Source organism: Acinetobacter sp. KH_038 (assembly GCF_057839405.1).
On record NZ_CM174489.1, the window covers coordinates 2,479,500 to 2,710,185 of the forward strand.

Below are 230,686 nucleotides of genomic sequence, written 5' to 3' on the forward strand. Positions count from 1 at the left end.
TGTTATACAGTTTCACGTATAATTCAATAAATTTCTAAATAAAAAAGGATACAGCTGATGAGCGCACGTCACTCACGACTGATTATTTTAGGTTCTGGCCCTGCAGGCTACAGCGCAGCAGTCTATGCAGCGCGTGCAAACTTAAAACCCACTCTTATTGCCGGTTTGCAACTCGGTGGTCAGCTGACCACAACCACAGACGTGGATAACTGGCCGGGTGATCCTGAAGGCCTAACCGGTCCAGCATTGATGGAGCGTATGCAGGCGCATGCCGAGCGTTTTGGTACTGAAATCGTGTATGACCATATCAATGAAGTAGATCTTAGCCAGCGTCCTTTCGTCCTAAAAGGCGATATGGAAGAGTTTAGCTGTGATGCGTTAATCATCTGTACCGGTGCAACGGCTCAGTATTTGGGTCTTGAATCTGAAGCGGCCTTTATGGGTCAGGGTGTCAGTGCTTGTGCCACTTGTGACGGTTTTTTCTATAAAAACCAGAAAGTCATGGTTGTCGGTGGTGGTAATACCGCTGTTGAAGAAGCATTGTACTTATCCAATATTGCTTCGCATGTGACTCTGGTACATCGCCGTGACACATTACGTTCTGAAAAAATCTTGCAAGATCATTTATTTGCCAAAGAAAAAGAAGGCAAGATCAGCATTATCTGGAACTATCAGGTCGATGAAGTTTTAGGGGATGCCCAATCTGGTGTGACCTCAGTACGTATTAAGTCCACTCAGGATGACTCCACTCAAAATGTCGATGTAACAGGTATGTTTGTTGCCATTGGCCATAAGCCAAACAGTTCGATGTTTGAAGGTCAGTTGCAGCTGCGCGACGGTTATATTCAGGTACAAAGCGGTACTGCGGGGAATGCAACGCAAACTTCGGTACCGGGCGTATTTGCTGCGGGCGATATTGCAGACAGTATTTACCGTCAGGCCATTACTTCTGCGGGTTCAGGCTGTATGGCTGCGCTAGATGCAGAAAAATATCTTGATGCGATGGGCAAACTGGACTAAGCAGCAAGAATAAAAATGCCGTCCATTATGGGCGGCTTTTTTATTGCTAGAATGAGATTATGATTTATCTATAGTTTTATTTCAGGTCTGCCATGCATTTACTTCCTCCCTCACAATTTATTTTCCCTGACCCGATCGAGGTTGATCCTGAAGGCGAAGGCTTGATTTGTATTGGTGCAGACCTCTCCCCTTCTACACTTTTTGAAGCCTATACCCATGGCTTATTTCCCTGGTTTGCGGAAGGTGAACCTATTTGCTGGTGGAGTCCCGAACCACGCTGCATTATCCGGCCCCATGATTATCATCCCAGTAAATCCCTGATCCGCAACATGAAAAAATGGGATTATCAAATCACGGTCAATCATGCTTTTGAAAGAGTAATTCGCTCCTGCTCCCTGCCACGTGCTTATGCCGATGAAACCTGGATCAGTGAAGATATTATACAAGGCTATGTCGATCTGTTTGATGCAGGTTATGGTTATAGCGTCGAAGTCTGGGATCAAGATCAACTGGTAGGCGGTCTTTACGGGGTAACAATTGGACAAGGCTGCTTTGGTGAATCCATGTTTAGTACGCAAACCGATGTTTCTAAAATGGCTTTCTATACCCTAATGCTGATTGGGCAGGAAAATCAGTTGCCCTGGATTGACTGCCAGCTGGTCAATGATCATCTCTTAAGTCTGGGTGCCTGTACATTTTCTCGCCAGGCCTACCTTAATTCGTTACAAGATGTTGTAAAACAGCCTGCTATCGATTGGAAAAAGTATCAAGAGGGTGTATTTTCAAGTAAAACAATAGCGCAAAACGCGCGATTAAGTGAATGAAAATAACAGAGGGTACTTGTTATGAACTCTTATCAGCCAAAGTCCCTACTGAACGATTTACAGTATTATATTACGCCGCCACACGATTGCAGCTATTTACCGAATAAGTCGGCGCGCATGGTTTTTCTGGATCCTGCCCATCGTATTGATGTACTGACCCTCTCGGAACTGTCACGTACCGGTTTCCGTCGCAGTGGCGATTTCGTGTATCGTCCGGAATGTCACCTGTGTCGTCAATGCCTGTCTTCACGTGTGCCCGTGACTGAATTTTGCATGAACAGTTCACAAAAAAAAGCCTGGAAACGTAATCAGGATCTGCTGCTAAAAATTACCAGTCCAGAGCAGGCCGGTGACATGCATTATGCGCTGTATGAACGCTATATCAATGAACGCCACGCAGATGGTGACATGTTTCCCCCAAGCCGTGATCAGTTTGAAAAGTTCTTATTACAAAGTTGCACTGACAGTTTCTTTTTAGAATTATGGCTGGATGATCGTTTGATCAGTGTTTCCACCTGCGACCTGCTCGATGATGGCATCTCTGCGGTCTATACTTTTTTTGATCCTGATGAAAACCGGCGTTCGCTGGGCGCATTTGCAATTTTAAAACAGATTGAACATGCACAGAAACTCGGATTGCAATTTATCTATTTGGGTTACTGGGTGCCACATTCCAGCAAGATGAATTATAAATCGCAATATCTGCCACTGGAACTTCTGATTGATGGTCAATGGCGACGTTTAAACCGTGCCCTGAGTGCGCTAGAGATTCAGCATCTGGGAAACTCATTAATGACGACCCTACCTACCGGATGGAATCACCAGATTATTAAATAAGGTCGTCAGTTTCTATTACTTAAACAGGCTGGCAAAGTCATCCGTACATGCCTTTACCATAATAATGGCATGTTCCCGGCTTCCGTTCGCAGCCGGATAATAATTTTTGCGTAAATCAATCTGATGAAAGCCTGCCTTTTCATAGAGTTTGATTGCCGCAACATTCGTTTCACGTACTTCCAGGAAAATCTGCACCGGATTATTTTTCAGCATGGCGATGGAAGCATCTAATAAGCGCCCTCCTAAGCCCCGACCTTGCTGGGCCGGCTCAACTGCCATAAGGAGTAAATTGGCTTCATCCAGAACCGGTTGTAAAATACAAAATCCCACTACCTGCCCTTGCTGCTCGATGACAGTACTTTGATAAGTAGTCACGGCATCTTCAAACTGTTTTAAAGTCCAAGGATGGAATTGAACCGATTTTTCAATCTTTGCAACGGCTGCTAGATCCGCTGCTTGCATTAAACGAATCATCTTCGTTCATCTTATATAGAACTAACCTGCGCATTATAGAAACTTCATCCAAAAAATCGAGTAAAAAAAAGAGCAATTTCAATCGCTCTTTAATTTCCAGGACTATTCAAGCCCGAGTTTAGTCTTCCAGACGGTTAACAGGCCATGTGTATCATGGTCATTGGGATGAAAACCGGGTTTAAAATACATCAACATTTCACGACCCATTCCCGTAATCACCCCTTTTGATGGGCTATAAGCGTAGGTATATATCGCTTTCAGCGAGTCCAGACTCAATTGATTGTCCTGCTTGAGTAAACGCGCCAGGAAATAGCTTTGCACCATAGCTAAAGTTGCCATTGAAATAACCAAAGATGAGGTACGTAGCGCATATGCTTTCAAGCCTTTACCAAAAACACCTTCGAAAACATCATAAGCCACCGCTTTATGCTCGTTTTCTTCAATCGCATGCCACAGCCACATATTTTTCATGGTTTCATCAGTCATCAGTTCCTGGATATGTTCATTACTTAACAACTGCGTGGCAATGGTCGCGGTAAAATGTTCCAGTGCCGTGGTGGCAGTCAAATCTACCATTTCTTGAGTAATGCCGACTGGCTTCAGCAGTTTAGCCATGACTTTCCGTGTAGTCTGAATGACGTTATCGGTATAACGATCTAGTGTCTCGACATCGTGCCCATAGCGCTGTGCCGAGGCATTAAAGCCGACATGTTCATGCGTATGCATGGCTTCCTGGCCAATAAAGGCAGAGATTTCTTTCTGCAAGTCGGCATTGTCTTTGATCGCTGGATGCTGACGCACGGCACGTACACTATCGATAAAGAACTTTTCACCTGCCGGAAACAGTGCAGATAATGCGGTCATAAAATGAGTCAAGCCAGCTGATCCATTCATCCAGTATTCCGGGACATGATTGAAATCAAAATTCATACGTCGGACAGGAAAACTGGCACCTGCACGGTCTGAAATTTTCACTTTTGCGTTCATTGTAGGCTCCTTTCAAGCACAACTGCCTGAATCCATTATTGGTTTTATTGAGCCTAGTTTTATTGATTTCTATTGTATAAATAAGTGCAGTTAAGGTCATGACACTATCAGTTAAGGACATTCAGCAAAGATTGTCTAACAAAAAACCAGACAAAAAAAAGCGCCTCAAAGAGGCGCTTTTTTTACACAATTAGTGATTATGCAGTTACTTTAGCAACTACACCAGCACCAACTGTACGACCGCCTTCACGGATCGCAAAACGTAGACCTGGGTCCATTGCGATTGGGTGGATTAGCTCTACTGACATCTCAACGTTGTCACCAGGCATTACCATTTCCACGCCTTCTTTAAGCGCGATCGCACCAGTTACGTCCGTAGTACGGAAGTAGAACTGTGGACGGTAGCCGTTAAGGAATGGAGTGTGACGACCACCTTCTTCTTTAGAAAGTACATATACTTCCGCATCGAATTTAGTGTGTGGCTTGATCGCACCTGGTTTAGTCAATACTTGACCACGTTGTACGTCTTCACGCTTAGTACCACGTAGAAGAACACCACAGTTCTCGCCTGCACGACCTTCGTCAAGCAGTTTACGGAACATTTCAACGCCAGTTACAGTTGTTTTAACTGTATCTTTGATACCAACGATTTCAACTTCTTCGCCTACTTTAACGATACCAGTCTCTACACGGCCAGTTACTACTGTACCACGACCAGAGATTGAGAATACGTCTTCAATTGGCATAAGGAATGGAAGATCGATTGCACGCTCTGGCTCTGGAATGTAAGAGTCAAGCGCATCAACAAGTGCAACAACTGCTTGCTCGCCGTACTGACCTTCGTCACCGTTAAGTGCAAGAAGAGCAGAACCACGGATCACTGGAGTGTCATCACCTGGGAAGTCATAAGTAGAAAGAAGTTCACGAACTTCCATTTCAACCAACTCAAGAAGCTCTTCGTCGTCTACAAGGTCGCATTTGTTCAAGAATACAACGATGTAAGGTACACCTACCTGACGAGAAAGCAGGATGTGTTCACGAGTCTGTGGCATAGGACCATCAGTCGCAGCACATACAAGGATCGCGCCGTCCATCTGAGCAGCACCAGTAATCATGTTTTTAACATAATCGGCGTGGCCCGGGCAGTCTACGTGAGCGTAGTGACGAGTTGGAGAATCGTATTCTACGTGTGAAGTATTAATTGTAATACCACGTGCTTTTTCTTCTGGTGCAGAGTCGATTGCAGCGTAATCACGTGCTTCGCCACCGAATTTCTTCGCACATACAGTTGCAATTGCAGCTGTTAAAGTTGTTTTACCATGGTCGACGTGACCAATTGTGCCCACGTTAACGTGTGGCTTATTACGTTCAAACTTAGCCTTAGCCATGAGATCTTCCTTTTTAAACTACTCATGCAGGATCACTGCATGAGCACTTGGGTTTAACTATGAATTAGTTTGGGCTTATAGTAATCGAAAGATTACTCGTCGTCACCTTTTTTACCGCCAGACTGGAACTTAGAAATGATGCCTTCAGCCACGTTACGTGGAGTTTCAGCATATTTAGCAAATTCCATAGAGTAAGTCGCACGACCTTGAGACATAGAACGCATATGAGTTGCGTAACCAAACATCTCAGCCAATGGAACTTCAGCACGAATTGCTTTAGTACCACCAGGAAGATCGTCCATACCCTGAACCATACCACGACGACGGTTTAAGTCACCCATGATATCGCCCATGTAGTCTTCTGGAGTTTCTACTTCAACTTTCATGATTGGTTCAAGAAGGATAGGATCCGCTTTCATGAAACCATCACGGAAGGCATAAGAACCCGCCATTTTGAACGATAATTCGTCAGAATCGACATCATGGTAAGAACCGTCGAACAATGTCGCTTTGATGCCTACTACTGGATAACCAGCAAGTACACCATTCTTCATACGTTCTTGGATACCCTTGTCAACCGCGCCAAAGAATTCTTTAGGTACTACACCACCTACAACTTCTTCAACGAATTCGTAATCTTTTTCTGATTCTGGATCCATCGGCTCTAAACGTACGTATACGTGACCGAATTTACCTTTACCACCAGTTTGACGTACGAATTTACCTTCTTGCTCAACCGATTTTTTGATCGTTTCGCGGTAAGAAACCATTGGTTTACCAATGTTTGCTTCAACGCCAAATTCACGCTTCATACGGTCAACAATGATGTCAAGGTGAAGCTCACCCATACCAGCAATAATAGTCTGACCAGATTCTTCGTCTGTACGTACGCGGAATGATGGATCTTCTTTCGCCAAGCGACCTAAAGCAACTGACATTTTTTCTTGGTCAGCTTTAGTTTTAGGTTCAACTGCAAGTGCAATTACTGGCTCTGGGAATTCCATACGTTCTAGTGTAATGATGTGATTTTCATCACATAATGTATCACCAGTAGTCGTGTCTTTAAGACCTACACACGCTGCGATGTCGCCTGCACGAATTTCTTCGATGTCATGACGGTCGTTCGCGTGCATCTGTACGATACGGCCAACACGCTCACGCTTCATTTTTACTGGGTTATAACACGGGCTACCCGCTTTAAGAACACCAGAGTAAACACGTACGAAAGTCAGGTTACCAACGAATTTGTCGTTCATGATTTTGAACGCTAACGCAGCAAACGGTGCTTCGTCAGATGCTTCACGAGAACCTTCAGACTCAGCTTTGTCATCAAGGATACCCTTGATCGCTTCAACGTCAGTCGGCGCTGGCAAGAATTCAATTACTGCGTCCAACATACGTTGAACACCTTTGTTCTTGAATGCAGAACCACAAAGCATTGGTTGGATTTCGTTGGCTAATGTACGCTTACGGATACCAGCAACGATTTCTTCTTTAGTCAGCTCTTCGCCTTCTAGGTACTTGTCCATGAGTTCTTCTGATGCTTCCGCAGCAGCTTCAACCATGTTAGTACGCCATTCTTGAGCCAGTTCAACCAACTCAGCAGGGATTTCGCCATATTCGAACTTCATACCTTGAGATGCTTCATCCCAGATAATCGCTTTCATTTCGATTAGGTCAACAACACCCTGGAAGTTTTCTTCTGCGCCGATTGGAACAACGATTGGCACTGGATTACCGCCAAGACGTGTTTTAACCTGTTCAACTGCACGGAAGAAGTTCGCGCCAGTACGGTCCATTTTGTTAACGAACGCAATACGTGGAACTTTATATTTATTTGCTTGACGCCATACAGTTTCTGACTGAGGTTGAACACCACCTACAGCACAGTAAACCATGCACGCACCGTCAAGAACACGCATAGAACGCTCAACTTCGATTGTGAAGTCAACGTGTCCCGGGGTGTCAATTACGTTAATACGGTGTTGTTCGAACTGGTTGCCCATACCTTTCCAGAAGCATGTTACAGCTGCTGAGGTAATGGTAATACCGCGTTCTTGCTCTTGTTCCATCCAGTCCGTAGTTGCCGAACCTTCGTGAGTTTCACCAAGTTTATGGCTCTCACCTGTGTAGAACAAAATACGTTCAGAAGTGGTTGTCTTACCTGCGTCAATGTGCGCAGAAATACCAATGTTACGGTAACGAGAAATTGGGGTTTGACGTGCCATGATTTCTAGCATTCCTAAATTTTGTTGTTTAAAACAGGACGCTTTAAGCTGCATAGCAACTTAAAGCGCTTTGGTGACAAAACCATGACGGTTTTATCACCCTCCTGAATAGGGCCTGTTTTATCTGCTTAGAAACGGTAGTGAGAGAATGCTTTGTTGGCTTCAGCCATACGGTGCACATCTTCACGTTTCTTAACCGCAGCGCCTTTGCCTTCAGATGCATCAAGCAACTCGCCAGCAAGACGTAAAGCCATAGTTTTTTCAGAACGCTTAGCAGCAGCATCTACTAACCAACGCATTGCTAGGGCAGTACGACGGGATGGGCGCACTTCCATAGGAACTTGGTATGTAGCACCACCAACACGGCGTGCTTTTACTTCGACCATAGGACGAACTTTTTCAAGAGTAGTCTCGAAAAATTCAACCGGATCTACTTTAGATTTTTCTTGAACGCGGTCTAAAGCACCGTAAACGATACTTTCAGCAATAGATTTTTTACCATCTTGCATTACGTGGTTCATGAATTTAGCGATTGTTTGGCTGCTGAACTTAGGATCCGGAAGGATTTCACGAGCAGCGACTACGCGACGTCTTGGCATTTTAAACTACCTATAAAGATGACACTTCAGGTTTATCCAGCATTAGCACAAAGTGTCATGTGCATTCGCTGGCCTTACTACACGTCGCTTGAATTTCACAAAATTAAATGCAGAAATCAGACAAGCGAGACGATAAAGGATTGCGGTTCTACGTTCTTAAAATTTAATTCTGAATGAATTATTTCTTAGGACGTTTAGTACCGTATTTAGAACGAGACTGGTTACGATCTTTAACACCAGCACAGTCTAAAGAACCACGAACGGTATGGTAACGTACACCTGGTAAGTCTTTAACACGACCACCACGGATCAGAACAACACTGTGCTCTTGCAGGTTATGGCCTTCACCACCGATGTAGCTAGAAACTTCAAAACCTGAAGTTAAGCGAACACGGCAAACTTTACGCATTGCTGAGTTAGGTTTTTTAGGTGTAGTTGTGTAAACACGTGTACAAACACCACGGCGCTGTGGACAAGCCTTCAACGCAGGAACTTTAGATTTTTCAACTAAAGTCGTACGACCCTTACGGATCAACTGATTTGTTGTTGCCATTTGGCAATTCTCCCGTTAATAAAAAGCCCCAAAAACATACTGCTTTTTGAGGGCATGCAATTGTAATTCAAGATGCTAAATTGGTCAACCTGCTCAAGCCGAGCAGAGACCAATTGTCGCAACATCCTATGCTTTTATTTTTCTTCAGAATTCGACTGTTTTTTCGAATTTTTAGCGGATTTTTTTGTAACATCTTGGGTATCCGGGGAAGCCTCTGCATTTTCAGACCCAGACTCTGGATTTGACTGCTGCTGTGTAGCCTGCTCTGAAGTTGCTGCAGCAGCATCTACTTCAACCGCGTTATCTGGATGCAGTTCTGCTTCAATTTGCGGATCAAATGAAGTTTCAGTTAAAGCCGGCTGCTGTGACTGCTTCTCTGCAACAGGTTCAACCAGTTCTTCACTCAGTGCATTCAGGCCTTCGCTTACCTTTTCATCTTTCTTCACTTCAACTTCTTCAGAACTCAGATCAGTTTGGTCCTTTTTAACCAGCTTGACCTGGGTAATCGTGTCATTCCCTTCAATTGCAATTTCTTTGTCTAAAATTGGCTCGTCTTTTGGTGTTTCGATGGTCTGGGCTGAACTGTCCAATAATTTAGGTGCAGCCTGTTGCAGTAAATTTATAGCTTTTTCATAGGCAGCATACGGAGACAATTGCGAATCTTGATGCTGGATTAGATATTGTCGGGCATGTGAGAAGGCTTCCTGAGCTTTTTGATTAACATCATCGACAAAACGATGACTGTATACTGCACCAATACCGGCACTTGCCAATGGCGTCAGCTTGGTCAAATGTTCAAGAACAGAGACTTTTGGCAGACGCTGCATCCATTCCCATTTTGCCTCTCCCTCATGACTGCTTAACCATTGCTTCAGGGCAGACACGTCATTGTCCGAGCCCAACATGGCCTGCAACTGGGTAATATCATGGGTTTTAATGGTATTGCTTAAGGCCTTTAAACCCAACAACAAAGTCTGTTTCTCTGCTATCAGGCCCAGATCAATCTGTCTAAAGATATGCTGTACGATTTCCTGATCATCTTCTTTACTCAGGTCAAAACCATAAGAACGGCCGACCTGATAAATGGTACGTAGCGCCATTAACAAAGAAGCCGGAATATCAATCGCTGTACCGAGCACCCCTGAAGCACCACTGACTGCACCCTGTACTGTTGCGATCCATTTGTTTTGCTCGCCAAAAGCCTGAGAAATACGCTTAGAACGATCGACATCCTGAGTCAGCTCCTCAAGGTCTTTCGCTCCTGCCTCATCCAGAATGGCGTCGACCGAGCTGGTCTGGTTACTGAACTGGTTCAGGCGGTCATAAAAATAGTCGGATACTTTCTCTGTCAGTTCCGGAGAAACAAAATGCGCCACGTTATTGACGGTATTAAAACGGCGTCCCAGAAGCTGGCGAGATACATTTGGCAGGTGCTCACGAAGCATTTGCTGCGGATTATCATATTTTTTGGCTGAAAAAGTGCTTTTGGTCTTCGCCGAACCTTCGATCGCCTGATCAGAACCTGACGGCTTGAGAACTTTCGTCACCGAGTCTGGTGCAACATGATTCAATAAATCCAATCCGGTTGAACTGAACTTTTTCGCCACTCCAAAGGCATTCGAAATCAGACCATTAGATTGTTTATTATTAGCATTTACCATTTTTTACCTCAGCATTCAGGTGCTTGTATTTGGTATAAATACTAGGTGTAGTCAGCATTTATCTCAACTTTATTCTGTTTCATTTAGTAAAACCCCTACATGCCGACTCACAAACTCAACCGACTGTCACACGGCATAACATTTGCCATAAGATTTCAAAAGTCTTTCTGCTATCATGTTCCCCATCATGAAATAAGGCCAGAGGCCGGATTTGGCAATTTTATATGGCCCAATTTCTGCCGCTGAGCGTAGAGCTAAACTATAAGGATCTGTAGATGAAACGTGTTGTCATCACTGGCATGGGTATTAACTCGTGCATTGGTAATACATTAGAGGATGTGAATCATTCTTTACAAAACGGGATTTCAGGAACACGTTTTAATCCGACTTATGCTGAACTCAATTTCAAAAGTCATGTGAGTGCTGCGGCCGAACAGGATTTCGATGCTATTGACCGTAAACTCAAACGCTTTATGGGCGTATGCGCAATGTATGCCTACAACTCGGCGCTTGCTGCAGTTGAACATGCCGGTTTAAAACAAGAAGATCTGGCAGGTAATCCACGTTATGGTATTGCTGGTGGTTCAGGTGGTGGTTCGACTGCTTCAGTCATCGAAATGAAAGAACTTTTAGACACTAAAGGTGCACGTAAAGTCGGTCCTTTCTTTGTACCTCGTAACATGACCAACACGATTACCGCCAACGTTGGTGTTGCCTTCAAATTACAAGGCGTAGCACATACCATTACCAGCGCATGTGCAACTTCTGCTGATGCCATTGGTTATGCTTACAACCTGATTCAGCTTGGCAAACAGGACCTGATGCTGGCCGGCGGCGGTGAAGAAGATCACTGGTCACAAAGCCTGCTGTTTGATGCCATGGGCGCACTGTGCTCTAAATACAATGACACGCCTGAAACTGCATCTCGCCCTTACTCTGCTGACCGTGACGGTTTTGTGATTGCCGGTGGTGGCGGTTTCGTAGTGCTTGAATCCCTTGAACATGCACAAGCACGTGGCGCAAACATCTTGGCTGAAGTGGTTGGCTATGCAGCCAACTCTGATGGCGCAGATATGGTTGCTCCATCGGGTGAAGGTGCAACACGCTGTATCCTGATGGCACTTGAAGAAGCCAAACAGCATGGTGTTGAATCGATTGATTATGTGAATACTCACGGTACATCTACACCTGCTGGTGACGTGACCGAGTTGAAAGCCATGGAACGTGCGTTTGGTGAAGGTAAAGTCCCTGCACTGAGCTCTACCAAGTCTATGACTGGTCACAGCCTTGGTGCTGCTGGTGTTCAGGAAGCCATTTACTCGATCCTGATGATGCAAAATGACTTTATTGCTCCAAACATCAACGTGACCGAGCTGGATGAAGGCGCAAAACCATTTGATATCGTGCTTGAAAAACGTGATGCAAAATTGAATACTGTGATGAGTAACAGTTTCGGTTTCGGCGGCGTAAATGCTTGTCTCATCTTCAAAAAATGGGAAGGCTAAGCTGCCCATTTTAGGGTGACTTGATGGATGCTCCTTCTGATGCTTTCCTTTGGGTAAAAGCATTACATATTATTGCTGTGGTGTGCTGGTTCGCTGCATTGTTCTACCTGCCACGGCTGTATGTTTACCATGCAATGAGTGAAGATGCGGTGAGCCATACGCGTTTTCAGGTGATGGAACGCAAGCTGTATCGCGGCATCATGTGGCCGGCCATGCTGGCCACGCTTATCACGGCGCACTTTCTGGTCGATTGGGGTGATGCAACGCGTCACTATCATGAAGCTTTATGGTTTTACCTGAAAGTGGGTCTGGTGGGATTACTGGTGATTTATCATCTGGTATGTGGTTATTACCGCAAGAAACTGATAGAAAATGCGCATTACAAGTCACACAAGTTCTGGCGTTATTTCAATGAAATGCCAACCTTGATCTTATTTGCTGTGGTGATTCTGGTTGTGGTTAAACCGACCTTCTAATCCATACAGCAATAATAAAAAATCCCCGATTCGTCGGGGATTTTTTTTGAGCTATTTTACCGGCTTTCTAGTGCAGCTTTCTTGGCTGCAGCGACACGCGGTCGATACAGGACATAATAAGTCACTGCCAGAATAATTAACCATAATGGGCTGATTTTTAATGCATTAAACGTATCTTGTTCCAGACTTAAAATAACCAGCGCAAAAGCCAGGAAGGTCAGTACGAGATAACTCATCCATACACCACCCGGCATTTTGAAGGTAGAGTTGGCATGCTGTTCAGGACGTAGTTTACGGTAGCGTAAATAACACACCATAATCAAACCCCAAATACTAATAAACAGAATCACACACAGCGACGTCGCCAAAGTGAAAGCTTCCAGGGTATTTGGCACAAAGTACTGCAAAGCCGCACCGGCCATAATAAAGGCACATGAAAACATTAAACCCTTGGCTGGCACAGAACGTTTTGATAGATGTGCCAAGGCAGCCGGTGCCTGCTGACCACGTGCCAAACCAAAGAGCATACGACTGGTAGAGAATACACCACTATTCATGGAAGACATCACGGATGACAAGACCACCAGATTCATGATGATCGCCGCTGCGCCAATACCGGCATGCATAAACAAGCTGACAAAAGGACTTTGATCTGCAGGAATTTTATCCCACGGTGTTACCGACATCACTACAAACAATGACAATACATAGAACAGGATAATCCGTGTTGGAATTGCATTGACTGCTTTGGGTAAATTTTTCTCCGGATCTTTAGTTTCAGCAGCCATCGTCCCGAGCAACTCTACCCCGACAAAGGCGAATAAGGCGATCTGGAAACCTGCAAGGAAGCCATCAACCCCTTTGGGGAACATACCTCCTGACCAGACATGGCTAAAGCTTGCCGTGCTGCCATCAGGTGCCTGAAACTGGTTCAATACCATGAAACCACCAATCAAGATCAGGCCCAGAATGGCTAAAATCTTAATCAGGGCAAACCAGAATTCAATTTCACCAAACAGTTTGACCGTCAGCAAGTTCAAACCCAGAACCAGCAATACACAGCCGACACTGATCATAGCCTGTCCGATTGGGGTAAAAGCCATGCCTTCGGGTAACCAGAAACTCAGATAATTAATGATCGCTGCTAGATCGGCAATTCCGACCAGAACCCAACCGAGCCAATAGGACCAGCCAATATAATATGCTGCGCCTGGGCCAATCAGGTCACGTGCCATATCAATAAATGATTTGTAGTGCAAATTAGCCAATAATATTTCACCCAATGCACGCATCAGGAAGAAAAACATAAAGCCAGTAATCATGTAAATAAATAAGATCGAAGGCCCGGCCAAAGAGATGGTTTTACCCGATCCCATAAATAAACCGGTGCCAATTGCACCACCAATGGCAATCAGCTGCAGGTGGCGATTGGACAGTTTGCGTTGTAGCTCATGTTGCGACGGCGCTGCGTCATCTTTAGAGGATGTGGTATTCATCTTTAGTTCCTTTTTTGCATCAGCCCCTTGCCCATCTGATCGGATTCCTTCCTGAAATCCTGATTGCAGATGTAGTGCCATTTAAAAAGCTAAATGACCGGAGCTGATGTCCTTACAAAATTAAGTTGGGAGATATAAAAATTAGGGCAACTTAAGGCTGTGCTGCAATCACTGCAATTTCAATTAGCCAGTCTGGATTGACCAGATCGGCCTGAATGGTGGCACGCGCCGGAGTTCCCTGTCCTTGTAACCAGTCAATCCAGAGCTGGTTCACGCTTTGAAAATCTTCCAGATTCTTGACGAACAGTTGTGCTGACAGCAGACGGCTTTTGTCTGTACCTGCCAGCTTGAGCAGCTGCTCAATTTTCATCAGCACTTCACGGGTTTGACCGTCGATGTCCTGACTGCTGCTATCCGGCACCTGCCCTGACAAATACACGGTCTGGTTGTGAATAGTGACAGCGCTCATGACCTGATTGCTGTTGATACGCTGAATATCGGTATGTTCCATTCTTCTCTGTCCTCTTTATTGCTTCTGTTTTTGCTAAATATTGAGTTTTAATTTTCGACCCGCACCGCTACACGTGCAGTAATGGCACACATTAATTCATAGCCAACAGTGCCTGAACCAGCAGCGACCTCATCAATTGACAAAACCTCACCCTTGGAGGATTTACCCCAGAGCACCACTTCACTCCCCACAGTCGCTTGAGGAATAGTCGTCAGATCGACAGTGAGCATATCCATACTGACCCGGCCAAGAACCTGGGTTCGTACCGAATCCACCAGAACCGGGGTACCTGTGGCTGAAATCCGCTGATAGCCATCTGCATAGCCACAAGCCACCACACCAATACGCATGGCGCACTCCGCAACAAAATTGGAGCCATACCCGACACTTTCACCGGCCTGAATATCCTGAATGGCAATAATTTCACTACGCAGGCTCATGCCGGGCTGTAGATTCCAGTCATGAATGCTATGGGCGGGATAGTCAGGCGAGCTGCCATACAGCATGATGCCACTACGTACAATATCGGATTGAAGCTGCTGAGAATGGCGCAGGATGGCTGCGCTATTACTGACAGAGGTTTTCCCGGCTAAGGGCTTAGTGATTTGCGTGAAAACTGAATATTGATAGTCAATGCCGTTCTGGCCAAAGCGCTGTCCATCGGCATCGGAAAAGTGCGTCATATGGATAATTGAACGCACATTGTCCAGTGCCTGAACCTGCTTAAAAATATCTGTATATTGGTGCGCCTGAAAACCCAGACGGTTCATACCGCTGTTGAGTTTTAAATACACCTCAAATTTTACATCCGGACGGGTCTGCTGAAACTGCTTTAACCATTCTATTTGATGGGGGCTATGCAGGCTGAAACTTAGATTTAAGTCTGCACAGAGTTGCAAATCTTCAGCAGCAAAAACCCCTTCGAGCAGTAAAATTTTGCCCTGCCAGCCGAGCGCACGCAGACGCTGCGCTTCAGCCAGATCCAGCAAGGCAAAACCGTCTGCAGACTGAAATGCCGGATAGACCTGCTCAATACCGTGACCATAGGCATTGGCCTTTACTACAGTATAGACCTCGGCATTTGGCGCTGCGGCTTTGGCAATATCAAGATTATGCTGCAGTGCTTGCAGATGCACTACAGCTTGAATTGGACGTGGCATAGATTCTTCCTTGAAACAGCACTTCAGGCCGCGTGTGAATAACGTCCGAGTGAAAGTCCTTCGGTACTGATGTCGGTTTTATGATTCAGCACCATGTCACTGATCAACTTGCCCGAACCACAGGCCATGGTCCAACCCAGGGTGCCATGTCCGGTATTCAGAAACAGGTTTTTAAAACGCGTTGCGCCAATAATCGGGGTACTGTCTGGGGTCATTGGGCGTAACCCGGTCCAGAAACTCGCTTCTGCCAGATTCCCACCCGGGAACAATTCCTGAGTGACCATTTCCAACGTGGCACGGCGATTGTCTTTTAAATTATGGTTAAAGCCACTTAGCTCAGCCATACCGCCGACACGAATGCGCTGGTCGAATCTGGTGATGGCAATTTTATAGGTTTCATCCAGTACTGTAGATTGCGGAGCAAAGTTGGCATCAACAATCGGAATAGTCAGTGAATAGCCTTTGACTGGATAAACCGGCAAATCCAGATCCAAGGGCTTTAAGAAATCACGCGAATAGCTACCAAATGCCAATACATATTTATCGGCAGTCAGCAGCTCACCATTCACCACCACGCCTTTAATCTCATCGCCCTCAATTACCAGACGTTCAACATTTTGATTAAACTTGAACTGTACGCCCAACTCTCTGGCCACATTGGCCAAGGCATTGGTAAATAAATAACAGTCACCTGTTTCATCATTGGGTAAATGTAAACCGCCGACCAGTTTATCCTGGGCATGTGCCAAGGCTGGCTCTACTTTGGCCAGATCAGCACCCAACAACAATTCATGTGCTACGCCACACTCCTGCAAGACCGCAATATCACGTTGCACCATTTCTAACTGGGCTTCGTTACGGAATACCTGTAATGTACCTTTAGAACGATGCTCATAGCTGATACCGGTTTCTTTACGCAATTCGCGCAAACAGTCACGGCTATATTCAGCCACACGGGTCATACGCTCTTTATTAATGGCATAGCTGGCAGGATTACAGTTTTTCAGCATTTGTGCCATCCAGTTCAACTGCCACATACTGCCATCCAGATTGATGGCCAATGGTGCGTGATGCTGGAACATCCATTTCACTGCTTTAAACGGAATGCCTGGTGCTGCCCATGGCGTTGAATAACCCGGAGAAATCTGTCCGGCATTGCCAAAACTGGTTTCTTCAGCCGGCCCGGTCTGACGGTCAAGTACGGTAACCTCTGCACCTTGTTGTGCCAGATAATAGGCACTCGCCACACCGATTACACCACTACCTAAGACTAAAACGTGCATCGCACTACCCTCAAAATTTTTCTAGTTGATTTAACTAGTATATTTTTGCTTTAACAGTTAAATTCACCATATTCAGGCTCTATATTCAGTGAAATAATCATTTTTTCGGGCAGAATTAAAAAAAAGAGGAAAATATTGATGCGTAAATTAGACCGCATTGATCGCATGATTTTAGACATCCTGCAACGTGATGGCCGGATTGCCATCAGCGAACTGGCAGCGCGTGTGAATTTATCAACCACCCCCTGTTCAGAACGGGTAAAACGCCTGGAACGTGAAGGCATTATCATGGGGTACTACGCACGTTTAAATCCGGAAATGCTGGAGCGTAATTTACTGGTCTTTCTGGAGATCAAGCTTTCTGCCAAATCGGGCGATGTATTTGATCAGGTGGCGCGCAATCTGACCGAAATCCCGGAAGTACTGGAATGTCATTTAATCTCTGGTGACTTTGATTATCTGGTCAAGGCACGTCTCAAAGAGATGAGTGCCTACCGCCGCCTGTTAGGAGATTTACTGAAAAAACTGCCCGCCTCTGCTTCCTCGCACAGTTATGTAGTGATGGAAGAAGTGAAAGAAAGTTTATATCTGGATCTGGGTATTTGATGACCCGCTTTAAAAGCATCTACAACAAAAAAGCCCCGGTTGGGGCTTTATAATAAAACTTATACGCTTGTGCTACTCGCTCTTAGGCAGGAATACGCAATACCTGCCCCGGGAAAATATCATCCGCATTTTTCAGTAACGGACGATTGGCTTCGAAAATCTTATTGTACTGATTGGCATCGCCATAAAATTCTTTCGAGATTTTTGACAGGCTGTCACCTGATTTAACCGTATAGAATTTGCTTTCCGGTTCAGGGCTATTCACAGTCAGCTGGTCATCTACTTTGGCCACATGATCAATATTTCCGACCGCCAGAATAATTTTTTCACGATCGGCCTGACTTTGTACCTGACCTCTGACAGTGGCCAGATCCGAAGTCGAGTTATAGCTGATCGATAAACCGCTAATTGGTAAACCCAGACTTTTTACATGGCCAAGCAGTTTATTTGCTACTTCTTGGGCAGAAGGCTCTGCGGGCTGTGCTGCTGCGGCCGGGGTAGTATTGGCCGGTGCGGCCTGCGGCTCTGCGGCAGCTGTATTTTTTTTACCGATACCTTTTACAAAATCAAAAAGACCCATCTTCAATTCCCTTGTTATTGTTAACTCATATCACTCTTATTTTTATAATGAAAATAGCCGGGAGATAGTTAGTCATTGGTGACAGAAAGGTAATCAATTGTAAAACCCTTTCATATAAAAATTGCAGGCACAAAAAAACCACCTTAACGGTGGTCTTTTATGCTCAGCAAAGCTGAAATCGGCGATTAACCAAGTTTCTTAGAAACATAGTCAATTGCAGATTGAACAGTTGTGATTTCGTTAGAATCTTCATCAGGAATAGTGATGTCGAAGTCATTTTCGAAAGACATAACAAGTTCAACTAGATCTAGAGAATCTGCACCCAAGTCATCCATGAAAGATGCTTCGTTTTTGATCTCTTCGATTTTGATACCAAGTTGTTCTGCAACTGCTTGCTTAACACGTTGTTCGATATCGCTCACAGGAATTCTCCTCATTGCTTGTGGCGTTTTTAATGCCGTTAGTTTAATTGAATCTAAAAAATTTGGAAAGTTTATACTTGAGCTTAGCTCATGTATAAGCCCCCATTTACATGCATAACTGTACCAGTAATGTAACTAGCTTTGTCTGAAGCCAAGAAACTTACAGCATTTGCGATATCTTGCGGATCACCTAGACGGTTTAACGCCACTTGCTCAGTCATTTTTTTACGAATTTCTTCGCTTAGCTGTTCAGTCATTTCAGTCGCAATAAAGCCCGGAGCTACCGAGTTCACAGTAATCTGACGACTGCCCATCTCTTTGGCAAGGCTACGGCTAAATGCCTCGATCCCTGCTTTTGCAGCAGAATAGTTGGCCTGACCCGGGTTGGCAAAGTGTGCCACCACAGAACTGATATTAATGATGCGGCCGAAACGCGCCTTGGTCATGCCTTTTAGCACACGCTTAGACAAGCGATATACCGCTTTCAGGTGAATATTTAAAATATCATCCCAGTCATCTTCAGACATGCGCAGTAGCAGGTTGTCTTTGGTAATACCGGCATTATTGACCAATGCCAGCACTGGACCATAGTTCTGTTCGATATCCGTTACCAGCGCATCAATTGCAGCACCATCACGTACATCCAACACTTTGCCCGCACCATTTTCAGCAAACTGTGCCGCTAATTTTTCAGCGCCTGATTCAGAAGTCGCCGTACCAACGACAAAATAACCATCCTGAATCAACTGTTGCGCGATCGCAGCACCAATACCACGACTTGCACCTGTTACCAAGGCAACTTTACGTTCCTGTGTCATGCAATTTTCCCTTCTGCCGTCAAGACGGTGTTCAACGCATCTTCCAGACGAGACTTGCTGTCCAGTGGAAGTGCTTTTTCAATATTCGGTAGACGTTTCGCCAAGTTGCTCAATACATTACCCGGACCACATTCAACGATGTACTCAATACCTTCATCTTGCAGGAATTGCAGCGTTTTGGTCCATTGTACCGATTGATATAACTGCGCGGTGAGAGCCTGACGCAATGCAGGGACATCCGCCGCAGCTTCAGCGCCTACATTTTGTAATACAGGAATGCGTGGCAGCTCAATGGCGGTTTGTTCCAATGCAGGTGCAAACTGTTCTGCCGCAGGTTTCATCAGTGAACAGTGCGATGGAACCGATACCGGCAGTGCAATCGCTTTGGCGCTATTTTCTTTGGCCAGTGCCATGACTGCTTCAACGCGATCTTTATTGCCTGCAACCACAACCTGACCTTGCGCATTGTAGTTGGCTGCTTCAACCGAACCTTCGCCAGCAGCAGTTGCCTGTGCACACAGCTCAATCACTTTGGCATCATCCAGACCCAAAATGGCAGCCATTGCACCAACACCCTGAGGTACAGCCGTCTGCATCAGCTTACCGCGCAGGTTCACCAGCTTGACCGCATCAGCCAGGCTTAAAGCACCCGACGCCACCAATGCACTGTATTCACCCAGTGAATGGCCTGCCAGATATTTCGGTGCCACACCGCCAGATTCCAGCCACACGCGCCATAAGGCAATACTTGCAGTCAGCAAGACCGGCTGGGTAAATTCAGTTTGATCCAGACCTTCGCCCGTTTGCGCAATCTGCCACAGATCGAAGCCTACCGCTTCAGAGGCTTCTGCGAATGTTTCGCGAATACCAGGAAACTGTTCTGCAAGTTCAGCCAGCATACCGGCTTTTTGTGAGCCTTGGCCCGGAAATACAAATGCGGTTTTGCTCGCTTGTGCTGCTTGTTCGAGTTGTGTAGCAGACATAATAAAATCCTTTCATTCAAGAGGTATCATCTTCAGTTGTCGCAAGAAGACTGGCCAATAAAGCCACCTAAATCATTGTGGAGCGCAATTTAGCATGTAATTTTGCTGGCGGTAATTGCCAAATACAACAAAAAACCGATCCCCCTAAAAATCCAAGACAAAAAAAAGGGAGCTAAGTGCTCCCATTTTTTCTACTAAGCTTGACGCTTAATACATCATCAATTATTCAGCAGATGCTTTAGCGAATAATTGACGACCACGGTAGATACCATCTTTAGATACGTGGTGACGACGGTGAGTCTCGCCAGTAGCTTGGTCTACAGTTAATGCATTCTCGGTTAAAGCGTCATGTGAACGGCGCATGTCACGGCGAGAGCGACTTTTACGGTTTTGCTGAACGGCCATGATGGCTCCTTACAAAGATCGAAAAAATGGATCAGAACAAATTCGATTGTCTTATACACAAGAGTATAACACAAAAATTAGTTAAGTTTACCCTTCAGAGCAGCCAAAACTTCAAACGGGTTATCCCGTTTTTCTTCAGCCACTTCTTCTACGGCAGGTTGATGCTTATGTTCACAAAACTCATGTTTCGGCGACAAAGGCATCAACAATAACAGTTCATCTTCTATCAGCGCGAGCAAATCAGCGGTCGCCGGTGCATCATAATCACCTTTGGTCGTTGCTTCACTTTCACCTAGGACGATGAAATCAGCATCCTCATCCAAGCGCTCTATCAGTGACTCATCATCCACAAGAGCCAAATGGAACGATGAAACCAGCTCAATTTCCACAGGTTCCAGACAACGCTGGCATTCCATAGGAACTTTTGTTTCAACGTGACCATCTAGCCATGCAATACGATGATAGGCATCCATTGATAGCTTACAGTCTATGTTAATCAATTGATCATCAATTGATCCAACAGCTTCACGAGCGATACGAACAAAGCGGGATAAAGGCAGTTGACCTGACCATTTAAAGCCCTGTTCAGCCCATTTAAACGGCTCAATCTGTGCCGGAAAGGTATTTGCTGACATAATTAAGGCGGCAATTCTACAAATTCATCAGTACTCTGTCAAAGATTAAGATACAATTTTGTACTTATTTCGACAGACCATTTGGGTAACTCAAGTCATGCATCTGTTGCAGCCGCAAACAGAAGTGAATATTTCATCACTCGTTAGCACAATTCCAAGCTTTGATTCTGACAGTTCAACACAACAAGTGCAACTCTCGCCATGGGCAAATCTATCGTCAGAAGCGCAGCAGGTTGACTGGCTCATCTTACACTTTAATCACTGGTTTTCCCATCTAAATGTCATCCTGGTCCGCGGTGATTTTGAACCCGAATATTTTCCTGCCGATGCAGACAGCCCTGCCCGGATCCAGTTTGCCCATGGATTCTTTAATAGTGCCTTGCATGAAATCAGTCATTGGAGCATAGCCGGAGAGAAACGCCGCTTGCTGCCTGATCTGGGCTACTGGTATGCGCCTGACGGCCGTACAGCCGAGCAACAGGCCCTGTTTGAACAGGTCGAAATCAAGCCGCAAGCAATCGAATGGCTGTTTGCCCAGGCCTTTGGACGCAAATTCCGGGTGTCGTTAGACAACCTGACCGGTGACGGTGGTGATGGCACCCGCTTTAAAGATCATGTGCATGCCCAGGTGCAGGCTTATTTTAACGGCACAGCCAAACTGCCACGTGACGCACAGCGCCTGATTCAATCTATCTGTGCCTGTACGCGAGCTGGCAAAAGTTTACAATCTGATGAATTTCTACGTGAAATGCTTGATTAAATTACACAAATCTATCTTTTTTGTGATTGCCAGACCTCGCTACAGCGCCACATAATAGGCCATCAGTCCAAGCCTGGAGTAGACTCTATGCTGCATTTACGCGTACACCCCGATAATCCGCAACCCCGCTTAATCAGTCAGGCCGTGGAACGTATCCGTGCCGGTGATGTGGTGGTTTATCCCACCGATGCTGCCTATGCCATTGGCTGTCAGATTGGAAACAAGAGTGCCATGGAGCGGATTGCGCAAATTCGTGGACTCGGCCCGAAACATCAATATGCAATCCTGTGCTGTGATTTGTCCGATATTGCCACCTATGCCAAAGTGGACAATGCCATGTATCGCTTACTCAAGAATAATACGCCTGCGGTCACAACCTTTATTTTACCTGCCACCAGTCAGGTACCAAAACGCTTGATGCATCCGAAAAAGAAAACCATTGGCCTACGTATTCCGAATAATCCGGTGTGTCAGATGTTACTGCAAGAACTCGGTGAGCCCTTATTAACCTCTACCCTGATTTTGCCGGATCAGAGCGATCCACTCGATGATCCTTATGATATTGAAATGCAACTGGGCAAACGTATTGATGTTTTTGTCGATAGCGGCTTGGGTACATTAAGCACGACTTCTATTATTGATTTATCCGGTGATCATCCAGAGATTATTCGTCGTGGCGTGGGTGATGTCAGTGCATTTGAATAGATAATGCCATCCAGCTTTTAGCCCTTTGCGGGAGTCAGCGTCTATGGATTTATTTTATATCCTCCTGAACCAGCATGAATTTCCTGTACAGCAGCTGATCTATGCGGAACTGCCTTGGACCCTGCAATCCAGGGCTATCATGATCGAAGCAACGCCATCGCCTTGCACTCTGATCACTGTGGATCAGACTGAATACAGATTTTTCCTGCCACTGATGCTGGTTAGACGACTGCTTGGTTTCTATTCACATCAAAACTTATGCCTTTCGGAAATATGCCAGCGTCTGATCGAATTTGCTTCTGGTCAACATCAGCATTCGCCCTTCTAAGGCTCTTGAGCTCTAGATGGAGGATGGATTGCCGCTACATTCAGGGTCAAGCGTATTAAAATCGGTTCTGCCATTTGTATTCAAGCGCGTTTCATCCGCTTTTAAGCGAACTCAACTGTCCTAAAATAAGCCAGGATTCTTCATCTCGGCACTCAATTCAAGCCGTCTGATGCCCCCTGTCTTTCTGATCTATTCTGCCGCTTTTTTCGGTATCTGCTTTTAAATTACCAATAAATTCCATAATTTTTTTAAGTTTTTGTCTGTTTGACTCCTTATTTAATTTATTTAAAGTTACTTTTCCAGTACAATAACAGCGCTAAATCCTGTGCTTTTTATTCGATTGAATACCGAAGATCAAGCCTTTGCATGCCTTTGAAAATTCGCGTGGCCTATAATTGTAATGACTCAAATTATCCATAACACAATGGAATCTGCTCCGCACATTCGGGTTCTGGATGAATGGCAGGATACTATTCCAGAGGATTTGTATATTCCTCCAGCCGCATTTGAAATTTTATTAGAACATTTTGAAGGCCCACTCGACTTTTTAATTTATCTGATTCAAAAAAACGGTTTTGACCTGTTACAGGTGGATATTGCGCCGATTGCAGCGCAATACCTGTCCTATATGGATGCAATGAAATCCCTGAACATCGAGCTGACAGCCGACTATATGGTGATGGCGGCTCTACTGGCTGACCTGAAATCCCGTTTGCTGTTACCGAAACCCAAAAGTATTTCAGCGCTTGAGCAAGATCCCAAACAGGAACTGATTGACCGTTTAGAAAATTATTTAAGAATTAAACAGGCCGCAGAACGTCTGGGGCAGATGCCGGTTCTGGAACGTGATACTTTCCTGACCAATGTCAGTCTGGGCGAAGTCCAGCAGAACAATGAAGGCTATTCGATCGATTTACTGCGTGATGCCTTGCTGTGTGTCTTTAACCGGCCTGAACCGGTGATTCATCAGGTACAACAGGAACCGGTACTGCTAGAAGAACGCATTGCCTATATTGAAAGTTGTCTGGAATCCGGTGAAGTATTGTCTTTTGATGATTTGCTGAAACCGAGCCAGGGCCGTATGGGCATGGTGGTGACGTTTATGGCAGTACTGGAACTGACCCGGCAACAGAAAATTCAGATTATTGCTACCGGCATCGAAGCCCCGCTCGCAATTCAAGGAGCCAGTCAATGACACCGGATCAAACTACGCTAGTCTCGGCAGAAGATAATCTGCATGAAGTGTTGATGCAGCTTGAGGCGATTATTTTCGCCAGCGACTCTGCGGTTTCATTGGCGCGTCTGAAAGAAGCCTTTCAGGATCGTTATAGCAAGCAGGAATTACGACAGTACTTGCAGCAGCTTTCGATGCTGATGCATGGCCGTTCGATTGAACTGATTGAAACAGCACAAGGTTACCGTTTTCAAGTGCGTGCAAAATATCGTAATATTATTGCACAGACCTGGCCGGAGCGACCAACTCGCCTGTCGCCAGCACTACTTGAAACCCTTGCAGTGATCGCTTATCACCAGCCGGTGACCCGAGCCGATATAGAACAAATTCGTGGTGTGACGAATAACAGTCAGATTTTGCGTACGCTATTTGACTGGAACTGGATTAAAGAGTCCGGATTTCGTGAACTCCCTGGAAGACCTGCGTTGTTAATGACAACGCCACAATTTTTAAATGCGTTTGGCTTGAATTCTTTAGGCCAATTGCCTCCCCTGCAGGATGCCAAGGAAGCTTTTATGGCCCTCGATGCAAATGCACCGAAGTCATAAATAGGTGAACTGTTGATAATTATTTCTAAGGTTATGCTGTCATGAGTGAAAAATTGCAAAAGGTGCTTGCACGCGTTGGTTTGGGTTCTCGCCGTTATATGGAAGAAGTCATTGCCGCAGGTCGTGTCAGTGTCAATGGGCAAATTGCCCAAGTGGGTGAACGAATCGAACCAGGTGATGAGCTTCGCATCGATGGTCGTAAAGTTGCGTTCCAGATTGAAGACGAAATTCGTCGTCGTGTGATTATCTATTACAAACCTGAAGGCGAGATCTGCTCACGTAGCGATCCTGAAAACCGTCCGACTGTGTTTGAACAGTTACCTGCCATTCCGGGCGACCGCTGGGTCATGGTAGGCCGTCTGGATATTAACTCGACCGGTCTGTTATTGTTCACAAACGATGGTGAGCTGGCCAACCGCTTGATGCACCCATCCAATGAAATTGAACGTGAATATGCAGTTCGTGTCATGGGTGAAGTTACGCCACAGATCCGTAACAACATGCTTAAAGGTGTGGTGTTAGATGATGGCCCGGCAAAATTTGAATCTTTCTCTGAACTTGGTGGTGACGGGATTAACCGCTGGTTCCAGGTGGTGGTAAAAGAAGGTCGTAACCGTGAAGTTCGTCGTATCTTTGAATCTCAAGGCCTGAAAGTCAGCCGTCTGCTGCGTACCCGTTATGGTACTGTGATTCTGCCACGTGAACTGCGTACCGGTCGCTGGATTGAACTGGATAAAAACGATATCGACAACCTGACCAAAGCGGTGGAATTAAAACCACGTCAAGGTACAGGCCTGTTTGGTATGGCGAAACGTCGTAACGAGCGTATGCAGGACAAACCGATGGCGGCACGTCGTGGCGGTTTCTTGCGTCAGCAACGTCGTGACAGTGATGAGCAACCACAAAACAATACTGGCCGTGAGCGTCGTGATGACAATGCCTATGGTCGTCGTGACAGAGCTGAAAACCAGAATGGCACTCAGTTTGTGCGTCGTGACAACCGTGACGGCAATACTCAGTTCCCGCGTCGTGACAGTCGTCCGGATCAAGGTTTTGGTCGCCGTGAAGAGCGTGATGAAAATGCGCCGCGCCGTCCATACGGAATCAATAAAGGCTTTAAAAAGTTTTAATTGAAACCAATAAAAAAGTCAGGCACATTGCCTGACTTTTTTTATGCATGATGTATTAAGAACTTTGTGGAATCCCTTGCGGAATGGCACTGAGTAAGCGCTTGGTATATTCATGCTGTGGCGATTGATACAGCTCATCTGAATTGGCAATTTCCACCAATTCGCCATGATTCAGCACCATGATCTGATCTGAAATATACTTCACTACCGACAAGTCATGTGAAATAAAGATATAGCTCAGACCGAATTCATCCTGCAAATCTTGCAGTAAATTCAGCACCTGTGCCTGTACTGATACATCCAGCGCCGAGACCGATTCATCACATATCAAAATCTCGGGTTTTAAGGTCAGGCAACGTGCAATTGCAATCCGCTGGCGCTGACCACCGGAAAACTCATGCGGGTAGCGATAAAAAGCCTGAGCAGGCAAGCTGACCCGTTCCAGCAGATCCAGAGCCATTTGTTTGCGTTCGGCATCATCCTGGCCGATCTTGTGGATCTGCATCGGTTCCATCAGGATTTGCCCGACAGTAAAACGCGGATTCAGAGACGCATAGGGATTCTGGAAAATGATCTGGATTTTACGTTGATACTGGTTAAATTCCTTGTCAGACATTTCCAGAATATCCCGGCCCTGAAACAGCGCTTTACCGCCTGTGGCCTGCTGCAAGCGCATCAGTAACAGGCCAATGGTGGTTTTACCCGAGCCCGATTCGCCAACCAGCCCCAGGGTTTTACCTTTGGCCAGCTGAAAAGAAACACCTTTGACTGCCTGAAATTCATCTTTGCCAAACAGTCCCTTACGGCTGTAAAAAGATTTTTTCAGATCACGCACATCCAGAATAATTTCTTCTCCACCTTTAAGCCCGCGTGAGCGCTGCGGAAGCTGGCGATTCAGGTGAATATCCTCCAGCCAGCTTGAACCATCCTGCTTCATAAAATCACTGATCATTGGCAAACGTAGCGGACGTTGCGACAACTGTGGACGGCAATGCAATAAAGCCCGGGTATACATATCCTGAGGTCGATCCAGTACATCCTGAACCAGACCCTGTTCACGAATTTCACCATGTCGCATCACGATCACCCGATCGGCAATTTCCCCCACCAGCGCCAGGTCATGGGTAATGAACAGCATCGACATCTGACGACGCTGACGCAGCGATTCCAGCAAATCCAGAATCTGTTTTTGAATGGTCACATCCAGTGCAGTGGTCGGTTCGTCGGCAATCAGCAGTTTGGGTTCACAGGCAATTGCCATGGCAATCATGACCCGTTGCTGCTGCCCGCCAGAAAGCTGTCCCGGATAGGCATCGATTTTGGTTTCAGGTGCAGGAATACCGACTTCCTTAAGTAATTCCAGGCTACGTTGCCGCGCCTGCTTTTTATTCATGCCTAAATGGAGTTGCAGAATTTCTGCAATCTGCATGCCGACGGTAAACACCGGATTGAGCGAAGACATCGGCTCCTGAAAAATCATGGCAATGTCTTTACCACACATCTGGCGCATGTCACGGGTTTTCAGCTGGAGCAGATTTTTTCCTTCAAAGATAATCTGGCTGTCTTCAGAAATACGCGCGCTTTCTGCCGGCAGCAGGCCCATGGTCGCCAGTGAAGTGACTGATTTGCCACTTCCCGATTCTCCGACCAGTGCCACCGTGGTATTGGCAGGGATCTCGAAAGAAACCCCTTTCACGGTTTCGATATATTGTTTATTTTCACCCTTAAAACTGACACGCAGATTTTCCACGCGAAGTAACGCAGGTGCTGTGCTTGGATTGATTTCAGACATGGTTGCGCTCCTATTTCAGTTTTGGATCTAATGCATCACGGAGTGCATCGGTAAACATCGAAAAAGCCGTCACCAGTATCGCCATTGCAATCGAGGCTGCGGCCAGTTGCCACCATTTACCTAAAATCAGCTCGCTTTGTGCTTCATTCAGCATGCTTCCCCATGACACGACACCAATCGGCACGCCAAAACCGAGAAAGCTCAAAATCACTTCGGACTTGATAAAGGCCACCACCAGAATGGACATTTGCACCAGCGCAATATGACTGACATTGGGAAAAATATGGACAAACATCCGCCGTAAATTACTCACCCCGATTGCTTTGGCTGCCAGCACATATTCACGTGCCGTATGTTTCATGTACTCGGCACGAACCAGACGAAAAACCCCGGTCCAGCCGGTCAGGCCTAAAATCAGGATAATCGATAAAACCCCTTTCTGCTGTAATACCGCAGCAATTGCCAGGACCAGCAATAAATAAGGAATTGAAGTAAAGATATTATAAAACCAGTTCAGGAGATCATCGACCCAGCCACCAAAATAGCCGGCCAATGCACCCAGTAGCGTACCGATAATGACGGCAACAAAGGCCGCCACCAGTCCGACCACAATCGAGGTTTCTGCACCTTTAATGGTTTTTTGTAAAACATCCTGCCCCCATTTGTCTGCGCCAAAGATCAGGCTCTGCTTTAATTCGCTGTCCTGATCTAACAGTTGCCCGCCGAGTTGCTGATCAATAACCCGCATATCTTCAGCCAGCGGATCTGTCACACCGTAGTAATCAATAGCGCCAGCACCCTGTTCAGCAGCAATTTCAGCATTCAGTTCAGCAATCACATCTTTTAAAGGATCTGCTGGGTTGACGGGTAACACCACAGATTCTGCCTGTTTTTCTTCATCAGAAGTCGCCGGTACGGGCGCGGTACTGATAAAACTCGGCGGTGCATAACTGACCGCAACTTCTTTATTCCAGTCCTTGGCAATAAAACCGCTAATGGAAAGTAAAAGCAGCAGCAGATAAAACAGCACCACCAACAAGGAAAACATGGCTATCCGGTCGCGCTTCAAACGGCGCATGGCCAGTTGCCACAATCCGGTCGAAGTAGACTCAGGCATCGCTTGAGCATCTTGCTCTTTTTTAAATATCGCACTCAGCATAATTCACCTACTTCAACTGTACGCGTGGATCGACCCATTTATAGATCAGATCGGCTATCAGGTTGAATATCATGGTCGCAGCGGCAACATAGACCGTAATCGCTTTAATTACCGGAAAATCGGAACGCTCTACGGCAATAATCACTTCACGGCCAATCCCCGGAATACCAAAAAAACGTTCAATCAGGAAGGCGCCAATCAGTAAAGCCGGAAGTCCCGCCATCACATCGGTAATAATTGGAATCGAGGCATTCCGTAGTACATGCACGCCCAGAATCCGGCTTTCACCCAGACCTTTGGCCCGCGCGGTACGCACATAATCCTGATTGACTTCGTCCAGCACAAAACTGCGGTACAGGCGTAGCGTCGGGGCAATACTCACCACCAGCATAATCAGCACAGGCAGCAAGGCGTATTTGAAAAGATTGTCGGCGAAATTATCACTCCAGCCCTGTACCGGGAACCAGCTCAACTCATAAGCGAGGAAATACTGGAATACAATGATATACACCAGAATACTGATCGACATGCCAATGGTACACAGCATCATGATCATGCGATCGGTCAGACTGCCGCGGACTGAGGCCACACCCAAGGCCAAAATGATGGAAATAATGGTTTGCAGAATGGTCAATGGAATCAGAATGGTCAGTGAAGGCCCCAGACGGGTGCTGATGATTTGTGACACCGACTCGCCGGTACTCCAGCTCACGCCATAATCAAAGGTTAAAATCTGCTTGATAAAGATCCACAGTTGCACGTAGTACGGTTGATCGACCCCAAGCTGTTGCCGGATGTTTTCAATCTGTTCTGCATTGGCCATCTTACCGGCGAGAATATAGGCAGGATCGCCTCCCACCCAGTTAAATAACAGGAAAATCAGCAAAATCACCCCAAGCATGGTCGGGATCATTTGCCAGAGCCGTCGAATAATATATGCCAGCATCGCTTGCCTTCCTTAATTTTTTCCAGAGATTTCATTAAAGAACGCTTTGCTGTCCGGTTCACGACCCAGGAAGTCTTTCACCATCTGCTCGCCATGTTTCTGTCCACCTTGGGCAAGAATCGTATTGCGATAATGCGCACCGACTTTTTTATTCATCAGCTGGTCGCCAAAGGCTGACAGCATATCCAGCGCAATCACCTCAGACCACATATAGCTGTAATAGCCGGCCTGATAGCCACCCATGAGATGCCCGAACTGTCCCGGGAACTGCTGACCCGGCACATAACCCAAGGCAGTCTTGCTTTCCATTTCTTGCCAGAGTTTTAAAGGCTCAATGTTTTTTGCATCTTTGCTATGTAAGGCCATATCATATTGGGCATATAAAGTCTGACGTGCATAATGCAGACCACGACCATAATTTTTCACGTCTTTAAGACGTTCCGTCATGGCAGCATCGACACGTGGACAGGCTGGTTCACAGTAATCGGCAACTTTTGACAAGGTTTCCAGACGACGCGCCCATTCTTCATACATCTGTGACGGTGCTTCTACCAGGTCACGTTCTACCGATGTACCCGACTGTTCTGAATAGCGGGTCTTGGATAAAATTCCGTGCAGCGCATGGCCCATTTCATGCACGAAGGTTTCCAGTTCATTGCTGTTTAGACCTTTACGGTTAAAGTTGGTCACCAGTACCGAGACCGGACGGCGCTGATTCAGGGTACTGCCGCCATAGGCGCCCCAGACGGCTGCATGCCCATATTTACCTTCACGCGGGTATTTGTCGACATATAATCCGCCCAAGAATTCACCGGTAGCACTATCATGTACCGCATAGTATTCCACTTCATCGTGCCAGGCCTTGACTTTCACCGGCTTGAATTCGATGCCATAGAGTTCTGAAGAAACAGCAAATAACCATTTCTGTGCCGCTTCGGTCGGGAAGTAATCGCGCAGTTTTTCCTGGTCAACCTTATATTTGGCCTGACGCAGTTTTTCGCTCCAATAACCCTGATTCCAGCGGGCAATTTCGGCTTTCTCGAGTGGCACTTTTAAGGTCTCGGCTTTAAACTGGCGTAACTCCTGAACATCCTTCTGCTCTAAAGGTGCAACCTTGCTATAGACCTCATCTAGAAAAGAATTCACCGCTTCCGGGGTTTTTGCCATGCGAAATTCAAGCGCTGAATGCGCATAGCTTTCTTTATCAAAAAGTTGAGCCATCTCATAACGCAGATCAATGGCTTTTTTCATAAATTGCAGGTTTTGTTCCGTGCCACGGCGGGTATAAGCAGTCTGGTAACGTTTACGCGCTTCATCACTTTCTGCCAGCTCCATAAATGGCTGGTATTCCGGATAATCAAAGCCGAGCAGATAATTGCCTTTCGCATTTTTCTTTAAATTTGCAATATAGCTCTCTGGCAGACCTTTCATTTCTGCTGGAGTAAATTCGACTTTGTTCGGATTATCACGAACATTTTTGGCAAAATCCTGAGACAGTTTGGTCGATTCCTCAATGATTTCTTTCAGGCGTTTTTGCTTTTCTGCACTGAGTTGTACCCCGGTCTTTTCAAACTGATCCAGAATGTCTTGCAAGAATTTCTGATCGACCGGATCGCTGGCTTTCAGTTTTTTGAACTGGGCATACAGTTTCGGATTCTGGTACAGCGTGGTCTGGTATTTGCTGATTTTAAGTTCGCAGTCATCCGCGGCCTGACGCAATGCAGGATCCGGATCGACATTACTATATAGTCCGACTGCCGCACTAAAATCCCGGGCTTTGGCATGTAACTCATCCCATTCCGCCAGATAAGCTCCCGCCTTGGCTTTATTTTTAATTTTCCGATTTTCAAATATCAGAATATCTTTTTGCATGCTGGCCAGATTGGCATCACATAAAGCTGGAATTTCTATCGCTTTAAACAATGGCAGCAGTTGAGTTTGAGTTTCTGCTGCCAGCCCCTGATATCCCCCCATCATCACTAAACATAAACTACTTAATTTTAAGGACTTTGATTTCATATTTATCTCCAGATTTTTCTTACTTTTTGCTATCAATATCGATATACATCCACTCTGAAGACAGAATCGGATGGTTTTTATAACCAATGACCCGGGGTTGCGACAAGACATTACGATAAGTGCTGTACAGCATCAGCGCTGGCATGTTGACTTCCATAATTCGGGACATTTTGCGATAAATCGCATCACGTTCCGGGCTGGCAGGCATACTTTGGGTTTGTTCATACAGGCGGTCAAATTCAGGATGTTTAAAGCAGGCATTGTTGGTGACATTGACATTCTTGCCATAAAACAGTTGCATGAAGTTGTCTGCATCCGGATAGTCTGCAATCCAGGCCGAGCCTTTAAACATGGTCTTACATTGTTTTTCCAGCTTGATCGCTTCTGCAAATGGCATGGCTTTGCTGACCATCTTGATCTGAATATTGTCCAGGGCTTTTTTCCAGAATTCTGCCTGCTGCTGGCCACGACTGGTATTACCGACAATCAGTTCAATCTCGAGAGGCTTACCGTCCGGCTGTCTGCGCCAGCCATCGGCTCCGACTTTATATTGATAACGGTCAAGCAGCATATTGGCCGCCTTGACCGAATAGGGAATACTGCTTTTATAATCTGCCGAATAACCGACCACCCCTGGTGGTATCGGCATCTGCAATTTATTGGCATCGCCCTTGAGCAAGACACTGATCATGTTGTCCGTCGAATAAGCCATGGCCATGGCACGCCGCAGCGCAATTTTTTCCTTGCTGAAACCACCCACCACAGGATTCTGCATATTCCAGTAATGGTAACCAATCAGCGGATCGGTAATTCGGGATAACTGGATCCCTTTTTGTTTTAAGGATGGTTTGAGCACCCCATTTTCAAGCGCCTGAACCACCATGTCGCCGTCAATTTCGGTCATGTCCAGTTCATTTTTATTAAAGGCCAACCAGCGTGACTGGGCCTCCTCAATGACCCGAATATCAATCGTGCCAATTTGCGGCATTTTTTTGCCCTGTAATGCATCTACAATAGGCTGGTCTTCGCTGCTACTGGCTTTAAAGTTCCAGACAAAGCCCCGGTAGTTCGGGCTGGCTTTTAAAATAATACGTGAACCCGGAGTCCAGCGCGATAACAGATAAGGTCCGGTACCGACAGGTCGCTCCATCACAAAACCGGCTTTATTACGGTACTTTTCAATAACTTCACGGGCAACTGCAGCTGCCGGGCCATGTGCCAGTAACATCGGAAAGTTTTGATCCGGTTTGGTCAGTTTTAAAATCAGGGTATAACGGTCTGGGGTTTGAATGCCTTCAAAGGGATTGTCATAGACTTTGCCGTTCTTTTTCCCTAAAGCCACCCATGCGTCCAGGCCTTCAATCCGGCCATCTAGCAACCAGCTATTCGGTGAATGTAAATTTGGATCAAGCAGGCGCTTCAATGAATAGGCATAATCATAAGCCGTAAGTTCACGTTTCTGACCTTTAAACACCGGATCATCGGCGAAGTAAATGCCTTTTCTGATTTTGATGGTATAGGTAAGACCGTCTGCACTGACCTCGGGCATGGCAACCGCAGTATTGGGAATCAGCTTGGCAGGTGTTGCCAGATAGTCATAGCTAAACAGGTTTTCAAAAATCGCGCTATTAACCCGGGCTGAATAGGCATCGTGTGTGGCGGCAGGATCAAATCCGGTTTCTGCCACCGGAAAAACATCCCGAATCACCTTTTTAGGATCTGCAGGATTAACGGCCCATGTGGGTACAACCCCTGCCATCATCAAACTGGCAACTAAAACCCCACTTGCCAGTTTTTTTAAAGTATTTGAATTTACGTTCATACTGGTTCTTAATCTTCTCAAGTTATTTTTTAACAGGTTCAATATCCAGATATTGCCAAACAGAATTCATGATTGGGTGTGCTTTAAAGCCTTTGACCTGAGGATGGATCAGCCAGTTACGCACCCGGGTATTGTGTAAAATCCAGGGATTGTCGGCTTCGATTTGCCGGTTCATTTTTTCATAATAGGGCGTACGCTGACTTGGTGGCAATTTCATGGCAGCCTGATACAGTGCATCATACGCTTTAGAGGTATAGCAACTCAGGTTGCCCTGCTGTGCATTTGGGCCGTAGAGCAATTGCGCAAAATTCTCTCCTTCCGGATAATCTGCAATCCAGGCCCCGCCCCACAGCATATGCTTGCATTGCGTGGCTTCTTTCAGGTTATCGGCGAAATTACTGATTTTAAACTCAATCCGCAAACCAATGGCATCCAGATTTTTTTTCCATAATTCGGCTGCAATAATGGAAGAACTGGAACTGGTCGAGTTCATTTTGAGTATCAAAGGTTTACCGTCAGGCAAGGTACGGTAGCCATCTGCACCTTTTTTATAGCCAAAACGGTCAAGCAGCTTGTTGGCCAGGAGCGGATTATAGGCAATACTATTTTTATAATCTGGATTATGCCCATTCACGCCTTCGGGAATAGTCATTTCGGCTTTATCTGCATGTCCTTTATACAGCTGTTTAATGGCTTCACTCTGGTTATACGACAAGGCAATGGCCCGACGCAGGGCGATTTTTTCTAATGTATTCCCACCCACCACAGGGTCGCGCATATTCATGATGGTATAGGTAATTTCTGCATCTTTATTGGGATAATGCAAAATGCCTTTTTGCCTGTATTCGTCTTTGAGCTGTTTATTGACCAGAGCCTGTTCAGCACCACTTGCGGTAAGCCGGTCATAATCCAGTTGGCCCGATTTAAGGGCCAGCCAGCGTGACTGTTCTTCTTCAATAATACTGACCTTGACCATGCCAATTTGCGGCATTTTCTTGCCGTGCATGTCTTTTACCAGAGCTTGATCCCAGGCAGTATTTTCACCCTTAAAATTCCAGGTAAATCCCCGGTAATCTGGATTGGCTTTCAATTCAATCCGGCTACGTGGCACATATTTATGCAGTTGGTACGGCCCTGTCCCAACCGGATGCTGCCCCGCACGTGCGCCATAATACTCAATCACTTCTCTGGTGGTACCGCTAAAAGTGACATAGGCCATGATATAAGGGAAATTAAAGTCGGAACGCGTAAGCGTGATTTGTAAGGTATGTTTGTCCAGTGCCTTAAGTCCTGCAATCGGCGCATCGTAATTAAATTGACCAGAACTTTTGGCCTGCTGGATGACAGCATCTGCGCCGAGAATTTTACCCTCGATAAACGAAAATGTCGGCGAATGATTTTTAGGATCCATGACCCTCTTCATGGAATAAATATAGTCCTCAGCAACCAGCTCACGCTTTTTACCCTTAAATGCCGGATCATCACTAAAATAGATGCCGGGTTTAATCTTGAAGGTATAGACCTTGCCATCCTGCTCGATCTTGGGCAAGGCTTCCGCAGTATTCGGAGTTAAAGTGGCTGGTCGTGCCAGATAGTCGTAACGTAATAAGGGTTCAAAAATTGCTTCAGCAATACTGCCACTATAAAAATTATAGGTCTTGACCATGTCGAAACCATCATCAGGCGCTTCAAATGCAATATTCAAAACTTTATCTGGTTGTGCAGGCGATTTTGCTGAAACCCCTTCTGCCGAGACCATTGCCAGTGCTAGAACTGTCATCCTTAAAATTACTGATTTCAAATTCATACCTATTTTTGTTGGTTTAAGTCATTAAAATGAGTAAGTTTTTTTATACGCATTAATCACTTTTCATTTGCCTGATGTTTTTGTTATTGTTCAACATTCAGCCTCTATGATGAATTTAGTCTTTTAAAGCTAATTTCATGCCACCCTAAGTTTTAAGTAACAATTAAGTTCTTTGTATAGCAAAAAGCATATTTTTATTAATCATTTAAATTAATATTTATTTAAAATATTACTTAGATACAATTTGTAGGATTTATTGCATTAATCCTACAATGAGTTTCAAGTTGTTGCACAAAAATAAGTCACTCATGAGTCATTTTATAGCACATCTTATTTCAGCTATTAACAATCAGATCAAATAAATCCATATTTTTTAGTCATTAATCTATAACGATGAGTCAATAATATTTTTCTAATAAAGTATTCATACTCTGTGTTTCAGAATTTTAAAATATCGACCAGTTCACACATTTTTCACATAATGCTTAACAACAATCCATATTACTGATTTGCAATATCATTTTTTCTTATCATTTCCAATACAGCTCATCCGTTTTCGCTGACGCACAAGTTCTTCCTTTCTAAACTGTTATAAATTAAATACTTCTTAATATTTTGAATTTTTTACAAGACTTCCAGCCAACTTGGCACTTGCTTTGCTTAAAAAAAATACAGCATTATCTTCACACAACAAGAAAGGTGAACTTTACGATGAAAATAAACAAATTAGTCGGATCTATGGGGGCTCCAACAGTTGGCAAAACAATACTCAAGTTAAGTACGCTTACCTTGAGTATGATGTGTTTGTCTTTGGCGCATGCAGCCGATGCACCAGAAAACTCCGCTACACAACCGACCAAGGTTCAAAAAGTGACAGTGACGGGTTCATCTATCAAAGGGGTAGCTGCACAAAGTGCCTCTCCTATCACTGTACTTAAAGTTGAAGATCTGGTGAATCAGGGGGTCACCACGGTTGAAGAAGCCATTAATAAAGTAAGTGCGAACCAGGCAGGTTTTGCAGTTTCCCAAAATATCGGTAAAAGCAATACTTCGGGTTCTGCTGCCAACCTTCGTGGTATAGGTACCGATAAAACCCTGGTTTTATTAAATGGCCGTCGTTTAGCCAACAGCCCCTTCAGTACTTCTGAGGTTAACCTGAATATCATTCCACTGGCGATGGTTGAACGTATCGAGATTCTGCGTGATGGTGCTTCTGCTGTATATGGTGCAGATGCAATTGCGGGGGTAATTAACTTTATTATTAAAAAAGAATATCAAGGTTTTGGTATTTCCGGTGGCCTGCAAGCACCTGAAGAAAAAAATGGCGACAAGTATGATGTCTCTATTTTCGGTGGTTATGGCGATCTGGATGAACAAGGTTTTAACGTTTACGGGGTAATCGATTATCGTACTTCTGACATGATCATGGCCAAAGATCGTAAAGTCAGCCGTCGTGGTGGCCTAATTCCTGAACTCAACATGGCGATTGGTTCCGGTTCGGGCTTTCCTGCCAACTTGCAATCCTCAACTCTAGGCATAGTTAACCCTTATATTAACCAGAACTGTAATAATGCTCCAAATATGTTCATCTCAGGGAGTCGCTGCCTGTTAAATACTCAAGCACTCATTGGCATTACTCCAGATGAAGAAACCTTTTCTGCTTTAGCCAAAGGTACATTTAAACTCACCGATTCATTAAATGCCGTTGCTGAATATATTTATACCGAAAGTGAAGTGACCACTTCAATTGCCCCAGACGTATGGGCTGGAACCCTTTCTATTCCAGATACCAGCAAATACTACCCGGGCCAAGGTATTACGCCAGGCATTGATGGTCTGACAGATACAAGAGTCCCACTTTTTTTACGTTCACAGTCAGGTAACCGTGTTTCTCAGTCAGTGAATGAATCTAACCGCTTCTTTGCAGGAATCGAAGGTGAAGTTTTAGGCTGGGATGTAAATGGTGGCGTAACCTATGCCAAAAGTGAAGCAACTGACAATTTTGTCAGTGGTTATCTGAACCAGAGTCAGGTTCAGGCTGCACTTAACGATGGCACTCTGAATCCATTTGGTCCTCAGGCAGCTGCAGATGCTGGAAAATGGTCGACCTTTGATGTAGCAGGCGCGACCAATATGGCTAGCCTGGATTCCACCACAGTGGACTTCACTATCAGTCGTCCAATCTACGAACTGCCCGCTGGTGAAGTTGGCTTTGCTTTAGGCGGAAGCTTTACCACCCAGGACTGGGAAGCCAAGGTCAATGCGGATCTGGTTCGACAGGTTCCAGGCAGTGGTATTGATCCAAATAAACCTGCAAGCTCTGGTGACCGTGATATTACTGCAGTCTTTACCGAATTTCACATTCCAATCTTGCCGAGCTTAGAAGCTCAACTTGCAGCACGTTATGATGACTATAGTGACTTTGGTGACACTTTCAACCCAAAAGTCTCTCTACGCTGGGAACCACTGAAAGAACTGATGTTCCGCAGCTCTTATAGCACAGGATTCCGTGCACCAAGTATGTGGGAAATAAACTCTTTACAAAGTGAAACCAATACCAGCACCAACTTTAATAACCCGCGTTTTTGTAATGCGGACGGCACAGCGAACAATATCGAGTTTGCCGATCAGTGTGGTATGCAGTTCAAGCGTAAACAGGGTGGTAACCCGGACTTACAGCCGGAAGAATCAACCTCTTTTACAGCCGGTTTCGTCTATGAGCCGATCAAGAATCTGGTCTTTACTGCCGATTACTACAATATTGACATTGAAGGTCTAGTTAGCTCAGTTACACCTAATGATATTTTCAATGATCTTGATCGCTATGGCAACCTGATCGTTTATGCACCAGATGGCCGTATTCAGTATTTAAATACCACCTTACAAAATATGGGTGGCTTAAAAACTGAAGGGATTGACCTTAGCCTGAATTATTTAACCCCAATGACAGCGACCGGCCGCTTCGGTTTCGGCATTGATGGGACCTATGTCATCAAAATGGATGAGCAAGAAGAACCGGGTGGTTCATGGAAAGGTTTGGTGGGCATCTATGATGATCCTGCTGTAGTGCGCTGGAGACATATTGCCAATATTAACTGGTCTTATGAAAACTGGAAAATGAGACTAGAACAACAATATATCCGTGGTTATGAAGACTTTTCACAAGAACGTGATGTAAGTGCTTATACGCTTTATAACTTTGCAGGAACCTATAACGGATTCAAGAATCTGGAACTAACTGCTGGTATCCGTAACATGTTTGATGCGGAACCACCTGCTTCTGATGCAACCAACAATGCCCAATATGGCTATGACCCTCGTCATGGTGACCCAATGGGCCGTACCTACTTCCTGCGTGGTACCTATAAATTCTTTTAATTAATTAATTCGCAAACACTGCTGCCAAGCGGTGTTTGCAGTTTTCCCCGTTTAATTTTAGTCGAACAAAAAAATAATGCTGCCTGTAACCAAAAACAATTTTCTCATCAGTGCACTATTTCCTGTTTGTCTTAAATTCTAGGAGTCATGATGGGCACAAAGTTTGAAGACTTAGAAAAAAACTCCGCCAAAAAACTGACGGGTATTGGGGTGGTGGTTTTCTTGCATATCCTGGTTGGCCTGGTACTCATGGCGGGTATGGCAAAAGATATTATTAAACCGGCTGAACAGCCGGTTGAGCTGATGATTATCCAGGATATTAAGCCACCTGAACCTGAACCACCAAAAGAAACCCCGCCAGAACCACCCAAAATAGTGGAAAAAGTGGCGCAAGTGCCTGAGGTGAAACCGGTTGAAAAAGTGGTTCCTGTACAAAAAACCCTTCCAACACCGAGTCAGCCAACGACTGTTGCAGTATCTACTCCGGTTGCAGCCAGCCCTTCGCCAAGTCCGGTAGCAGCACCGGCCCCAGTGGTTGCAGCCGCTCCAGCGCCTGCTCCACCACCTGCTGGCGTTACTCGTGGGGTAGCGCAAGGTGAAGCAGGCTGTAAACGTCCTGACTACCCACGTGATGCCCTCATGAATGATGAGCAAGGTGAAGTGCTGATCTCTGTCTATGTAAATACTGCTGGAAAGGTTCAGGATGCCAAAGTGAAAAAGTCGAGCGGTAGCCGTTCACTGGACCGGGCAGCCTCCAAAGCATTTAGTTTATGTACCTTTAAGCCAGCAATGAAAGATGGCGAGCCGCAAGAATCTTGGTATGACATTCCCTATGAATTTGTCCTTGACTAACAGATACAACAGATAAAGAAAAAAATCAGGAGATCCATGATGAAAAAATCACTACAACCTTTTAAAAACATGACTGCTGCCGGTGTGATTGCCATCAGTACCTTAATGCCTTTACAAGCCGTTTTTGCAGAACAGTCTGCTACACCAAATACGAGTGCAGTCACTGAAACTGCCACTGTAACACCAGCAACAACGGCCACACCTACTCCGCCCCCACTTCCGGCTGAAGCGGTAGCCGAAGAGCCTGCGTATAATCCTTATGGTTTAGAAGCCATGTGGAAAGAAGGTGATATCGTTTCAAAGATTACCCTGTTTATTCTATTGATCATGTCGATCGGTACCTGGTACATCATGATCAGCAAGTGCCTGCAACAAGGCAAAATACGCAAACAGGCCAAACAAGCTGAAAATACCTTCTGGGAATCTTCTTCTCTGGACAATGCTGCCGAGAATCTGGATGAAGCCAGCGTCTACCGTTTTATTGCGGAAAAAGGCATCAAGTCAACCAAAAATCATGGTGGCAATTTACTTGAACGTATTGATTTCAATACCTGGGTCACCATTTCGATTTCCCGTGCAATCGACAAGATCCATAACCATTTAAGCGGCGGTCTGGCTTTCCTGGCAACGGTAGGTTCTACCGCTCCTTTTGTCGGCCTGTTTGGTACAGTTTGGGGGATCTACCATGCACTGACTGCAATTGGTGTTTCTGGCCAGGCTTCGATTGATAAAGTGGCAGGCCCAGTGGGTGAAGCACTGATCATGACTGCAATCGGTCTGGCAGTCGCAGTACCAGCCGTACTTGGCTACAACTGGTTGACTCGCCGTAATAAAGCGGTCATGGAAGAAGTGCGTACTTTTGGTTCTGATTTGCACGCGGTATTGCTCAGCGGTGAAATCACCACCAATACTCCTGTAAATCGTGACGTAAAGTAAGAGTGAGGCATCAGCCATGGGAATGATGGTCAATTCAAATGACAGCGATGATGATGAGGTAATTGGAACCATTAATACCACACCTCTGGTTGATATTATGCTGGTTCTGCTCATTATCTTCCTGATTACAGTACCGGTTGCAATCCATACCGTCCCTGTCGATCTACCTGAAGAAAGAAATGTACCTTATGAAACCAAGCCAGACAATGTGCAGCTGGCCGTCAATAAAACTGGAGATATTTTCTGGAATGAAATTTATATCGCAGATAAATCGGTTTTACTGAGTCGCTTACAGGCCGAAGCGCAAAAAACACCGCAGCCTGAAGTACATATTCGTGGCGATCAGTTAACTCCTTATGAAGCGATTGATCAGGTGATTAGTACCACCCAACAAGCCGGTATTGGCAAAATTGCTTTTGTCACGACACCGCCCGCTACACCTTAAAAGCGAAGAAGGATTAAGTTTATGGGTATGAATGTGGGTTCGAATCAAGATGATGATGTGATGCTGGATGTCAACATGACACCACTGATTGATGTGATGCTGGTCCTGCTGATCATGTTTATTATCACGATTCCATTACCAAATAACTCGATTAATATCGATCTGCCGAATGGAACACCCCCTGTCACTGATGAGAAACCGCCCGAGCCAGTGGAATTGCGTCTGGATGCACAAGGTAATATTTTCTGGAATGAACAGCCCGTAGCAAGCCCTCAGGCTTTGGAAGTGCTGTTTCAGACAGTAGCCAGAAAGGCAGATCAGGATCAGATTAAAATCAAGGCCGATCGTGCTACCGAATATAAATATATCGCGATGGTCATGGCTTCAGCACAACGTCTAGATGTCAAAAAAATTGGCATTATGAGCAATAACACGCCGTAATTTTCACCCCAGAAAAAAACCCAGCATATGCTGGGTTTTTTTGATTGATCTGATCTTACATCTGCGATTGAATATAATTTTGCAGGCCAATCAGTTCGATCAGACGCAATTGTTTTTCTAGCCAGTAGGTGTGATCTTCTTCCGTATCTGACATTTGCTGGCGCAGCATATCACGGGTGATGTAGTCCCCTTTTTCTTCGCACAGCTTGATGCCCTGTGCCAGTTTTTCCCGCACATGATATTCAAGTTTCAGGTCGGCTTTCAGACAGCTCACCACATCTTCACCAATCTCAACGTCATCGCGTTGCATGTTTGGTGTACCTTCCAGGAACAAGACACGACGGATAATCGCATCCGCATGCTGGGCTTCTTCCTGCATTTCATGGTCGATACGTTCAAAGATTTTGGTTAAACCCCAATCTTCATACATCCGAGAGTGAATCAAGTATTGGTCACGAGCAGCCAGTTCGCCACCGATCAACATATTTAAATAATCTACGACTTCTGGATTACCGCGCATTTGAATTACTCCCTGCCTTTATCTGGCTATTATGGAGAAACTCAAAGGATTTTGCAAAGCCTAACATTGGTTAAATATATGATTTTTATATAATTAAAATGAGAAGTACTTGCATTTACAGTTCGATCCTGACTAAATCCCATTTATAAAACAATACTTTGCACTGTCACGACTATTCACTTTAAGCAGAATCTGCCGGATAAATCCATCAGTTAAGATTTGTAAGTATTCATTAAAATCCGCAAGATTGCTTATTTTTGTATAAACATCACCGATTTGGCATACTTAACGCATAAATTTCGCTTATCATGCAGACAAATTTAAAACAACAACGGTTTAAATATGACACATCCACATACAACAGCACCTGTTCTGGTCACCGGTGCATCGGGTTATATTGCAAGCTGGGTTATCCAGAAATTACTCACGCAAGGCTATACTGTACATGCCACGGTACGTGACCTGAACAAAAGCAAAAGCTTCGCCCATTTAGAAAAAATTGCCGAGAACAGTCCAGGCACCCTCAAATTATTTCAGGCCAATTTACTGAGCCCGGGTTCTTTTGATGCTGCCATGCAAGGCTGTGAAATTGTGTTTCATATGGCATCGCCCTTTGTGGTCACCAATTATAAGGATGCGGTCAAAGATATTATTGAACCTGCGATTTTAGGCACTGAAAATGTCCTGAAAAGCGTCAACCACACCGAATCCGTGAAACGTGTGATTGTTACCTCGAGTATTGCCTCTACCTATGGCGATGCCATTGATATTCTGCAAACTGAAAATAACAGTTTTGATGAATCACACTGGAATAGCACCAGTTCGGAAACTCATCAGCCTTATCCTTATTCCAAAGTCATGGCAGAACGTAAGGCCTGGGAAATGGCAGAAGCACAGGATCGTTGGCAGCTGGTCTGTATCAATCCAGCGCTGGTTTTTGGTAAATCCCTCACACCCAATACCCAGTCTGGCAGTGTCGAAGTACTGCAACAGTTTGCCAATGGCATGACCTTACTCGGCGTTCCACCGATGTGGAATGGCGTGGTGGATGTGCAGGATGTGGCCGAAGCGCATCTTCGTGCGGCGTTTAAGCCGGAGGCGCAAGGACGTTATATCATTTGCAGTGAAAGCCTGAGCCTGCTGGAAATGGGTCAGATTTTACGAGCTCATTTTGGCAATAAGTTTCCCTTCCCGCGCAATCAGTTACCAAAAGCGGCCTTTAAACTGTTTGGACCATTGGCAGGCTTTAGTCCCAAGTTTGTGGAACTGAACATGGGTTATCCGATCTACTTCAATGCGCAAAAGAGTCAGGATGAACTGGGTATTCAATATCGTCCAGTGAAAGAAAGTCTGGTCGAGCATTTCCAGCAATTACTCGATGATGGCTTAGTCAAAAAATATATTCCTTAATCGTACTAGCTCAAACCTGATCTGACAGTTACCGATTTTTTTTGTATCTGTCAGATTAAATTTGAGCTACTACACCGACTTATGCGCCCACAAGCTCACTATTCCTGCCTAAAAACAAGCTAAGCAGAAGTCCAACGCGCATTTTTCCACGCTTGCTGTTGCTTTGCATCTAGAAAAGTCCAAGCCACAAAACGACTCTCTTTTTGCCCCTGTGTCATTTTAATGGTTTTTAAATCCACTGCACCGCACTTACGCAAGGTATTTAACAGCATAGGCAATGTGGTTTTCTTAGAAACCAGTGTACTAAACCAAAGACATTGCTCAGCAAACTGTGTGCTCTCTTGTACTATCTGGCAAACAAAGCGTTCTTCTCCACCGTCACACCACAGCTCGTTCTTTTGTCCGCCAAAGTTTAACACCACTTTAGACCGATCAACCGGTTTGCCAAGTTTGCGTAATTTTTGCGTTGCTGTGGCATTTGCTTGATCTTGCGAAGCATGAAATGGTGGGTTACACAGGGTCAAATCAAAACGATCTGAAGGTTTAATCACGCCTTTGAAAATATTGCTCGGTGTCTTTTGCAATCGAATCCGAATCCCCTTTCTGAGATTTGGATTTGCCTCCACAATAAATTGAGCACTTTTAACCGATGCAGGATGAATGTCTGAGCCAACAAATTTCCAACCATAACTACGATGACCAATAATCGGATAAATACAGTTCGCGCCCACCCCGATATCTAATACGTGAACGGCATGTCCTGTTGGAATCTGACCTTTATTGCTATCACTCAACAAGTCCGCCAAATAGTGAATATAGTCGGCTCTACCCGGAATAGGTGGGCAAAGATAATCTTGAGGAATATCCCAATATTGAATACTATAAAAATGCTTGAGCAATGCTTTATTGAGCATTTTCACAGCTTGAGGATCAGAAAAGTTGACTGAAAGATCGTTATATTGATTCGGGCTGACAAAAGGCGCAAGTTCCGGACAACTCTTGATTAACTGAGGAAAATCGTAACGACTGCGATGCAGATTTCGTGCATGTAATTGCGATTTTTGTTGCAGAAAAGATTTCTTTGCTTGAGCCATGTGTATGTCAATCATCAACGGGAGAACAGAATCAATAAGGCAGGATCTATACCTGCAAATGAATCGATATTGTACGTGAATTCAACTCACATTGCCGAACCCGTCCTTGTATTTGTCTATCCTCCCCCCTCTCATTCACCTATAGTTTTGAACTAGCAATAAAAAAGACACCTCAAGACTCATCATCCTTGGTGTCTTTTTTATTTGAGTCATTGTTTAGAACTGATTAGTCTTCGATTTGCCCATGCTCTTTCATCAGGGCAATGAACTGTTCCTCATTGATGACCGTTACACCCAGCTTTTCTGCCTTGTCCAGTTTAGAACCGGCTTTTTCACCGGCTACCACGCATTTGGTTTTACTGGATACACTGCCGCTGACTCGCGCACCCAGTGCCTGAAGTAATTGAGTCGCTTCATCGCGCCCCATACTGCTTAAGGTTCCGGTCACGACCCAACTTTCGCCATTGAGTGGCTGACGGGTCGGTGCAACTGGTGCATCCCAATGAATGCCCGCGGCCAGTAAACGGTCTAGAACTTCCAGATTATGCGGTGCCTGAAAGAAATCCAGAATCCATTCAGCAGTAATAGCGCCCACATCCGGAGTTTTCTTTAATGCCTCCAGATCTGCCTGACGCAGTGCCTCCAGTGTCTGGAAGGTATTGGCCAGCATACGTGCTGTGGTTTCACCGACGCCACGAATACCGAGCGCATAAATAAATGCGGCCAATGTGGTTTTCTTACTGTTCTCAATAGAGTCTATTAAATTCTGAACCGATTTGGCTCCCATCTTTTCAATACCGAGCAAGGTCTCACGATGTTCATGCAGGTGGTAAATATCCGAGACATCCTTGAGCAGGTTCAGATGCAGCAAAGATTCTGCCCAGCGATCGCCCAGACCTTCAATGTCCATGGCCTTGCGCGAAACAAAATGACGAATCGCCTCAATCCGCTGTGCGGCACAATACAGTCCACCCGAACAACGTGCCAAAGCTTCCCCTTCAGGCATCACCACCGGTGAATCACAGACTGGACATTTTTCTGGTAAATGCACTTCAATGGCATCCACCGGACGGAATTCCGGCCAGACTTTTTCGACTTTAGGAATCACATCACCACTGCGGTAAACACTGACCGTATCGCCAATGCGTACATCCAGACGGTGAATTTCACCAATATTATGCAGGGTCACATTGGATACCGTGACACCACCGACTGCCACCGGATTCAAACGTGCCACCGGTGTCAGAGTGCCGGTACGACCCACCTGCCAGTTAATATTTTCGACCGTGGTCAAAGCAGCAACTGCAGGAAATTTATAGGCCGTGGCCCAACGCGGCTCCCGGCTCAGAAAACCGAGTTGCTGCTGCTGTTTCAGGTCATTGACTTTAATCACCATGCCATCGATTTCCACACTGAGACTGGCACGTTCCTCAATGATCTGTTCATAGACTTTTTGCACGTCCTGAATACTGTCACAGATAAAGTGGCGCTCACCTACAGCAAAACCAAACTGACTCAGCCATTCCAGACTGTCCGACATGCTGCGTTGACCATGATGCGGTACACACTGCGCAATTCCATAAGCATAAAAAGCCAGTGGCCGTGATGCGGCAATATTCGGATCGAGCTGGCGCAAACTTCCTGCCGCGGCATTACGCGGATTGGCAAAGGTCTTCTCACCTTTTGCTGCATTGGCGGCATTCAGTTTTTCAAAGCCCGATTTCGGCATCAATACTTCGCCGCGTACTTCCAGCAAATCGGGAATAACCCCATTTACTGCTGATAACAGCTTCGGCAGGTTGCGAATGGTTCTGACATTCTGGGTAATATCTTCACCGGTTTCCCCGTCGCCGCGAGTCACACCACGGGTCAATACCCCATGCTCATACCACAGGGAAATCGCCAGACCGTCAAATTTCAGTTCCACATCATATTCGATTTTTTGATTCGGCAAACGCTCTTCAATACGGCGGGCAAAAGCAAAAAGATCGTCCTGATTAAAGACATTGCCCAAGGACAGCATCGGAACGGCGTGAGTAATGCTCACAAATTTTGAAAGTGCCTGCCCGCCGACTTTATCGGTCGGGCTATCCGGCTGGATCAGATCGGGATATTGTTGTTCTAAAGCTTTGAGCTGATGAAAGAGCTGATCATATTCACTGTCTTCAATGCTCGGTTGATCCATCACATAATAAGCATGATTATGCTTGGCAAGCAGTTGAATCAGTTGACGCATTTGCGCAATGACAGTGGCATCTTGGGTCATAATTTCACCATAAAAAAGGGCGGAAAATCCGCCCTGTAGAATATTCAGCTTTTGGCTATTATAAAAATTGCAGTCTACAGATTCAACTTGCAGATCGAACAAAACCGCTTAAACTTCTGTAGGTTGACCCGCGCGATAATCAATCGCCTGATGGCGCCAGAATTCACGTAATTGTGGTGTAAATTCCTGCTGGTTCTGATCGTAGACCAGACCATCCACTTCACGGGCAATCAGACGTGAAATACTATCCATGGTATCAAAGGCATTTTGTACATCGCTATGCGGCAAAGCCAGGAAGAAGGCCAGACCTTTGACTTCCTGAGTCGAGAGAGTTTCCAGATCAAAACCTTCCATGCCGGTATCTGTCATTTGCAGTACCGAAAACAGCAGTTTTGAATCATCTTCACTATAGCGGTGGAAACAGGCCAGTTCGCCATAACGCAGGCCATATTTCAACAAGACTTTCAGGGTTTTATCACCTGAAAGTACCCGGCCTTGCGGATAGATATGCAATGAAATAATCGTTTCAGCATTGGATAAGGCACTTTCTTCATCCACTATTTTCTGTTCATGCAGATGGGCATCCAGAATACTGCTTTCATCATTAAATTCAGAAATTTCCGCTTTTTCGATACTGCTGTTCAGACTGAATTCGACAGCGGTATCTTTATCTTCCGTCTGGTTATTTTCCGCTTCTACTTCGGCCGGCTTTTGCTCCACTGATGTTTCGGCTGCTTCTGTGCTTGCAGAGCTTGCCACGACTTCAGCTTCGGTCACTGGACTCGGCTCGACCGCTGCAGCTGTTTCAAGCTCTGCCGGCTTGGCCAAAGTCGGTTCAGGCTTGCGAAATGCTGAGGGTTTTTCAGGAGCCGGCTCTTCCACACGCAGGCTTGGCTCTACACGCTGTGCCGGTTCTGCTTCCTGTTTCGCCAGTTGCGAACGCACATGCCTTGGAATGACAGGGGTCTGGCTGTCAGGATCGATATGCAGGTTGGCATCCAGTGACGGTACAGCCTCTACAGGTTTTTTGAACAGCATTCTGATGCCGAACAGCATGATGACAATTGCTATCACAATCCCGATAATGGTGGTGATTTCCATATTATACCTCCGCAGCTAAGCCGTATTCTTTTGCCTGTTCCAAATTTACTGTCACTAATTTTGAGGTTCCCGGTTCAGGCATGGTTACACCTAGAAGATCAGTCGCCATCATCATTGCAAGTTTGTTATGGGTAATATAAATAAATTGTACGTGTTCAGAAAGTTCTTTCACTAAATTACAAAAACGTCCTACGTTGGCATCATCCAGCGGTGCATCGACTTCATCCAGCACACAAAAAGGAGCCGGATTTAGGCGAAAAATCGCGAATACCAATGCCAATGCCGTTAAAGCCTTTTCCCCACCAGAGAGTAAAGCCAACGAGCTGTTACGTTTACCCGGTGGTCGGGCCATCAGTTTTACACCCGATTGCCAGCCATCTTCAAGGCTTAAACTCGCTTCACCACCTTCAAACACTTTAGGAAACAGCTGTTGCAGTTCTGCATTGACCTGGTTAAAGGTGTGCATAAACAGTTTGCGGGTTTCCTGGTCAATACTCTTCATCGCAGCCTGCAACTGTTCCACAGTATTTTCCAGATCCTGCATCTGGTGGCTCAGCTCATCATAGCGTTTCGAGACTTCTTCATATTCTTCAGAAGCCGCCAGATTCACGGCACCAAGTTTATCAAAATGCGCCTGAGCTTTTTCCAGTTTGGCCTGATGGTTTTTGACATCAATATTCAAGCCACTGATGACTTCATGATTCAGTTCTTTTAACTGTTCCGAATAATGCTGCAAGTCGGATCTAGCCGCTTGCCAGGCCAGACGTTTGGCTTCCAGTTCTGTACGCAGTTTTTCATCCTGCTGCTGGAAACTGTGACGCTGTTCAGTTAAATGCTGCTGTTTGCTCTGCACCTGATTCAGTTCTACCTGCCAGTCCGCCCAGGTCTTCTGCAGTTTTTCGGTGATCTGTGCCTGCTCATTGAACTGGCTTTGTAAGGCAGGCAATTCCAGCTGTACCGGATCGACAAACTTCTTGGCCTGCTCGATTTGTGCTGTAATTTGCTGAGACTGCTGTTTTAGGAATAGCTGATCTTTTTGTAGCAATTCGATCTGTTGCTGGCTCTGTACACTTTGACGGCGTAACAACTCCAGCTCCTGTTGAGCCTGTTGACTCAGCTGCTGTGAATCATCCAGTTGAGCGCTCAATTCTTCCAGCTGGAATTGCAGGATTTTATAATTTGGTAGCGCCTGCTCCAGCTTGATATTCAGGGCATGCAGGTCGATTTCCAGATCGTCCTTCTGCATGGCATCTTCTTCAAGCTGCTCATCCAGTTGTTGCAACTGATGCTGTAACTGCTGTTTTTGTAGCGCGAAAGCCTGAGCACTGCTTTGTACTTTGGCAATATTGACATCAATTTCCTGTAACTGCTTTTGTCTGTGCTTTTGCTGCTCACGGGTACTTTGAATCTGCTTCTGTAATTCCGTCACTCGCGTATTCAGCTCAGGAAGTTGCTGCTCAAGCTGTGCTAACTGGGCATTAAGCGCCGATAACTGAAGCTCAATTTCCTCCAGACGGATCCGATGACTGAGTGCCCCCTGTCCTGCCTGACTGGCTTCATCATAGTCCAGGGCAATCACCCAATCCGCCCCCACATGGTAGCCATCTAAACTCAGTAATGTCTGGCCTTGTGATAACTCGGATTGAAGTTTTAGCGCTTCGCTTAGATTCTCGGCCACCGCGACTTGCTGCCAAAGCGAATAGTGCGGAGATTCAATCCAGTCGGCCAGAGACAGCGTATTGGCAAGCTGAATTTTATCCTGCACAACATATTGCTTTAACTGACGCGCACGATCTTCAAGAAAGTTCTCGCCTTGTGCAAGAATCTGTGCCGTCAGCCATTTTGCCAAAAACTTTTCGATCAAGCTGGCATGTACTTTGCCTGCCTGATTAAGCTTAAGCACCTGCATCAGCTGTACTGCATCGGCTTTGGCATGAGGGTTGGCTTTGGTCAGCAACTGACTCAGATTTTTTTGTTCTGAATGAAGCACCTGAATTTCAGATTTGAGCTGCATCAGCTGTTGTTGACGACTCGCCTGTTCTGCCTGCATCTGCTCAAGTTGAGTTTTCAGTTCTTTGAGTTGAGTTTCAAAGCCAGCAATTTGCTGTTCAGCCTGTGCTTTATCTGTCTGATACTGCTCCAGCTCATCCTGCTGCGCTTGATGCTGAATCTGGACACTCTGCTGCTGTACGGTGTGTTTTTGCTGCTCAATCCGCTCGATATTCTTGGCCAGTTGTTCACTTTGCGCCAGCATCTGCATTTTACGCTGCTGTTGCTGTTCGACCTGGGTTTTAATCTGGGCGAATTGTGCTGCGACTGTCGTATGTTGTGATTTCAGATCGGCCAGATTTTGACTCTGCGCCTGATTCTGGCCATCTTGCTGCTGCAATTGTGCCTGCTGATTTTCAGCTTGTTGCTGCAAAGTCTCAAGTTGCAGCTCAATTAACTGTAAACGTTCTTTGGTCTGGGCTTTTTGCTGTTCCAGTTCGATCAGACTGCTGGAATTCTGCTCGAGCAGAGACTGCTTTTGCTGCAAGGTCATGTCCAGTTCGGCCAGTTTCTTCTCGGCCTGTTGCCATTCACTTTGCAAAGGTGTGGATTGCTGAATCAGACGCTGAAACAGTTCACTGGTAGTTCCCAAATCATGTTCAACCGTGGTCAGTTCGGAACGCACCAGCTTGAAATTATCTCCAAGCGTATTCATCTCCACGGTATATTCTTGTTGCAAGCGCTGGCTTTGTTCACATTGAAAAGACAGGATTTCAATCTTGATGCTGCGGATCTGTGTTTCCAGCTCCTTATATTGAATCGCGCTTTCAGCCTGACGTTTCAGGGTTTTTAGCTGAGATTTCAGCTCAGAGGCAATATCTTCCAGACGCGACAGGTTTTGCGTGGTGTGATCCAGATGCAGCATGGTTTCACGGCGCCGTGCCTGATAACGTGAAACGCCGGCAGCTTCTTCAATATAGACCCGCATTTCGTCCGGCTTGGCATCCACCAGACGGTTGATCGTCCCCTGTTCAATGATGGCGTAAGAGCGCGGCCCAAGCCCAGTCCCCAGGAAAATATCGGTAATATCACGACGCCGGCATTTGCTGCCATTCAGGAAATATTCGGACTTGCCATCGCGGTTGACCTGACGGCGTACTGCCAGTTCATTATAGGCATTATAAGCACCGCCCAGCTTGCCATAGGTATTGTCAAAGCGCAGTTCCACACTGGCCATGCCCACCGGTTTACGCTTGGCAGTTCCGGTGAAAATCACGTCCTGCATGCTGCCACCACGTAGCTGGCGCGCACTGGACTCGCCCATGACCCAGCGTATGGCATCAATGACGTTGGATTTACCACACCCGTTCGGTCCCACCACCGCAGTACGATTATCTTTAAAATGTAAAGTGGTACTGTCGGCAAAAGATTTAAAGCCTGAAAGTTTTAAACTGCTTAAACGCATAGTGTCCTGATTTAACGTCGTGAGCGTCTGGCCCACGCGAGTTCAATTTGTTTCATCCGTGTCAGAGATTCCAACACAAGGTTGCGCAAGTGTCGACAAAAATCTTCCATAAATAAAGCGGCCTGATGGGTTTTTCGTATCAAAATTGCTTCAGTGACCAGTTTAAACAGGTCGAAAGATTCCTGTAACTCACGTCTGGAAATATTCAGGGTCAAAAAATAGCTGCGCCGCAAGCAAGGTAATAGTTCCTGATAGTAGCGCATCAGATAGGGATTTCCGACCATCTCATGCTGCTGGGCCATGCCCTGAAAGATCAGATCATAAAACTTTTCTGTATGTCCTTGGCGAGTTTCTGCGTCTAATTGTTCTAATAATAGCTGAATGCGCTCGGCTTCATGACTTCGCCAGGTTTCCGCCATCCGGTGCACCATCTGTCCGAGTAATAATGAAGTGATGTCAAATAAGGCACGAACCTGCAAGGCCGACATTTCCGACACAATGGCACCACGACGCGGATAGATTTCAATCAGTTGGGTACGTTCCAGCAATAGCAGTGCTTCACGGACCGAGCCGCGACTGACGTCCAGCTCGGCAGCAATCCTGAGTTCCTGTATGCGTTCGCCTTCGACCAGCTCACCGCGAATAATCTGTTCACTGATATGCTTGGCAATCTGTTCAGACAAACTGTGCGCTTCTTCTAATGCCATACCATTCCTGTCTTTATTTTTATGGATACTGGTTTAGCCCTTCACTCGGACTATTGCACTATTAGACAGATTTTTAGCAAGGAATACTTTGACATTGTCAGACAATCTTGTGTCTGTACAGCCAACTCAAGCCGAGAAAAAAGGAGAATAGTCACCTATTCTCCTTATGCGATCCATCAGCTCAGCCGAAAAACATTAAATCAGGCCATAAAACCCTGATAGATAAAGTACAGACCGACGGTGGTCAGCAGTGCGGCAAAACACTTTTTCAGCATTGCCGGTGAAAGCAGATGTGCTACTTTTGCACCGAGTTTGGCAGTAAAAAAGCTCATCATACTGATGCCAATAAAGGCATAAATATGAATATAACCAATCGTATTTGGCACCTCGACCTGTGCCTTCTGACCAAACCAGATAAAACCAAGTGCGCCTGCCACAGCAATCGGCAAGCCACAAGCCGCAGAGGTCGCGACTGCTTTTTGCATCACAATGCCGCAGCGATTCAGGAAAGGTACCGTCAGACTACCGCCGCCAATGCCAAAGATCGCGGATGCCACACCAATACCGCCACCCGCCGCAAGTTGGAGTGGGGTTGATGGCAGCTTTTTGTTTGGATCAACCTGGACATTGGCACCTTTAAACATTCTAAATGCGACCCAGACTGCAAAAAAACCAATCAGCAACTGCAAACCCTGACCCGACAAATAATCAGCAATCCCTGCGCCCAGAAAGGAACCGATAATCAGGCCGGGTGCCAGATTACGAAATACCGGCCACAGCACGGCGCCTCTTTTATGGTGCGCAGTCACCGAGCTGATCGAGGTGACAATAATCGTGGCCAGCGAGGTGCCTACTGCCATATGCATCAGCACACCCGGATCGTACTGGAGTTGAGTAAAAACAATGTACAGGATCGGTACAATGATCAAACCACCGCCCACCCCGAACAGGCCTGCGGTGAATCCGGCAATTGCACCAATCAATAAATATATGATTAACTCCATAACGACATTTACCACGTTTAGATTCAAATGGATGTAGAAACTCGTGAACTGCAACAACGATTAAGCGATGCAGGCCAGCTTCCGGAAGTATTGCTTATCAAGCCGATTACCACATCGACCAATGACGATGTACGGGAATTGGCAACAAAAGGGGTGCAGCAAGTTCTGGTCTGTAGCCATGTACAGACCCAAGGCCGTGGACAGCGCCAACGCCAGTGGATTTCACCTGAGGGGAATATCTATTTAAGCACATTGCTGCATACACAAAAACCCATCGATGGCCGTTTAGCACTGGAAATTGCGTTAAATATCTTGCAAATGCCCAGTCTGCAAGGGCTGGACCTGCAAGTGAAGTGGCCGAATGACCTGTATAGCCTTCAAGGCAAATGGGGCGGCATTCTGGTCGAGCCGATTTCAGCGACACAGGTGGTGGTCGGTGTCGGAATTAACCTCAGTCCCCTATCTAGCGAGATTCCTGAACAGCAAGTCACGTCTTTAACTGAGCTGGGCCTGAAACAGACGTCACGGATTCAACTGATTGCAGAATTATATCTGGCCATTCAGCAAGCTGGACAGTGGTTTAGTTATGGCAGCCAAAACCTGTCTGGCCGTTTCAACCGGCATGCTGCATTTCTGAAGCAAAGGATTGAATTTACCGACCTGCAAGGGCAATATTCAGGAAATTTTCTGGGTATTCAAGATGATGGTGCTGTCAAAATCGCAAACGAAGCAGATATCCAAGTCTTTTATCAAGGTCAGTTACGGCTCAAAAATAACTCCTGAACAGGCATAATCGATGAAAAAACTATGGCTAGATATTGGCAATACCCGACTAAAATACTGGATTACCGAGCATGAGCAGATCATTGAGCATGCGGCAGAATTACATTTACAGTCCCCGGCCGATTTGCTACTTGGCCTGATTCAGCACTTCAAGGGTTTGGGGCTAAATCAGGTCGGCCTGTCTTCGGTTCAGGACAAGCTCAATAACGAGCGCATTCTCAATATTTTGGACGGTCTGCATATTCCGGTGATTTTTGCTCAGGTGCAGGCCCAATATGCCGGCCTGATCTGTGGCTATGATCAGCCGTCACAACTGGGGATTGACCGCTGGTTGCAGGTGCTTGCGGTAGCAACACAGCCGGATGAGAATTATTGTGTGATTAGCTGTGGTACGGCACTGACCATCGATCTGGTTCAGGGACAACAACATCTGGGCGGCTTTATCCTGCCAAACCTGTATTTACAGCGTGACTCACTGATTCAGAATACCAAAGGGATTAAAATCCCGGATGCCGCATTTTCCGAGCTTAATCCTGGACGCAATACCATCGATGCAGTACATCATGGCATTCTGCTCGGCCTGCTCAGCACCATTGAAAAAGTGCTGCATGATTTTCCTGCACAGCTGGTGTTAACCGGTGGAGATGCTCCGCTGTTTGCCCAGCATCTTGCCGCCTATCAGCCGAGAATTGAACCTGATCTGCTGCTTAAAGGCCTACAGCATTTTGCAGCTCATTTGCCAGACACAGTTTCATGATATCCAGTAATTGGGTGAATTCGGCAAAGCCGTCGGACTTGTTAAAATGTCCGGCTTGCTTGATCTCAAAAATTTGCGCATTCAGGCTGTGAGCCAAGCGCAAGGAAACTGGTGCCGGCACGAAAGGATCATTACTGGAAATCAGCATCACCGCGCGTTTATAGCTATACGGCAAGTTTGTCAGATCCAGTCGAGCCGCCTGCAGCATTTTATTCAGCTCCGACCAGGCCACCAGCGGCGTATCAAAAGCTGAAACCAGAATGACACCGCCGATCTTGCCTTGCTGCTGGATATAATGTTGCTGTAGAAAATTTAAGACACTGAGCCCACTCAGACCATGGGCAACCAGGAAAGTATGCTCATCCAGATGCGGAATATGCAGTTTCAGGTTCTGCTGCCATTCCTCTAAATCGGGCTGAAAAGGATTGGCCAGCATAATCCGTTTGGACTCCACACCGATATTTTTGAGTTGCCGACTCAGCCACGGATACCAGTGGTCGTTTGAAGTCGCCTGATAATCAGGCACGATATAGACTTTCTTTATTATATTTTTCATAGTGATTTACTTATTATAATTGAGCACAATGTGCTGCGACAAAACACTACTCTTAAACAGTCTTGAAGTGGAATTCAAGTGGCTTTTTGAATCCACTCCAGACTCAATTTAAAAATCTAACAAATCCAATTACCTGCTTAAGCTTCAGATTTAATCAGATAAGGCTCAATCACTTTCCAGAGTTCTGGCAGATCGGTACAGCCTTCTGAGTCAATAAAATGTCCCTGATGCTTGGCACTCACCACAATCGCATCCAGACTGTCCGCCTGCTCCAGGCTAAATTCTGGCTCGACCCGATCATCACCTTCAGAATAAATCACCACCCGTTCTGCAATCTGCTGTTTGAGCAGATCAAAATCGACCTCGGCAGCATCGATAAACGGATTGACTTCATCCAGACGCCCTAGCCGGCCATTAAATCCGGCAATCAGTACCAGTTGCTGGATTTTCTGCTGCTTTAATTCTCGGGACAAGTAATGCAATGTCGCCAGACAACCCAGGCTATGTCCAATAAAGATACTGTCTTCATCAATGCCATCAATCTGCTCACGCATTTGCTGATCCCAGACCTCCAGCTTGGGAGTGGTCGACGGGTCCAGTCGCAGTACTTTTAAGCTAACCTTTTCCTGTTGTGCTTTTTCCTGAATCCATGGAAACCAGTTTTCTTCGGGGCTTGCAGTATAACCATGTACGACAATCACTTGAGTCATTTCAACTTTCTCTTTGTTTTGTACTGATGCTCCTGAGTCTGCCTGATTGGATTTTTATTTTGGGTAAGTAAATGTTGTTTTGTTTAAACCGTTTTTTATGATTGATAGGCCATAAAAAAGGCGCATTGCGCGCCTTTTTTAAATAGGAATCTTATTTCTTGTCGTTGCCGCCAAACAGTGGCCCCATGCCACCACCGCCGCCAAACTGCTTCTGCAAACCACCGAGAGACTTCATCATCTTGGCCATACCTGACGGATTGGCAAATTTCTTCATCATCTTGGCCATTTGTGCATGTTGCTTGATCAGCTTGTTGACTTCAGCCACTTCCATACCGCAACCTGCCGCGATACGTTTTTTACGGCTTGGGTTCATCAAGTCTGGATTACGGCGCTCTTTGATGGTCATCGACTGGATAATCGCTTCCATTTTCTTGACCTGCTTTTCTGGATTGGCTTGAGCCAATGCATCTTGCAAACCGGCATTGCTCATGCCAGGAAGTTTGTCCAGGAAGCCCATCATGCCGCCCATCTTGTTCATCTGCTCAAATTGCATCAGCATGTCTTCAAAGTTGAAGCTGCCGCCTTTTTGCAATTTTTTCGCCATTTTTTCGGCTTTTTCTTTGTCGACCTTGCGCTCAAGTTCTTCAACCAAAGAAAGTACGTCACCCATACCCAAAATACGCTGTGCGATACGTTCAGGATGGAATGGCTCCAGGGCATCAAGCTTTTCGCCCATACCGAGGAATTTGATTGGCTTACCGGTAATGGCACGCACAGACAATGCCGCACCACCGCGCGCATCACCGTCCGTTTTGGTCAGGATCACACCGGTTAAAGGCAAGGCATCATTAAAGGCTTTGGCAGTATTGGCAGCATCCTGACCGGTCATGGCATCGACCACGAACAGGGTTTCAGTTGGCTTGATGGCTGCGTGAAGCTCTTTAATTTCGTCCATCATGTCATCGTCAATATGCAGACGACCTGCAGTATCGACAATCAACACATCTGCGAATTGAATCTTCGCCTGTTCAATGGCACGATTGGCAATCGTAATTGGTTTTTCGTCAGCATTCGATTCTAAGAAAATCGCGCCAACTTCACCGGCAACAGTCTGAAGCTGCTTAATCGCCGCTGGACGATAAACGTCGGCAGACACCATGGCGACTTTTTTCTTTTGACGTTCTTGTAAGAAGCGTGCCAGTTTCGCTGCAGTTGTAGTTTTACCTGCACCTTGCAGACCTGCAAGAAGCACAACCACCGGTGGTTTTGCGGCAAGGTCGAGGCTTTCATTGGCCTCACCCATCATTTTGGTCAATTCGTCATGAACGATTTTGACAAAAGCCTGTCCAGGAGATAACTGAGTCATCACTTCCTGGCCCAATGCTTCTTCCTTAACTTTCGCGATGAATTCACGAGTTACAGGTAACGCAACATCGGCCTCAAGAAGCGCCATACGCACTTCACGTAACGTATCTTTAATATTGTCTTCGGTTAGCTGCCCTGAGCCAGTAACATTTCTTAAACTCTGCGTGAGTCGTTCTGTTAAGGTATCAAACATTGCAAAATCCGCTTAAAATAGCCATGAGCAAAAAATTGTTTCTTAAAATAGAAAATTTATGCATAGAATGCTATAGGATACTGTAGTTCGCAGCGAATTTATATAAATGAATATTCATCACCCTTAAAAAGGTTTGACATGGTTAGCCTCCCCTTGGTTTATACGATCTTAGCATTAGTTGCTTATACCGCTTCATTCTGGTATCTGTTCATTCATTTAATGTCTAAACGTAGCCCTAATCAATGGTTTGTCGGGCTGACTGCACTGCTCGGGCTGCTGTTGCATGCCCTGGTTGTCTATGGTGATATGCGTACGCCCGTTGGTATCAATTATGATGTCTTTGCCCTTTTTTCCTTTACTTCGGGCTTGATGCTGTTACTCAGTATTATTTACAGTACTTATCGTCCAATTATTGCCCTGAACCTGATTGGAATTCCAGTAGCGGCCACAGGTCTCATTCTCGGCTTTGTCTTTACCCAGCCGGCTAAAATCATTAGCCAGAATTCTCTGGGCCTGGACATTCATATTATTCTGTCTTTGTCTGCCTATGCGGTATTGCTGATGGCCACCATTCAGGCCGTGATTCTGCGGTTGCAGGATCGTGAACTCAAGAAAAAGCAAAAACGTCGGGTCTGGGTCAGTCTGTTACCGTCTTATCAGGACATGGAATCACTGCTGTTCGATATGCTGATGACCGGTTTCATTTTGCTGACACTGGCACTGGGTTTTGGCTTCTTTACCATTGACGACTTTTTTGCTCAGCATCTGGCACATAAAACCGCGTTTAGCATTATTTCCTGGCTGGTTTATGGTTCGCTGCTGATCGGGCACTGGAAATTTGGCTGGCGGGGTCAAAAAGCAGTTCGTTTCACCTTATTAGGTTTTGGTCTGCTGGCACTTGGTTTTATTGGTTCCAAATTTGTACTGGAAATGATTTTAGGGCGATAATTCTAAGCCCTATAATATTCGGTAAATAGACTTTAGCTTTAATCATTTTAGAAGGTTATACGCCCCGCACGCACCGACAATGGCCAGCGAATGACTCTAGGCAATTCTGGATCTTCCCATTCTGGCAATAAGGCATCTGCCAGTATATTCAGTGGATTATGTCCAAGTGCTTTAGTGGCAGCTTTCACGGCTGACCAAGTACTCATATAACCAATTAACTGATAAAAGTTCCATTCAACCTGCAATACCGGTGGCTGAATCGCAATTTCCTGAAATGGAAATGATAGATTTTTATATCCTTCATCTACATAGCGACGTTCAGGCGGCCAGTACGGTGCAAGCGTTACCTGATAAAAATGCTTAAAATAATGATCCAGATGTGGCTCATCCACACTGAACACGCCATAGCTAATTAAAGCCAGTATGGCATTGGGTTTAGCAATCCGGCGAGCTTCTGCGTAGAATTTTTCCAGATCGAGCCAATGCGCTGCTTGAGCCACCGAAATCAGATCAATACTCTGCTCAGCACACGGGATCTCTTCAGCGAATGCCTGACCATACTGAATTTTTGGATGCGGTTTGGCCTGGGCGACCTGTTCACTACTCGCATCAATAGCCATCACCTGATCGAAGTAATTCGCCAAAACCTCTGAAAACTGTCCAGAACCACAGCCGACATCTACAGCCAATTTGGTATCTGGTGACAGCTCTGCCAATAGCTTTCCCAATGCATCCGGATAATGCGGACGAAACAAGGCATAATCCTGGGACTGCTGGGAGAAATGATCTTTAAATTTCCTATTTTCCATATATGCTTTCCAGACCAGTTTTATTTCAGTCTAAATTGATAGTCAGGGAATGCAGTTGGAATTTGGTTTCAGTCACTTCCGGTTTTTAAAATGCAGAATTCATCCCATGAATAGAATCATGTTCTTGACTTAGTCATTCAGACTATTCTGCTTGATCTGGTAATCTGCCTTGAAAGCTGTGTAAGTGAGCCGGTCTGTGGAGTTTTCCAACAAAGGCTCAACCTCATACATCGAAGACAGGCAACGCTCGGTCAGCCGAATATATTCTTCTGTGCCTTTGCTTTTCCAGGCGATTTCTTTGGCGTCCAAAGGACGGATCACTCGTGCCGGGCTGCCCAGTACCAATGAATTTTCCGGAATCTGTGCTTTGGCTTTGACCGTACTATTGGCACCGATAATAGTATTTTCACCAATTTCTGCTTCATCCAGAATTACGCTATTCATGCCGACCAGTACATTTTTACGAATGATACAGCCATGTAAAATCGCACCATGTCCGATATGTCCATATTCCTCGACCAGCGTGACGCTGCCAGGGAAACCATGAATGGTGCAGGAATCCTGGACATTGGCATTTCGTTGGATATGAATCCCGCCAAAATCAGCTCTCAAGGTAGCAAAAGGCCCGATATATACGCCTGCTTCAATCACCACATCTCCAATCAGCACAGCTTGCGGATGTACATAAGCGCGAGGACTGACCACAGGAACCACACCATCAATGGCATAACACGGCATTATTTTATTCCTTTAAACATGCAAGTCTGGCTTAGCTGGTTTCTTCTAGCCTTAAACCACCAAAACGTTTATAAAATTGTGGATGTACCGGTGGCATCGATCCTTCCGAAGTCCGGGCGATTTCCATAAAGAATTCATCACCTGCCGCAACCACGCTCTGGTACAGATTACTGCTCAGATTACGCGCATTCAGAGACAGCCAGTTGGATGGCAATAACTCGAAAGGCAGGTTTGGATCTTTTAATAAAATCCGGCGAAATTGATGAATCAGCAAAATACGCAGCTGAAATGCCTGTAGCGGATCCAGTTCATCTTCCTGTTCCACCAGATGAAAAAATTCCCGAAAATCGGTGATAAATTTTTCATAGCGCTGATGCAGTTCCTGTACCGGCCAGTTGGTGGCAACCATGCGTTTCACGGTTGGATAAGATTCTTGCCACAGTTGCAAGGTCTCGGCCTTAAACACCACCACCTGATCGGTCATTTTCAGATTCAGCAGCAGGTTTTGCAGTTTCTGATGATCGCAGCCCGGATAGGCCATGACATTGGTGGCGATATTGGCAAAGCCCAGCCATTCCAGTTCTTTTTTCAGAATCAGTTTATTGTCCAGTTCCACAGAGCTCAGTAGTACCAGATCCCATTTCTGATCCCATTCCTGATGGCTAAAACTGTAAATTCTCTGATCTGCCATAATAAAACGCTGGCGGCTACTTTCGGTGACACGGTAATAACTGGTACGGCCAATTTTCTCAGAGACCAGCCAGCCATTTTGCACCAGACGAAATACAGCAGTTCTTACTGAACGTTCATTGAAGCCGAAGACATCCATGAGCTGGATCAGGCTGGCCAGACTGATAATGCCACCGCGGTGAAAAATACAATCACCGAAGATGGTCATGATTAATGAGGTTCCGCTGAGTGCTTCATTTTGAATAAAGTCATCAATGATTTGTTTTAATTTCGGATTCATTACGTTTAACTTTACCTTGTAGAAACTGGATGATAGAACATTTAGCCATCATCCAGTAGGACTTCATGCAGACTTGCGGATATCAAAAACGCGCTGTGCCTTACCTTCAGAGCGGGGCAAGCTGCCTTCTGGCAGTACTTCGACACTGACACTGATACCAACCATGGTTTTAATCTTGCCCTTGAGCTGAGTGGCCAGCTGATGCGCCATGATATCGCTACTATCTTTACGCATTTCGGTACGGATATGCAATGTATCTAGATGGCCTTGTTTGCAAATCTGGATCTGATAGTTCGGAATCAGTTGCTGGATCTGTAAAATCTGCTCTTCAATTTGCGACGGGAATACATTCACTCCACGGATAATCATCATGTCATCACTGCGGCCGACAATCTTGTCCATACGGCGCATGGTACGTGCTGTGCCTGGCAATAAACGGGTCAGATCGCGGGTACGGTAACGGATCACCGGCATGCCTTCTTTGGTAATAGTGGTAAACACCAGTTCACCCAGTTCGCCATCGGGCAGCACTTCGCCGGTTTCCGGATGGATAATTTCCGGATAGAAATGATCTTCCCAGATGGTTGGGCCATCTTTGGATTCCAGACATTCCATGGCTACGCCCGGCCCCATCACTTCAGACAAGCCATAAATATCCAGGGCATCGATGCCGAGACGTTCTTCAATTTCCTTGCGCATTTCATTGGTCCATGGCTCTGCACCAAAGACACCGGTTTTAATTGAACAGTTTTTGGCAGTACCGAATTTATGCTCAAGCGCTTCAATAATATTCAGACAGTAAGATGGCGTGACCATCAATGCCGTCGGCTTAAAATCATGAATCAATTGTGCCTGACGTTCAGTCTGGCCGCCGGACATCGGAATCACGGTTGCACCCAAACGCTCGACACCATAATGCGCACCCAGACCGCCAGTAAACAGACCATAACCATAAGACACCTGAATGGTATCTTTACTGCTCAAACCGGCTGCACGTAATGAACGTGCCACTACATCCGACCAGACATTGATATCATTTTGAGTATAACCAACCACGGTAGGCTGACCGGTGGTGCCAGAAGATGCATGCACACGTACAATCTGCTCCTGCGGAACAGCAAACATGCCAAACGGATAGTTATCGCGTAAATCCTGTTTGGTGGTAAACGGGAATTTGGCCAGATCATCCAGTGAATTAAAATCGTCTGGATGCACGCCGGCATCATCAAATTTCTTTTTATAAACCGGGCTATTCTGATAGGCATGTTGTAGCGTCTTTTTCATACGCTGTAGCTGAACATTGCGTAACTCATCAACCGATACTTTTTCAATTTTTTCCATTGCATTGTTATTCATATTCTTACTCCTGACGCAGTCTTCCTGACCGCGATTTAATTCATTGATTGAATGCTGTCTTAATCCATATTTTCTAAAACCAGTGCCACGCCTTGACCCACACCAACACACATGGTGCACAGTGCATATTTTCCTTTACGGCGTTTCAGTTCATGCATGGCAGTAATCACCAGACGGGTACCACTCATGCCCAGTGGATGACCCAAAGCGATGGCACCGCCATTCGGGTTGATTCTTGCATCATCGTCTTGCAGGCCCAGCTCCCGAATCACGGCCAGTGACTGCGCTGCGAATGCTTCATTCAGCTCGATTACATCCATCTGTTCCAGACTGAGTCCGGTCTGTTTCAAGACTTTCTGCACCGCTGGAACTGGCCCAATGCCCATATATTTCGCTTCGACACCCGCACTGGCCATTCCAATCACTTTGGCTTTGGGATGCAAACCATACTGTTCCGCAAAATGCTGGTTGCCGAGCAATACACAAGCCGCACCGTCATTGACACCCGAAGCATTACCGGCAGTGACCGAACCGCCTTCTTTACGAAATGGGGTTTTTAAGGCTGCCAGATTATCCAGTGTGGTCTCGGCACGCGGGTGCTCGTCTTGGGCAATGGTCAGCGTGGTTTTCTTCGGACCTTTGACCTCTACCGGCAGGATTTCTGCGGCAAAAATACCCTTCTGCTGGGCTACTGCAGTTTTCTGCTGGCTATGATAGGCAAACAGGTCCTGATCTGCGCGACTGATCTGATATTTTTCAGCGACGTTTTCCGCTGTTTCCGGCATGCTATCGATGCCAAACTGGGCTTTAAATTTTGGGTTGATAAAACGCCAGCCAATGGTGGTGTCATAAATTTCTGGGGTACGGCTAAAGGCGGTGGTCGGTTTAGACTGCACAAAAGGCGCGCGACTCATGGATTCTACCCCACCCGCCAAAATAAATTGTGCTTCACCCGATTTGATCGCACGTGCAGCAAGCCCAATCGCATCCAGACCTGAGGCACATAAGCGGTTTACGGTGAGCGCTGGAACAGATTCTGGTAGTCCTGCAAGCAAAGCCGCCATACGCGCAACGTTGCGGTTATCTTCACCGGCCTGATTGGCACAGCCAAGGATCACTTCATCCAGTTCTGCCCATGGCAATCCAGGATGCTGCTCTTTCAGATATTGAATCGGTAGCGCTGCCAGATCATCGCTACGAACACTGCTGAGTCCACCGGCATAGCGTCCAATCGGGGTACGAATTCCATCAAAAATATAAGCCTGTTCCATGATTCTTCCTTTTAGCCAGCGACGCGTAATGGGTGCTGCTGAGTTTTCTGTGCATGTCCCTGCACCGCTTTCTTTGCTAAATATATACTAGTTCTATAGCGATCTTCACCATAAATATGATACATATTTTCCAAAATTTGTAAAATTGTGTAATATCCAATTCTATCTGCCCATTCAAATGGACCACAAGGATAATTCACACCATATTTCATAGCAGAATCAATATCTTGTTCTGATGCAATGTCATGCAATACGGCTTCACAGGCTTCATTCACCAGCATGGCGATACTACGTATAACATAAAGACCTGGATGATCCTTAGACCAAATAGGTATCACATTCATACCTAGAAGGAATAGCTCTGCCGCCTGGCGCTGCTCTTCACTACAAGCGGGTGATGCAACTACCGGAATCGCCTGAGCATTTTCCCAATCAGCATGCCAGTCCATCAACACCACCGGATCATGCGGATAAGCCAGTTCAACCGACTCACCAAGCGACAATCGCAGGGACAGATCACCAATCCAGATTTCATTCTGTTCTGCTGCCTGAAAACTCAGTTCCACATGAGAGGCCTGTTTTAAGCGTTCAATCAGTGCTGAGGAATGTTGCCATTCACCACGTACGATGACTTTTAATTTGTTCAATGATTTTGCATAGCACACTGGTAATTCGTACGCTGGTATAGGCTTGGACTGGCTATAATCATAAAAACCCTGTCCGGACTTGCGGCCATAACAGCCGGCATCGACCAGCTCTTTTTGAATCAGGGATGGGCGGTAGCGTGGCTCATAGAAAAACTCCTGATAGACACTTTGCGTCACCGAGAAATTCACATCCTGTCCAATCAAGTCCGTGAGTTCACACGGTCCCATGGCAAAACGGCCACATTCACGCATGATGTAATCGAGCTGTTCAGGTGTGCTGGCATTTTCCTGCAAGGCACGAAAGGCTTCGGCATAATAAGGTCGTGCAACACGATTGACGATAAAACCGGGGGTCGATTTAGCCCGTACCGGAACCTTGTTCCAGTCCTTCATCAATTCAAATACTGCATCGGCAATGGCGGCTGAAGTTTTCAGTCCACGGATAATCTCGACCAATTTCATCACCGGTGCCGGATTAAAGAAATGCAGCCCAATTACCCGCTCTGGATGCGGAATCGCCGAGGCAATCGCGGTAATGGAAATTGAGGAAGTATTGGACGCAAAAATTGTCTGTTCCGGGCAAATGGCAGCCAGCTGTTGAAACAGGTTTTGTTTCACTTCTTTCTTTTCGACAATGGCTTCAATAATCAGGCCCGCATCGGCCAGCTGTTGAATATCCTCGGCCACGATCAGATTGGCGAAGGTACTCTCCAGCAATTGCTGGGTCATTTTGCCATTCTGTACCCGCTTGCCAAGCTGTGCCTCTAAAGCAGTCAAGGCACTCTGAACTTTGCTGCGATCGAGGTCAAACACATAGGTCGGATGCCCGTGCATGGCGGCCAGTTGTGCAATGCCAATCCCCATGGTTCCAGCACCGACCACAGCAACTTTGAGGTGTTCCAAATTGATCTGTTGCATGATTTAGCATCCTTTATATTCAGGGGTACGTTTTTGCATAAAGGCTTGTACACCTTCCTTATAATCACTTGAACGTCCAGCCAAACGCTGTAAATCACGCTCCAGAATCAGCTGCTCATCCAGATTATTGTCGGCTGCGGCATGAATGGCTTTTTTGATCAGCGACAGACCATAGGTCGGTTGCTGTGCCAGATGCTCTGCCAGTTTTTTCGCTTCTGCCTGCAATTGCTCATCTTTAACCACCTGCCAGATCATGCCGAGCTGTACTGCGCGCTCAGCCGGCATTTTATCGCCGAGCATGGCAAGGCCCATCGCTTGGGCACGCCCGACCAGACGTGGCAGGAACCAGGTACCGCCTGAATCTGGCACCAGACCCAGACGGCAAAAGGCTTGAATAAAAGAAGCCGATTTTGCTGCAATCACAATGTCACAGGCCAAGGCAATATTGGCACCTGCCCCTGCTGCAACACCATTCACCGCACAAAGCACCGGCTTTGGCATTTCGGTAATCAGCTTGATTAAAGGGTTGTAGTATTTTTCAATTGATAGGCCTAAGTCCGGTGCATCGGCATTCGGATCAACCACACGGTCATTCAGATCCTGACCGGCACAGAAACCACGGCCTTCAGCTGAAATCACCACGGCACGAATCTGGCTGTCTTTGGCCCAGGCCTTGATGACCTTGGAGACTTCCTGATGCATGATTTCATTAAAGCTGTTAAGCTGTTTTGGACGGTTAAAGATCAGGTAGCCCACTGCATTTTTTTCTTCGACAATAATTGTTTGATATTCCATTACACACCTCTAAATTCTGGTTTTCTTTTTTCTAAAAATGCATTGATGCCTTCCTGGCGATCTTGGGTTGCCGCCAGCCAGACAAAATGTTGTCGTTCCAGTTTCAGCCCCTGACTTAAAGTCACTTCATGAATTGACTTTAAAGATTGCTTGATGGCACGAATGGCCAGCGGTGCCTGCTTGGCAATTTTTTCTGCCAGTTCCAGTGCGTATTGCACGGTCAGTTCTGCCGGACAAATCTGGCTGCTAATGCCATGTTGCAATGCAGTCTGTGCCGAAATCATTTCACCGGTCATGGCCCAGCGCATGGTCAGTTGCTGACCGACCAGACGGGCCAGACGCTGGGTTCCACCGGCACCCGGCAGCATACCCAAACCAATTTCAGGCAAGGCAAACTGGGCATTGTCACCTGTCAAGATCATGTCACCATGCAGGGCCAGCTCAAAACCTGCACCCAAGGCATAACCATTCACCGCCATAATCAAAGGTTTGGAAAACTCGTCAATTTTTTTCCAGAGCAGTGGCCGCTGATCCTGCTGGATACTGACCACATCTAACTGTGCCAGCTCATTTAAATCAGCACCGGCAGCAAAGCATTGCGTATTTCCGGTGATGACCACGGCCTTGACCGCAGCATCTGTTTCCAAATCCTGTAAACATGCTGCAATCTCTTGCAAGGTGGCATTGTTTAAGGTATTACGCTTTTCTGGCCGGTTCAGCTCGATCAGGACTACGCCGGTTTTTGGCGAACTGGTTTTAATATAGGTCATCCTTGAACTCCTGCTGTGCTCAGCAATTAATCCTGTACTTATTCATCAAAACTCAGACGTACATTAGCCGTGGTTGGACGTGCCTGACAGCTCAGCACATAACCTTTCTGAATTTCGTCTTCTTCCAGACTGTAATTCACCGCCATTTCGACCTGTCCCTCTAAGACCTTGCATTTACAAGTGGCACAGACACCGCCCTTACAGGCATACGGCAAGTCGGCGCCGGCACGAAGTGCAGCATCCAAAATGCTGTCATCCTGTTTGGAGACTTCCACAATCAGCTCGCGACCATCGAGAATAATGTTGACGCGCTCTTCACTGCGGCTTTGCATCTGCTGGGCAGTTGCTTTCGGTGCAGTGCCGGTATTGAAACGCTCAGTGTGAATCTTGCTGCGCTGAATCCCCCAAGTCGGTAATACCGTTTCGACTGCTGTCATCATTTCTTCAGGGCCGCAGGCAAAACAGTGATCGGTGTCGGCTGAAATCAGATTGGCCTGAAACAGCTGCTGCAATTTGTCTGCGTCGATCCGACCGTTAAAGATCTCGCTGTCATTCAATTCACGGGAAAAAATATTCACCAGTTGCAGACGTTCTTTAAAACGATCTTTCAGATCCATAATCTGTTCAGAAAACATGGTCTGTTTCCAGGAACGGTTGCCATACACCAAAGTAAATGTTGCTTCTGCTTGGCGGTTCAGCACTGACTTTACAATCGATAAGATTGGCGTAATGCCACTACCTGCTGCGAAGCCTAAGTAATTCTGGCCACCGGCCTTGGCTGCTTTTTGGAAGAACACCCCTTGTGGTGGCATCACTTCCAGTACATCACCCGCTTTGAGATGCGTATTAGCCCAGATTGAAAACTGACCCTGATCAATTCTTTTAATCGCAATACTCATATCTTCCTGAGTATCACTACAAATCGAATAGCAACGGCGCAGCTCGCCATCATCACTTAAATGGCGAATGGTCAGGTGTTGACCCGGCTGATATTGAAAAGCATCCAACTGCTCAGGCGCGAGATCAAAGGCAATACAGATGGCCTGCTCGGTTTGTGGCTGAATCGATTTAATGGTTAATGGGATAAATTGGCTCATGGCAAAATCCTTCTTTTAGGTGGCGGTGTTCAGGCTTGTTATTGGTTTACCCTGCCCACCGCACAATCGTTACAATCAAATACATTTGAAATAGTCAAAAGTTTCTAAGCAGTCCCGACATTGATATAAAGCTTTACAGGCGGTCGAACCGAATTCACTTAACAATTTGCTGTTATGACTTAAGCACTGTGGACAGGTGATGCCATCGCTCAATGCCACATGCGTACCACAACTATGCGCTTGACCTTGCGGCGGGGCGATCCCATATTGCTGTAATTTGTGTTTGCCCGATTCACTCATCCAGTCCGTGGTCCAGGCCTCAGACAGATCCACAATGACTTTGACCGGCGTCAAACCGTTCGCCTTGAAAGCCTGGGTAATTTCTGCTTTTAATACATCCGTGGCCGGACAGCCGCTGTAGGTCGGCGTGAGTCGCACCACAATTTCATCCTGCTGATTCAGCTCGACGCCACGAATCATGCCCAGATCAATCACTGACAATACCGGAATCTCTGGATCAGAAACCTGCTGCAAAACGTCCCAACATTGATCTTCTACGTGTCGAATCAGATTCATGCGACTCACTCCCTGTGATTATGCCGAATTACCAGTTCATGTTTGGATATGAGCGCTGCATATATTGCAGTTCAGCCAAAACAAAACCGAGATGTTCTGTATGTAAACCCTGTTTAGCTCCACTCCGATAAGCACCTAGCTCTGGCAGGCTTAATTCAAATCGGGCTAATTCGGCTGTAATTGTTTCCAGCCACTGGACTTTTAAATGTTCAATATCTGGAATGACACCGCTTTCGACCAGCTGTTTCTCAGCTGCAGTCAACACAAACAGCTCTTCGGTAAAACGCCATAACTGGTTTAAACCTTGCTGGATTTTTTCATGTGCTTCTGCGGTACCTAAACTTAGGCGTTCCATCCACGTGGTAGAAAAACGCTGGTGATATTTCACTTCCTTGAGCGATTTCACTGCAAAAGCCGCCAGTTCAGCATGCTGACTTTCAGTTAAAGCACTAAACAATAAAGTGTGATAATGATCCATCAACCACTGACGTACCAAGGTCTGGGCAAAGTCACCATTCGGCTGTTCACACAGCAGCAAATTGCGGTATTCACGCTCGGTGCGGAAATAAGCCAGCTTGTCTTCATCACGGCCCAAGCCTTCCACTTCACCGGCCAACCTGAGTGCGGTACGTGCCTGACCGAGTAAATCCAGTCCGATATTGGCTAAGGCAATATCCAGCTCCAGTTCAGGGGCATGGCCACACCATTCTGCCAAACGATGCGACAACACCAGTTGACTGTCGCCCACATGTAAAAGAAATTCTGCCAATACTTGATTTGTCATGATCTTCACCTTTTCCCTTTACATGTGCTCGATGCCAGCTGGAATGTTATAAAAGGTCGGATGGCGATAGACCTTGTCCAAAGCCGGTTCAAAAAATTCTGCTTTTTCATCTGGCTGGGAAGAGGTAATCAATTCAGATTTCACCACCCAGATACTGATGCCTTCATTGCGGCGGGTATACACATCGCGGGCATTTTGCAGTGCAACCTCTTCATCTGGTGCACGCAGGCTGCCGACATGACGGTGACTCAGACCCTGTTTACTCCGTACAAACACTTCATAAAGTGACCAGTTATTTTTGTTATTCATGAGCAAATTTCCTTATATTGATCAAACTATTTTTTAAGCAACTTTTTGTGCTGCTGAGCGTTGCTGCTGTTTTTGCGCATAGACTGCTGCTGAATCCCATACCCACTTGCCGCCTTCCCAAGCTTTACGGCGTGCTTCGATACGCTCATGGTTACATGGCCCCTTGCCAGCAAGAATCGCAAAAAACTCATCCCAGTTGATTTCACCAAATTCATAATGTCCGGTGGCTTCATTGAATTTCAGGTCCGAATCCGGAACGGTTAAACCCAGCTGCAACACTTGCGATACGGTGTTATCGACAAATTTCTGACGTAGCTCATCATTGCTGAATAATTTAATTTTCCACTGCATACTTTGTGCACTGTTCGGTGAATTATCATCACTTGGACCAAACATCATTAGTGCCGGCCACCAGAAACGGTTCACTGCATCCTGTGCCATCTGCTTTTGTTCTGGCGTCCCATTGGCCAATTCCATCATGGCTTCAAAGCCCTGACGCTGATGGAAACTTTCTTCCTTGCAGACGCGTACCATGGCACGGGCATAAGGACCATAAGATGTACGGCACAGCGCAACCTGATTGACAATCGCTGCACCATCTACCAGCCAGCCAATCGCGGCAACATCGGCCCAGCTCAAAGTGGGATAGTTAAAAATGGATGAATATTTCATGCGACCGGCAATCAGTTTATCCATCATGTCGTCACGATCCGCACCCAGGGTTTCAGCAGCACTGTACAGATACAACGCATGACCGGCTTCGTCCTGGACTTTTGCCATCAGCACAGCTTTACGCTTCAAGGTCGGTGCACGGGTAATCCAGTTGCCTTCTGGCAACATACCCACAACTTCAGAGTGGGCATGCTGACCGATCTGGCGAATCAAGGTTTTACGATAAGCATCCGGCATCCAGTCCTTCGGCTCTATGGAAATATCCTTTTCAATCTTTTGATCGAAGATTTGTTGTTGGTTATTCATTGTTCCCTCACTTATCCCAAGTGTTGATACACCCAAATTAAAACGATACGTAATTAAAATCAATATCTATTTATTGGTATCATTTAATTTTTATCCTTTATTTTTAATAAGTATATGTTTTATATCATTAAATATTTTTTATTTTATTGTTAACCATTTTTAAACACAGATTTATGATTGACATTTTCATTTTTTAAACACAAATTATAAAACATCAAAATTAAAATACTTATCAAAACGTATCGTAAATGGAGTTTTTACCATGTTAGAGTTAGAAAGCAGCTCAAGCACAACGGATTATCAAGATACTCAATCAACAAATAATCCTAATACCATCAAAATCTTGGCTTCCTTGGTGTATGGTCAGGAATACACAGCGCAAGCTGATTTACGTACGGTTTACCATGCTATTAGCGGTGAAGCGGTTTATCAGGTCGGCAGTCAGGGCATCGATACCCAAGCCGTGGTGAAATATGCCAAACAGAAAGGCGCAACTATTGCCACATGGACCTTTCATCAACGTGCCAATGCACTGAAGCAAGTGGCACAGCATTTGATGGAACGCAAAGAAGAGTTTTACCAGCTTGCCAAGGCGACCGGTTGTACCCGTAAAGATGCCTGGATTGATATTGAAGGCGGGATTGGCACCTTATATGCCTATTCGAGTTTGGTGCGCCGCGAACTGAGTGATGAAACCGCCTGGGTCGAAGATGCCTGGATTCCACTGTCCAAGCAAGGCAGTTTCGGCGCTAAACATATTCTGACCCCGAAAGCCGGAGTCGCTGTACATATCAATGCCTTTAACTTCCCGATCTGGGGCATGCTGGAAAAGATCGCTCCTAGCTTACTGGCAGGCGTACCCTGTATTGTCAAACCGGCCACAGAAGGTGCCGAGCTGACCCATGCAGTGGTCAAAGCTATTCATGACAGTGGTTTCTTGCCACAAGGGTCACTACAGCTGATTTGTGGTCAGATCTATGATTTATTTGATCATTTAAATCCTCAAGATACAGTCACCTTTACCGGTTCTGCATCAACCGGGCAAAAACTGCGTTCGCACCCCCACTTAAATGCTTACTCGATTCCATTCACCATGGAAGCAGATTCGGTCAATAGCGCGATTTTAACGGCGCAAGCCGATGACGAAACGGTTGATTTATTCGTCCGTGAAATTTTCCGTGAAATGACCTCTAAAGCCGGACAAAAATGTACTGCAATTCGTCGTGCGTTCATTCCGGCAGAACTATTGCACACCGTACAGAGTCGCCTGATTGAAAAACTGAAAAAAGTCGTTGTGGGTGATCCTGCTCAAGAAGGCGTCAGTATGGGGGCTTTGGCCAGCGTCAAACAGAAATATGATGTCGCGGCGAAAGTTGAACAGCTGAGCCAGGATGCAGAGATCGTATTCGGTAGCCACTTGCGTCAGGACTTTATTCTTCAGGTAGAAAACCCTGAAAAGTCTGCCTGCTATCCACCTACAGTTTTAGTCTGCACAGTACCAGAACAAGCACAGAATATTCATCAAGTAGAAGCATTTGGACCTGTAGTGACTTTAATGCCATATGCTGATCTGGCTCAGCTTGCTGATCTGGTAGCACGTGGTGAAGGTAGTCTGGTGGCATCGATTGTCCGTAATAGCGATGAAAACATTGAACAACTGCTCGGAAAAATTGCGCCATGGCATGGCCGGGTTCATATTCTGGATGCTGAAAGTGCCAAGGAAAGTACTGGACATGGTTCGCCATTACCGTTACTGGTGCATGGCGGACCGGGACGTGCCGGTGGCGGTGAGGAGCTCGGTGGCTTGCGTGCAGTGAAACATTATATGCAACGCACGGCCATTCAAGGCTCCCCGAATGCCCTGACTCAAGTCGGACATAGCTGGATGGCTGGCGCTCAGGTCTTTGAAGATCGCGTACATCCATTCAAAAAATCATTTGATGAATTGCGTATCGGTGAGCGCCTGCTCACTGCACGACGCACGGTGACCGAAGCCGATCTGGTGAATTTTGGCTGTCTGAGCGGTGATCATTTCTATGCACATATGGACAAAATCGCTGCAGCAGAATCACTGTTTGGTGAACGTGTCGCGCATGGCTATTTTGTGGTGTCTGCGGCAGCCGGTTTATTCGTCGAGGCTGCGCCGGGCCCGGTGATTGCTAACTATGGCATGGACAACTTGCGCTTTGTAGAACCGGTAAAAATTGGCGATACCATTCAGGTCGAGCTGACCTGCAAGCAAAAAACACCTAAATTGCTACGCGATCCGGCACAGAAACCGCACGGTGTCGTGGTCTGGGATATTAAAGTCAAAAATCAGCGTAATGAACTGGTCGCTACCTATGACATTTTGACCCTGGTTGAACGTTCAAGTTAATTCTAAAAATCTTAAAAAGGAATCTATATGATTCCTTTTTTTTATTTATAAAAATTATTTGTATCTTTTTTATAGCAATGGATTGACGGCCTCAAATTTAAACTCTAGATTAGAATAATACGATACAAAATAAATATAATTATAAAATTATAAGTATCAAAAAAACCCCAAACAATCAGCACAGGATGTTGCATGATGAATGATAAATCGCTGGACATAGACATGGTTGAAAGGACGATTCAACCGCCAAATCAAAGTTTTGAGCCTGTAACACCGACAGAAACGGCAGTGCCGCTTTCTGGACAGAGTGAACCGCCTCCGGAAAGCAGCACCTATCAATGGTATGTGGTGGTGATTTGTATGGTGGCTTACATTCTGTCATTTGTAGACCGTCAAATTTTATCCTTAATGATTGAGCCGATTAAGGCCGATCTCATGTTAAGTGATACCCAGTTCAGTCTGTTACAGGGCCTGGCCTTCTCCCTGTTTTATGCGATTATGGGCCTCCCGATCGCAGCGCTGGCCGATCAAAAATCACGTATTAAAATCATCGCGACAGGGATTGCATTCTGGAGCCTTGCCACAGCCGCATGCGGTCTCAGCAAAAACTTTATTCAAATGTTTATTGCACGTTTGAGTGTCGGTGCCGGTGAAGCTGCACTTTCCCCTGCATTTTATTCGATTGTTGCCGATTTATTCCCGAAAGATAAATTAGGCCGTGCACTCGGGGTATATGCGATTGGTGCCTTTATTGGTTCTGGCCTGGCTTTCCTGATTGGCGGTTATGTGATTGGTCTGTTGAAAGATGTCAGCTTTGTGGCTTTACCTGTGATTGGTGAAGTAAAAACCTGGCAACTCACCTTTATGATTGTCGGTTTACCGGGTGTATTGCTGGCATTGCTCATGGTGCTGACAGTACGTGAACCTGCACGTAAAGGCATGAAAGTCGGTCAGGATGGTCAGGTCATTAAAGCCTCTTTCAAAAACTCGGTTGGTTTTATCAAGACACATAAAAAGACCTTCTTCTGTCATTTTATTGGCTTTTCTTTCTATACCATGATGTTGTATTCCCTACTGGGCTGGGCACCGGCCTATTACATGCGCAACTTTGGTCTGGATGCCAGTCAAACCGGTTATATCCTCGGAACGATTATCCTGGTCGCCAATACATCAGGTGCCTTGTTCTGTGGCTGGCTGATCGACTTCTTTTCAAAGCGGGGCTATAGCGATGCGGCGATTCGCACCGGCGCCATTGGCTGTGCAGCGCTGATTGTTCCAAGTGTGCTGTTTACTCAGGTCGATAATATGCATATTTCATTTGCGCTAATTTTTGTGGCGATGTTCTTCTCGACCTTCCCGATCCCCGCTTCGGCTGCTGCCACGCAAATGCTGACACCGAATCAGTTACGTGCACAGGTCTCTGCCAAGTTCCTGCTGGTCTCCAATCTGATTGCTTTAGGCATCGGAACGACCGCTGTGGCATTAATCACGGATAAATATTTCCAGAACACCATGATGGTCGGTAATTCCATTTCGATCGTCAATGCCATCGCCGGACTGATTGGTTGCTTCTTGCTATACAAAGGCTGTCAGTATTACCGTGAGAGTATGCAAGTCGAAAAACTGGCTGACTAATTTGACTGACTATACATAAGTCATCTTAAGCTTCGCTGTGAAAGGCCTTTAATAAATATTAAGGGCCTTTTTATATTTAAGCAGAAAGCTGATTTTTTGAGTTCTCCGCTTTCAATTCTCCTTCAACCTAGACAGGCTGGCTAAAAAAACGTATAACACCGTTTTAAATTTACAGGTGTACACCGTTGAAACTTGTGCTTGCTCCCATGGAAGGCTTAACCGATCCGATTATGCGCGATGTACTGACATCCGTAGGTAGCTTTGACTGGTGCGTGACCGAGTTTATCCGGGTTACCGACTCCATCCTGCCGGATCATATTTATCATACTTACTGCCCGGAACTGCTCAATGACGGCAAGACGGCGGCAGGTACACCGGTACATGTGCAGTTTTTAGGAAATAATCCGGAGATGCTGGCAGCGAATGCCGCCAAAGTGGCAGCCATGGGCGCACCGGCAATTGACATGAACTTTGGCTGTCCGGCCAAAACCGTGAACCGTCATCGCGGTGGCTCAGTCCTGCTGGATGAACCCGAAGTCGTGCATGAGCTGGTTAAAGCTGTGCGTGATGCCGTGCCTGCACATATTCCAGTATCCGCCAAGATGCGTCTGGGTTATATGGATCGGAACTTTATGCTGGACAATGCGCATGCCATTGAAGATGCGGGAGCGTCTTGGGTCACTGTTCATGCCCGTACCAAAGCAGATGGCTATACTCCGCCTGCATTCTGGGATCAATTACAGCCGATTCGTGAAGCGTTGAATATTAACGTGATTGCTAATGGTGAAATCTGGAACAATACCGATGCCAAACAGTGCCGGCTGGAGTCTGGTTGTGAAGACCTGATGCTGGGCCGTGGCGCTGTCACCACGCCTGACCTGACTCAATGTATCCGTAAAAATAGTGATGATCCACTCATTAGCTGGAACGAACTGCTCGAATTACAAATCCGCTTTATCAATGGTCCAGCCAAAACCGAAATTGGTATGGTCGGCCGCTACAAGCAATGGCTGGGCATGATGTCGAAACATTATCCTGAAGCCAAAACCTTATGGGATGAAGTGAAACGGATTAAAGTTCTCAGCGAAATTACCGAAAAGCTAAAAGCTTCAAATATTTAACACCCAAAAGCCCTTGAATCATTCAAAGGCTTTTTTATGGGCTTGTAAAAGCTTATGACTGCTTACGCTGCTTTAAATTTTCTATGTGTTCCCGATTGGTTTTCCAGGATTTTTCTAAAACTTCTTTTTCTAGCCGCAGTTGTATCCGTTTTAATTTCGTTTCCGAAATCATCTGCCGATCAAAACTTTTTACATAATCGGTCCAGCCTGCACCCCGAAATACCTGTTTTGGCATCGGCGTTTTAAACACTGCATCCGGCATAAATACAATCACAGAATGCAAAAGATCTGGCGCCACAGTATCCGCCAGTAATTGTTCAAGCACTTTGATGTGTTTATAGTTTTGATGAATCGGATTTTGAAATTTATAACTATTTTTATAAAGTTTTTGCGTCCAGATTTTTTGTCGCTCGTTTCCAAAAATCCAGCCTTTATAGTTTTTGGTTTCAATCACGAAAATGCCATAAGGACTCAATAACAGATGATCAATTTGTGTGGTGGCACCTGCTCCATCTGGAAGCGTCAAATCATTGAGCAGAATGTATTGAGGGTCTTTTAAATACAGTTTGACATGAGCTGCAACCGCAAACTCGCCTAATTTTCCTTTTAAAAATGGCTTAAATAACTTAAAAACCCCAAGTACAACGGCAAGCAACAGCATCCAGCCAAGCACTGGATATAAGGGTGCAAAAAGAGTGACCATATTATTTTTACTATTGGTTAAAATCCGATCTTAATGCGTTCGTTCAATATTTAACAGAATTTCTTTTTTATCCAAACCGCCAGCAAAGCCGATTAGCTTGCCGCTACTGCCAATCACCCTGTGACAAGGTGCAATAATCGAAATCGGATTTTTTCCGTTGGCGGCACCCACAGCGCGCACTGCTTTAACATTACCCACCTGCTCGGCAATCTCGCGATAGCTTCGGGTCTGTCCATACGGAATCTGCAATAAGGCCTGCCAGACTCTCTTCTGAAAATCGGTTCCGGCAAAGTCTAAAGGCAGATTAAACTCACTGCGTAGGCCAGTAAAATATTCCTGTAACTGCTGCTTGGCTTGAATTAATACCGGGTGTTGCGGGTCTTCAACCAGGCTTGCCAATTTTACCCGATTCGGCTTTTCACCCTCCCAGAGTACAGCAACCAATGCAGTTTCATGTGCAACCAGCTGTAGCTGCCCGACTGGAGAATCCATATAAAGATAGCTTAAGTTCATGATGGCATCCTGTCCCGAATCAGCGGAGTTTAGTTGCTATTTTAACCCAGTTTGTCGAGACAGGCTGCAGCAAATTATGACGAGGACAGCTTCATCAGTACCAGGCCGGAAATGATGAGTACCGCAGCCAGCATACGCATCGCCGATGCAGGCTCACCCAGCACTAGAATCCCGACCAGAAATGAGCCTACTGCACCAATGCCGGTCCAGATCACATAAGCTGTGCCCAGCGGCAGGGTACGCATGGCGTAGGCCAGTAAGGCAAAGCTCAGAACCATAAAAAAAATTGTAATGATACTTGGGGTTAATCTGGTGAAACCTTCGGACAGTTTCATCGAATAAGCCCAAACGATTTCAAAAATACCTGCAAGAATAAGGATGATCCAGGCCATGTAGCCCTCCTCTTTGATTTAAGAATCAGGCCGTCCTGACAATTTTTCCTGTAAATTCTGCGATGCAATTCACAAGGGAGGTCGTTCCTCCTCAAGATAAAACTTTATAAACCCAAATGGCAGCAATCTGGCTATTTTTACAAAAGATGACTTTCAGAGATACAACTTAACTTTGTCTTACTCAAATCACCAAGACACTCATTGCTGCTCTGGTTATAGTAGCTATTGAAAATCATAGTTCAAAAATTTTCAATCAACGGGCAATTTAATCCACAACAATGACATAAAAACCAGCCCGGAATATTAAGTTATACACATCAATTAAATTTAAATGCTGTGTGGAGAGATTACATAATGAAACACGATTTTATGAGACATTGATCACTTTTTAATTGGTTTGATTAAGCCTGCTTGATGAATAAACAACCACTAAAATCAAGTGTTACAAATAATAAAAAGAACCCGATTTGAGTTCTTTTTATACAATTTTTGTCTAAAACGCAATCAACCAAACTACAATTGATTACATTTTACCCAACATATCCATATGGTTACCCACATAGATATCTACACACTTATCCATAAAGTTATCCACATATTTATGCGCATTCTACTTTTTAGCGATTAGAGTTGAACCTGACCGACTCTGGCCAATTCAGCCCGCATTTCATCAATTACAGCTTTATAATCCGGCTTGCCAAAAATAGCCGATCCGGCCACAAACATATCGGCACCTGCTTCGGCAATTTCACGAATATTGCTTGGTGTAACGCCACCATCGACTTCCAGCTGAATATCACGTCCTGAAGCATCGATCAGCTTACGCGCCTGACGTAATTTGTCCAAAGTCATCGGAATGAATTTCTGCCCGCCAAAGCCCGGGTTCACGCTCATGAGCAGGATTTGATCTACTTTATCTAGCACATAATCCAGATAATGCAGCGGTGTTGCCGGATTAAACACCAAACCGGCTTTGGCACCACCAGACTTGATCAACTGTAAAGACCGGTCAATATGGTCGGATGCTTCCGGATGGAAAGTAATGATATCCGCGCCTGCTTCAAGAAAATCACCAATCATGCGATCTACCGGCTTGACCATCAAATGCACATCAATCGGTGCCTTGATGCCATAGTTTTTTAAGGCCTTGCACACACCTGCACCAAATGTCAGATTGGGTACATAGTGATTGTCCATTACATCAAAATGAACAACGTCTGCCCCTGCTGCCAAGACGTTCTCGACTTCTTCCCCTAAGCGGGCGAAATCGGCAGATAAAATTGAAGGTGCAATTAAATATGGCTTGGACATGGAAGAACCTGGCTAGCTGAAATTGGATTTTTCTCATTATAACAAATCCAGTCCGGCTACTGTGACCTTGATGTTGCAAGAATAAAACGCTGTGTAACGCTTTCTGGCTTATGCATGTCCTATAATTTGATTTAAAGTTTGATGAATAATGAAAAGGTTAGAGTAGTCAGCATGCAAAGTACCGCCCAGATCCAGACTCAACAGGCGCAGCGCCTGGCCAAACGCTTATCCAATCACTGGAAGCATAAATTTACGATCGAAGAAACCGCACAGCAAACTCTGATTCATTTTCCCAGTGCAGAGATAATTCTAGTCCCTCAGTCTGAGCATTTGCTTGTAACTATCCAGAGCAGCGATGAATCTACCGATTTCGATAAACTGGAAAATGTGGTTCTGGATCATCTGATCCGTATGGGACAGGAAGATTTAACCGCAGACTGGCAAAGATAAGCGATAAAAAAAGCCCTGTTATTCAGGGCTTTTTTATATGAATAATGTTGAATTTAAGGCTGCAGCTGTACCGCATGAAACTGTAAATGGTCATCTACAAAACTTTGAATAAAGTAATACCCATGATCATAGCCCTGATGTTCACGCAAAGTTAAGGGCTGGTTCACGGTATCACAAGCCTGCTGAAACAAGGCTGGATTAAGCTGACTATAGAACTGGTCTGAGAACCCCTGATCAATCAGGATATCATTGAACAATGCACCTTTCTCCTGAACCAAAGCGGTCGCATCATGCTTGAGCCATTCTTCACGGTTTTCACCCAGATAATTCGAGAAAGCTTTGTCTCCCCAAGGACATTGGCTCGGCGCACAAATTGGTGCAAAGGCTGAAACCGAACTAAATTTTTCCGGATATTTAAAAGCCAGGGTCAATGCGCCATGCCCGCCCATACTGTGGCCGAATATGCCGATCTTGCCCGGCTGAATCACAAACTCTTCTGTGACCAGTGCATAGAGTTCATCGACAATAAAGCTTTCCATCTGATAATGTTCCGCCCACGGCGCTTCGGTGGCATTGATATAAAAGCCTGCCCCCTGACCGATATCCCAGTTGTCGCCCTCTGCCACACCTTCACCGCGTGGTGATGTATCCGGTGTGATCAGGATCAGGCCCAATTGTGCTGCCAGACGCTGGGCGTGGGCCTTGATTGCAAACGTTTCTTCGGTACAGGTCAGCCCTGCCAGATAGAACAGTGCAGGACAGCTATGACCTTCTAAAGCCTGCGGCGGCAGGAAAATACCAAACTTGGTCGGTGTTTTCAACGTACGGGAATCAAAACGATAAATTCGTTGTTCACCTTCAAAGCTTCTATTGTTCTGTATCAGTTCCATTGCGATTCCTTATTATTGCAGCCGATCTGTTGATGAGATTGCTCTAGGGAGATTGTGTGGCGGTACTGCTCTGTGGAAACAAGCGTTGCTCGAGTTGTGGCAACATCAACTGCATATTCTTGCCAATCACCCACTGCGGCTCTGAAGGCTCAAAACCTTGTGCCGATTCCCATTTTGCCACGGTCGCTTTGGCCTGAGCGAAAGCACTTTGCAAACTGCTATTTTCACGCATGGCTTCATCAAAGAAAGCACGACCAAAATAGGTATAATCGGCTTCATTGGAACAGCCAAAAGACTGGCGATCTGCTGCTGATGCAGTAATGACCAGGGTATTGTCATTCTGTAAAGCCGAAGCAAAGCTGCCGGAGAAACAGGCTGAAATCACCACCACACGCCAGCGTATACCTGCTGCATCCAGCGTTTCGCGCAACCATTTTGGATCGACCTGTGCCAAGTCCAGCGGTGCATTTTCCATTTCAAACACATTCGGCAAACCATGCGAAGTCATATATAAAAATAACACATCACTTTCGCGGTTCATCTGCTGCCCCATACGGCGCAGTGCCAGCTCCATACTGGTTTTCGATGCAATCGGCATGGTGGTGCGTGTCGCCGGATGATTCACCAAAGCAATAGAGCGGCCATAGGTGCCAAAACGGGTATCAAACTGTTCCTTGATCCGCTCGATTTCAGAATGGAAAACATCCTGATAACTTGCGCCCGCCACCCCCATAAAATACCAGTGCGATTGGGCAAATTCACCATATTCAATATTTTCCAGGGCTTTATTCAGCAGAACCGGCTGGGCATAGAAGGCATCTTCGGCAAAACTTGGCGGAATTTCTTCGACTTTCCAGATCGGTTGATCTTTGACTGAAATCTGCCAGACCACCAGGGTAAACAAGGTCGCCAGCATAATCAGCGCACGTTCCCACCAGGGCCATTTTAATTCACGTGAAATCACCCAGACCACAGCCAGACTTTGCCAGACAAACAGCATGACAAATAACGTCGGAATATAGCCGTACAGGATATATGGCAGATAGTCCAGGTCACCCAGATATTGAATCAGGCACTGGAACAGCATGATATGAGTATCTAAGACCAGCCATAACAATGCCGGTACCAGCATCAAACGCAGGTTATTGATCCGTTGCGACAGAAAAATACCAACGATTAACGCAATAAAAGGCCACAGCGCATAACTGATCAGGCCCTGCGAATTAAAGTCGCCCATGCGGCCTGAACTGAGCCAGCTAAACAGACTATTGGCACATCCCCCCAGAATCCCCCAGAACACCAGTTGCATGATCGATGGACGCACCAATTGCAAGGAACGCCGAGATCCCAGAAATAACCACATCCCGGCAATTTGGTTGCTCTTAAAATCGTGCCAAAAATTAATGGAGGGTTTGAAGTCGATCATAGAATTTCAAGGAGATCAGTAGCTCGCTAAGTTGCTGAATAAGTTTATGCTTGATAACATTTTTATCAATGCCAATTTTTTAAATATACAACAAATCCCTGCTTAATATTGAAACAATTCTCCTATTCAGCCACAAGTTCATGCTGAAAATATGCATCGAAACGACAAGCATCGCCTTGCCATTGATGATTTGGCGCTTTGCCTGCCAAAAACACCGCCAGACGTGGACGTTTAACTACTACCCGTTTGCCAATTTTTTGCGCCAATTCCAGCAGGTTATCACCCAGATCCATTTCGCCATCTTCAGGCAACAGCATGTGCAACAGCTGCATCTGCTTTTTGACTTGCGCCTGTTTCTTGACTGCCTGCTGGTTTTGATCACGTTGTGGAAACATCGGATCAAGATAGACCACATCGACGATGTTATGCTGCCCGGCCTGCTGTTTTAAATAATCGGCGGAATCTGAAAAGACCAGTTGAATCCGGGATACCACTTGACTCAGGAATGCATCAGTCTGGGCACGGTTATGCGTATCTTCAAGCAAAGTAAATAATATCGGATGCCGTTCCACCAGCGTCACCTGTGCGCCTAAATGTGCCATCAACAGACTGTCATGTCCCAGACCTGCAGTAGCATCAATCAGGCCTGGTTTCTCAGCCAAATTACAGGCGCGTGCAATCATTTCCGACTTTAAAGATGCTCGTTTTAAACGGCCAGTCTCGGCTTGCCAGTCCGGCTGCATTTTCATGCCATTGGCACAAAGCCAGAGTCCGTCAGCATCGACACAGAGTGCCAGCTCAGGATTTAAACGAAAGAAACGCGCATTAAGTTTTTCAACCGTTTCAATCTTGACCTCGACCCCACGAGAAGAAAGCACAGCCTCGAAGTGCTGTGCTTTCTGTTGATATTCAGATTCGGCATATAAGCGAATCGCGCTTACCATAATTTCCAACCTGTATAGGCAAATAATAAAATCAGCAGACCCGAAGCAATACGATACCAGGCAAAGATCATAAAGTCGCGTTTAGCCACATAGGCCACCAGCGCGCGAATGAGTAACAGTGCTGAAATAAAAGACACCAGAAGTCCGACCCCGATGACGGTCCAGTCTTCAGTGGTATTTAACACATCATAGCTTTGATAAAGGTCCAGCAGCCCAGCACCAATAATCACCGGAATACCCAGGAAGAATGAGAATTCAGTTGCAGCCTTACGTGACACCCCCAGAAACATCGCGCCGATGATGGTCGCACCTGAGCGCGATGTCCCCGGAATCAAGGACAAGACCTGAATCAGACCAATCCAGATGGCATCTTTAATACTGAGATCTTCAACTTCATGTGCGCGGACTTTGGGTGGATGTTTTTCAATCCAGATAATGATCAAGCCGCCGACAATCAAACCAATGGCAATCGCAATATCATTAAACAGAAACTGTTTAACCGTTTGTCCCAAGCTTAGACCAATCAATATAATCGGGATAGACGCCAGAATCAGGCCAATGCCTAAACGACGACCTTGTGGTTCACCGCTGACAATTCCGGTCGCTGCGCCCCAAAGACGGGCCCAATATTCATAGATCACCGCTGCAATTGCACCCATCTGGATCGCAATGACGAATACATCACTCTTTTCCTTGGTCCAGAAATTCATTAATTCTGAGGCCAAAATTAAATGGCCCGTACTGGAAATCGGCAAAAATTCGGTAATACCCTCGATAATACCCATGATTGCCGCTTTGAGTAGCAGTAAAAGATCCATGCTCTATCCTAATTAATTATGCTTTGCCTTGTTCTGGAATTTTTTTCCACGCGTTATCGCGTAAATAGACCGGGAGCGCCAATTCTGCACTGACCCAATTTTCTGTTTTTGCTGCCGCACGTGCAATGCTGGCAATATCCTGCGCAGTTGCATGCACATCTTTATACATAGAGGCTTCGCTTTGTAGCAGATTCGCCCCTGAACCGACCGGAGTAAACCGTACCGCCTGAGTGCCTTCGGCATAACTTAACAGCTGCTCTTCATCGACTGGCTGCATGATTCCCTGAGCATCCAGTTGATAGCTGGCAATATAGACTTCGCTCATGCGCGCATCCAGTACGGCAGACACTTGGGTCAGACCATGCAGGCGATAAGCCGCCTGCGCCAAGGCCTGCAAGGTCGATACCGGAATCACCGGCACATCATTGGACCAGGCCAAAGCCTGAGTCACCGCAGCATTAATCCGCACACCACTAAAAGAACCCGGGCCACGGCTAAAGGCAATCGCGGTTAAATCCGCAATCGCCAGTCCAAGATCTTGCAGACCTTGTTCAATCATCGGGAGAATCGTTTGCGTTTGTGCCTTGGCGCGCGCATCAAGCTGAAAAAATAGTTCTTGAGTATCATCAATTACAGAGACGGAACACTGCTCATTGGCAGTCTCCAATGCCAGCACTTTCATGCACAACCTTAATTCAAAGAATATAAAAAACGCGGATATAATACTCCACTCATATCCGCTACGCGAGATTTTCCCGAAACAGATACAAAAATGCCTAGAAAATCTAGGCTTATCACAATTATCTAATGCATAGCATTAAAGCTGAACTTCTTCCAGATCCTGAAATTTCTGAAAATGCCCGGCATAGTGCATGGCACTCATTTTCAGTTTCTGAATGCTGTCCTCATCCAGCGTTTTCACCACTTTACCCGGTGAACCCATCACCACAGAATTATCTGGAATGACCTTGCCTTCAGGAATCAGGGCATTGGCACCGATAATACAATTTTTGCCAATCACGGCATTATTCAAAATCACGGCCTGAATCCCGATCAGGCTATTATCACCAATGCTGCAACCATGCAGCATGGCCTGATGCCCGATGGTGACATAATTGCCGATCTGCATCTCAATACCGGCATCGGTATGCAGCACTGCATTTTCCTGTACATTGGTGAAATCACCCAAGGTAATTTTGCTATTATCTGCCCGGATCACGGCACCAAACCAAACACTGACCTGGCGGCCGAGTTCGACTTGTCCAATCACTGTAGCAGTTGCTGCCACCCAGCCATCCCAGGGCTGGTGTGTCGCAGTGGGTAAATGTCCCTGAAATTTATACAACATTGATAAAATCCTGTTCAATGGTTAAAAAAATTTGGAGCGTTTGAAGGCTGGTGAATTGAGCAAAAATGGCCAGTCTTTTTTATAATCCAGCCCATACTGGAACAAGGAAATCAGCATCCGTGCAGTCAGGCCCCAGACCACTTCATTTTCTACCCGCATACTCGGAAAATATAAGGACTGCTGGGCAAAACGGACTTCATAAGGCGTGGGGGTCGCTTCCAGCAGATGTTGCAGGGAGGCGAAGAAAATCCGGTCGATTTCTGTCGGTTGGGGAACCAGCTTCACTTCCGGTGGAATCAGTCCCACAATCGGTTTCACCAGCATGCCGTTACGGGCTTTCTGCATGGGCAAGTCACCCATCAGATGCACATCGAAAGGATTCAGTGCGGTTTCCTCATAGGCTTCCCTTAAAGCCACCACAATATTACTGGTATCTTGCGGATCACGCTTGCCACCCGGAAAAGAGACTTCTCCGGCATGATTATTTAAATAGGCTGAACGGCGGGTCAGCAATACTTTGGGATCAGCTTCATCTGTAATCGCAATTAACACGGCCGCATGCGCAGATCGAATACGTTTGGAAAACCGTAAGCGTTGCTGCAACTTTTGTGTCAACTCACGCGCATCCATTCTTTCAGCCCTAAACATGATCATAATTTCATCATAGCTGATTTTTGATTCGGCGGGATAGAAATGATGCCAAATTTTGATTTTTCAGTTATCCTGAGCTTACTTTTATCATTGATGATGAATATGAACTTCTGTGTGAATTGTGGACATAAAACGACCGAAAAAGTTCCTTTGGGCGACCAGCAAGTTCGCAGCGTGTGTAATTCATGCGGCTCTATTCATTATATTAATCCGAAAGTAATATGCGGTGCTCTGGTTCTCTGGAACAATAAAGTCCTGCTGTGCCGCCGCGCCATTGAACCGCGTTACGGTTTATGGACTCTGCCGGCCGGCTATATGGAACTGTTTGAAACCATGGAGCAAGGCGCTGCGCGGGAAACCCGTGAAGAAGCTGAAGCCGAAGTCGAGATTGAGCAGCTGTATTGTATGTATAACATTCCACGTATTGGCCAGATTTATGTGTTGTTTAAAGCCAATCTGATCGATGGAAAATTTGGTGCAGGTGAGGAAACCATAGAAGCGCGGCTGTTTGATGAAGCAGATATTCCCTGGACCGAGCTGGCATTCCCGAGTGTGGAGCATACGCTGAGACATTATTTTGAAGATCGTAAACAGAATATTTTCCCGATGCATCTGGAAACATTAGGCTCACGTCTGGATCATACCGGTTAAATTTCTCCCTATTCATCACGCATAAAAAATCCCATACGCAGATGGGATTTTTTTATATTCCGGAAAACTATTGTTTCGCTTTTACCCGGTAACAATCTGCAAGCTTGAACTCAACAGACCCACCGCCACGTTTTGCCAGACTAATGTCATCCGAGGTTTCATCCTCATTGTTATTGTTATAAATCTTCTGGAAACTGGCATAGGTATTGGCCCATTGCACCCCATCGCCGACCGAATTCAGGAAAGATACCCGACCATTCTGACCCACAGCAGTATCCAAAACATTGGACAAGTTCAGCAGCGCACCGCCAATGACAATCGTATCATTCGAATTTGCAGAAGTCGCAATACGTGAATCTACCCCAACCAAGGCACCATTCAAATCACCTAATTTTTCATTGGCCAAAATCAGACGCATTGACACCGATTTGTCAGATACAAATGCACGCCCTAAAGTCCCGAGACGGTATTGTTGTACGCCATTCAGTAATAGGTTGCTATCCAGTACATCACCCTGACAGCCCGCTACCGGATCGGTCGCAAGATTGCTTGCAGACTGCATATTGGTGCGTACATCACCATTACTATCAATCACAATTCCCACAGTGATTGGGCTAACCGTCGTATCACTAAACTTAAACTGCAGATTGGCATACATCGGGAAAATATATTTTTCGCCACTGGCTACATTCTGCTCTGTTTTAAATACCGTACGATCTAAATAGCTAATTGGGAAAATTTTATATAAATCAATACTACCATTATATTGATCACCATCCGCCTCCAGACGCCACAAACCTAAATCGGCTGGAGTCACTTCTGTCTGTCCAGTGACCATTTTATAGAAAGCGTCTTTACCCGCAATCACATAATCATTCAGCAGACGCCCCTGATACAGTTCCAGCTGAGTGACATTATTTGCAATATTAAGGCGATAAGGGGTGCTAATGGTTTTGCTGGTCGGATGAATCCATGAACTTTGCGGATCGGCCGTCATTTGCACAGGTTTCACATTACGGATAAGTTCGGCATTAATTCCGCCTAATGAAGACAGGTTTTTGGCAGGCAGTTTTAACTGGCTATCACGCCACTGCAGGCCACTGCCAAAAGTATAACCCTGACGATCGGTAATCAGCATAAAATGCCCAAACAGATGCTTGGTATTTCTATCCTTAATATCACAAGGGGCTTTATTACATCCTACCAGTCCATCTGAACCTGTCAGGTTGCTTCCCACCACACCCGAGGTTGAAAATAGTGAAAATTCCGGCTGATAAACTGCAGCATTGGCAATGGTTACCAGTTTTTTGACTGTGGCAAATGCTGCTTCATCAGAAATCTGGCTAATATCTATAAAATCCTTAATTTTTGTAGCAAAGTTGGCATCGGTTAGGCTGATATTGCCATTCAATTTACCCAGGTCTTTGCGCATTTCTTCGGTAATATACAAGGGCTGCACATCGGTTGGATTCACAATGCGGCCTTCTTGTAACGCCAGAGCTTGCAGAATTTTAACCAGATGCATCGCCACCTGGATGGTCGGATCGCTCTGATCCAAATTATTCACCCGACGCCCCGTAATCCCTTTTGCAATATCCACCACACTTAAACGCGGTAGCTGAGTCTGGGTACTGAAAGAGGCATAATCACTGAGCTTAAGCTTACCCAACATAATCTTGCTTGAACTAAAGCCCTGTATATAAAATTCGATTTCATCTGTTTTTTGACAGGTTCCGGAAGCCACGCCCGCATTACTATCAAATAGGGTAATAAAGGTATTTTCTTTATCGCCACTACAGTTAAAGTTCAAACCATCCAGTGGATATTCAAGCCCCCATTCCACACAATTATCGGTGCCTGCTGTGCATGTTCCATTGGTTGTGGCTTCATTATTTTTTTCTGGAATCACATTGGCACTCTCCCCACCACATCCTGTAAGTGCAGTCAAAAGTGTAGTTAAAGCAAATGGATATAATATTTTATTTTTCATCTTGTTATACTCGAATAGTCCTTATCGAATGGCGACTAGTTTTAGTTGTCCATAATTCGTGAGCATCTTGTCTTCAACATCTATGGCTGAGGCCAAAGGTGTCAATAACACATATCCAGTTTGTGCAGGAATCTGAATAATGCCTTCTATACGCTCATGCTGAATCATATTTGCTGGCCCTTCCTGATTTTTAAAACCGCCAGCTCCTTCCAGCACACAGCCCTTATTGTCTAAAAAGACCACAAAAGGCCAATAATAGGTGGGATTTTTCTGCCGTGAAGCATAAGAGTGAAGCTGAATATTTTTAAGATCTGATGTTAATTTAACCACTTCAAAATCGAACTCATCTGATTTCAAAGGCGCACGAGGCCATAAATTGACTTCTTTTGTACGGCTAATCTGTTTGGCTTTTTTAATTTTCTTGTCATTAAAACATTGCTTGCCCAAGCTTTCTATCGTCTCGGTCTGGGAAATACGATAATAGCTGTGTGCCAGTACCACTGGGCCCGTATCTATGCTAGGTGTCTGGAATAAGGATTTTAATACCGATTGCCCCACCCCTTTTTCACGTTCGATCGTCTGTATCCGGGTAGATCCAATATTCTTGTCGACAACCCCCTCCGGCATACTGTAGAAACGTTTTTTACCCTCCAGGTTAAATTCTTTATTTTCGAGATATTCACTATCTACATAGTCCACCCCCTCAATCTGACTAAAGCCTGGCTTCTGCACCCTCGTGCTTGGAACGGAAGTCATAGGTTCAGGAGTTTGCAGAGACGGTGTGTCAGGTGTTACAGATAATTTAAGCCCTGCCGGTTCTTGTGCAGTTTGTGGTTGTACTGGTTGTACTGGTTGTACTGGTTGTACTGGTTGTACTGGTTGTACTGGTTGTACTGGTTGTACTGGTTGTACTGGTTGTACTGGTTGTACTGGTTGTACTGGTTGTACTGGTTGTACTGGTTGTACAAGCGTATTATGATCCGGCTGAAGTTGCATTGAGCTATTTTTTATGACCGGCCCTGTTTCTAGACCTTGCTTCACAAGAGGTGGCGGAGCAACTGCCATTTTTTTTGATAATGGGGATTTTTCTTCGGTTTTCTTTGCTGGATTCGTATGACGTGGCACGACCAATGGTCGCCCATCTGGACCAATAATCGTAATAAATTCTTTAGCGCTTATATCAAAAGACCAGGGTACCAGACTCAATGCCAGTACCACTTTCCATCCAATTTTCCCTGTCTTGATCATTTCTTCCTTACCAACGAGTGCGATAGTTCAAACCTAAAATTGTAATTTTGGTATCTGTTTTCACGTTTAAACCGGCATATGGATTTAATAACAGGTTATTCACTCCAGTCTGGTTGGCCAAACTACTGGTATTTGCTGGAATATTGTCTTTACTGCGCAAGAAACCAATAGAAAGATCCAGATCAGTATCGGCATCAAAACGATAGCCCACACCTAGTCCAAATAACTGTGCACCATTAATAGGTATCATGGTATTACGCTTGTTTTTTGGAATAGCACTGGTTCGTGGCTCATAACCGGCCCGAAGTTTCAAACGGTCTGTGGCCGAATACTCCATCCCAATACCGAAGTTCCACGGCGATTCAAAACCCATCGGTAAAGCCAGCGTGGAATCAGTGACATTGGCAGACAAAATTTTGGCAATTTTCAAAGCCGAAATGGTACGATCAAATTCGAATTTAAACTCGTCCCAGACCTTGTAGTCTGTCCAGCCAATATCGAAATTCACCTGTAAATCTGGCATGACTTTATATTTGATACCTGCCTGAAAATGCGCCGGATATTCAAAATCCATCGACACCAGACCCGATTCACTCGATGGTATATAGTTAGGAAATCCAAGAATAGCAGCTAGAATCTGCCCAGTCGGCGAGGTCATTAGACCCTTGATCATTTCCTGCGGCGCTTTGGCATTATCAATATGATATTTACCTTTTAAGCGCATTTTCGCGGCACTTTGATAGACCATGCCAAAGCTAAAGTCTTCGCGCGGCTCCCACAAGACCCCCAGGTTATAACTTGGACTTAAATTCTGCTCGAGTGACAATTGCATCTGGCCAAACTTGCCAAAGGGATTCATGCCTTCATCAGCATTACAGATTCCCAGCAATAGAATATCGGTAATAATGTCGGAATTTTCTTTAAACGGCGTACAGACAACCTCATCGATCATACGCAACATGCCGATCAGCTCATTCGGAAAACGCAAATCCGTCTTCATCCCGATGGCCTGATAGGACATCCCGATAGAAGCACCAATCGACAACTGGTCATTGACCTCATAACCAATCGATGGCGACAGGTAAGTAATCCGCTCTAAAGCAACCTGCTGCCCCATAAAGTTTGCCGGATTACCATCTTCATGACCAAAACCAGCGACTAAAGGTGCATACACTGCGGTTGCATAAGTCGCTTTAGATCCAGGTGGGTTATAAGCGATCCCCATAGTTGGTGCGGCCAAAGGAAGGCCTTCACCTAAATCCACCATTTTTTTCAGAAAAGGTACATAGAGGCTGACATATTCCACATCACCACTGACTGGACCTTTAAAATCAGTACATAAATCAGATGAAACTTCAGGTCCATCATTACAGACAACAGGATCATCAGAGTAGCCAAATACGTTATAGCCAGCCGGTACCGTAAACTCACGCTGGATATCAAAATTTGCCACAATAATCTGCTGTTCGGTTTGCAAACCATCAATTTTAGTCAGTGCAGCCGGGTTAAAGTGAATTGCATTGACTCCGGGGGGATCCGCAGTAACGGCATTTCCCATAGACAAGGCACGTAAATCAACCGAAAGGTTGGTTCCCAATTGTGCAAAGGTATAACTTGAACAGCCCGCAAGAATAATTCCTGTTAATAACGGGCTAAGTCGAATGTTTTTCATACGACACCCCTATTAACTGATTTTTTTACCAAAACCTAAAATATCAAGCGGGAATGACAATCCCAGCGAAACATCTGGCGCGTCTTCGGTCAGCCCTAAGCCGACGGTACCATTCACAATTGTTTCGGGAGAGACTCGCACCCCTAACGAGATTGCAAAAGTGGAACTGGTCTGATCCGCAGCAGAGTAGCTTTCCCCTGTGTTATAGCTAAATTCTGCGCCGGTATTAAAGCTTTGCTGATAAGACATGGTCATCGATACGTCATAGTTAAATGAGTAGGCGAAACCGAAAGCAAAGCCTCCACTAATCCCGGGTTCAAACTCTTCAATAATGCGATAACCACGACGTTGGTTCAGGCCTGATTCTTTAAAGCCATAGTTGGCAGAAACCGATGCAAACAGCACCACCGGATCAATATATTTACGTGTACTGGCACCTATCCCTGCCGAGTAATAACCCTTCCCGGCTGCCAGATCTGTCGCTGCATTGATTTCATAGGGACTGTCACCCGTTTTTGTTGATAGATTACCAAACAGAATTAAAGGTAGACGGCCAGCTTTTAATGGAAACGGTTCCCAGCGGGCGCCCAGACTGATATCGCCCAGTCCGGCAGTAGAGGTATCTTTCAACAGGTCGGTCTTGGCGACTAAAGGCAAAGATGCAGTTAGGGTCAGGTTATCTTTTACCCCATATTGGAAAGTAAACGTATTGGTCATATTATGCGTGGCATTCTCTTGTACACGCAGTTGATATAATTGCCCCTGAGCCATTTCTATATCAAGTTGAGTATCTCGATAGTAGGTATAATCAAGATCATAATATGATGAAATCTCACCCTTTTTAATAAGTGAGTACTGACGTTCATTTGAAGTAAACACTTCTTCCAGATTAGCCGCCTGAGTGGCGTCACCTTCCTGTTTCTGTAAAGCCTGAGATGCATCCAGGACCTGGCTGGCCTGGGTGTCTACAGCTACAGCAGTTTCGCTCACTGCTTCTTCAACTGTTTCATATTCTCCTAGTTCGGAGTCCTCTGAAGCCTGTATTTCCACTTGCTCAGTTTCGGCCTGTACAGGTGTAGTCGTTTCAACAACAACTTCCTCATCAACCGTTTCGTATTCACCCAGTGCTGGCTCTTCTGCAGCAAATGCAACGCCCATTACCATTTGAATGCTCAGTGCCAAGAACGTCTTGTTCATCCATTTACTGTTCATATCCATTTCACCATTTTAATTTTTATTACTGTTTTTTCGTTTTATTTATTCTTGTAATACAGCCTGAGGAAATTATATTGATATTCCCCAAATTTCTCTGATTCTGTATTACGGTTACGGTCCATACGGATCGTGGAAGCTTTGTCGGCAATTTTATCCATATAGAATTGTGGATACTGCATATCAACCAAGGCATAACGATTAATCGTGGCATCTTCTACATGACGCATGTCTGCTTCTTTTAAGGCCAGGAAATTTTTACGATATTGCTCAGGCACATTAATTAAGAATAGTGTGTTATTTTCCCAGACATCCTTAAAACGCTGTTCGTCGAAACTGATGTTACCAAGTGCGGGATCTGCGACATACACCCGCCCATTTTTATAGCCTTTATACACCACGAAATGTTTGAATCCGGCATAAGAAATCGGAACGATGGCGGGCTGATTTTGCTGGACTAAATCTTTGAATTCCCCTCGATAACCTCCACTTTCTAGCCCCAAAGCTGAGACAAAACGCTTCATATCAAGCAGAGAGAAACTACGGCGTTCAATAATTTTGTCAGTTTCACCGAATTTCATCAGTCCGTTCATGACTTGCTGTTCGTCTAGCTGCGTACCGATATATCCATTAAGCAAGGTGGTCAACGCTGCCGAGCCACAACTATAATCATAAGCCTGACGTACAATACCTTGAAATTGATCCAGAATTGCCGGTTTAACCTGCACAGCTTCACGGTGCATGCGTACAAAGGAATCATTTCTTGAGTCGAGAACTTCAGTATAGTGGACAGCACCCAAGGGCTGTTTTTTGATATCCAGAGCTTCTTTGGCAGCGTAATACATCAATGCCGAGCCCAACGCGATCTCTAACATAATTATTAACTTTTCTTATATGGGCATGATGTGCCTATTTTTCTTTTTATAGAGCATTCACTCTACTTCCCTGTAACTAGAAAGATACCTTCTTTTTCAAAAAAATACAGCATTTTTTTTATTTTTTGGATAAATGTTTCAGTCATAAAAAAAGCGCGTGTCAACACGCGCTTTTTTATAGAATATTAACGACCTGAAACAGTAATAATTGATCCAGGAATATAGCCTGTAAATTTATTACCGTAGGAGGTTTTCATCCCTTGAATTTCTACATCACCGATAGATCCACCTACATTTGTACCACGCGTAACGTTAGCATAAGACGGAGCTGCCGCACCTAAGTGAACACCTTGGATATAAATATCTGTACCTGCAAAGTTCGCATCTTTAACACTGGTAATTTCTAAACCATCTGTAGTCACAGAAATTTTTGCTTCGATCGCTAAATCTGTACTGTTTGCATCAGCCACCTGGATTTTACCCAAAGTCACTTGACCACCACCTGCGTTATCCAAAATACCTAGATCTTCAATCGTTAAACCACCAACCATTGTTGTATCAAGTAAAATCATTGCACCTTGAGGTGAAGAACCTAATTGAATGTTAGCAGCCATTTGACCTGTCTTAATTCTTAAGCCACTTAAGATTGCCTTTTCAGAACCGTCAGCCACTCCGCGACGAATGCCTGTTGCATTCACATCACCTGATCTTGCAACGCTGATCTCGCCAATATCAATATCAAGCCCTGAAACTGCAGCAGCAATGTTAAGGAATGCACCATCTGAACTACCATCACTGTCAATTTTCAAATCCATCAAATTACGAGATGATAGAAGTGCATCATAATTCGCAGTAATAGTAATACCATCAATAGCCAATGCACCAGCAGCTCCGCTATTAGTCCCACCATTAACAGCGTTACTTACAGCTGTACCTGGAGTTACTACACCAAGGTCACTTATGCTAATTGGTGTATAACCATAAGTTGAGTTTGCAGCCAAACCATCATTATCATGAATATACATTTTTTCAATTTCAACTTTGGAAATACCAATCCCAATGTTGATACCATCTTGACCCGTTGTCGCGCTTAGAGATGCGTCATCCATTGCTTGCATCGCCATCGCATTGGCACTAAATGCAACTGAAGTCGCCAGAACTAATTTTGTGAATTTTTTCATTGTTTACTCTCCCAAGAGTACTATTTTTTTTGGTTGTGAATTACTCAGTGTTTAGGCTGTATTTTTTATTTTCTGACAGCTTAAGCATCTTTCCTTGAGTAATTTGCTAGCCCACTTAACTTAGCGTTGAGTCAGATTTTGATCAACTGTTGTTGGTCGCAATCCGATGCTTACCGATAAACGGTATTTTATGATTTAAAAATATTTTCCTGTCTTCTTGATATAAAATAGCGAGTCATATTGAACTCTGCTTAACTGAATGACCGAAGCTCTTTATCATCGTCCCTTAAAATTTGAATCACCTCTGGTTGCAGATGTATTGTCTGCATTAAAGACATTAGATCATCTGGTGTATTTAAATAATAATGGTCAGCCTTTTATTGCCTGCTGTGCTCAGGAATATTTCATTGCACAGGCCTCAAAAATCCAGTCTTTTAAAAGAACAGGAATTGAACAGTATCAACCTAGTCCATCTGTGTTTAATTTAGAAATGAATGCATTAAGCCAGAAGCAAACACACGGATTTAATGGCGGTTATGTCGGTTTTATCGGCTATGATCATGCGGCTCAACAATATATTCAGTATCCAGACCGCCCTCAACCTCGCCTGTTTATAGGTCAGTTTAGCTCCTATATCAAGCCGACATCTGAAGGTTGGATGTTCTACAGTGATGACCTGCAGGCAGAGCAGATCTTCAATTATATTCAGAGCTTACTTAATCAAGAGAGTACTCAGCCTAGCTTTCAGTTAAAACGCCCCCTTAGTTCACGCTGGACCAAGTCTGCTTACACCCAGGCCTTTCAGCAAATTCAGGATTATATTGTTGCCGGCGACTGCTATCAGATTAACCTGACTCAGGAGTTTAGGGGTCATGCCCAAGGCTCACTTTTAGCAACAGCACAGGATTTCTGGACATTAACCGAAGCACCGTATGCGGGTTATTTGCGGATTGGTGAGTTTGAATTGCTCAGTTGTTCACCCGAATTATTTATTGAATTCGAAGCAGATCGGAAAATTTTGACCAAGCCGATTAAAGGCACAATGCCACGTTTTGCTGATCCAGTTCTTGATGAACAGTCCAGACAGACCTTGCAAGCTTCAGAAAAAGATCAGGCGGAAAATGTCATGATTGTGGATTTATTACGTAATGATTTAAGTATTTATGCCGAAACAGGCTCGGTCAAAACACCAAAATTATTTAGTATTGAAAGCTTCAATCAAGTGCATCATATGGTGAGTGAGGTTGAAGCAACCTTAAGAGCGGACATCAATCCATTTGATGTACTACTGTCTGCCCTGCCAGGCGGTTCGATTACCGGTGCACCCAAGATCCGTGCCATGCAGATTATTGCAGAACTTGAAGGTGCTCCGCGTGGTGCTTACTGCGGTTCCATGGGCTATTTCAATTTTGATGGCACCGGTTCCTGGAATATTCTGATTCGCTCGATTCAAAAGTATCAGCAAGATATTTCTTTATGGGCGGGTGGCGGAATTACCATTGCCTCTGAGTGTGATGCGGAATACCAAGAATGCTTTGATAAGGTTTCAGCGATGCTGGATCTGTTAAATACTTGGTATCAGCCTGAATAAACAAAAAGCGAATCATTTGATTCGCTTTTTTCTACAAATCCACCCTAACCCTCCTTTAGTAAAGGAGGGAATCCTCTAATTCAATTAAGTTAAGAAAACCCTTCTTTTATAAAGAGGGGTTTGGGAAGATTAAGTTAAAATCTCATTTTTTAGCGTGTCGACTAAACGCTGATTTTGCTCATCTGTACCAATCGTGATCCGCAGGAACTGATTGATACGTGGCTTATTAAAATAACGCACGATAATGCCACGTTCACGCAACTCACTTGCAAGCTCGCCTGCATCCCTAGTCGGCAATGTCGCAAAAATAAAGTTGGCAGCCGATGGTAAGACCTTAAATCCAAGTCCTTGTAACTGCGTTTTCAATTTCTCACGACTGGCAATCACTTTGGCATTTTGTGCTTCAAAGTAAGCTTGGTCTTCAAAAGAAGCAACAGCAGCTGCAATCGCAAAACGATCAATTGGATAGGAGTTAAAGCTGTTTTTTACGGCTTCAAGCGCTGCAATTAAATGCGGCTGAGCAATGGCAAAACCGACACGTAATCCGGCAAGTGAGCGAGATTTGGATGTAGTTTGACATACCACCAAGTTTTCGTATTTCTCAACCAATGCCACCGCAGATTCAGCGCCAAAGTCGACATAGGCTTCGTCAATTACTACCACTGAATCCGGATTGGCTTGCAGAATTTCTTCAATTACAGATAAACCGAGTGCAATACTGGTCGGTGCATTTGGATTGGTAATAATGATACCGCCATTGGCTTGCTTGTAATCATCCACGACGATTTCAAAATCGTCATTGAGCGGTAGTACTTTGGTTTTTACCCCAAAGAACTGGCTATAAACCGGATAGAAACTATAGGTGATATCTGGATAAAGCAAGGGTTGTTCTTGAACAAAAAATGCTTTGAAAATGTGAGCAAGGACTTCATCCGAACCATTCCCGACAAACACATTTTCCACAGGCACATGTTGCTGTTTCGCAATGGCATGTTTAAGCTCCGATGCATCTGGGTCTGGATACAAACGTAGAACATCTGCGCCATTCGCTAAAACCTTTTGCACCGCTTCCACCACTTTGGGTGAGGGTGGGTACGGATTTTCATTGGTATTCAGTTTTAAAATATTCTGGATTTTTGGCTGTTCACCCGGCGTATACGGTTCTAATTCACGTACGTCAGGACTCCAAAAACGCATTTGTTCTGTGGTGATATTCATTTTTAAATCTCGTAGTTCCCTCTCCTAGCTTTTCTTGCATTTCACGTTCAATCAATGCTTAAAGCTTATTCAGGAAGAGGAATATGCATTATTTATGTGTTTTTCCCTCTCCTTCTAGGAGAGGGTTAGGAAGAGGTCACTTTTAGCGCCCTCTACTAAGCTCTCTTGCACCTCGCTTTAAAGGAGTCCTTAAAGCTCATTCAGGGAGAGGAATATCTTTTGTATAATTTATATGACTTACTGATAACGATAACGTGCTGATCTGGCATGTGCATCCAGATTTTCCTGCTGTGCCAAAATATCTGCTGTTTTCGCCAAAGTTTTCACACCGTCTTGCGAGCACATGATCAGGCTCGAACGCTTCTGAAAATCATAAACACCTAGGGGTGATGAGAAACGTGCTGTACCTGAAGTTGGCAATACGTGGTTTGGACCGGCACAGTAGTCACCAATCGCTTCTGGAGTATAACGCCCCATGAAGATGGCACCGGCATGACGAATATCTTCAGCCATTTTCTCTGCTTCATCTAGGCATAGCATCAAATGTTCAGGTGCAACCTGATTAATCAATGCTGTCCCCTCTGCCCGGTCTTTGACCAAGACCAATGCACCACGGTTTTCAATAGATGTACGTGCAATATCTGCTTTTGGTAAAGCTTCTAAATGCTTTTCAATCCACTCACCGACTGCATTTAAAAGTGCTTCGTCAGGTGTAATAAAGACCGCTTGTGCCACGGTATCATGCTCAGCTTGTGACAATAAGTCCATTGCTAACCATTCAGCATCATTTTCGCCTTCGGCATAGACTAAAATTTCAGAAGGGCCAGCAATCATATCGATACCGACCTGACCGAAAACAGCACGTTTTGCTGCAGCCACGAAACGGTTACCTGGTCCGGTAATTTTATCGACAGGTGGGACAGTTTCAGTACCATACGCCAATGCCGCAACCGCTTGCGCACCACCAATGGTAAATACACGTGTTACGCCAGCCAAATATGCAGCAGCCAATACCAATGGATTGAGTTCACCATTCGGTGCAGGAACCACCATGATAATTTCAGGTACACCCGCTACATGTGCAGGTACCGCATTCATTAACACTGAAGATGGATAAGACGCTAAGCCACCCGGTACATAGATGCCGACTCGATCAAGCGGCGTCACTTTTTGACCTAAGGTATTACCCAGAGCATCCACATAAGTCCAGCCATCCTGTTTTTGTGCCTGGTGAAATTCACGTACACGGTTGGCAGCCAGCTCTAAAGCTTCACGTACTTCTGTGCTTAAACCCTCAAAAGCAGCTTTGAGTTGTTCTTGGGTTAACTCTAGCTCTGAAAATTGATGCGCTGGATGTCGATCGAACTGTTGGGTGAGTTTAAGAACATGAGCATCACCATGTTGACGAACATCGGCAATGATTTGGTCTACAGTTTTTAATAGTTCTGGGTCACTCACAGTTTCAAAAGCCAACAAATCTGCAAAAACTTGTTTGAAATTTTGATCTTGAGTCGATAAACGTCGCATCAATTTATCCACAATGAAAATAATGGGAGGCTTTAGTTTACCTTGTTTCCTGATTATTGTGGACAAGATTCAACTTGGAATGACACATCTTTCATGAATAATAACTTTTGATTTTATTGCCAAACTCGTTCAATCTAGACTCAAGATCAAAACATCATCCGAAAAATAAGAGTATAAAGATGGATGCCATACAGATTGCCCAACAGTTTTCTCTCGGACACTTTAATCAATTACATTCCTATATTTCTGACGACATAGTTTGGGAGATCATCGGTGAACGCAGCTTAATCGGAAAAGAAACTGTACTCAATCACATCGCCACAATTGAGACCTCTTTTCGAAATACACCTCATCTATTTACAATAGAGCACACCCATATTTGTCAAAATTTCATTATTATTCAAGGTGAAACTACTTTCCACTCAGCCGGCCTGGATCAAGTCATTCGAGCTTGTGATATTTACAAATTCAATCACGGATCACAAATCCTGAGAATTCAGTCTTATTGCATTCCTGTCAATCATTGATAAAAAAACCGCCCCAATGGGACGGTCTTTTCAAATACAAACTCAATTATACTTGTTTCGCAGCTTCACGTTCTTCCACTGCTTTTTCAAGCTGTGCCAGAATCGGATTTAACAAGGCTTGCTTACGTTTGAAGCTGGCTTTGTTGACAATTAAACGTGAAGATACTTTACAGATTTCTTCAAGTGGCTCTAAACCGTTGGCGCGTAAGGTATTTCCGGTATCAACCACATCGACAATGTAATCACCCAGACCGACCAGTGGCGCAAGTTCCATAGAACCATACAGCTTGATTACATCGACCTGTTCACCGAGGCTTGCATAGTATTGACGGGTTAAGTTGACGTACTTGGTCGCAATTTTCAAACGACCTTTAGGACGCTGCATCCCGACCTTTCCAGCAGTCATCAACTTGCATACTGCAATTTTCAGATCCAAGGGTTCATAGACATTTTGCGCGCCATGTTCCATCAATACGTCTTTACCGGCCACACCAATATCGGCTGCGCCATTTTCTACATAAGTCGGCACATCAGAAGCACGTAAAATTAAAATACGAACCTGTTTATGCGTAGTGGGAAAAATCAGTTTACGTGATTTATCCGGATCTTCCAGTAAATTAATCCCTGCTGTTTCAAGCAGTGGCAATGTTTCTTTTAAGATACGACCCTTACTTAATGCCAAAGTTAAACCATGATCAAAATTGCCCATTACGTCAAAGTTTGGATCATCGTTTCTCATATCGCTCATTAATTTACTCGCTTAATTTGGGCACCTAAACTTTGTAACTTTGCTTCTACATCTTCATAACCACGGTCAATGTGATAAATGCGGTCAATCAGCGTTTCACCTTCAGCGGCAAGTGCTGCCAGTACCAAAGAGAAAGAAGCCCGTAAATCTGTTGCCATCACCGGCGCAGCAGAAAGTTTTTCTACCCCAGTCACCACAGCATCATTACCTTCAACCTGAATGTTTGCTCCCATACGTGCCAGTTCGGGAACATGCATAAAACGGTTTTCAAAAATCGTTTCTGAAATTGTGGCAAAGCCTTCAGCAATAGCATTTACAGCCATGATCTGGGCCTGCATATCAGTTGGAAATTCTGGATGGGGCAAGGTCTGGAAGCTAACAGCCTTTGGACGTTTACCTAACATATCCAGCTCAATCCAGTCGTCACCACGAGTGACTTCTGCACCCATTTCCTCAAATTTATCCAGCACCGCTTCCATCAGCGATGGATCGGTATGGGTAGTTTTGATACGGCCGCCAGTGATCGCTGCTGCTGCCAGATATGAACCGGTTTCAATCCGGTCAGCCACGACAGCATATTCACAGCCATGCAGACTTTCGACACCGGTCACCACTAAAGTATCTGTATCCAGACCTTCAATTTTTGCGCCCATCTTGATCAGCATTTGCGCAAGATCAGTAATTTCAGGCTCACGTGCTGCATTGCGAATTGTGGTCACACCATCGGCCAACACCGCAGCCATCAAGATATTTTCTGTTCCACCGACAGTTACCATATCGAAAACGACTTCGCCACCTTTAAGACGACCATCGACTTTGGCATGTACATAACCGGCTTCAACTTCAATCTGTGCACCTAAAGCTTCTAGCGCTTTTAAATGCTGATCGACAGGACGCGAACCAATCGCACAGCCCCCTGGCAAAGACACTTTCGCACTACCATAGCGCGCCAGTAACGGGCCAAGCACCAAAATAGAAGCACGCATGGTTTTTACGAGTTCGTATGGTGCAAACTGGTTATCTAATGTCGAGGTATCTGCAATAACAGTATCACCTTCATAACTCATGGTGATCCCGAGACCAGCAATCAGCTTCACCAATGTGTTCACATCTTTCAAATTGGGAACATTTTTGAGCGTAGTTGGTGTTTCAGCAAGAATCATTGCTGCTAATAAGGGCAGAGCTGCATTTTTCGCACCGGAAATACGCACTTCACCTTCGAGCTTGATACCGCCCTGAATTAAAAATTTATCCATTAATTTATTAAGCTCCAAATAAGCTTGCTTTGCGCCATTCTTCTTTTGTCATTGCTCGAATTGTCACTGCGTGAACTGCACCACTGGCAATATGGGCATTGAGAGGAGCATAAACAGCTTGTTGCCGTGCAACTGGACGCTTACCTTCAAATTGATCATCCACGATACGGAGATCGAATTTTCCGCCCTGACCACTCACAGCAACATCCGCCTCGGGAAAAGCGGCTTTTAAAATTTCAGTGAGCTGTTCATTATTCATCACAAGACCTCTTATAGGACTAAGGGTGTAAAACGAGCCATTTTACTATAAATAGCAAAAATAATTCATGGATCCATACATTATATATATAAAAAAAAGAGGCTTTTAAAACCTCTTTTTCATCATTTGTCCTTTATAAGGCCAAAGCATGCTGCTGTAAATGCATTTCCCGATAGCGGTCAATCTGCCGTTTTAATTTTTCCGTCAAAATTTTAATTGAGGTATACATATCATCAGCAGTGGCGTGGGCAAAAAACTCGATTCCCGGTAATCTGATAATCGCCTCTGCGATATGATTACTGCTGCCCTTCCGAGAGCGTTTATCAATTTGATGATCTTTAGAGAGTTTTACTTGCATACTATTTACCTGATCCAGGTGTTTAGTCATTTGTGAAAACTTGGTTTTTATACGTTCTTCAATTGCTGGCGTAATAGATAAATGATGTCCACGAATTGTTATTTGCATAGTTCTATCCCTCACCTTCGTTAGGATTAGAAGAGTCACAATATAAAATAATTTAAATACAGTAACTTATAAATAAAAAGTTCGTATTTGAAGTACTGGACTAAACCATTTCACTGTTCCTCAAAAGAAAAAAGATTCATTATGCTGTCATAATGAATCTTTAGAATAGCCAGATTTTAAATTTCAGATCAAGACTTTTCGTTCAGAAGATGAAGGAATATGTAACGATTCACGATATTTCGCCACCGTACGTCGTGCCACATCAATTCCTTCTTCTTTCAACATATTGGCAATAGTATTGTCAGATAAAGGTTTACGGGCATTTTCCTCAGCAATCAGTTTCTTGATTTTGGCACGGATAGCAGTAGAGGATGCTTCTCCTCCAGAAGTTGTACCAACATGGCTCGAGAAGAAATATTTCAGTTCAAATAGACCACGCGGGGTCAGCATATATTTATTGGTGGTGACACGCGAAACTGTCGACTCGTGCAATTCGACTTCTTCAGCAATATCTCTTAAAACTAGAGGTTTCATGCCTTCCGCACCAATTTCTAGAAACATTTTTTGATGTTCCACAATACAGGTTGCGACTTTCAATAAGGTTTTATGTCGCTCATCAATACTTTTAATAAAGTTTTTCGCCTCAAGCATCTGGTTACGCAAGTACTGATTATCATCACTTTGATCTGCGCGACGAATCATCTTGGCGTAGAAAGAATTGATACGTAACCTTGGTAGCACATCCGGATTTAAATTGACGTTCCAACAGTTATTTTTTTTCATGACCACAACATCGGGTACCTGATAATCTGATTCCTTGTTTTCAAATTCCAGACCCGGATGCGGCTTGAGTGTTTTGAGCAAATCTACCGCACAGCGTAACTGCTCTGGATTGAGTCCCGTCTGCTTGATCAGCTTAGGAAGTTCATTGCTAATCAGTAATTCATAATGTTGTAAAAGCTTGATTGCATCCTCCCGGCAAGGAGTTAAAGCAGGCAAATTATCAAGTTGCACTAACAGGCATTCTGCCAAACTTCTTGAGCCCACTCCGACCGGATCGAGACGCTGAATATGTTTCAGCACTACGGCTACTTCATCCTCTTCAATCTCTTCTTCAGAACCCATGGTCGATAATAGATGCTGTACGGATGCGGTAATTTCACTCAGCTCGGCATCTAAAAAGCCTTTATCATCCAAGGAATCTACTATGCAATAAGCAATTAACTGATCAATCTTTGAAAAATTCAACAGGTTGATCTGCTCAAGCATATATTCCTGCAAACTCTGATGCCCTTGCCGATTATCTTCTCGTTCTTCGAATTCAGCCGCTCCCAGACTTGTCGGTTGATGCGTATAAACATCATCCCAATCTGTATCTACAGGGAGTTCATCTGGTAGATGATCCGCATTAAGCTCATTGGTCAAGTCTTTATGTTCATTATTTGATTCAGTATTCGACAAGCTTTCAAGTGTAACCTGCTCTTCAACTTGCTCTAATAGAGGGTTACTATCAAGTTGCAATTGAACTTCTTGTTCCAGCTCTAGGCTTGATAATTGTAATAGCCGAATAGCTTGCTGCAATTGTGGAGTTAATGACAGCGAGTTCGCAATTTTTAGGCCCACTGTTAGTCTCATTATTACCCCCTTAATAGAAATCTCGTTTTATAAGCAATTTTTATGCCGTTTTATTTTTTATAACATAGATTTTCTAAAAAACATATAAATTGGATTTTAAATTTCTAGACTTTTCTAATTTCTAAATTTAACCATCTGATTTCCCTACTTTTATTTTATCCGTGCATAAAAAAACACCCCCTGCATCAGCAGGGGGTGTTTTGAATAATGAGCTGGCGATGACTTACTCTCACATGGGTAACCCCACACTACCATCAGCGCTAAGAGGTTTCACTTCTGAGTTCGGGAAGGGATCAGGTGGTTCACTCTTGCTATTGTCGCCAGCACAACTGTTTATGGATACTTGCTTTGGTCTTATCTAGTCACTTTTCAGTGTATGCCAATGCTTTTTCCAAATGAGTTATTAACAGGTATATCTGAGTTGAATATTGTCTTACTAACGAGATACTGAATCAAGTCGTTTTGCTGAATATCGAATCAATTGATGCTTTATACAACAACTGTTTGGGTGTTGTATAGTCAAGCCTCACGAGCAATTAGTATTGGTCAGCTTCATGCATCACTGCACTTCCACATCCAACCTATCAACGTCGTAGTCTTCAACGGCTCTTTAGAGGACATAAAGTCCTGGGGAAATCTTATCTTGAGGTAGGCTTCCCGCTTAGATGCTTTCAGCGGTTATCCCTTCCGAACATAGCTACCCGGCGATGCGACTGGCGTCACAACCGGTACACCAGAGGTTCGTCCACTCTGGTCCTCTCGTACTAGGAGCAGATCCTCTCAAATTTCCAACGCCCACGGTAGATAGGGACCGAACTGTCTCACGACGTTCTAAACCCAGCTCGCGTACCTCTTTAAATGGCGAACAGCCATACCCTTGGGACCTGCTTCAGCCCCAGGATGAGATGAGCCGACATCGAGGTGCCAAACACCGCCGTCGATATGAACTCTTGGGCGGTATCAGCCTGTTATCCCCAGAGTACCTTTTATCCGTTGAGCGATGGCCCTTCCATACAGAACCACCGGATCACTAAGACCTACTTTCGTACCTGCTCGACTTGTGGGTCTCGCAGTTAAGCGCGCTTTTGCCTTTATACTCTACGCGTGATTTCCGACCACGCTGAGCGCACCTTCGTACTCCTCCGTTACTCTTTAGGAGGAGACCGCCCCAGTCAAACTACCCACCAGACATGGTCCTCGCTCCAGATTATGGAGCAGAGTTAGAACCTCAATATTACCAGGGTGGTATTTCAAGATTGGCTCCACCGAAACTAGCGTCTCGGTTTCAAAGCCTCCCACCTATCCTACACAAGTAAGATCAAAGTTCAATGTCAAGCTGCAGTAAAGGTTCACGGGGTCTTTCCGTCTAGCCGCGGGTACACCGCATCTTCACGGCGAATTCGATTTCACTGAGTCTCTGCTGGAGACAGCGCCCCCATCATTATGCCATTCGTGCAGGTCGGAACTTACCCGACAAGGAATTTCGCTACCTTAGGACCGTTATAGTTACGGCCGCCGTTTACTGGGGCTTCGATCAAGAGCTTCGCTTACGCTAACCCCATCAATTAACCTTCCAGCACCGGGCAGGCATCACACCCTATACGTCCACTTTCGTGTTTGCAGAGTGCTATGTTTTTAATAAACAGTTGCAGGGGCCTGGTTTCTGTGGCTGCTCTCAGCTCAGGAAGCAAGTTCCATCACCAAAAGCAGCGTACCTTCTCCCGAAGTTACGGTACCATTTTGCCTAGTTCCTTCAGCAGAGTTCTCTCAAGCGCTTTGGTCTACTCGACCTGACCACCTGTGTCGGTTTCGGGTACGATTCCTGTGTAACTGAAGCTTAGAGACTTTTCCTGGAAGCATGGTATCAGCCACTTCACTGTACAAGTACAGCTTGCTATCAGTTCTCAGCATAGAGCACCCCGGATTTGCCTAAGATGCATGCCTACAACCTTCCACCTGGACAACCAACGCCAGGCTGACTTAACCTTCTCCGTCCTCTCATCGCATTACACAGAAGTATTGGAATATTAACCAATTTCCCATCGACTACGCCTCTCGGCCTCGCCTTAGGGGTCGACTCACCCAGCCCCGATTAACGTTGGACTGGAACCCTTGGTCTTTCAGCGAGCGAGTTTTTCACTCGCTTTGTCGTTACTCACGTCAGCATTCGCACTTCTGATACCTCCAGCAGACTTCTCAATCCACCTTCATCGGCTTACAGAACGCTCCCCTACCACGCATAATAAATTATGCATCCGCAGCTTCGGCATATAGTTTTAGCCCCGTTACATCTTCCGCGCAGGCCGACTCGACTAGTGAGCTATTACGCTTTCTTTAAAGGGTGGCTGCTTCTAAGCCAACCTCCTAGCTGTCTATGCCTTCCCACATCGTTTCCCACTTAACTATAATTTTGGGGCCTTAGCTGGCGGTCTGGATTGTTTTCCTCTTGACTACGGACGTTAGCACCCGCAGTCTGTCTCCCGGATAGTACTCATTGGTATTCGGAGTTTGCATCGGTTTGGTAAGTCGGGATGACCCCCTAGCCGAAACAGTGCTCTACCCCCAATGGTATTCGTCCGAGGCGCTACCTAAATAGCTTTCGGGGAGAACCAGCTATCACCAAGTTTGATTAGCCTTTCACCCCTATCCACAAGTCATCCCCTGGCTTTTCAACGACAGTGGGTTCGGTCCTCCAGTTAGTGTTACCCAACCTTCAACCTGCTCATGGATAGATCACCTGGTTTCGGGTCTATACCCAGCAACTAAACGCCCTATTAAGACTCGGTTTCCCTACGGCTCCCCTATTCGGTTAACCTTGCTACTGAATATAAGTCGCTGACCCATTATACAAAAGGTACGCAGTCACCGGACACAATGCCGGCTCCCACTGCTTGTATGCATGCGGTTTCAGGATCTATTTCACTCCCCTCACAGGGGTTCTTTTCGCCTTTCCCTCACGGTACTGGTTCACTATCGGTCAGTCAGGAGTATTTAGCCTTGGAGGATGGTCCCCCCATATTCAGACAAGGTTTCACGTGCCTCGCCCTACTCGACATCATCATATAAGCCCTTTCGTGTACAGGACTATCACCGTCTACGGTCGCACTTCCCAGAGCGTTCCACTAGAACTTATATGACTTAATGGGCTCTTCCCCTTTCGCTCGCCGCTACTGAGGGAATCTCAATTGATTTCTTTTCCTAAGGGTACTGAGATGTTTCACTTCCCCTCGTTCGCCTTGCAACACTATGTATTCATGTTGCAATACCTACCTTATGGTAAGTGGGTTTCCCCATTCAGACATCTCCGGATCACAGGATATTTGCCGCCTCCCCGGAGCTTTTCGCAGGCTATCACGTCTTTCATCGCCTCTGACTGCCAAGGCATCCACCACATGCACTTAATTACTTGACTATACAACCCCAAACAGTCGCTTGATCCTACAAGTAGATCAACCAACATTCAGTTTAGTGTCTCGTGAACTTAATCACTGTACAGCTTCAATTAGATTCATATACCAAAACGCTTGATTCAGTTAATCGCTAGTTTCTCAGTTCTTCATCTCCATTCAACTATGTCACTTGCGTGTCATACTTAAATATCAATTTAGTTCTGAGCCTTAAACAATTTATTTCAACTCAAATATATTCTGTTAATGATTGATCTAGCCTTCGTCAGGTCTAGACGCTGTGATAAATCACAGAAGTTAATAAGCTTAAACTTACTAAATTCTATAATCTAGCAACTTAGTCTTAAATGATGGTGGAGACTAGGAGAGTCGAACTCCTGACCTCCTGCGTGCAAAGCAGGCGCTCTACCAACTAAGCTAAGTCCCCAGCTTATCAATAAGTCAATGTTTCTGATTTCTGTAAGTTTGCAGAGTGGTGGGTCTGACAAGACTTGAACTTGTGACCCCACGCTTATCAAGCGTGTGCTCTAACCAACTGAGCTACAGACCCTCAGATACATCGTATGAAGAACAACTTGTTGTGGATTCTTACCAATCGTCAATCTTTCGTTAAGGAGGTGATCCAGCCGCAGGTTCCCCTACGGCTACCTTGTTACGACTTCACCCCAGTCATCTGCCACACCGTGGTAAGCGTCCTCCTTGCGGTTAGACTACCTACTTCTGGTGCAACAAACTCCCATGGTGTGACGGGCGGTGTGTACAAGGCCCGGGAACGTATTCACCGCGGCATTCTGATCCGCGATTACTAGCGATTCCGACTTCATGGAGTCGAGTTGCAGACTCCAATCCGGACTACGATCGGCTTTTTGAGATTAGCATCCTATCGCTAGGTAGCAACCCTTTGTACCGACCATTGTAGCACGTGTGTAGCCCTGGTCGTAAGGGCCATGATGACTTGACGTCGTCCCCGCCTTCCTCCAGTTTGTCACTGGCAGTATCCTTAAAGTTCCCGGCTTAACCCGCTGGCAAATAAGGAAAAGGGTTGCGCTCGTTGCGGGACTTAACCCAACATCTCACGACACGAGCTGACGACAGCCATGCAGCACCTGTATGTAAGTTCCCGAAGGCACCAATCCATCTCTGGAAAGTTCTTACTATGTCAAGACCAGGTAAGGTTCTTCGCGTTGCATCGAATTAAACCACATGCTCCACCGCTTGTGCGGGCCCCCGTCAATTCATTTGAGTTTTAGTCTTGCGACCGTACTCCCCAGGCGGTCTACTTATCGCGTTAGCTGCGCCACTAAAGCCTCAAAGGCCCCAACGGCTAGTAGACATCGTTTACGGCATGGACTACCAGGGTATCTAATCCTGTTTGCTCCCCATGCTTTCGCACCTCAGTGTCAGTATTAGGCCAGATGGCTGCCTTCGCCATCGGTATTCCTCCAGATCTCTACGCATTTCACCGCTACACCTGGAATTCTACCATCCTCTCCCATACTCTAGCCAACCAGTATCGAATGCAATTCCCAAGTTAAGCTCGGGGATTTCACATTTGACTTAATTGGCCACCTACGCGCGCTTTACGCCCAGTAAATCCGATTAACGCTTGCACCCTCTGTATTACCGCGGCTGCTGGCACAGAGTTAGCCGGTGCTTATTCTGCGAGTAACGTCCAAGCATCTTGGGTATTAACCAAGAGCTCCTCCTCCTCGCTTAAAGTGCTTTACAACCAAAAGGCCTTCTTCACACACGCGGCATGGCTGGATCAGGGTTCCCCCCATTGTCCAATATTCCCCACTGCTGCCTCCCGTAGGAGTCTGGGCCGTGTCTCAGTCCCAGTGTGGCGGATCATCCTCTCAGACCCGCTACAGATCGTCGCCTTGGTAGGCCTTTACCCCACCAACTAGCTAATCCGACTTAGGCTCATCTATTAGCGCAAGGTCCGAAGATCCCCTGCTTTCTCCCGTAGGACGTATGCGGTATTAGCATCCCTTTCGAGATGTTGTCCCCCACTAATAGGCAGATTCCTAAGCATTACTCACCCGTCCGCCGCTAAATCCAGTAGCAAGCTACTTTCATCCGCTCGACTTGCATGTGTTAAGCCTGCCGCCAGCGTTCAATCTGAGCCATGATCAAACTCTTCAGTTTAAAATCAGTAGTACCTTTAAAGGGCACCAATCTTGGCTCATCAATTTTCTGACAAATATTTCTCAAATAAACTTCGAGTAATTTCTACCATTCAATCAATGAAAATAATTTCGATCGATCAACCAGCAAAAATCCACACAAGTTGTTCTTCATAATCTCTTAATGATCTTCTTGCTACTTCGTCAGCAGCAAGCTAGGTCGGCTATATTACTCTTTATTTCGAAAGAGTCAACAGGTTCAGTCGATTATTTTTAAACTTCTTCAAGACTTCCAGATTTAAACCCTTTGAGCTAAATCCTTGTTTCTCAACAAGTTTTAATCAACATCACCGCCGATGGATGTGCATTCTACAGCATTTCACACCCAACACAACCCCTATTTTTAAATAATTCAGCAAAAATATCACGACTGTTTATTTATTCTACAGAAAATGTGGTTTTTACTCTCTACTGGGTAATATTTAAACATTTTAAGGAAATTTATGCGGTTTAATTAAGTGCAAGAGCACTTTTTGGGACGGTTTAATATTTATATGCCGATCAAGATGAAATTTTAATAGCAGAAATATCATTTTCCCCACCCATTCTATTTACACAACTGTATTTAGATTTTTAAACGTATATACACCTGTTCAAATAAAACAGTCAGAGCATTATCACCTCCTTCCTTTTTAGAAACTTTATGCTCCAGATATAACTGCATGTTTGAATCCAAACAAACCATTAGACCTCGGATGGCAATTTCCCCATAAATAGATGACTGAATTGAATTAAGTTGCATCAAAGATAAACTGATATGGATTTAGTAGTGGCTACCTGATAGTTGTTAAAAATAAGTCACGACAAATAATATTGTATATATTTTATACTTATTGAATTTCAGGCATAAAAAAACCGCTTAACGCGGTATCTTTTATCTCGACCATCTTGAAAGAGATGGTCGGAGCAGTAGGATTCGAACCTACGACCCCCTGGTCCCAAACCAGGTGCACTACCAGGCTGTGCTATGCTCCGATTTCAACTTTAAAAGTTGGGGTGAATGACGGGATTCGAACCCGCGACAACTGGAATCACAATCCAGGGCTCTACCAACTGAGCTACATCCACCATCATTTTGATTCTTAACATCAAGCGACCAAATGGCGCGCCTGACAGGATTCGAACCTGTGACCATCCGCTTAGAAGGCGGATGCTCTATCCAACTGAGCTACAAGCGCGTTACTGATGCAAACATCATTTGCCTTGAAGAATTGGTCGGAGCAGTAGGATTCGAACCTACGACCCCCTGGTCCCAAACCAGGTGCACTACCAGGCTGTGCTATGCTCCGATTCATCTCAGCTTTCGTATCGAACATCGTTCGGTACGGTGTGCATTCTAGGCGTGACGCCCGGAGACGTCAACACCTATATTTAAAAAAAACCTAAAAAACCCTTCAAGCGTTTATTTATCAAGCGCTTCAGACATTTTTTATACAAATTTTAACGTTTTAGACCGGCACTGAAGTTCAACATGCGATCTAGAGGCAGTTTTGCACGTTCCGCCAGTGCAGGATCAACATGTACTTGCTGATCTTTATGCTGTAATACATGCAAGATACCATCCAGCTCATTCATGGCCATCCAAGGACAATGCGCACAAGAACGACAGGTTGCCCCTTCGCCCGCAGTTGGCGCCTCAATCAGGATTTTATCTGGAACCGCCTGCTGCATTTTATAGAAGATGCCACGATCCGTAGCCACAATTAAGCGCTGATGTGGCAAGGTTTGAGCTGCTTTGATCAGTTGCGAGGTACTGCCCACTGCATCTGCAATCTCAACCACCGACATAGGCGATTCTGGATGTACCAATACTGCAGCATCTGGATGGAGAGCTTTCATACTGGCAATACCGCGTGAACGAAACTCCTCATGCACAATACAGGCACCATCCCAAAGCAACATTTCCGCACCAGTTTTGTTTTGGATATATCTGCCCAAATGTTGATCCGGCGCCCAGATAATTTTTTCGCCAAGGCTATCCAGATGTTCAACAATTTCCACAGCACAGCTGGAAGTCACTACCCAATCGGCACGGGCTTTCACCGCGGCAGAAGTATTGGCATAGACCACAACGGTATGATCAGGATGTGCATCACAAAAAGCCGTAAATTCATCAACCGGACAACCCAGATCTAGTGAGCAGGTTGCTTCGAGCGTTGGCATTAGCACGGTTTTATCTGGAGATAAGATTTTTGAGGTTTCGCCCATAAACTTCACCCCTGCCACCACCAACGTTGAGGCTGGATGATCACGGCCAAAACGTGCCATTTCCAGAGAATCCGAAACACAACCACCGGTCAGCTCTGCCAGCTCCTGTACTTCAGGATCGCAATAATAATGCGCCACCAAAACAGCATCCTGTTTGTCCAGCTCTGCCTTGATCTGTGCAAATTTGTCTAATTTTTCCTGCTGACTCATTTGATGCTCTTGAGGCACACCTAAACGATCTAAATGCGCCTGCACAATTGACTTGGCTTCATTGGCTATTAATTTGGTCGCATCATTCATAACAACTCTTACTCTACCCTAACTGTCCGCAGCGATACGGACATTCACCCTACACTCTGGCCATATTTGGCAAAACGCTATTTTTGACCAGTCATTAAAAAAGTAATTTATAAAAAAAGCCTCGCAGTGGAGGCTTTCGAAATGATCTGACTTATGAGCGATAGTCTGCATTAATCTTGACATAGTCATAAGACAGGTCACAAGTATAAACCGTGTCCTTTGCCTCACCACGCCCAAGATCAACACGAATCATCATTTCAGCTTGTGCCATTACACGGGCACCGGCTGCTTCGGTATAATCTGCTGCCGCACCACCATCTTTGCAGATTTGTACATCATCTAACCAAACCTGAATTTTTGCAACGTCTAAGTGAGCTACACCGGCATAACCAATCGCTGCCAGAATACGCCCCCAGTTCGGATCTGATGCAAAAATGGCTGTTTTAACCAGTGGTGAATGCGCAATACTATAAGCCACATCACAACATTCCTGAGTATTGGCACCACCTTCTACCGCAACGGTAATAAATTTGGTTGCACCTTCACCATCACGCACAATCAGTTGTGCCAGGCGTTTCATGGTACGTGTCAATACCTCTAAAAGCACTGTATAGCGTGGATCTTCAACCGATGTGATTTCAGCACCACCGGCCTGCCCTGTCGCAATCAAGATACATGAATCATTGGTCGAGGTATCGCCATCAATGGTAATACGGTTAAAGGATACATTCACCGTTTCTGTCAATAACTGTTGTACCAGTTCGCGACTGATAGGAGCATCGGTTGCCACATAACCCAGCATGGTTGCCATATTTGGACGAATCATGCCGGCACCCTTGGAAATACCGGTCATGGTATAGGTGATACCATCCAGCTCGAACTGCTCTGAAGCGCCTTTTGGTGTGGTATCTGTGGTCATGATTCCGGTTGCTGCGTCCACCCAGGCATCATCACGCAATGTGTCTAATGCAGGTTGCAGACCGCTCAGCAAACGCTCCATCGGAAGCTGTTCGCCAATCACGCCTGTTGAAAATGGAAGAATTTCCTCAGGTTTTACCCCGGCAAGTTGCGCCAGTTTGGCACAAGTCGCTTCCGCATTGGTCATACCTGTTGCACCCGTACCTGCATTGGCATTGCCGGTATTGATCACCAGGTAACGTGGATTAGCCACCTGTAAATGTGCTTTAGATACATGCACCGGGGCTGCACAGAAGGCATTTTGGGTAAATACCCCTGCAACATTGGAGCCTGCAGCCAGTTCGAATATCACCAGGTCACGTCGGTTCTGATAACGCACATATGCTTCGGCCGAACCAATTCTCACCCCTTTCACCACATGCATCTGTGGCATAGATACGTCACCAACTGCCATTTTAAAGTCCAATATTGAAGTTTCAGAAAAATACAGCTTAGTTGATCTGCAAGGAAAAATCGAGCCAAAGCCTGAGCGAGCCTGAGATTTTTGATAGATTTTCACAATAAAAAACCAGTCATCAAGACTGGTTTCGGTATTTTTAAAAGCACAGCATTTTAATTTTTCGCCAGTTGCCCAGCTTCATTTAATAAAGCCTGTTTCGCCTGTTGCTGACTGGTGGCAGAAAGTGCCGGATTAGATGCCACAATACGGTCTGCATTGGCGGCATTTGCAGGTGCAATCGCAGCGGTCTGCAACACAATCGGACGGTTCTGATTGGCAAAGGTGTAACGAATCCCGGTACGTGGGCTGGCTACGGTCACTTGTGCATCTGTGCGTTGTACTTGAGCCGTGGTCGTACCCACTGCTTGCTGAACCTTATCAAGTGTCGTGGTAGCTGGTGTTTCTGCAAAACTTAAAGCAGGCATTGCCAAAGCAGCAAGCATGAGCGTTTTTAATACTTTTTTCATTCAGGTTATTCCACTTTTCGGTGTTGAATGAGCCATTAAATACCATTTAATCTGCAAGACTGCAAACAGTATTCGGCTTCTGAAAAATCTTTAAACATAAAAAAAATCAGAGCCATGTGGCTCTGATTTTCAAGACTGCTTAAATTCTGCCATGACACTGTTTATATTTCAGGCCTGAACCACATGGACACGGCGCATTACGGCTTGCCGGTGCTTCAAATACTGGCGCAACCGGATTTGCCTCGGCATTTTGCTCAGTAGTCACCTCATGTTCGTCCGCCAATAAACCGTCAAACTCGTCATGAGACAACTGTAAACGCATTGCTTCGGCCTGTGCCTGCTGCTGCGCTTCCATTTCAGCCAGTTCTTCTGGGGTCGGTACATGAATACGCGACAAGTCTGTTACTACATCCGACTTGATCACACCGAGCATGTTTACAAACAGATTATAGGCCTCTTTTTTGTATTCCTGCTCTGGATTTTTCTGTGCATAGCCACGTAAATGGATACCCTGACGCAAGTAATCCATGGCTGCCAGATGCTCTTTCCAGTGACGGTCCAGAGAATTCAGCATAAAGTGACGTTCAAGCGATGCAGCAGACTCTTCACCCATTTGCTCACGGCGTGAACGGTAACGATTCAGCACTTCATCGGTAATACGTCCGACCAAGGCTTCTTCGTCCAGACGACGGTCCTGTTCCAGCCATTCACCAATCGGAAGATCCATCGACAGGTCTTCACGCAAGGCCAGTTCCAGACCTTCAATATCCCACTGGTCATGAATCGACTCAGGCGGAATATAATTGGCAATTACACCCTGCATCACTTCACGGATCATTTCTTCAATATAATCCTGTAGTGAATTTTCTGCCAGAATGTCATCACGCTGGCTATAGATGATCTTACGCTGTTCGTTATTCACGTCATCGTATTTCAGCAGGTTCTTACGAATATCAAAGTTACGTGCTTCCACTTTACGCTGGGCATTTTCAATCGAGCGAGACACCATTTTGTGCTCAATCGCTTCATCTTCCTGCAAGCCCATGGCACGCATCATGCCAACCACACGATCCCCGGCGAAAATACGCATCAAATCATCTTCAAGCGACAGGTAGAAACGCGAAACACCTGGGTCACCCTGACGACCGGCACGACCACGCAACTGGTTATCGATACGACGCGATTCATGACGTTCAGAACCTATAATATGCAAACCACCTGAATCCAGTACAGCTTGGTGACTGGCATCCCATTCCGCTTTCAGACGTGCTTCATCTTCAGCAGTTGGGTTTTCAATTTTGGCCAGCAATGCTTTCCAGTTACCACCCAGCAGAATATCGGTACCACGACCGGCCATGTTGGTGGCAATGGTCACGGCACGCGGTGCACCGGCCTGCGCAATAATATCCGCTTCACGTTCATGCTGTTTGGCATTCAGTACTTCATGGGTAATACCGGCCGCTTTCAGCTTATCTGACAGAATCTCAGACGCTTCGATGGTCGCAGTACCAATCAGGATCGGCGCCACACCCGCTTCATGCACACGCTGAATTTCCTGAATAATCGCGTTATATTTGCCTTCACGATTTAAATAGATTAAATCGTTCTGGTCGTCACGGATCATTGGACGGTGAGTCGGAATCAGGACCACATCCAGACCATAAATTTCTTTCATTTCCGCCGCTTCTGTATCAGCAGTACCGGTCATACCAGATAATTTTTGATACAGACGGAAATAGTTCTGGAATGTTGTAGTTGCCAGAGTCTGGTTTTCTGGCTGGATTTCCAGACCTTCTTTTGCTTCTACCGCTTGATGCAAGCCTTCAGACCAGCGACGGCCCGGCATGGTACGACCGGTATTTTCATCGACGATAATCACTTCACCATCATTGATGATGTAATGTACATTGCGTTGATAGAGATAATGAGCACGAATGGCCGCAGTGACATGATGCAACAGGTTCAGGTTCGAAGCTGAATACAGGCTCTCACCTTCAGCCAGCAGGCCCATTTCAATCAGTTCACTTTCAATGGTTTCGAAACCGACTTCGGTAATTTCAACCGAACGCTGTTTTTCATCAATCCAGAAATGACCGCCATCCGGCACTTTTTCTTCTTTTTGCGGCTGTAATTTTGGTGGAATATTATTGATGGCTGCATAAAGCTGTGAAGAGTCTTCACTTTGACCAGAAATAATCAGCGGGGTACGTGCTTCATCAATCAGGATCGAATCGACCTCATCAATAATTGCATAGGTCAGGCCACGCTGCTTTTTCTCGGCCAGCGAGAACACCATGTTGTCACGCAGGTAGTCAAAGCCAAATTCGTTATTGGTCCCGTAAGTAATATCGGCACGATAAGCTTCGGCTTTTTCCATCGGATTTTGCATAGAATAAATAATGCCGATACTTAAACCCAAAAACTCGAATAATGGACGGTTGAGCTCGGCATCACGTTGCGCCAGATAATCGTTCACGGTAATGACATGCACACCCTGACCGCTCAGCGCATTGAGATAACAGGCCAAGGTACCCATCAGGGTTTTACCTTCACCGGTACGCATCTCTGCAATTTTACCTTCGTGCAAGGTAATACCACCGATCAACTGTACGTCATAATGACGCATGCCCATCACCCGCTTCGCGGCTTCACGGCAGACTGCAAATGCTTCAGGCAGTAATTTATCGAGGTTTTCACCCTTATTATATCGTTGTTTGAATTCTTCAGTTTTTGCAGATAAGTCTGCATCGCTCAGGGTAGATATCGTCGGCTCGAGCACATTAATCTTGTCTACGATTTTACGCATGCGTTTGAGTTCGCGCTCATTTTTGGTACCGAAGATTCCTCCGATCAGACTTGCCAACATGAATAGACTCTCTAAATCTTGCTTGTCAAATGAATATGTTCTTAGTCGTTATTATGGTGCTAGAAATTTGAACTACAAGGGTTTTGCCATAAAACCGCTGAAAAAAATCTGATCCTGAGTTCTAGCCCCGAGATCTAAGGAAAAGTAATGTAGCAAACTTTAGCTGTGCAATATAGTCAATTAGACGACTGATTTGTTTGATTCTAGCTGGATAGATAAATCACTTATGCAGTTTATTCATAAAGAAAGCTAAAAACACTATTTTTAATCATAAAAAATTTGGTTCATATTTATTTTATCAAACACAACATAACAATGAATTGAGGCAAGCAAATGAGTTTACGTCTAGGCGATACCGCACCAAATTTTGAACAGCAATCCAGCGAAGGCCTGATTAATTTTTATGACTTTCTGGGTGATAGCTGGGGCATTTTATTTTCACATCCGGCGGACTATACGCCGGTATGCACCACTGAACTTGGCTATACAGCAAAGCTGAAAGATGAATTTGCAAAACGCAGTGTGAAAGCCATTGCCTTATCGGTCGATGATGTTGAATCGCATCATGGCTGGATTAAAGACATTAATGAAACTCAGGATACGACCGTCAACTTCCCGATCATTGCCGATCAGGACCGTAAAGTCTCCGAGCTGTATGACTTTATTCATCCAAATGCCAGTGAAACACTGACAGTTCGTTCTTTGGTGATCATTGATCCGAATAAAAAAGTCCGTTTGATTATCACCTATCCAGCATCGACCGGTCGTAATTTCCATGAAATCCTGCGTGTGGTGGATTCATTGCAACTTACCGACAACCATAAAGTGGCAACCCCTGCAAACTGGCAGCAAGGTGAAGATGTGGTGATTGTGCCTTCACTAAAAGATGAGGAAGAAATCAAGCAACGTTTTCCGAAAGGTTATAAGGCAGTCACGCCATACCTTCGCTTAACGCCACATCCTGAGCAAAATTAAAAGGACTCCTTTTTAATTTTGCGCAAGACAAGCGAAGCGCGTAGTATGAGATGAGTCAAACACTGCTCTGCCCTGAGGAATATATTCCGCAAGAAGACGAGAAATTATGCTTCGAGTGATAACCTAAAGCACTTCTTTAAATATTCATAAGACAAGCGAAGCGCGTAGTTGAGATGAGTCGAACACTGCTCTGCCCTGAGCAATATATTCCGTAGGAAAGAATATAAACACTGATCAGAACACTATTTGCTGCACAAAAAGCCTGTTTTAGTCGACAGGCTTTTTTCATTGACGATAAAGCTGAAGCACCAATAAAAATAATATATAGATAGAAAATGACACTGGTACTTAGCTTACAATTGCCGGGCTTGCACTCCATTTAAAAGCATCTAATATCCAGCATGTGATTAATCTGTGTTCACGCGCTAAAGATATAGAAATTTTGGCACATGCAAATCTCGGACTTGAGCATGCTCCTATTCATACCTGGGCCATGAATCGGGAAGATGTGTTGAACGTGATGCAGTTGATCCAACAGGCGCGACAGCATAAAAAAAATATTCTTACACTGCGATCACGGTTCTGACCGGACAGGTGCCAGTGGGGCCATGTAGCGGATTATTTTTCAAAACTGGCCTAATTGAAGATACAGTACAAGAAATGAAATATGGCAGTTATGGCTTTCATCCAATTTGGCGCAATATGGAAAAGTTGTTTAGCCCTGAAAATGTAAAATGGATTTGCGAACAGCTCGCAAATCCATCTACAGAAACTTCGACTGGCGAAAACAATTAACGCCTATCCAGTGGCACCCAGTCATTGACCCAAGCTGATTTCATATTCAGGCTAGCATCAGACACAATTTTCTTGCGCAGTGCATCTGCAGTATCACGGTCTTTCGATGGGCCAACCATGATACGAATCCCTTTAGACGTCGGACTCTTGGTCACTTTATAGCCCTTGGCACGTAATTTGGCCGCAACCGCGTCTGCATTGGCCTCATTGGCTGCCAGTGCCACCTGCACCATCCATTGCTTGTCACTTTCACCTTCCAGCAGTTTACGTGCCTGTTCAGCTTCGGCTTTCTTCTTGGCGTCTTCTGCTGCCTTTTTCTTGGCTTCTTCAGCTTTACGTTTTTCCTCGGCAGCTTTACGTTCAGCTTCTTTCTTTTCGGCAGCTTTACGTTCAGCTTCTTTCTTCTCGGCAGCCTTACGCTCTTCCTCAGCCTTACGTTTTGCCTCAGTCGCCTTACGTTCTGCTTCGGCTTTTTGCTGTTGCTCTAATTTACGTTTTTCTTCAGCGGCTTTATTTTCCGCTGCTTTACGTTCAGCTTCTTTCTTGGCTGCATCGGCAGAACTATTGGCTTTCTGTTGTTCCAGCTGCTGCTGGGCTAGCTTTTTGTCTTGCGCAGCCTTTTCTTCAGCCAGACGTTTCTGTTTGGCCTGTTCATCTTCGACCAGTTCTGGTGGAATATTATCCGAGCTTTGCTGTCCCAGACGGTGTGCATTCAGAGCCGCATATTCTTCAGCAGCTTTACGCGCTGCATCTGCTTCAGCCTGCTGTTGCATCGCTAAAAACTCAGCCGCACGTGCTTCCTGTTCTGCAACCGATTTTTCCCGGTCACGGCGTTGCTGTTCCAGTAAACGCTTTTCGGTTTCCACATCGACCGTCAAGGAGCCTAGCGAATGATTGACTGCCTCTTTAGCTTCCACTTCCGCAGCCTGTGCTGGTTTTTGCTGACGGTCCTGATTGATTTCATCTTGACCTTTCAGGAGTAATGCTGCCAATAAAACACCACCACCGAGTAAAACAACACCGCCCATCCAGCGCTGTTTATTATTCATTGACATTCTTCCAAATACTCCCATACCGCTTCTAAGGTATGAAATGATCCACATACCAAAATCAGCTGATTATTATCGCTTTGATCCAGTGCTGATTTAAAAGCTAATTTTACATTGTCAAATTGCTCTACCGCTTCCCCATGCAGCGCATCAGCCAGAACTGTGACCTCTGCCGCACGTGGTACGGATAATGGTGCAATTTTCCACAATTGGATTGTATCTTTCAATAACTCGGTGACAGAATTTATATCTTTATCTGCCAACATTGAAAATACACAAATGATTTTTTTATATTTTTGATTGTAATTTAAATAATTGCGCAACTGCTTCAGCAGAAACTCGACGCCATGCGGATTATGTCCGGCATCAAAAATCACGGTTTTATTCTGGATTTGACGAACTTCAAAACGTCCCGGCAACGTTGCGGTTTGAATACCTTGAGCCATTGCGTCCTGACTGACCGTTAAACCGCTCAGCAAAATGGCAGCCACAGCGGTGGAAATATTATCCAGCGCCAGAGCGCCTGTTGGAAGCTTTAAGGTTGTGCCTGAAGAAGCGAATGCCCAGCTTTGGCCATCTTCAAATGCTTCATAAAAATAATCACGGTGAATGGCATACAACGGCGCATTACATGCTGATGCCTTTTCTAAAATCGCTTGCGGAATCTGTTGCTGTCCGCCAAAAATTACCGGAATATCCGGCCGGATAATGCCGGCTTTTTCAAAGGCAATTTTTTCGATACTATCACCAAGCCAGTCAGTATGATCCAGACCAATATTGGTAATTACGGCTACATCCGGATTGACCACATTGACCACATCCAGACGACCGCCCAGGCCTACTTCCAGCACCCAGACATCACACAACTGATCTTTAAAAATCACAAAAGCGGCCAAAGTGGTCGCTTCAAAGAAAGACAGGCTCAAATCACATTCGCGACGAGCCTGATCCACCTGAACAAAAGCATCAATCAGCAACTGATCTTCGACTTCAATGCCGCGCAATTTTACCCGCTCATTGAAACGATACACATGCGGTGACTGATACAGGCCAACCTTGAAGCCTTGTGCATTCAAGATCGCAGCCAGTGTGGTGGTGGTCGAACCCTTACCATTGGTTCCAGCCACCGTCAGCACTTTGGCCGCTGGACTGGTCACCCCGAGCTTTTCAGCCACCGGAATGACGCGTTCCAGACCTAAATCAATACCCGTAACGTGAACATGGCTCCAATAATCGAGCCATGTATTTAAAGAATCTGTTGCTAGCGGTGCTGTGTTCAATGCAAGTTCATCAATTTCGTAACAATACGGTAAACTGTATCACGTAATGCGTGACGGTGAACAATCTGATCGACTACACCATGATCAAGCAAATATTCTGCGCGCTGGAACGGTTCTTCCAGTTTTTCACGTACTGTCTGTTCAATCACGCGTTTACCGGCAAAGCCGATCATCGCCTTTGGTTCAGCCAGATGTACATCACCCAACATTGCCAGTGATGCAGTCACGCCACCATAGACCGGATGCGTCAATACCACTACATAAGGCAGGCCGGCTTCTTTTAAACGCTGGATCGCAGCTGAAGTACGTGCCATTTGCATCAGAGACAACATGCCTTCCTGCATACGCGCACCGCCTGAAGCAGCAAAGCAGATTAAAGGCTGACGTGCTTCAATCGCGCGTTCTGCCGCCTGAACAAAGCGGTCACCGACCACAGTACCCATAGAACCGCCCATGAAATCGAATTCAAAGGCACAGGCAATCATTGGGACGTCTTTGAGCAGACCTTGAATCACCACCAATGCTTCGGTTTCGCCGGTTTTCTTTTGCGCTTCTGCCATACGGTCCGGATAGGCTTTGCTATCGACAAACTTTAATGGATCTTTGGCTACAAATTCCTGACCCAGTTCAGTTTGTACCTGGTCAAAGAACCAGTTTAAACGCTCACGGGCTTTCATGCGCAAATGTTCATCACACTGCGGGCAAACATAGGCATTAAATGACATCGCGGTACGGGTCACCAAAGCATGACATTCAGGACATTCGACCGTAGGCTCGGTAAATGTCGCTTTGTAGATCGCCTGCTCATCGGGTACATGAATGCCTGGAACAATGCGTTCCGTCCATGGGGTCGATGGGCTCAGAATTTTGCCTGGTTTCACTGGTTGACTCATACTATAACTCATCGAGCGCTGCTCGAAGCTCCTTGACTTTATTCACCGTTGCAACAACGGCTTGTTCTGGTGCGAGCGTTGCAAACTGCTTTACAAACGCACTTCCCACAATAACTGCATCGGCAGCAACACCCATCGCTTTCGCAGATGCAGCATCGCTGATACCGAAACCTACGCCTACAGGAACATCAGTCACAGCTTTAATCTTTTGAATGCGTGCAGCGGCTTCAGAAACATCTAAAGTTGCTGCACCGGTCACGCCTTTCAACGATACGTAGTAAATAAAGCCGCTGGCCTGTTTTGCTACATGTTGAATTCGTGTATCGGTTGAAGTTGGTGCCAGCAGGAAAATCTGATCCATGTCATATTTTTCCAGCACTTCACCCAGACTTTGTGCTTCTTCTGGCGGCAAGTCCACCAGCAGCACACCATCTACTCCACATTCATAGGCATAAGCCACAAACTTTTCATAACCAATGACCTCGACCGGATTCAGATACCCCATCAGCACCACCGGTGTTTCGCGATCTTTCAAGCGAAATTCTTTCACCATGTGCAGTGCATCCAGAGTATTAGTTCCGCCTGCCAGAGCGCGTTCAGCCGCTAAAGCAATTACCGGACCATCTGCCATCGGATCGGAGAAAGGCAGACCCAGCTCAATCACATCGACACCCGCGTCTACCATCTCATGTAGCAAAGGTACAGTGACCTCCGGATGCGGATCACCAGCCATAACATAAGAAACTAAAGCTTTACGCTGTTGAGATTTAAGTTGTGCAAATCGTGTGGCTAAACGTGACATAGGGCTGAGCTTTCCTTAACGTGTTTCAAACTTGAGGCATTGACTATGTAAAAATACAAGACGTCGCATTGTAACGCTATTTTTTGTCCAATGAACAGTCTGCGATACCGACCTCGAGTATTTCATTTCCTGTGCGAAGATTTCAAAACAATTCGGAAGGGTCTATTTACGATTATTTTGATTTTTTTCACAATGATCAAAGATGCCTAATTTTGCTATTACCTAAAATCCTGAATATTTAGATAAACTTATTTTTATCATACAAAAATTAATAAAAATGCAGATGTTAGCGCATTCATTTAAAGTTTTCTGAAATTGCAAAACCTGCTTTATACTAGTCTTATTCTCTTAATTTTTTATCTCCTATGCAGACTTCTTCCGAAGGTACAGTGCAGGCACGCGCCATTGCACTGCTGCCGCTTATTGTATTTTTAACCCTGTTTTTGGGTAGCGGGATCTATCATTCCCTGATCGGAACCGAGTTCGCGTTCTACCAGGTGAAAGCGCCTGTTGCTGCCCTGCCCGCGATTATTCTGGCTGTATTCATCTATCGTGGCAAACTTAATCAGGGCATTGAAGCCTTTCTTAAAGGTGCCAGTCATCCGAACTTAATTCTGATGTTCATGGTGTTTATGCTGGCCGGCGCCTTTGCCAGTGTCAGCAGTGCCATTGGCAGTGTCGATGCCACAGTACAACTCGGCCTGTCGATTATTCCGCCTGAATTTATCCTGCCAATGCTGTTTATTATCTCGGCTTTTATTGCCACGGCGATGGGTACCTCCATGGGGACCATTGCTGCCTGTGCCCCGATTGCCTTTGGTTTTACCCAGGTCACCGAGATTAGCGTGATTTATGCGATTGGCGCCGTAGTGGGCGGTGCCATGTTCGGCGACAACCTTTCCATGATTTCAGATACCACCATTGCTGCCACCACCAGCCAACGGGTGCAATTACGTGACAAGTTTAAAGTCAATGTCTGGATTGCCGTACCGGCATCGATTGCCACCATCTTGATTTATGCTTTGAGTAGCAGTAGTTCCAGCGCTGTAGAATATAAAGATTTTAACTGGTTACTGGTCTTACCTTATATTGCAGTATTTATTTTGGCTTTTAGTCGGCTGCATGTTCTGGCGGTTCTGAGCATCGGGGTTCTGCTTTCCGGTTTATTTGGCCTGTTTGCCACAACTGAATTTGATCTGCTCAAACTGAATAATTCCATTTATGACGGCTTTGTCGGCATGTTTGAAGTGGCATTATTGTCCATGTTCCTAGGTGGCCTGTCGGCAATCATGCAACGTGAAGGGGGTTTACGCTGGCTGATCGAACGTATTTATAGCTTGACCCGCCTGTTTAAGGTCGGCCGTCAACGTGCCGGTGAAATCGGGATCAGCTTTCTGGTGGTGTTTTCGAATATCTTTGTGGCCAATAATACCGTGGCGATTATTCTGTCTGGCGATATGGCACGTGAAGTGGCCAAAGAATACGGCGTGGATCCCAGACGCTCTGCCGCGCTGATGGATATTTTCTCCTGCGTGGTACAAGGTTTGATTCCTTATGGCGCACAGTTGCTACTTGCCTGTTCCATTGCAAAAATCTCGCCGGTGGAACTGATTGGCGGCGTGTACTATTGCTGGATTCTGGCCATCTTTGCCATGGCTGCGATTGCATTTAGATATCCGAAGATCAAAGCAAGCGCTTAACTTGATCATCCTTGCAAAATAAAAAAGCGACCGCTACAGGTCGCTTTTTTATTGTCGGGAATGCTTTAACTGTTTCTTGCGTTGCAGCAAGGTTTGTCCAGTCGCAGCCTTATAGGCGCGGGCCAATGCTGACTGATCGGAATAATCCAGCGCTTCGGCAATCTCGCTCAGACTCAGCCCCTGCTGTAATAAAATCTCGCAGCGTTTGATCCGCTGCTGTTCCAGCACTTTTTTAAATGATGTGTGATAGGTACTGAACAGGCGCTGCAAGCTTCGGGTCGACATTAACAACTGCTGGGCAAGCTGCTCAATTTTGATGGCCTGCTGCCGGGTTCGCAGCTGTTCGGCAATGATTTGCTCCGCCTGTTGCAGCATACTGTGCAGTTGCGGTTTGGCTGCGATTGCCTGTTCCGCCTGACGGATCAATAACTGTAATAACATGGGATCTGCCTGTTCAGATTTATAGGCGAGTCCTTGCAGATCCAGTTCTAGTCCATAATAAGTCTGGACAAATTCAACCTCAGTGGCAAAAAATTTCTGATAATGAATGGGTGCTATCTCAGCCCTATGTGCAAAACGTACGCGGTGCAGTAAAAGCGGCTGATCTTGCAAAATAACCCGGCCCAACTGCACCATCGCGGCCATGGTCAGCTCATTTAACAGGTTATATTTTTCATCTAGATAGGCCCAGTGAAGTTCAATACTGTGTTCATGCTGCTTCAACTGCAAGGGCACGAACTCACTGCCATCAACCACCAGGCGCTGAAAACGCATGATATAGCCAAGAATCTCGGCAACATTGCTGCTACGCGAAGCCATATAGCCCAGTACCCCAAAATGCTCAGGACGAATCACCTGCACGATTTCAAAAACCAGCTGCGGACAGTTTAAATATTGCTGGGTTCTGAACAGCAACTGGTTTAACAGCTCTAAAGGCACCTGGGTATCAAAAGGCTGATCGATGAGCGAGGCAAGCGGCTCCTGCAAATCCTGCAGAAACTCGGCATTCAGGGGCTCGATCTGCAGACCGCGCAAATAGGTTGCCCAAAGCTGAATATATCCATTGGAGATTTTAATTTCCGGCATGCGCAATTCTCAATGACAGCGGCAATTTGATCTGTTTTATTTTCATTTGGCATAAAATGTATAAAAATTGGCAAGCACTGTCAAAACAATTGCGGGATTCCCCGACATACTGTCAGTATCGTCACAAAAAAGAATGTATAAGATGAATGCAGTATTAAAATCTTCGATAAAGCCCGTGGTGCGTAGCCAGCTTGATTTTAAACTGGAGGAAATCCCGCGTTACTGGTTTGGCGGCGATCCTTTTCTGACCCGTATGTTCGATGCCCTGAGCCTGACCTTTCCAGATGGTGAGCGCTATTTCATTCAGAGTGTGCGCCTGTTCCGCGATCAGATCACAGACCCGGAACTGCAACAACGTGTTGCAGATTTTATTCGTCAGGAAGCACAGCATGGCATTGCCCATGAAAAAATGAACCAATTGATGCGTGAACAAGGCATGCCAGTCGACGACTTTATTGAACGGCTGAACAAGATTTTTGCTCATGACCTCAAACACCGTTCACCACAGTTTAATATCGCAATTACGGCAGCGGCAGAACATTTGACTGCATTGATGGCTGAAACTTTTTACGGGCAGAAGTCCACCTTGCAAGACGGCCATCCTTATGTACGTGCCATGTTTGCCTGGCATGCCATTGAAGAAATGGAACATCGTGATGTGGCATTTGACGTCATGAAAGATATCGCGAGAACGCCTGAATGGATGCGCAAAATGGCCTTGCTCAGCACCACATTTTGGATGTTTAGTTTCACCGCCTATCGCGCCAATGTCATGCTGAAACATGATGGCTTCAGTTCCTTACAACGTTTGCAGATGAACTTGAAAGGACTGCCCTGGTTTTTTGGCTCTAAGGGCACTTTGACCCGCATGGGCAAGCAGTATCGCGACTGGTTTAAAAAAGATTTTCACCCCGGTCAGCACCCGGTTATTGCGCAGTATGAGGTCTGGGTAAAGACGTTAGCAGAAACCAATGATCCGATTCAGGCCGGAGAAGCCTTCTGGCAGGCTGCAAAAGACTAAAATCAGCATAGTCCAAATAAAAAAAGCCTTTATAAACTGGAGGCTTTCAAATCATTTTAGATAATTCGTTCTTTTGCATAAATTAAAAAACAGACATTCTGTTCATATTGAAATGGATATTGAAAGCCCCTTTTCCCTTTGCGAGGAGACGCACTGCCTGGCAAGTAAATGCAGGATTTTATAAGGACTTTCTGAGGAACATATTCCATAAACCGCTTACAAGCAGAAGAGATTCCTTTGATGCTGATTAAAAATAATTTCTAAAAGCAGCTCTCTACCACTTGGCATAATGCTGCTCAAGCAAGGCATATTCATTCAATAAAATAATTTCCTGATCATCCTGCCGGATCGTGCCGCACACCTTGGCTTGCCACTGGCTAAACTGACTGCCCACCAAGCGCAGGTTGAGATTTTCATAACGGCGCCAGCCTGTACTCACCATCAGATTCAATTTTTCATCCAGTGATTGAATCGTCCATTTGTTTTCAGACTCCTGCTGGAACAGTACATCGGCCAAAGGGTAAATTTTCCCATTGATCCACAGACAGTTTTCATTGCCAAAACTTTCATTTACCCCGGATGCCAGATTAATGCCAATCCGGTTCTGCTTCACATCCCAGAAATTGCAGGACAACCAGAACCAGGCTGTTTCGGGACGTAAAAAACCACAGGTATCATCCAGAGAAGCAAAGCTGCGTTCATTAAACTGGATGGTCTGCCCCTGCTTGTTGACAAAATAGCCTTCACAGCCCAGGGTGGTCAGCTTCTGGGTATAGGTCCAGCCATTAATGCCGGTCGGACTGCACATACTCAGTGGATCGGTGCCGGCACAGAAAATTCGTGCGCTGAGCTTAATCTCGCCGTATTTAGTGACATTGATATATCGCACCCCGTTGGCATGCTGGATATCAACCTGAAAAGGCGATTTATGAAAATAACTGTGATTGAATAAGGGCTGTTCATCGAGCACGGTATGATGTGACAGGAAATTAATTGCATTCCACTCCTGCACCTCATTGCTCATATGGTTATAAACATAGACAAAACTGTGCCCTGCCCAGGCAACGTCGGCAATTGCCAGACCAATGGTATAATGTTCGTGCTGGATGCTACAAAATTTGATTTTTTTATATTTTAGATGCTTACGCCAGCCTGACAGCACATGACCATACGGGCTTTTGTACTGATATGCATGGTAATCAATACTTTTTGGAAGTTCTTTGAAACGTCCATAACGCGGTTGTCCATTTGCCTGAATTAAATCCATTTAAGACGTTCCATCTCAGTCAAAAACTGTTTTTCCTTTTCGGTATTATGCCGATTATTGCAATTTGATAAAGATTTTTTTTAAGCCACTCGTCGAATCATGACACTCATCCGGCTTTGTATTCCTATCTTGCAGTCTTAAATGATCAGATAGGTATTTTCCCAGCGATTGCCGTTAAAACTACCCTCTACCAGCTGTACATAGCGACCATGAACCTGGTCAATCGCAAGACAGTCGTCTACATCGAGGACACGGTCAGTATGCTGTTTTTGCCAGTGCTGGGCAAAATAGGCCTTGCCGCGCTGTTTGGCCACCATGGCATTTTGTGCAACCACCAGTACATAACGATGCAACTCGCCAAATTCACGTGCATCATAGCCGCCTAAATTAATCAGCCAGAGCTTTTCATCAGCTTGATTCGGAGCAGCATCGGTAAATTGAACCTGATAATGTTTACCCTCGAACTCCAGCCCGTTAATTTGTGCCCAGGCATCAATATGCAGCCCTTTCTGTTCAGCAAACCAGGCATTTTTCAGTTGCGAATAGGTTTCTTCCAGATTTTCACCTACTGCCAGTACCACATCATGCACTTCTGTATTGGCACGCGCATGACGTCCACCGAGCATCACAATAAACAGACTGGGCATGATCTTTCCTTATTTAACTTCGATTTTTAACCGCATTTGATGCAGGTTTAGAAGTATATCGCAAAGCCATGGCTTGATCTTGACGGCAGGACTTGTCAAGAACACATTTTCAAGCTGGCCAGAAGAAATTGGCTCAGGCTGGCATGCGCTCACTGAGCATCCATATCCATTTCAGAATCAGGATGATCCTGCCGGCTGCAAAAAAATCATCTTTAGCGAATACAATCTGCTAGCCAACAATTTCTATCCAGAGCCACAATAATTTCGCCCTGCACCAGATTATTTTTTTTGTACAAAATACAAACACGGCTAAACCATACAAATCTGTACAAATTTTCGCCCAAATTTCAATCTGAAAGCATATTTCGTTGACTGAAATGCGCTGACAGACGATACTCTCAATGTTTTTATTTAAGCAAATCGGTTCAAAGAGGCTGGGCCAAAAGTTCGGTCCTCAGAAACTCAATCCAATGCAAGGGGCTATATATGGCTGGTGGAAAGTCAACTATCATTTACACACTGACCGACGAGGCGCCATTACTGGCGACTTATTCTCTGCTGCCGATCATTGAGACCTTTACTAAGCCAGCTGGCGTTGAGATCGTTAAAAGCGACATCTCTGTAGCTGTGCGCGTGCTCTCCGAATTTACAGATTACCTAAGCGAAGAGCAAAAGGTACCTGACACTCTAGCTGAGCTAGGTCGTCTTACCCAAGATCCAGACACAAACATTATCAAACTTCCAAATATCAGTGCTTCTGTTGGCCAGCTAACAGCGTGTATCAAGGAACTTCAGTCTAAAGGTTATGCAATCCCTGACTATCCTGAAAACCCGACCACTGAAGAAGAAAAAGCAATCAAGGCACGTTATAGCAAATGTCTTGGTTCAGCAGTAAACCCTGTACTACGTGAAGGTAACTCAGACCGTCGTGCGCCTGCTGCTGTTAAAAACTATGTAAAAAAACATCCGCATTCTATGAGCGAATGGAAACAGTGGTCTCAAACCCACGTTTCACACATGGACGAAGGTGACTTCTACCACGGCGAAAAGTCAATGACTTTAGACCGCGCACGTGATGTGAAAATGGAACTGATCACCAAGTCTGGTGAAACTATTGTTCTTAAGCCAAAAGTTGCGCTTCAAGACGGTGAAATCATCGATTCAATGTTCATGAGCAAGAAAGCACTTTGTGATTTCTATGAAAAAGAACTGGATGATTGCAAAGAAGCAGGCATCCTGTTCTCTCTACACGTAAAAGCAACCATGATGAAAGTTTCACACCCGATCGTATTCGGTCACTGTGTGAAAATTTACTACAAAGACGCTTTTGAAAAACACGGTAAATTATTTGACGAGCTTGGCGTAAACGTAAACAACGGTATGGCTGGTCTTTATGAAAAGATCGAAACTTTACCGACATCTGTACGTGAAGAAATCATTGCAGATTTACACGCTTGCCAAGAACACCGTCCAGCACTTGCAATGGTTGATTCTGCAAAAGGTATCACCAACTTCCATTCACCAAATGACGTGATTGTAGATGCTTCTATGCCTGCAATGATCCGTGGTGGCGGTAAGATGTGGGGCGCTGACGGCAAACCTTATGACTGTAAAGCAGTGATGCCTGAATCTACATTCGCACGTATTTACCAAGAAATGATCAATTTCTGTAAATGGAATGGCAACTTTGATCCACAAACCATGGGTACTGTACCAAACGTTGGTTTGATGGCACAAAAAGCTGAAGAATACGGTTCACACGACAAAACTTTCGAGATCTCTGAAGCCGGCGTTGCCAACATCGTTGATCTTGAAACTGGCGAAGTGTTGATGTCACAAAACGTGGAAGAAGGCGATATCTGGCGTATGTGTCAGGTGAAAGACGCACCGATCCGCGACTGGGTAAAACTTGCTGTTACTCGTGCACGTAACTCTGGCATGCCGGCAATCTTCTGGCTTGACCCGTACCGTCCACACGAAAACGAACTGATCAAGAAAGTTGAAAAATACCTGAAAGATCATGACACGACTGGTCTTGATATCCAGATCATGTCCCAAGTACGTGCGATGCGTTATACGCTTGAACGTGTTGCTCGTGGTCTAGATACCATTTCTGTAACAGGTAACATTTTACGTGACTACCTGACTGACTTGTTCCCGATCATGGAATTGGGTACATCTGCGAAAATGTTGTCAATCGTGCCGTTAATGGCCGGTGGTGGCATGTACGAAACAGGTGCAGGCGGTTCTGCTCCTAAACACGTACAGCAGTTAGTTGAAGAAAACCACTTACGTTGGGATTCACTGGGTGAATTCATGGCGTTGGCGGTGTCTCTAGAAGAAATGGGTATTAAAGAAGGCAATGACAACATCAAGTTACTTGCCAAAACTTTAGACCGTGCAACTGGTAAATTGCTGGATAACGACAAGTCACCTTCTCGTCGTACTGGCGAATTGGACAACCGTGGCAGCCATTTCTACCTGGCGAAATTCTGGGCTGAAGAACTTGCTGCTCAAGACGAAAATGCTGAATTGAAAGCGAAGTTTGCACCTCTTGCAAAAACTTTAGCTGAAAATGAAGAGAAAATCGTTGCTGAGCTTGCAGAAGTTCAAGGCAAATCAGTAGACATCGGCGGTTACTATGCGATTGATCAAGAGAAAGTAAATGCAGTGATGCGTCCAAGTGCTACTTTGAATGCAGCGCTTGCTACGATCTAAGCTTTTGCAAAACTGACTTGATCAGTACTGTAAAACAAAAAACCGGCGTCTAGACGCCGGTTTTTTATGTCTGATTGATGCATCAAAGTTATTCAATTCATCTATTTTTCGCTATAGATATAAATCATCATCTTACTGATAAAGCTACGCAGATTCAGTCAAAAACTATTTTAAGAAATGATAAAAATAAATACTCTTAAATTTCAGGTAATAAAAAACCCCAAGACTGAATGTGCTTGGGGTTTTCTAGAATTTTGGTCCCGAGGGTCGGACTCGAACCGACACGTCATCTCTGACAGCGGATTTTGAGTCCGCCGCGTCTACCAATTTCACCACCTCGGGAGTGGATGAAAGGTATAATACGCGATTTCTCGGCACTGTCAACGCAGAATATTTACATTTGTTTATTTTTAAAACAAATTGCATTTTTTCGTTTTAAAATCGAGCAATTCCCGCCATAAAAAAGAAAAAAGTTTATACTAGCCGCAGTTTTTCTAGCGTAAATCATCATGCAACTTTCTGATTTTAATTTTGATCTCCCCGATGAGCTGATTGCTCGCTATCCTCTGGAAACACGCAGTGCCTCTCGCCTGCTGCACCTTGACGCACAAGGTCAATATCACGACCATCAATTTACCGACATTCTGGACTTGCTTGAAGAAGGCGACTTACTGGTACTCAACGACACCAAAGTCATGAAAGCGCGTTTAAAAGGTAAACGTGCCTCAGGCGGCGCGGTAGAAGTGCTGGTCGAGCGGATGATGGATCAGTTTATTGCACACTGTCATATCAAGGCCAGCAATTCACCCAAAGCCGGTGCCGAACTGTTTATTGGTCCAGATGCAGTAAAAGTGACCGTGCAAGGCCGTCATGAAAACCTGTTTATTGTGGAATTTTCACAGCCGATTCTAGATGTTTTAGACAAATACGGTGCATTGCCAATTCCGCCTTATTTTAACCGTGAAGCGGAGGCGCTTGATACAGAACGCTATCAGACGGTCTTTAACGACCCGACCAAACTGGCCAGTGTCGCTGCACCTACTGCCAGCCTGCACTTTGACGAAGATTTATTGAAAAAGCTGGAAGAAAAAGGCATTCAAAAAACATTCGTAACCTTACATGTGGGTGCAGGTACATTCTTGCCAGTCCGCAGCACTGATATTGAAAATCACATCATGCACAGCGAATGGTGCCAGGTGTCTGATGCATCTATGGCACTGATTAAAGCTACCAAAGCGCGCGGCAACAAAGTGATTGCCGTTGGTACAACTGCCACGCGTGCCACAGAAAGTGCAGCACAAGCCAATGGCGGCGAATTGAAAGGCTGGACAGGCGATACCCAGATTTTCATCTATCCGGGTTATCAGTTCAAAGTGGTCGATCGTCTGATTACCAACTTCCATTTACCGGAATCAACCCTGTTGATGCTGGTTTCTGCCCTGTCCAACCGTGACAATATTCTGAATGCCTACAAGCATGCTGTAGACAGCAAGTATCGCTTCTTCAGTTATGGCGATGCCATGCTGATTGATCAGGCGCAATAAGAGAGAATCCCAGCCCATGCCGATCGAGTCTGTACAACAGTCCATTCATATTCGTCGCAAGAAGAATGCAATGGTGTTTCAGAATATCGCCCGGCTGTGGGATTTGGGCCGTCAAGTCAAGAGTCATCAAGAGCTACTGGACGGACTGCATCCCTGGAATGGCCCGATAACACTCAAGTTTGAAAATAACTTGCCGCTCGCATTTGCCGGAATAGGACTTTTCCTGATTGCCAGTATTTTTATTGCGCCGGGAAATATCTGGATTCAGAGTAGTGTTTTTCTCGGCTGTCTCTGCATCTTCTGGGCTTATATTTGCTATGAACAACAGCAGCCCTTAGCAGAAGTCATTGCTTTTCTGGAAGAACAGGCACTGGCCAGGAAATATCAGCTGGCCTTTCAGCAACAGCCTCAGCATATTTCAATGCCGCTCAATCCTCTACAATTTATTGGCCATCTGAAAAGTCTGTTTCCCTTATTTAATCAGGGATCTTTGAGTAATGAGATCCAGCGTTATGCCAGCACTGTCTGGGAAGATGAAAACGGCCAGCAGCATAAGGTCTTGCTGTTTCAGTATCATTATGTCGATGAAGTACAAGTTCGTGACAAGGAAGGCAAACCGGTCAAACTGATGCAGCTGCATAAAGATCTGTGGGGCGTGTTTGTGTTTGATATCCAGATTCAGGGACTTGCAGTCACCACCTCCCGACGTAAATTTTATTATCCTTATAGCCATCCGTGGCACAGCAGTGATATTCGTACTAATCAGCGTTTAAGTTTTTATGGCAGTGATCCGCTGCAAACGGCCAAATTACTCAGCCCGGGTTTTGTGCTGCGTCTGGCCGATTTTTTTCAACAGCGTCAGGGTGATCTGCTGTTTCATCCGGAAAATAAAATGCTCTGCTATCTGGGGCCACATGACCTATTTCAGGTATCAAGCAAGCATCGTCATATCAATGACATTTCGACATTGCGTGGCCATCTGAGAACGTTTAAATTAACAGAACTCGAACAGTTACAACATGATCTAGTACAGTTTTTAAAATAACTGCTTTTTTTAAATCAATATTGTCAAAATATTAATATGACTTGGGGAGATCTCGGATGGGATTTTTGATTTTATGCCTGATCATTGTTGCAGTGATTGTGGGGATCATTATGATCCGTAACAGTATTGTCCGCCATCATAACGCGACCATTCGTGCCTGGTCGGATGTCGCCAGTTATGAACGGCAGAAACTGAAAATTCTGGATGGGTTACAACCGCTGGTCGAGCAATATTCATCTTTTGAAAAAGGCACACTAGAAAAAGTCACCGAGCTGCGTCAAAACATCATGAATTTAAATATCAATGATGCCGATATTTCCCAGTTACAGCGCATTGAAAGCCTGAACAAACAGCTGATGCATAGCCTGAATGTTGTGATTGAAAACTATCCCGAGCTGAAAGCCAATGACATTTATCTGAAAATGATGGCAGAAATTGAAGAACAGAATGAAAATGTCGGTGCGGCAATCACTATTTATAATCGTAATGTCGAACTGTTTAATAACCAGATCCAGATTTTTCCGCACAACATCATTAACAACATGTTGCTCAGAAAAAAAGTGGTACGCCCTTTCCGTGATCAGAGCGTGACCCAGAATTTTGATTATCGTCCGAACTTTCACTGATTGAACCGCAACATCTGATAAAATTTTAGCTCCTTGGCTAATTAACCTTATTATAAACAGCCAAGGATAGGGCTTTAACTTTCTAAAACTTATAAAATAAAGAATAAAAATTATGCTGGATTATTTGGAGCGCTTGCAACAGACGCTGGTCGAGGAATTTTATCGGCTCTATGATCATTATCAGGATGAAAAAATCTATGCCTGCAGTCTGGTCTTTGACGAATTTTTACTGCTGGATGATCTGGCGATTGCGACTGAACGCAGCATTTTTCAAGACCCGGAAGATCCACGGCAGTATCTGGCCGAGCAAGATCGCTGGCAGGTGCAGAAATGGCGTTATCGGACACATAGCTTTTCCAACTCTGGATTGATCCCTTTTAAAACCTTGCTGGCAGATTATTTTAAAACCCAACATAGTTTTGGTCATCCGGTTCTGACACAGCCAAAACAGCTACACGCTACCCATCTGGATTTATTACTGAACAGCTTTCAACATGTCAAACAACGCCTCTCTGATGCCTATGGTCTGGATCTGGATGGTATCCTGTTTTTTCTGAGCCTGCCAAACCAGGTCGAAGTTGAATACCGATCTGCACTACAACTCAATCCAGAAAGCGCCTTATTGCAAGACTTTTTAGCTTCCCGCCGTGCCCGCCCTTTAACTAAAGTCGGCAAGCGCTTGAAGCTCTCGCAAAGTGATAAAGATATTCTGATTGATCTGGAGCAAATGCTACTGATGGAGCCTTATGACTACCTGCAAATGGCGCACGATGCCTATTTGCTGACCTTGGAATCCTATTTTGTCGATAGCAATATCTATATCCAGAAACTGATCCAGTATATTGCAGCGATGGCCTCAGAGCCGGATGGCAGCTGTGCGCTCAGCCGGGAAGAGATCCGACAGCGCTTGCAGCAATTCTCTGCAAATCTGCCTGTTTCAGTTGACCTTGCCTCTATTCAGCAATAAATAAAATTACAGAGTGAATGCTCTACAATGCTGGCGTTTAGCGTAAGAATCAAGGAAAATAGCGCCCTTTAGCTATGAACTATCAGCGAACTGTCTTTTCGCCTTGATGTGGAACTCCTATGAAGTTTGAAAAATTAGGTCAGTCGGGCCGTGCCCGTCGTGGTCGTTTAACCCTGGAACATGGTGTGGTGGAAACCCCGATGTTCATGCCTGTGGGGACTTACGGTACGGTCAAAGGCCTGTTGCCGCGTGACATCAAAGAGATCAAGTCTCAGGTCATTTTGGGCAATACCTTCCATTTGTACTTACGTCCAGGACTGGATGTAATTCGTGAACATGGCGGTCTGCACGAATTTATGAAATGGAATAATCCGATTTTGACCGATTCCGGCGGCTTCCAGGTGTTCAGTCTGGGCGCGATGCGTAAAATTAAAGAAGAAGGTGTCACCTTCCGCTCTCCGATTGATGGTTCAAAAGTATTTTTATCGCCTGAAATTTCAATGGATATTCAGCATACGCTGAACTCTGACATTGTGATGATTTTTGATGAATGCACGCCATATCCTGCCACGCGTGAAGAAGCACAAAAATCGCTGCAACTGTCTTTGCGCTGGGCAAAACGCTGTAAAACCCAGCATCATGAAGTATTGAAAAACCGTAATGCGCTGTTTGGGATCATTCAGGGTGGCATGTATGAAGACTTGCGTGAAGAGTCATTAAAAGGTTTACTTGAAATTGACTTTGATGGTTATGCAATTGGCGGTCTGTCCGTTGGCGAGCCTAAAGAAGAAATGATCAAGGTGCTGGATTATCTTCCAGAACAAATGCCGGCAGATAAACCACGTTATTTGATGGGTGTCGGCAAGCCTGAAGATATTGTGGAAGCGGTACGCCGTGGTGTGGATATGTTTGACTGCGTGATGCCAACCCGAAATGCACGTAATGGTCACTATTTTGTCACAGATGGTCTGGTGCGGATCCGTAATGCGAAATATCGTCATGATCAAAGCCCGCTTGATCCACATTGCGATTGCTATACCTGTACCAACTTCACCCGTGCCTATTTATTCCACCTCGAAAAATGTGGAGAAATGCTAGGTTCGATGCTGGGCACCATTCATAACCTGCGTTATTACCTGCGTTTGACTGAAGCCATGCGTGATGCATTAGACAACGGTACATTTGACGAATTTGTGCATGACTTTTATGCCCGTCGTGGCCTGGAAGTACCTCCTTGCCCGCAAGATTAATCCATCAGCATTTGCGCTGAGGAAAAAGACAATGTAAATTGCAAGAATATGTCAATTTATTATCAAGTTGATCACCAGTTTTTTATTTCAGGAAAATGTAATGAGCCTTTTTATTTCGACTGCTCACGCTGCAGGTGAAGCTGCACAACAACCAAGCATGATGGCCAACCTTCTGATGATTGCAGTTTTTATTGCAATCTTCTATTTCTTGATCTGGCGCCCTCAATCTAAACGTGCCAAAGAACACCGTGCTTTGGTCGAAAGCCTTGGCGTTGGCAGTGAAGTGGTATTTGCAGGCGGATTAATGGGCAAAATCACCAAGATTGAAGGTGACTTCGCAGTGGTTGAATTGAGCCGTGGCGTAGAAGTTAAAGTTCAGCGTGCGAGTGTGATTTCAGTCCTTCCTGAAGGCACTTTAAATAACCTTTAATCAAAAATAGTCGTGCCCTCGCACGACTTTTTCATTTTAAGAAGAAAACGAATGCGTTACCCAGCATGGAAATATGTACTGATCTTGGTGGTTCTCGCCATCAGTACCTTATATGCCCTGCCAAGTTTGTATCCAGATGAACCTGCTGTACAGATTTCGGGTGCCAAAGCCGGTACTCAGATTGATGCAAGCATCGTACAAAAAGCAGAGCAAATTTTAACAACTGAAAATATTGCCACCCATGACAATAGCTTTAGCAACAATGCTGCCTTATTACGTGTAGATTCAAGTGAATCGCAACTTAAAGCCAAAGAAGCTTTACGTCGTGGTTTAGGTGATGATTACGTGGTGGCATTGAACCTTGCCCCGACCACGCCAGAATGGCTGCAAAAAATTGGTGCTAAACCAATGAAGCTGGGTCTGGATTTACGTGGCGGTGTTCACTTCCTGCTTGAAGTGGATATGGACAAGGCCATTGCGCAGCGTATGGAAACTTCTGCGACAGATTTACGTCGCCAGTTGCGTGATAACAACCTGAAATTTAATAGCCTGAACTTAAGCAACAACACCATTGTCGTACAGTTTGCCAGTAATGATGATCGTGCTGCAGCGATGGATTTCTTGCGCCGTAATGGTAACGAATTCAATCAACAGGCGGTTGCCACCACAACCGGTTCGACCTTACGTTTGACTTATACTGACGTACGTAAGCAAGAAATCGAATCTTATGCCGTCAACCAGAACTTGACCACTTTACGTAACCGTATTAACGAGTTAGGTGTGGCCGAAGCACTGGTGCAAACTCAGGGCAGCAACCGGATTGTGGTTGAATTGCCGGGTGTACAGGACACAGCCGAAGCCAAACGTGTTTTGGGTCGTACTGCAAACCTCGAGTTCCGTCTGGTTTCTGACCTGAATGATCAGTATATCGATCCATATACCGGCCAGGCAACGGGTACATTGCCACCGGGTACAGAAGTATTCGCTTATGAATCACTGGACAGCGGTCGTCAGCTACTGTTGAACCGTAACCGTATCTTGACCGGTGAACGTGTTCAGAATGCATCAAGCGGCTTTAGCCAGGACACTGGCGGTGCTGAAGTCAACATTACCCTAGACAGCGCAGGCGGCAAACTGATGTCGGATGCGACCCGGAATGCGGTCGGCAAACGGATGGCAGTATTGTTCATCGAGAACAAACAGCGCATTAGCTATGTAGAAGATCCAGCGACTGGGACTCAAACTGAAGTGCGTACGCCATATACTGAATCTGTCGTGATTAATGCGGCAACCATTCAGGCGGTACTCGGTTCCCAGTTCCGTATTACCGGTCTGGACTCACCACAGGAAGCTGCTGAACTTGCCTTGATGCTACGTGCCGGTGCCCTGGCTGCGCCAATGTACTTTGTTGAAGAACGTGTGATTGGTCCAAGTCTGGGTCAGGAAAATATCGACAAAGGCGTACTTTCAACACAAATTGGCTTCCTTCTGGTGGCGATCTGGATGGTGGTATTCTTCCGTCTGTTTGGTGTGATTGCGAACTTTGCCCTGGTATTTAACCTGGCAATGATTCTGACCGTCATGTCATGGATTGGTGCTTCTCTAACCTTACCTGGTATTGCCGGTATCGTGATTACCATCGGGATGGCAGTCGATGCCAACGTCCTGATCTGTGAACGAATACGGGAAGAGATGAAATGGGGAGCTTCGCCGAAACAGGCGATTGTGGCCGGTTATGATCGGGCCTATAACACCATTTTCGACTCGAACCTCACTACCTTCCTGGTAGCCTTCATTCTGTTCGCGATTGGCACAGGGCCGATCAAAGGCTTTGCCGTGACCCTGATGATTGGTATTGTCTGCTCGATGTTTACTGCGATTACAGTAACGCGTGCCGTGGTACAGCTCATTTATGGCAAAAAACGTAACTTGAAAAAGTTGAGCATTTAAGGAGATCGATGATGACTGAAAATACTCAACTGAATCAAAAACAGTACGGTCGCCCTGAAGACGAACGCGTCATTCCGTTTATGAAGATTGCTTTGCCTGCGGCATTGTTTTCAATCATCTTAACTGTTGCGAGTCTGTTCTTTATTACGACCAAAGGCCTTAACCTGGGGCTAGACTTTACCGGTGGTGTGGCAGCCGAGCTGAACTATACCAATCCGGTCAAGCCTGAAGATGTTTCCAAGGCACTGAGCCAGGCCGGTTTCAACGATGCTGTCGTACAAACTTTGGGTTCGGAACGTGACCTGATGGTGCGTATGCCGGTTCAGGAAGATGTGGAAGCTGAAGACCTGACCAAAGCAGTTACTGCAGCGGTTCAATTGCCAAATAATGCAGCAGAAGTACCCAAAGTCGATGTGGTCGGTGGCCAGGTCGGTAATGAACTGTATGTTCGCTCTGGTGGTGCTGTGGCACTCGCGCTGCTGTTGATGCTGGTCTATGTCACTATTCGCTTTGAGTTCAAACTGGCCATGGGCGCAGTATTGTCGCTGTTCCATGACATTGTCGTGACCCTCGGGATTTTTGCGATGATGCAGTGGCCATTTGACCTGACTGTACTGGCCGCGTTACTGGCCATCATCGGTTTCTCGCTGAACGATAATATCGTGGTCTCTGACCGTATCCGTGAGAATTTCCGTAAAATTCGTGGTGCAGAGCCGGTCGAAATTATCAACATTGCCCTGACTGAAACCTTACGTCGTACCATTCATACTTCCATGACCTTATTGCTTGTGGTTGTTGCAATGATGGTTATGGGTGGTGATGGTCTGAAATGGTTCTCGATTGCGATGTTTGTTGGTGTCTTTGTCGGTACCTACTCGTCCATCTATATCGGTACGGCCTTTGCCTTATGGCGTGGTCTAAACCGTCAGGACTTTATTGTTCAGGTCAAGCCAGAATTTGAAGATGAAAACCAGATTCCATAATCTGTTCTGTCGCATTTTCACCTTTCAGCCCGTCTTATGATGGGCTGAATTATTTCTGCTGTTTAAATAGATCAATATCAGGAAGAATCGCCATAACCGGATGCATTTTTTCAATATCCGTTTTTTGAAAAATCACTTTGCGACGCTCATCCAGACTCTGAAACTCGTAATGCTTCTGGTCTTCGCCTACCCTGTTCAAAATGAGCTGCAAGCCATTGGCCAAATACACACAGTGTATCCCGGAAACTGCCAACTCAGCCTGTTGATCACATACCAGCCACCAGCCTGGTTTTAAGCTGGGGAAATAATGTGATCCTGCCACCTCAATCAGATAATGCTGTGCTTGCAGATGAAGAATGCCCTGATTGAATAAATCAACCGTGCCTACAGGATTAAGCCTGAATGCCTGCTGTTGTACGACTTGCATTTGCAACAGAGCAAGCTGTTCAACGACTGCAGATGACTCAACTTTTGGCTCATCCGTCTGATCCAGAATGAAAGGATCTAATCCAAGTTGCTGTTCCAGTTCTCTAGCCGCCTTCTCGCCAATCTGGCGTTTACTATTCAATAATTGCGCGATATACGATGCAGACAGACCAAAATGTTCACAGATCTCTTTGCCGGTTTTAAACTGCTGCGTCTCGATCAGCAGATCAATTACTTTGGCCAGATTATTGCGTCTACATTCGAATAGTTCAGTGGCGTTCATCATGCTCTGCTGGTCTGTTTTTATCTTTTTCATTGCAATACATTACAATAAAAAAGCCCGCAATTAAATTGCAGGCTTTTCAACTGATTCAAAGGAATTTAAGTACCCTGTACCAGACGGCGGGCGCTGATAATCCCCGGTTGCTGTTCAAGACGAGCCAGCAGCTTGGAAAGTTGCGCCAGGCCTTTGACTTCAATCAACAGCTTCATATTGGCGATACCATCCGCTTCCGAAATGGTATTCACCTGACGGATATTGATCTGATCAGAAAAAATCACTTGTGTCAGATCTTTGAGCAGACCGCGTCGATCATAAGCTTCCACCACAATCTGTACACTCTGACCACGGGTCGGCTGCATTTCCCAATCGGCTTCTACCGCGCGCTCAGGCTCTTGGGTGATCATACGGACATAGTCCGGACAAGCCACCTTGTGAATGCTTACCCCGCGATTTAGAGTGATATAGCCGGCAATTGATTCGCCATGCACCGGCTGGCAACATTGCGCCACATGTAACTCAACATTATCTAAGCCATCGATCAGAATGCCGTGTGCTGACAGGGTATGACTGGCACGCGGATTCAAGGCAGGTTTCAGCACCAGCTCAGGTTCGTCCTGATCCAGATGCATGTGACGATTTACCTGATTAATCAGGGCATGCAGGCTGATATCACCATTGACCAGATTGACCAGAATGTCATCACCGGTCTTGACATTAAAGTGGTTGCAATAATCACTCAAATCGATCGATTTTGGATGGATCGCCAGACGTGACAATTCTTTGTTCAGCACTTCACGGCCGACTTCCAGGTTCTTGCTACGATCCTGTTGACGGAACCAGTGACGCAGCTTGTCCCGCGCACGCGCAGTCTTGATATAACCCAAAGAATTGACCAGCCAGTCCCGATTCGGTTCACGGTCTTTTTTGGTTAGAATCTCGACCTGTTCCCCGGTTTTCAGGGTATAAGTCAGTGGCACATAGCGCTGATTCACCCGTGCGGCATAACATTTGTTACCCACTTCGGTATGCACGTGATAAGCAAAGTCGAGTACCGTTGAACCGCGTGGCAGCTCTTTGATGTCGCCATCCCGGCTAAACACATAGATCTTTTCAAAACCTTCAAAATCTTGAATATGTTCAAAATTTTCGATTTCATCTTCAGATTCCTTATGTGCACTTGATTCATTACGTTCCTGATAATGTTCAAGTACCGCACGCAAGGAGTGCAGACGATGGTTAAAGGAATGATCGGTGGTTTTTGAGCCTTCCTTATAATTAAAGTGTGAACATACCCCAAGCTCTGCTTCATCATGCATGGTATAGGTACGAATCTGCACTTCAAGCGACTTGTTTTCGGCAATCACCGCAGTATGCAAAGAGCGATAGCCGTTGGCTTTTGGATTGGTAATATAGTCATCAAACTGATGCGGAATATGACGCCAGATCTGATGCACAATCCCTAAAGTGTGATAACACTCAGGTACACTTTTGACCAGTACCCGCAAGGCACGAATATCATAGAGCTGATCGAAACTCAGGCTCTTGCTTTTCATTTTTCGATAAATCGAATAAATGTGTTTTACCCGGCCATTAATTTCAGCCTCGATACCGTGCTCGGACAGTTCAGTACGCAATTTATCAATTACGAACTGAATATACTGTTCTCGCTCCAGACGCTTCTCATTGAGCAAAGAAGCAATTTCTTTATAACGTTCTGGCGCAAGATAACGGAAAGCTAAATCTTCCAGCTCCCATTTTAACTGGGCAATACCCAAGCGGTGTGCCAGTGGTGAATAAATGGTCAGGATTTCCCGGGCAACCCGTTCTTGGCGTTCACGTGAGGAATTGGCCAGTTCACGTAAGGCATAGGTACGTTCGGCCAGCTTGATCAGAACCACACGCACATCTTCAGTGACCGAGATCAGCATTTTGTAAATGCCAGACAGATGCTCACGCTGGTTATTATTGAAATGATCTTCCAGACGTTTGTTTTTTTCGATCAGTTCAGACAGCTTACCCATGGCAAGTGTGCCTTTGACCAGACTATGTACCTGCTCGCCAAATTTTTCCTGCACTTCGCTCAGGGGCATGACGCCTTCACGTACAGCCCGATACAGCATGGCTGCCGACAAGGTATCTTCATCGACATGCAGATGTGCCAGGATATCCGCCATCTCAATACCGGTATAGAAGGTATTGGAACGGTGCTGAACCGTACTTTGCAGCTCTCTTTCTAGTGTTAAGTGGGCGACTTCTTCGAGCTGCGTTAAAGGTGCGCCATCTAATATGCCACGAACCCGATCTAACCATTCCGTCAGATCGTGGTGTGCTTGTTCGGCATGTTCTACAGTCGTCTCCTGTGACAACTCGTTGAGTCGTCCAGGGAGTTGCTCACGTACTGTGACCATACCCTTCTCCTACATTTAAAAACATCATTTCTTTAATCGTTTATTTGATTTTCTTTTTCGAACAATGCGATCGATTCAACATGTCCGGTATGTGTAAACATATCCATCACTCCGGCCTGGGTGAGGCGATAGCCCTGTTGTACCAGTATTCCCGCATCTCTGGCGAGCGTCGCAGGATTACATGACACATAAATAATTCTTTTTGCTCCAAACCGAGGAATGCAATGCATCACTTCTTCTGCCCCGGCACGTGGCGGGTCAATTAATAATGCATCAAAACCTTGCTTTGCCCAAGTCTGGTGCGAGAAATCTTTGGTTAAATCTTGTGAATAGAACGCGACTTGTGCAATACCATTGATTTTGGCATTTTCCGCACCGCGCTGTACCATTTCTTCACTTCCCTCGACCGCAATCACTTGACCCGAGGTACCCACACAGCGCGCAAGAGGTAAGGAAAAGTTTCCTAATCCACAAAAGAGATCCAGAACCCGTTCACTCTGTTGCAGTTGTAGCAAATCACATGCCAACCGCACCATTTGCGGGTTAATGCTTGAATTCACCTGGGTAAAGTCCAAGGGATTAAAACCGAATTTTACATCAAAGTCATCAAGACCATAGTGTAAGCGTGAAGAGGCATCCGGGTCATCAATCCGCGACAGCATCTCTTTGCCTGCAGGCTGCAAATACAGTTGCCAACCTTTCTGTAACGTAAATTCGCGCAATTGGTTGACATCGGCAGCAGATAATTTTGCAGTTTCACGAACCAGCAAGGCAATCTCCTGATCCCCCATGGCCAATTCTATATGACCGATGTCGGCCTTGCCATTCAGACCTTGCAGCAATTGTTTAAGACCTGTAACCGAGCCGAACTCGCGATCCAGAATCATGCAGCGGTCAATCGGTGTCAGCTTATTGGACTGATTTTCACGAAAACCCACCACCAGCTGCTCTTTAGCAGGCAGATAACGCACCCCGATTCGGGCTTTACGGCGATAATCTTCCCGTTGTGAGCGTAGAGGTGATAACCATTGTTCAGGCTGGATGCCGGCAAAATGCTGTAGATGCGATTTCAGTACATTCTGCTTCAGTTCAATCTGGGCATCGGCTGCGATATGCTGCATATTACAACCACCACACACTCCAAAATGCGGACAGATCGGCTTGACCCGCATCTCGGAAGCTTCACTTAACAATTCAAGACTGTCGGCTTCTTCCAGTTTTTTGACTTCACGGCTAATGCGGGCACGCACGGTTTCGCCTGGCAAGGCATAGCGGATAAAGACTTTCTTGCCATTTTTATGCTGGGGATGATCCGGATGCGAACCATAATGAGCGATGCCACGTCCCTCATGCGAAAGTGACTCAACCTGAAAAATGTACTCGGGTTGTTGCGTAGGGCGTGGTTGTGCTCGATGTTTCATGAAAACCTAATCTGTGGGAGTGGGAAAATCAAAACGGGTAAAATCAGTGCTTTGTGAAGTTTCACGCCACACCGACAAAAAGTCCGCATGCTGCGGCTGAGTATGCAAATATTGAATCGTACTTTGCAGTAGATGCTGATAATCCGGCAGTAACAGTTGACCTTTTAACAACTGCCAGCGGATATAGACCAGCCAGGTATTCAGCACATCACCCTCACAATAGGAGGTGAGTTCGGTCCATTGCTGATTGCGGACATATTCAGGAACCCGATAGGCTCCGTCACCGCGCTTGCCCGGATAACCCAGCAAATGTGCAACATCGTCCAGCTTCTGGAAATGACGGGCATGGAACATGGCCATCACATCCATCAGGTCGACATGACGATGATGGTAACGATTCTGGTAGTTATTATAACGCTTTTGCGTATCAATTTCGCCCTGATCGAACAGACTCGGTGCAGAGAGTCCATGATACATGGCGCGGTATAAAATCACAGGCAAATCAAACTGTGAGCCATTCCAGCTGACCAGCGTCGGATGGCGCTTGTCAAAAATGGACAGGAATTTTTTTAAAATTTCTGCTTCAGAAAGCTGCTCCCGGCTAAACGAAAACAGCTTCATGCCCTGTTCATCGATCCATAAACCAGAAATACAGACAATTTCATGTAGCGGCAGACGCTGAAAATCCGAGCCTGAATCCTGACGGCGTAATTTGGTCAGGGCCTGATCCAGGTCTGCCTCGGGCAGATCCAGACCAAATAAATGCGCGCCTGATTTGAGATCGGTTTGGGTTTCAATATCGAAAGTTAAAACAGGCAGGCGCATAAAACAGTGCTCAAATAATTATTCAGGATCTTGCACAGAGAATAACCCTGTAGACAGGTAACGGTCACCACGGTCACAGATAATACACACAATTACTGCATCCGGATGTTCTTCCGCCAGTTTGATCGAGGCCCATACCGCACCACCCGACGAAGTTCCGGCACTAATGCCTTCTTTCTGGGCCAGCTTGCGCATGGTTTTTTCTGCTTCAATCTGTGGAATATCAATAATGCGATCCACGCGGCTACGATCAAAAATGGTTGGCAGATATTCTTCTGGCCAGCGGCGGATTCCGGCAATGCTGGAACCATCTGAGGGCTGCAAACCGACAATCTGAATATCAGGATTCATTTCTTTCAGGTATTTCGAGACACCCATAATAGTGCCGGTAGTGCCCATCGAGCTAACAAAATGGGTAATCTTGCCACCGGTTTGTTGCCAGATTTCAGGTCCGGTGGTCAGGTAATGTGCTTCGACATTGTCCGGATTGCCAAACTGGTTCAGTACCAGACCAACACCATCATTCTGCATTTGTGCAGCCAGATCACGTGCACCTTCCATGCCCTGCTCTTTGGTCACTTCAATCAGTTCGGCACCATAAGCACGCATGGCATCCTTACGTTCCTGACTCATATTGTTTGGCATGATCAGCGTCATTTTATAGCCACGCATTGCTGCGACCATCGCCAATGCAATCCCTGTATTCCCGCTTGTCGCCTCAATCAGGGTATCACCCGGTTTGATCTGTCCACGCTTCTCGGCCTGCATGATCATATTATAGGCGGGGCGGTCCTTGACTGAGCCTGCCGGGTTATTGCCTTCAAGTTTCGCGAGTACGGTAGCGTGAGTGTGACTTGCCAGACGCTGTAAACGCACCAGCGGCGTTTTGCCGACATAATGGTCTAACAAAAATTCGTCTGCTTGAAAATCAGGAGTCGTATGATTCATTATTTGCACCTATATCGAGGTGCGGCTATTGTATGAAAAAATGCTTTTCCCTGCACTCATTTAGCAAGGCTTTTTCAGAAACTCGCTAAAACTTACTGAATATCCCGCCATAAACTTGATTTCCCGACAACCTAACAAGACAAACAAAGCCATTTGTGAATATAAAAGCTTTCTTTTCAGTCGCAGATTTTCAGCTTACTGAAATCTCTATTGCCTATTATTCACTATATTTCCGCCAGCATTTAACTGAATTTTTTTGTATTTACAGGCCTGAAGCTGAACATTTATAAAAATATTGCTTAAATTTTAACTGTCGTTTTAAAGCATGCTAATATGCCAGACATAAAGAAAATACTGCTTAAATCATGTCAACGATCAACAAAAAGCTGTTTAAACGCCTGCACTTAAATCATGCCTATGGACAACTGATTGCGCTAATTTTTGTGCCGATTACCATTTTGGCCTGTGTCGGCGCCATGCTGGTGTTGACTGAAACCTCAAATGCCGCACGTGCCCAGCAAAAACAGATGGCGATTGCCATCATGACCCGTTTTCAAGGCACTGCTGAATATGCACTGGATATTTTGAGCCTGTATCCCTGGCAATATGACCAGGCGCATAATGCCATGCAAAACATGCTCAATGAAAAACATCTGGTTCGGGCAGCCATTCTGGATGACAGTGGCAAGAACCGTTTAGGCATTGGCTTTCAGGAACAGGCCACCTGGCCTGATTTTGAGAAAAGCGGTAATTTTGTGGGTCCGATCCTGCATAAAGACAATCATATCTATGCCATCAAAGTAAATGAAAACAGTTTTTCTAGCGGATGGCTGGCGATTGAACTGGATAACCAGCCGCTGGAAATTGCCCGTTACCGGGTCTTGATCGTGTTGATTGCGACCGGTCTGTTGACCTTATTGCTGTTATTACTTTGTCTGAATTTCTACTCACGGCGCTGGATTGCACCAATGTATGAAATTCGCATGCAGTTGCAACGCCTGAATGCCGACACCCTGGGTCAGCATATGGTGATTAACAGCACTGGAGAACTGCGTTTATTGCAGCGAGATATTGCCAATGTGGTAAAACGTCTGCATTTCAGCTTTCTGGAACTGCGCGAGCATACCGAACAGACCGAAGATGATTTACGCCGTACTCTGGACACGTTGGAAGTCCAGAATATTACCTACCGTCAGGCACGTGACCAGGCGATCTCGGCCAATCAGGCCAAGTCGGTGTTTCTGGCCAACATTTCCCATGAACTGCGTACCCCGCTAAACAGTATTGATGGCTTTATTCATCTGCTCTTGCGTCAGGGCAATCTCAGCAATGAGCAAAGCTTATATTTGCAGACCATTCGCAAATCTTCGGCGCATTTGCTGGCGCTAATTAATGATGTGCTGGATTTTTCCAAAATTGATGCCGGCAAACTGGAACTGGAAACCGCAGCTTTTGATCTGGAAGAAGCCATTTTTGATGTGATGGACATGCTCTCGCCACTGGCGGCGCAAAAACATATTGATATGGCGTTTTACTATGCGGACAGTGTACCGAAACATGTGATTGGCGATGCCTTACGTTTTAAGCAGATTCTGACCAACCTGATTTCCAATGCGATCAAGTTCACTCCGGATGGCGAAATTATTGTCCGGGCACGCATGGAACATGATGGCATCGATCAATGTGTGCTGCATTTTAGTGTGCAGGACAGCGGCATTGGCCTGAGCGGAACAGATCGTAAAAAGTTATTTGAATCTTTCTCGCAAGGCGATACTTCAGTGACCCGTCAGTTTGGTGGTACAGGTCTTGGCCTGGCGATTTCCAAACAGCTGGTCAGCCTGATGCATGGCCAGATCGGCTTTGAAGACAATCAGGAACGTGCCCCGACCGAAAAAGGCTCGACCTTCTGGTTCACTGCGCAGTTCCTGGTCGATGAAGCTACCGTGATTGAGCATCCAGATTTTAGCGAATTGACGGTGGTGTCTTATCTGGCCCATCCGGCCACGGCCAATGTCTTGCGGCATTATCTGGAAAATTATCAGGTCAAGCACATCGAATGTGCCTCAATTCTGGATCTGTTTAGTCGCCTGAATCATTTACAGAATACCGAAAATACTTGGCTCATCGTCGATCACAGTGGCGACAGTGAAGCCTTATTACGTGAAATCCGCTCTCGTTATCAGGGCCATCTGGCCGTATATGGCTATCAGATGCAGCTCGACCCGAGCATGCTGAATGACCATCGTGCCCGTGCCCTGCACCAACCTTTGAGCCGCAGTGCCTTGATTCAACTTCTGGGAAATCAACCGGTCTTCGATCAGGAACAGCATGAAGATTTTAATGGCCAGGGTCTGCACATTCTGGCAGTCGATGATCATCTGCCGAACCTGATTGTGCTGGAAGCATTGCTGGGTGAACTGAATGTTACCACCAGCAAAGCCCTGAGCGGACAGGAAGCCATTGATATCATCCAGCGCCGCCATGAACAGGGCCAGCCGGCTTTTGATCTGGTCTTTATGGATATCCAGATGCCGGTCATGTCGGGAATTGATACTACCCGCGCCATACGCTCGCTGGAATCGACCTTTGAAAACCATAACCGCCTGCCGATTATTGCCCTGACGGCGCATGCGCTGTCGGATGAAAAACATAAATTGCTGCAAAATGGTATGGATGATTATGTCACCAAGCCGATTCAGATCGAGCAGATTGTGCAAATCCTGACCCAGTGGACGACCGAACATTTTAAACGGCTTCCTGTGCTGGAACGTGCCCATGTGATTGATGCACTGGATCCGAACATTCTGGACTGGCAGCAAAGCCTGCAACTGGCAGCCAACAAGGAAGATCTGGCGGTCGACCTGTTGCGCATGCTGGTGGACAGTTTTGCTGATGAACTCAGTGAAATGCAGCAGCTGATTGAACTGGAAGATTTCCCGCAACTGGAGCATGTACTGCACCGTTTATATGGTGCGACCCGCTATGTCGGCGCACCGACTTTGCAGAAAGTCACCGGTGGCTTTGAGCAGTTCGTTTCGACTCTGCGTAAAGAGCGCCGCAAGGCCGATGAAAACTTTGTACAAGAGGTATTGAAATATTTCGATGAGCTGAAAGCTGTCGTGGAGCAGGTTGAACAGGCTGCTCAGCAGATTCTCAAGCAGCATTTAAATTAAAAACATTCCTCAATCCGTGATTGAAGAAGCGTGACTGGGCTGTCATGCAAGCCCACAGGCTGCATGCTATGCTCAGCTCAGGAAAAATAAGGAAGACTGTCATGTCACTCGTGCGCTTGGAAAAAAATAATGGCATTGCCACAGTTACACTGAACCGGCCAGACAAACGCAATGCCATGAGCTTTGCCCTGCTACGCGAACTGGTCACCACTGCACAGAAAATCAAAAAAGATAAAAGTATCCGTTGCGTGATTTTGACCGGTGAGGCACAGGTTTTTAGTGCCGGCATTGATCTGGCCGATTTAAACAATCCTAAAAATCGTGCCTATGCCGCCTGGGAGCTGATCCGTCCGGGTCAGAGTCTGTTCCAGAAAGCCTTTCTGGTCTGGCAGGAATTACCAGTGCCAGTGATCGCTGCGATGGAGGGTTTCTGTTTTGGGGCCGGCATGCAACTGGCCCTTGCGGCAGATATCCGCATTGCACATCCTGACACCAAAATGTCGATTATGGAAACCCGTTGGGGACTGGTACCGGATATGGGCCTCAGCCGTTCGCTGAAAGGCCTGATTGGGATTGATCTGGCCAAAGAATTAACCTTGACTGCCCGGATTTTTGAGGCTGCCTATGCCAAAGAAATCGGTCTGGTTACCCATCTAGATCAGCAGCCGCTGGCACGTGCCCAAGTATTGGCTGAGGAAATGCTGCAACGCTCTCCAGATGCCCTGATGGCTTCCAAGTTTGTGCTGGATGCCATGCAGCATCGTCCGAACAAATCATTACGTATGGAAAAAATCTGGCAGCTCAAACTATTACTGGGTAAAAACAGCCAGCTGGCGCGTAAAAAAGACAAGAACCCCGACATCCAGTTTTTACCGCGCCAATATAAATAAATACAGTCTGAGCCAAAGCAAGGAATAAGAGAACGTATGCAGTTCAATCACGCTACTAAAATTGCCTTTTTAGGTATGGGTTTAATGGGCACTCGCATGGCGACACGTCTGCTGCAGGCAGGCTTTCAGGTCGCGGTATGGAACCGCACACCGGCTGCCTGCCATCCTTTGTTGGAGCTTGGTGCAACGGCGCTGTCTTTAGACCAGCTTGCCGATTATCCGGTGATTCTGACTTGTCTGGCCGATGATCAGGCAGTGCAATCGGTTTTTGAGCAGATGGCACCTTATTTAGTTACAGATCAAATCATAGTGGATTTTTCCAGCCTTTCAGTACAACAAACCCATTTGCTGGCAGCCCAGGCACAAGCCAAACAGGTGACCTGGATCGATTCTCCGGTTTCAGGCGGTACTGCCGGTGCCGAGCAAGGCAGTCTGGTGATTTTTGCCGGAGGTGATGCCGCAACGATTGAAGCTTTAGCGCCAATCTATCAGGTACTGTCACAACGCGTTACCCGGATGGGCGACACTGGCACCGGTCAGGCCACCAAAATCTGTAACCAACTCATTGTCGCTGCCAATAGTACTTTGATCGCGGAAGCAGTGGCTTTGGCTGGACTTGCGGGTGTGGATACACGCTTACTGGCCCCTGCATTGGCAGGTGGTTTTGCCGATTCCAAGCCTTTTCAGATTCTGACACCACGTATGGCGAGCCATACTTTTGAACCGGTGCAATGGAAAGTCCAGACCTTATCTAAAGATCTGAACAATGCCGTGCAACTGGCCCAAAGTTTTGAACTGGACGTTCCGGTCGCAACTCAGGCCTTAGCACAGCTGCACGCCCATCAGGCCCAAGGTTTTGCCGAGGCCGATCTGTCCACGGTGATCCAGCAGCTGAAAAAGTCATAATTTATATTGTTATATGCATTGGATGTATAAGGAAAATACATGATTAAACTCGCCGTTAACCTGTCGATGATTTTTACTGAAGTACCACTCATCGAACGCTTTGCTCTGGCTCGTGCACAAGGCTTTGATCATGTTGAAATCCAGTTTCCTTATGAATTGACTATTGGCCAGATTCAAAATCAGCTCAGCATTCATCAACTGGATTTATGCCTGATTAATGTAGCTGCGGGTGACCTCATGCAGGGCGGCCATGGCCTGGCCGGTATTCCGGGGCGGGAAATCGAGTTTCGTCATGCCGTTGAGCAGGCTATTCAATATGCCACGGCCCTGAATGTCCCTCGGGTCAATATTCTGGCCGGCAAACAGCCACTGGATTGTGACCTGTTGCCCTGCCTGAATACACTGGCAAGTAATCTGAAAATGGCCTGTTCCATGCTGGTCGAACATCAGATTGAACCGGTATTTGAAATGATCAATGGCACCGATATGCCACGTTTTTTGATTCAAAATATTGCACAAGCCCAGGAAATGCTGGAAGCAGTCAATCATCCGGCTTTAAAAATGCAATATGACTGCTATCACATGGCCATGATGGGTGAAGATGTACTGCAAAGTTTAAAAGAAAATATTCACCTGATTGGTCATATCCAGTTTGCAGATTGTCCGGGAAGACATCAGCCAAATACCGCCTCGATTCAATATCATGATATATTTCAGTGGTTAAAACATAGTCAATATCATGCTTATGTCGCTGCCGAATATAAGCCGCTGCAGCATTCCAACGATTCCTTTGCCTGGAAAGCCGAATTCTTTCCGGAGCATGACTGAGCGGACTGCGGCTTAATTTGAAATTCCGGACTAAAACCGCTATATTAGACCATGCATAATTGTTAGGAAATTACACACCCCATGAATTTAGAACCATCGCCCAGCGCTTCTAATTCTCACGATCTTACTATGAATTCAAATTCTCAAGCTGTACAGGACTGCTTAAAAGTCGTACATGCTGCACTTGAAGATGTAAAAGCAAAAGAAATTGTTGAGCTTGATGTTAGCGGTATCAGTAATGTTGCTGATGCTATGGTGATTGCAAGCGGTACATCGACTCGTCATATCAAATCACTGGCCAATAACGTTGCTGAAGAAGCACGTAAAGCTGGCTTTCGCCCTCTTGGTATTGAAGGCGAACGTGATGCTGAATGGATCCTCATTGACCTCGGTTATGTTGTGGTTCATTGTATGCTTCCAACAGCGCGTAAATTCTATGACCTAGAAAGCTTATGGCGCAATCCTGCAGATACAGATTCTGTAGCGTAAAAACCGAATATTCAAAAAAGCGACCTGTGTAGGTCGCTTTTTTATTACCTGCGCATCGGACTTTATAAGTCTTAATACAAATGAATCTATAGCTATTTTTCTTTAATTTCCACCTGATCTCATGCACCGATTTGACTGCTGTTTTAAGCTCAATTCATCCTAAATATAGAAACCTGATGACTGCGCAACAATCCTTATAACACGATATAAAATATTGCAGCATAAAAACCACCCAGGGCGGTTTTTGTTTAATCCTCCCCGACCCTCCTTTTTAAAAGGAGGAAGCCTTTAGCAAAAAAATCCCCCTTTATTAAAGGGAGACTTAGGGGGATTCTAATGATTTAAATGATTAATGCCCCGTACCATTAATAGCTTTGGTCATGTCTTCTACTACTTTCTTGGCATCACCGAAGATCATCATAGTCTTGTCGTTATAGAACAAGTCATTGTCCAGGCCGGCATAACCAGTCGCCATAGAGCGTTTGATCACCATAATAGTACGTGCCTTATGTGCTTCCAGAATCGGCATGCCATAAATTGGCGAGGTTGGATCATCTTTGGCCGCAGGGTTGACTACATCATTGGCACCAATGACCAAGACCACATCTGTTGCCGGGAAGTCCGAGTTGATCTCGTCCATTTCCAAGATGTCTTCATAGGGTACGTCAGCTTCAGCCAGCAATACGTTCATATGACCTGGCATACGACCGGCCACCGGATGAATTGCAAAACGTACCGTCACGCCCTGCTCTTTTAACAAGTTGGCCAGTTCTTTTACCGCATTTTGTGCACGGCCTTGCGCCATACCATAACCCGGTATAATCACCACACTGTCTGCATTTGACATCAGGAAGCCTGCATCATCTGCCGAGCCAGAACGGTGATTACGCTGCACCTGTTCACCTGCTCCCGCAGTTGGCGCTGCTGCCCCACCCATTGCCCCACCAAACAAGACGTTGATGATGGAACGGTTCATGGCTTTACACATGATGTAAGACAGAATCGCACCTGATGAACCCACCAGCGAACCTGCAACGATCAGCATGTTGTTTTCAAGCGTGAAACCAATCCCGGCTGCAGCCCAACCCGAGAACGAGTTGAGTAGCGATACCACCACCGGCATATCACCACCGCCCACAGGTGCAATCCAGACCCAGCCAAATACCAGCGCAAGTGCAGTCATGCTCCAGAATGCAGTCATATTTCCGGTTGAGAAGAACATGAAACCGAATACCAGCATGGCAATGAAGATAATGGCCTGAACCGGTTTTACCCATGCGCCAGAAATGGTTTTTGCCCATTTTTTCGCTGCCAGTTTGCCGTAAGCAAATACTGAAGCGGTGAAGGTAATCGCACCCACAAAACAGCCTACAAACAGTTCAAACAAATGAACACGGCTCATTTCATGGAAATTAACCCCATTGGCAGCCAACAGGTCTGGACCCAGTTCGATCAGTTTGTTGTTGTGAATAATTGCTGCAACCGCAATGAGTACCGCAGCCAAACCGACCAGTGAGTGCATCAGGGCCACAGTTTCCGGCATTTGGGTCATCGGTACGGTACGTGCGCGGGCAATACCGACAATTGCACCCAGCACCATTGCCCCAACAATCATCCAGACCACAGGATTGTCTGCAACAAAGAAAGTGGTCAATACTGCAATCGCCATGGCGATCATGCCGTAACGGTTGCCTTGAATGGCAGTTTTAGGCCCTGATAAACCACGTAGCGTCAGGATAAAAAGAACGGCACCAATCAGGTAGAACCAATCCGCATATTCTCGAATCATTTCCATGGATTAACCCTCTTTTTTCTTTTGCTTAGGTTTAAACATTTCCAGCATACGTGCAGTCACTGCAAAGCCGCCAAAAATATTAATACTGGCCAGGAACACGGCAATCGCGCCCAGGACACTCACCACATTAATGGTCTGGAAATCGACACTGCCTTCAACCCCGATTACCGGCAGGCCAACGGTCTGAATCATTGCACCGACAATAATGATCGATGACAAGGCATTGGTTACTGCCATCAACGGCGTATGCAATGCCGGTGTTACTCCCCACACCACGTAGTAACCTACGAAAATGGCAAGGACAAAAATCGTAATTGTTTCAACCATGAGTCTTCTCCTTAACCGCGTTTCAGCAGCACTTGGCCGGCATGAGTAACGAGTAGGGCTTTTTGAATTTCTTCTTCTGGATTCAGTACAAAATTCTTGTCAGCATCAAATAATGTTTCAACGAAATTAAAGACATTACGTGCATACAATGCCGATGCTTCAGTCGATACAGTTGAAGGAATATTTGGAATTCCAAGAATCTTGACGCCATTGTCGGTATGCACGGTTTCGCCACATTTCGAACCTTCCACATTACCGCCAGACTCCACCGCCATATCCAGAATCACTGAACCCGGTTTCATTTTGGCAATGGTTTCAGCGCGGATTAAGCGCGGTGCATCACGGCCTGGAAGCAATGCTGTGGTAATGACGATATCTGCATTGGATACCGCTTTATCTACAATAGCAGCCTGATCGCGGATGTATTCTTCACCCGGCATCCAGCCATAACCATTCTTGGCAGCATCCGCCGCTTTCTGTTGCTCTTCAGCCGACATCGGAACGTCCAGCCATTTACCACCCAGAGATTCAACCTGATCTTTGGCTGTTGGACGCAGGTCTGTTGCTTCAACAATGGCACCCAGACGTTTGGCTGTTGCAATTGCCTGCAAGCCTGCAACACCGACGCCCATGATCACCACACGTGCCGGTTTGACCGTACCCGCAGCTGTCATCAGCATCGGGAACATGCGCTGGTATTCAGCCGCAGCCAGCAGCACCGACTTGTAGCCGGCCAGGTTAGCTTGAGATGACAACACGTCCATGTTTTGCGCACGAGACAAGGTTCGTGGCAAAAGCTCCAATGCAAATGCAGACACGTTTTGCGCCGCAAATTGGTCAAGTTCAGTATTACGGTAGGGATCAAACATTGCCACGATGGTGGTGTTTGGACTGAGTTTTTGAATTTCCTCACCTTGCGGTGCACGAACTTTTAAAATCAGCTGACTGTCCGTGTAGGCATCATCGGTAATTTTGGCACCAACTTGTTCATAGGCATGATCGATATAGGCAGCTTTAAGCCCTGCACCACGTTCGATAATCACGCTATGTCCTGCGCTGATCAATTTCTTTACTGTCTCTGGCGTCGCAGCGACGCGATTTTCACCGACAACAGTTTCGGCTGGAATTCCGATTTGCATGAGCGTTCCTCAAGCTAAATTTTCTTAAGTAAACATCGTTTAAACGATGCTTCCCCTCAGGATGTGTTCTTGTTGAATTTTTGGATTCTAATCAAACTGTTTGAAATTACCACCTACTATTTATTTAATAAATACCTATATTTTGAACTGATGATTCATAAAAATAATGCTGCGATAGCACATTTATTTAATTCAGCAAGGATTTATATTTGATTATTTTATAAACGATATTCATTCTATTGAACTAAAACTCAGAATTTTCCCTTTCCTCAGACTGGTTAATTTTTGATTTATTTTGTTACATTGATCATTGTGACAAAAATTGCCCTATAAATTACCGGAGCAGGAATTTTTTAATTTCTCTGTTTGATCCACATAGCAGCACTTTGTTGGCCTTAAGTTTTTAATTTTGACTTTTCTGACAGAATTCAGGCTTAGCTTAGGACAACCATTTTGCACTGTTAAACTAGTGACTTATTAAACACTGCTATTTGTTTGAGGCAGACGAAGATCAGAAAAAATTGATCAGTCTGACAAAAGAGTATGCACAAACGTTTATTAGACTCAGGTCTAAAAGAGTCAGATAAAGGGTCAAAAAAAATCTGAGTGACTATTTATTAGATTAATGTCATAGACTTTAATCGAAGATGAAAATCTGCATTTCGCACCAAATATGCGCATAAAAAATAGAGCAAATATCCAATTTTCTTAAGCTTGGTGTGCTGGCTTCATTTTTTCTGGATATAACTGCACTTTAATGAGGCTAAGACCGGCTCAAAAGAGAAAAATTCCATCAATTGCCCAGAATTTTGTCTCTTGAAAGTTTCGGATCGCATTTTGTGAATGTTTTGTGCGGTGATTTCTGAATAGTTTTAATATTTTTCTACTTTTAAAGCAGAAAGTTCTGACCTATAGTGCCCTCAATTTCTGCATAATTTGCTTCTCATTTTCAATCCTTATTCTCTCACACAAGGTTAGCGCTATGAACACGCCTCTCGATATCAGTCAAAATAAGCCGTTGTTGTGGCTGATGGCGATTGCATGCGGTTTATGTGCCGGTGCCAACTATTATTGCCAGCCGTTGATCTCATCGATTCAGCAGTATTATCAGGTACCGGAATCACAAGTGGCGCTGACCGTTACCTTTGCCCAGATTTCTTATGCCTTGGGCTTGCTGTTTATTGTGCCTTTAGGTGACATGCTCAATAAAACCAAACTGATTCCGATGCTGATGCTGGGTGCGGCAGCAGGTTTATTTATTTGTGCCAGTGCAGTAAACCTGCCGATGCTCTGGATTGGCACCATCATTGCCGGGCTGTTTTCTGTTGCGGCACAGATCCTGATCCCCTTGGCCACCATGGCAGTCAAACCGGAAAAAACCGGAGAAGTGGTCGGCTTTCTGATGAGCGGCCTGCTGGTCGGTATTTTACTTTCAACCAGTATTGCCGGATTATTATCTGACCTGTTTCACTGGAAAACGATTTATATTGTCAGTGGCATCAGTATGCTGGCTTTAAGCTTTTATCTGCGCGGTAAATTACCCAGCCTGCCACGTCTCAGAATCAGCTATGCAGCAATTTTTAAATCCATGGCAAGCCTATTGAAACAGGAGCCACGTCTGGTGTTTCGTTCCCTCACCGGAGCTTGTGCTTTTGCTGCCATGAGCATGCTGTTCTCGACCATTGCCCTGCTGCTGACCCAGAAACCTTTCCAGCTTTCAGATGTCATGGTTGGTCTGGTGACACTGGTCGGCGTCTTTGGGGCATTGTCAACTCAATTCATTGGTAAATGGGCCGATCGTGGCCATATCAAAACCTTGAGCTGGATTGGCTGTTCGATTCTGATTGGAAGCTGGCTGTTTTTATATTTTGGTGCGGTATCTTTACTGAGCTATATTCTCGGCTACGGACTGATCAATCTGGGGCTGGCGATTACGCATAGCTGTAATCAGAATGTGATTTTTCGGCTGCGTCCCGATGCCAAATCACGGGTCAACTCACTCTATATGACCCTTTATTTTATTGGTGGTGCCGCTGGTTCAGCCCTAGGCGTATATGCCTGGCATCATGGTGGCTGGAGCATGACCTGTATGGTAGGACTGGGACTGGCCTTGTGCGCCACCCTTTTTGCCCTGCTGGATCAATGGCATCATGCCCGGACCGCCACCTAGATACTGCACTATATTCAGCTGACTTGAGCTACAGGATAGAAAGGTTGATTTAAATCCAGAGCAGCTGAGTTTTCCAATAAGATGCAGATCAATACCGGTAGCAAAGCTGCCAGAATCCGGCAACTTTCATCTAAAAGCTTATGATTAAGCGAACTGTGATAAGTGAGGCCCCCCTGTATCAACTGATGATGCAAGGTGTACCAACGGCGAAACAGCAGAGCCAGAATTTCGGCTGCATTTCGTTGCTGCAAGGCATGCTGGATTCTGTCTTTTTCTATTTGTAAATTTTCCTGGCAGCTTTCCAGACTGATTTTCTGATGACGATAATCCCAAAAGCTCTGGTCTACATAGAGGTTATCCAGCAGCGAGCGGATTGGCTGGCTGTATTTTTCCCAGAGTATATGATTAATTTTCTGTTCCAGATCTTTTTGATAGAGGATGTCCAGAAACTGATGCAGTTGATCCGAGTCTTGAGGCAGCTCTCCTTCATGGGCATAGATAGCGTGAAAACTAATCCATAGACTGATAAATTTAAATTCCAGATCTTGATCTAAATCCAGCGCTTTTTTAAACCAGCCCAAGCCACGATGAATTCTTAAGTTAAAATGTGCTGAATTTTGTGCTTTATGAGTTTTATAAATCTCCTCCAATAACAACATGATGATTCTCCTTATTTCTATGCTTTTTTATAGTCATCTTTCTACTATCAAAATATACCATTCCGGACTGACTTGGAATTCTAATTTTATTTCTTGTTTGGTGTGCTGAACTTAGTGCTGTGATTCAAGTTCGCCGGGTGGTCTTGCCAATTTTATGCTAGTATTATGCCCTCTTTTTTTGCGATACCGGCCAAGTTGGCTTAAGCAGAAAATATCTGGGCGAGCATCTGCATCGCCTGTTCTTCCGTTTCGTTAAGGCGTAATTTTGAATGACTGATTTGACCACCATTGAAAATAAACTTCAACCACGAATCAGTGTTGCGCCAATGATGGATTGGACTACCAAAGACTATCGTTTCTTTGCCCGGCTGTTTAATCCAAATGTGATTATGTACACCGAAATGGTCACCACTGGTGCCATCATTTACGGTGATGCCAAACGTCATTTGGATTTTAATACCGAAGAACAGCCAGTTGTGCTGCAACTTGGTGGCTCTAATCCCCAAGAGCTGGCGACCTGTAGCAAGATGGCACAGGATTGGGGTTATAACGAAGTCAACTTGAATGTGGGTTGCCCGAGTGACCGGGTGCAGAACAATAAAATTGGGGCCTGCCTGATGGCGGAACCTGACCTAGTGGCAGAATGTATTGCTGAAATGCGCCATGCAGTGGATATTCCAGTGAGCGTAAAACACCGGATCGGCATTGATGACATGCAGTCTTATGAAGAGATGCTGCATTTTGTCGACACCGTGGCCAAAACCGGCTGCAATAATTTTATCGTACATGCCCGAATTGCCTTATTAAAAGGTTTATCACCGAAAGAAAACCGAGATGTGCCGCCCCTGCGTTATGAAGATGTCTATCGTTTAAAACAGGATCGTCCTGAACTGCTCATTGAAATCAACGGCGGGATTAAAACCTATGCCGAAACACTTGAGCATTTAAAACATGTCGATGGTGTGATGATTGGCCGTGAAGCCTATCATAATCCGTATTTATTGGCTGAACTGGGACAACTCTGGAACCTCGCAGCACCGGATCGTTTCGAGATTATGCAACAGATGCTGCCTTATATTGCCCAGCGCATGGCAGAGGGTGCACCATTGTCAATTATTAGCCGTCATATTCTGGGTCTGTTCCAGAACTTGCCGGGTGCCCGCAAATGGCGTCAGGCGCTAAGTGGTGGCAATGCCAAGACATTGAAAGATGTGGAAACTGCCCTGTTTAATATCCAGGAAGCCATGCAACGTACCGAAGACTATGTACGCGAACATCAGCAGGTTGAATCCTGAACATAAAAAGCACCGCTGGCCGGTGCTTTTTTTATAGAAATTGCTCTATTTGCTAGTGTGTATAAGCGGTGATATTGCCGACTGGAATCGGCTCTTCTTGATCAGAGCCACCTTGGGGTAGCGGCTCAGCCACGGGTATAAGCAGAGAACTGGAGGTATTCTGCTTCAATTCAGGCACTGGCTCCAGATCGTCCAGGGCCGAGGCCAACTGATGTAACTCTCGATCCAGTTGCTGCCGATATTGTTCAACTTCAATTTCATCAAAAAAAGCAAAGGCATCATCCTCAATCGACCAGCTATAACCACCCTCCACCTTAAAAATTTTTACATTCACCGGATATTCTTCGCCTTGATAATTCAAGTGAGAAATCGCCTTAAATTCATGGCCCTGACGCTGAACAATTTTGACCTTTTGCACGGTAAACCGGTAGCGCTGATAATGCTGGTTAGAATTAAATTCACGTTGCATCTGCGTTTGAATATTTCGGGCCAACTCATCCATCGAGACAAAATAACTGCATCCAGTCAGACAGGCGATCATCCATAACATCATGATTGTTTTCATAGCGCCCCCCTTGTTGTTCTTTGCTGTTCCTGCTTATAGCGGATATATGCAGTATTTTTATCTTTGCTTATTCTGTGACCTATTTTATGCTTTTTTAAAAAAACAATAAATAAGCAGTCTATCAATTACGACTAAATATTTAAGATTTCTGATATTTTTTTAAATGAATGGTAAAATTTTATCCATAAAAAAGCCCTGAACCGATCAGGGCTTTTGGGTGAAGATTGTTTTAAAAATCGTCATCACTGGATGGATCACGATGTAAGGCATCATGAATTGCTTCGATCAACTGCTGGGCGATTTCCTGCTTGGAGGCTTTTTCCAGATCACGCTTATCCATCTGGTAGTGTTCGGCAAAGAATACCGTCATGGCATTTTCATCTGAAGCAAAACCGATATCTGTCCGGGAAACATCATTGCAGGCAATCATATCCAGTTTTTTTGCGACCAGCTTGCCAGCCGCATATTCTTCAATATTACGGGTTTCTGCGGCAAAACCGACCATAAACGGACGCTTTTCCTGCTGGGCAATGGTTGCCACAATATCCGGATTTTTTACCAGTGCCACATTCAGCTCATCGCCAGATTTTTTAATTTTATGTTCTGCAACTTCCGCCACGCGATAATCCGCCACTGCCGCCGTGGCAATAAAGATATCGCAGCCCTGTTCCAGCATCTGCATGCTTTCATTGAGCATTTTAATGGCAGAACTGACATTTTTGCGTTTGACACCATTCGGTGTATCCAGCGTGACTGGCCCTGCAATCAGGGTCACATCTGCACCCGCCGCATAACAGGCAGCAGCCAAGGCAAAGCCCATTTTTCCAGTACTGTGGTTGGAAATATAACGCACCGGATCAATCGCTTCACGGGTTGGGCCTGCGGTAATCGTGACACGTTTACCTGCAAGCTGACCAAATTTTTCTGCGATCGCTCGCTGGGCTTGATGGAAATATTCTGTGACTTGTCGTGCCAGATCTTCCGGTTCAGGCATACGGCCTAAACCCACATCGCCACAGGCCTGAGATCCGGCATCCGGCATAATCACATGCACGCCATCTTCGATCAGTGTCGCAAGATTACGCTGTGTGGCCTTGGCCGCCCACATTTGCTGATTCATCGCAGGTGCAACCCAGACCGGTGCATTGGTGGCCAGATACAAGGTGCTGAGCAAATCATCTGCCAGACCGGCAGCAAATTTTGCCAGGGTGTCACAACTCGCAGGTGCAACCAGCAACAGATCCGCCCAACGTGCCAGCTCGATATGCCCCATGCCTGCTTCTGCTTCGGTATCCAGCAGTTCGGTATGTACCGGATTGCCAGACAAAGCTTGAAAGGTTAAAGGTGTAATAAAAGCCTGTGCGCCTTGGGTCATTACCACCCGCACATTAAATCCGGCATCTTTCAGACGGCGAACCAGAATTGCACTTTTATAGGCAGCAATGCCACCTGTCACAGCTAAAATGATATTTTTATGAGGAATTACACTTACGTCGAAGCTCACAAACAGGTTACCTTTCTGTTGCAGTGGGGCTCACAATAGCATTAAATAATCGCATTCCCAAGAGATCGGCTTGAGGGAAAACTCATAATTCATAATAAATAAGTCGAATAACCATGCAATTTTCTATCAAAAACTGGCCGGAACAAGAACGGCCGCGCGAACGTTTAATTCAATATGGTGCAGAAAGTTTATCCGATGCCGAACTACTGGCAATTTTCCTGCGTTCCGGTTCACAGCAACATTCTGCAGTTGAACTGGCCCGGCTGCTGATTCAGCATTTTGGTCATCTCACTGCACTGCTAGATGCACCCCTGCAGGAAGTAAGTCGCTTTCATGGCATGGGCGTGAGCAAATACACCCAGCTGATGGCCGTGAAGGAATTGGGACGGCGCTATATTTCCGAACACCTGAAACAGGATGCTCTGGAACTCAACAATTCCAAACGGCTGAGAGATTATTTGCGATTTGAACTGCTTGGTGAAACGCAGGAGGTTTTTGCCGTACTGTGTCTTGACGCTAGTTTAAGAAAAATCAGCTTTAAAAAACTGTTTTATGGCTCTGTAAATGCATGTGATATTTCCATCAATCAACTGCTGCGCTATGCGATTAGCCAGCAGGCAACTTCAATTGTGATTGCACATAATCATCCACTTGGCCGGGCCTCTCCTTCTGCAGCAGATCTACATCTGACCCGCCAGATTCAGCAAGCCTGTCAGCTGGTCGATATTTATTTAATCGACCACTGTATCATTGCACTGGAGGGCAGTTTTTCTTTTGCCGAGCAGCAACTCATTAAACCCGCAATATATCGGTGATTAGCACTTGACAAAGCTGGCTTAACTCAAGAAGATCATGAAAAAACTGTGATGATTCCAATAAATGATTGTACGTGACCAGCCGAGTCTTTTTAAACTGCTGTTTTCCTGGCGAGGTACAATTTTGCCGAAGGTTTTGCCGCCTTTGGGTGTGGTGATGTTGATCTCGGCCATTATTGGCGGATTATCCTATAACGGTTATTTTCATTTCCCGGAATTACCTCTGGTCGGCTTTACCCTGATCGGTGTCGTGCTATCGATTTTTCTTGGTTTTAAAAACTCGGCCTGCTATGACCGCTGGTGGGAGGCACGTAAGCTCTGGGGTATTTTAATTGCCAATTCACGACATTTTGACCGGGATTGCCGGATACTATCCCAAGGTCGCCGTGAACGTGTCATTCAGCACGTCATTGTCTTTGCCAATGTGCTACGTGACCGATTACGTCATCAGACAGCCAATCCGACTGAACTGACAGAAACCAGCGGAATGAGCCAACAGGCCGTGACTCAACTTTATCAACAGGCCAATGCACCACAATACACTTTAAGCCTGATTCAGTGGGAGCTTATGCAGGCCCTTAAAGATGGTGAAATTTCCGATATTATTTATATGCAGATGAATGATCATGTCGCGGAATTGAGTATTGTACAGACCGGCTGTGACCGGATTGCCACGACTCCGCTGCCTTTTGCTTATTCGGTACTCTTGAATCGTACCGTTTACTTCTTCTGTTTTATTTTACCTTTTAGTCTGGGTTCTACCTTAGGTCTGTTTACGCCTTTGCTGGTTGGCATTTTGGCCTATACCTTTTTAGGACTGGATGCCTTAAGTTCAGAAATTGAAGAACCTTTTGGTACGCAAAGTAATGACTTGCCACTCGATTCGATGGTACGCACCATTGAAATTGAACTGTTAGGAACTTTGGGCAAACCAACGCCACCACCAATTCAGGCCAAAGAGCATAATTTACTTTAATTTATTAGCTCTCCTTTACGAAGCTGTGCTTCTCATCTCCTTATAGGAGAGGGAACTGCTTCTCTTGCGCCATATATGGCTCAGGGAGAAGGTTGGGATGAGGGATTTACTAAACAAAACTTTCCCAAATACCGACCTGTCCTGGTTTGAGACTCGGCACATTTCCGAGCCTAATCCAGGGCATATGATCACCATGAAAATCACTGCCTATCGACACTTTCAACTCATGCTCGGCAATCATCCGATCCACCATCTGCCGGGTTGAAGCCGGCTCAATCGTTGGGGGCAGTTCTACCGCATCACCACCAAACTTGGCAAAAATCTCGATCAGATAACGGATATTGGTGGCGGATAAATCATATTTGGTCGGATGTGCCAGTACCGCAAAACCGCCACTGGCGTGAATCACCTGAATGGTATCTTCCAGACTTAGTCCATCAAATTTGACATAGGCTTTTTTGCCTTCCTTGATATATTTATCAAAAGCCTGCTGGGCACGGCTCACAATACCTTTTTCGACCAGGGTTTTGGCAATATGTGTCCGGGTAATCCGATCCGGCACCTGATCCACTTTGGCCAGCACATCGCTATAGATATCCTGCCCTATCAGCGGAATCAGTAAATCGCAAATCTGTTTGCAGCGTTCTGCACGAATTATTTTTTGTTGTTGCAGGGCTTTTTGTAAAGGCTCGGGATGTTGCATATTCAGCGCGACAATATGCACGCCATAATTTTTTTTGGTGGCTGGCCGTGACCATTGACTGGATATTTCAACCCCAGAAATAATCTTAATCTCATGATTTTTCGCGGCTTCTCTGGCTAAGCCTAAGCCATCCATCGTGTCGTGATCCGTCAATGCCAAAGTATGCACCGATTTCTCTACGGCAGCCTCGACCAATTGCTGTGGAGTTAAAGTTCCATCAGAAATATTACTATGTGTATGTAAATCTACGCCGTGCATCTCTATACTATGACATTTATTTGATCAGATTTAGATACTCTAACATGAAAGCACTTTTAGACTTTGTGCCACTCATTATTTTCTTTTATTTATATAAAACTGTAGATCCAAAAGATACTGACCATCAACTCCTTCAACTCATCGGTTCGGCTGGTGGCGTAGATAACAATAATATTCTTGTGGCAACCACTGGTCTAATTATTTCTATGCTGGTGGTCTATGGTGCGTTATTTGTCATGCAAAAATTTCGTCTGGATAAGCAGCAATGGATTGTGCTGTTCATGACCGTCATTTTTGGTGGAATTACCTTGATGCTGAGCGACGACTTTTATATCCGCTTAAAAGCGGTGTTACTGAATCTGGTCTTTGCTGGCGTGTTCCTGCTGTCTCCGTGGTTTAGTAAAGATAAAAAGCCCCTGATTCAGCGCCTGTTTGGGCCGGTATTTAACTTAAGTGAAAAAGGCTGGATCAAACTGAACTATGCCTGGGTCGCCATGTTTGCCCTAATGTCATTTTTGCACACCTTTTTCGCCTACTTATGGCTGGATGGAAAATATTGGGGTGAATTCACTGCATTCGGTGACATGATCGTGATGTTTTCCTTTATCATTATCCAGTTTATTGTATTGCGCAAATACTTTAAAACTGCTGAATAAATCCAACTACAAACGATTGAGAATCATCATGCCTTTATTTGTCGTTAGCTGTACCGATCAGGAAGGTACAGTGGAAAAACGCCTTGCCATTCGTCCGCAACATCTTGCCCGCTTGCAAAAGCTGAATGATGAAGGCCGTCTGATTGTTGCTGGTGCGATGCCGAAAGATCCAGCTAATCCGCAAGCCGGCTTTTATGGCAGTACCATCATTGTCGATTTTGACAGCCGTGAAGCACTGGATACATGGTTGCAGGATGAACCCTTCCTGAAAGAAGGCGTATATGCACATATTGATGTCAAGCCGTTTAACAAAGCATTCCCTCAAGGATAAGGTTTATGCGTGTTGTTCTTGCCAGTGTCATTGGCCTTTGCTGTACCTTTCATCCTGCCTGGGCTGTAGAAGTAGCGAGTACCCCAGCGACACAGAGTAGTTTAGCAAATACCGTACACGCGACTGTCACACCGCCCCCTGCCGCGCCTAGACCGGCGATTCTTACAGTGGCTGCCACTGCGGCTCAGACCATTCAGCCTGCTGAAAATAAACCACTGACTGCGGAACAGATTGCCAAGAACAAAGCCCAGCAGGAGGCCAAAGTCAAAGCGTTGGTCAAAGACCAGGCGACTCGTCTGCAACAGCTTGAAAAAGCCAATCTGGAGGCATTAGCACAGAATCAGGAATTACAGCTCAGAAATGACAGTCTTGGTGTGCAAGTACAGGTGTTACAAAGCGAACGCAGTGCCCAGATGTTTCTCTATGGTGCTGCCACCCTGGCCGTGGGTGTTTTACTGGGCTTCCTGATTGCCAGTTATGTTTATACCAAGCGTCGCCGTCAATGGTAATCTATTGGCCTTTCGGACTTATTTAAGGTTGTAGTGGTTTTGTCGCATGCAATTCAAACCGCCGATCTCGATTGGCAATTAGTAGATGGCATTGAGGTGCCGGTATCCAGGCAGTTTGGCGATGTTTATTTTTCTAAAGACAATGGTTTGCTGGAAACTCGCCATGTGTTTTTAAATGGTAATGACCTGCCAACCCGCCTTGCCGAGTTAAAACCGTTTGAATATTTTTGTGTCGGCGAAACCGGCTTTGGTACAGGACTGAATATTCTGGCCCTGTGGCAACTGTGGCAACAGGTCCGTCCGGACAATCAGAGTCATCTGCATGCTGTTTCAGTCGAAAAATTTCCGCTTTCTAAAGCTGATCTGATTCGTGCTTTAAATGTCTGGCCTGAACTCAAGCCCCTGGCAGATCAACTGATCGCCCAATATCCAATGCCAATTGCCGGCTGCCACCGTCTCAGTTTCCCGGAGCAACGTTTCAGTCTGGATCTGTGGCTCGGAGATGCGCATGAGGTGTTTCCTGTCATTGAAAAGACAGTCGCCATCAATGCCTGGTTTCTGGATGGCTTTGCACCTTCTTGTAATCCAGACATGTGGGAAGAAAATGTTTTAACGCATATTGTGCGTTTGTCCGAGCCTGGCACCACTTTTTCTTCTTTTAGCGTCGCCGGGGTCTTAAAACGTGGCCTGAAAAATCATGGGATTTCCATTTCACGTCCGAGAGGTTTCAGACATAAACGTGAAATGCTGAAAGCGGTCTGGAATCCACCCGAGCAGGGTATTACCAGTCCTGAACAGGACGTTTCTACAAAAAAAATTAAATCAAATGCTGACCTTCGATTTAAAGTACGCCAGATTGCGGTTATTGGTGCTGGTATTGCCGGTTTAAGTGCCGCATGGGCATTTGCCCAGCGTGGCCATCAAGTCACGATTTACGACCAATCAGCACCACTTGCCGGTGGCTCGGGTAATCCGCTGGCACTACTGAATCCAAAACTGTGTCCGATTGAACAGAGTGCTGAACATTTGATGACTCTGGCATGGCAGCATGCTTTAAATCATTATGCACCATTCAAGGCATTTCGACCGATTCAGGTCAGCCAATTGGCACTCAAAAATTCTGAAAGTCTTTTCAGCCTGGCAAATGGCTATCCGGAAAATATTCTTTCGGTGCAAACAGCGGACAAGCAATCACTAAAAACTGAATATCCAGGTTTAAAACTCCTAGCGGCAGGCACCATTTCTCCGCATCAGTTACGGGATGAAGTTTTGCAACATGCCAATATTCAGTATATACAGGCCAAAATCACCCGGATCGCTGCAGAAACCAAGCCTGAACTGTTTGAGCAGGAAAAATCTTTGGGGCAGTTTGATCATGTACTGGTATGTAGCGCACGTGATACCCAACAATTCTTTGAAGATTATCCGGTGCTCAAACCTATTCGGGGTCAGGTCAGCTGGCTAAACAATCGCAATTGGCCCTTAAGCCAGCATACTGCCTATAGCTACGGCGGTTATTGCATGCAACTGGATGACGACCATTTAATTCTGGGCGCATCCTTCCATCCCGGCCGGGATGATACAGAGGTGTTAGCAGAAGATCATGTTCATAATTATGAACTACTGCAAAGCGTCTTTTCAGAATATGCCGAATCATTAGCTCCGTTCGAGGCTTGGCAAGGCCGTGCATCGGTGCGTGCGCAAAGTCAGGATTATTTTCCTCTGCTCGGCAAAATGAAAGCGGATGAGGAAATTTACAGTTTTGCCGGGCTAGGTTCCAAAGGCTTTCTGTTCGCTCCCTTGTGCAGTGAAATTCTGGCGGCACAGATTCTGGGTGAGGCCTGTCCACTACCCTCGAGTCTGGTCAAAAAACTCAGTGTGACCCGCTTTCAAAAGAAAGTAAAAGCCAAGAAGCCTTATTTTAAGCCACTGCTATAGAATCTTATTTTAGGGATGTTATCTCTCTTATAAAGAGAGCTCGAATGAGGGTTTTAGTGCATTCTGAAAATATTTTATTTTTCCCTGTTCCTAAACCCAGAGAGAATAAAAATTTCACCGATAAAAAAAGCGCCTTGCGGCGCTTTTTTTAACAGAATGCTTATGCACCCTGTTCAAGCGGTAAGCCTGCATCACGGGCAGCACGAGTACCGCCCATCAGAATGACATATTCACGTGAGCTGTCAAAACTCTCTAATTTTTCAGCAGCACGTGGAGCTTTACTGCCCCCACCACACAAGATGTAAATGGGTTGATCCGCTGACACCTGAGTGAGGTGCTCTGCTGAAAGATCGCTAATGGGCTGATTCACCGCCCCTTTCACGTGTGCTTCAGCAAAAGCACTTGTATCGCGTACATCCCAGATAATTGCATTTTCTGGGAACTCAAATGTTGTAATTTCTTGTTTACGGATCATTGCGCACTCCTTTGATGTAAACAACACTTGGCAAATGAAGAAAACATCCCTAGCATCTCAGATATTCTTTCCCTTTGTAAAGGTCTAAACCATGCCTTCTTTCGATATTGTATCTGAATTAGAAATTTTTGAAGTAAATCATGCGGTTCAAAACACCCAAAAAGAGATTGCAACCCGTTTTGACTTCCGTGGTCAAGACGTTTCGATTGAACTGAATGAAAAAAACAAGGAAATCAAGATTTCGACTGAAAGTGATTTCCAGTGCGAACAGGTGTATAGCATGCTGGAAAGTCATTTCTTTAAACGCAAAGTTGATATTCAGGCACTTGATCCACAAAAAATGACTGCTTCAGGTAAAAATGTGATTCAGGTGATCAAGCTTAAAGACGGTCTTGACTCTGATACCGCAAAAAAAATTAATAAAGCCATTAAAGAAAGTGGCATTAAAGCGCAATCTTCGATTCAGGGTGACAAGATTCGTGTGACCGACAAGAAGCGCGATACTTTGCAACAAGTGATGGCATTCTTGAAAGAACAGCAATTTGGTCTGCCTTTACAGTTCAACAACTTTAAAGATTAAGACCATTTTGTGTCTTAAAGTAGGAATTATGACGCATCGCAATCGACTGACCAAACTGGTAAAAGCCACGTCCAGATTACCGCAAGGCCTTCGCAGTACTTTACTAAGTAAAACTTTTGGCCGTGTGGTGCCCATGGTGGGAACAGCGAAAATTCGCTATGTAGAACTGAGTCCAGCAAAAGTCGTGGTCACAATCGCCAATCATAAAGCCATGCAAAACCATATTGGTCAGGTACATGCCTGTGCCATGGCTTTACTGGCAGAAACTGCGACCGGTTTTGTCACTGCGATGAATGTGCCGGATACGGCAATTGTACTGATCAAAAGCTTAAAGATTGATTTTAAACGCCCGACGCGCGGTGCCATGACGGCAGTTGCTACGCTCACGCCCGAGCAGCAAGCCTTGATGCAAAACTCGGATAAAGGCGACACACTGGTTCAGGTTACTATCACGGATGAGTCAGGTGAAGCCCCGATTCAATGTGAAATGCTCTGGGCGTGGCTGGCCAAAAATCAGCTGAAACAATCATAATTCTGTCCTACCGACACAAAAATCCCAGATATCAAATCTGGGATTTTTTATTTCGAGCAAATCATTAGGTAGGCTGTGATTCTAGAAACTTCTGTTTGGCTTCGTCTGGAATCAGACGCTTGTTGCCTTTTACATCGACAGCCACAAAGGTAAATACACCTTCGGTGACACGAATCGGTGGACGTGAATCATCATGACTGTCCCAGACTTCAATTTCCATCTGGATGGAGGTTTTGCCCACTTTTAAAATCTTGGTATAACAGCTAATCACGTCCCCCACTTTGACTGGAACCAGAAAGGTCATCTGGTTGATCGAAATCGTGGCACAACGTCCCTTTGAAAATCGTTCTGCATGAATCGCGCCTGCCAAGTCCATTTGTGAAACGATCCAGCCACCAAACACATCACCGCTCCAGTTGGTATCTGCAGGCATGGCGATGGTTTGCAGGGAAAGAATTCCCTCTGGTCTTACTTGAGAATCTGACACATTCACTCCAGGCATTTAAATTAAGGTTGATTATTTAACTGTTGATCAAGCCACTGCTGCAGTTCACTTGATCGTAATGCACCGCTTATTCTAGCAATTTCGGTGCTTTTATTCATTAACACCAGCGTTGGAATACTGCGAACATGAAAGGCCGAGCTTAACCGTGGATTGGCTTCAGTATCAATTTTTGAAAAAACCACATTTGGATATTGCTTGGCCACAGCGGCAAAATGTGGTGCCATCATTTTACAAGGTCCGCACCAGTCGGCCCATAAATCAACCAGAATCGGCAGGTCGCTATGCGTGACAAACTGACTGAAATTCTGTTCATTCAGCTCAATCGGCGCCAGCGGGATCAGGGCTTGATGACATTGACCACAGGCAGGACTTTCGCTGAGTTTTTCTTCTGGGACGCGGTTTTTGGCCAGACATTCAGAGCATACAATAATCATCTAGCGCACTCCAATATGTTGATGTAAGAATTCTAGTTGAGTCGTAACCGCTTTTTCAAACCATTCGGCATGATAAATATCAAAATGCCGGATATTCCACTCATGATATTGTACAAATGGAGCAAGATTGGTCGCAGTTTCCCGACTGGATTCAATTGGAATCAGACTATCTGATTTCGCTGCAATAAATAGCACCGGAATGGTAATTTTTCTAACCTGCTGAATCGGGCGATAACGCATCAGCTGAAAGAATGCCCGTGCAGGAATATGGCCACTCCAGTAATAATCCGGATTGACAATCGACAGATAACCCTCATAGCTGTCTTGGGTCGGCATAAAACACAGTTCATGCGGATCAACCACAGGCAAGGTCTTCGGTGCCATTCCGACCTTAGCTCCCATATAGTCCTGACTGGAAATGCTCAAAGCTTTGGGCAATTGCTGTAAAGGATACAGCTTGGCACTTTCGGCACCATCGACAAAAGGAACCTGTACCATCGCAGCCTGAATATTTTTCAGTTCTGCTGCTAGGGTAAGTACATGCCCCCCACTGAGCGCAGTTCCCCAGAGTACGATCCTTTTACTATCAATCGATTTACGTGCCTGAATATGCTGGATCATGGTTCGCCAGTCATCTAGCTGGGCAGAAACCGAGACCAGCTCACGCGGTCGCCCGGTACTCCCGCCCCAATAGCGATAATCGAATAACACTACCGCATAACCGGCACTGGCAAAACGCTGGGCATATTGCACCAGTTTAAATTGACGTAAGGCAGCCAGACCATGCGCCATCAAAATCACAGCCGGTTTTTCTATATTTTTAGGCCGGTAAAAATCTGCAGCAATCACTTCCTGACCGCTTTTGACATACAGTGGTTCAACTGTATAGGCGTACATACGCGCTCCATTGCGTTATCTTATGGTTATCATCATTTATAAAAATTTCAGAACAGGTTCAGCATGTTTTGTGCTTAATGCTATCATAAAGCATATCGATATAAATGAAATGATGGAGTGGTGTCATGAGCGAAAATGTAGGTTTTGCAGGTCAAATTGGTCCTGAACATGTAACACAAGTGCTTGAGAAAGGTTTTAAATCGATTATCAATAACCGTCCGGACATGGAAGGTGGTTCTGAGCAGCCAACCAGTGCACAAATTGAAGAAGCTGCACGTGCAGCAGGTCTAGATTATGTGTTCCAGCCAGTGGTTGCCGGTCAGATTACTGAACTTGATGTGCGTACTTTTGCCAATCATTATAATGAATTGCCAAAACCTATTTTGATGTTCTGCCGTACCGGAAATCGCTCTAATAATTTATATCAACTGGCCAAACAAATGGACCTGCTGGATGACTAAGTCGTTCTGGAAAGGTGTGGTACTGGCAGGCTGTTTAAGCTGTACTACACTTGTGTTTGCTGCAACTGATCTCAGCCAGACGCTAAGCTCTACGGTCAGCGTGTCTGGTCAAATGACCCCAGGCAAGTTTCAACAACTGATTGAGCAAGGCTTTAAATCTGTGATTGTAAACCGCCCTGATCAGGAAACCGGCAATGCGGTTACAGTAAGCCAATTACGTTCAATCGCAGAGAAATCACAAGTCAGTGTCATTTATCAACCCATCATCAGTGGTCAAATTTCTCAAGCCAATATTGAGGAGTTTGCCCGATACTACAATGAGTTGCCAAAACCAATATTAATGGTCTGCCGTAGCGGTACACGTTCAGCAGCCTTATTTAATCAGGCGAAATCTCAAGGATTGATTCATGAATAAAATCTTGGTCGTATTATGTCTGAGCTTGGCCTTTGTCGGCTGTAGTTCAATGAATTTAAAGCCGACTGTAGGTGTGAGTGTGGGAACTACTCTATAGAGTTCTGAGTAAATAAAAATGGCGCTCTTTGCGCCATTTTTTTTATATGATAATCTTCAAATAGTAAAACTATATTCTTTATATAATTATTTTGGGGTAAAACATGAAGTTTAATAAAAGTGTGCTTGTTATCACCTTATCAGGTTTTTTAGCCGCTTGTGGAGGCGGTGGTAGTGACGGTTATTATGATAAATCTCCCTCAACTGGAACCAATAATGGAGATAATTCAAGTATTCCATCTGGTGAACAAACCCCTCAACAAATCTTGGATACCATAAAACGTGAAGGCCAGTTCTTATTTGGAAATTATGACCCAAATGATGCTACTACGGCTAAAGGTTATATTGACCATGCATTAGATACTTTCGCACAGGGTCCCCTACAATTAAGCCTAGACATTCGAAAAATAGATTTATCTGCCTATAAAAATAGCTCATATTACCGCAACAAATGCTTTGCCTTAAGTAAAACAGATTACAGAGCTTGTTATGTCTTCGTGGGTGAAGATATTAAAAATATCTTACCTGGTTACGATAACTGGGACTTTGATATTACAGTAAGTGATTTAAAAAATATTAAATTACAACATGATGAAGTAACACCAAACTTAGAAGAATATGAGTCAAATACACGTATTTATGTATTTGAAAACGAAAATGGAGATAAAAATTTCCATGATGTAACTATTACCGGTGCATTTTCATATCCCTTCCAACAGTCATGGGGAATTCAACAAACTCAACAAAAACGTTTTGTTTTGATTAATAGTAGCACTAGTGATTATAAGATCACCACAACAGCAATTGTAGCCGATCCAGAAACAGGTGAAGATACTGAACGAGAAATTACGACAGGCGCAATTAGTATTTATAAAGATTTAACCTCACGTGATGGTAGCTTATATAACATTCAATCAGGTTCAGGATTTAATGTACTGATAAATGATAATCCCAATATTCCTTTTGCTGAGCCAATTTCGTTAATACTAAACTCATCTCCTGGCACAATTAGTTCAGCTAATTACCGCGTGAGAGCTTCTGGTGAACAAGAATTAATTCTACCGAGCATCACGACAATTGATGGTACTCGTGTTGAAAATGAAACTCCTGATCAAAATAAGCAAACTTTTACTGGTAGTATTAAGTTAATTGGCATAAACATTTTAAAATTTAAACAAGCAACAAGCGGTACGCTTAGTTTTGAACATGCTATTAACGGTACAACATTCAAAGGAACTTCAACAAATAATGGCGGTACAATTAATACGAATTTGAGCTTACCGGCAGGCATTAAATTTTAAGTGTAAATAATTGCAATAAAATCCTCTTTCTAGAGGGTTTTTTTATATAGTTATATTATTTTTAAGATATTTATATTATGTACGACCTCATCATCATTGGCGCAGGCACAGCAGGAATCAGTGCATATAATGAAGCCATCAAATACAACCAGAATATTTTAATTATCAATGATGGCCCATGGGATACCACCTGCGCTCGTGTCGGCTGCATGCCGAGTAAGCTGCTGATCTCATCTGCAAATCGGATGCATGACATTCAGTCTGCAGAAGTTCTCGCTTTACAACATGATGCCGCGGTAGATACTTCAAACGTCATGCAACGCCTGCATAGCTTAAGAGAACGTTTTATTCGTGCAACCTTGAAAGGTGTAGATCAATGGGAAGCTTCACATAAAATTTCCGGTCAAGCCAAGTTTATTGATACACATACTGTTGAAGTCAATGGACAAACCTATCAGGCTAAAAGCTTTATTGTTGCAGTTGGTTCACGGCCTAATATTGATAAAACATTAAAGCAAGAATTAGGTGACAGATATCTGACTTCCGATGAAATATTTGAACTTTCCCAATTACCCAAGTCCTTAGCAGTAATTGGAAGTGGTGTAATTGCTATTGAGCTGGCTCAGGCCATGCAACGGCTTGGCGTATCCACCACCATGTTTGCTCGTAGCCAGAAAGTAGGCTCGTTAAGCAGCCCTACTTTGCAGTCACTGGCGCAAAAAGAGCTCAGTCAAGAGATAAATATCAAGTTTAAAGTCTTGCCGGATCAAGTCAAAAAACTAGCCGATCAGATCAAGATTAATTTTACTGAGAATGATCAAGTGCAAAGTATTGAAGTTGACTATATCTTGGGTGCTACAGGACGTCAGACGAACCTGGATCGCTTAGGCTTAGACCAATTAAACCCTGCTTTTACAGATATCAAAAAACTGCCTATCAATAAAAAAACCAAACAACTCGCAGATCTGCCAATATTTATAGTCGGTGATGCCGCACCTGATGCTCCCATTCAACATGAAGCTGCGCATGCTGGCAAAGAAGTGGTGCATAACTGTTTAAATTATCCAGAAGTTAAACCGATTCCAGCACTCACTGCATTGGCAATCGTATTTTCTCACCCGGAAATGGCGATTGTGGGACAAAGTTTTAAGCAGCTAGAACAGCAAGAGATTAAGTTTATCCGAGGATTTGCCTCCTATGAAAATCAGGGACGTGCGCTGGTACTGGCCGAAAATAAAGGCGGTATCGAAGTTTATATTGATAAAAAATCAGGCAAATTATTAGGCGCAGAACTGTTCTGTTCACAAGCCGAACATCTTGCCCATCTTCTGGCCTGGACCATTGATGCAGGTCAGGATATCCACCAAATTCTGGCAAAACCTTTTTACCATCCAACGCTGGAAGAAGGTCTCAGATCGGCACTCAAACATGCTCGTCGTCAATTTGATGCATTGTAAGTGCTTGCTGACGTTCATTGAGCACATTAATCAGACGATGACTGTGGGCAACTAAACGATCTAACCAACGCTGAGCAGCCAGTAACTCCAAAGTTTTGGCTGCATTCAACTGATAGGTTGAAGCATAAATATTAATTTTTTCACGTAATTCACTACGATGCTGCTTACTCCACTGTTTTAGATGCCCCATTTCAATATACAGCTGACTTAAATCTTCAGATGAATCGATATCAGGCATCACAGTTCCGGCATTTTCCAGAATCTGGATAAAATCCAGGGCAATCTGATGAATCGTGGGCTGGGTCCGAATACTCACCACATGCTTCAAGTTTTCCAAATCACTGCGCAATACTTTTAAATAAACCATCATCCTTAATACGTTAAAGAGCCGGTTTTGATCAGCGCTATTTTCAGGCACAACAATTTTTTCCAGGTAATCCTGTAACTTATGGATTAATTCATCTTGCTGTTTTAACTCATTGGCTGAAACCAGTTCTGCCGATTTGATGGCTTTTACAATCCAGGCATATTGGGTCAATATCGTTTTAAAGATCACCTGTTCTGCGGTATTAATGGCAACTGCAGGCACAGCCAGACTGGCTTCATCCAAAGCTTGTAATAATGAATCTTCATGTGCTGGAATATATTTCACCAACAGCCGTTCAAAGGGACGCAGCAATGGCATAAAAAATAAGGCGCCACATACACTAAAGGCTGTATGAAAAGCCGCCACAATCACCACATGATCCCAACTCGATAAAAAATACTGTGGTTGATAAAGCCATAAAAATAAAGGAACCAGAATACAAAATGCAAAAATTGCACTTACTACATTAAAGCAGACATGTACTGCTGCAGTTCGTTGGGCATTTGCATTGGCACCGATCGCGGCAAGAACTGCAGTTGCAACTGTGCCAATATTCTGGCCAATGACCAGCATGAGCGCTTGATCGAGCTGAATGGCCTGACTTGCAAGTGCAGCAAGTGTGGCTGTAATGGCGGCACTGGAGGACTGTAAAATCACCGTCATCACCAAGCCAAAAAGTACCAGCAACAGTTTGGCAGCCAGACTTTCAGTAGAGAAAATGGAAAGGTCAAGATGTTCTGCAACCCCTGACATGGCCACCTGAAGCAAATCAATTCCAAAGAAAATCAGTCCGAAGCCTGCAAGCGCCAAACCAGTGAGTGCGGTACGTCCATGGGCCAATATTTTAAGTAAAGCACCTATAGCAATGAGAGGTAAAGCCACTTGCCCAATAGAAAACTTTAAACCTAAAAAAGCCACAATCCAGCCAGTAGTAGTAGTACCGATATTGGCACCAATAATTACACCAATGGCTTGCGAAAAAGAGAGTACACCGGCGCTGACAAAGCCAATTGTTGCTAAAGTAGTCGCTGTAGAGGATTGCACAATGACAGTCAGGGCAATCCCTGAAGTCATTGCTTTAAAAGGAGAACCGGTAAACCGCCCTAACCACTGTCTTAGTGTTTCCCCTGCAATGTCTTTAAGACTTTCGGTCATTAAAGTCATGCCAAGCAAAAATAAACCGATCCCACCACAAAGCTGTGCAAATACCTCAAACACGCATATTCCTAGGCTTCAAATATTTTAATGATTAAAACACAATCAGCCTGATTTAAGAATGGCAATTTTTTTGAGTAAATTCAGAATATTATTTTAATTCCGCTCTTTTTCTTTCTTCCGCGCATAAAAAAACACCCCCTGCATCAGCAGGGGGTGTTTTGAATAATGAGCTGGCGATGACTTACTCTCACATGGGTAACCCCACACTACCATCAGCGCTAAGAGGTTTCACTTCTGAGTTCGGGAAGGGATCAGGTGGTTCACTCTTGCTATTGTCGCCAGCACAACTGTTTATGGATACTTGCTTTGGTCTTATTTAGTCACTTTTCAGTGTATGCCAATGCTTTTTCCAAATGAGTTATTAACAGGTATATCTGAGTTGAATATTGTCTTACTAACGAGATACTGAATCAAGTCGTTTTGCTGAATATCGAATCAATTGATGCTTTATACAACAACTGTTTGGGTGTTGTATAGTCAAGCCTCACGAGCAATTAGTATTGGTCAGCTTCATGCATCACTGCACTTCCACATCCAACCTATCAACGTCGTAGTCTTCAACGGCTCTTTAGAGGACATAAAGTCCTAGGGAAATCTTATCTTGAGGTAGGCTTCCCGCTTAGATGCTTTCAGCGGTTATCCCTTCCGAACATAGCTACCCGGCGATGCGACTGGCGTCACAACCGGTACACCAGAGGTTCGTCCACTCTGGTCCTCTCGTACTAGGAGCAGATCCTCTCAAATTTCCAACGCCCACGGTAGATAGGGACCGAACTGTCTCACGACGTTCTAAACCCAGCTCGCGTACCTCTTTAAATGGCGAACAGCCATACCCTTGGGACCTGCTTCAGCCCCAGGATGAGATGAGCCGACATCGAGGTGCCAAACACCGCCGTCGATATGAACTCTTGGGCGGTATCAGCCTGTTATCCCCAGAGTACCTTTTATCCGTTGAGCGATGGCCCTTCCATACAGAACCACCGGATCACTAAGACCTACTTTCGTACCTGCTCGACTTGTGGGTCTCGCAGTTAAGCGCGCTTTTGCCTTTATACTCTACGCGTGATTTCCGACCACGCTGAGCGCACCTTCGTACTCCTCCGTTACTCTTTAGGAGGAGACCGCCCCAGTCAAACTACCCACCAGACATGGTCCTCGCTCCAGATTATGGAGCAGAGTTAGAACCTCAATATTACCAGGGTGGTATTTCAAGATTGGCTCCACCAGAACTAGCGTCCTGGTTTCAAAGCCTCCCACCTATCCTACACAAGTAAGATCAAAGTTCAATGTCAAGCTGCAGTAAAGGTTCACGGGGTCTTTCCGTCTAGCCGCGGGTACACCGCATCTTCACGGCGAATTCGATTTCACTGAGTCTCTGCTGGAGACAGCGCCCCCATCATTATGCCATTCGTGCAGGTCGGAACTTACCCGACAAGGAATTTCGCTACCTTAGGACCGTTATAGTTACGGCCGCCGTTTACTGGGGCTTCGATCAAGAGCTTCGCTTACGCTAACCCCATCAATTAACCTTCCAGCACCGGGCAGGCATCACACCCTATACGTCCACTTTCGTGTTTGCAGAGTGCTATGTTTTTAATAAACAGTTGCAGGGGCCTGGTTTCTGTGGCTGCTCTCAGCTCAGGAAGCAAGTTCCATCACCAAAAGCAGCGTACCTTCTCCCGAAGTTACGGTACCATTTTGCCTAGTTCCTTCAGCAGAGTTCTCTCAAGCGCTTTGGTCTACTCGACCTGACCACCTGTGTCGGTTTCGGGTACGATTCCTGTGTAACTGAAGCTTAGAGACTTTTCCTGGAAGCATGGTATCAGCCACTTCACTGTACAAGTACAGCTTGCTATCAGTTCTCAGCATAGAGCACCCCGGATTTGCCTAAGATGCATGCCTACAACCTTCCACCTGGACAACCAACGCCAGGCTGACTTAACCTTCTCCGTCCTCTCATCGCATTACACAGAAGTATTGGAATATTAACCAATTTCCCATCGACTACGCCTCTCGGCCTCGCCTTAGGGGTCGACTCACCCAGCCCCGATTAACGTTGGACTGGAACCCTTGGTCTTTCAGCGAGCGAGTTTTTCACTCGCTTTGTCGTTACTCACGTCAGCATTCGCACTTCTGATACCTCCAGCAGACTTCTCAATCCACCTTCATCGGCTTACAGAACGCTCCCCTACCACGCATAATAAATTATGCATCCGCAGCTTCGGCATATAGTTTTAGCCCCGTTACATCTTCCGCGCAGGCCGACTCGACTAGTGAGCTATTACGCTTTCTTTAAAGGGTGGCTGCTTCTAAGCCAACCTCCTAGCTGTCTATGCCTTCCCACATCGTTTCCCACTTAACTATAATTTTGGGGCCTTAGCTGGCGGTCTGGATTGTTTTCCTCTTGACTACGGACGTTAGCACCCGCAGTCTGTCTCCCGGATAGTACTCATTGGTATTCGGAGTTTGCATCGGTTTGGTAAGTCGGGATGACCCCCTAGCCGAAACAGTGCTCTACCCCCAATGGTATTCGTCCGAGGCGCTACCTAAATAGCTTTCGGGGAGAACCAGCTATCACCAAGTTTGATTAGCCTTTCACCCCTATCCACAAGTCATCCCCTGGCTTTTCAACGACAGTGGGTTCGGTCCTCCAGTTAGTGTTACCCAACCTTCAACCTGCTCATGGATAGATCACCTGGTTTCGGGTCTATACCCAGCAACTAAACGCCCTATTAAGACTCGGTTTCCCTACGGCTCCCCTATTCGGTTAACCTTGCTACTGAATATAAGTCGCTGACCCATTATACAAAAGGTACGCAGTCACCGGACACAATGCCGGCTCCCACTGCTTGTATGCATGCGGTTTCAGGATCTATTTCACTCCCCTCACAGGGGTTCTTTTCGCCTTTCCCTCACGGTACTGGTTCACTATCGGTCAGTCAGGAGTATTTAGCCTTGGAGGATGGTCCCCCCATATTCAGACAAGGTTTCACGTGCCTCGCCCTACTCGACATCATCATATAAGCCCTTTCGTGTACAGGACTATCACCGTCTACGGTCGCACTTCCCAGAGCGTTCCACTAGAACTTATATGACTTAATGGGCTCTTCCCCTTTCGCTCGCCGCTACTGAGGGAATCTCAATTGATTTCTTTTCCTAAGGGTACTGAGATGTTTCACTTCCCCTCGTTCGCCTTGCAACACTATGTATTCATGTTGCAATACCTACCTTATGGTAAGTGGGTTTCCCCATTCAGACATCTCCGGATCACAGGATATTTGCCGCCTCCCCGGAGCTTTTCGCAGGCTATCACGTCTTTCATCGCCTCTGACTGCCAAGGCATCCACCACATGCACTTAATTACTTGACTATACAACCCCAAACAGTCGCTTGATCCTACAAGTAGATCAACCAACATTCAGTTTAGTGTCTCGTGAACTTAATCACTGTACAGCTTCAATTAGATTCATATACCAAAACGCTTGATTCAGTTAATCGCTAGTTTCTCAGTTCTTCATCTCCATTCAACTATGTCACTTGCGTGTCATACTTAAATATCAATTTAGTTCTGAGCCTTAAACAATTTATTTCAACTCAAATATATTCTGTTAATGATTGATCTAGCCTTCGTCAGGTCTAGACGCTGTGATAAATCACAGAAGTTAATAAGCTTAAACTTACTAAATTCTATAATCTAGCAACTTAGTCTTAAATGATGGTGGAGACTAGGAGAGTCGAACTCCTGACCTCCTGCGTGCAAAGCAGGCGCTCTACCAACTAAGCTAAGTCCCCAGCTTATCAATAAGTCAATGTTTCTGATTTCTGTAAGTTTGCAGAGTGGTGGGTCTGACAAGACTTGAACTTGTGACCCCACGCTTATCAAGCGTGTGCTCTAACCAACTGAGCTACAGACCCTCAGATACATCGTATGAAGAACAACTTGTTGTGGATTCTTACCAATCGTCAATCTTTCGTTAAGGAGGTGATCCAGCCGCAGGTTCCCCTACGGCTACCTTGTTACGACTTCACCCCAGTCATCTGCCACACCGTGGTAAGCGTCCTCCTTACGGTTAGACTACCTACTTCTGGTGCAACAAACTCCCATGGTGTGACGGGCGGTGTGTACAAGGCCCGGGAACGTATTCACCGCGGCATTCTGATCCGCGATTACTAGCGATTCCGACTTCATGGAGTCGAGTTGCAGACTCCAATCCGGACTACGATCGGCTTTTTGAGATTAGCATCCTATCGCTAGGTAGCAACCCTTTGTACCGACCATTGTAGCACGTGTGTAGCCCTGGTCGTAAGGGCCATGATGACTTGACGTCGTCCCCGCCTTCCTCCAGTTTGTCACTGGCAGTATCCTTAAAGTTCCCGGCTTAACCCGCTGGCAAATAAGGAAAAGGGTTGCGCTCGTTGCGGGACTTAACCCAACATCTCACGACACGAGCTGACGACAGCCATGCAGCACCTGTATGTAAGTTCCCGAAGGCACCAATCCATCTCTGGAAAGTTCTTACTATGTCAAGACCAGGTAAGGTTCTTCGCGTTGCATCGAATTAAACCACATGCTCCACCGCTTGTGCGGGCCCCCGTCAATTCATTTGAGTTTTAGTCTTGCGACCGTACTCCCCAGGCGGTCTACTTATCGCGTTAGCTGCGCCACTAAAGCCTCAAAGGCCCCAACGGCTAGTAGACATCGTTTACGGCATGGACTACCAGGGTATCTAATCCTGTTTGCTCCCCATGCTTTCGCACCTCAGTGTCAGTATTAGGCCAGATGGCTGCCTTCGCCATCGGTATTCCTCCAGATCTCTACGCATTTCACCGCTACACCTGGAATTCTACCATCCTCTCCCATACTCTAGCCAACCAGTATCGAATGCAATTCCCAAGTTAAGCTCGGGGATTTCACATTTGACTTAATTGGCCACCTACGCGCGCTTTACGCCCAGTAAATCCGATTAACGCTTGCACCCTCTGTATTACCGCGGCTGCTGGCACAGAGTTAGCCGGTGCTTATTCTGCGAGTAACGTCCAAGCATCTTGGGTATTAACCAAGAGCTCCTCCTCCTCGCTTAAAGTGCTTTACAACCAAAAGGCCTTCTTCACACACGCGGCATGGCTGGATCAGGGTTCCCCCCATTGTCCAATATTCCCCACTGCTGCCTCCCGTAGGAGTCTGGGCCGTGTCTCAGTCCCAGTGTGGCGGATCATCCTCTCAGACCCGCTACAGATCGTCGCCTTGGTAGGCCTTTACCCCACCAACTAGCTAATCCGACTTAGGCTCATCTATTAGCGCAAGGTCCGAAGATCCCCTGCTTTCTCCCGTAGGACGTATGCGGTATTAGCATCCCTTTCGAGATGTTGTCCCCCACTAATAGGCAGATTCCTAAGCATTACTCACCCGTCCGCCGCTAAATCCAGTAGCAAGCTACTTTCATCCGCTCGACTTGCATGTGTTAAGCCTGCCGCCAGCGTTCAATCTGAGCCATGATCAAACTCTTCAGTTTAAAATCAGTAGTACCTTTAAAGGGCACCAATCTTGGCTCATCAATTTTCTGACAAATATTTCTCAAATAAACTTCGAGTAATTTCTACCATTCAATCAATGAAAATAATTTCGATCGATCAACCAGCAAAAATCCACACAAGTTGTTCTTCATAATCTCTTAATGATCTTCTTGCTACTTCGTCAGCAGCAAGCTAGGTCGGCTATATTACTCTTTATTTCGAAAGAGTCAACAGGTTCAGTCGATTATTTTTAAACTTCTTCAAGACTTCCAGATTTAAACCCTTTGAGCTAAATCCTTGTTTCTCAACAAGTTTTAATCAACATCACCGCCGATGGATGTGCATTCTACAGCATTTCACACCCAACACAACCCCTATTTTTAAATAATTCAGCAAAAATATCACGACTGTTTATTTATTCTACAGAAAATGCAGTTTTTACTATTTTTTGAGCATTAAAGGTACAGAATTGGCTAAATGCGTGAGAAGTTTGTCGGCTTTATCCTGCTCCTGAAAGCGCAAAGGACGGCAATCGATGTATTCACAGTAACCCCCTTCACCATTTTCAGTCTCTTCATTTATTTTTACCTGATAGCTGAAGCTGCCCACATAGCCCGCAGCCAGGCCAAATTTAAAATCGCCGCGGCTTTGTCCTTGCACCCAGATACAGGTGCCATCTTTAGCTTCGTAGCACCATTCAAATTCACGCGGCAAATACATATCTTGCCCATTGGGCGTGGTAACGCGTGGATAGACCCGATGTACTTTGAAATACACTTTTTGATCAAACATCTGAGTCTGCATCTTGTTTAAATCACGCAGATATATTCTTGACTGGATAATGCTATTCAAACTATCCCGAATCTGTGCCAGAAGTAGCTGTCTATTTTCATTCAGGTTAATGATCTGATAGGTCAGGAAGGCCAAAGGCAGATAAGGAAAGTTGAAACTTCGCGCATATTCAAAACTTCCCAAAGCATCAATATTATATTTTTGTTCTTTATATTTTAATGTGCCCTGGCAATAGCACAGTAAAGACCAGTGATCGGCAAGTGAAAAACGCATCTGGGTAAAGTGGGAAATCAGCTGCGTGGTATGAATGCTTAAATCAAAACTGAGCTCCGAGTCAGAACGCTGCAGGCGAAAATGTGGAAAGGCTCCACTGAGCCGCTCCCGGTCTAAAAACTGGAACAAACCCGGCTTAAAATTACAGTCCTGCTGGACTGAATAGCGATGCAGTTGACCCACCATGTGCGGACTCGTGCTGCAAATCACCGTGGCAGTATCCAGTGCAGTAGTCTGGATTGCGCCAGGATTGACCAGCATGGGTGCATTCGGCTGTCCGATAATACTGAGGAAATTTAGATAATGTAGCGGTGCCGGAAGTCCGGGAATGGTCAAACCTTGATGAATAATCTTGTATTTTGAGTTGGGGCCATGATAGGCCGGATAGCGCGAAACAGTTGGAGTCTGATTCAGCTGTTTCGAACGATCTAAAAAATCTTGAAGAAACTGCATATCAGACTCCTTATATTTATAATGTACTCTGTCTTTTTGCCATAAAGGTGGTTATAAAACCAGATAAGGCATACAGGATCGAAATCACCAGAATGCCCACTGGAATATTATAAGTCATCGCGGCAAAGACAAATACTGCAATCGGCAATACAAAAAATGGAACACGTTTACGTTCTACGGTCTTGAATGAATAATATTTAATATTGGAAATCATTAACAGACCGACAGCAATAATGACAACTGCATTAATCACCTGGATGGATTGTTCACGAATATCGAAAATTTCCGGAAAATCCAGACCCACCCAGACCAATGAAACAATCATGATGGCTGCCAATGGACTGGCCACACCAATAAAATAGCGCTTGTCGACCACACCAATTTGGACATTAAAGCGGGCTAGACGAAAAGCAGCACAGGCGGTATAGACAAAACAGGCTGCCAAACCAATCCGGCCTAAATCACTCAAGCCCCAGCTATACATCAAAATTGCGGGCGCCACACCAAATGCCAGCATGTCAGAGAGCGAATCAAACTGTTCACCAAACGGACTTTGTGCACCAATGGCCCGTGCCACGCGTCCATCTAGACCATCGAGTAAAGCCGCAATAAAAATGGCATAAATGGCTTGCTGAAAATTGCCATTCATACTGGCAATAATCGAGTAGAAACCTGATAACAACGCTGCGGTTGTAATCAGGTTCGGCCATAGATAGATCCCTCGACGCTTAACTTTTTGCCCTTCCTGGGTATGCTCCTCTTCTTCCACCTCAAAGGTGATGCCATCAAAAGGCAAGTCTTTCGAAGAGTCGCGTTCCGGTTTGCTTATATTTGTCATTCTTGTCGATCCTAGCTATGACCTGTGCTTTGAAAAAATTATTCGCCGACTAACCAGCGGACTGCAGCGTGACCACCATTTTCACTCATGCGAAGATGTGGGAATAACCATTGTAATGCTTCGTCTGCATCTTCAGAGAATTTCCAAGGCGGGTTAATTACCAGCAAACCACAACCATTCAAGCCGACAGGTGTGTCATCCGGCCATACACAAACTTCACATACCAATTGACGACGAATACCGGTCTTGAACATTTTCTTTTCGAAACGCTCGATCATGGCACGGTCTTTAATTGGATACCAAACCGCAAATACGCCTGTTGGCCATTTCTTGTAAGCGGCAACCAGCAGTTCAACCAATTGCGGGAAATCCTTACGCTCAAGCTCATAAGGCGGATCGATCATGACCAGACCACGTTTTTCTTTTGGTGGAATCACCCCCAAAAGACCTTCATAAGCATCACGTTCATGCAATCCGGCACGCTTGTCAAAAATATTATGACGAAGCTGCTGAAACACATCGCGCTGCATTTCAAAAATCGTGGCTTTGTCGATGTCACGCATGCCTTCGAGGGCAAACCATGGCGAACCCGGATAAGCACCCTTCCCGAAATTCTCACGCATTTTTTCAACAACTTTTAAATATTGCTGTACGCCTTCAGGTGCATTACGCTTGATCGAATCATCTAGTTTAACAAGACGATGAATACCGTTTAAGAACTCACCTGATTTTTGCGCTTCAGCAGTCGATAAATCATATTTACCCGCACCACCATGTGTGTCTACATAGCGGTAAGGTTTGTCTTTTGCATTCAGTCGAGTCAACAACTGAAGCAATAAAACGTGCTTCATGACATCGGCAAAGTTGCCTGCGTGGTAAGAGTGACGGTAATTCATGTTTCATTAATTCCTAATATCAACAGCCATTTTAACATGAAAAATAGTTTCGTTCAGGCACGATTCTTACACTAGAATAACAACGCCCTTTTGTATCGTTTTATCAGGTTGGTGTTATGACAGTTGCACAACTCCCAAAATCGTGGTCAATTGACCAAATTCTGGATGATCTGGACCAGCAAGGTTTTAGCCTGATTGATGCGGCTTATGCACCGGCTTATGTGGAGCAACTGGTCACTGAGTGTACGCAAAATCTGGCGCGTTTTCGTGAAGCTGCGATTCAAAATGGCGTAGTGAGCCAGATCCGCAGCGATCACATTTTATGGCTGAATGAAGATTTGCCGGTATCCAGTCAGCATGTTCAAACCTTGAAGCTTTTGGGCCAGGAATTAAATCGGGCTTTTTATTTAGGGATTAAAGATGTCGAGGCACATTTTGCCTGCTACAACGCTGGCGAGTTTTATGCGCTGCATCGCGACAATCCTCAAGCTAAAAATGGCCGGATGATTTCCAGTGTGTATTATCTGCATGAACAATGGCAGGCGGACTGGGGTGGTGAACTGCGCCTGCAAGATAAAAACGGCCAATGGCATATTATCCAGCCACAACCGAACCGGATTGCGTTGTTCCAGAGTGATTTGTTACATGAAGTTTTAATCTCCAAACAGCAACGCCTATCCATCACGGCCTGGTTACGAAGCGACATGGCACTCGTCTAATGTTCGTTCATGCTTTAAATTTTAATTTTTAACCTCATATAGCCATTATTGAGAAATGAGGATGGCATTGATGCGATTAACAACCAAGCAGATTATTGAACGGCTGGGTGAAACCGACCAGTTGTATTTACAGGGCAATACGCCGGAATTAACGCTTGAACGTGCTGATCTTCGTTTACAGTTGGCGACTTTAAGCGAGCTGCGTCAGGAACAAAAACATTTCCTGCAAGAAGCCGTGGTGTTACTGGAACAAGGCCGGGTGGAATTTGAAGAAATGCCGCTGCGCCTGTATATCAATTTATCCCTGCATCTGGCCAAGGCCTATATGATGTTCTTTGAACTGACCAAAGAGCAGCATTTTGCCCTGATTACCCAGCAAATCCTTAAACCGATGGCCAGTTATGAACATGGCGATATTTATTTTTTCCTCGCCTACGCCAGTGCCAGCAAAAATGAGCCGGCCCTGACCCGTCACTGGTTAGGAAAATACACAAAAACGGCGGAATGCGAACTGGAACTGTTGCAGCAGCATCATGCTTTTAGTGATTATCGTCAGCAGGAATGGTTTAGCAAGATATTAAAAAGCAAAATGCATTAAGCCAGAAAAATAAAAAAACGCCTCCACTGAGGCGTTTTTTTATTGGGAGCATAAACTTTGATGAGTTAAGCAATAGAACAGTAGCAATAACAACTAGGCAAACTGACGCTGACGTCTGTAGGCATCCATGTGTAGTTGCTGATTTAGTTCATCTACCCAGATTGCCCAATCATCATCTTGTACCAGATGGCTAATCAATAATGAACGCTGGGACTTATTCCAGAATGGTGCTTCATGCAAAGACAAGCCTGCTGGAAGCTGATGCGTACGGATATACAACTCAATAGCAGCCGGACTGTTGGCCAGACCAAGTTGGGAAAATAACATTTCTAAGGATGGTTGGTTCTTCATGAGCATGTCGCCCTCCTTATATATCAGCTAAATTGTAATTATTTATAGATATAACTTATAAGATAAGACAAAAAAAACCTAGCCATTTGACTAGGTTTATTGTTTCTTTTTGTAGGAGGCAATATTAAACAGTTTCTTTATCTTGTTTATCACTTTCGACATGTAACAGCTGGTTCAGTTTATCAATAATCACAATCCATTCATCATCCTGATGCCAATGCTCACGCAAGAATGCACTTTGACCCTCACTCCAGAATTCGGCATCTGGCAAAGCAACTTCGGATGGCAGCTGATGACTATGGGTAAACTCATTGATTGCGGCTTCATCAGAAGGTAAACCCAATTGTTCAAATAATAATTCTAAAGTTGGCTGTTGTTCAAACATGATTCACGTGCTCCTGCTATAAAAATTGTAATATTCATCAAATAGAAATTAGCTTAATGACTGATCATACTGACTATAAATCGCATGATCCTGAGGTCTGCGCTTCACTATGCAACTGTTCATTGAGGATATCGACCACAATGGCCCATTCATCATCTTCCTTCCAGTTACCGATGATGAAATCATGTTGTGCCTTAGACCAGAACGGGGCTTTATGTAAAGGAACATCCATCCCGATTTGATGTGTTTTAATAAATTCATCAATGGCTTCAGGGCTAGAGTCCAATCCGAGTTGCTGGAAGAACATTTCTAACGTTGGGTGTTGATGAAACATCTTCTTCACCTCGCCTTTTATTGCATTATTTATACTTATCAATTTAGCGCAGGCTTGCAGCAGATTCAGTTGCTGCTGCATCACAGCATGTTATTTTTTGTTCATTAAAAATAATCGCCATAAAAAAAGCACCCCAAATGGAGTGCTTTTTTTAACTTAATCTAAAAGACTAAATTATTTAAGCATGTCAGCAATTGCTGCGCGCTCTTCTTCAAGTTCGTTCAACGTGAAGTTGATACGCTCTTGACTGAACTGGTCGATTTCCAGACCTTGAACGATTTTGTATTCGCCATTTTCAGTCGTTACAGGGAAACCGAACATTACGCCTTCAGGGATACCATAAGAACCGTCAGAAGGAATACCCATTGTTACCCATTCGCCGTTTGTACCAAGCGCCCAATCACGCATATGGTCGATTGCAGCGTTTGCAGCAGAAGCAGCAGAAGACAAACCACGTGCTTCGATGATCGCAGCACCACGTTTACCAACAGTCGGAAGGAATGTATTTGCATTCCATTCTTGGTCGTTGATCATGTCTTTAACGCTTTCGCCGTTGATTGTTGCAAAACGGTAGTCAGCATACATAGTTGGAGAGTGGTTACCCCAAACTGTAAGGTTTTTGATGTCTTTAACCGCTTTGCCCGTTTTCGCAGCAATTTGAGATGCAGCACGGTTGTGGTCAAGACGTAACATTGCAGTGAAGTTTTTCGCTGGAAGATCTGGAGCAGATTTCATTGCGATGTAAGCATTCGTGTTCGCAGGGTTACCTACTACAAGAACTTTAACGTCGCGGCTAGCAACTTCGTTCAGTGCCTGGCCTTGACCGATGAAGATTTCGCCGTTTACTTTAAGAAGGTCAGCACGTTCCATACCTGGACCACGTGGACGTGAACCAACTAGAAGCGCGTAGTCAGCATCTTTGAATGCAACTTTAGGATCATCAGTACCGATCATGTCTTCCAGAAGAGGGAATGCACAATCTTGAAGCTCCATCATTACGCCTTTAAGCGCTTGCTGAGCTTTCTCAAAAGGAACTTCGAGCAATTGCAAAATCACTGGTTGATCTTTACCTAACATTTCGCCGCTTGCGATACGGAATAATAGGCTGTAACCAATTTGACCTGCAGCGCCAGTAACGGCAACACGAACTGCTTGCTTCATCTAATTATCTCCAATTGAGGATATTCAATGCGATTAAATAGTTAGTATTTAATCTAATAATCATAAACGCGAAAGATTGTACTCCAATCCTTTGCCAGATGCATATAAAAGAGGACGGATTTCATCTAAAGTCTGATAGGAAATATAAATCAAAACGGCAAAAAAGCTTAGTATGTTCCTTTTATTGTGACAGTTTTTGGACATGTATTAATAATGTTGGCGGGACAGGCTTTGTAATTGCCATTTTGGGCATAACAGACTTTGATTGAGGTCAAGACACTGGCTGACTGGGTCTGCTGGCAATTAAAGCGTAAAGCACTGGCAGGTAACTTCGGATTAATTTTCACAAACTTCATCCGCAATGCATCAACTGAAATTGTAATATTTTCCTGTTCCGTCAGTTCCGCAGGCACTTTAATACGGTCGGCATAATTGATAATGGTCCGGAAATACTGACTGGCATTCATCGGAACACAGCCACCAATATTTCGCCATAAAACTGTCCGGGTATTTTCATCCGGCATGATTCTGGCCACCACTTTGGACTGGAGTGGTGGCAGTTTGGCAGAGCTGTTGGTGCTGCAGTCTTGTGATGTGGTCTGCGGATATAAACCTGCAATATTCAGGGAATATCCTTCCAGACATTTGCGTTTTTTGGCATATTCCGGGTACAGGCTACATAAGGCCGGCACCATTTGTACATCCATGACATAGTCTGTTGGTGTAGCGAACGCTGCCGGACTGCTGCCCAAAAATACAAGCGCGATCCATTTCCCCCAAACCCGACGATCCTTCGTTATTTTCATGAATAAGTCACCACCCCCCCAATAATTTTAATTTTATTGTGTATTTCGTAATGGTATCAGTTGCATGCGTTTACCCACTGACTGTGCCCCCTGTCCTAACAAAATACCGTAATGCGTGGCATTGGTCATGACATGTTTCACATAATCTCGGGTTTCAAGTAAGGGAATACTTTCAGTATATTGATCTGCCGCAATGCCCTGAAATTCTGGCTGCCAGCGGCGAGCGCGGTTTGGTCCGGCATTATAGCCGGCAGTTGCCAGCACGGGACTGTCGCTGAGCTGACGCTGAATGGTAGACAGATAGAATGTGCCATAACGAATATTGGTATTCATGTCGGTCAGTGCTGCGGGATTATAAGCCTCTCCCATTTGACGGGCCACCAGCTTGGCCGTATCCGGCATGATCTGCATCAGACCACCTGCACCCACATGTGAACGTGCAACGGTATTGAAACGGCTTTCCTGACGCATCAGACCATACGCCCAGGCCGGATCGATCCCCACAGTACGGCTATGACTGACCACATAGTTTTGATGTGGCATTGGATAACGGTAGTTATAATTATGTTTGTTCTCGGTACGGTCAGCGGCATAGATGGCACGATCATACCAGCCCATGTCCATGGCACGTTTTGCAGCAGCCAGTAGCAGCTCATCATCTTTTTTCAGATAGGCCTGACGTACTGCCCAGTTCCATTCCCGGTTAATGTAGTTATCCGGAGCGCTTATATTGCGCAGGGTAAAAGCGCGCCGGAAATGAATATCCTGATTTAAACGCTGCATGGCCTGATTGGATGGCTGGGTCGGATTCGGGATACTCGCCGTCACCTGTCCCAATTTATCGCGTGCCAGAAGATTGTGATAATCATCCCCTGTGGCCAGTTTACGATAAATACTTTCTGCGGTTTTTTTCGCGCTACGATCTGCACGCTGTTCACTGGCCCGGGCCAGCCAGTATTGCCAGCGATCTTCCTGCTTCTGATTGACGCTCATGGCATCAATCGCACGGATCAGACTTTCCCAGGCACTAAAACGGATGGCCTGACGTGCATAAATTTCGGCTTCTTCTGGACTAAAGGGCAAACCATAACTGGCATCCAGGGCATTTAATACTTCACGGTTAAAGTTGTTCTTCATTACCGTGGTGCCACCGATATAGCCCACAGCTCGGTATAAGGCACGTTGTACCTGTACTGGTGTGCCTTCAGCGGTGCGTTTCACTATAGACAAGGCCGAGTCCAGATCAGTATCTGCCAGACGTCCCAGTGCATAAATCAGATAGGCATGTTCTGCAGCAGTGCTTTTCGGCGCAGACCATAAATAACTGGTTGGATTGGCCTGAATCGAGTTCAATTGTGCCAATGATAAGTTCAAACCGATCCCTTGTGCGGTGGCAATAGCCTGACCAGACTGTCCGGCACGCAGTTGCCCCCAAAGTCGCTGTTGACGGTCTTCTGCTGTCATTAAAGGACTGGAAAGCATCATCCGGCCAAGACCGGTACAAGAATCCGGCTGGCTATTCGTCGTCAGCCAGACCTCTTTAAATTCGGCATAGACCAGCTCATCTCCGGATTTGGCACGTACCTGGGCCACAGCACAGGCTTCGGCTGGATCGGCATTGGTCACATAAGGCAATACCGGCTGGGCAGTCGTGAAGTCGGCCATTTTGACTTTTTCTTCAACATAGTCCGCTGCCAGCTTTTCGGCCATTGCAGATTGCGGGTAGCGCTGGGCAAAACTGATGATCTGGTTGGCAGGTTGCAAGGCAAGATTCTGGTTTAAAATCCAGTATTCCGGATAATAACCCAGGGCATCATTCTGCATCGACAGGCGATATTGTTGTAATAATTCAGTATTTCCGGCATTGGCGGCACGCAGGGCATCGTTAAATTGCTCCTCAGCTGCATATGTGCTTGCTGAACAGATACACGCCACACTCAACGTAATTAATTTAGAATATTTATACATGTTTTCAGTGTGTTTCAACATCCTTTGCCTTCTCTCATCGATTTTGTGCCAAGCCCATGCTGCTTATCATAAAAGCTTTGTTGCAATATTATAACCAACTGTATTGTTCAGTTATGTAACCTTATGATTAGGCAATATTAATTTACAGCCCATTTTTGCCCATAAATCAATATTTTTCCACGTTTAATTTAGGCTATAAGTTTAAGCGACTTTCCTGCTAAAATATGCGCCTTCCAAGATTTCAGTCCGTGAATTGAATTTTTATTCACCTGTTTGATGCGTCAATCAGGCTGTTCGTTCACTCTTTCAACGTATTACCTTGTAGGAGCCTACATGACGGTTCAAACCTTCATTCCGAATGGTGCCCCAGCTGCCTCAGAAAACACTGTTACCCAGCCAGCGCACACCCCTGCCCACGAGATTGCAGTAAAAAAACTGTATATCGAAACGCAAGGGTGTCAGATGAATGAGTACGACAGTCACCGTATGGCAGACCTGTTAGGCGATTCTCATGGCTATGTGCTGACCACCGATCCGAAAGATGCCGATATTCTGCTGATGAATACCTGCTCGATCCGTGAAAAAGCCCAGGAAAAAGTATTTTCCGAACTGGGTCGCTGGCGCAAGCTGAAAGACAAAAACCCGGACCTGATTATTGGTGTCGGTGGTTGTGTAGCATCTCAGGAAGGCGACAACATCCAGAAACGTGCCAATTATGTCGATATGATTTTTGGCCCGCAAACCCTACACCGTTTGCCACAAATGCTGGATCAGCATTTTGAACAGATTGAAAAACCGAAAAAAGAAAAAATCAAACTGGTGGATATTTCCTTCCCGGACATCGAGAAATTCGACTTCCTGCCTGAACCACGCGTTGAAGGCTATAAAGCCTTTGTCTCGATTATGGAAGGCTGTTCTAAATACTGCTCATTCTGTGTGGTGCCTTATACCCGTGGTGAAGAAGTCTCTCGCCCACTGGATGATGTGCTGGCTGAAATTGCCGGTCTGGCTGAAAAAGGCGTACGTGAGATTTCACTGCTTGGTCAGAACGTCAATGGTTATCGTGGTGAAACCTTTGAAGGCAATATCTGTACCTTTGCCGATCTGTTACGTCTGGTCGCGGACATTCCGGGCATTGGCCGGATTCGTTATACCACTTCACATCCGCTCGAGTTTAACGACGACCTGATTCAGTGTTACCGCGATCTGCCACAAATGGTTTCACATCTGCATTTGCCGGTACAAAGTGGCTCCAATGATGTCCTGAAAGCCATGAAGCGTAACCATAGCATTAATGTCTATATCGAGAAGATTAAAAAGCTACGCGCAGTTCGTCCTGATATGCATTTATCTTCAGACTTTATCATTGGCTTCCCGGGTGAAACCGATGAGAACTTTGAAGAGACCTATCAATTCATTAAAGATCTGGATTTCGATCATTCATATAGTTTTATCTATTCAAAACGTCCGGGTACACCTGCGGCAGAACTGGAAGACACCATTCCCGAAGACGTGAAAAAACAGCGTCTGGCCAAAGTTCAGCAATGGATCAAACGCTCAAGTATTGATAAGACTGATGCGATGCTCGGTAGCATTCAGCGGGTACTGATCGAGAAAGTCTCTGATAAAGATCCGAATATTCTGGTTGGTACGGCGGATAACACCCGTTATGTCAACTTTATCGGCGATCCGGCCTGGGTAGGCCGCTTTGCCGAGATCGAAATTACCGAAATTAAAACTTTAAATTTAGTTTACGGTGAGCTCTTGAATCTTGAGCCTGACGTGGCGTAATGTAGAGCATATAACGCACACTTCATAAGGAACACTCTTGACTGCAGCGATTCGACGTACAGTGGCTTTTCCTGGGATTTCAATGGACCGTATCCAAGCGATGTTAGGTGCTTACAACGGTCATTTGAAACAAATTGAACAACGTTTAGATGTCAAAATCTCCCATCGCGGAGAAAGTTTTATTGTTGATGGTGGCGTCGATGCCGTTGAGAGAGCTGAAATGCTGCTTCAACGTCTGCATGAAGAATCTGAACAGAGCCAGCAGATCAGCGCAGACACCCTGCATCTGATGATTCAGGGCAGTCAGACTGACCGCGAGCTTCAGCAAGATCTGGATGATCAGGAACATACCGGCCTGGAAAATGTCTGGTTACAGACCCGGAAAGGCCGGATCAATCCGCGCGGTGCCAACCAGAAACGTTATGTACAGCGTATTCTGCAAAGTGATATTTCCTTCGGTATCGGCCCTGCAGGAACAGGTAAAACCTATCTTGCTGTGGCTGCTGCTGTGGATATGCTGGAACGTAACGAAATCCAGCGCATTCTGTTGGTGCGTCCTGCGGTCGAAGCCGGTGAAAAACTGGGTTTCTTGCCAGGGGATTTATCCCAAAAAATCGATCCGTATTTACGTCCCTTGTATGACGCACTGTATGAAATGCTCGGTTTTGAAAAAGTGGCCAAGCTGATCGAACGTCAGGTGATTGAAGTTGCGCCACTTGCTTATATGCGTGGTCGTACCTTGAACCATTCTTTTGTGATTCTGGATGAAGCGCAGAACACCACTCCTGAACAGATGAAGATGTTCCTGACCCGTTTAGGTTTTGGTTCACGCGCAGTGATTACCGGTGACGTGACGCAGGTCGATTTACCGCGTGGTCAGCAATCTGGTCTGTCCCACGCCTTGCGAGTGATTGATAAAATTCCTGAAATTCATATCACCCGTTTTCATTCGCGTGATGTGGTACGTCATCAACTGGTACAGAAAATTGTTGAAGCCTATGAGGGCTGGGACAGTGAACAGCAACGTTTAAGTGCAGATGCACGTGCCGAACGTAAAGCACGTCAGGATGCCTTGATCGCTGAAAATGATGCTGCGGCAGACGCACAGCATTAAGCTTTAAACTTAAGGATTTGTGTTGAAACTTAGTCTTTCTTTACAACAGGATTTTCAGTCGCCTGAACTGGTACTAAAACGTGCCTATATCAAAAAAGTGGTTGAAACCACTTTACGTCATATCGGCACCCAGAGTAATTGCGAAATCGGAATTGCCTGTGTCGACCATGATGAAAGTCATAAACTTAATCTGGAATATCGTGCTAAAGATAAATCGACCAATGTCCTGTCTTTTCCCAGTGAACTTCCAGATGAGATGGCGCAATTTCTGGATGCATTTCCCATTGGCGACCTGGTAATTTGTATCCCGGTGGTGCTTGCTGAAGCGACTGAGCAGCAAAAACTACCTTTGACCCATTTCACCCATATGCTGGTGCATGGCACTTTGCACCTGATGGGCTATGACCATGAAACCTCAGATGCAGATGCTGAAGAGATGGAAGGTATTGAAATTGAGATTCTGGCCAAACTGGGTTTTGAAAATCCTTATCTGGAACGAAACTAAAATATCTAAATTGAAAAAGCGGGCTAAGGCTCGCTTTTTTTATTGTTTACCCTCACCCCAACCCTCTCCCATAAGGAGAGGGAGTTCTAATACCTATAGTAATGATAGTTCTCCCTCTCTTTGGGAGGGAGTTAGAGGGAGGGTCAGTTATATAAATTGAAAGAATTAACGCACCTCAAACTCTGCCTCGGCAGGATCAAAACGCCAGGTCCGGATAATCCGCAATTCAGAAATTTCCTTCATTTTGGCATCAAAGGCACCAAATGGAGCTGCCTTACGCACGGAAGATTTAGCCGCTTCATCCAGCATGGCATGACCTGAACTGTCAATCAGTCGGATAGCACGAATCCCGCCATTCTGGTTCAGAATTACCATCAGCCGGACTTCCCCTGCCAGACTTTGCTGCTTGGCCGCTTCCGGATAATACTGGTTACCATAAAATTCTACTTTCTGACGAAACTTTTCCAGATAAGCTGCCGAAACATCCTGCTTGGACTGAATGCCATCCACCGTTTTAATTTTTTGCTGGCGGCTAAAGTTTTGCTGACGTTGTAAATATTGTGCTTCCAGACTGGCCACCATAGCCGCTTTAGCCTGAAACTGGCTTTGTAACTGTTCCTGCATTTTTTTACGCTGATTTTCTTCTGCCTGTTTTTGCCAGCTCAAGGTGGTCATCAGCACTTTTTCTTCAAAACTGAGTTCTTGTTTCTGTTGCAGCAGATCCGGACTTTCCTGCTGCTCTTCCCCTGCTTTCTGCTCCAGTAAAGGAGAAGGCATATCACTCGACATCCGGTGCGCTTCTCGAAACTTGCCAGACCCTTGCTGGTCGGTTTGGGCCAGAAAGTCAGCATGTTCAATTTTTTCATCGGTTTGGCGCAAACTGACTGCAATTTCCTTGGTGCTGGTATTGCGATCTTGCGGCATGCCAAATTCCAGTGTCAGCACGATCAAATGCAGAATGCCTGCGGCAAGCACGGCACTGCTAAACACCGGATCTTTCCACCAGCTTCTGACCAGAGGCATTAATATCATGGTTTATCACATGACCAAACTCAGTACTGAGTCCAGTTCCCCAAAAAAAAGTATTTTTAAAGATTAAAAATAAACAGCTTAGGCATTTGTCTTTTTAAAATGCCAAATCCATCAAATCTTCAACGTTACATAACTAAAACTATAAAAATGGTGCTATTTATTTTGCTAAACTTCAAGCATGAACGCTTGTATTTTTCATACAATTCGACAAGATACAGCCCGAGTCAAAAATAAAGTTGCCAGGACGCTTGAATATGCAAACGCTAATTTCCAATATTTCCAATCGAATCCGTCAAGTGTATCAGAGGGCGGAAGGATTTATTGAGGATGAGCGTGAATTCCCTTTATCGCAAGTCTTCTTAAATGCAACTTTTCAACGCTTTGTTACTGACAATGTCGATGCTCTGAAAGATTTGCATGCAGACCTGCATGAAGACTGGCTGCGCCTCTACGCTACACTGGACTATAAAGGCCTGAATGTAACTTTGTCGGTCGATTTGAAACTGGTGCAGATGGAACTGAATAAAACCACGCAGCTGATCGTTTTCGAGCAAATCAGTGATACCCAGCTGATTGAAGCCAAATATCCAAATCTGCTGTATAAGCTCGGGGTGCGTTTTGCCCTGTTCTTCTATCAACGGGTCTTGAATAAAGATCCTTTGGGCATGATTCTGGAAAAACTGGGTGTCATTAAAGTCATTGATGACTTGCTGTATCTGGATCTGAATCGCTGGTTAGGTAAAAACCGTTCCATTATCGACACGCTTGGCAAAGTTCATGTGAATCATGCAGTGCTTCGCGAAGCTGAACTGGTGGTGATTGGCAATGTGAATCTTGCGGCCCTGTTTAGAAAACTTTCGCAAGACCGAGAGGAAAACTGGGATGCAGACGACATGGATGATAACGTGGTTACTCCAATCAAACAGAAAGATCCGTCTTAAATAGTATCCAAGGTCATTTTTTAAATTTCTGTTTAAAAAACTACATGAAAGATACACTTCTGGCAAAAATATCCCTTTAATTTCCACATTTTGATCAAATAATAAAAAGTGGAAAGTGATCAATTTTATTCGAAATTACACAGGACAATTTTTTTATGGCAAAGACTGTATTTAAAACTTTAGCGATGACCACTGGTCTAAGCGGTGTAATACTGTTGACTGGTATTTCTAGCCAGGCTTTTGCCATGACCCCGTTTCAGGCCAGTTATCAGTTTAGCTATAATGGCAAGAATATGGGCTCTGCTACCCGCACTCTGAGTAAATCCGGCAATAACTGGACTTATGTCTTCGCTGCAAAAGCCGGCGCTATTGCCTCTGCAACTGAAACCAGCCGTTTTACTTTTAATAATGGCAAGATTGGTTCGAGCAGTTTTAGCCGTAGCAGTAAAGTTATGGTGCATAACAACACCATGAGTATTAATTTTAATCCTTCCAGCAAAACCATCAGTACCAAAAAAGACGATGAAAAACGTTCTTTTGCCTGGAGAGCAGATGTTCTGGATGAACTGAATGCGGAATTACAAATTCGGGAAGACCTGAAAAATGGCGGCTTAAAATCGAATTATTATCTTGCTGATGCCAAAGAGGTTGAAGGACGTAAGTTTGTTAAGCAAGGTACGGAAACCGTCAGTACCAAATATGGTTCATTTAATACCATCAAGGTGGTGATGAAGCATAGCAAGCCGGGACGTGAAACCATCTTCTGGCTGGCCCCAAAACTTGACTATCTGCCAGTCAAAGTTTCGCATGTAGACAAGAAAACTTCCTATGGTTTGCTGTTAACTGACTATAAAGGTGCAAGCAACTAAGGTTTTTGGCGAATTTTACTTGATTTTTTCCGGGTGCTTTTTACAATACGCTTTTGCTTGAAAAAGCACCTGCTCTTGAGGATTCTCCCGTGCATGCACTAGAACAGAAAATCTTGGCCGAAGGCATCGTTCTTTCTGAAGAAGTTTTGAAAGTGGATTCTTTCTTAAATCACCAGATTGATCCAGTCATGATGCAACTGATTGGTCAAGAATTTGCGCGTCTGTTTAAGGATGCTGGCATCACCAAAATTATTACGATTGAAGCATCAGGTATTGCACCTGCAGTGATGGCAGGTTTAGAACTTGGCGTACCTGTGATCTTTGCACGTAAATATCAGTCTTTGACCCTGAAAGATGATTTATATCGTTCTAAAGTGTTTTCATTTACCAAACAGACTGAAAGCACCATTGCCATTTCCAACAAACATATTAGCTCAACCGACAAGGTTTTAGTGATTGATGACTTCCTGGCCAATGGTCAGGCAGCACTGGGTTTAGCAGATCTGATTCATCAGGCAAATGCTGAAGTGGTCGGTATTGGTATCGTGATTGAAAAATCATTCCAGCCAGGTCGTGACCTGCTGCTTGAAAAAGGCTACCGGGTTGAATCACTGGCACGCGTAAAATCTTTAACCAATGGTACAGTTGAATTCGTTCGCGATTAAATTTAAAAAATGAATATATTAAAAGAGTGCTTTGGCGCTCTTTTTTATTTTCTCTGCTTTATTCGGCCTGTATAAAAATATCTGAAAACAGCGATAATTTTGCCTGATGCCTTATTTATAATCTCAAGCTGAAACAGAATCTTCTTGCTTTCGCTTATTTATTTTTCAAGGTAGTCGGCATTATAAGTTAAATTAGTTTTATCCGATGAACAAACAACCAGTTATGTCAATTTTATTATAAGATAAAGAGGTCTAACTATCTGTCAATAGTTAGACCTCTGTTCACCTTGAACAAGAGTTTATTTAACCGTCACAGTAATACTACCGCTATTCACAGCACCGATAGCGGTAGTTGTGATGCTGTTGTTAATCGCAGTTGAGGTTCCTTGTGCAATCTCACTTACAGAAGCATCAATAGCACCCGCATTATAGGCAATGTTCGCTACACTATAATTGCTTAACGTTTCATTGATCTGCTCACTATAATTGGTAGATAGTGATGAACTCACCACTTCCGAGAGATCTGAGCTATCTGCAACCTCTGACACTGCTTCTAAAGTTTCAGAATTATTACTTGCACTGGTTATTTGACTGTAATCATAGTCATATGTTTCATCTGATACGTTTGATACCACTTTATTGAAGCTGCCCTGTTCGATACTGATACTACCTGTATTCGCGGCGCCAATCGCAGTAGTTTCAATAGTTCCTTCAATTGAACTAATCGCATCTGGTACTTCTCTTACTGCTTCTGCAAATGCTTCCAAATCGACACTTGCATCGACATTACCTGTATTCACTGCAAGATTAAGTGCAGAACCATTTTCAACCTGCTGGGAAATGGAATCCAAAGTAGCTTGCAAACCTGTATCTACGGTCACCTCCGTAGGTGTTTCACCATCTTGAGCATATGCCATACCTGCGCTAGACAGAAAGGCAACGGATAAAGCGACTGTTTTGATCGTATTTTTCATCGTTATTCTTCCTACTTTTGTTTTGAAGTACCTCTCGCTAAGTACTTCTTCTGACAATGGGAGCGAGCCCATTTTTAAATCTGTTTAATCCCGCTGGCTGCTAGACCAGTAATTTTCGACCACTTCGGGATTGGCATCCCAGAGCGTTACAGCTTTGTCATCCTCTTTATTTTTACCATCTTGTTGTTGCCGGTCTTTTTCCTTATCTGTTTCGCTTGAAGACGATGAGCGCTGCTGCTTGCTGATATATTTAATCAGCTCCTGTTTGCTCATTTCCGGTTCGGCTTCCGGATTTTGAATCACTTCAGATTCTTTCTGCTTATGTGGTTTGGTATCTTTGCTGGGTGAGTTGGTTGACTTATTTTTTTCATTGGATGAATCCGCCTGACGTAAGGCCGACTCCTGGAGCGGACTGTTTGAATCGGTATTTTTCTGCTGCTGATTTTTCTTATACTTATGCAAGGCAACAGAACTGCGGGTTAAATTCAAGCGGCCAAATTCAGGAGGAATTTCCGCACGGCAACTTTCAAATACCGAGGGCGGGACGACCTGACTGAGTAATTCGAAAGTGGCCAGATTCAACATTTGACGCAGGGCAAAATTAGTCGCCTCCCGTTCTCCCTTGCCAATTTGGATATTTAATAGCGTACGACCCGCAAACCTGCCCACATTAAGGCCATAATCCTGTGCCGCAATTTGTTTTTGCAACGAAACGTTGCCCACAACTTTACTGCTACGGGTATCGGTCAGAGATAAATCCAGACCAACCATAATCCGGGTTTGACTATAATTCGGGCCAACCCCGGCAACCTGCATGTCAAAGCCACCACCCGGAATAAAATCCAGACTGTTGATACTGCCGGTGACATAGTAGTCCGAAGCCTGGATTTGTCTTGGGTCACGAATGCCCCACTTGGCTTCGCTTTCAATGATCCGGGGATCACGCCGGTTCATTAAGCTCACCCCTGCCTGAAACAGGGCAGACTGCACCATATCTCCTGCACCTTGGGTTACCATTTTCCCACTTCCGCCATTGGTCACCACATCCTTACCGGTTTGATCCAGAATCGCACCTACGGAAAAACTTACATCGCTACGCAGTTGCCCTTTTAGGCAGGACAAGGCCATATCAAAAGGGGTAAAAATATCGGTAATCGGTGGTCCTTGTACCAGGCTAACCGGTTTCTTGTTTGAAGGAGCCAGACCGGTACAGCCAGTTAAAAAAGAGCTGAGCAGGACAGTGATCGTTACAGAAGATCTATGTCTACTGATCCAGGAGAGATTCAGCATAGCGACTCTCCTGATTGGTTACTTAAATTCAGGCAGCGCTGTGGATTTTGATTGGTATTTGAACTGACAGGAGCTTCATTCAGCAGTTCACTGGAAATATCGACATTGTTATCTGAGCCTTCAACATTGATATTATTGGTTGGAGTATTGACAGTCCCTATGGAGGTGGTGGAGGTACTATGAATGGTGGTTTTACCTAATCCAGAATAATAATCGGACTCCTTGAGTTCGATCAGGTTGGCTTGAACTAGATTCTCATTGGAACGGGCACTTGATGATTTCCAACGCTGAGTCCACTCATCAGATGTGGCATAAGCATTGTTTATAAAACAAAAACATAATAAACCCAGATTGACGATTAATATTCTCATAATCTTAATACCTTCTAATCTAAGATATTTATTTAATTCTTTAATTGACTAAGATTAAATTTATCTGAAAAATATTAAATCACATAAAAAAATAAAAAGTAGAATCCATGCTTATTCACATATTTATTTAAATGGGATAAAAATTCATATATTTGTTTTTATTTATAAAAAATATTTTTGTTTATAATTTGTGATTTGTAAGAAATCATTATAATAAAAATATATGCATATAATATTCATTTAAAAAGCTTGATTAAAATAATATATTTTTTATCTCATCAATAATAAATAGATTATCTAATAATGACTGAAATTATTATTTCTATTAACCTAGTGCATCTGTAAATTTTTATTTTATTAGAACTTCTACCAAATAAAAATAATGATCACGCTTTATGGGAAATATAATTATCCAATGATCATCCGGATGACTTATACAAAAATGCCGATATTGAGGTGCTTTTTTAGCATAAAACGCCCTATTACCTTTAAAAGCAGCTTTTGCTGTACGGCAGTTCAGCACCCCAAGCAAAAATGAATTACTTCGATTAGCAAGACGTGGCCAACCGGGATTCTCTACAGAGCCTACACGTAGCGGAAATGTCTAGCCTTTATAGCGCGGTCTTATCAAAATTATTTAAAAACAATTTACCCCGGAAAATATGGATCTATTTACAGCTGAAATACAATATATGAGCTTTAATTCAATTAAAATCAGATGGGTAGAGAATGCGCCGGATCCCAGGATTCAGCATCTATATACGATATGGCTGCATGTCATGAAGAACTGCTGATCTTGGCGACATTTCATTTCCTGCATGAATTTAAAATAAGCAAATAGCAAGCCTTGATGGAAAAATCTATGCAATGTCCTAAATGTGGTTCAGCCGAGATTGAACAGCGTAATCATGAACAGAATTTAAAGAAAATTGGCGGCATTCTCATGAGCTCGGCCGGCGCCACTGCGGGAACTGTCGGCGGTGCTGCTTCAGGTGCATCGATTGGCGCCGCCATAGGAACCGTTGCCGGGCCTTTAGGTGTGATTTTAGGTGGGACGGTGGGCACTTTTGTGGGTGCAATCAGTGTTGGCATTACTGGCGGTGTTGTAGGTAATTTCTTAGGGAAAAAAGCGGGCATTTCCGTCGATCGTAATCTGTTTCAGGATTATCAATGTTTGAAATGCAAACAGCGCTTTAATATCAAAGTTGACCAGCAGAACAATATTCAAGACCTCAAGGAAGCTGATGACCAGAAAAATGAAGACTAAGCGCTTCATTTTCTGATCCAATCATCAATCAAGCCTGATACAGCTTTAAGGCCACTTCGGCCAGGCGCTTGCCTTGGGCTGTACAAAGAATTTTTTCATCCTGACTTAAACCTTGATCATGCCGTGGACCACTGACATGACTCGCACCATAAGGCGTGCCTCCGGTTTTGGTATTGGACAGGGCCGGTATGGCATTACTAAGCCCCATAATCATCATGCCGTGATGAAACAACGGTGGCAGCATGCTTAGCAAGGTACTTTCCTGTCCGCCATGCATGGAACCCGAAGCAGTGAAGACACAGGCCGGCTTAGCATGCAGCGCACCATTTAGCCATAAACTGGTGGTCTGATCCCAAAAGTACTTCATTTCAGAAGCCATATTGCCAAAACGGGTCGGTGAACCTAAAGCCAGGCCGGAACACTGGGCCAGATCTTCTAGACTGCAGTAAATATCCCCTTCCGCCGGAATGCTTGGTTCTGCCACGTTGACGACTGTCGCAATATTCGGGACAGTCCGAATCTTCACTGCCATCCCTGCCGACTCAATCCCGTTAGCGATCAAATGCGCCATTTCTTTGGTTGATCCATATTTGCTGTAATATAAAACAAGGACATAAGGTTGCATAAAGTTCTTATTCATTACTTAAAAAAATAAAACTATACGGTATTTTGCAACTTTTTTGGTTAAGCTGATGATGAAAATTCATGATGACTAAAAAAATTGAGATTGGATGCACATGATTGTTGAGTATTTAAAAAAGCTGCCTTTTTATGAGAAACACTGGTTTCAATTTATTTTATTTGTACTTCGACGCTTTGAGGCCGACCGCTGTCGTGACCAGGCAGGTTCCTTAACCTATACCACCCTGTTCGCTGTGGTGCCAATGCTGACTGTATTCCTTGTCATTATTTCTTCAATCAAGGCCCTGGAACCGGCACGGCAACAGTTACAGCAGCTGATCTACAGTAACTTCCTGCCTAAAACCACCATTGCCTTTGACAAAGCCCTGAATGCCTTTACCGATAAATCCAGCAATCTGACCGTTATTGGTATTCTATTTCTGTTCATAACCACGGTGCTGATGCTCAGCAGTATTGAAACCGTATTTAACCGGATCTGGCGGGTCACTGAAACGCGCGGCGGGATTATCGGATTTATGCGCTACTGGACCATCATTTCGCTGGGACCGATTTTACTGGGTAGCGCCTTCGTGATTTCATCAACCGTAGCATCCATGAGTGTGCTCAGCAATAACTTTGCCGGTTATGAGCTCAATGGTGCTTTTGTCCTTTGGGCTATTTCCTTTTCGCTGACCGCACTCGGCTTTTTTATTCTCAACTGGACCATTCCAAATCGCAGTGTGCCACTCAAATCGGCCTTTATAGCCGGTCTGTTTAGTGCAGTGGTATTTGAACTGCTGAAGAACCTGTTCGGTTATATCATGTCAAACTTTACCAGTTATGAAATTGTCTACGGTGCCTTTGCAGCTGTGCCGATTTTTCTGCTCTGGATTTATCTGTCCTGGATTATTGTGCTATTGGGCGTCGAGATCTGTTATGCCCTGACGGCGTTTGAATCTGGGCAGGACAATAAACGCCATCCGATCGTGATGTTGCTGGATCTGTTAGAATTATTTTATAGAAAGCAGAAAACCGGTGAAAGCATTAGTGAAGCCGAAGCACTCGAGGCCTTGGGTCGGGATGAAATCGGGCGCTGGCCAAGCTATGTAGCCATGTTTGAAAAGCAGAATCTGATCAAACGTACCGATGACAATGAATATGTACTGGTTCGTGATCTGGATCAAGTCAGCTTCTGGAGTTTTTACCTGCAATTGCCTTATCCACTGCCGCGTAAAAATCATCTTGATGATCCTCATACCGATGAGGTCTGGATGCAAAAGTTCTCGCCTAAACTGCATGAAGCCGATCAATATCTGGAAGAAAAACTGAGTTTTCCACTCTCCGAATTATTCCGGAATAAATAATCCTCCATCCTCTCGCTTGAGAGGATTTTTTTAAGTTGCCTGCGTCGACTTCCAGCAGACGATTGCACCTGCAGTTACCAAACCAGTGCCCATCCAGAACGTGAGTTCAGGACGAATATCCAGAATCAGCATGGACATCACTGAAGACAGAACCGGCATAAAATAGGTAGCCAAGATCAGCACCTTGATATTGCCATACTGCATGCTCTGGTTCCAGTTACTGTAGGCGATACCAATCAGGCTCCCCACCACCGCGATTGCAAGCCAGAGCTTCAATGATGGCAGGATAAAAGGTTCATCCAGTCCCAGATGCAAGCCCCATAATGCGATAACGGCGACCACAAAGAAGATCGGTACGCCATTCTGTCCACGGCCATATTTTCGGGTCAGTACGCAATAACATGGCCACAATAAAGCGCCAAGAAAAGCAAAACCATAAGCCCAAGGATTTTCAGCCAAAACCTGGATAAATTTTGGCAGGTTGGTAATCTCGGGATTGACCACCAGCATCAGTCCCACCACGGCAAGCAGAAAGCCTGGAATTACCCAGAAACGTGCCCGTAACTGACGGACAAAAATCGAAAAGACAATCATCAAGGGTGGCCACAGATAATTGATCATCGCGATGAGCATTACCTGTTCACGGTGATCTGACAGGGCAACGGCAACCAGAAACAGAATTTCATAAGCGACAAATAAGCTGCCACAACCCAATAGATAGCGCTTCGACATCTGCCTGATATCAGGTAATCCGATTAAGGCCAAGATCGCCAGACTGCTAAAACTGTAAATCAGGGCGATTCCCTGCACCGGGCTGGTAGATTCAGTAATCAGTTTTACTACAGCCACCAGACTGGCCCAGATCAGAATGGAAGACAGGCCCACCCAGGTGGCTAGTTTCATCGACCAGATATTCATGTTTGCTCTTGAGTGCTTTTATTGAGATTTGGCTTGGTTAGCCATCCCTGCACGCTCACCAGAATCACCCCCAGCATGACCATACCCGTGCCGACAATAAAATTGATTTCGATCTGCTCATCCAGAATCAGTACCCCAAACAGCATGCCAAATACTGGCGTTAAAAAGGAAAATACGCCCAGACGTGAAGCCAGATAATGTTTCAGCATCCAGAACCAGATCAGGTAACTGGCAAAGGAAATCACGACAGTATGGAAAACCAGACTGGAAATGGACAAGACCGTCCATTGAATGGCGGCTTGCCCACTAACAAAGGCCAGGGGTAGCAATAATATGCCGCCCATCAACAATTGATAAAATAATGTCTGGGTGGCAGGTGCTTCAGCCAAACGGCTGAGACGTACACTGACAGTAGTCGCTGCCCAGAAAACCCCACCAAGCAAAGCCAGAAAATCACCCCACAAAGCATCTGTGTGTAAAGGAGAGCCTGTTTCTGGTCTGAGTAAAAAACTGACCACAATTCCACTAAATGCCAGCAAGATACCACCCCATTGCATACGTGACAAACGCTCTGCCGGCAATTTCCAGTGCAGTCCTAAAGCGACAAAAATCGGTGCGGTATACAGCAAAACGATGGTATGCGATGCCGAGGTATAACGCAGCGCTTCGCCAATCAGATAAAACTCGGTTGCAAACAACACACCGACCAATAGCCCTGCGGGTAAATAGCGGGTACTCCAGAGCTGACGGCGTACACTCTGCTGAATGAGAGGATAAACCATCAGCGCGGACAAAGCTGAGCGTAATGCAATTTGCATCAGGGCTGAAATATCACTGGCGGCCCATTTCAGTACCACCTGCTGTAAGCCCCACAACATACACAATATAAACATGATGGCAGATGCTTTGGCATCTAAGGCCTGACGCTGGCTCACGTGTAATCCTGTTGCTTATTTGGAGCGTACACTATAGAAGTGGCAGAAATAAAAGATATACTTCAAAGCAGACAAATGATGGTGTTATTCAGGCAATTTCTGTGATGCAGAAAAAAATTCATACGGATTCGGCTTTACTTAAACAACTCCCTACCCATGACCTGATTCAGGCACCACTCTGGATCAGTTTCAGGGAAGACCCCGCTCAATCTGTTTATCCGCTGCATGGCCATGCCTGGGGAGAATTTGTCTATGCTTTTCATGGGGTGATGGAAGTAAATATCGATCAGGTCAATTATGTGACGCCCTCACCTCACGGAATCTGGCTGCCACCGAATTTACAACATCGCGGCCTGAACCGTACTGCGGTTTCGCATGGCACCTTGTATGTACATGAATCATTGTGCCGCCAACTTCCCTCCCAACCGGGCATTCTGCTCAGTACGCCACTGATCACGGCTTTATTTACCCATCTGAAACAACTGCATCGGTACGACAACCCGGCATTTGAGCATTCCGCTGAATATCAGCGTTTGTTACAGGTATTGCTCGATCAGCTACAACAAGCAAAACTGGTCAACAGTTATCTACCACATTCAGAGCATGCCTTAGTCAAACAGATTTTAGATTATTTACATCAGCATCCGGCAGATCAAAGCTCGCTGCGGCAACTGGCTGAACGCGTGAATTTAACCGAGCGGACGCTAGCGCGCTATAGCCAGAAAGAGCTGGGAATGTCACTGCATGAATGGCGACAACGTCTGAAAGTGATACAGGCCATGTCTTTATTAAATGCAGCACATAGTGTTGAAAGTATTGCCTTTGATCTGGGCTATGCCAATGCTTCGGCATTTATCAGCATGTTTAAACGCTGGATGGGAACCACGCCGGACCAGTTTCGCAAATTATAGAAGCTGACCCGTCATTTTTTATCAAAAATAAAGGAGCCGAATGGCTCCTTGTATTCAAGATTCTGCTTATTTCACCAAGGTTGTCCAGACATAATCCTGAGACTGGCCTTTCAGGGTCATTTTCAACTGATCACCTGAATGCAATGCCGCAACACCTGCCGGCGTCCCGGTCATTACCACATCGCCTTCCTGCAAGGTAAAGACCTGACTGATATCCGCCAGCAAAGTCGCAATATCAAAAATCAATAAAGCGGTATCGCCTTTCTGACGCATTTCATCATTCACCTCTAAAGTATAATGCACATCTTTCCAGTCAGTGATGACATCGGCAACTGGTACCCAGTCCGACAACAGGCAAGAACCATCAAAGGCTTTGGCACGTTCCCAAGGCTGACCTTTTTTCTTGAGATCATCCTGCAAATCACGCAAGGTTAAATCCAGACCCAAAGTTACCGCACCTACCGCTTCAAGTGCTTTTGCAGGGTCATTTTCTTTGCTTAACGTTCGGTCGATACGCAAACTGAGTTCACACTCATAGTGGCAACTGCCCCATTGCCGATCCCATTCAATCCCTGCATCGAGTGAACTTAAGGCACTTGGCGGCTTGATAAACAATACCGGACGATCAGGAATCGCATTTCCGAGTTCTTTGGCATGATCGGCATAGCTGCGACCGACACAAACGATTTTAGATGGCGCTGTACGCATGAGCAAAACTTCTCTTGATTTGTCTTTATGGCAATATCTGCATTATTTTTTAAATGTATTTTCGAAGATGCCCTGTTCGGTTACATCCTTGAACGCACGTTTTGGCACTATCACCACGGTACGGTTTTTTAATTCCAGCATATAAGTCAGCTTGCCGGCAACAAAATTCTGCACTTCACTATACGGCACCAGCTTGCTACGCTCATTATTAAAAATTTCTGCATAGTCCTGATACAGATCAATCCCCTGTTCGCTTTTACCAAACTGATATTTGACAAACTGGCGTTTAAACATCATCGGCAGAAACCAGTAGCGCATGATACCTTGCAGGAGCAGAAAGAAGGCACCCAAAGCCACATAATAACGACCCACCCCGTCAAAACCCATCGAAAAACCCCAGATGATAATCCCGATACTCACCAGAGGGGTTAGAAAACGCGAAATCTGTTTTTTGCCAAACGTCGCCAAGGCAAAACCATCCTGAGATTCTTCTAAAGTCAGAAAATAACGGGTCGATAAAGTCGGTGCTGACTCAGTCATAGCATCACATCAAAAAATAAAATCTGGCCCAATACTATAGCAAAATATGCACAGCACTTATGGCCTGTCGTATCAATTACATAACTTTGCTTTGGAAATACCTGCATTTGGTTTTAAATAAATAGCAATTAAAACAAAAAATACGCAACAGGATGTTGAATGAAAGGATTAAAGCAATGCATTGCAGTTGGTATCTGTCTGGGCATATCTGTTTCAGCGCTGGCCAAAATTATGCCCTGGAATGCCGAACTGCCGGGCAGTCTCAGTGCTTATCAAGGCAATGCCCAGCAACTGGCAGAGTTGACCGGCGAACGGATTCTGATTTATGCGCATCCAGCAACCAAGACCCAGCTTCCCACCTTGAATGGCAATACAGCCAGCAAGGCACAATATTATAGTGCCGCCGTGGTCTTACCGGTGGCCGAAGCCCAGGTCAAAAAATTATTGCAGCATTATCCCAGTTATGTCGGTCTGTTTCCGACTTTAAAATCGGCTAAGCTACTGGAGCAGCAGGGTCCGATTCAGCAGGTCAAATATCAGGTGCATATTCCGACTCCGATTCCAGTCTTGAACTTTAAAGAAAGCGTAGTCATGCAACATCATCTGGGTGATAACAGTATCAGCACGTTAATTATTGATGCCCCGATTCCCTATGGGGCCGGAAAACTGGAATGGTTTGCACTTGATGCCCATCGAACTCTGGTCACAATCACTCAATGGGGCGATCTGAATCAGCCCAAAGGTTTTCTGTTTAGTAAAATTCTGAATGCCCTGCCTGAAGCCAAATTCGGTATTCCTGCGAGTACCAATGCGTTTTTACTGGAAGCATTGCAACAACGCTTTAAAAGCAGTCATGCCTCCCCACTCACCACCGCGATTCCACAACTCAAATTCAATGCTCAACAGCTCCAGAAAATTGCCCAGCTCAGCCAGAAATCGGGGCAGCCGGTCAGTTTCATTTTGCCGAACTATCAGGTGAAAGATGGAAAGAGCTCAGAAAATTTAAGATTCAGCAGCACCTATCAATACTTTCCGCATTCGCTAGCCCAGTTACAGCCCTGGATATCTGCGGAAGCCAGCCAGCAGCTTTTCCCGCATCAGATCAGGAAAGTCGAACTCAGTCCGGTCACGCCGCAAAGTGTGGATGCCAACTATAAAGTTTCAGTAGGCTTAGGCGTTATTCAGATTCCATTTAACTTCAAAATGCGTTTTTATCAGCCCGATGCCTTGCAAAACCAGTTCAATGCCAATGGCGGTGACTTGAAATTTGTCAAAGGTGGCATGAAGTTATTACCGCAGTCACAAGGTAATCTGCTTCAGATCACCAGCAGCATGAAGATTCATGATCAGGCACCGTTTCTGTTAAAAGCCATGTGTAGTCTGCCTTATCACGATGTTCTACCCGCGATAGGTGGCAATACCGTCTATGCGCTCAAGGTACAGCAAAAATTAAGATGATTATTAACCTGGTATTTATTGGTTTTTTATATAGAAAACAGTTAAAAATCAGAGACGTAAAAAAACCGCATCAAGTGCGGTTTTTCAAAATTCTTATCAAGATTGGTGCGCTCAGAGAGATTCGAACTCCCGACCCCTTAGTTCGTAGCCAAGTGCTCTATCCAGCTGAGCTATGAGCGCGACGTCTTGATGGGGTGCATTATACGAGTTTTTTCAGTCTTGTTAAGTGTTTTTTAATAAAAGCACAACCGAATGTACAGTAATTAAACGATCATGCAATATTTATGAATCTGTGGAGAAAATTCCTACGTATTTAGAGCTAAAAGCAATTAATAAATAGGATGCGGTCGTTATTCTGGCCTTGTTTTAAAGCCTGGATCTATAGGGCAAAAATTAATAGCAAGACATGAAAAGGTACAGACCTAAATTTCCGGCACAAAAAAACCGCAACATGTGCGGTTAATTGTTCAAGTTGGTGCGCTCAGAGAGATTCGAACTCCCGACCCCTTAGTTCGTAGCCAAGTGCTCTATCCAGCTGAGCTATGAGCGCGTAACTTGTGTGCCTAGGTTGGCAATACGTTTTTCTGCTTAACTTACTTGGTGCGCTCAGAGAGATTCGAACTCCCGACCCCTTAGTTCGTAGCCAAGTGCTCTATCCAGCTGAGCTATGAGCGCGCGACATAAGTAAGCGTGGCGGTGAGAGAGGGATTCGAACCCTCGATACAGTTACCCGTATGCGTCCTTAGCAGGGACGTGGTTTCAGCCACTCACCCATCTCACCGTAACGTGCGGCCATAATACAAATTTCGGCATGGCACTGCAAGCGCAGCATTGAAAAAAAATGCATATTTTTGCTCGTTTAAATACTTTTTAAGCAATTCAGCGTTTTTTTGTACATTTTCATGCTCAAAAAACCGAATAATTTTCCAGTTATCCAAAATGAATAGAAAATTGAAAACTTAAATGGATTATTGCAATCATTTACGTGCAGTCTGCGCACACATGTTTTATGCTAAACCTATCTCCTAAGATAAATTTAAAGACATGATGAAAAACTGGGTCGATCCTGAAGCAAAAGCTGAAGCCGAACGTTATGACAACCCTATCCCAAGCCGTACGCTGATTTTAGAAACCATAGAAAAGAACAATGCCCAGTCTCATGCCGATCTGGTAGAACATTTCGAGATTGCAGATCAAAAAAGTATTGATGCCCTCAGCCATCGTTTAATCGCGATGGTACGTGACGGGCAACTGATGAAAGATGGTTATAAGTTCCAGATTGCAGTCGAGCAACCTGAATCCGAAGCGACGGTTTATATCAATTCCCGGGGTATGGGAACTGCCAACATTTCCGGCCAGGACGATCTTTCATTGGCTGAGCGTGAACTGCGCCTGGTATTTAATGGTGATCGCGTCAAAGTGCGTCCGACTTCAGTGGACCGTAAAGGTAAGGCCTGGGGTTATGTTACTGAAGTGGTACAGCACCGGGTTAAAGAGATCATCGGCAAGGTATCTCTCTATGATGGTGAATACTTTATTCAGCCAGCCAGTCCAAATGCGCATCAGCCGATTACCCTTGAAAAAGAACTGATTGAACATGCACAAGTCAATCTGGGGGATTCGATTCGTGTCGCGATTGACACTTATCCAACCCGTGACGAATTTGCCACCGGACATATTGTGCAGTCCATGGCGGACAAGGCCGATACCGAGATTATTATTCCGCAAACCATTTTAGAATATGGCTTGCCGTATGAGTTCCCGGAAGAAGTGGTTAAAGATGCGGAAAGCTTTAAAGAGCCAACAGAGAAAGACCGTGAAGGTCGTGTCGATCTGCGTGATTTAGCTCTGGTCACCATTGATGGCGAAGATGCCCGTGACTTCGATGATGCGGTATATGCCGAAAAACGTCCGGGCGGTGGCTATCGCGTGGTCGTGGCAATTGCCGATGTCAGCCATTATGTGCGTCCAGGCAAACCGCTGGATGATGAAGCTCAGGAACGCGGAACTTCGGTGTACTTCCCGCACTTCGTTTTACCGATGCTGCCTGAAGCCTTGTCAAATGGTCTGTGTTCTTTAAATCCGAACGTTGATCGCCTCTGTATGGTCTGTGATTTGAAACTGTCACGTGCCGGTCGTGTTACCGGTTTTGAGTTCTATCCATCTGTGATGCACTCCAAAGCACGTTTGACCTATGATCAGGTCGCACAGTATCTGGAAGGTGACAGTCAGGCCATTACTGAAGATCGCGAAGTGCGCAAGTCGATCAACACCCTGTTCCAGCTGTATCAGGTTCTGAAAGGTTTACGTGCTGAACGTCATGCCATGGAATTTGAAACCGTTGAAACTTACATGACTTTTGACGAGTTGGGCGGGATTAAAGAAATTCTGCCACGCAGCCGTAATGATGCGCATAAGCTGATTGAAGAATGTATGTTGCTGGCCAACGTGGCAGCCGCAGAGTATGCATTGAAAAATGAAATTCCGATGTTGTACCGTGTGCATGAGCCACCTGAGTTCTCGCGTATTCAGAAAGTTCGTGACTTCGTCAAGCTGCTCGGTCTGAAATTCCCGGAACAACCGACCCAGGAAGATTATCAGGCGGTGATTGAAGCGACCAAAGACCGGATTGATGCACCGAGTATTCATTCGGTGTTATTACGCTCCATGATGCAGGCCTATTATGGTGCCAACAATGCTGGCCATTATGGTCTGGCATATGAAGCCTATACACACTTCACCTCGCCAATCCGCCGTTATCCGGATCTGTTATTGCATCGTGCCATCAAGGCGCATTTAAATAAAAAGCCATCTCCACTTTCAGGAGCTGCTTTAGATGCTGCCGGTGAACATTTCTCTGCTACTGAACGTCGTGCAGATGAAGCATCACGCTCGGTAACCACCTGGTTAAAATGTCACTATATGCAGCAGCATCTGGGCGAAGAATTTGTCGGCACCATTAGTGCCATAGCAGAATTTGGCCTGTTTGTGACGCTAAAAGACCTGTATGTCGATGGTATGGTACATGTCAGCCAGTTGGGCGATGACTTCTTTGTCTTTGATCAAAGCAGCCAGAATCTGGTTGGCCAGAACCGCGGTCAGGTCTTTGGTCTGGGCGATGAAGTGAAGATCAAGGTTGCTGGCGTAAACCAGGAAGAGCGCAAGATTGACTTTGAACTGGTGCAGCAGCTCAGTCATGCCGGCCGTCCGATTCGTGCCCGTGCGCCGCGCGTTAGCGAGAAAAAACCGGTAGCACGTCCAGCTGCGACAGAAGAAGTATTTGGCAACAATGAACGCGAGTCCAAATCCAGCCTGAATGCCGATGGAGAACAGCCCATACGACGCAAAAAAAGTAAAGGAAAGCCCAGCTCTTACACCAAAAAGCCTGCTAAACCGTCTGCAGGGAAGTCTGAAGCAAAGGCTAAAGATAAAGTAAAGAAAAAAGCCAAGATCAAAAAGAAAAAGTCGAATGCCAAAGCCAAGACTGAGTAATTTTTGATGGTTTAAAAAGAGCGCTACGGCGCTCTTTTTTTATTCATATTAAATATTCTTAAGTTAATAAAATCCATAATTGCGAAAGAGCAGCGATAAAAAACTGGAATCCGCTTGATTTCCCCCATCAAAGGCCCTACATCTAGATTCAATACAGAAAATTAATTTGGCAGACCGACATGACTTTAGATAAGGCAACTTTGCCTGTTCCACAATTTGATCAGATTACACTGGCCAATCTCAAAGAAAAAATTGAAAACACCATTCAAGCCGGACAAAAGTTTTTAAATGAACTGACTGACACACCAAATTCAGTTCAGGCTCAACTGGAGATTCTGGAACAGGTCGATACCCTTGAAAATAATATGAGTGAATCTTGGGGCGTGTTATCTCATCTGAATGCGGTGATGAACAACGCCGAGACCCGTGAAGTCTATCAGGCCTTATTACCGGGTCTGAGTGAATACTATACCCAACTGGGCCAACATACGGCGCTGTATCAGACTTATCAACATATTCATGATGCACCGGTTTTCAATGAATTACCGGCAGCCCAGCAAAGCGCGATTAAACTGGCTTTACGTGACTTCAAATTGTCTGGTGTGGCTTTGGAAGGTGACGCGAAAAAACGCTTTGCAGAAATTTCTGCGCGTCTATCGCAATTATCTTCTGATTTTTCCAACCATGTGCTGGATGCAACTCAGGCCTATTTCCGACCTTTAGCTGAAGATGAATTAGCAGGCCTATCTGCCAGTAATATTGAGCTGTTAAAACAATATGGTCAGCAACGCGAGCTGGATCAGCCGGTCGCTACACTGGATTTCCCGTCTTATCTGGCGATCATGACCCATGCAGAACACCGTCCACTGCGTGAAGAACTGTATAAGGCTTATACCACGCGTGCATCAGATCAGTCTGAGCAGACCGAGTTTGACAATAGCGCATTAATGGAAGAGATTCTCGGCTTACGTCTGGAAATGGCCAAGCTGCTCGGTTTTAATAATTATGCAGAATTATCGCTGGCCAGCAAAATGGCGCCAAGTGTAGATGCAGTAGATGAATTTTTGCGTGATCTGGCAGAACATGCCCGTGAGCCGGCAACACAAGAAATTGCAGAACTAAAAGCGATTGCTGCTGAAGATGGTATTGATGAGCTGAAACCTTGGGACAGCAGTTATTATTCCGAAAAGCTGAAAATGCAGCAGTTCAACCTGTCCCAGGAAGCGCTTAAACCTTATTTCCCAGCACCAAAGATTTTGCAGGGCCTGTTCAGTATTGTGAAGCGTCTCTATGACATTCAGGTGATTGAGCGTGAAGCACCGGTTTGGCATCCGGATGCGCGTTATTACGAACTGGAAGATCAGGGTCAGGTGATTGGCGGTTTCTATTTTGACCTGTATGCCCGCCAAGGCAAACGTGGCGGTGCCTGGATGAGCGGTTTCCGTTCCCGCATGCAGACCAGTGACGGCCTGCAAAAACCGATTTGTTATATGGTGGGCAACTTTACCCCACCGGTTGGCAACCGACCTGCTCTGCTCACGCATGATGAAGTAATTACCCTGTTCCATGAATTTGGTCATGGCCTGCATCACATGTTGACCGAAGTGGACAATATTGCTGTAGCCGGCACCCATGGCGTAGCCTGGGATGCTGTGGAACTGCCAAGCCAGTTTATGGAATTCTGGGCCTGGGATCAGGAAAGTCTGGACCTGCTCAGCGAACATATTGAGACCAAGGATTCCTTGCCGACAGACCTGCTCAAGGCCCTGCTCGATGCACGTTTCTTCCAGTCTGGCATGCAAACCCTGCGTCAGCTTGAATTTGCCCTGTTTGACCTGAGTATTCACCGCGCCAATCCGGCCTTAAATGCAGCACAGGTTCAGTCGACCTTAAATGAGATCCGGGAAAAATATGCGGTTCTACCGACCACTGACTATAACCGTTTCCAGCACAGCTTTAGTCATATCTTTGCCGGTGGTTATGCAGCGGGATATTATTCCTATAAATGGGCCGAAGTTCTGGCCAGTGATGCCTTCGACCGCTTCGAAAATGAAGGCATTTTTAACACCACTACTGGCAAGCAGTTTCGGGAAAATATCCTTGCAGTTGGCGGAAAAGATCAAGCACTTGACGCATTTATCAATTTCCGCGGACGCGAGCCAAAAATAGATGCATTGCTGCGTCATCAAGGTTGGACGAACCGCTCTAAAAACGCTTAAACTAGCTTTTTAAGTTGATCACAAGGTGAGTATGATGACTATTAAACGTCGTTTCATTGCAGGCGCAAAATGTCCAAAATGTCAGGCGTTAGATCGCGTCGTCATGCTGACCTCTGGTGAAGATGAGTGGATTGAATGTATTGAGTGTGGTTATGAGGAAAATCGTCCCACACATGTTGACCAACCAGAAACACCAGCTGTTCCAGATGAAATTGGCGTGATTCAGTTTAAACCTCGTCCAGCAAAATAAAAAATCAAGGTTCAAGCTATGTCAGTAGAACAAAGAAATAACCCCAAACTTTTAATGGGAATTATGGGGGCTTTAGTTACTGTCGTTATATTGGTGTTGCTCTATCAATGGTTGAATGCGTCTCCGAATCAGACAGAGCGCATGCAACAGGAAGATAGCGCAGCTATTCCGGCAGCCAAATCTACGGCGATCACTGCAGAAGATGCAGACGTACTCGATACAGCTGAGGCACTAGAGAGCAAAGCATTAGTCAACGGCAGCCTGTTAACAGCGCCAGTGCCAGAAAATGCCGCTTTAGCCAAAGAAGAAATGGCAAAACTGGATGATATTCAGGTTCAGCTCAATGAACAAAAAGCCACACTGGATGCGCAGCATCACGATGCCGACCAGTTGATTCAGCTCAAAGAGGAACAGATCAAGTTGCTTGAAGCACAACTTGCTCAAAGCCAGTAATCTCGACAGCATTTCAGCTAGAATATCGGCAGATCTTCTAGCTCAGTTGTTTTCATGTCTGCCCCAGCCGCTCCGCATCTGTTCAAAGCCATTCTGTTACTGACCTGCTCTGCTTTTCTGTTTTCAGTAATGGGCGTGTGTATCCGTTATGCCTCCGAAACGGTCGACAATGCCACAGTGGTGTTCTTCCGCAATGCGGTTGGGCTGTTTATTTTCCTGCCTCTTATTTTTAACAAAGGTCGCGGATTTTTTAAGACTGAAAAATTGTGGATGCACAGCTGGCGTGCTGTGGTCGGGCTGATTGCCATGTATGGCTTCTTTTATGCGATTGCGCATTTAAAACTTTCCAATGCCATGGTCTTCACTTATTCCTCGCCAATTTTTATCCCGTTGATTGCCTGGCTATTCCTTAAAGAAAAAATCACCGTCAGCATGCTAGCTGCGGCAGGGATTGGTTTCCTTGGCGTACTCTGTGTGGCCAAACCGGATTCGGGTTTATTTAACCTGATGTCGTTCATTGACTTGAGTGCCAGTTTGCTGGCAGCGATGGCATTTGTCACGGTACAGGCGCTGACCAGAACCGAATCACCGGAACAGATCGTATTTTATTTCTGCCTGATTGGCAGCCTGATTTCAGTGATTCCGATGTTCTGGCTGTGGCGGCCTTATACCCTGACCGAACTCAGCTATTTAATCACTGCCGGGCTGCTGGCCAATTTCAGCCAGCTATTGATGTCAAATGCCTATAAGCTGGCGCCGGCTGGACAAATCGGACCAGTCAATTATGTCGCGATTTTCTTTGCCGGCATGTGGGGCTTTCTGTTTTGGGGCGAAGTTCCGGATCACTATAGTCTGATCGGGCTTGGCCTGATTTTCTGCGCGATTCTACTGTGTAGCCCAATCCTGCAAAAGCGCCTGAATTCCTCCAAGATCTGATCAAAGCGTCCAAGTCAAATACAGCAAAAAAGCACCCGAAGGTGCTTTTTTATGAGGTCTGTTTTATTCTGTTTTATTGATACCAACCGAACAGCTTAAAGATATACGGCACATAGGCAATGATCAGCATCGCGGGTAGTAGCACAATCACCGGCAAGATCCAGCGTTCATAACGGTAGTAGAAGGACAGATGACGTACTTCTGCATCGGCTTCAGCCACTTCGGCATCGCCAATGGATTGTCTGGCCAGCAGATGATTCAGTGCCACCGGTGGGGTCACATAACCCAGTTCAAAGCCAATCAGGGTGATCATCCAGAAATGCACCGGATGAATGCCATATTGATAAGCCACTGGAGCAACAGTTGCCGAGATCAGAATCACCGCACCGAACGGATCCATGATCATCCCGACAAAAACCATCAAGCCGACAATCAAGGAAATGACCAGAATGGTACTGCTGATATCGGTCGGGAAAGCTTCCATAATTTCCATACGTTCCAGCAAACCGCCGACACTCACCGAAAGTGCCATCAGGATCACCAGCGCACCAATATGCCCCACGGTTTCACTGGTAGAAATATGCATGGACTTCCAGAAACCCACCTTACGCAAGATTTCTGTGGCATTTGAACGCGGCACAGCATGATCAACAGCCAACTCCTTGGACTGCTGCTCGGCATGCTCTGCTTCACGATATTCCACATTGGCCACGGCACCGGCGGTCGCCAGCTCAGGTGTATTTCTCGGATGCAAGCTGGCATTCAGGGTTTCATCCCAATGGCCGACTGGCGGTAACGGCGCCGGTTCATGGCGTAATTTGTCATACAGGACAATCATCAGCAGAATGATCGGCATCATGACTGGTGCAGTAAATTCATTCAGATCAGTCGATAATGCATATTTGTAGAATAACCAGGTCAGAATAAAAATCACGATATAAGGAATAATCGCAATGAAGGCACGACCAGACTGGGGTGCTGCGATACTTGGTGCGGCAATCCGGAATTTATTTTCTGCAAAGAACAAGGAAATGACCAGAAATAAAGTCGAACTGAGCAGGAAGACATAAATACCATAGTGATACAGCGAGTCGGTGGTCACTTCTTTATTCAGTGAAGCCACGACTACAATCAATAAACATGGTCGTAATACCACACCCAGTGAACCGGACATTGCGGTTGCAGCCAAGGCAAACTGACGACGTCCACCCGCATTCCAGACTTCCTTGTAAATGATCGCACCTGCGGCAATCACGAAAATCCCTGATGCTCCGGTATAGGCAGTCGGCAATGCAGCCGCCAGCAAGATTAGCCAGGTCAGGGTTTCAGGTGCCAGATTCCAGGGACGCAGAATATTCAGGAACATATCCACGACACGGGTCTGTTTCAGCAACATACCGGCCCAGATAAACAAGGCCAGATTCAGGAAGATACTGGAAAACTCCACCAGTTGACCGAGGTAAATCCCCTGTCCCATTGGATAATCCATAAAGAAGGTGAAATTTATTCCGGTGGTAATGGCCATGTAGGCATACAGTGGCACACTCAGGAAAGCCAGACCCAAACTGCCGCCTTCACGCGTCGGTTTAGGCTGCCTGATCACCTGATACAGGCTGATCAGGGTTAAGGTACTGAACAGAATCATCCACAGCCAGTAAATATATTTCATCTCGCCCATCGGTACGCCGGAATTCAGCATAGACTGATATTGGCTGTAAGACGAGAATGCCAGAAAGGCATTACCCACCAGCATGGCAACCGAATAGACTTTAAAATCGATACGCGTACTGGGGCTGCGCAGGCCAATATGATGGGTTTTTAATGTGGCACTGATCGCAGCAAACACCACCATGATGACCAGGAGCAAGGCCCGGTTTTCAGTACCAAACTTGAATATTCCAAAGAAAGAGGTTTCAAAGCTCCGATACGCGCGAATGCTAGGGTGCGCTTCGATATGCTGAATGGCTTTGTCATAGAACAGATGCGACTCTTCACAGACCTGCTGTGCCTGTAGTACCGCAGCCCGGACATCTGCCTGTGAGCGCACGCCAAAGAAATCAGCATATTCATCGGCCGCATCTGCTTTCATCTGCTGCTGGACGCGCTGATCGATATTGATATTACGTTCACATTGGGGACGTGTCGGTTCCGCCCGTAAAAATGAATACTGCATGCCTGTTGCCGGATCACCGTAGAGACGTTCTCCCATACGCAACAACTGGCCGTGAATCATTTCACCGGTACCAATAATCAATGTGAGCAAAAGCAAGACCAGCACCACGAAGGTCGAAATCCACTCTGTCCAGATATAACGCAACAGACCTAATCCTGATCTGTTTTGATCATTATTTTGCATGTATATTCCTATTTTTATTTTAGCGACCAGATGCTTGATCCAGGACGCTGATCTTCCCTTCTGTCCCGAAAATTCCTTTTCAAAGGTCAGGATCTTTATTCTACGTTTTGACTCTGCATGAAAGTCAGCACAATAAAAATGACAATTTATCTTTTCTTTTTGTTTTTTCTGCCAAGTCGCAGGTCTATTGCGACATCTTAGCTATCGCGAAAATAGTTGCTCACAATATAGGCCAGTGCCAAAATCACCCCCCAGATTACCCCGAGCAAATGTGCTTCGACCAGAACCGGACTGCCAATCAGCTGTGCCGTAGTGACATTGCCAATGGTATTTTCCCAGACCAGTTTGCCAAAAATCAGAAATAGCACCAATGCAGCAAAGTTACGTTCCCGCTTATACAGCAAATGCACACAGGCAACTGCAACATAAGCCCCATGCAGCACCCCGGACAGGCCCGCATAGGCTTCAATATTGGGCAAGAAAAAATAGAAACTTAAACTGATCAAAGGTGGCAAGATCAATAAAATGGCAGAGAAATGCCAAATGGTCGCGCGTGGAAAAATAAATGGCAGACAGATAAAGGCAAGAATATTCAGAAAATAATGGGTCCATCCCACATGTACCCAATGCGCCGTCCACAGTCGCCAGAACTCACTCAGCAGGCTCTCTTGCCAGTAGATAAAACTGTCCTTAAAGATTTGCAGACAAGCACAAAGAGAGACAAAAGCCGCTAGAAAAATAATTTTTTGTCGAAAATGTTGCTCTAGCATCAGCTTATTGTTCTCCCTGAGTATCTAGTTTGATTTCATTCCTGAAATTCTATGCATGCGGCCTGCATTACAGGTCGGCGCTAAACAGGTCATCGAGTTCTGAGGAACTGTCTGATTCATCCCAGAAACGTTGCATACCATCATCGCCACTGCGCACACCGGTATTTTCGGTCCAGTAACGGTCTGAAATTCCACCGACCATAATCGCAGCCATACTGTCGATCAGCTTGAACTGTGGATTGACCGGCTTGTCATCGGTACGTGCCTGGGCAAAAGTTTTTAAGGCATCCCGGATTTTGGCATCATCACCACTGGCCTGCGCTGCCACGGCATACAAGGCATGCGATAAACGTACACCTTTTTGCTCTCCAATTTGTGTAGATTGTTTTAATGTTTGGTAAGGATCCGGTTTACCGTCACTGGCCCCTGGCAATAAAGTCCAGATCACCGCACGAGTCGCATTCGGCGCACCCCAGAATTTGGCATTATCCAGACAGGTCATCCCCCGCTCCACCACCGCCGCGATATCCTTAGGCACATGCACTGCGCCGCCCGAATTAATGTCATTGGTCATGGCTTGCAGGCCACTGAGCATGCCCAGCAGATAAACCGTTTGTTCCATATCACTGTTCATGCGCGGGCATTCTTCACCCAAGGCTTTTTGATATTTTTTTTCATAGCGGCTCTGGAACAATTGATAGCCAGTATATTGACGCTGTGCTGCCAGTGCCGCCCAGCGTTTCTGCTCAATACGCGCATCCTGTGCTTCAGCCACCTGATTGGATTTGGACGCACGCAAATAGCGTAACTCGGCCTCCAGCGCTTTTTGCTCGGCACAAATGCCGGCAGCCGAATACATCAGTACGGCCACCCTGGTCGGGTCTGCGCCCATGTCTTTGGTTGCCATAATCGCAGGAGTTAAAGAATTGCCCGAGTTACAGACCATTTCAGCATCCTCCATCGCTAAAATCGGCGGGACAATATGGTTTTCGGTAAAACCCAGAGCTACATTGGCACCAGTCTTAATGACATGGGAGCACCCTGTTAATACTGTTGTTGTTATTGCAATGGTCGCCATACCTTGGCATATTTTGCGGACGCCTGACATTTTCCTGTCCTCTATAATTGTGATTATGTCCATCTTTCTGCTAAAGATATCAGAAGCATTTTGTGAATAAAAGAGTAATTACTCTAATCTTGACCAGACACTGTGCCATCAAATAGGCTGTCTGCAATTGACTCGATATGGGGAATTAGCAAATTTTGGGCAAAAAAAAGTAGCATTGCGACGGTTCAGCACATGCTACTTATTAACTGTACAGACAGAGAAGTGGTTATGCCTCTGTCTGTTTAAGATGAAAATTTATCCTTCAGCACCGTCCCAAGTCGTCCAATAACCAGGGCTAAAACAATCGCGACGATCAAAAACATCCACACTGGAAATTCCATCAAGGTCTCCTGCATTTGCTGTTGGTGCGTCCAATGTACAGGCTAAAAATAAAACACGGGGGGTAAATTGTCAGACAATTTATCTTACTGATAAGTCATTATTATTTTCTGTCTGACAATACAGGCTGGCTCATGATCTAAGTATTTGTTTTATTAGTATTTCAATTAAAAAATTAAAATACCGTTGTCTTACAACTAGATCAGTTTGGTGAGGACTTTCAGAGATTTCCATTGTTGCAAAGACAATTGATCACACCAGATCAATAAAGGCCGCGCCCGGGCATGTTGAAAATACACCACAATATAGGCTTGATGATCAATCACATGACTGATACATACCCGCCGGCTAGGCCGGGATTTGGTTGTCAGTGACCATTCACGTCCGTCCAGATATTCAAACTGTTCAATCTGCGGTGTCTTGCGATAAAACAACTGATAAATCACCAAGCCAATCACGGCACAAAGCCCCCACAACGCAAGAGGCAGTAACTGATACAGCAGATACATCAAAAGTGCAAAAATAAAAAGCTGAAACGCCAGTGCACAAAAACTGCGTTTCAGCTTGAAACAGCGACTATCCATGGACGTAAAATTTTAGCTTCTTGATAAAATCTTTCAATTCAGAACGTGGCGGTTCTGAAACTTCCATAAACCAGTCCAGCAGGTCCGGATCTTCCTGTTCAACCAGTTCGGAAAACATCTGCTTTTCGAACGGATCAGCATTTAAATAGTAGTTTTTTACGTAGGGATCAAAATATACATCCAGCTCTTTTAGACCACGACGTGCGCGGTAAATCACTTTGCGCTCTTCTAAGGTGATGTCATCAGTCATCGAATTTCCCCAACTTGTTATAAACAGGAATAGTTTACCTGAAGGCATTGCTGAATTTCGAGGGATTTCATAGAAATGACCAAAAGCATCAGCATATTGCAGACATTTGAACGTTCCGCTCATTGCTGGCGATCTGTGCTTGGCCTAATTTAAAACCAACTGATTAGAACAAGGAAGAACAAGATGCAATCTGCAGCCATTCGCCCACTTGCCCCGCTGCTGCCGCGCCAGTTATTTGCTGCTGAACATGAGGCCTTTCGCGAAACAGTGCGCAAGTTTTATGAAAAGGAAGTTATTCCGCATAGCGAACGTTATGAAAGCCAGCAACATGTAGATCGAGAGCTGTGGAATAAAGCCGGCGCACTGGGCTTGCTCTGCGCCACCATGCCAGAACAATATGGCGGCTCGGGGGTAGATCGGCTGTATAGCATGATTCTAATTGAAGAACAGGCCTATGCCGGAGATTCAGCCACAGGATTTTCGTTGCATTCCGATATTGTCGCCAATTACCTGCTCAACTTTGGCAATGATGCTCAAAAACAGCAATGGTTACCGAAAATGGCTTCCGGAGAGGTGGTCACCGCAATTGCCATGACCGAGCCGGGAACCGGGTCTGACCTGCAAGCAGTACGTACCTCTGCGGTGCTGGATGGCGATGATTATGTAATTAATGGTTCCAAGATTTTTATTACCAATGGCTATCTGTGTGATATGGCGATTGTGGTCTGTAAAACCGGTAATAGTGACAAAGGCTCGGCCAATCTGTCCCTGATCATGGTCGAAGCCGATCGTGCCGGATTTAGCAAGGGCAAGCCGCTGAATAAGATCGGTATGAAAGGTCAGGATACCTGTGAACTGTTCTTTGACAATGTGCGTGTACCCAAAGAAAACCTGCTTGGCATGCAAGGCATGGGCTTTATGATGCTGATGAAAGAACTGGCCTGGGAACGCCTGATTGTGGCAATTATCTGTCAGGCTGGCGCTGAAGCCGCTTTTGCGCATACGGTAAAATATACCAAGGAACGTCAGGCCTTTGGCAAGAGTATCAGCCATTTTCAGAATACCCGCTTTAAACTGGCGGAACTGCGTACCGAAATCGATGTCTGTCGTGCCTATCTGGATCGCTGCATGGAACTGCAACTCCGGCAGGAACTGGGCATCGATGCCGCTGCTGCAGCCAAATACAAGATTTCAGAAATGTATAGCAAGGTTGTAGATGAATGCCTGCAACTACATGGAGGTTATGGCTATATGCTGGAATATCCGATTGCCCGGGCTTATATCGACAACCGTGCCAACCGGATTTATGCCGGTACCAATGAAATTATGAAAGAACTGATCGCCCGTTCACTGTAAATTTGAGGCAAAAAAAGGAGTCATTAATGACTCCTTTTTTATTTAATCCTCTGATTTTAAGAAACCAGACGCGGCTTATGATTCAGTGCCATGCTGTTTTTCTTAAATTTCAGCACCTGATCTTCAAACGAAGCCTGTTTGAGTTCCTTACGATCTGCCAGATAGTTGTTGCTAATTTTCCACGGGGCATGTTTACCCTGTTTTGGCATCACATCTGCGGCACGGGCAATATACCCCGAACTGAGACTGCCCATTACGGTGTCCTGCAGCAATTCGGTTTGATCACCCTGAGCAATGACTTCAGCATAGCCCTGCTGATCCATATAGTTGAGCAGACGGCAAATATACTCAGCCGCAATATCGACTTTTAAAGTCCAGGAAGCATTAATATAACCAATAATCAGCGCCATATTCGGGATATCACTGACCATGATCCCCTTGTAAAGCATATGCTGTGAGGTATCGATAGGTTGACCATCCATGGTTGCCTGAATCCCGCCGAGAATCTGGATATTCAAACCTGTGGCAGAAACAATAATATCTGCCTCCAGATGTTGGCCAGATTTAAGCTGAATGCCAGTTTCAGTAAAACTTTCTATCTGGTCAGTGGCAACCGATGCCTGTCCTTCACGCAAAATTTTAAACAGATCACCATCTGGCACCACACATAAACGTTGATCCCAAGGCTCATAATTGGGGGTAAAGTGCTTCATATCCACTTTACCTTTGAGCTGGAACTGTACTGACTTAAGCAGTAGCGTCTTTAATAATTTCGGCTGTTTTTGTGCCAACGCATAAATCCCGCGCTGCATGCCAATATTCCGGGCACGAGTAATTTTATAAGCGACATCTTCAGGCAGATACTTGCGCATCTGAGAATAAATCATGTCAATCGAAGGCACTGAAGCAATATAGGTGGGAGAACGTTGCAACATGGTGACATGCCCTGCCCCCCCTTTGACCATGGCAGGAACCAGGGTAATGGCAGTTGCACCACTACCAATGATCACCACTTTTTTGCCTTTATAGTTTAAATTTTCCGGCCAATGTTGCGGATGAATAAATTCACCCTTGAACGCTTGCTGATTTGGAAATTCCGGCTGAAAACCCTGATCATAATTATAGTAGCCGGTACAGCCAAGTACAAAGTTGGCAATCCAGGTATGGAGTTTACCCTGTGAATCTTCGATGGTAACTGACCATTTACAGCTGGCAGAATCATAATTGGCACTTAATACCCGATGCTGAAAATGGATTTTATTTTTTAATTGAAACTCATCCACCACTTCGGTCAGATAGTTTTTGATGGATGCGCCATCTGCAAGCACGCTTTCTTTTTTCCAGGGTTTAAAATTAAAACCAAAAGTCGACATATCCGAATCTGAACGAATGCCCGGATATTTAAATAAATCCCAAGTTCCGCCAATATTGGCACGTCGTTCAATAATCTCGAATGAGCGCTGTGGACAATGCTTAGAAAGATGCGCCGCCAGACCAATTCCAGAGATCCCTGCACCCACGATTAAAATATCTACCTGCTTTTCCATTTTGTTGTTTTATCCCAGTCATGTCATATTTTTTATTAAATCACATAACTGACAATACACAATGTCAAGTTTGCTAAAAAGCCCTTGTTTTTTTATCTTTTCAGGCCAGATTAATTTTGCATGCTTCAAATCTCTAGAAATCCAAATCCCAGACATTAAAAAAGGCCGGTTTATTCAACCGGCCTTTTCGAACAACTTGCGTTATTCTTCACGAAATTAGTTAACTTCGCGATCTACTAGCTCAACGTAAGCCATCGGCGCAGCATCACCTGCACGGAAGCCCGCTTTAAGAACACGTAGATAACCGCCGTTACGTTCTTTGTAACGAGGGCCAAGAACGGTAAACAATTTACCAACAGTTGCTGCTGAACGAGTACGAGCAAACGCCAAACGACGGTTTGCTACTGTATCGTTTTTAGCTAAAGTGATTAAAGGCTCAGCTACACGACGTAACTCTTTTGCTTTAGGCACAGTTGTTTTGATCAACTCGTGCTCGAACAAAGAGTTAGCCATGTTTTGGAACATCGCTTTACGATGACTGCTTGTACGGCCTAATTTCACACCACTATTACGATGACGCATGGTGATAGTCCTACTTAATTAACGGCTACGATAGGCGAAACGATCGTCCATACGGAGACTAGCCGGTGGCCAGTTCTCTAAACGCATGCCGAGTTGTAAGCCTTTAGAAGCCAGAACATCTTTGATCTCAGTAAGCGATTTTTTACCCAAGTTAGGAGTTTTAAGCAACTCAACTTCAGTACGCTGTACAAGATCACCAATGTAGTAAATGTTTTCTGCTTTCAAACAGTTAGCAGAACGAACAGTTAGCTCTAGATCATCTACTGGGCGAAGCAAGATTGGGTCAACTTCTTCACGAGGTTCTTGAGCCACAGGTGCTTGATCTTTCTGAAGGTCAACAAAGATTGCAATTTGTTGTTGCAAGATTGTTGCCGCTTTGCGGATTGCTTCTTCAGGATCTACAGTACCATTGGTTTCAAGATCAATGACCAACTTGTCAAGGTCAGTACGTTGTTCTACACGAGCGTTTTCCACTGTGTAAGACACACGTTTAATCGGGCTATAAGATGCATCTAACTGCAAGCGACCCACTGGGCGAGTTTCGCCTTCTGGGAAACGTGAATCAGAAGTCTCGTAGCCACGACCTTGAGCAACTTTCAGACGCATTTTTAATGAGCCTGAGGCACTTAACGTACCGATCAAATGTTCAGGGTTAACCACTTCAACATTATGAGGTAAACGAAGGTCAGCCGCAGTTACGTCGCCTGCACCCTGTTTCTCTAATGTTAAATACGCTTCATTTTGATCGAACAGCTTAATCGACAATCCTTTTAGGTTCAGCAAGAGCTCGACGATGTCCTGCTGCAAGCCTTCCAAAGTACTGTACTCGTGCTCGACCCCTTCGATCTCAACTTCTACCACAGCTGCGCCAGGTAGAGAAGAAAGAAGGATGCGACGTAAAGCATTACCAAGAGTATGACCAAAGCCACGCTCTAATGGTTCTAGAATAACTTTTGCCGAGGTCCCGCTTGCCGCTTCGACCTTGATCGCTTGCGGAGTTAGAAACTCATTTGCAGTACGCGTCATATTGCTTCCTCAAGGATTATTTAGAATACAATTCTACAATCAAGCTTTCGTTGATTTCAGCAGGTAAATCAGAACGATCCGGTGCAGCTTTGAACGTACCTTCTAATTTAGAATGGTCAATTTCCATCCAAGAAGGCATGCCACGTTGAGTAGCTAATTCAATTGCGTTTTTGATACGTAATTGTTGCTTAGCGCCTTCGTGAACTGCGATCACATCACCCGCTTTAACTTGGATAGACGCAATGTTAACACGACGGCCATTCAAAGTGATGCTACGGTGAGATACTAACTGACGAGCTTCTGCACGAGTAGAACCGAAACCCATACGATAAACAACGTTATCAAGACGGCTTTCAAGTAGCTTCAACAGGTTTTCACCAGTTGCGCCTTTAACACGAGCAGCTTCTTTGTAGTAGTTACTAAATTGACGCTCTAAAACACCGTACATACGACGTACTTTTTGTTTTTCACGTAATTGTAGTGAGTACTCAGATTGCTTACCGCCACGAGCTCCACCATGTTGGCCAGGAGCTTTGGCATGTTTTTTAGTTTTTACATCAAACGGTTTAACGCCTGATTTAAGTTGCAGGTCTGTCCCTTCGCGGCGAGAGAGTTTGCATTTTGGACCAATATAACGAGCCATGAATGTTTCTCCTTACACGCGACGTTTTTTAGGTGGACGGCAACCGTTGTGCGGGATTGGCGTCACATCGGTAATGCTGTTAATTTTATAACCCACTGCACCTAAAGCACGAACCGCAGATTCACGACCAGGACCAGGACCTTTTACAAGGACGTCCAAGTTTTTCAAACCGTAGTCTAAAGCAGCTTTACCAGCAACTTCAGCAGCTACCTGAGCAGCGAACGGAGTTGATTTACGTGATCCACGGAAGCCTTGTCCACCTGAAGTGGCCCAAGCCAGTGCATTACCTTGACGATCGGTAATAGTCACAATGGTGTTATTAAAAGAAGCGTGAATGTGTGCGACACCTTCAGAGACGGTACGAGTGACCTTCTTGCGTGCGCGAGTATCTTTAGCCATCTTTTAGCTTCCAGAAATCTTATTTCTTAATAGGTTTGCGCGGACCTTTACGGGTACGTGCGTTAGTTTTGGTGCGTTGACCACGGACAGGCAAGCTGCGACGATGACGAAGACCGCGGTAGCAGCCTAAATCCATTAAACGTTTGATGTTCATGGAAATTTCGCGACGTAAATCACCTTCGGTCGGAACCTTAGCAACTTCTGCACGAATCGCATCAAGCTGAGCGTCATCTAATTCACGGATCTTAGTTGTTGGAGCAATACCAGCAGCAGCTAAAATAGCTTTTGAAGTATGGCGACCAATACCAAAGATATACGTTAGAGAGATAACAGCGTGCTTGTTATCCGGAATGTTTACACCGGCAATACGAGCCATTCAATTTTCTCCAAAAAGGCAGTAGATAATCAACCGCCCCACAAAAATCTTGAGGGGCGGATAATAACCCAATTTGCCTACAGAAATCAACAGGTCTTAATCAGATTAACCTTGACGCTGCTTATGACGAGGTTCTGCGCTACAAATTACGCGGATAACCCCATTACGACGGATAACTTTACAGCTACCACAAATTTTCTTAACAGAAGCTTGTACTTTCATGATGAAACCTCAAGTGCGCTTATCCCTTAGGATGAGCAGTCGTTTTTCTCATTAACGTTTGATTATCGTACTGGTGCGAGGTGAGATGCGATTGCAGCTGAGCCATAAAGTCCATCACTACTACCACAACAATCAGCAAAGAGGTACCACCCAAATAGAATGGAATACCAAATGAACTTTGCAACACCATCGGCATCAAACAAATAACGGTGATGTAAATCGCGCCAATAAATGTCAAACGACCGAGAATATGATCTAAGTAACGAGCAGTTTGCTCACCTGGACGTATACCAGGCACATAAGCTCCGCTGCGTTTCAAGTTCTCTGACACTTCTTTAGGACTAAATACCAGTGCTGTATAGAAGTAACAGAAAAAGATAATTAACGCACCAAAGAGCACCAAATACAACGGCTGACCAGGCGACAATACCAATGCCACATCTTGCAGGCTACGCTGAATAAATCCGGCATTCGGATCTGCACTGCCCACCCACTGACCTAAGCTCGCAGGGAACAAAAGTAATGAGCTGGCAAAAATTGCCGGAATCACACCCGCCATATTAATTTTTAATGGCAAATGTGTCTGCTGTGCAGTAAATACACGACGACCCTGTTGTTTTTGAGCATAGTTGACCGGAATACGACGTTGCGCCTTCTCGATAAACACGATTGCTGCCAATACACCTAAAGATAACAAACCAAAAATCACCAAACCAATCAGGCTGGTCTGACCATTATCTACAGATGATAAAGATTGCATAATCAGATTAGGCAATCCGGCAACAATACCCGCGAAGATGATCATGGAAATACCATTCCCCACCCCACGTTCGGTAATCTGCTCACCCAACCACATCAAGAACATGGTCCCCGCAACCAGCGAGGTTACCGCAGGAACATAAAAAGCCAGACCAGTATTCAAGGTAATCCCCTGACTGATCAAGCCTGCACACATACCAATCGCTTGTACCAGCGCCAGAAATAATGTGCCTTGTCGTGTGTATTGATTAATTTTGCGTTTGCCTTGCTCGCCTTCTTTCTTTAAAGCTTCCAGCGAAGGAACCACAGTCGACATTAACTGCACGATAATCGATGCAGAAATGTAAGGCATGATCCCCAGAGCAAGAATAGACATTCGTTCTAATGCACCACCGGAAAACATGTTAAACAAACCAAGGATAGTCCCTTGGTTTGCATTAAAAAGGTTTTCTAATGCAGCATTATTGATGCCCGGTACTGGAATATGCGCTCCTAGTCGAAACACCAACAACGCACCAATGAGAAACATCATTCGACGAATAATTTCACGGTATTTCACATGAAATGGTTGGCCTTTCATCATGTTGACATGACCTGAAGAACTAGGAGTCATAGACACTGGGGATTACTCCTCGACTTTGCCGCCAGCAGCTTCAACAGCAGCTTTAGCGCCTTTAGTCAATGCAACACCTTGAACAGTGAATGCACGAGTAATTTCACCAGAAAGTACGATACGAGCACGGATCATGTCTTTACGTACAACGTTCGCCGCTTTTAAAGTTTCTAGAGACACGATGTCGCCTTCAACTTTAGCAAGCTCAGATAAACGTACTTCAGCAGTTTTCAAAGCCAATTGGCTAGTGAAGCCGAATTTAGGCAAACGACGATAAAGTGCTGTTTGACCGCCTTCGAAACCTGGACGAGTACCACCGCTCTTACGTGAGTTCTGACCCTTGACACCACGGCCACCGGTCTTACCAACGCCAGAACCGATACCACGGCCTAGACGAAGGTTGTCACGTTTAGCACCTTCTGCAGGTGCAATTGTATTTAAACGCAGAGTCATGGCTTATTCCTCTACACTAACCATATAGTAGACTTGGTTGATCATACCACGGTTAGAAGGCGTATCTTGCACTTCTACAGTATGACCAATACGACGCAGACCTAAACCTTGCAGGCTCAGCTTATGATTTTTCAAGCGATGCGATGCAGATTTAGTCTGGGTAACTTTAATCGTTTTCATGATTGATTACCCTTGAATTTGTTCTACTGAAAGACCACGTTTCGCAGCAACCTTTTCAGGAGTAGTCATATCACGCAAACCATTGAAAGTTGCGTTAACTACGTTAGCAGCGTTAGTAGAACCACGGCATTTAGTCAAAACGTTACGTACACCTACAGCTTCTAGAACTGCACGCATAGCGCCACCAGCAATTACGCCTGTACCTTCAGAGGCAGGCTGCATGAATACGCGACTAGCGCCATGACGTGCATGAATCGGGTGTTGTAACGTACCATCAACAAGG

209 protein-coding genes, 13 tRNA genes, 6 rRNA genes and 1 pseudogene (1 of these 229 running past the window's edge) are annotated in these 230,686 nt (G+C 45.3%); 78 read left to right on the top strand and 151 right to left on the bottom strand.

Annotated features, from left to right (window positions below; all coding sequences use genetic code 11):
* The first annotated feature begins 57 nt into the window (after positions 1-57).
* From trxB to AC3IT7_RS11715, 3 genes are all read left to right on the top strand, one after another.
* Positions 58-1,020, top strand: coding sequence for a thioredoxin-disulfide reductase (gene trxB, locus AC3IT7_RS11705; RefSeq protein WP_489248585.1), 963 nt, complete (start codon positions 58-60; stop codon positions 1,018-1,020).
* A gap of 92 nt (positions 1,021-1,112) precedes the next feature.
* Positions 1,113-1,844, top strand: coding sequence for a leucyl/phenylalanyl-tRNA--protein transferase (aat, locus tag AC3IT7_RS11710; protein ID WP_475653498.1), 732 nt, complete (start codon positions 1,113-1,115; stop codon positions 1,842-1,844).
* Positions 1,845-1,865: 21 nt separating this feature from the next.
* Positions 1,866-2,681, top strand: coding sequence for an arginyltransferase (locus AC3IT7_RS11715; RefSeq protein WP_489248586.1), 816 nt, complete (start codon positions 1,866-1,868; stop codon positions 2,679-2,681).
* A gap of 15 nt (positions 2,682-2,696) precedes the next feature.
* Here the strand turns inward: AC3IT7_RS11715 and rimI are convergent, their stop codons facing one another.
* The 7 genes from rimI to AC3IT7_RS11750 form a co-directional block, all read right to left on the bottom strand.
* Entirely contained in the window at positions 2,697-3,155 is a 459-nt protein-coding gene (gene rimI, locus AC3IT7_RS11720; protein ID WP_489248587.1) for a ribosomal protein S18-alanine N-acetyltransferase, read from the bottom strand.
* 102 nt (positions 3,156-3,257) lie between these two features.
* The gene (locus tag AC3IT7_RS11725; RefSeq protein ID WP_489248588.1) at positions 3,258-4,142 is read right to left on the bottom strand and encodes a metal-dependent hydrolase; all 885 of its coding nucleotides are present in this window, start codon (positions 4,140-4,142) and stop codon (positions 3,258-3,260) included.
* 197 nt (positions 4,143-4,339) lie between these two features.
* Complete coding sequence (gene tuf / locus AC3IT7_RS11730) at positions 4,340-5,530, bottom strand: elongation factor Tu (protein WP_489248589.1); 1,191 nt, start codon at positions 5,528-5,530, stop codon at positions 4,340-4,342.
* A 92-nt stretch (positions 5,531-5,622) separates the two neighbouring features.
* On the bottom strand, positions 5,623-7,758 hold the full coding sequence (gene fusA / locus AC3IT7_RS11735) for an elongation factor G (RefSeq protein WP_475653377.1): 2,136 nt from the start codon (positions 7,756-7,758) through the stop codon (positions 5,623-5,625).
* A 128-nt stretch (positions 7,759-7,886) separates the two neighbouring features.
* Entirely contained in the window at positions 7,887-8,357 is a 471-nt protein-coding gene (gene rpsG / locus AC3IT7_RS11740) for a 30S ribosomal protein S7 (protein WP_004279240.1), read from the bottom strand.
* A 178-nt stretch (positions 8,358-8,535) separates the two neighbouring features.
* On the bottom strand, positions 8,536-8,910 hold the full coding sequence (gene rpsL, locus AC3IT7_RS11745; RefSeq protein WP_002050319.1) for a 30S ribosomal protein S12: 375 nt from the start codon (positions 8,908-8,910) through the stop codon (positions 8,536-8,538).
* Positions 8,911-9,044: 134 nt separating this feature from the next.
* Positions 9,045-10,571, bottom strand: a complete 1,527-nt coding sequence (locus tag AC3IT7_RS11750; protein WP_489248590.1) for an EcsC family protein — start codon at positions 10,569-10,571, stop codon at positions 9,045-9,047.
* A 275-nt stretch (positions 10,572-10,846) separates the two neighbouring features.
* On the opposite strand from AC3IT7_RS11750, the gene AC3IT7_RS11755 reads away from it, so the two are divergent.
* Both AC3IT7_RS11755 and AC3IT7_RS11760 read left to right on the top strand, forming a co-directional pair.
* Positions 10,847-12,076, top strand: coding sequence for a beta-ketoacyl synthase N-terminal-like domain-containing protein (locus AC3IT7_RS11755; RefSeq protein WP_475653374.1), 1,230 nt, complete (start codon positions 10,847-10,849; stop codon positions 12,074-12,076).
* 23 nt (positions 12,077-12,099) lie between these two features.
* Positions 12,100-12,552: a CopD family protein gene (locus AC3IT7_RS11760; protein ID WP_489248591.1), complete on the top strand. Its 453-nt coding sequence runs from the start codon at positions 12,100-12,102 to the stop codon at positions 12,550-12,552.
* A gap of 56 nt (positions 12,553-12,608) precedes the next feature.
* Here the strand turns inward: AC3IT7_RS11760 and AC3IT7_RS11765 are convergent, their stop codons facing one another.
* The 4 genes from AC3IT7_RS11765 to AC3IT7_RS11780 all read right to left on the bottom strand — a co-directional run bounded on the left by AC3IT7_RS11765 (position 12,609) and on the right by AC3IT7_RS11780 (position 17,002).
* A complete protein-coding gene (locus AC3IT7_RS11765) occupies positions 12,609-14,048 on the bottom strand; it encodes an amino acid permease (RefSeq protein WP_489248592.1) in 1,440 nt (479 codons plus the stop codon).
* Between the two features lie 151 nt (positions 14,049-14,199).
* Positions 14,200-14,559, bottom strand: coding sequence for a RidA family protein (locus tag AC3IT7_RS11770; protein WP_475653371.1), 360 nt, complete (start codon positions 14,557-14,559; stop codon positions 14,200-14,202).
* 47 nt (positions 14,560-14,606) lie between these two features.
* Positions 14,607-15,719 carry an alanine racemase gene (gene alr, locus AC3IT7_RS11775; protein WP_489248593.1) on the bottom strand — a complete coding sequence of 371 codons (1,113 nt, stop codon included), beginning with the start codon at positions 15,717-15,719 and terminating at the stop codon, positions 14,607-14,609.
* 23 nt (positions 15,720-15,742) lie between these two features.
* Positions 15,743-17,002, bottom strand: coding sequence for a D-amino acid dehydrogenase (locus tag AC3IT7_RS11780; protein ID WP_475653369.1), 1,260 nt, complete (start codon positions 17,000-17,002; stop codon positions 15,743-15,745).
* A gap of 138 nt (positions 17,003-17,140) precedes the next feature.
* On the opposite strand from AC3IT7_RS11780, the gene AC3IT7_RS11785 reads away from it, so the two are divergent.
* Positions 17,141-17,608 carry an Lrp/AsnC ligand binding domain-containing protein gene (locus AC3IT7_RS11785; protein WP_004646102.1) on the top strand — a complete coding sequence of 156 codons (468 nt, stop codon included), beginning with the start codon at positions 17,141-17,143 and terminating at the stop codon, positions 17,606-17,608.
* Positions 17,609-17,690: 82 nt separating this feature from the next.
* Here the strand turns inward: AC3IT7_RS11785 and lysM are convergent, their stop codons facing one another.
* The 6 genes from lysM to AC3IT7_RS11815 form a co-directional block, all read right to left on the bottom strand.
* The gene (gene lysM / locus AC3IT7_RS11790) at positions 17,691-18,188 is read right to left on the bottom strand and encodes a peptidoglycan-binding protein LysM (RefSeq protein ID WP_489248594.1); all 498 of its coding nucleotides are present in this window, start codon (positions 18,186-18,188) and stop codon (positions 17,691-17,693) included.
* 185 nt (positions 18,189-18,373) lie between these two features.
* A complete protein-coding gene (gene acpP / locus AC3IT7_RS11795; RefSeq protein WP_004646101.1) occupies positions 18,374-18,610 on the bottom strand; it encodes an acyl carrier protein in 237 nt (78 codons plus the stop codon).
* A gap of 83 nt (positions 18,611-18,693) precedes the next feature.
* On the bottom strand, positions 18,694-19,428 hold the full coding sequence (fabG, locus tag AC3IT7_RS11800; RefSeq protein WP_475653366.1) for a 3-oxoacyl-ACP reductase FabG: 735 nt from the start codon (positions 19,426-19,428) through the stop codon (positions 18,694-18,696).
* Positions 19,425-20,411 carry an ACP S-malonyltransferase gene (fabD, locus tag AC3IT7_RS11805; RefSeq protein WP_475653365.1) on the bottom strand — a complete coding sequence of 329 codons (987 nt, stop codon included), beginning with the start codon at positions 20,409-20,411 and terminating at the stop codon, positions 19,425-19,427. The genes fabG and fabD overlap by 4 nt, the downstream gene beginning before the upstream one ends.
* A 222-nt stretch (positions 20,412-20,633) precedes the next feature.
* Positions 20,634-20,816, bottom strand: coding sequence for a 50S ribosomal protein L32 (gene rpmF / locus AC3IT7_RS11810; RefSeq protein WP_004279227.1), 183 nt, complete (start codon positions 20,814-20,816; stop codon positions 20,634-20,636).
* 77 nt (positions 20,817-20,893) lie between these two features.
* Positions 20,894-21,451, bottom strand: a complete 558-nt coding sequence (locus tag AC3IT7_RS11815; RefSeq protein ID WP_475653364.1) for a YceD family protein — start codon at positions 21,449-21,451, stop codon at positions 20,894-20,896.
* Between the two features lie 97 nt (positions 21,452-21,548).
* Here AC3IT7_RS11815 and AC3IT7_RS11820 point away from each other — a divergent pair, with 97 nt between their 5' ends.
* The 6 genes from AC3IT7_RS11820 to rluB all read left to right on the top strand — a co-directional run bounded on the left by AC3IT7_RS11820 (position 21,549) and on the right by rluB (position 26,156).
* Complete coding sequence (locus tag AC3IT7_RS11820; RefSeq protein ID WP_489250013.1) at positions 21,549-22,211, top strand: elongation factor P hydroxylase; 663 nt, start codon at positions 21,549-21,551, stop codon at positions 22,209-22,211.
* An 87-nt stretch (positions 22,212-22,298) separates the two neighbouring features.
* Positions 22,299-22,916: an L-threonylcarbamoyladenylate synthase gene (locus AC3IT7_RS11825; RefSeq protein ID WP_475654450.1), complete on the top strand. Its 618-nt coding sequence runs from the start codon at positions 22,299-22,301 to the stop codon at positions 22,914-22,916.
* Between the two features lie 43 nt (positions 22,917-22,959).
* Complete coding sequence (locus AC3IT7_RS11830) at positions 22,960-23,244, top strand: hypothetical protein (RefSeq protein WP_489248595.1); 285 nt, start codon at positions 22,960-22,962, stop codon at positions 23,242-23,244.
* Between the two features lie 400 nt (positions 23,245-23,644).
* Positions 23,645-24,439: a segregation and condensation protein A gene (locus tag AC3IT7_RS11835; protein WP_489248596.1), complete on the top strand. Its 795-nt coding sequence runs from the start codon at positions 23,645-23,647 to the stop codon at positions 24,437-24,439.
* Positions 24,436-25,026, top strand: coding sequence for an SMC-Scp complex subunit ScpB (gene scpB, locus AC3IT7_RS11840; RefSeq protein WP_475654447.1), 591 nt, complete (start codon positions 24,436-24,438; stop codon positions 25,024-25,026). The genes AC3IT7_RS11835 and scpB overlap by 4 nt, the downstream gene beginning before the upstream one ends.
* Positions 25,027-25,067: 41 nt before the next feature.
* Positions 25,068-26,156: a 23S rRNA pseudouridine(2605) synthase RluB gene (rluB, locus tag AC3IT7_RS11845; RefSeq protein ID WP_100357338.1), complete on the top strand. Its 1,089-nt coding sequence runs from the start codon at positions 25,068-25,070 to the stop codon at positions 26,154-26,156.
* A gap of 55 nt (positions 26,157-26,211) precedes the next feature.
* Here the strand turns inward: rluB and AC3IT7_RS11850 are convergent, their stop codons facing one another.
* From AC3IT7_RS11850 to AC3IT7_RS11875, 6 genes are read right to left on the bottom strand one after another with little or no spacing between them, the layout of a single operon-like run.
* A complete protein-coding gene (locus tag AC3IT7_RS11850) occupies positions 26,212-27,948 on the bottom strand; it encodes an ABC transporter ATP-binding protein (protein ID WP_489248597.1) in 1,737 nt (578 codons plus the stop codon).
* 10 nt (positions 27,949-27,958) lie between these two features.
* Complete coding sequence (locus AC3IT7_RS11855) at positions 27,959-29,107, bottom strand: ABC transporter permease (RefSeq protein WP_489248598.1); 1,149 nt, start codon at positions 29,105-29,107, stop codon at positions 27,959-27,961.
* Positions 29,108-29,114: 7 nt separating this feature from the next.
* Positions 29,115-30,053 (bottom strand): ABC transporter permease, encoded by a 939-nt coding sequence (locus AC3IT7_RS11860; protein ID WP_005095968.1) that lies wholly within the window; start codon positions 30,051-30,053, stop codon positions 29,115-29,117.
* A 12-nt stretch (positions 30,054-30,065) separates the two neighbouring features.
* Positions 30,066-32,072, bottom strand: coding sequence for a M3 family metallopeptidase (locus AC3IT7_RS11865; protein WP_489248599.1), 2,007 nt, complete (start codon positions 32,070-32,072; stop codon positions 30,066-30,068).
* A gap of 19 nt (positions 32,073-32,091) precedes the next feature.
* Entirely contained in the window at positions 32,092-33,894 is a 1,803-nt protein-coding gene (locus AC3IT7_RS11870; protein WP_489248600.1) for an ABC transporter substrate-binding protein, read from the bottom strand.
* Positions 33,895-33,916: 22 nt separating this feature from the next.
* Positions 33,917-35,674: an ABC transporter substrate-binding protein gene (locus AC3IT7_RS11875; RefSeq protein WP_489248601.1), complete on the bottom strand. Its 1,758-nt coding sequence runs from the start codon at positions 35,672-35,674 to the stop codon at positions 33,917-33,919.
* Between the two features lie 738 nt (positions 35,675-36,412).
* Here AC3IT7_RS11875 and AC3IT7_RS11880 point away from each other — a divergent pair.
* The 5 genes from AC3IT7_RS11880 (at position 36,413) to AC3IT7_RS11900 (ending at position 41,753) form a co-directional block, all read left to right on the top strand.
* Positions 36,413-39,079 (top strand): TonB-dependent receptor, encoded by a 2,667-nt coding sequence (locus AC3IT7_RS11880; RefSeq protein ID WP_489248602.1) that lies wholly within the window; start codon positions 36,413-36,415, stop codon positions 39,077-39,079.
* 150 nt (positions 39,080-39,229) lie between these two features.
* On the top strand, positions 39,230-39,931 hold the full coding sequence (locus AC3IT7_RS11885) for an energy transducer TonB (RefSeq protein ID WP_489248603.1): 702 nt from the start codon (positions 39,230-39,232) through the stop codon (positions 39,929-39,931).
* A 36-nt stretch (positions 39,932-39,967) separates the two neighbouring features.
* Positions 39,968-40,867: a MotA/TolQ/ExbB proton channel family protein gene (locus AC3IT7_RS11890; RefSeq protein WP_100357346.1), complete on the top strand. Its 900-nt coding sequence runs from the start codon at positions 39,968-39,970 to the stop codon at positions 40,865-40,867.
* A 16-nt stretch (positions 40,868-40,883) separates the two neighbouring features.
* Positions 40,884-41,312 carry an ExbD/TolR family protein gene (locus AC3IT7_RS11895; RefSeq protein ID WP_100328937.1) on the top strand — a complete coding sequence of 143 codons (429 nt, stop codon included), beginning with the start codon at positions 40,884-40,886 and terminating at the stop codon, positions 41,310-41,312.
* A gap of 21 nt (positions 41,313-41,333) precedes the next feature.
* Positions 41,334-41,753, top strand: coding sequence for an ExbD/TolR family protein (locus AC3IT7_RS11900; RefSeq protein ID WP_100328938.1), 420 nt, complete (start codon positions 41,334-41,336; stop codon positions 41,751-41,753).
* A 55-nt stretch (positions 41,754-41,808) separates the two neighbouring features.
* Here AC3IT7_RS11900 and ftn read toward each other — a convergent pair whose 3' ends face one another.
* On the bottom strand, positions 41,809-42,273 hold the full coding sequence (gene ftn, locus AC3IT7_RS11905) for a heteropolymeric bacterioferritin subunit Ftn (RefSeq protein WP_005095949.1): 465 nt from the start codon (positions 42,271-42,273) through the stop codon (positions 41,809-41,811).
* Between the two features lie 342 nt (positions 42,274-42,615).
* On the opposite strand from ftn, the gene AC3IT7_RS11910 reads away from it, so the two are divergent.
* Positions 42,616-43,683 (top strand): SDR family oxidoreductase, encoded by a 1,068-nt coding sequence (locus tag AC3IT7_RS11910; protein ID WP_489248604.1) that lies wholly within the window; start codon positions 42,616-42,618, stop codon positions 43,681-43,683.
* Positions 43,684-43,802: 119 nt separating this feature from the next.
* On the opposite strand, the gene rlmF is transcribed toward AC3IT7_RS11910, so the two are convergent.
* The 6 genes from rlmF to AC3IT7_RS11940 form a co-directional block, all read right to left on the bottom strand.
* Positions 43,803-44,777, bottom strand: coding sequence for a 23S rRNA (adenine(1618)-N(6))-methyltransferase RlmF (gene rlmF / locus AC3IT7_RS11915; protein WP_489248605.1), 975 nt, complete (start codon positions 44,775-44,777; stop codon positions 43,803-43,805).
* 226 nt (positions 44,778-45,003) lie between these two features.
* Positions 45,004-47,043 (bottom strand): NAD-dependent DNA ligase LigA, encoded by a 2,040-nt coding sequence (ligA, locus tag AC3IT7_RS11920; RefSeq protein WP_489248606.1) that lies wholly within the window; start codon positions 47,041-47,043, stop codon positions 45,004-45,006.
* Between the two features lie 108 nt (positions 47,044-47,151).
* Entirely contained in the window at positions 47,152-48,144 is a 993-nt protein-coding gene (locus AC3IT7_RS11925; protein WP_489248607.1) for a cell division protein ZipA C-terminal FtsZ-binding domain-containing protein, read from the bottom strand.
* Between the two features lies 1 nt (position 48,145).
* Positions 48,146-51,598, bottom strand: a complete 3,453-nt coding sequence (gene smc, locus AC3IT7_RS11930) for a chromosome segregation protein SMC (protein WP_489250014.1) — start codon at positions 51,596-51,598, stop codon at positions 48,146-48,148.
* Positions 51,599-51,609: 11 nt separating this feature from the next.
* On the bottom strand, positions 51,610-52,305 hold the full coding sequence (locus AC3IT7_RS11935) for a GntR family transcriptional regulator (RefSeq protein ID WP_074384116.1): 696 nt from the start codon (positions 52,303-52,305) through the stop codon (positions 51,610-51,612).
* Between the two features lie 200 nt (positions 52,306-52,505).
* On the bottom strand, positions 52,506-53,309 hold the full coding sequence (locus tag AC3IT7_RS11940) for a sulfite exporter TauE/SafE family protein (RefSeq protein ID WP_180186221.1): 804 nt from the start codon (positions 53,307-53,309) through the stop codon (positions 52,506-52,508).
* A 27-nt stretch (positions 53,310-53,336) separates the two neighbouring features.
* Here AC3IT7_RS11940 and AC3IT7_RS11945 point away from each other — a divergent pair, with 27 nt between their 5' ends.
* Positions 53,337-54,092 (top strand): biotin--[acetyl-CoA-carboxylase] ligase, encoded by a 756-nt coding sequence (locus AC3IT7_RS11945; protein WP_489248608.1) that lies wholly within the window; start codon positions 53,337-53,339, stop codon positions 54,090-54,092.
* A 13-nt stretch (positions 54,093-54,105) separates the two neighbouring features.
* A complete protein-coding gene (locus AC3IT7_RS11950; protein WP_489248609.1) occupies positions 54,106-54,849 on the top strand; it encodes a type III pantothenate kinase in 744 nt (247 codons plus the stop codon).
* On the opposite strand, the gene AC3IT7_RS11955 is transcribed toward AC3IT7_RS11950, so the two are convergent.
* The 3 genes from AC3IT7_RS11955 to ffh form a co-directional block, all read right to left on the bottom strand.
* Entirely contained in the window at positions 54,800-55,405 is a 606-nt protein-coding gene (locus AC3IT7_RS11955; RefSeq protein ID WP_489248610.1) for an RBBP9/YdeN family alpha/beta hydrolase, read from the bottom strand. The genes AC3IT7_RS11950 and AC3IT7_RS11955 overlap by 50 nt on opposite strands.
* Positions 55,406-55,542: 137 nt before the next feature.
* Positions 55,543-56,115: an RBBP9/YdeN family alpha/beta hydrolase gene (locus AC3IT7_RS11960; protein WP_489248611.1), complete on the bottom strand. Its 573-nt coding sequence runs from the start codon at positions 56,113-56,115 to the stop codon at positions 55,543-55,545.
* Positions 56,116-56,266: 151 nt separating this feature from the next.
* A complete protein-coding gene (gene ffh, locus AC3IT7_RS11965) occupies positions 56,267-57,673 on the bottom strand; it encodes a signal recognition particle protein (protein WP_286411680.1) in 1,407 nt (468 codons plus the stop codon).
* A 138-nt stretch (positions 57,674-57,811) separates the two neighbouring features.
* Here ffh and AC3IT7_RS11970 point away from each other — a divergent pair, with 138 nt between their 5' ends.
* Positions 57,812-58,621, top strand: a complete 810-nt coding sequence (locus AC3IT7_RS11970; RefSeq protein WP_286380502.1) for a cytochrome C assembly family protein — start codon at positions 57,812-57,814, stop codon at positions 58,619-58,621.
* A gap of 47 nt (positions 58,622-58,668) precedes the next feature.
* Here AC3IT7_RS11970 and AC3IT7_RS11975 read toward each other — a convergent pair whose 3' ends face one another.
* The 13 genes from AC3IT7_RS11975 to paaA form a co-directional block, all read right to left on the bottom strand.
* Entirely contained in the window at positions 58,669-59,430 is a 762-nt protein-coding gene (locus tag AC3IT7_RS11975; RefSeq protein WP_489248612.1) for a class I SAM-dependent methyltransferase, read from the bottom strand.
* A gap of 129 nt (positions 59,431-59,559) precedes the next feature.
* Complete coding sequence (locus AC3IT7_RS11980) at positions 59,560-60,168, bottom strand: DapH/DapD/GlmU-related protein (RefSeq protein WP_489248613.1); 609 nt, start codon at positions 60,166-60,168, stop codon at positions 59,560-59,562.
* A gap of 31 nt (positions 60,169-60,199) precedes the next feature.
* The gene (gene paaX / locus AC3IT7_RS11985) at positions 60,200-61,138 is read right to left on the bottom strand and encodes a phenylacetic acid degradation operon negative regulatory protein PaaX (RefSeq protein WP_489248614.1); all 939 of its coding nucleotides are present in this window, start codon (positions 61,136-61,138) and stop codon (positions 60,200-60,202) included.
* A 63-nt stretch (positions 61,139-61,201) separates the two neighbouring features.
* The gene (gene paaK, locus AC3IT7_RS11990; protein ID WP_489248615.1) at positions 61,202-62,494 is read right to left on the bottom strand and encodes a phenylacetate--CoA ligase PaaK; all 1,293 of its coding nucleotides are present in this window, start codon (positions 62,492-62,494) and stop codon (positions 61,202-61,204) included.
* Between the two features lie 59 nt (positions 62,495-62,553).
* Positions 62,554-63,765 (bottom strand): 3-oxoadipyl-CoA thiolase, encoded by a 1,212-nt coding sequence (gene pcaF, locus AC3IT7_RS11995; RefSeq protein WP_489248616.1) that lies wholly within the window; start codon positions 63,763-63,765, stop codon positions 62,554-62,556.
* 11 nt (positions 63,766-63,776) lie between these two features.
* Positions 63,777-65,330: a 3-hydroxyacyl-CoA dehydrogenase gene (locus AC3IT7_RS12000; protein WP_489248617.1), complete on the bottom strand. Its 1,554-nt coding sequence runs from the start codon at positions 65,328-65,330 to the stop codon at positions 63,777-63,779.
* Positions 65,331-65,333: 3 nt separating this feature from the next.
* Complete coding sequence (gene paaG / locus AC3IT7_RS12005; RefSeq protein WP_489248618.1) at positions 65,334-66,125, bottom strand: 2-(1,2-epoxy-1,2-dihydrophenyl)acetyl-CoA isomerase PaaG; 792 nt, start codon at positions 66,123-66,125, stop codon at positions 65,334-65,336.
* Positions 66,125-66,895, bottom strand: a complete 771-nt coding sequence (locus tag AC3IT7_RS12010) for an enoyl-CoA hydratase-related protein (RefSeq protein WP_489248619.1) — start codon at positions 66,893-66,895, stop codon at positions 66,125-66,127. The genes paaG and AC3IT7_RS12010 overlap by 1 nt, the downstream gene beginning before the upstream one ends.
* A 38-nt stretch (positions 66,896-66,933) precedes the next feature.
* Positions 66,934-67,992, bottom strand: coding sequence for a 2Fe-2S iron-sulfur cluster-binding protein (locus AC3IT7_RS12015; RefSeq protein ID WP_489248620.1), 1,059 nt, complete (start codon positions 67,990-67,992; stop codon positions 66,934-66,936).
* Positions 67,993-68,067: 75 nt separating this feature from the next.
* Positions 68,068-68,568: a 1,2-phenylacetyl-CoA epoxidase subunit PaaD gene (gene paaD, locus AC3IT7_RS12020; RefSeq protein WP_489248621.1), complete on the bottom strand. Its 501-nt coding sequence runs from the start codon at positions 68,566-68,568 to the stop codon at positions 68,068-68,070.
* Between the two features lie 28 nt (positions 68,569-68,596).
* Positions 68,597-69,352, bottom strand: coding sequence for a 1,2-phenylacetyl-CoA epoxidase subunit PaaC (paaC, locus tag AC3IT7_RS12025; RefSeq protein ID WP_489248622.1), 756 nt, complete (start codon positions 69,350-69,352; stop codon positions 68,597-68,599).
* Between the two features lie 18 nt (positions 69,353-69,370).
* Entirely contained in the window at positions 69,371-69,661 is a 291-nt protein-coding gene (gene paaB, locus AC3IT7_RS12030; RefSeq protein ID WP_004279183.1) for a 1,2-phenylacetyl-CoA epoxidase subunit PaaB, read from the bottom strand.
* A gap of 33 nt (positions 69,662-69,694) precedes the next feature.
* Entirely contained in the window at positions 69,695-70,639 is a 945-nt protein-coding gene (gene paaA, locus AC3IT7_RS12035) for a 1,2-phenylacetyl-CoA epoxidase subunit PaaA (RefSeq protein ID WP_489248623.1), read from the bottom strand.
* Positions 70,640-70,901: 262 nt separating this feature from the next.
* Here paaA and paaZ point away from each other — a divergent pair, with 262 nt between their 5' ends.
* The 3 genes from paaZ to AC3IT7_RS12050 all read left to right on the top strand — a co-directional run bounded on the left by paaZ (position 70,902) and on the right by AC3IT7_RS12050 (position 75,772).
* Positions 70,902-73,016, top strand: a complete 2,115-nt coding sequence (gene paaZ / locus AC3IT7_RS12040; RefSeq protein ID WP_489248624.1) for a phenylacetic acid degradation bifunctional protein PaaZ — start codon at positions 70,902-70,904, stop codon at positions 73,014-73,016.
* A gap of 192 nt (positions 73,017-73,208) precedes the next feature.
* On the top strand, positions 73,209-74,651 hold the full coding sequence (locus tag AC3IT7_RS12045; RefSeq protein WP_489248625.1) for a spinster family MFS transporter: 1,443 nt from the start codon (positions 73,209-73,211) through the stop codon (positions 74,649-74,651).
* A gap of 185 nt (positions 74,652-74,836) precedes the next feature.
* Complete coding sequence (locus AC3IT7_RS12050; protein WP_489248626.1) at positions 74,837-75,772, top strand: tRNA-dihydrouridine synthase; 936 nt, start codon at positions 74,837-74,839, stop codon at positions 75,770-75,772.
* 52 nt (positions 75,773-75,824) lie between these two features.
* On the opposite strand, the gene AC3IT7_RS12055 is transcribed toward AC3IT7_RS12050, so the two are convergent.
* From AC3IT7_RS12055 to rpe, 4 genes are all read right to left on the bottom strand, one after another.
* On the bottom strand, positions 75,825-76,475 hold the full coding sequence (locus AC3IT7_RS12055) for a nuclease-related domain-containing protein (protein WP_489248627.1): 651 nt from the start codon (positions 76,473-76,475) through the stop codon (positions 75,825-75,827).
* A gap of 30 nt (positions 76,476-76,505) precedes the next feature.
* Positions 76,506-76,988 carry a methylated-DNA--[protein]-cysteine S-methyltransferase gene (locus AC3IT7_RS12060; RefSeq protein ID WP_489248628.1) on the bottom strand — a complete coding sequence of 161 codons (483 nt, stop codon included), beginning with the start codon at positions 76,986-76,988 and terminating at the stop codon, positions 76,506-76,508.
* Positions 76,989-77,062: 74 nt separating this feature from the next.
* Positions 77,063-77,380, bottom strand: coding sequence for a quaternary ammonium compound efflux SMR transporter SugE (gene sugE, locus AC3IT7_RS12065; protein WP_475654490.1), 318 nt, complete (start codon positions 77,378-77,380; stop codon positions 77,063-77,065).
* 624 nt (positions 77,381-78,004) lie between these two features.
* Positions 78,005-78,691 (bottom strand): ribulose-phosphate 3-epimerase, encoded by a 687-nt coding sequence (rpe, locus tag AC3IT7_RS12070; protein ID WP_489248629.1) that lies wholly within the window; start codon positions 78,689-78,691, stop codon positions 78,005-78,007.
* A gap of 171 nt (positions 78,692-78,862) precedes the next feature.
* Between rpe and AC3IT7_RS12075 the strand changes: the two genes are divergently transcribed.
* Entirely contained in the window at positions 78,863-79,141 is a 279-nt protein-coding gene (locus AC3IT7_RS12075) for a DUF2218 domain-containing protein (RefSeq protein WP_489248630.1), read from the top strand.
* A gap of 53 nt (positions 79,142-79,194) precedes the next feature.
* On the opposite strand, the gene fghA is transcribed toward AC3IT7_RS12075, so the two are convergent.
* The 7 genes from fghA to AC3IT7_RS12110 form a co-directional block, all read right to left on the bottom strand.
* On the bottom strand, positions 79,195-80,031 hold the full coding sequence (fghA, locus tag AC3IT7_RS12080) for an S-formylglutathione hydrolase (RefSeq protein WP_489248631.1): 837 nt from the start codon (positions 80,029-80,031) through the stop codon (positions 79,195-79,197).
* 43 nt (positions 80,032-80,074) lie between these two features.
* A complete protein-coding gene (locus AC3IT7_RS12085; RefSeq protein WP_489248632.1) occupies positions 80,075-81,457 on the bottom strand; it encodes a C13 family peptidase in 1,383 nt (460 codons plus the stop codon).
* A 122-nt stretch (positions 81,458-81,579) separates the two neighbouring features.
* A complete protein-coding gene (locus AC3IT7_RS12090; protein WP_489248633.1) occupies positions 81,580-82,401 on the bottom strand; it encodes a class I SAM-dependent methyltransferase in 822 nt (273 codons plus the stop codon).
* The gene (locus tag AC3IT7_RS12095; protein WP_475654485.1) at positions 82,395-83,219 is read right to left on the bottom strand and encodes an undecaprenyl-diphosphate phosphatase; all 825 of its coding nucleotides are present in this window, start codon (positions 83,217-83,219) and stop codon (positions 82,395-82,397) included. Before AC3IT7_RS12095 ends, AC3IT7_RS12090 begins: the two co-directional genes overlap by 7 nt.
* 16 nt (positions 83,220-83,235) lie before the next feature.
* Positions 83,236-83,901, bottom strand: a complete 666-nt coding sequence (gene tsaB / locus AC3IT7_RS12100; protein ID WP_475654484.1) for a tRNA (adenosine(37)-N6)-threonylcarbamoyltransferase complex dimerization subunit type 1 TsaB — start codon at positions 83,899-83,901, stop codon at positions 83,236-83,238.
* A gap of 135 nt (positions 83,902-84,036) precedes the next feature.
* Complete coding sequence (locus tag AC3IT7_RS12105; RefSeq protein ID WP_489248634.1) at positions 84,037-84,567, bottom strand: gamma carbonic anhydrase family protein; 531 nt, start codon at positions 84,565-84,567, stop codon at positions 84,037-84,039.
* A gap of 21 nt (positions 84,568-84,588) precedes the next feature.
* On the bottom strand, positions 84,589-85,197 hold the full coding sequence (locus AC3IT7_RS12110) for an NUDIX hydrolase (protein WP_489248635.1): 609 nt from the start codon (positions 85,195-85,197) through the stop codon (positions 84,589-84,591).
* A 123-nt stretch (positions 85,198-85,320) separates the two neighbouring features.
* Here AC3IT7_RS12110 and AC3IT7_RS12115 point away from each other — a divergent pair, with 123 nt between their 5' ends.
* Positions 85,321-85,869, top strand: coding sequence for an NUDIX hydrolase (locus tag AC3IT7_RS12115; RefSeq protein ID WP_475654481.1), 549 nt, complete (start codon positions 85,321-85,323; stop codon positions 85,867-85,869).
* 67 nt (positions 85,870-85,936) lie between these two features.
* Here the strand turns inward: AC3IT7_RS12115 and filF are convergent, their stop codons facing one another.
* The 6 genes from filF to filA form a co-directional block, all read right to left on the bottom strand.
* The gene (gene filF / locus AC3IT7_RS12120) at positions 85,937-87,859 is read right to left on the bottom strand and encodes a putative pilus system protein FilF (RefSeq protein WP_489248636.1); all 1,923 of its coding nucleotides are present in this window, start codon (positions 87,857-87,859) and stop codon (positions 85,937-85,939) included.
* 21 nt (positions 87,860-87,880) lie between these two features.
* On the bottom strand, positions 87,881-89,107 hold the full coding sequence (gene filE / locus AC3IT7_RS12125) for a putative pilus assembly protein FilE (protein WP_489248637.1): 1,227 nt from the start codon (positions 89,105-89,107) through the stop codon (positions 87,881-87,883).
* Between the two features lie 7 nt (positions 89,108-89,114).
* Positions 89,115-90,779, bottom strand: coding sequence for a putative pilus system OmpP1/FadL family transporter FilD (filD, locus tag AC3IT7_RS12130; protein WP_489248638.1), 1,665 nt, complete (start codon positions 90,777-90,779; stop codon positions 89,115-89,117).
* A 12-nt stretch (positions 90,780-90,791) separates the two neighbouring features.
* Positions 90,792-91,997 (bottom strand): putative pilus system protein FilC, encoded by a 1,206-nt coding sequence (filC, locus tag AC3IT7_RS12135; RefSeq protein ID WP_489248639.1) that lies wholly within the window; start codon positions 91,995-91,997, stop codon positions 90,792-90,794.
* Positions 91,998-92,032: 35 nt separating this feature from the next.
* A complete protein-coding gene (gene filB, locus AC3IT7_RS12140; RefSeq protein WP_489248640.1) occupies positions 92,033-92,866 on the bottom strand; it encodes a putative pilus system C39 family peptidase FilB in 834 nt (277 codons plus the stop codon).
* A gap of 185 nt (positions 92,867-93,051) precedes the next feature.
* On the bottom strand, positions 93,052-94,047 hold the full coding sequence (gene filA, locus AC3IT7_RS12145) for a putative pilus system protein FilA (RefSeq protein WP_218208998.1): 996 nt from the start codon (positions 94,045-94,047) through the stop codon (positions 93,052-93,054).
* A gap of 259 nt (positions 94,048-94,306) precedes the next feature.
* On the opposite strand from filA, the gene AC3IT7_RS12150 reads away from it, so the two are divergent.
* Positions 94,307-95,638, top strand: a complete 1,332-nt coding sequence (locus AC3IT7_RS12150; protein ID WP_489248641.1) for an anthranilate synthase component I family protein — start codon at positions 94,307-94,309, stop codon at positions 95,636-95,638.
* A 129-nt stretch (positions 95,639-95,767) separates the two neighbouring features.
* On the opposite strand, the gene hisC is transcribed toward AC3IT7_RS12150, so the two are convergent.
* Together hisC and hisD are read right to left on the bottom strand one after the other, a co-directional pair.
* A complete protein-coding gene (gene hisC / locus AC3IT7_RS12155; protein ID WP_489248642.1) occupies positions 95,768-96,856 on the bottom strand; it encodes a histidinol-phosphate transaminase in 1,089 nt (362 codons plus the stop codon).
* Between the two features lie 237 nt (positions 96,857-97,093).
* Positions 97,094-98,395, bottom strand: coding sequence for a histidinol dehydrogenase (hisD, locus tag AC3IT7_RS12160; protein ID WP_489248643.1), 1,302 nt, complete (start codon positions 98,393-98,395; stop codon positions 97,094-97,096).
* Between the two features lie 167 nt (positions 98,396-98,562).
* On the opposite strand from hisD, the gene AC3IT7_RS12165 reads away from it, so the two are divergent.
* Positions 98,563-98,910: a nuclear transport factor 2-like protein gene (locus AC3IT7_RS12165; protein WP_489248644.1), complete on the top strand. Its 348-nt coding sequence runs from the start codon at positions 98,563-98,565 to the stop codon at positions 98,908-98,910.
* Positions 98,911-98,956: 46 nt separating this feature from the next.
* On the opposite strand, the gene hisG is transcribed toward AC3IT7_RS12165, so the two are convergent.
* From hisG to secA, 18 genes are all read right to left on the bottom strand, one after another.
* A complete protein-coding gene (gene hisG, locus AC3IT7_RS12170) occupies positions 98,957-99,658 on the bottom strand; it encodes an ATP phosphoribosyltransferase (RefSeq protein WP_489248645.1) in 702 nt (233 codons plus the stop codon).
* Entirely contained in the window at positions 99,658-100,914 is a 1,257-nt protein-coding gene (gene murA / locus AC3IT7_RS12175; RefSeq protein ID WP_489248646.1) for a UDP-N-acetylglucosamine 1-carboxyvinyltransferase, read from the bottom strand. The genes hisG and murA overlap by 1 nt, the downstream gene beginning before the upstream one ends.
* A gap of 7 nt (positions 100,915-100,921) precedes the next feature.
* Entirely contained in the window at positions 100,922-101,173 is a 252-nt protein-coding gene (gene ibaG / locus AC3IT7_RS12180) for a BolA family iron metabolism protein IbaG (protein WP_004646023.1), read from the bottom strand.
* 133 nt (positions 101,174-101,306) lie between these two features.
* Entirely contained in the window at positions 101,307-101,639 is a 333-nt protein-coding gene (gene hpf, locus AC3IT7_RS12185) for a ribosome hibernation-promoting factor, HPF/YfiA family (protein WP_004646022.1), read from the bottom strand.
* 183 nt (positions 101,640-101,822) lie between these two features.
* Complete coding sequence (locus AC3IT7_RS12190; protein WP_489248647.1) at positions 101,823-103,274, bottom strand: RNA polymerase factor sigma-54; 1,452 nt, start codon at positions 103,272-103,274, stop codon at positions 101,823-101,825.
* A 210-nt stretch (positions 103,275-103,484) separates the two neighbouring features.
* A 5S ribosomal RNA gene (gene rrf / locus AC3IT7_RS12195) occupies positions 103,485-103,599 on the bottom strand.
* Positions 103,600-103,789: 190 nt separating this feature from the next.
* Positions 103,790-106,686 (bottom strand): 23S ribosomal RNA (locus AC3IT7_RS12200).
* Positions 106,687-107,032: 346 nt separating this feature from the next.
* Positions 107,033-107,108: transfer RNA gene (locus AC3IT7_RS12205), tRNA-Ala, on the bottom strand.
* Positions 107,109-107,154: 46 nt separating this feature from the next.
* A tRNA-Ile gene (locus AC3IT7_RS12210) sits at positions 107,155-107,231 on the bottom strand.
* Between the two features lie 60 nt (positions 107,232-107,291).
* Positions 107,292-108,829 (bottom strand): 16S ribosomal RNA (locus AC3IT7_RS12215).
* Together the 16S, 23S and 5S rRNA genes with 2 tRNA genes alongside form the textbook arrangement of a ribosomal RNA operon.
* A 936-nt stretch (positions 108,830-109,765) precedes the next feature.
* Positions 109,766-109,842: transfer RNA gene (locus tag AC3IT7_RS12220), tRNA-Pro, on the bottom strand.
* Positions 109,843-109,859: 17 nt separating this feature from the next.
* Positions 109,860-109,935: transfer RNA gene (locus AC3IT7_RS12225), tRNA-His, on the bottom strand.
* 33 nt (positions 109,936-109,968) lie between these two features.
* Positions 109,969-110,045 (bottom strand) — tRNA-Arg (locus AC3IT7_RS12230).
* Positions 110,046-110,079: 34 nt separating this feature from the next.
* Positions 110,080-110,156 (bottom strand) — tRNA-Pro (locus AC3IT7_RS12235).
* A 151-nt stretch (positions 110,157-110,307) separates the two neighbouring features.
* A complete protein-coding gene (gene nadA / locus AC3IT7_RS12240) occupies positions 110,308-111,375 on the bottom strand; it encodes a quinolinate synthase NadA (RefSeq protein ID WP_489248648.1) in 1,068 nt (355 codons plus the stop codon).
* A gap of 151 nt (positions 111,376-111,526) precedes the next feature.
* Positions 111,527-112,747, bottom strand: a complete 1,221-nt coding sequence (gene argJ, locus AC3IT7_RS12245; RefSeq protein WP_489248649.1) for a bifunctional glutamate N-acetyltransferase/amino-acid acetyltransferase ArgJ — start codon at positions 112,745-112,747, stop codon at positions 111,527-111,529.
* A 158-nt stretch (positions 112,748-112,905) separates the two neighbouring features.
* The gene (locus AC3IT7_RS12250) at positions 112,906-113,259 is read right to left on the bottom strand and encodes a hypothetical protein (RefSeq protein ID WP_475655000.1); all 354 of its coding nucleotides are present in this window, start codon (positions 113,257-113,259) and stop codon (positions 112,906-112,908) included.
* Positions 113,260-113,398: 139 nt separating this feature from the next.
* Complete coding sequence (gene secA, locus AC3IT7_RS12255) at positions 113,399-116,125, bottom strand: preprotein translocase subunit SecA (RefSeq protein WP_489248650.1); 2,727 nt, start codon at positions 116,123-116,125, stop codon at positions 113,399-113,401.
* 333 nt (positions 116,126-116,458) lie between these two features.
* Here secA and AC3IT7_RS12260 point away from each other — a divergent pair, with 333 nt between their 5' ends.
* Positions 116,459-117,100, top strand: a complete 642-nt coding sequence (locus AC3IT7_RS12260; RefSeq protein ID WP_489248651.1) for a peroxiredoxin — start codon at positions 116,459-116,461, stop codon at positions 117,098-117,100.
* Positions 117,101-117,479: 379 nt separating this feature from the next.
* Positions 117,480-117,895: pseudogene (locus AC3IT7_RS12265) on the top strand (phosphatase domain-containing putative toxin); the annotation flags it as partial.
* Here the strand turns inward: AC3IT7_RS12265 and AC3IT7_RS12270 are convergent.
* Genes AC3IT7_RS12270 through trpA form a run of 4 tightly spaced genes read right to left on the bottom strand, consistent with a single transcriptional unit; the run spans position 117,892 to position 121,919 of the window.
* Positions 117,892-118,944, bottom strand: a complete 1,053-nt coding sequence (locus AC3IT7_RS12270) for an SPOR domain-containing protein (protein ID WP_489248652.1) — start codon at positions 118,942-118,944, stop codon at positions 117,892-117,894. The pseudogene AC3IT7_RS12265 and the gene AC3IT7_RS12270 overlap by 4 nt on opposite strands.
* The gene (gene folC, locus AC3IT7_RS12275) at positions 118,941-120,224 is read right to left on the bottom strand and encodes a bifunctional tetrahydrofolate synthase/dihydrofolate synthase (protein ID WP_489248653.1); all 1,284 of its coding nucleotides are present in this window, start codon (positions 120,222-120,224) and stop codon (positions 118,941-118,943) included. The genes AC3IT7_RS12270 and folC overlap by 4 nt, the downstream gene beginning before the upstream one ends.
* Positions 120,221-121,117, bottom strand: coding sequence for an acetyl-CoA carboxylase, carboxyltransferase subunit beta (gene accD, locus AC3IT7_RS12280; protein ID WP_475654818.1), 897 nt, complete (start codon positions 121,115-121,117; stop codon positions 120,221-120,223). Before accD ends, folC begins: the two co-directional genes overlap by 4 nt.
* A gap of 1 nt (position 121,118) precedes the next feature.
* Complete coding sequence (gene trpA, locus AC3IT7_RS12285) at positions 121,119-121,919, bottom strand: tryptophan synthase subunit alpha (RefSeq protein ID WP_475654817.1); 801 nt, start codon at positions 121,917-121,919, stop codon at positions 121,119-121,121.
* 365 nt (positions 121,920-122,284) lie between these two features.
* On the opposite strand from trpA, the gene AC3IT7_RS12290 reads away from it, so the two are divergent.
* Positions 122,285-123,619: a Na+/H+ antiporter NhaC family protein gene (locus tag AC3IT7_RS12290; protein WP_489248654.1), complete on the top strand. Its 1,335-nt coding sequence runs from the start codon at positions 122,285-122,287 to the stop codon at positions 123,617-123,619.
* A gap of 48 nt (positions 123,620-123,667) precedes the next feature.
* On the opposite strand, the gene AC3IT7_RS12295 is transcribed toward AC3IT7_RS12290, so the two are convergent.
* A complete protein-coding gene (locus AC3IT7_RS12295) occupies positions 123,668-124,705 on the bottom strand; it encodes a helix-turn-helix transcriptional regulator (RefSeq protein WP_489248655.1) in 1,038 nt (345 codons plus the stop codon).
* Between the two features lie 142 nt (positions 124,706-124,847).
* Between AC3IT7_RS12295 and AC3IT7_RS12300 the strand changes: the two genes are divergently transcribed.
* Positions 124,848-125,726: a metal-dependent hydrolase gene (locus AC3IT7_RS12300; RefSeq protein ID WP_489248656.1), complete on the top strand. Its 879-nt coding sequence runs from the start codon at positions 124,848-124,850 to the stop codon at positions 125,724-125,726.
* Between the two features lie 274 nt (positions 125,727-126,000).
* Here AC3IT7_RS12300 and AC3IT7_RS12305 read toward each other — a convergent pair whose 3' ends face one another.
* Positions 126,001-126,993 (bottom strand): DUF2804 domain-containing protein, encoded by a 993-nt coding sequence (locus tag AC3IT7_RS12305; RefSeq protein ID WP_489248657.1) that lies wholly within the window; start codon positions 126,991-126,993, stop codon positions 126,001-126,003.
* 137 nt (positions 126,994-127,130) lie between these two features.
* Positions 127,131-127,640: a DUF1543 domain-containing protein gene (locus AC3IT7_RS12310; protein WP_489248658.1), complete on the bottom strand. Its 510-nt coding sequence runs from the start codon at positions 127,638-127,640 to the stop codon at positions 127,131-127,133.
* 486 nt (positions 127,641-128,126) lie between these two features.
* On the opposite strand from AC3IT7_RS12310, the gene AC3IT7_RS12315 reads away from it, so the two are divergent.
* Entirely contained in the window at positions 128,127-130,358 is a 2,232-nt protein-coding gene (locus AC3IT7_RS12315) for an NADP-dependent isocitrate dehydrogenase (protein ID WP_489248659.1), read from the top strand.
* A gap of 255 nt (positions 130,359-130,613) precedes the next feature.
* Here the strand turns inward: AC3IT7_RS12315 and AC3IT7_RS12320 are convergent.
* A tRNA-Leu gene (locus AC3IT7_RS12320) sits at positions 130,614-130,700 on the bottom strand.
* Positions 130,701-130,867: 167 nt separating this feature from the next.
* On the opposite strand from AC3IT7_RS12320, the gene queA reads away from it, so the two are divergent.
* The 8 genes from queA to secF all read left to right on the top strand — a co-directional run bounded on the left by queA (position 130,868) and on the right by secF (position 139,153).
* A complete protein-coding gene (gene queA, locus AC3IT7_RS12325; protein ID WP_489248660.1) occupies positions 130,868-131,902 on the top strand; it encodes a tRNA preQ1(34) S-adenosylmethionine ribosyltransferase-isomerase QueA in 1,035 nt (344 codons plus the stop codon).
* A gap of 16 nt (positions 131,903-131,918) precedes the next feature.
* Positions 131,919-132,947, top strand: coding sequence for a hypothetical protein (locus tag AC3IT7_RS12330; RefSeq protein WP_489248661.1), 1,029 nt, complete (start codon positions 131,919-131,921; stop codon positions 132,945-132,947).
* Positions 132,948-133,003: 56 nt separating this feature from the next.
* A complete protein-coding gene (locus tag AC3IT7_RS12335) occupies positions 133,004-133,573 on the top strand; it encodes a LemA family protein (protein WP_475654807.1) in 570 nt (189 codons plus the stop codon).
* Positions 133,574-133,685: 112 nt separating this feature from the next.
* Positions 133,686-134,540 (top strand): hypothetical protein, encoded by an 855-nt coding sequence (locus AC3IT7_RS12340; RefSeq protein WP_489248662.1) that lies wholly within the window; start codon positions 133,686-133,688, stop codon positions 134,538-134,540.
* Between the two features lie 119 nt (positions 134,541-134,659).
* Complete coding sequence (tgt, locus tag AC3IT7_RS12345) at positions 134,660-135,790, top strand: tRNA guanosine(34) transglycosylase Tgt (protein ID WP_475654805.1); 1,131 nt, start codon at positions 134,660-134,662, stop codon at positions 135,788-135,790.
* A 100-nt stretch (positions 135,791-135,890) separates the two neighbouring features.
* A complete protein-coding gene (gene yajC / locus AC3IT7_RS12350) occupies positions 135,891-136,220 on the top strand; it encodes a preprotein translocase subunit YajC (protein WP_180050898.1) in 330 nt (109 codons plus the stop codon).
* 51 nt (positions 136,221-136,271) lie between these two features.
* Positions 136,272-138,170 carry a protein translocase subunit SecD gene (secD, locus tag AC3IT7_RS12355; RefSeq protein ID WP_489248663.1) on the top strand — a complete coding sequence of 633 codons (1,899 nt, stop codon included), beginning with the start codon at positions 136,272-136,274 and terminating at the stop codon, positions 138,168-138,170.
* Between the two features lie 8 nt (positions 138,171-138,178).
* Positions 138,179-139,153: a protein translocase subunit SecF gene (gene secF, locus AC3IT7_RS12360; RefSeq protein ID WP_489248664.1), complete on the top strand. Its 975-nt coding sequence runs from the start codon at positions 138,179-138,181 to the stop codon at positions 139,151-139,153.
* A gap of 49 nt (positions 139,154-139,202) precedes the next feature.
* Here secF and AC3IT7_RS12365 read toward each other — a convergent pair whose 3' ends face one another.
* From AC3IT7_RS12365 to cysM, 5 genes are all read right to left on the bottom strand, one after another.
* A complete protein-coding gene (locus AC3IT7_RS12365; RefSeq protein ID WP_489248665.1) occupies positions 139,203-139,862 on the bottom strand; it encodes a hypothetical protein in 660 nt (219 codons plus the stop codon).
* 98 nt (positions 139,863-139,960) lie between these two features.
* On the bottom strand, positions 139,961-142,270 hold the full coding sequence (locus tag AC3IT7_RS12370) for a RelA/SpoT family protein (protein WP_489248666.1): 2,310 nt from the start codon (positions 142,268-142,270) through the stop codon (positions 139,961-139,963).
* A 32-nt stretch (positions 142,271-142,302) separates the two neighbouring features.
* On the bottom strand, positions 142,303-143,691 hold the full coding sequence (gene rlmD / locus AC3IT7_RS12375; RefSeq protein WP_489248667.1) for a 23S rRNA (uracil(1939)-C(5))-methyltransferase RlmD: 1,389 nt from the start codon (positions 143,689-143,691) through the stop codon (positions 142,303-142,305).
* Between the two features lie 6 nt (positions 143,692-143,697).
* A complete protein-coding gene (locus AC3IT7_RS12380; protein WP_489248668.1) occupies positions 143,698-144,516 on the bottom strand; it encodes a 3'-5' exonuclease in 819 nt (272 codons plus the stop codon).
* A gap of 18 nt (positions 144,517-144,534) precedes the next feature.
* Complete coding sequence (gene cysM / locus AC3IT7_RS12385) at positions 144,535-145,464, bottom strand: cysteine synthase CysM (protein ID WP_475654797.1); 930 nt, start codon at positions 145,462-145,464, stop codon at positions 144,535-144,537.
* 365 nt (positions 145,465-145,829) lie between these two features.
* Here cysM and AC3IT7_RS12390 point away from each other — a divergent pair, with 365 nt between their 5' ends.
* From AC3IT7_RS12390 to rsfS, 5 genes are all read left to right on the top strand, one after another.
* Positions 145,830-148,637 (top strand): GacS-like sensor histidine kinase, encoded by a 2,808-nt coding sequence (locus tag AC3IT7_RS12390; RefSeq protein ID WP_489248669.1) that lies wholly within the window; start codon positions 145,830-145,832, stop codon positions 148,635-148,637.
* 101 nt (positions 148,638-148,738) lie between these two features.
* Positions 148,739-149,527, top strand: coding sequence for a crotonase/enoyl-CoA hydratase family protein (locus AC3IT7_RS12395; RefSeq protein ID WP_489248670.1), 789 nt, complete (start codon positions 148,739-148,741; stop codon positions 149,525-149,527).
* 36 nt (positions 149,528-149,563) lie between these two features.
* A complete protein-coding gene (locus AC3IT7_RS12400; protein WP_489248671.1) occupies positions 149,564-150,433 on the top strand; it encodes an NAD(P)-dependent oxidoreductase in 870 nt (289 codons plus the stop codon).
* A 39-nt stretch (positions 150,434-150,472) separates the two neighbouring features.
* The gene (locus tag AC3IT7_RS12405; RefSeq protein WP_489248672.1) at positions 150,473-151,261 is read left to right on the top strand and encodes a hydroxypyruvate isomerase family protein; all 789 of its coding nucleotides are present in this window, start codon (positions 150,473-150,475) and stop codon (positions 151,259-151,261) included.
* An 81-nt stretch (positions 151,262-151,342) separates the two neighbouring features.
* The gene (gene rsfS / locus AC3IT7_RS12410) at positions 151,343-151,750 is read left to right on the top strand and encodes a ribosome silencing factor (RefSeq protein ID WP_071851619.1); all 408 of its coding nucleotides are present in this window, start codon (positions 151,343-151,345) and stop codon (positions 151,748-151,750) included.
* 349 nt (positions 151,751-152,099) lie between these two features.
* Here the strand turns inward: rsfS and AC3IT7_RS12415 are convergent, their stop codons facing one another.
* The 3 genes from AC3IT7_RS12415 to AC3IT7_RS12425 are packed head-to-tail and all read right to left on the bottom strand — an operon-like array spanning position 152,100 to position 155,011.
* On the bottom strand, positions 152,100-153,545 hold the full coding sequence (locus AC3IT7_RS12415) for an NAD(P)(+) transhydrogenase (Re/Si-specific) subunit beta (protein ID WP_489248673.1): 1,446 nt from the start codon (positions 153,543-153,545) through the stop codon (positions 152,100-152,102).
* Between the two features lie 3 nt (positions 153,546-153,548).
* Positions 153,549-153,872, bottom strand: a complete 324-nt coding sequence (locus AC3IT7_RS12420; protein ID WP_004281642.1) for a proton-translocating transhydrogenase family protein — start codon at positions 153,870-153,872, stop codon at positions 153,549-153,551.
* Between the two features lie 11 nt (positions 153,873-153,883).
* On the bottom strand, positions 153,884-155,011 hold the full coding sequence (locus AC3IT7_RS12425) for a Re/Si-specific NAD(P)(+) transhydrogenase subunit alpha (protein ID WP_489248674.1): 1,128 nt from the start codon (positions 155,009-155,011) through the stop codon (positions 153,884-153,886).
* Between the two features lie 982 nt (positions 155,012-155,993).
* On the opposite strand from AC3IT7_RS12425, the gene AC3IT7_RS12430 reads away from it, so the two are divergent.
* Positions 155,994-157,181 (top strand): MFS transporter, encoded by a 1,188-nt coding sequence (locus AC3IT7_RS12430; protein WP_489248675.1) that lies wholly within the window; start codon positions 155,994-155,996, stop codon positions 157,179-157,181.
* A gap of 14 nt (positions 157,182-157,195) precedes the next feature.
* Here the strand turns inward: AC3IT7_RS12430 and AC3IT7_RS12435 are convergent, their stop codons facing one another.
* Entirely contained in the window at positions 157,196-157,840 is a 645-nt protein-coding gene (locus AC3IT7_RS12435; protein ID WP_489248676.1) for a hypothetical protein, read from the bottom strand.
* 269 nt (positions 157,841-158,109) lie between these two features.
* Here AC3IT7_RS12435 and dusA point away from each other — a divergent pair, with 269 nt between their 5' ends.
* The gene (gene dusA / locus AC3IT7_RS12440; protein ID WP_489248677.1) at positions 158,110-159,135 is read left to right on the top strand and encodes a tRNA dihydrouridine(20/20a) synthase DusA; all 1,026 of its coding nucleotides are present in this window, start codon (positions 158,110-158,112) and stop codon (positions 159,133-159,135) included.
* A gap of 52 nt (positions 159,136-159,187) precedes the next feature.
* Here dusA and AC3IT7_RS12445 read toward each other — a convergent pair whose 3' ends face one another.
* Entirely contained in the window at positions 159,188-159,700 is a 513-nt protein-coding gene (locus AC3IT7_RS12445; RefSeq protein WP_489248678.1) for a hypothetical protein, read from the bottom strand.
* A 229-nt stretch (positions 159,701-159,929) separates the two neighbouring features.
* Positions 159,930-161,204, bottom strand: coding sequence for a bifunctional phosphopantothenoylcysteine decarboxylase/phosphopantothenate--cysteine ligase CoaBC (coaBC, locus tag AC3IT7_RS12450; protein ID WP_489248679.1), 1,275 nt, complete (start codon positions 161,202-161,204; stop codon positions 159,930-159,932).
* Between the two features lie 113 nt (positions 161,205-161,317).
* Between coaBC and radC the strand changes: the two genes are divergently transcribed.
* Both radC and AC3IT7_RS12460 read left to right on the top strand, forming a co-directional pair.
* Positions 161,318-162,019 (top strand): RadC family protein, encoded by a 702-nt coding sequence (radC, locus tag AC3IT7_RS12455; protein WP_489248680.1) that lies wholly within the window; start codon positions 161,318-161,320, stop codon positions 162,017-162,019.
* A 64-nt stretch (positions 162,020-162,083) separates the two neighbouring features.
* Positions 162,084-162,995 carry a bestrophin family protein gene (locus tag AC3IT7_RS12460; protein WP_475654784.1) on the top strand — a complete coding sequence of 304 codons (912 nt, stop codon included), beginning with the start codon at positions 162,084-162,086 and terminating at the stop codon, positions 162,993-162,995.
* A gap of 109 nt (positions 162,996-163,104) precedes the next feature.
* On the opposite strand, the gene AC3IT7_RS12465 is transcribed toward AC3IT7_RS12460, so the two are convergent.
* Positions 163,105-163,956, bottom strand: coding sequence for a PHP domain-containing protein (locus AC3IT7_RS12465; protein WP_489248681.1), 852 nt, complete (start codon positions 163,954-163,956; stop codon positions 163,105-163,107).
* Positions 163,957-164,000: 44 nt separating this feature from the next.
* Between AC3IT7_RS12465 and AC3IT7_RS12470 the strand changes: the two genes are divergently transcribed.
* The 4 genes from AC3IT7_RS12470 to mnmC are packed head-to-tail and all read left to right on the top strand — an operon-like array spanning position 164,001 to position 167,390.
* The gene (locus tag AC3IT7_RS12470; RefSeq protein WP_475654782.1) at positions 164,001-164,612 is read left to right on the top strand and encodes a septation protein IspZ; all 612 of its coding nucleotides are present in this window, start codon (positions 164,001-164,003) and stop codon (positions 164,610-164,612) included.
* Positions 164,613-164,640: 28 nt separating this feature from the next.
* Positions 164,641-164,943 (top strand): YciI family protein, encoded by a 303-nt coding sequence (locus AC3IT7_RS12475; RefSeq protein ID WP_489248682.1) that lies wholly within the window; start codon positions 164,641-164,643, stop codon positions 164,941-164,943.
* Between the two features lie 5 nt (positions 164,944-164,948).
* Positions 164,949-165,452, top strand: coding sequence for an SH3 domain-containing protein (locus AC3IT7_RS12480; protein WP_489248683.1), 504 nt, complete (start codon positions 164,949-164,951; stop codon positions 165,450-165,452).
* A gap of 39 nt (positions 165,453-165,491) precedes the next feature.
* Positions 165,492-167,390 (top strand): bifunctional tRNA (5-methylaminomethyl-2-thiouridine)(34)-methyltransferase MnmC2/FAD-dependent 5-carboxymethylaminomethyl-2-thiouridine(34) oxidoreductase MnmC1, encoded by a 1,899-nt coding sequence (mnmC, locus tag AC3IT7_RS12485; RefSeq protein ID WP_489248684.1) that lies wholly within the window; start codon positions 165,492-165,494, stop codon positions 167,388-167,390.
* Between the two features lie 160 nt (positions 167,391-167,550).
* On the opposite strand, the gene AC3IT7_RS12490 is transcribed toward mnmC, so the two are convergent.
* Positions 167,551-167,865: a rhodanese-like domain-containing protein gene (locus AC3IT7_RS12490; protein WP_475654778.1), complete on the bottom strand. Its 315-nt coding sequence runs from the start codon at positions 167,863-167,865 to the stop codon at positions 167,551-167,553.
* 91 nt (positions 167,866-167,956) lie between these two features.
* Here AC3IT7_RS12490 and AC3IT7_RS12495 point away from each other — a divergent pair, with 91 nt between their 5' ends.
* Together AC3IT7_RS12495 and AC3IT7_RS12500 are read left to right on the top strand one after the other, a co-directional pair.
* Entirely contained in the window at positions 167,957-168,445 is a 489-nt protein-coding gene (locus AC3IT7_RS12495) for a YajQ family cyclic di-GMP-binding protein (RefSeq protein WP_004281601.1), read from the top strand.
* A 28-nt stretch (positions 168,446-168,473) separates the two neighbouring features.
* A complete protein-coding gene (locus tag AC3IT7_RS12500) occupies positions 168,474-168,977 on the top strand; it encodes a DUF4442 domain-containing protein (RefSeq protein ID WP_475654777.1) in 504 nt (167 codons plus the stop codon).
* Between the two features lie 64 nt (positions 168,978-169,041).
* On the opposite strand, the gene AC3IT7_RS12505 is transcribed toward AC3IT7_RS12500, so the two are convergent.
* The 3 genes from AC3IT7_RS12505 to AC3IT7_RS12515 all read right to left on the bottom strand — a co-directional run bounded on the left by AC3IT7_RS12505 (position 169,042) and on the right by AC3IT7_RS12515 (position 170,813).
* Positions 169,042-169,410: an acyl-CoA thioesterase gene (locus AC3IT7_RS12505; protein ID WP_489250015.1), complete on the bottom strand. Its 369-nt coding sequence runs from the start codon at positions 169,408-169,410 to the stop codon at positions 169,042-169,044.
* 74 nt (positions 169,411-169,484) lie between these two features.
* Complete coding sequence (trxC, locus tag AC3IT7_RS12510; RefSeq protein ID WP_489248685.1) at positions 169,485-169,916, bottom strand: thioredoxin TrxC; 432 nt, start codon at positions 169,914-169,916, stop codon at positions 169,485-169,487.
* Entirely contained in the window at positions 169,917-170,813 is an 897-nt protein-coding gene (locus AC3IT7_RS12515) for an alpha/beta hydrolase (RefSeq protein WP_489248686.1), read from the bottom strand.
* A 125-nt stretch (positions 170,814-170,938) separates the two neighbouring features.
* On the opposite strand from AC3IT7_RS12515, the gene AC3IT7_RS12520 reads away from it, so the two are divergent.
* From AC3IT7_RS12520 to AC3IT7_RS12535, 4 genes are all read left to right on the top strand, one after another.
* Positions 170,939-171,274, top strand: a complete 336-nt coding sequence (locus AC3IT7_RS12520) for a protein tyrosine phosphatase family protein (RefSeq protein ID WP_475654950.1) — start codon at positions 170,939-170,941, stop codon at positions 171,272-171,274.
* Positions 171,267-171,689: a protein tyrosine phosphatase family protein gene (locus tag AC3IT7_RS12525; protein ID WP_489248687.1), complete on the top strand. Its 423-nt coding sequence runs from the start codon at positions 171,267-171,269 to the stop codon at positions 171,687-171,689. Before AC3IT7_RS12520 ends, AC3IT7_RS12525 begins: the two co-directional genes overlap by 8 nt.
* 200 nt (positions 171,690-171,889) lie before the next feature.
* Positions 171,890-173,086, top strand: a complete 1,197-nt coding sequence (locus AC3IT7_RS12530; RefSeq protein ID WP_489248688.1) for a hypothetical protein — start codon at positions 171,890-171,892, stop codon at positions 173,084-173,086.
* Between the two features lie 77 nt (positions 173,087-173,163).
* Positions 173,164-174,543 carry a dihydrolipoyl dehydrogenase gene (locus tag AC3IT7_RS12535; protein WP_489248689.1) on the top strand — a complete coding sequence of 460 codons (1,380 nt, stop codon included), beginning with the start codon at positions 173,164-173,166 and terminating at the stop codon, positions 174,541-174,543.
* Here AC3IT7_RS12535 and AC3IT7_RS12540 read toward each other — a convergent pair.
* The 9 genes from AC3IT7_RS12540 to AC3IT7_RS12580 form a co-directional block, all read right to left on the bottom strand.
* Positions 174,509-176,128, bottom strand: a complete 1,620-nt coding sequence (locus tag AC3IT7_RS12540) for a Na/Pi cotransporter family protein (protein ID WP_489248690.1) — start codon at positions 176,126-176,128, stop codon at positions 174,509-174,511. The genes AC3IT7_RS12535 and AC3IT7_RS12540 overlap by 35 nt on opposite strands.
* Positions 176,129-176,296: 168 nt before the next feature.
* Positions 176,297-176,411: ribosomal RNA gene (rrf, locus tag AC3IT7_RS12545) — 5S ribosomal RNA — on the bottom strand.
* Between the two features lie 190 nt (positions 176,412-176,601).
* Positions 176,602-179,498: ribosomal RNA gene (locus tag AC3IT7_RS12550) — 23S ribosomal RNA — on the bottom strand.
* Between the two features lie 346 nt (positions 179,499-179,844).
* Positions 179,845-179,920, bottom strand: a tRNA-Ala gene (locus tag AC3IT7_RS12555).
* Between the two features lie 46 nt (positions 179,921-179,966).
* A tRNA-Ile gene (locus AC3IT7_RS12560) sits at positions 179,967-180,043 on the bottom strand.
* Positions 180,044-180,103: 60 nt separating this feature from the next.
* Positions 180,104-181,641 (bottom strand): 16S ribosomal RNA (locus AC3IT7_RS12565).
* 442 nt (positions 181,642-182,083) lie between these two features.
* On the bottom strand, positions 182,084-183,160 hold the full coding sequence (locus AC3IT7_RS12570) for a DUF6670 family protein (protein ID WP_489248691.1): 1,077 nt from the start codon (positions 183,158-183,160) through the stop codon (positions 182,084-182,086).
* Between the two features lie 16 nt (positions 183,161-183,176).
* Positions 183,177-183,998 (bottom strand): CDP-diacylglycerol--serine O-phosphatidyltransferase, encoded by an 822-nt coding sequence (gene pssA / locus AC3IT7_RS12575; RefSeq protein ID WP_489248692.1) that lies wholly within the window; start codon positions 183,996-183,998, stop codon positions 183,177-183,179.
* A 38-nt stretch (positions 183,999-184,036) separates the two neighbouring features.
* Positions 184,037-184,894 (bottom strand): 23S rRNA (adenine(2030)-N(6))-methyltransferase RlmJ, encoded by an 858-nt coding sequence (locus tag AC3IT7_RS12580; protein ID WP_475655009.1) that lies wholly within the window; start codon positions 184,892-184,894, stop codon positions 184,037-184,039.
* A gap of 116 nt (positions 184,895-185,010) precedes the next feature.
* Here AC3IT7_RS12580 and AC3IT7_RS12585 point away from each other — a divergent pair, with 116 nt between their 5' ends.
* Both AC3IT7_RS12585 and AC3IT7_RS12590 read left to right on the top strand, forming a co-directional pair.
* The gene (locus AC3IT7_RS12585) at positions 185,011-185,613 is read left to right on the top strand and encodes a 2OG-Fe(II) oxygenase (RefSeq protein ID WP_489248693.1); all 603 of its coding nucleotides are present in this window, start codon (positions 185,011-185,013) and stop codon (positions 185,611-185,613) included.
* Between the two features lie 70 nt (positions 185,614-185,683).
* A complete protein-coding gene (locus AC3IT7_RS12590) occupies positions 185,684-186,211 on the top strand; it encodes a hypothetical protein (RefSeq protein ID WP_475655007.1) in 528 nt (175 codons plus the stop codon).
* A gap of 93 nt (positions 186,212-186,304) precedes the next feature.
* Here AC3IT7_RS12590 and AC3IT7_RS12595 read toward each other — a convergent pair whose 3' ends face one another.
* The 6 genes from AC3IT7_RS12595 to AC3IT7_RS12620 form a co-directional block, all read right to left on the bottom strand.
* Positions 186,305-186,568: a DUF2789 family protein gene (locus tag AC3IT7_RS12595; protein ID WP_489248694.1), complete on the bottom strand. Its 264-nt coding sequence runs from the start codon at positions 186,566-186,568 to the stop codon at positions 186,305-186,307.
* 118 nt (positions 186,569-186,686) lie between these two features.
* Positions 186,687-186,950, bottom strand: a complete 264-nt coding sequence (locus AC3IT7_RS12600) for a DUF2789 family protein (RefSeq protein ID WP_475655013.1) — start codon at positions 186,948-186,950, stop codon at positions 186,687-186,689.
* Positions 186,951-187,020: 70 nt separating this feature from the next.
* On the bottom strand, positions 187,021-187,281 hold the full coding sequence (locus AC3IT7_RS12605) for a DUF2789 family protein (protein ID WP_180077473.1): 261 nt from the start codon (positions 187,279-187,281) through the stop codon (positions 187,021-187,023).
* Positions 187,282-187,455: 174 nt separating this feature from the next.
* On the bottom strand, positions 187,456-188,442 hold the full coding sequence (locus tag AC3IT7_RS12610) for a malate dehydrogenase (RefSeq protein ID WP_180077475.1): 987 nt from the start codon (positions 188,440-188,442) through the stop codon (positions 187,456-187,458).
* Positions 188,443-188,609: 167 nt separating this feature from the next.
* Complete coding sequence (locus AC3IT7_RS12615; RefSeq protein ID WP_489248695.1) at positions 188,610-189,248, bottom strand: ribonuclease T2 family protein; 639 nt, start codon at positions 189,246-189,248, stop codon at positions 188,610-188,612.
* Between the two features lie 33 nt (positions 189,249-189,281).
* Positions 189,282-191,216, bottom strand: coding sequence for a lytic transglycosylase domain-containing protein (locus tag AC3IT7_RS12620; RefSeq protein WP_489250016.1), 1,935 nt, complete (start codon positions 191,214-191,216; stop codon positions 189,282-189,284).
* A gap of 333 nt (positions 191,217-191,549) precedes the next feature.
* Here AC3IT7_RS12620 and miaB point away from each other — a divergent pair, with 333 nt between their 5' ends.
* From miaB to ybeY, 3 genes are read left to right on the top strand one after another with little or no spacing between them, the layout of a single operon-like run.
* Positions 191,550-193,007: a tRNA (N6-isopentenyl adenosine(37)-C2)-methylthiotransferase MiaB gene (gene miaB, locus AC3IT7_RS12625; RefSeq protein ID WP_489248696.1), complete on the top strand. Its 1,458-nt coding sequence runs from the start codon at positions 191,550-191,552 to the stop codon at positions 193,005-193,007.
* Between the two features lie 37 nt (positions 193,008-193,044).
* Positions 193,045-194,121: a PhoH family protein gene (locus tag AC3IT7_RS12630; protein ID WP_489248697.1), complete on the top strand. Its 1,077-nt coding sequence runs from the start codon at positions 193,045-193,047 to the stop codon at positions 194,119-194,121.
* Positions 194,122-194,143: 22 nt separating this feature from the next.
* Positions 194,144-194,626 (top strand): rRNA maturation RNase YbeY, encoded by a 483-nt coding sequence (gene ybeY, locus AC3IT7_RS12635; protein WP_489248698.1) that lies wholly within the window; start codon positions 194,144-194,146, stop codon positions 194,624-194,626.
* Between the two features lie 165 nt (positions 194,627-194,791).
* Here ybeY and AC3IT7_RS12640 read toward each other — a convergent pair whose 3' ends face one another.
* A complete protein-coding gene (locus AC3IT7_RS12640; protein ID WP_489250017.1) occupies positions 194,792-195,649 on the bottom strand; it encodes an energy transducer TonB in 858 nt (285 codons plus the stop codon).
* Positions 195,650-195,912: 263 nt separating this feature from the next.
* Between AC3IT7_RS12640 and AC3IT7_RS12645 the strand changes: the two genes are divergently transcribed.
* The 3 genes from AC3IT7_RS12645 to AC3IT7_RS12655 all read left to right on the top strand — a co-directional run bounded on the left by AC3IT7_RS12645 (position 195,913) and on the right by AC3IT7_RS12655 (position 198,133).
* Positions 195,913-196,599, top strand: coding sequence for a hypothetical protein (locus tag AC3IT7_RS12645; RefSeq protein ID WP_475654859.1), 687 nt, complete (start codon positions 195,913-195,915; stop codon positions 196,597-196,599).
* A 185-nt stretch (positions 196,600-196,784) separates the two neighbouring features.
* Positions 196,785-197,468 (top strand): DUF3108 domain-containing protein, encoded by a 684-nt coding sequence (locus AC3IT7_RS12650; protein WP_489250018.1) that lies wholly within the window; start codon positions 196,785-196,787, stop codon positions 197,466-197,468.
* 89 nt (positions 197,469-197,557) lie between these two features.
* Positions 197,558-198,133, top strand: a complete 576-nt coding sequence (locus tag AC3IT7_RS12655) for a xanthine phosphoribosyltransferase (protein ID WP_004732222.1) — start codon at positions 197,558-197,560, stop codon at positions 198,131-198,133.
* Between the two features lie 299 nt (positions 198,134-198,432).
* Here the strand turns inward: AC3IT7_RS12655 and AC3IT7_RS12660 are convergent, their stop codons facing one another.
* The 3 genes from AC3IT7_RS12660 to AC3IT7_RS12670 form a co-directional block, all read right to left on the bottom strand.
* Positions 198,433-199,107 (bottom strand): hypothetical protein, encoded by a 675-nt coding sequence (locus AC3IT7_RS12660; protein ID WP_489248699.1) that lies wholly within the window; start codon positions 199,105-199,107, stop codon positions 198,433-198,435.
* An 84-nt stretch (positions 199,108-199,191) separates the two neighbouring features.
* A complete protein-coding gene (locus tag AC3IT7_RS12665) occupies positions 199,192-200,397 on the bottom strand; it encodes a CsgG/HfaB family protein (RefSeq protein ID WP_489248700.1) in 1,206 nt (401 codons plus the stop codon).
* Positions 200,391-200,768, bottom strand: a complete 378-nt coding sequence (locus AC3IT7_RS12670) for a hypothetical protein (protein WP_489248701.1) — start codon at positions 200,766-200,768, stop codon at positions 200,391-200,393. The genes AC3IT7_RS12665 and AC3IT7_RS12670 overlap by 7 nt, the downstream gene beginning before the upstream one ends.
* Positions 200,769-201,630: 862 nt before the next feature.
* Here AC3IT7_RS12670 and AC3IT7_RS12675 point away from each other — a divergent pair.
* Complete coding sequence (locus AC3IT7_RS12675; protein WP_489248702.1) at positions 201,631-202,035, top strand: hypothetical protein; 405 nt, start codon at positions 201,631-201,633, stop codon at positions 202,033-202,035.
* Between the two features lie 28 nt (positions 202,036-202,063).
* Here the strand turns inward: AC3IT7_RS12675 and wrbA are convergent, their stop codons facing one another.
* Positions 202,064-202,660, bottom strand: coding sequence for an NAD(P)H:quinone oxidoreductase (wrbA, locus tag AC3IT7_RS12680; RefSeq protein ID WP_489248703.1), 597 nt, complete (start codon positions 202,658-202,660; stop codon positions 202,064-202,066).
* Positions 202,661-202,772: 112 nt separating this feature from the next.
* On the opposite strand from wrbA, the gene AC3IT7_RS12685 reads away from it, so the two are divergent.
* A complete protein-coding gene (locus AC3IT7_RS12685) occupies positions 202,773-204,020 on the top strand; it encodes a YihY family inner membrane protein (protein ID WP_489250019.1) in 1,248 nt (415 codons plus the stop codon).
* Between the two features lie 30 nt (positions 204,021-204,050).
* On the opposite strand, the gene yddG is transcribed toward AC3IT7_RS12685, so the two are convergent.
* Positions 204,051-204,938, bottom strand: coding sequence for an aromatic amino acid DMT transporter YddG (gene yddG, locus AC3IT7_RS12690; protein WP_489248704.1), 888 nt, complete (start codon positions 204,936-204,938; stop codon positions 204,051-204,053).
* The gene (locus AC3IT7_RS12695; protein WP_489248705.1) at positions 204,935-205,873 is read right to left on the bottom strand and encodes a DMT family transporter; all 939 of its coding nucleotides are present in this window, start codon (positions 205,871-205,873) and stop codon (positions 204,935-204,937) included. Before AC3IT7_RS12695 ends, yddG begins: the two co-directional genes overlap by 4 nt.
* A gap of 104 nt (positions 205,874-205,977) precedes the next feature.
* Here AC3IT7_RS12695 and AC3IT7_RS12700 point away from each other — a divergent pair, with 104 nt between their 5' ends.
* On the top strand, positions 205,978-206,784 hold the full coding sequence (locus tag AC3IT7_RS12700) for an AraC family transcriptional regulator (RefSeq protein ID WP_489248706.1): 807 nt from the start codon (positions 205,978-205,980) through the stop codon (positions 206,782-206,784).
* Positions 206,785-206,850: 66 nt separating this feature from the next.
* Here the strand turns inward: AC3IT7_RS12700 and AC3IT7_RS12705 are convergent, their stop codons facing one another.
* Together AC3IT7_RS12705 and AC3IT7_RS12710 are read right to left on the bottom strand one after the other, a co-directional pair.
* Positions 206,851-207,492 (bottom strand): fumarylacetoacetate hydrolase family protein, encoded by a 642-nt coding sequence (locus AC3IT7_RS12705; protein ID WP_489248707.1) that lies wholly within the window; start codon positions 207,490-207,492, stop codon positions 206,851-206,853.
* 42 nt (positions 207,493-207,534) lie between these two features.
* A complete protein-coding gene (locus AC3IT7_RS12710; protein WP_489248708.1) occupies positions 207,535-208,032 on the bottom strand; it encodes a YcxB family protein in 498 nt (165 codons plus the stop codon).
* Between the two features lie 159 nt (positions 208,033-208,191).
* Between AC3IT7_RS12710 and AC3IT7_RS12715 the strand changes: the two genes are divergently transcribed.
* Positions 208,192-209,490, top strand: a complete 1,299-nt coding sequence (locus tag AC3IT7_RS12715) for an SRPBCC family protein (RefSeq protein ID WP_489248709.1) — start codon at positions 208,192-208,194, stop codon at positions 209,488-209,490.
* A gap of 103 nt (positions 209,491-209,593) precedes the next feature.
* Here the strand turns inward: AC3IT7_RS12715 and AC3IT7_RS12720 are convergent.
* From AC3IT7_RS12720 to AC3IT7_RS12735, 4 genes are all read right to left on the bottom strand, one after another.
* A tRNA-Arg gene (locus AC3IT7_RS12720) sits at positions 209,594-209,670 on the bottom strand.
* 293 nt (positions 209,671-209,963) lie between these two features.
* A tRNA-Arg gene (locus tag AC3IT7_RS12725) sits at positions 209,964-210,040 on the bottom strand.
* Positions 210,041-210,088: 48 nt separating this feature from the next.
* Positions 210,089-210,165: transfer RNA gene (locus AC3IT7_RS12730), tRNA-Arg, on the bottom strand.
* Positions 210,166-210,181: 16 nt separating this feature from the next.
* A tRNA-Ser gene (locus AC3IT7_RS12735) sits at positions 210,182-210,271 on the bottom strand.
* A 263-nt stretch (positions 210,272-210,534) separates the two neighbouring features.
* On the opposite strand from AC3IT7_RS12735, the gene rnr reads away from it, so the two are divergent.
* From rnr to AC3IT7_RS12760, 5 genes are all read left to right on the top strand, one after another.
* Positions 210,535-212,982: a ribonuclease R gene (gene rnr, locus AC3IT7_RS12740; protein ID WP_489248710.1), complete on the top strand. Its 2,448-nt coding sequence runs from the start codon at positions 210,535-210,537 to the stop codon at positions 212,980-212,982.
* 164 nt (positions 212,983-213,146) lie between these two features.
* On the top strand, positions 213,147-215,201 hold the full coding sequence (locus AC3IT7_RS12745; RefSeq protein ID WP_489250020.1) for a M3 family metallopeptidase: 2,055 nt from the start codon (positions 213,147-213,149) through the stop codon (positions 215,199-215,201).
* Positions 215,202-215,241: 40 nt separating this feature from the next.
* Positions 215,242-215,451, top strand: a complete 210-nt coding sequence (locus AC3IT7_RS12750) for a YheV family putative zinc ribbon protein (RefSeq protein WP_475653422.1) — start codon at positions 215,242-215,244, stop codon at positions 215,449-215,451.
* 18 nt (positions 215,452-215,469) lie between these two features.
* The gene (locus AC3IT7_RS12755; protein WP_475653420.1) at positions 215,470-215,904 is read left to right on the top strand and encodes a hypothetical protein; all 435 of its coding nucleotides are present in this window, start codon (positions 215,470-215,472) and stop codon (positions 215,902-215,904) included.
* A gap of 54 nt (positions 215,905-215,958) precedes the next feature.
* A complete protein-coding gene (locus tag AC3IT7_RS12760) occupies positions 215,959-216,840 on the top strand; it encodes a DMT family transporter (protein WP_489248711.1) in 882 nt (293 codons plus the stop codon).
* A 73-nt stretch (positions 216,841-216,913) separates the two neighbouring features.
* On the opposite strand, the gene AC3IT7_RS12765 is transcribed toward AC3IT7_RS12760, so the two are convergent.
* From AC3IT7_RS12765 to AC3IT7_RS12785, 5 genes are all read right to left on the bottom strand, one after another.
* Positions 216,914-219,196 (bottom strand): TRAP transporter large permease subunit, encoded by a 2,283-nt coding sequence (locus tag AC3IT7_RS12765; RefSeq protein WP_489248712.1) that lies wholly within the window; start codon positions 219,194-219,196, stop codon positions 216,914-216,916.
* A 197-nt stretch (positions 219,197-219,393) separates the two neighbouring features.
* Positions 219,394-219,966, bottom strand: a complete 573-nt coding sequence (gene rrtA / locus AC3IT7_RS12770) for a rhombosortase (protein ID WP_489248713.1) — start codon at positions 219,964-219,966, stop codon at positions 219,394-219,396.
* 67 nt (positions 219,967-220,033) lie between these two features.
* Positions 220,034-221,074, bottom strand: coding sequence for a hypothetical protein (locus tag AC3IT7_RS12775; RefSeq protein WP_475654602.1), 1,041 nt, complete (start codon positions 221,072-221,074; stop codon positions 220,034-220,036).
* Positions 221,075-221,610: 536 nt separating this feature from the next.
* Entirely contained in the window at positions 221,611-221,997 is a 387-nt protein-coding gene (locus AC3IT7_RS12780; RefSeq protein WP_489248714.1) for a hypothetical protein, read from the bottom strand.
* Positions 221,990-222,247, bottom strand: a complete 258-nt coding sequence (locus AC3IT7_RS12785; RefSeq protein WP_489248715.1) for an FAD assembly factor SdhE — start codon at positions 222,245-222,247, stop codon at positions 221,990-221,992. Before AC3IT7_RS12785 ends, AC3IT7_RS12780 begins: the two co-directional genes overlap by 8 nt.
* A gap of 183 nt (positions 222,248-222,430) precedes the next feature.
* Between AC3IT7_RS12785 and AC3IT7_RS12790 the strand changes: the two genes are divergently transcribed.
* A complete protein-coding gene (locus AC3IT7_RS12790) occupies positions 222,431-223,603 on the top strand; it encodes an acyl-CoA dehydrogenase family protein (protein ID WP_489248716.1) in 1,173 nt (390 codons plus the stop codon).
* Between the two features lie 56 nt (positions 223,604-223,659).
* Here the strand turns inward: AC3IT7_RS12790 and AC3IT7_RS12795 are convergent, their stop codons facing one another.
* From AC3IT7_RS12795 to rpsE, 11 genes are all read right to left on the bottom strand, one after another.
* The gene (locus AC3IT7_RS12795; protein WP_489248717.1) at positions 223,660-225,150 is read right to left on the bottom strand and encodes a flavin-containing monooxygenase; all 1,491 of its coding nucleotides are present in this window, start codon (positions 225,148-225,150) and stop codon (positions 223,660-223,662) included.
* Between the two features lie 216 nt (positions 225,151-225,366).
* Positions 225,367-225,732 carry a 50S ribosomal protein L17 gene (rplQ, locus tag AC3IT7_RS12800; protein ID WP_004281488.1) on the bottom strand — a complete coding sequence of 122 codons (366 nt, stop codon included), beginning with the start codon at positions 225,730-225,732 and terminating at the stop codon, positions 225,367-225,369.
* Positions 225,733-225,750: 18 nt separating this feature from the next.
* Entirely contained in the window at positions 225,751-226,758 is a 1,008-nt protein-coding gene (locus tag AC3IT7_RS12805; protein WP_005094131.1) for a DNA-directed RNA polymerase subunit alpha, read from the bottom strand.
* 16 nt (positions 226,759-226,774) lie between these two features.
* Complete coding sequence (gene rpsD, locus AC3IT7_RS12810; RefSeq protein ID WP_005094132.1) at positions 226,775-227,401, bottom strand: 30S ribosomal protein S4; 627 nt, start codon at positions 227,399-227,401, stop codon at positions 226,775-226,777.
* A 12-nt stretch (positions 227,402-227,413) separates the two neighbouring features.
* A complete protein-coding gene (rpsK, locus tag AC3IT7_RS12815; protein ID WP_004281491.1) occupies positions 227,414-227,800 on the bottom strand; it encodes a 30S ribosomal protein S11 in 387 nt (128 codons plus the stop codon).
* A gap of 19 nt (positions 227,801-227,819) precedes the next feature.
* Positions 227,820-228,176 (bottom strand): 30S ribosomal protein S13, encoded by a 357-nt coding sequence (gene rpsM, locus AC3IT7_RS12820; protein WP_004281492.1) that lies wholly within the window; start codon positions 228,174-228,176, stop codon positions 227,820-227,822.
* A gap of 105 nt (positions 228,177-228,281) precedes the next feature.
* Complete coding sequence (gene rpmJ / locus AC3IT7_RS12825; RefSeq protein ID WP_000867907.1) at positions 228,282-228,398, bottom strand: 50S ribosomal protein L36; 117 nt, start codon at positions 228,396-228,398, stop codon at positions 228,282-228,284.
* Positions 228,399-228,417: 19 nt separating this feature from the next.
* Entirely contained in the window at positions 228,418-229,737 is a 1,320-nt protein-coding gene (gene secY, locus AC3IT7_RS12830; RefSeq protein WP_475654624.1) for a preprotein translocase subunit SecY, read from the bottom strand.
* A gap of 45 nt (positions 229,738-229,782) precedes the next feature.
* Complete coding sequence (rplO, locus tag AC3IT7_RS12835; protein WP_004281494.1) at positions 229,783-230,223, bottom strand: 50S ribosomal protein L15; 441 nt, start codon at positions 230,221-230,223, stop codon at positions 229,783-229,785.
* Between the two features lie 3 nt (positions 230,224-230,226).
* The gene (rpmD, locus tag AC3IT7_RS12840; RefSeq protein ID WP_005094139.1) at positions 230,227-230,403 is read right to left on the bottom strand and encodes a 50S ribosomal protein L30; all 177 of its coding nucleotides are present in this window, start codon (positions 230,401-230,403) and stop codon (positions 230,227-230,229) included.
* A gap of 6 nt (positions 230,404-230,409) precedes the next feature.
* Positions 230,410-230,686, bottom strand: partial view of a 30S ribosomal protein S5 gene (gene rpsE / locus AC3IT7_RS12845; RefSeq protein ID WP_004281496.1) — the 3' portion only. Its footprint extends 221 nt past the window's final position; the window shows 277 of its 498 coding nt (coding positions 222-498); its start codon lies off the right edge, out of view — the gene reads right to left on this strand; its stop codon occupies positions 230,410-230,412.

Coding starts and splice junctions, on each gene's coding strand:
- trxB (WP_489248585.1), top strand. CDS start 58: ATGAGCGCACGTCACTCACGACTGATTATTTTAGGTTCTGGCCCTGCA.
- aat (WP_475653498.1), top strand. CDS start 1,113: ATGCATTTACTTCCTCCCTCACAATTTATTTTCCCTGACCCGATCGAG.
- AC3IT7_RS11715 (WP_489248586.1), top strand. CDS start 1,866: ATGAACTCTTATCAGCCAAAGTCCCTACTGAACGATTTACAGTATTAT.
- rimI (WP_489248587.1), bottom strand. CDS start 3,155: ATGATTCGTTTAATGCAAGCAGCGGATCTAGCAGCCGTTGCAAAGATT.
- AC3IT7_RS11725 (WP_489248588.1), bottom strand. CDS start 4,142: ATGAACGCAAAAGTGAAAATTTCAGACCGTGCAGGTGCCAGTTTTCCT.
- tuf (WP_489248589.1), bottom strand. CDS start 5,530: ATGGCTAAGGCTAAGTTTGAACGTAATAAGCCACACGTTAACGTGGGC.
- fusA (WP_475653377.1), bottom strand. CDS start 7,758: ATGGCACGTCAAACCCCAATTTCTCGTTACCGTAACATTGGTATTTCT.
- rpsG (WP_004279240.1), bottom strand. CDS start 8,357: ATGCCAAGACGTCGCGTAGTCGCTGCTCGTGAAATCCTTCCGGATCCT.
- rpsL (WP_002050319.1), bottom strand. CDS start 8,910: ATGGCAACAACAAATCAGTTGATCCGTAAGGGTCGTACGACTTTAGTT.
- AC3IT7_RS11750 (WP_489248590.1), bottom strand. CDS start 10,571: ATGGTAAATGCTAATAATAAACAATCTAATGGTCTGATTTCGAATGCC.
- AC3IT7_RS11755 (WP_475653374.1), top strand. CDS start 10,847: ATGAAACGTGTTGTCATCACTGGCATGGGTATTAACTCGTGCATTGGT.
- AC3IT7_RS11760 (WP_489248591.1), top strand. CDS start 12,100: ATGGATGCTCCTTCTGATGCTTTCCTTTGGGTAAAAGCATTACATATT.
- AC3IT7_RS11765 (WP_489248592.1), bottom strand. CDS start 14,048: ATGAATACCACATCCTCTAAAGATGACGCAGCGCCGTCGCAACATGAG.
- AC3IT7_RS11770 (WP_475653371.1), bottom strand. CDS start 14,559: ATGGAACATACCGATATTCAGCGTATCAACAGCAATCAGGTCATGAGC.
- alr (WP_489248593.1), bottom strand. CDS start 15,719: ATGCCACGTCCAATTCAAGCTGTAGTGCATCTGCAAGCACTGCAGCAT.
- AC3IT7_RS11780 (WP_475653369.1), bottom strand. CDS start 17,002: ATGCACGTTTTAGTCTTAGGTAGTGGTGTAATCGGTGTGGCGAGTGCC.
- AC3IT7_RS11785 (WP_004646102.1), top strand. CDS start 17,141: ATGCGTAAATTAGACCGCATTGATCGCATGATTTTAGACATCCTGCAA.
- lysM (WP_489248594.1), bottom strand. CDS start 18,188: ATGGGTCTTTTTGATTTTGTAAAAGGTATCGGTAAAAAAAATACAGCT.
- fabG (WP_475653366.1), bottom strand. CDS start 19,428: ATGACACAGGAACGTAAAGTTGCCTTGGTAACAGGTGCAAGTCGTGGT.
- fabD (WP_475653365.1), bottom strand. CDS start 20,411: ATGTCTGCTACACAACTCGAACAAGCAGCACAAGCGAGCAAAACCGCA.
- rpmF (WP_004279227.1), bottom strand. CDS start 20,816: ATGGCCGTTCAGCAAAACCGTAAAAGTCGCTCTCGCCGTGACATGCGC.
- AC3IT7_RS11815 (WP_475653364.1), bottom strand. CDS start 21,451: ATGTCAGCAAATACCTTTCCGGCACAGATTGAGCCGTTTAAATGGGCT.
- AC3IT7_RS11820 (WP_489250013.1), top strand. CDS start 21,549: ATGCATCTGTTGCAGCCGCAAACAGAAGTGAATATTTCATCACTCGTT.
- AC3IT7_RS11825 (WP_475654450.1), top strand. CDS start 22,299: ATGCTGCATTTACGCGTACACCCCGATAATCCGCAACCCCGCTTAATC.
- AC3IT7_RS11830 (WP_489248595.1), top strand. CDS start 22,960: ATGGATTTATTTTATATCCTCCTGAACCAGCATGAATTTCCTGTACAG.
- AC3IT7_RS11835 (WP_489248596.1), top strand. CDS start 23,645: ATGACTCAAATTATCCATAACACAATGGAATCTGCTCCGCACATTCGG.
- scpB (WP_475654447.1), top strand. CDS start 24,436: ATGACACCGGATCAAACTACGCTAGTCTCGGCAGAAGATAATCTGCAT.
- rluB (WP_100357338.1), top strand. CDS start 25,068: ATGAGTGAAAAATTGCAAAAGGTGCTTGCACGCGTTGGTTTGGGTTCT.
- AC3IT7_RS11850 (WP_489248597.1), bottom strand. CDS start 27,948: ATGTCTGAAATCAATCCAAGCACAGCACCTGCGTTACTTCGCGTGGAA.
- AC3IT7_RS11855 (WP_489248598.1), bottom strand. CDS start 29,107: ATGCTGAGTGCGATATTTAAAAAAGAGCAAGATGCTCAAGCGATGCCT.
- AC3IT7_RS11860 (WP_005095968.1), bottom strand. CDS start 30,053: ATGCTGGCATATATTATTCGACGGCTCTGGCAAATGATCCCGACCATG.
- AC3IT7_RS11865 (WP_489248599.1), bottom strand. CDS start 32,072: ATGAAATCAAAGTCCTTAAAATTAAGTAGTTTATGTTTAGTGATGATG.
- AC3IT7_RS11870 (WP_489248600.1), bottom strand. CDS start 33,894: ATGAACGTAAATTCAAATACTTTAAAAAAACTGGCAAGTGGGGTTTTA.
- AC3IT7_RS11875 (WP_489248601.1), bottom strand. CDS start 35,674: ATGACAGTTCTAGCACTGGCAATGGTCTCGGCAGAAGGGGTTTCAGCA.
- AC3IT7_RS11880 (WP_489248602.1), top strand. CDS start 36,413: ATGAAAATAAACAAATTAGTCGGATCTATGGGGGCTCCAACAGTTGGC.
- AC3IT7_RS11885 (WP_489248603.1), top strand. CDS start 39,230: ATGGGCACAAAGTTTGAAGACTTAGAAAAAAACTCCGCCAAAAAACTG.
- AC3IT7_RS11890 (WP_100357346.1), top strand. CDS start 39,968: ATGATGAAAAAATCACTACAACCTTTTAAAAACATGACTGCTGCCGGT.
- AC3IT7_RS11895 (WP_100328937.1), top strand. CDS start 40,884: ATGGGAATGATGGTCAATTCAAATGACAGCGATGATGATGAGGTAATT.
- AC3IT7_RS11900 (WP_100328938.1), top strand. CDS start 41,334: ATGGGTATGAATGTGGGTTCGAATCAAGATGATGATGTGATGCTGGAT.
- ftn (WP_005095949.1), bottom strand. CDS start 42,273: ATGCGCGGTAATCCAGAAGTCGTAGATTATTTAAATATGTTGATCGGT.
- AC3IT7_RS11910 (WP_489248604.1), top strand. CDS start 42,616: ATGACACATCCACATACAACAGCACCTGTTCTGGTCACCGGTGCATCG.
- rlmF (WP_489248605.1), bottom strand. CDS start 44,777: ATGGCTCAAGCAAAGAAATCTTTTCTGCAACAAAAATCGCAATTACAT.
- ligA (WP_489248606.1), bottom strand. CDS start 47,043: ATGACCCAAGATGCCACTGTCATTGCGCAAATGCGTCAACTGATTCAA.
- AC3IT7_RS11925 (WP_489248607.1), bottom strand. CDS start 48,144: ATGGAAATCACCACCATTATCGGGATTGTGATAGCAATTGTCATCATG.
- smc (WP_489250014.1), bottom strand. CDS start 51,598: ATGCGTTTAAGCAGTTTAAAACTTTCAGGCTTTAAATCTTTTGCCGAC.
- AC3IT7_RS11935 (WP_074384116.1), bottom strand. CDS start 52,305: ATGGCATTAGAAGAAGCGCACAGTTTGTCTGAACAGATTGCCAAGCAT.
- AC3IT7_RS11940 (WP_180186221.1), bottom strand. CDS start 53,309: ATGGAGTTAATCATATATTTATTGATTGGTGCAATTGCCGGATTCACC.
- AC3IT7_RS11945 (WP_489248608.1), top strand. CDS start 53,337: ATGGATGTAGAAACTCGTGAACTGCAACAACGATTAAGCGATGCAGGC.
- AC3IT7_RS11950 (WP_489248609.1), top strand. CDS start 54,106: ATGAAAAAACTATGGCTAGATATTGGCAATACCCGACTAAAATACTGG.
- AC3IT7_RS11955 (WP_489248610.1), bottom strand. CDS start 55,405: ATGAAAAATATAATAAAGAAAGTCTATATCGTGCCTGATTATCAGGCG.
- AC3IT7_RS11960 (WP_489248611.1), bottom strand. CDS start 56,115: ATGACTCAAGTGATTGTCGTACATGGTTATACTGCAAGCCCCGAAGAA.
- ffh (WP_286411680.1), bottom strand. CDS start 57,673: ATGTTTGATACCTTAACAGAACGACTCACGCAGAGTTTAAGAAATGTT.
- AC3IT7_RS11970 (WP_286380502.1), top strand. CDS start 57,812: ATGGTTAGCCTCCCCTTGGTTTATACGATCTTAGCATTAGTTGCTTAT.
- AC3IT7_RS11975 (WP_489248612.1), bottom strand. CDS start 59,430: ATGGAAAATAGGAAATTTAAAGATCATTTCTCCCAGCAGTCCCAGGAT.
- AC3IT7_RS11980 (WP_489248613.1), bottom strand. CDS start 60,168: ATGCCGTGTTATGCCATTGATGGTGTGGTTCCTGTGGTCAGTCCTCGC.
- paaX (WP_489248614.1), bottom strand. CDS start 61,138: ATGAATCCGAAATTAAAACAAATCATTGATGACTTTATTCAAAATGAA.
- paaK (WP_489248615.1), bottom strand. CDS start 62,494: ATGAATAACAATGCAATGGAAAAAATTGAAAAAGTATCGGTTGATGAG.
- pcaF (WP_489248616.1), bottom strand. CDS start 63,765: ATGGAACAGGCTTATATTTTTGATGGAATTCGTACCCCGATTGGACGC.
- AC3IT7_RS12000 (WP_489248617.1), bottom strand. CDS start 65,330: ATGCAACAGATCAATTTGGAACACCTCAAAGTTGCTGTGGTCGGTGCT.
- paaG (WP_489248618.1), bottom strand. CDS start 66,125: ATGGAATATCAAACAATTATTGTCGAAGAAAAAAATGCAGTGGGCTAC.
- AC3IT7_RS12010 (WP_489248619.1), bottom strand. CDS start 66,895: ATGACCTATATTAAAACCAGTTCGCCAAAAACCGGCGTAGTCCTGATC.
- AC3IT7_RS12015 (WP_489248620.1), bottom strand. CDS start 67,992: ATGAGCCAATTTATCCCATTAACCATTAAATCGATTCAGCCACAAACC.
- paaD (WP_489248621.1), bottom strand. CDS start 68,568: ATGAATCTGATTCGACACGTAGAAGATCAATGTTGGGACGTTTTGCAG.
- paaC (WP_489248622.1), bottom strand. CDS start 69,352: ATGACAAATCAAGTATTGGCAGAATTTCTTTTACATGTGGGCGACAGT.
- paaB (WP_004279183.1), bottom strand. CDS start 69,661: ATGAATAACAAAAATAACTGGTCACTTTATGAAGTGTTTGTACGGAGT.
- paaA (WP_489248623.1), bottom strand. CDS start 70,639: ATGAATAACCAACAACAAATCTTCGATCAAAAGATTGAAAAGGATATT.
- paaZ (WP_489248624.1), top strand. CDS start 70,902: ATGTTAGAGTTAGAAAGCAGCTCAAGCACAACGGATTATCAAGATACT.
- AC3IT7_RS12045 (WP_489248625.1), top strand. CDS start 73,209: ATGATGAATGATAAATCGCTGGACATAGACATGGTTGAAAGGACGATT.
- AC3IT7_RS12055 (WP_489248627.1), bottom strand. CDS start 76,475: ATGGTCACTCTTTTTGCACCCTTATATCCAGTGCTTGGCTGGATGCTG.
- AC3IT7_RS12060 (WP_489248628.1), bottom strand. CDS start 76,988: ATGAACTTAAGCTATCTTTATATGGATTCTCCAGTCGGGCAGCTACAG.
- sugE (WP_475654490.1), bottom strand. CDS start 77,380: ATGGCCTGGATCATCCTTATTCTTGCAGGTATTTTTGAAATCGTTTGG.
- rpe (WP_489248629.1), bottom strand. CDS start 78,691: ATGTCCAAGCCATATTTAATTGCACCTTCAATTTTATCTGCCGATTTC.
- AC3IT7_RS12075 (WP_489248630.1), top strand. CDS start 78,863: ATGCAAAGTACCGCCCAGATCCAGACTCAACAGGCGCAGCGCCTGGCC.
- fghA (WP_489248631.1), bottom strand. CDS start 80,031: ATGGAACTGATACAGAACAATAGAAGCTTTGAAGGTGAACAACGAATT.
- AC3IT7_RS12085 (WP_489248632.1), bottom strand. CDS start 81,457: ATGATCGACTTCAAACCCTCCATTAATTTTTGGCACGATTTTAAGAGC.
- AC3IT7_RS12090 (WP_489248633.1), bottom strand. CDS start 82,401: ATGGTAAGCGCGATTCGCTTATATGCCGAATCTGAATATCAACAGAAA.
- AC3IT7_RS12095 (WP_475654485.1), bottom strand. CDS start 83,219: ATGGATCTTTTACTGCTACTCAAAGCGGCAATCATGGGTATTATCGAG.
- tsaB (WP_475654484.1), bottom strand. CDS start 83,901: ATGAAAGTGCTGGCATTGGAGACTGCCAATGAGCAGTGTTCCGTCTCT.
- AC3IT7_RS12105 (WP_489248634.1), bottom strand. CDS start 84,567: ATGTTGTATAAATTTCAGGGACATTTACCCACTGCGACACACCAGCCC.
- AC3IT7_RS12110 (WP_489248635.1), bottom strand. CDS start 85,197: ATGGATGCGCGTGAGTTGACACAAAAGTTGCAGCAACGCTTACGGTTT.
- AC3IT7_RS12115 (WP_475654481.1), top strand. CDS start 85,321: ATGAACTTCTGTGTGAATTGTGGACATAAAACGACCGAAAAAGTTCCT.
- filF (WP_489248636.1), bottom strand. CDS start 87,859: ATGAAAAATAAAATATTATATCCATTTGCTTTAACTACACTTTTGACT.
- filE (WP_489248637.1), bottom strand. CDS start 89,107: ATGATCAAGACAGGGAAAATTGGATGGAAAGTGGTACTGGCATTGAGT.
- filD (WP_489248638.1), bottom strand. CDS start 90,779: ATGAAAAACATTCGACTTAGCCCGTTATTAACAGGAATTATTCTTGCG.
- filC (WP_489248639.1), bottom strand. CDS start 91,997: ATGGATATGAACAGTAAATGGATGAACAAGACGTTCTTGGCACTGAGC.
- filB (WP_489248640.1), bottom strand. CDS start 92,866: ATGTTAGAGATCGCGTTGGGCTCGGCATTGATGTATTACGCTGCCAAA.
- filA (WP_218208998.1), bottom strand. CDS start 94,047: ATGAAAAAATTCACAAAATTAGTTCTGGCGACTTCAGTTGCATTTAGT.
- AC3IT7_RS12150 (WP_489248641.1), top strand. CDS start 94,307: ATGACCGAAGCTCTTTATCATCGTCCCTTAAAATTTGAATCACCTCTG.
- hisC (WP_489248642.1), bottom strand. CDS start 96,856: ATGAATATCACCACAGAACAAATGCGTTTTTGGAGTCCTGACGTACGT.
- AC3IT7_RS12165 (WP_489248644.1), top strand. CDS start 98,563: ATGGATGCCATACAGATTGCCCAACAGTTTTCTCTCGGACACTTTAAT.
- hisG (WP_489248645.1), bottom strand. CDS start 99,658: ATGAGCGATATGAGAAACGATGATCCAAACTTTGACGTAATGGGCAAT.
- murA (WP_489248646.1), bottom strand. CDS start 100,914: ATGGATAAATTTTTAATTCAGGGCGGTATCAAGCTCGAAGGTGAAGTG.
- ibaG (WP_004646023.1), bottom strand. CDS start 101,173: ATGAATAATGAACAGCTCACTGAAATTTTAAAAGCCGCTTTTCCCGAG.
- hpf (WP_004646022.1), bottom strand. CDS start 101,639: ATGCAAATAACAATTCGTGGACATCATTTATCTATTACGCCAGCAATT.
- AC3IT7_RS12190 (WP_489248647.1), bottom strand. CDS start 103,274: ATGAGACTAACAGTGGGCCTAAAAATTGCGAACTCGCTGTCATTAACT.
- nadA (WP_489248648.1), bottom strand. CDS start 111,375: ATGAATGATGCGACCAAATTAATAGCCAATGAAGCCAAGTCAATTGTG.
- argJ (WP_489248649.1), bottom strand. CDS start 112,747: ATGGCAGTTGGTGACGTATCTATGCCACAGATGCATGTGGTGAAAGGG.
- AC3IT7_RS12250 (WP_475655000.1), bottom strand. CDS start 113,259: ATGAAAAAAGTATTAAAAACGCTCATGCTTGCTGCTTTGGCAATGCCT.
- secA (WP_489248650.1), bottom strand. CDS start 116,125: ATGTTGGCAAGTCTGATCGGAGGAATCTTCGGTACCAAAAATGAGCGC.
- AC3IT7_RS12260 (WP_489248651.1), top strand. CDS start 116,459: ATGAGTTTACGTCTAGGCGATACCGCACCAAATTTTGAACAGCAATCC.
- AC3IT7_RS12270 (WP_489248652.1), bottom strand. CDS start 118,944: ATGAATAATAAACAGCGCTGGATGGGCGGTGTTGTTTTACTCGGTGGT.
- accD (WP_475654818.1), bottom strand. CDS start 121,117: ATGAGTCAACCAGTGAAACCAGGCAAAATTCTGAGCCCATCGACCCCA.
- trpA (WP_475654817.1), bottom strand. CDS start 121,919: ATGTCACGTTTAGCCACACGATTTGCACAACTTAAATCTCAACAGCGT.
- AC3IT7_RS12290 (WP_489248654.1), top strand. CDS start 122,285: ATGCAGACTTCTTCCGAAGGTACAGTGCAGGCACGCGCCATTGCACTG.
- AC3IT7_RS12295 (WP_489248655.1), bottom strand. CDS start 124,705: ATGCCGGAAATTAAAATCTCCAATGGATATATTCAGCTTTGGGCAACC.
- AC3IT7_RS12300 (WP_489248656.1), top strand. CDS start 124,848: ATGAATGCAGTATTAAAATCTTCGATAAAGCCCGTGGTGCGTAGCCAG.
- AC3IT7_RS12305 (WP_489248657.1), bottom strand. CDS start 126,993: ATGGATTTAATTCAGGCAAATGGACAACCGCGTTATGGACGTTTCAAA.
- AC3IT7_RS12310 (WP_489248658.1), bottom strand. CDS start 127,640: ATGCCCAGTCTGTTTATTGTGATGCTCGGTGGACGTCATGCGCGTGCC.
- AC3IT7_RS12315 (WP_489248659.1), top strand. CDS start 128,127: ATGGCTGGTGGAAAGTCAACTATCATTTACACACTGACCGACGAGGCG.
- queA (WP_489248660.1), top strand. CDS start 130,868: ATGCAACTTTCTGATTTTAATTTTGATCTCCCCGATGAGCTGATTGCT.
- AC3IT7_RS12330 (WP_489248661.1), top strand. CDS start 131,919: ATGCCGATCGAGTCTGTACAACAGTCCATTCATATTCGTCGCAAGAAG.
- AC3IT7_RS12335 (WP_475654807.1), top strand. CDS start 133,004: ATGGGATTTTTGATTTTATGCCTGATCATTGTTGCAGTGATTGTGGGG.
- AC3IT7_RS12340 (WP_489248662.1), top strand. CDS start 133,686: ATGCTGGATTATTTGGAGCGCTTGCAACAGACGCTGGTCGAGGAATTT.
- tgt (WP_475654805.1), top strand. CDS start 134,660: ATGAAGTTTGAAAAATTAGGTCAGTCGGGCCGTGCCCGTCGTGGTCGT.
- yajC (WP_180050898.1), top strand. CDS start 135,891: ATGAGCCTTTTTATTTCGACTGCTCACGCTGCAGGTGAAGCTGCACAA.
- secD (WP_489248663.1), top strand. CDS start 136,272: ATGCGTTACCCAGCATGGAAATATGTACTGATCTTGGTGGTTCTCGCC.
- secF (WP_489248664.1), top strand. CDS start 138,179: ATGATGACTGAAAATACTCAACTGAATCAAAAACAGTACGGTCGCCCT.
- AC3IT7_RS12365 (WP_489248665.1), bottom strand. CDS start 139,862: ATGAACGCCACTGAACTATTCGAATGTAGACGCAATAATCTGGCCAAA.
- AC3IT7_RS12370 (WP_489248666.1), bottom strand. CDS start 142,270: ATGGTCACAGTACGTGAGCAACTCCCTGGACGACTCAACGAGTTGTCA.
- rlmD (WP_489248667.1), bottom strand. CDS start 143,691: ATGAAACATCGAGCACAACCACGCCCTACGCAACAACCCGAGTACATT.
- AC3IT7_RS12380 (WP_489248668.1), bottom strand. CDS start 144,516: ATGCGCCTGCCTGTTTTAACTTTCGATATTGAAACCCAAACCGATCTC.
- cysM (WP_475654797.1), bottom strand. CDS start 145,464: ATGAATCATACGACTCCTGATTTTCAAGCAGACGAATTTTTGTTAGAC.
- AC3IT7_RS12390 (WP_489248669.1), top strand. CDS start 145,830: ATGTCAACGATCAACAAAAAGCTGTTTAAACGCCTGCACTTAAATCAT.
- AC3IT7_RS12395 (WP_489248670.1), top strand. CDS start 148,739: ATGTCACTCGTGCGCTTGGAAAAAAATAATGGCATTGCCACAGTTACA.
- AC3IT7_RS12400 (WP_489248671.1), top strand. CDS start 149,564: ATGCAGTTCAATCACGCTACTAAAATTGCCTTTTTAGGTATGGGTTTA.
- AC3IT7_RS12405 (WP_489248672.1), top strand. CDS start 150,473: ATGATTAAACTCGCCGTTAACCTGTCGATGATTTTTACTGAAGTACCA.
- rsfS (WP_071851619.1), top strand. CDS start 151,343: ATGAATTTAGAACCATCGCCCAGCGCTTCTAATTCTCACGATCTTACT.
- AC3IT7_RS12415 (WP_489248673.1), bottom strand. CDS start 153,545: ATGGAAATGATTCGAGAATATGCGGATTGGTTCTACCTGATTGGTGCC.
- AC3IT7_RS12420 (WP_004281642.1), bottom strand. CDS start 153,872: ATGGTTGAAACAATTACGATTTTTGTCCTTGCCATTTTCGTAGGTTAC.
- AC3IT7_RS12425 (WP_489248674.1), bottom strand. CDS start 155,011: ATGCAAATCGGAATTCCAGCCGAAACTGTTGTCGGTGAAAATCGCGTC.
- AC3IT7_RS12430 (WP_489248675.1), top strand. CDS start 155,994: ATGAACACGCCTCTCGATATCAGTCAAAATAAGCCGTTGTTGTGGCTG.
- AC3IT7_RS12435 (WP_489248676.1), bottom strand. CDS start 157,840: ATGTTGTTATTGGAGGAGATTTATAAAACTCATAAAGCACAAAATTCA.
- dusA (WP_489248677.1), top strand. CDS start 158,110: ATGACTGATTTGACCACCATTGAAAATAAACTTCAACCACGAATCAGT.
- AC3IT7_RS12445 (WP_489248678.1), bottom strand. CDS start 159,700: ATGAAAACAATCATGATGTTATGGATGATCGCCTGTCTGACTGGATGC.
- radC (WP_489248680.1), top strand. CDS start 161,318: ATGCAATTTTCTATCAAAAACTGGCCGGAACAAGAACGGCCGCGCGAA.
- AC3IT7_RS12460 (WP_475654784.1), top strand. CDS start 162,084: ATGATTGTACGTGACCAGCCGAGTCTTTTTAAACTGCTGTTTTCCTGG.
- AC3IT7_RS12465 (WP_489248681.1), bottom strand. CDS start 163,956: ATGCACGGCGTAGATTTACATACACATAGTAATATTTCTGATGGAACT.
- AC3IT7_RS12470 (WP_475654782.1), top strand. CDS start 164,001: ATGAAAGCACTTTTAGACTTTGTGCCACTCATTATTTTCTTTTATTTA.
- AC3IT7_RS12475 (WP_489248682.1), top strand. CDS start 164,641: ATGCCTTTATTTGTCGTTAGCTGTACCGATCAGGAAGGTACAGTGGAA.
- AC3IT7_RS12480 (WP_489248683.1), top strand. CDS start 164,949: ATGCGTGTTGTTCTTGCCAGTGTCATTGGCCTTTGCTGTACCTTTCAT.
- AC3IT7_RS12490 (WP_475654778.1), bottom strand. CDS start 167,865: ATGATCCGTAAACAAGAAATTACAACATTTGAGTTCCCAGAAAATGCA.
- AC3IT7_RS12495 (WP_004281601.1), top strand. CDS start 167,957: ATGCCTTCTTTCGATATTGTATCTGAATTAGAAATTTTTGAAGTAAAT.
- AC3IT7_RS12500 (WP_475654777.1), top strand. CDS start 168,474: ATGACGCATCGCAATCGACTGACCAAACTGGTAAAAGCCACGTCCAGA.
- AC3IT7_RS12505 (WP_489250015.1), bottom strand. CDS start 169,410: ATGCCTGCAGATACCAACTGGAGCGGTGATGTGTTTGGTGGCTGGATC.
- trxC (WP_489248685.1), bottom strand. CDS start 169,916: ATGATTATTGTATGCTCTGAATGTCTGGCCAAAAACCGCGTCCCAGAA.
- AC3IT7_RS12515 (WP_489248686.1), bottom strand. CDS start 170,813: ATGTACGCCTATACAGTTGAACCACTGTATGTCAAAAGCGGTCAGGAA.
- AC3IT7_RS12520 (WP_475654950.1), top strand. CDS start 170,939: ATGAGCGAAAATGTAGGTTTTGCAGGTCAAATTGGTCCTGAACATGTA.
- AC3IT7_RS12525 (WP_489248687.1), top strand. CDS start 171,267: ATGACTAAGTCGTTCTGGAAAGGTGTGGTACTGGCAGGCTGTTTAAGC.
- AC3IT7_RS12530 (WP_489248688.1), top strand. CDS start 171,890: ATGAAGTTTAATAAAAGTGTGCTTGTTATCACCTTATCAGGTTTTTTA.
- AC3IT7_RS12535 (WP_489248689.1), top strand. CDS start 173,164: ATGTACGACCTCATCATCATTGGCGCAGGCACAGCAGGAATCAGTGCA.
- AC3IT7_RS12570 (WP_489248691.1), bottom strand. CDS start 183,160: ATGCAGTTTCTTCAAGATTTTTTAGATCGTTCGAAACAGCTGAATCAG.
- pssA (WP_489248692.1), bottom strand. CDS start 183,998: ATGACAAATATAAGCAAACCGGAACGCGACTCTTCGAAAGACTTGCCT.
- AC3IT7_RS12580 (WP_475655009.1), bottom strand. CDS start 184,894: ATGAATTACCGTCACTCTTACCACGCAGGCAACTTTGCCGATGTCATG.
- AC3IT7_RS12585 (WP_489248693.1), top strand. CDS start 185,011: ATGACAGTTGCACAACTCCCAAAATCGTGGTCAATTGACCAAATTCTG.
- AC3IT7_RS12590 (WP_475655007.1), top strand. CDS start 185,684: ATGCGATTAACAACCAAGCAGATTATTGAACGGCTGGGTGAAACCGAC.
- AC3IT7_RS12595 (WP_489248694.1), bottom strand. CDS start 186,568: ATGCTCATGAAGAACCAACCATCCTTAGAAATGTTATTTTCCCAACTT.
- AC3IT7_RS12605 (WP_180077473.1), bottom strand. CDS start 187,281: ATGTTTCATCAACACCCAACGTTAGAAATGTTCTTCCAGCAACTCGGA.
- AC3IT7_RS12610 (WP_180077475.1), bottom strand. CDS start 188,442: ATGAAGCAAGCAGTTCGTGTTGCCGTTACTGGCGCTGCAGGTCAAATT.
- AC3IT7_RS12615 (WP_489248695.1), bottom strand. CDS start 189,248: ATGAAAATAACGAAGGATCGTCGGGTTTGGGGGAAATGGATCGCGCTT.
- AC3IT7_RS12620 (WP_489250016.1), bottom strand. CDS start 191,216: ATGTATAAATATTCTAAATTAATTACGTTGAGTGTGGCGTGTATCTGT.
- miaB (WP_489248696.1), top strand. CDS start 191,550: ATGACGGTTCAAACCTTCATTCCGAATGGTGCCCCAGCTGCCTCAGAA.
- AC3IT7_RS12640 (WP_489250017.1), bottom strand. CDS start 195,649: ATGCCTCTGGTCAGAAGCTGGTGGAAAGATCCGGTGTTTAGCAGTGCC.
- AC3IT7_RS12645 (WP_475654859.1), top strand. CDS start 195,913: ATGCAAACGCTAATTTCCAATATTTCCAATCGAATCCGTCAAGTGTAT.
- AC3IT7_RS12650 (WP_489250018.1), top strand. CDS start 196,785: ATGACCACTGGTCTAAGCGGTGTAATACTGTTGACTGGTATTTCTAGC.
- AC3IT7_RS12660 (WP_489248699.1), bottom strand. CDS start 199,107: ATGAAAAATACGATCAAAACAGTCGCTTTATCCGTTGCCTTTCTGTCT.
- AC3IT7_RS12665 (WP_489248700.1), bottom strand. CDS start 200,397: ATGCTGAATCTCTCCTGGATCAGTAGACATAGATCTTCTGTAACGATC.
- AC3IT7_RS12670 (WP_489248701.1), bottom strand. CDS start 200,768: ATGAGAATATTAATCGTCAATCTGGGTTTATTATGTTTTTGTTTTATA.
- AC3IT7_RS12675 (WP_489248702.1), top strand. CDS start 201,631: ATGCAATGTCCTAAATGTGGTTCAGCCGAGATTGAACAGCGTAATCAT.
- wrbA (WP_489248703.1), bottom strand. CDS start 202,660: ATGCAACCTTATGTCCTTGTTTTATATTACAGCAAATATGGATCAACC.
- AC3IT7_RS12685 (WP_489250019.1), top strand. CDS start 202,773: ATGATTGTTGAGTATTTAAAAAAGCTGCCTTTTTATGAGAAACACTGG.
- yddG (WP_489248704.1), bottom strand. CDS start 204,938: ATGAATATCTGGTCGATGAAACTAGCCACCTGGGTGGGCCTGTCTTCC.
- AC3IT7_RS12700 (WP_489248706.1), top strand. CDS start 205,978: ATGCAGAAAAAAATTCATACGGATTCGGCTTTACTTAAACAACTCCCT.
- AC3IT7_RS12705 (WP_489248707.1), bottom strand. CDS start 207,492: ATGCGTACAGCGCCATCTAAAATCGTTTGTGTCGGTCGCAGCTATGCC.
- AC3IT7_RS12710 (WP_489248708.1), bottom strand. CDS start 208,032: ATGACTGAGTCAGCACCGACTTTATCGACCCGTTATTTTCTGACTTTA.
- AC3IT7_RS12715 (WP_489248709.1), top strand. CDS start 208,192: ATGAAAGGATTAAAGCAATGCATTGCAGTTGGTATCTGTCTGGGCATA.
- rnr (WP_489248710.1), top strand. CDS start 210,535: ATGATGAAAAACTGGGTCGATCCTGAAGCAAAAGCTGAAGCCGAACGT.
- AC3IT7_RS12755 (WP_475653420.1), top strand. CDS start 215,470: ATGTCAGTAGAACAAAGAAATAACCCCAAACTTTTAATGGGAATTATG.
- AC3IT7_RS12760 (WP_489248711.1), top strand. CDS start 215,959: ATGTCTGCCCCAGCCGCTCCGCATCTGTTCAAAGCCATTCTGTTACTG.
- AC3IT7_RS12765 (WP_489248712.1), bottom strand. CDS start 219,196: ATGCAAAATAATGATCAAAACAGATCAGGATTAGGTCTGTTGCGTTAT.
- rrtA (WP_489248713.1), bottom strand. CDS start 219,966: ATGCTAGAGCAACATTTTCGACAAAAAATTATTTTTCTAGCGGCTTTT.
- AC3IT7_RS12775 (WP_475654602.1), bottom strand. CDS start 221,074: ATGTCAGGCGTCCGCAAAATATGCCAAGGTATGGCGACCATTGCAATA.
- AC3IT7_RS12780 (WP_489248714.1), bottom strand. CDS start 221,997: ATGGATAGTCGCTGTTTCAAGCTGAAACGCAGTTTTTGTGCACTGGCG.
- AC3IT7_RS12785 (WP_489248715.1), bottom strand. CDS start 222,247: ATGACTGATGACATCACCTTAGAAGAGCGCAAAGTGATTTACCGCGCA.
- AC3IT7_RS12790 (WP_489248716.1), top strand. CDS start 222,431: ATGCAATCTGCAGCCATTCGCCCACTTGCCCCGCTGCTGCCGCGCCAG.
- AC3IT7_RS12795 (WP_489248717.1), bottom strand. CDS start 225,150: ATGGAAAAGCAGGTAGATATTTTAATCGTGGGTGCAGGGATCTCTGGA.
- rplQ (WP_004281488.1), bottom strand. CDS start 225,732: ATGCGTCATCGTAATAGTGGTGTGAAATTAGGCCGTACAAGCAGTCAT.
- AC3IT7_RS12805 (WP_005094131.1), bottom strand. CDS start 226,758: ATGACGCGTACTGCAAATGAGTTTCTAACTCCGCAAGCGATCAAGGTC.
- rpsD (WP_005094132.1), bottom strand. CDS start 227,401: ATGGCTCGTTATATTGGTCCAAAATGCAAACTCTCTCGCCGCGAAGGG.
- rpsK (WP_004281491.1), bottom strand. CDS start 227,800: ATGGCTAAAGATACTCGCGCACGCAAGAAGGTCACTCGTACCGTCTCT.
- rpsM (WP_004281492.1), bottom strand. CDS start 228,176: ATGGCTCGTATTGCCGGTGTAAACATTCCGGATAACAAGCACGCTGTT.
- rpmJ (WP_000867907.1), bottom strand. CDS start 228,398: ATGAAAGTACAAGCTTCTGTTAAGAAAATTTGTGGTAGCTGTAAAGTT.
- secY (WP_475654624.1), bottom strand. CDS start 229,737: ATGAAAGGCCAACCATTTCATGTGAAATACCGTGAAATTATTCGTCGA.
- rplO (WP_004281494.1), bottom strand. CDS start 230,223: ATGACTCTGCGTTTAAATACAATTGCACCTGCAGAAGGTGCTAAACGT.
- rpmD (WP_005094139.1), bottom strand. CDS start 230,403: ATGAAAACGATTAAAGTTACCCAGACTAAATCTGCATCGCATCGCTTG.